Genomic DNA, 230686 nt, shown 5'->3' with positions numbered 1-230686 from the left:
GCGTACGGGCTTGGTGGCCGGGGCCTTCTGGATGGGCGCGGCGGCGGTGGTGATCGGCTCGGCGGGCGCGGAACTCGCCTTGCGTACGGGTGCGTTGGCGGCTTCGGGGCCGCTCGGCGCCGCCTGGGCGCGCTGCACGGCGGGCGCGGCCGGGGACGTCGCACCCGTCGCGCTCTTCGCACTCTTCGGCGCGGGCGAAGGAGCCTTGGCGGGGGCCGGGCTCGCCGGAGCCGCGTCCGCCGGGCGCACGGGGGCGTCGGACGCGGACGTCCGCACCGGGGCCTTCGCCGAGGCCGCCTGCGGGGCGGGGGCCTTCTGCACGGGGGCCTGCGGTGCCGGGGTCTGCCGTACCGGGGCCTGCTGCGCCGGGGTCTGCTGTGCCGGAGTTCCGGGCTTCGGGGCCGCCGGTGCCTTCGGCGCGCCCTTCGCCGGTGCGGGCGCGGGCGCCTTCTGCACCGGAGGCGCGGCCTGCGTCGGCGTCTGCTTGGGCGCGGCCGGGGTCTGCTTCGGCGCCTGCTTCGGTGCCTGCTTGGGTGCTTGCGCCCGCTGGACCTGCGGGCTCTGCGGGCTCTGCGCGCCCTTCGGCGCGCTAGGCGCGCTCGGCGGCTCCGGCACCTGCGCCGTGCTCCAGTCCGCGCCCGGCGCGCGGCGCGTCCGGCGGACCACCGGGCGGCGCTGCACGGGCGCCTCCTGCGCGGCGGCCGGAGTCGCGGCCGGAGCGGCCGGAGCGGTGGGAGTCCCGGACCCAGCGGGGGAACTTGGGCCCGGGACGTCTGCGGGCCGTACGGCGCGTTCCGCGTCCCGTACGGCCGACGCGGGCTCTTCGGCCCGCTGCACGGGCATGGGCAGCTGTGCGGGCGCCGCCGCGCCCACCGGCGACAGGCGGCGCGTCGGCGGCGCGGGCCGCGCGGAGACCAGCGGCGTGTGCCGCGCGGGCGTGGGCCTGACGGGGCCGCGGGACGCGCCCGCGGCGCGCGCGGGAGCGGCGGCGGGACCCTCCCCGGTCCCGCGCGCCGCCGCCCGCTGCACCTGGCCGGCGCCGGGCGCGTCGGCGGCCCCCACCGCCCGCGACGCGCCCCGGCTCCGAACGGGACCCGTGGCGAAGACGCCCGCGTGAGGCCCCCCGGCCCCCGCGGTACCGGTGGATCCCCCGGTACCCGTTGCCCCGTCGGTCTCGGACTCCGCCCGCTGCACGGCCGGTCCCGAACGGGCGACCGGCAGCTTCAGCCCCGGCGGCTCGGCCGCCGAGGGCCCCGCGGGACCCGAAGGTCCCGAAGCCGCGGGCGTCACCGTGCGCACCGCGTCCCGCAGCAGCCCGCTGGGGGCGTCGGGCGCGGAGGTGTGCCCCAGGTCGCCCTGGAAAGAGGGGTTCCAGTGCGTCGCGAGCGACGCGGAGAAGCCGTGCTCGAAGACCGTGCGCGGCGCGCCCATCGCACGCTGCACCGGCGGCAGCGACCGCCACGCGTCCCCGGCTGGTGCCACGGGCGCGGCACCCTCCCGCGCGTCCGTACCCGAACCGGTACCCGTACCCGGGTCCGCGCTCCCGCCCGCATCGGCGGGCCCCGCCGCCCTGCGCGAGCGCCACTTCTCGAACATGCCCATCTTCTCCAACCCCCCTTTCCCGTCAGGCGATCACGCCTGCGACCGCTCCACCAGGGACGCGACCTGCGCGACGTACTTGCGCCGGTCGGCGTGCTCCAGATCGAGGATGTCGTCCATGCCCCAGTGGAAGTGGTAGGCGAGGTACGCGGTCTCCTCCTCGATCCGGTCGGCCGCGTACGTCACGATTCCCCCAGGCGGCTCCCGGCGAGCTCGACCTCGAAGGACTCCTCGCAGTGCGGACACGCGACGGAGGCCCTGGTGTGGCCCTCCGCGTTGATCTGCCGGTAGAAGTCCTGGAGGAACGCCAGGTCGGAGGCGAACATGTTCTCCACCGTCCCGTCGTGGACCGACGGGAGCGTGCCGAGCCGGGTGATGACCCGGCCGAGCAGCACCACGGACAGGTACGCCGGGTTCTCGCGCACCCGGACGTCCCGCAGGGGTAGCAGCTCGTCCCTGGCCGTGGCCAGCCGCATCGCGCCGCTGCGGTGCACGGTGCCCGCCTCGTCGACGAAGCCCCGCGGCAGCTCGAACTCGAACTCCGTGCGGAGCGGCTCCTGTGTGCGGGGCTGCTGCGCCCCCGCCGGTCCCTCGCGCCGCATTAGCCGAGCGTCAGCTCTTCGAAGGTGATGGTGACCTGCTCGGTCAGGGCCGCGGCGTCGCCCGCCTTGGTCCCGCTCACCTCGACCTTGGAGCACCAGGCGTTGCGCAGGTTGTAGCGCTTCACCTCGGACAGCTGGTAGTCCATGAAGATGATCGAGGCGTCCTTGCGGGCCGAGCCCATGTCGCCCGCGATGGACGCGGCGATCCACTCGGTGAACGCCTGGGACTGGGTGGCGCCGCGCGTCACCGTGCACTCGCCGGCCTTCTTCACGCCGGGGAGCTTCTTGACGATCGGCTTGCCGTCGGCCGAGACCTGCTGGTACTCGATGACGTCCTGCTCCATCGTGAGGCTGGAGACCTCCTGGAGGGTCTCGATCATCACGCCGTCGATCTGCAGACCGAAATTATGGGTAGTGAGGGCATCGCCCATGTCCATGACGGGTCACTCCTGTTCGTGAGGGTTGAGCTGAAGGGGGTGTGGAGGCGTGGTGCGGAAGGACTACTCCTCCAGCTCGCCGCCGCCGCCCTGGAACTGCGCGAGGCGGAAGACCACGAACTCGGCCGGCTTCACCGGAGCGATGCCGATCTCGCAGACTACGCGGCCGAGGTCGACGGACTCCGGCGGGTTCGTCTCCTCGTCGCACTTCACGTAGAAGGCGTCCTCGGCGCGCTGCCCGAACAGGGCGCCCTGGCGCCACTCGGTCACCAGGAAGGCGGATATGTTGCGGCGGATCCTGGCCCACAGCGACTGGTCGTTCGGCTCGAACACCACCCACTGGGTGCCGATCAGGATCGACTCCTCCAGGTAGTTGAAGTAGCGGCGGACGTTCAGGTAGCGCCAGGCCGGGTCGGAGGCCAGCGTGCGGGCGCCCCAGACGCGGATGCCGCGGCCCGGGAAGGCGCGGATGCAGTTGACGCCGATCGGGTTGAGCAGGTCCTGCTCGCCGCGGGTGATCTGGAGCTCCAGGTCGACGGCGCCGCGCACGACCTCGTTGGCGGGGGCCTTGTGCACGCCGCGCTCGGCGTCGTTGCGGGCCCAGATGCCGGCCATGTGGCCCGACGGCGGGACCAGGCGGGCCTGGCCGGTGGACGGGTCGAAGGACTTGATCCACGGGTAGTAGACCGCGGCGTAGGCGGAGTCGTAGTTCGACTCCTCCTGGCGCCACTTGCGCACGTCGCGGGCGTTCAGCGACGGCGGCGTGTCGATGATCGCCATGCGGTCGCCCATGAGCTCGCAGTGCGCGATCAGGCCGAGCTGGACGGCCTTGACCTGCTCCAGGTCGATGAGGCCCTGCTGGTAGGCGGCCATCAGGTCGGGCACGGCGACCATGTTGATCTCGTCGTACGCCTCCAGGCCGCCGAAGCCGGTCCGGTCGGCGGAGTCGCCGATGAACTGGCCCGACTCCAGCGGGGCGTCCTGCGCGGCGACGACCGGGACCGGCGCCGGGGCGGGCGGGGCCAGGGTGACGGCCTGCGCGTCCGGCTTGGCCAGCTGGGCGGCCGGGGCGGCCTCTTCCAGGACGATGGTCTTGGAGCGCTGCTTGACCTGCGCGACCACGTAGTTGCGGGCGCTCTTCTTCGCGGAGACGTCGAAGGACTCGACGGTCTTGTCGCCGTCCTTGACGACGAGCTTGAAGCGGTCGTTCTCGCCCTCGATGTCCTGCACCTCGACGGTGAGCGCGCCGTTGTTCGCCGAGCCCGCGGCGATGGCGGCGACCTTGAAGGTGCCGAGCGCGACGGACTCGCCCGCGGTCAGCTGGAGCTGCCCGGCGCCGGCCGCCGCGGAGGACACGGACTGGGTGCCCTGCGCGTCCCCGCCGCCGACGCGCACGATGTACGCGGCGGAGCCGCCGTTGTTGAAGAACCCGTACACGGAGTGGGCGAGGTAGTACCCGTCCGTGAAGTCACCGAAGGACGCCACGTACTGCGACCAGTTGGTCACGAGGGTCGGCTCGTTGAGCGGCCCGACGGGCGCGAGGCCCACGAACGCGGCGACGGAGGTGCCGACGCCCTCGATCGGGCGGGAGCCGCTGGCGACTTCCTCGACGTAGACGCCGGGGGACAGGTACGTGGGCATAGTGGGGTGTTCTCCTAGAAGAGACCGTTGAGGTGATCGAGCCGGTGGTGACGGGACCCTCTTGACGATGGCCCTTCGGGCCCCCGGTTCATAGAGACACCCGGACGTCACCACGGGCAGGGGAAGCTGCCCGATCGGGCAGAGGTTCCGCGGTCAGGGCAGTTCGCGGAACCCGGGAACGATTTCCCGCATGCGTTCCAGAGTGCGCCGGGCCTCGGGCAGTCCGGGATCGTCGGGGGTGAGGGCCATGCGCCAGTTCACATAACCGCAGGCGCTCAGCGCCCCTTCGACGTACTGCGGAAACGTCAGGTCGAGCGGTTCCAGCGCCTCGCCGAAATAGTGGAAGTACACCGGGTCCTGCGGCGCGGAATCCGGTTCCTGGAGGAACGCGGCGCACGCTTCGGGAGCGTACACGTCGAAGGGTTTCACGGCCCGGAACCGGTCGCCGCCCTCGAAGTCGTCGTACCAGGTGTCGCCCAGGCCGTCGGCGAAAACCTTCGCCAGCGGAAGGAAGTGGAGGGAGCCGAAATCGGTGGCCGGGCCCGACGCGCCGGGCTCGGTGTACTCCCAGTCGAGGAGGAAGCCGTCGAGTTCCGCGTGGAATTCCGCGAGGCCTTCGGGAAGGTGGCCGTGCACCGCGGCGCGGACCCCTTCGATCCCGTCCCGGCCGAGGGGCGGAGCGATCTCGAACGCGCGCACCGTGAAGCCGGGAGTGGCACGGAGGTCGGCGACCCGCGCCTCGATCCGGTCCCTGTACCCGGCGTTCTCGCTGTTCTCGGCGTTTTTGGTATTTCCGTTGCTCATGGAAGCTCCTGTCATCCGTCGGAGTTGGAAGCACGGGCGGCCGCTCCGCGCTTCGGGCGGCCCTCTCTGTATGCTGCCGCGTCGTCCTTGGACTTCTTCCACAGGCTGTACTGGTTCTTGTAGTCCTGGGCCATGCTCGTTCCGTTGATGAACGCCTTGCACTGCTCGGAATCGTTTCCGGCCCTGGCGGTGGCCCAGCTGTCCAGCGTCTTGTTGCGGTCGAGCGCGGAAGCCTGGGCCAGCAGCGGGTTGAGGGACCCGTTCTGGTCGAGCACGTCGAGCAGGGCCGCGACGGAAGATTCGGGGAAGTGCTTGAGCAGCGTGTATCCGGCCCTGTCGCGCATCACCAATTCGTATCCGGCGTTGCCTATCGTCTCCAGCAGCGCGGGGCCGTACTGGAAGACCATCTTTCGCTGGACGTCGTCGGCGATGTTGCAGTCCCGGAAGATCTCCTCGGCCATGGCCTGGTGTCCCGCCTGGAACAGCGGATGGAGCACCTGGGGGAATATCTCGTCGACACCCAGATTGATGACGCCCAGGAAATTGACGCGTTCGGCCGTGCTGGGAAGCACGGTGAGGAAAGCCGCCTGGTCGGTCGCGTTGAGGTCCCGGTAGAGGTCCGGGTACGTCCTCATCAGCGCCATTTTCAGGTCGTGGCCGGGAACGAGTCCGAGCGCCTGGCCGATGACCTGCCTGCTCTGTCCCTGCAATGCGTTCAGCAGGGCGTCGGGGCCCTGGCTCCAGCTCCGCAGGTCGGCCGCCTGCTGCGGCGTGAGCGGGTCGACGGGAAGCGTGATCGCCGAGCTCCAGGACCGCGCGGACGCCGCGTCGCCCTCGACGCCCCACTGCATGTTGATGTGGTTCGGCACGACCGACGTGAGGTCCTGGGCGTTCACGGCGCTGGTCTGGTAGGAGACCGTGGTCTTCAGCCACACCGCGTTGCCGAGCTCCACCAGGTGCTTCGCCGGGTCCTCCGCCTGGGCGGACATCTGGGAGTTGAGCTTTCCCGGGCCGGGGGCGAGGTTGTCGGTGTTGTTGCCGGGGCCGCCGAGGCGCCCGTTGAACAGGTGCATGCGCACGGCGCGGTAGGGGGCGCCGTCGGGCTTCTCGCCGCCCGGCGCCATCTTCGTGAACCCCTGCGACCTCAGGGCGCCCCAGCCGACCGGCTCGACCGAGGGGGAGTTCGCCGCGGGCCCCAGCGGCGTTCCCTTGAGGTTGTGCACCTCCACGGATCCGGCGCGGCCGTTGTCCGAGGTGAACACCGGATCGTCGCCGGACATGGTGCCGTCGGTCCACTTGCGCTGGATGACCGGGACCGCCCCGGCCGGATCCTGGGCGCGCTGCACGGGGGCGGGTGCGGTGCCGTGCGCGGGGGCCGTGCCGTGCGCGTGGCCGTCGCAGTCCGCCGAGCGCTGCACCGTCGCGGCGAACGCCGCGTTGCCCATGGCCCGCTGTAGGGCCGCCGCCGCGCCCGGGTCCAGGCGCGCCGCGCCTCCGGCCGCCGCCGCGCGTGCGGCGGACGCGGTCAGCGACTCCCGCGCCGGGCGGGGTTCGGGACGGTCGCCGCGGCCCGCTTCCTGCCGGCCGTGGTGCGTCGGCCTCATGTCGCTCGTCCTCCCCGTGCGCCCTGGACAGCGGTCGTACGGTTCCGACTATCGCCGCGGGCTCCTTCGCGTACGAGGGGAGAAGGGGCGGCGGCAAGGGCAGCCGGAAGTGCCCGCCCGGTCATCGGGGCCCGGAGCGCCGGTTTCCTCCGGCGGGGGGTTGCCCCCGCTTCTGCCCTTTGGTTCCTGGCCCGCCTCGCCGCGGGTGCCGTAGAACGGGTGGGGAAGCCGTTGCGCAGGGGAGCACTGAATGTCTCGTACACAGGAATCGCCGGGAGCCGACAGGGAAGCGACGGCCACCGCCGCCCGCCGGTCTCGGCCGGAGACGTCGGTCTCCGCGCAGATGATGGCGCTCCAGCGCACCGCGGGCAATGCCGCCGTCGCGAGATCCGTGGAAGAGGAGCGGCACCAGCACGGTGCGGGCTGCGGGCACGGCGAGAGCGTGCAGCGTTCGGCGGTGCCCGACGTGCTGCGCTCGGCGGGGAAGCCCCTGGACGATTCGACCCGCAGCGACATGGAGTCGAGGCTCGGCGCGGACTTCTCCGACGTACGCATCCACGACAACGCCGCCGCCAAGGCATCGGCCGCCGAGGTCGGCGCCCGCGCCTACACCTCGGGATCCCACGTCGTCATCGGCGACGGCGGCGCCGACAAACACACCCTCGCCCACGAACTCACCCACGTCATCCAGCAACGCCAGGGCCCCGTCGCGGGCACCGACAACGGCTCGGGCCTCAAGGTCTCCGACCCCACCGACCGCTTCGAACGCGAAGCCGAAGCCAACGCCACCCGCGCCATGAACGGCCCCGCCCCCGTCCAGCGCGCCGAGGACGAGGGCGCCGGGCCGACGGGGCCGGTCCAGGGCCGTGCCGTCCAGCGGATGGCCGCCTCCATGAAGGACCGGCTGCGCACCGCGTTCATGACCGCTTTCGACGCGGACCCGCACACGACGTTCGACTCGGTCTACTGGGACTTCGCGACGGCGCAGGGCATGTCGCAGAGCGTCGCGACGAACGCCGCGGGGAGCGCGCGGACGGTCTTCGACGGCGTCGTCTCCGAGCGGGCCGACGCGGCGGCGGCCGCGCAGGCGGAGGTCGACGCGCGGCGCGCGAACACCCGCCCCAACGCCCGCGACTCCTGGGTCATGGCGGAGGACGTGCACTTCATGGCAGGCACGTCGCGCGCCGACCTGAAGGACACGACGTACGAGCAGCTGAAGAACAACCAGATCCGGGCCAACGGCGTGGGCAAGGTCAGGTTCGAGCCCGAGCTCAACATGCGCTGCCACGTGCACGGTCTCACGGACAGCCAGGGCATCTCGTTCGCGTACGTGCTGGAGGCCGACTACCGCGTGCGGGTGTACGTCTACGACGTCGCCGACAAGCGGGTCAACGGCAACCAGTACGAATGGCGGAGGGGCGGCAAGGAGTACACCAGCAGCGCCGAGATTCCCGGCTACGAGGAGGCCGTGGCACGCGGCAACGCCCTGAGCAGGTGACCGCCGTCGGCGTACCGCCCCGCCCGGGGGCGGCACGCCGACGCCCGCTCAGCGCGTCCAGTACGCGGCCCAGGCGCGCGAGCCCCGGGTGACGCGTTCGATGCCGGGGACGCCGTCGTCCCTCAGGTCCGCCCAGCGCGCGGCCTCCGCCCGCCCGAGCACCGCGACGGCCCGTGGGTCGGCCGTGCGGAAGGCGGGCACCCGCCGCGCCCAGCGCGCCGCCCCGGCCGGGGTGTGCCCGCCGTCGGAGACCAGACGGACCGCCCACAGCGCCGCGTCGATCCAGGCGGCGCCCCGGGCGGCCCAGGCCCAGTCGACGACGTGGGCCCGGCCGCCGCGCACCAGGACGTTGGTGGCGGCGAGGTCGGTGTGCAGCAGCGCGTCCCCCGCCAGGAGGGACACCTCGCCTTCGGCGCAGTAGTAGCCCCAACGGTCCCCGGCACTCAGCAGCGCGACCGGCGGTGCCGGGGTGCCGCCGAGTGCGGTGAGCGCCCGTACGACCGCCTCCAGGTCCGCCGCGCCGGGCCGGTAGTCGGCGTGCTCGCCCGCGACGGCGTCGAAGGCGACGAGCACCCACCCGGCGGTCTCCGTGCGCCACCGCACGCGCGGGCAGCCGTCCGGCAGGTACGGGCCGACGCGGTACTCCAAGTCGAGTTCGTCGGCCTGGTCGTGGCCGCTGCGGATCCCCTTGACGAACACGCGGTCGGCGGGGGAGGTGAGCACGGCGGCCACCGCACAGTTGCCGCCCCCCGCCGTGTCGACGGCGGAGCACGCACCGACCCGCCGGGCAACGGCTTCACGTACCGGACCGGGCAGCTCGGCGAAGGGAACACGATCGACGGGCACGATCCGCCGGGCTACCTGGGCGGCTTGGGCGGGAACGGCGGATTCTTGTCCGGCGTCGTCGGACCCGGCGGGCGAGGCTGGGGAGACGGGGTCGTCGGGCCGCGCGGAGGCTTCTTCTCGGCGGTCAGCATGCGGCCGAGAGTAGCGGCGTCGGAGCGACCCGGGACAGCCCGCCGGTCAGGCTTCCAGCCGTCCTTCGGCGGCCGCGGTGGTGAATGCGGTGAAGGCGGTGGGGGTGATGGTGAAGGCGGGGCCGTCGGGGTTCTTGGAGTCGCGGACGGCGATGCGGCAGGGCTGGGCGGCGATCTCGACGCACTGGCCCTGGTCGGCGCTGTAGGAGGACGTGCGCCAGGCGGCGGTGCCGAAGGGGGCGCATTCGACGCAGTCGCCCTGGTCGCCGCTGTAACTGGACTTACGCCAGGCCGCGTTCATCAGGTGCTGATTGGCTTCCATAACGCTCCTCCATGACGCGGCTGATCTCTGCCGCCGAATCCTCTACGGAGAGGGCTGCGGCCTGCAAGTGAGCGTAGCGGAGGGTGCCTTCCCTGACAGTTGCAGGGTTGGCGGTCGCGTGACCTTGGACGAAATCCTCGGTGTAGACGATGTCTGGGTCGTTGTCGAAGCGGAGGAGTGTGAACATACCGGGTTGCCCGGCATGGGCTCCCACCTTGAAGGGCAGGATCTGGAGGTTTACGTCCGGGCGGTCGCGGAAGCTCAACAAGTGGGCGAGTTGGTTCCACATGATGTGGCGGCTGCCGACCTCTCGCCGTAGCACTCCCTCATCCATGACCACGGTGAGCGCAGGCGGATTCTCTCGGCTTAGGACGCGCTGGCGCTCCATGCGAGCCTCGACCCTTGTGTCCAGGTCGTTCGGGTCGTACGCCCCCATGACCGCCCTCGCGTAGTCCTTGGTCTGGAGCAGTCCGTACACCACCTGAGCTTCATAAATAGAGATGTACGTCGCCTTCGCCTCCAACCCCGCAACCTTCCTGAACCACGACGGAAGTTGGCTCCGCAGCACCAGGCCCACCAGCCTCCCCATCTCCCCGCCCGTGTTGAACACCTGGTCCACGCGTTCCGCGAACTCCCTCGTCGGGACCTTCCTCGCCGTTTCGATCTGGCCGATCAGCGAGCCCGTACAGAAGAGCTTCGTGCCCAACTCGTCCTGTGTGTCGCCCGTTTTCACGCGGAGGTGACGGAGTTCCGAGCCGAAGTGGTCGAGCGCCGACGCGCTCGGGTCGAGTTCACGGTTGCGCGCCATGGCGTCTCCCAACAGCTGGGACGGTTCGTTCCCGTACGTAGCCGAGAGTAGCCAGCGGGTCTCAGGGTGGTGGGCAGTTCCAGGCAACTACCCGCCCCCTACCGGGAGTTATCGTGCACCTGATCGAAGGCGATCCGCCGGGCCCCGCCGTTCAGTACGGCATGGACTTCACCGTCGGTGAGCACTCCGCGCGGCACGTGCGCCGCATCGTACGGACCTACCTCCGTCTCTGGGAGATGGACGACCTCGTCGAAGCCGCCGAGCTGGGCATCACCGAGCTGCTGGCGAACGTCGTGCGCCACGTCCCCGGGCGGCACTGCGCGTTCCAGTTGCTGCGGCGGCCCGAGGGGCTGCGGGTCGAGGTGTGGGACTCCTCGCCCGTGCTGCCCGTCCCGCGCACGGCCGGTCCGCTCGACGAGCGCGGCCGGGGCCTCGTCCTCGTCGAGTCCGTCACCGCGCGGTGGGGCGCCGAGCGGTCCGGTACGGGCAAGACCGTGTGGTTCGAGTGCACGTGCAAGAACCACCTGCCCGGCGCCTGAGACCGCCTGGGATGCTGACCCCCGCACACTTCGCACTCGGCCTCTGTGGACTGCTGATGGCCCTGGCCGTCCCCGGGGCGTTCGACGACCGCGGGGTGCTCTTCGGTGCCGCTGCGGCCCTCGGGGGCGACGACCACGGGCGGGAACCCCTCGGAGCTGCCTAGTACTTCAACTTGCGGCCCGTGTTCAGCCGTTCCAGCAGCCCGAACGCCGACATCGCGAGCGGTTTCAGGTCCTTGGTGTGGACGTCGACCGCGTTCATCCGGCGGAACTCCGCGACCATCAGGGCGATGGTCTCACCGCTCGCCCGGTCCGTGGCCGTCTCCTCGGCGGACAGCGCGCCCAGCGACTTGTGGATGCCCTCCCACTCCTCCTCGTGGCCCTCCACCGCCGGGTCCGCGCGCTCGTCCTCGCTGAGCTTCGTGAGGTTCTTCAACAGGTCCTTGCCCGCCGGGATGCCCTCCAGCCAGGCCCTCCTGGTCAGCGAGACGGACGTCTCCGTACGGGCGCCCGCGAGCCCCCGCTCCACGGTCCTGCCGAACACCGGGTCCCCCGGCCCGCCGAGCAGGCCCGCCGACGCCGCCGCCGAGTGGACCAGCTCGGCGAAGCCCGCCGGGTCCGCCGCGAAGTGGTCGCGCACCGACGCGGGCAGCGACCTGAAGCCCTGCGCGAAGTCGTTGCGGGCCATCAGGCCGCCCGCGATGGACTTGGCGTTCGCGCCCTGCTGGAGGGTCTGGCTCTCCAGCAGGTACGAGACGAGCAGCCCCACCAGGCCGGTGAGCGCGCCCCGGCCCTCCTCGGGCACCGCCGACGCCTCCACCACCCTGCTCGCCGCGCCCGTCGCGGACGCCAGGTTGCCCAGGTTCGCGACGTTGTAGAGGTCGCGGTGCGCCTTCTCGCGGCGCTTGGGCTTCATGGGGTTGTACTTGTCGGGGAGCGTGTCCTTCAGCGGCCACGTCTCGGGCGGTACCAGGTACTCCACCAGCTCGGGCAGCCGGTCCAGGCGCAGGCCCGCCGTCGTCTGCGGCGCGAACGCCAGCGGCTTGCCGTCGGGGTAGATCCGCAGGTCGGGCCGTGGGACGGCGTTGCCCCGCGTGATGTCCTCGGACTTGATGAACGGCTTCGACGCGTTGCCGTCCAGGAACGCGGTCATGGCCGTGAGGTCGTTCATGACCTTGGAGAGGGTCTTGCGGTCGGAGATCGGATCGGTGATCCACTCCAGGTTGGAGCCGCCCGACGGGCTGGCGTCCGCGGTGAGCGCGTAGCCGCTGCCCTGCGCGACCATGCCCTCCACCAGGCCCTTGCCCAGGTTCTCGCCGAGGAGCGGGGCCTCGGAGACCTTGCTGTCGACCATGAGGTTGTAGACGAAGCCCTTCCGCTTCGCGTTCTCCGCCCCGTCGGGAGACCGGCCGAGGCCGAGGTGCTCCAGCACCGCCAGGCCCGCGGCCGTGGGGCTGCCGCCCGCGTCGACCCAGCCGTCGGCCCCCGCGAGCTGTTCGGCCGTGACGTCCTTGCGGTAGCTGCTGTACGGGTTCACGCGGATCGACAGGAGCATCTCGCGGTCGATGTCGGTCTCCCGCGCCGCCTGCCGCCCCGCCAGGACCTCGGCGTCCGCGCCGCCCGCGTCCTCCACCTTCCGTACGTTCCACTGCGCCTCGAACTCGAAGCCCACCGCCCGCTGCACCGCCGCCGGATCCCCCGGCACGGGCGCGGAGTTCTCGTCCTCGGCGCGCTGCACGGGGGCGGGGCCGTTCATGGCGCGGGTGGCGTTGGCTTCGGCTTCGCGTTCGAAGCGGTCGGTGGGGTCGGAGACCTTGAGGCCCGAGCCGTTGTCGGTGCCCGCGACGGGGCCCTGGCGCTGCTGGATGACGTGGGTCAGCTCGTGGGCGAGGGTGTGCTTGTCGGCGCCGCCGTCGCCGATGACGACGTGGGATCCCGAGGTGTAGGCGCGGGCGCCGACCTCGGCGGCCGACGCCTTCGCGGCGGCGTTGTCGTGGATGCGTACGTCGGAGAAGTCCGCGCCGAGCCTCGACTCCATGTCGCTGCGGGTCGAATCGTCCAGGGGCTTCCCCGCCGAGCGCAGCACGTCGGGCACCGCCGAACGCTGCACGCTCTCGCCGTGCCCGCAGCCCGCGCCGTGCTGGTGCCGCTCCTCTTCCCCGGCGCGCTGAACCACCCCGTCCGCGCCGCCCGTCGGGCGGCCCACCGCGGCGCCGAGCGCCGCGTTGCCCGCCGCGCGCTGGAGCGCCGCCGCCGCGCCCGGGGTCAGGCCCCGGGCCCCGCGCGCCGCGACCGCGCGCGCCGCCGCGCCCGCTCCCGCCCCGGTGTTCCCGGGCGACCTGGCCGCACCGGGGTCCGTCCGCTCGCCCCGGCCGCCGCGGTCTTCGCCCCGAGCCGTCTGGTCCGTACGCATGCGGCGAGTCTGCCGGGCGCGCGCGGCGCGAGGAAGAGCCCGCGGGGCAGGACCCGTGCCCGATCGGGCAGGTGCGCGGCAGCCGGATCCGTACCCGTGGATTCCGGATGTCGTGCCAACCAACTTCCGTCAAACGGGCGTTGATCTTCCATTGATCCGCCGCTGGCACGGTTCCTCCGTCAGTCCAGTACAGCAACGAGAGGCGGAACCGTCATGGCCAAGCGCGCCAAGAAGATCAGCTCGCTCGCGTCCCACATGCTCTCCCGGGTGACCGGCGGCAAGATGGGCGGCTCGTACCCGATCTACCACTACTACTCCTGATCCCGGGCGGGCCGGGGGGCCGTGCACGGCCCCCCGGCCCGCCCGGGATCAGGAGTAGTAGTGGTAGATCGGGTACGAGCCGCCCATCTTGCCGCCGGTCACCCGGGAGAGCATGTGGGACGCGAGCGAGCTGATCTTCTTGGCGCGCTTGGCCATGACGGTTCCGCCTCTCGTTGCTGTACTGGACTGACGGAGGAACCGTGCCAGCGGCGGATCAATGGAAGATCAACGCCCGTTTGACGGAAGTTGGTTGGCACGACATCCGGAATCCACGGGTACGGATCCGGCTGCCGCGCACCTGCCCGATCGGGCACGGGTCCTGCCCCGCGGGCTCTTCCTCGCGCCGCGCGCGCCCGGCAGACTCGCCGCATGCGTACGGACCAGACGGCTCGGGGCGAAGACCGCGGCGGCCGGGGCGAGCGGACGGACCCCGGTGCGGCCAGGTCGCCCGGGAACACCGGGGCGGGAGCGGGCGCGGCGGCGCGCGCGGTCGCGGCGCGCGGGGCCCGGGGCCTGACCCCGGGCGCGGCGGCGGCGCTCCAGCGCGCGGCGGGCAACGCGGCGCTCGGCGCCGCGGTGGGCCGCCCGACGGGCGGCGCGGACGGGGTGGTTCAGCGCGCCGGGGAAGAGGAGCGGCACCAGCACGGCGCGGGCTGCGGGCACGGCGAGAGCGTGCAGCGTTCGGCGGTGCCCGACGTGCTGCGCTCGGCGGGGAAGCCCCTGGACGATTCGACCCGCAGCGACATGGAGTCGAGGCTCGGCGCGGACTTCTCCGACGTACGCATCCACGACAACGCCGCCGCGAAGGCGTCGGCCGCCGAGGTCGGCGCCCGCGCCTACACCTCGGGATCCCACGTCGTCATCGGCGACGGCGGCGCCGACAAGCACACCCTCGCCCACGAGCTGACCCACGTCATCCAGCAGCGCCAGGGCCCCGTCGCGGGCACCGACAACGGCTCGGGCCTCAAGGTCTCCGACCCCACCGACCGCTTCGAACGCGAAGCCGAAGCCAACGCCACCCGCGCCATGAACGGCCCCGCCCCCGTGCAGCGCGCCGAGGACGAGAACTCCGCGCCCGTGCCGGGGGATCCGGCGGCGGTGCAGCGGGCGGTGGGCTTCGAGTTCGAGGCGCAGTGGAACGTACGGAAGGTGGAGGACGCGGGCGGCGCGGACGCCGAGGTCCTGGCGGGGCGGCAGGCGGCGCGGGAGACCGACATCGACCGCGAGATGCTCCTGTCGATCCGCGTGAACCCGTACAGCAGCTACCGCAAGGACGTCACGGCCGAACAGCTCGCGGGGGCCGACGGCTGGGTCGACGCGGGCGGCAGCCCCACGGCCGCGGGCCTGGCGGTGCTGGAGCACCTCGGCCTCGGCCGGTCTCCCGACGGGGCGGAGAACGCGAAGCGGAAGGGCTTCGTCTACAACCTCATGGTCGACAGCAAGGTCTCCGAGGCCCCGCTCCTCGGCGAGAACCTGGGCAAGGGCCTGGTGGAGGGCATGGTCGCGCAGGGCAGCGGCTACGCGCTCACCGCGGACGCCAGCCCGTCGGGCGGCTCCAACCTGGAGTGGATCACCGATCCGATCTCCGACCGCAAGACCCTCTCCAAGGTCATGAACGACCTCACGGCCATGACCGCGTTCCTGGACGGCAACGCGTCGAAGCCGTTCATCAAGTCCGAGGACATCACGCGGGGCAACGCCGTCCCACGGCCCGACCTGCGGATCTACCCCGACGGCAAGCCGCTGGCGTTCGCGCCGCAGACGACGGCGGGCCTGCGCCTGGACCGGCTGCCCGAGCTGGTGGAGTACCTGGTACCGCCCGAGACGTGGCCGCTGAAGGACACGCTCCCCGACAAGTACAACCCCATGAAGCCCAAGCGCCGCGAGAAGGCGCACCGCGACCTCTACAACGTCGCGAACCTGGGCAACCTGGCGTCCGCGACGGGCGCGGCGAGCAGGGTGGTGGAGGCGTCGGCGGTGCCCGAGGAGGGCCGGGGCGCGCTCACCGGCCTGGTGGGGCTGCTCGTCTCGTACCTGCTGGAGAGCCAGACCCTCCAGCAGGGCGCGAACGCCAAGTCCATCGCGGGCGGCCTGATGGCCCGCAACGACTTCGCGCAGGGCTTCAGGTCGCTGCCCGCGTCGGTGCGCGACCACTTCGCGGCGGACCCGGCGGGCTTCGCCGAGCTGGTCCACTCGGCGGCGGCGTCGGCGGGCCTGCTCGGCGGGCCGGGGGACCCGGTGTTCGGCAGGACCGTGGAGCGGGGGCTCGCGGGCGCCCGTACGGAGACGTCCGTCTCGCTGACCAGGAGGGCCTGGCTGGAGGGCATCCCGGCGGGCAAGGACCTGTTGAAGAACCTCACGAAGCTCAGCGAGGACGAGCGCGCGGACCCGGCGGTGGAGGGCCACGAGGAGGAGTGGGAGGGCATCCACAAGTCGCTGGGCGCGCTGTCCGCCGAGGAGACGGCCACGGACCGGGCGAGCGGTGAGACCATCGCCCTGATGGTCGCGGAGTTCCGCCGGATGAACGCGGTCGACGTCCACACCAAGGACCTGAAACCGCTCGCGATGTCGGCGTTCGGGCTGCTGGAACGGCTGAACACGGGCCGCAAGTTGAAGTACTAGGCAGCTCCGAGGGGTTCCCGCCCGTGGTCGTCGCCCCCGAGGGCCGCAGCGGCACCGAAGAGCACCCCGCGGTCGTCGAACGCCCCGGGGACGGCCAGGGCCATCAGCAGTCCACAGAGGCCGAGTGCGAAGTGTGCGGGGGTCAGCATCCCAGGCGGTCTCAGGCGCCGGGCAGGTGGTTCTTGCACGTGCACTCGAACCACACGGTCTTGCCCGTACCGGACCGCTCGGCGCCCCACCGCGCGGTGACGGACTCGACGAGGACGAGGCCCCGGCCGCGCTCGTCGAGCGGACCGGCCGTGCGCGGGACGGGCAGCACGGGCGAGGAGTCCCACACCTCGACCCGCAGCCCCTCGGGCCGCCGCAGCAACTGGAACGCGCAGTGCCGCCCGGGGACGTGGCGCACGACGTTCGCCAGCAGCTCGGTGATGCCCAGCTCGGCGGCTTCGACGAGGTCGTCCATCTCCCAGAGACGGAGGTAGGTCCGTACGATGCGGCGCACGTGCCGCGCGGAGTGCTCACCGACGGTGAAGTCCATGCCGTACTGAACGGCGGGGCCCGGCGGATCGCCTTCGATCAGGTGCACGATAACTCCCGGTAGGGGGCGGGTAGTTGCCTGGAACTGCCCACCACCCTGAGACCCGCTGGCTACTCTCGGCTACGTACGGGAACGAACCGTCCCAGCTGTTGGGAGACGCCATGGCGCGCAACCGTGAACTCGACCCGAGCGCGTCGGCGCTCGACCACTTCGGCTCGGAACTCCGTCACCTCCGCGTGAAAACGGGCGACACACAGGACGAGTTGGGCACGAAGCTCTTCTGTACGGGCTCGCTGATCGGCCAGATCGAAACGGCGAGGAAGGTCCCGACGAGGGAGTTCGCGGAACGCGTGGACCAGGTGTTCAACACGGGCGGGGAGATGGGGAGGCTGGTGGGCCTGGTGCTGCGGAGCCAACTTCCGTCGTGGTTCAGGAAGGTTGCGGGGTTGGAGGCGAAGGCGACGTACATCTCTATTTATGAAGCTCAGGTGGTGTACGGACTGCTCCAGACCAAGGACTACGCGAGGGCGGTCATGGGGGCGTACGACCCGAACGACCTGGACACAAGGGTCGAGGCTCGCATGGAGCGCCAGCGCGTCCTAAGCCGAGAGAATCCGCCTGCGCTCACCGTGGTCATGGATGAGGGAGTGCTACGGCGAGAGGTCGGCAGCCGCCACATCATGTGGAACCAACTCGCCCACTTGTTGAGCTTCCGCGACCGCCCGGACGTAAACCTCCAGATCCTGCCCTTCAAGGTGGGAGCCCATGCCGGGCAACCCGGTATGTTCACACTCCTCCGCTTCGACAACGACCCAGACATCGTCTACACCGAGGATTTCGTCCAAGGTCACGCGACCGCCAACCCTGCAACTGTCAGGGAAGGCACCCTCCGCTACGCTCACTTGCAGGCCGCAGCCCTCTCCGTAGAGGATTCGGCGGCAGAGATCAGCCGCGTCATGGAGGAGCGTTATGGAAGCCAATCAGCACCTGATGAACGCGGCCTGGCGTAAGTCCAGTTACAGCGGCGACCAGGGCGACTGCGTCGAATGCGCCCCCTTCGGCACCGCCGCCTGGCGCACGTCCTCCTACAGCGCCGACCAGGGCCAGTGCGTCGAGATCGCCGCCCAGCCCTGCCGCATCGCCGTCCGCGACTCCAAGAACCCCGACGGCCCCGCCTTCACCATCACCCCCACCGCCTTCACCGCATTCACCACCGCGGCCGCCGAAGGACGGCTGGAAGCCTGACCGGCGGGCTGTCCCGGGTCGCTCCGACGCCGCTACTCTCGGCCGCATGCTGACCGCCGAGAAGAAGCCTCCGCGCGGCCCGACGACCCCGTCTCCCCAGCCTCGCCCGCCGGGTCCGACGACGCCGGACAAGAATCCGCCGTTCCCGCCCAAGCCGCCCAGGTAGCCCGGCGGATCGTGCCCGTCGATCGTGTTCCCTTCGCCGAGCTGCCCGGTCCGGTACGTGAAGCCGTTGCCCGGCGGGTCGGTGCGTGCTCCGCCGTCGACACGGCGGGGGGCGGCAACTGTGCGGTGGCCGCCGTGCTCACCTCCCCCGCCGACCGCGTGTTCGTCAAGGGGATCCGCAGCGGCCACGACCAGGCCGACGAACTCGACTTGGAGTACCGCGTCGGCCCGTACCTGCCGGACGGCTGCCCGCGCGTGCGGTGGCGCACGGAGACCGCCGGGTGGGTGCTCGTCGCCTTCGACGCCGTCGCGGGCGAGCACGCCGACTACCGGCCCGGCGCGGCGGACCTGGAGGCGGTCGTACGGGCGCTCACCGCACTCGGCGGCACCCCGGCACCGCCGGTCGCGCTGCTGAGTGCCGGGGACCGTTGGGGCTACTACTGCGCCGAAGGCGAGGTGTCCCTCCTGGCGGGGGACGCGCTGCTGCACACCGACCTCGCCGCCACCAACGTCCTGGTGCGCGGCGGCCGGGCCCACGTCGTCGACTGGGCCTGGGCCGCCCGGGGCGCCGCCTGGATCGACGCGGCGCTGTGGGCGGTCCGTCTGGTCTCCGACGGCGGGCACACCCCGGCCGGGGCGGCGCGCTGGGCGCGGCGGGTGCCCGCCTTCCGCACGGCCGACCCACGGGCCGTCGCGGTGCTCGGGCGGGCGGAGGCCGCGCGCTGGGCGGACCTGAGGGACGACGGCGTCCCCGGCATCGAACGCGTCACCCGGGGCTCGCGCGCCTGGGCCGCGTACTGGACGCGCTGAGCGGGCGTCGGCGTGCCGCCCCCGGGCGGGGCGGTACGCCGACGGCGGTCACCTGCTCAGGGCGTTGCCGCGTGCCACGGCCTCCTCGTAGCCGGGAATCTCGGCGCTGCTGGTGTACTCCTTGCCGCCCCTCCGCCATTCGTACTGGTTGCCGTTGACCCGCTTGTCGGCGACGTCGTAGACGTACACCCGCACGCGGTAGTCGGCCTCCAGCACGTACGCGAACGAGATGCCCTGGCTGTCCGTGAGACCGTGCACGTGGCAGCGCATGTTGAGCTCGGGCTCGAACCTGACCTTGCCCACGCCGTTGGCCCGGATCTGGTTGTTCTTCAGCTGCTCGTACGTCGTGTCCTTCAGGTCGGCGCGCGACGTGCCTGCCATGAAGTGCACGTCCTCCGCCATGACCCAGGAGTCGCGGGCGTTGGGGCGGGTGTTCGCGCGCCGCGCGTCGACCTCCGCCTGCGCGGCCGCCGCCGCGTCGGCCCGCTCGGAGACGACGCCGTCGAAGACCGTCCGCGCGCTCCCCGCGGCGTTCGTCGCGACGCTCTGCGACATGCCCTGCGCCGTCGCGAAGTCCCAGTAGACCGAGTCGAACGTCGTGTGCGGGTCCGCGTCGAAAGCGGTCATGAACGCGGTGCGCAGCCGGTCCTTCATGGAGGCGGCCATCCGCTGGACGGCACGGCCCTGGACCGGCCCCGTCGGCCCGGCGCCCTCGTCCTCGGCGCGCTGGACGGGGGCGGGGCCGTTCATGGCGCGGGTGGCGTTGGCTTCGGCTTCGCGTTCGAAGCGGTCGGTGGGGTCGGAGACCTTGAGGCCCGAGCCGTTGTCGGTGCCCGCGACGGGGCCCTGGCGTTGCTGGATGACGTGGGTGAGTTCGTGGGCGAGGGTGTGTTTGTCGGCGCCGCCGTCGCCGATGACGACGTGGGATCCCGAGGTGTAGGCGCGGGCGCCGACCTCGGCGGCCGATGCCTTGGCGGCGGCGTTGTCGTGGATGCGTACGTCGGAGAAGTCCGCGCCGAGCCTCGACTCCATGTCGCTGCGGGTCGAATCGTCCAGGGGCTTCCCCGCCGAGCGCAGCACGTCGGGCACCGCCGAACGCTGCACGCTCTCGCCGTGCCCGCAGCCCGCACCGTGCTGGTGCCGCTCCTCTTCCACGGATCTCGCGACGGCGGCATTGCCCGCGGTGCGCTGGAGCGCCATCATCTGCGCGGAGACCGACGTCTCCGGCCGAGACCGGCGGGCGGCGGTGGCCGTCGCTTCCCTGTCGGCTCCCGGCGATTCCTGTGTACGAGACATTCAGTGCTCCCCTGCGCAACGGCTTCCCCACCCGTTCTACGGCACCCGCGGCGAGGCGGGCCAGGAACCAAAGGGCAGAAGCGGGGGCAACCCCCCGCCGGAGGAAACCGGCGCTCCGGGCCCCGATGACCGGGCGGGCACTTCCGGCTGCCCTTGCCGCCGCCCCTTCTCCCCTCGTACGCGAAGGAGCCCGCGGCGATAGTCGGAACCGTACGACCGCTGTCCAGGGCGCACGGGGAGGACGAGCGACATGAGGCCGACGCACCACGGCCGGCAGGAAGCGGGCCGCGGCGACCGTCCCGAACCCCGCCCGGCGCGGGAGTCGCTGACCGCGTCCGCCGCACGCGCGGCGGCGGCCGGAGGCGCGGCGCGCCTGGACCCGGGCGCGGCGGCGGCCCTACAGCGGGCCATGGGCAACGCGGCGTTCGCCGCGACGGTGCAGCGCTCGGCGGACTGCGACGGCCACGCGCACGGCACGGCCCCCGCGCACGGCACCGCACCCGCCCCCGTGCAGCGCGCCCAGGATCCGGCCGGGGCGGTCCCGGTCATCCAGCGCAAGTGGACCGACGGCACCATGTCCGGCGACGATCCGGTGTTCACCTCGGACAACGGCCGCGCCGGATCCGTGGAGGTGCACAACCTCAAGGGAACGCCGCTGGGGCCCGCGGCGAACTCCCCCTCGGTCGAGCCGGTCGGCTGGGGCGCCCTGAGGTCGCAGGGGTTCACGAAGATGGCGCCGGGCGGCGAGAAGCCCGACGGCGCCCCCTACCGCGCCGTGCGCATGCACCTGTTCAACGGGCGCCTCGGCGGCCCCGGCAACAACACCGACAACCTCGCCCCCGGCCCGGGAAAGCTCAACTCCCAGATGTCCGCCCAGGCGGAGGACCCGGCGAAGCACCTGGTGGAGCTCGGCAACGCGGTGTGGCTGAAGACCACGGTCTCCTACCAGACCAGCGCCGTGAACGCCCAGGACCTCACGTCGGTCGTGCCGAACCACATCAACATGCAGTGGGGCGTCGAGGGCGACGCGGCGTCCGCGCGGTCCTGGAGCTCGGCGATCACGCTTCCCGTCGACCCGCTCACGCCGCAGCAGGCGGCCGACCTGCGGAGCTGGAGCCAGGGCCCCGACGCCCTGCTGAACGCATTGCAGGGACAGAGCAGGCAGGTCATCGGCCAGGCGCTCGGACTCGTTCCCGGCCACGACCTGAAAATGGCGCTGATGAGGACGTACCCGGACCTCTACCGGGACCTCAACGCGACCGACCAGGCGGCTTTCCTCACCGTGCTTCCCAGCACGGCCGAACGCGTCAATTTCCTGGGCGTCATCAATCTGGGTGTCGACGAGATATTCCCCCAGGTGCTCCATCCGCTGTTCCAGGCGGGACACCAGGCCATGGCCGAGGAGATCTTCCGGGACTGCAACATCGCCGACGACGTCCAGCGAAAGATGGTCTTCCAGTACGGCCCCGCGCTGCTGGAGACGATAGGCAACGCCGGATACGAATTGGTGATGCGCGACAGGGCCGGATACACGCTGCTCAAGCACTTCCCCGAATCTTCCGTCGCGGCCCTGCTCGACGTGCTCGACCAGAACGGGTCCCTCAACCCGCTGCTGGCCCAGGCTTCCGCGCTCGACCGCAACAAGACGCTGGACAGCTGGGCCACCGCCAGGGCCGGAAACGATTCCGAGCAGTGCAAGGCGTTCATCAACGGAACGAGCATGGCCCAGGACTACAAGAACCAGTACAGCCTGTGGAAGAAGTCCAAGGACGACGCGGCAGCATACAGAGAGGGCCGCCCGAAGCGCGGAGCGGCCGCCCGTGCTTCCAACTCCGACGGATGACAGGAGCTTCCATGAGCAACGGAAATACCAAAAACGCCGAGAACAGCGAGAACGCCGGGTACAGGGACCGGATCGAGGCGCGGGTCGCCGACCTCCGTGCCACTCCCGGCTTCACGGTGCGCGCGTTCGAGATCGCTCCGCCCCTCGGCCGGGACGGGATCGAAGGGGTCCGCGCCGCGGTGCACGGCCACCTTCCCGAAGGCCTCGCGGAATTCCACGCGGAACTCGACGGCTTCCTCCTCGACTGGGAGTACACCGAGCCCGGCGCGTCGGGCCCGGCCACCGATTTCGGCTCCCTCCACTTCCTTCCGCTGGCGAAGGTTTTCGCCGACGGCCTGGGCGACACCTGGTACGACGACTTCGAGGGCGGCGACCGGTTCCGGGCCGTGAAACCCTTCGACGTGTACGCTCCCGAAGCGTGCGCCGCGTTCCTCCAGGAACCGGATTCCGCGCCGCAGGACCCGGTGTACTTCCACTATTTCGGCGAGGCGCTGGAACCGCTCGACCTGACGTTTCCGCAGTACGTCGAAGGGGCGCTGAGCGCCTGCGGTTATGTGAACTGGCGCATGGCCCTCACCCCCGACGATCCCGGACTGCCCGAGGCCCGGCGCACTCTGGAACGCATGCGGGAAATCGTTCCCGGGTTCCGCGAACTGCCCTGACCGCGGAACCTCTGCCCGATCGGGCAGCTTCCCCTGCCCGTGGTGACGTCCGGGTGTCTCTATGAACCGGGGGCCCGAAGGGCCATCGTCAAGAGGGTCCCGTCACCACCGGCTCGATCACCTCAACGGTCTCTTCTAGGAGAACACCCCACTATGCCCACGTACCTGTCCCCCGGCGTCTACGTCGAGGAAGTCGCCAGCGGCTCCCGCCCGATCGAGGGCGTCGGCACCTCCGTCGCCGCGTTCGTGGGCCTCGCGCCCGTCGGGCCGCTCAACGAGCCGACCCTCGTGACCAACTGGTCGCAGTACGTGGCGTCCTTCGGTGACTTCACGGACGGGTACTACCTCGCCCACTCCGTGTACGGGTTCTTCAACAACGGCGGCTCCGCCGCGTACATCGTGCGCGTCGGCGGCGGGGACGCGCAGGGCACCCAGTCCGTGTCCTCCGCGGCGGCCGGCGCCGGGCAGCTCCAGCTGACCGCGGGCGAGTCCGTCGCGCTCGGCACCTTCAAGGTCGCCGCCATCGCCGCGGGCTCGGCGAACAACGGCGCGCTCACCGTCGAGGTGCAGGACATCGAGGGCGAGAACGACCGCTTCAAGCTCGTCGTCAAGGACGGCGACAAGACCGTCGAGTCCTTCGACGTCTCCGCGAAGAAGAGCGCCCGCAACTACGTGGTCGCGCAGGTCAAGCAGCGCTCCAAGACCATCGTCCTGGAAGAGGCCGCCCCGGCCGCCCAGCTGGCCAAGCCGGACGCGCAGGCCGTCACCCTGGCCCCGCCCGCCCCGGCGCCGGTCCCGGTCGTCGCCGCGCAGGACGCCCCGCTGGAGTCGGGCCAGTTCATCGGCGACTCCGCCGACCGGACCGGCTTCGGCGGCCTGGAGGCGTACGACGAGATCAACATGGTCGCCGTGCCCGACCTGATGGCCGCCTACCAGCAGGGCCTCATCGACCTGGAGCAGGTCAAGGCCGTCCAGCTCGGCCTGATCGCGCACTGCGAGCTCATGGGCGACCGCATGGCGATCATCGACACGCCGCCGTCGCTGAACGCCCGCGACGTGCGCAAGTGGCGCCAGGAGGAGTCGAACTACGACTCCGCCTACGCCGCGGTCTACTACCCGTGGATCAAGTCCTTCGACCCGTCCACCGGCCAGGCCCGCCTGGTCCCGCCGTCGGGCCACATGGCCGGCATCTGGGCCCGCAACGACGCCGAGCGCGGCGTGCACAAGGCCCCCGCCAACGAGGTCGTGCGCGGCGCCGTCGACCTGGAGCTCCAGATCACCCGCGGCGAGCAGGACCTGCTCAACCCGATCGGCGTCAACTGCATCCGCGCCTTCCCGGGCCGCGGCATCCGCGTCTGGGGCGCCCGCACGCTGGCCTCCGACCCGGCCTGGCGCTACCTGAACGTCCGCCGCTACTTCAACTACCTGGAGGAGTCGATCCTGATCGGCACCCAGTGGGTGGTGTTCGAGCCGAACGACCAGTCGCTGTGGGCCAGGATCCGCCGCAACATATCCGCCTTCCTGGTGACCGAGTGGCGCCAGGGCGCCCTGTTCGGGCAGCGCGCCGAGGACGCCTTCTACGTGAAGTGCGACGAGGAGACGAACCCGCCGGAGTCCGTCGACCTCGGCCGCGTAGTCTGCGAGATCGGCATCGCTCCGGTGAAGCCGGCCGAGTTCGTGGTCTTCCGCCTCGCGCAGTTCCAGGGCGGCGGCGGCGAGCTGGAGGAGTAGTCCTTCCGCACCACGCCTCCACACCCCCTTCAGCTCAACCCTCACGAACAGGAGTGACCCGTCATGGACATGGGCGATGCCCTCACTACCCATAATTTCGGTCTGCAGATCGACGGCGTGATGATCGAGACCCTCCAGGAGGTCTCCAGCCTCACGATGGAGCAGGACGTCATCGAGTACCAGCAGGTCTCGGCCGACGGCAAGCCGATCGTCAAGAAGCTCCCCGGCGTGAAGAAGGCCGGCGAGTGCACGGTGACGCGCGGCGCCACCCAGTCCCAGGCGTTCACCGAGTGGATCGCCGCGTCCATCGCGGGCGACATGGGCTCGGCCCGCAAGGACGCCTCGATCATCTTCATGGACTACCAGCTGTCCGAGGTGAAGCGCTACAACCTGCGCAACGCCTGGTGCTCCAAGGTCGAGGTGAGCGGGACCAAGGCGGGCGACGCCGCGGCCCTGACCGAGCAGGTCACCATCACCTTCGAAGAGCTGACGCTCGGCTAATGCGGCGCGAGGGACCGGCGGGGGCGCAGCAGCCCCGCACACAGGAGCCGCTCCGCACGGAGTTCGAGTTCGAGCTGCCGCGGGGCTTCGTCGACGAGGCGGGCACCGTGCACCGCAGCGGCGCGATGCGGCTGGCCACGGCCAGGGACGAGCTGCTACCCCTGCGGGACGTCCGGGTGCGCGAGAACCCGGCGTACCTGTCCGTGGTGCTGCTCGGCCGGGTCATCACCCGGCTCGGCACGCTCCCGTCGGTCCACGACGGGACGGTGGAGAACATGTTCGCCTCCGACCTGGCGTTCCTCCAGGACTTCTACCGGCAGATCAACGCGGAGGGCCACACCAGGGCCTCCGTCGCGTGTCCGCACTGCGAGGAGTCCTTCGAGGTCGAGCTCGCCGGGAGCCGCCTGGGGGAATCGTGACGTACGCGGCCGACCGGATCGAGGAGGAGACCGCGTACCTCGCCTACCACTTCCACTGGGGCATGGACGACATCCTCGATCTGGAGCACGCCGACCGGCGCAAGTACGTCGCGCAGGTCGCGTCCCTGGTGGAGCGGTCGCAGGCGTGATCGCCTGACGGGAAAGGGGGGTTGGAGAAGATGGGCATGTTCGAGAAGTGGCGCTCGCGCAGGGCGGCGGGGCCCGCCGATGCGGGCGGGAGCGCGGACCCGGGTACGGGTACCGGTTCGGGTACGGACGCGCGGGAGGGTGCCGCGCCCGTGGCACCAGCCGGGGACGCGTGGCGGTCGCTGCCGCCGGTGCAGCGTGCGATGGGCGCGCCGCGCACGGTCTTCGAGCACGGCTTCTCCGCGTCGCTCGCGACGCACTGGAACCCCTCTTTCCAGGGCGACCTGGGGCACACCTCCGCGCCCGACGCCCCCAGCGGGCTGCTGCGGGACGCGGTGCGCACGGTGACGCCCGCGGCTTCGGGACCTTCGGGTCCCGCGGGGCCCTCGGCGGCCGAGCCGCCGGGGCTGAAGCTGCCGGTCGCCCGTTCGGGACCGGCCGTGCAGCGGGCGGAGTCCGAGACCGACGGGGCAACGGGTACCGGGGGATCCACCGGTACCGCGGGGGCCGGGGGGCCTCACGCGGGCGTCTTCGCCACGGGTCCCGTTCGGAGCCGGGGCGCGTCGCGGGCGGTGGGGGCCGCCGACGCGCCCGGCGCCGGCCAGGTGCAGCGGGCGGCGGCGCGCGGGACCGGGGAGGGTCCCGCCGCCGCTCCCGCGCGCGCCGCGGGCGCGTCCCGCGGCCCCGTCAGGCCCACGCCCGCGCGGCACACGCCGCTGGTCTCCGCGCGGCCCGCGCCGCCGACGCGCCGCCTGTCGCCGGTGGGCGCGGCGGCGCCCGCACAGCTGCCCATGCCCGTGCAGCGGGCCGAAGAGCCCGCGTCGGCCGTACGGGACGCGGAACGCGCCGTACGGCCCGCAGACGTCCCGGGCCCAAGTTCCCCCGCTGGGTCCGGGACTCCCACCGCTCCGGCCGCTCCGGCCGCGACTCCGGCCGCCGCGCAGGAGGCGCCCGTGCAGCGCCGCCCGGTGGTCCGCCGGACGCGCCGCGCGCCGGGCGCGGACTGGAGCACGGCGCAGGTGCCGGAGCCGCCGAGCGCGCCTAGCGCGCCGAAGGGCGCGCAGAGCCCGCAGAGCCCGCAGGTCCAGCGGGCGCAAGCACCCAAGCAGGCACCGAAGCAGGCGCCGAAGCAGACCCCGGCCGCGCCCAAGCAGACGCCGACGCAGGCCGCGCCTCCGGTGCAGAAGGCGCCCGCGCCCGCACCGGCGAAGGGCGCGCCGAAGGCACCGGCGGCCCCGAAGCCCGGAACTCCGGCACAGCAGACCCCGGCGCAGCAGGCCCCGGTACGGCAGACCCCGGCACCGCAGGCCCCCGTGCAGAAGGCCCCCGCCCCGCAGGCGGCCTCGGCGAAGGCCCCGGTGCGGACGTCCGCGTCCGACGCCCCCGTGCGCCCGGCGGACGCGGCTCCGGCGAGCCCGGCCCCCGCCAAGGCTCCTTCGCCCGCGCCGAAGAGTGCGAAGAGCGCGACGGGTGCGACGTCCCCGGCCGCGCCCGCCGTGCAGCGCGCCCAGGCGGCGCCGAGCGGCCCCGAAGCCGCCAACGCACCCGTACGCAAGGCGAGTTCCGCGCCCGCCGAGCCGATCACCACCGCCGCCGCGCCCATCCAGAAGGCCCCGGCCACCAAGCCCGTACGCCCCACCGGCTCCGGACCCACCAACGGCCCGGCGCCCACCTCCATACCCGTGCCCAAGGCCCCGGCCACCCCTGTGGTCCAGCGGGCCCAGGCGGCGCCGAGCGGCCCCGAAGCCGCCAACGCACCCGTACGCAAGACGGGTTCCGCGCCCGCCGAGCCGACCACCACCGCCGCCGCGCCCATCCAGAAGGCCCCGGCCACCAAGCCCGTACGCCCCACCGGCTCCGGACCCACCAACGGCCCGGCGCCCACCTCCATACCCGCACCCAAGGCCCCGGCCACCCCCGTGGTCCAGCGCGCCCACGCGGCGCCGACCGGCCCCGAAGCCGCCAACGCGCCCGTACGCAGGGAAAGTTCGCTCCCGGCAACGGCAGCCCCCGGGCCGACCCCGCTTCCCGTGCAGAAGGCCCCGACGGCGGCGGCCAATCCGGTGCGCCCGGCCAACCCCGCCGCACCCACCGCGCCAGCCGCACCCGCCGGGCAGCCCTCGACGCCCCCGGCGCGCTCCGGCCTCGGCGCGCCCGTGCAGCGGGCCGCCGCGCAGGCCCCGGCACAGAACCCGCAGTCCCCGCGGCGTCCGCAGCGGCGCTCCGCGATCGGGGCGCCCATCACGCCCCCGTCCCCTGCCGCGCCCCCGGTGCAGCGCAGTGCGGCCGCCCCGAAGGCGGGCCCCGCGCGGACCGCACCGCAGGCGCAGTCCCCGGCGACGACACCGGCGACGACACCGGCGACGGCACCGGCGAACGCCCCGGCCGCCGCGCCGGTGGCCCCCGCCGCGCCCGCCCAGCCGGACAGGCCCGCGATGCCCGTCGCGCCCACCACCACGACGCCCGCCGCACCCCTGGCGACCCCGGCCTCCGCCCCGACGCCCGCCGCGCCCCAGGTGCAGCGCGCACAGGCATCCGTACCGCAGGCGACCGCACCCCGGGCGAGCGCGCCGCAGCCGACCGCACCGCAGGCGTCCGCACCGCAGCCCGCGCGCGGGACGTCCGGCCCCGCGCCGGTGGCCCCCGCCGCCCCCGCGCTGCCGGACAAGCCCGCGATGCCCGTCGCCGCCACGGCCCCCGTACCCGTACCCGCCCCCGTACCCGAGGCGGCCCCGCCCGCCCCCGCGTCCGCGCCCCCGGTGCAGCGTGCCGTCTCCGGGGCCGTGCGTCCCGCGCCCGTCGTCCGCATCGCCGACCTCCCGCGCGCCACCGCCGCCCCCGTGCGGCGCGCTGCCGCCGCGCTGCCCCTGGCCACCACCAGGCCGCTCACGTCGAGCATCCCGGACACGGCACCCCGCGGCCCCCGCACCGCCCAGGCCCCGGTACAACGCGCCGCCGCCCCGCAGGCCGCGCCCCTGACCGCGCCGGGCGCCACGGGTCCCGGCCGCCCCGGCTCCCCGCAGGCCGCCGTGCCCGTGGTCAGGCCCGTGCCCGCGGGCCCCGCCCCCGTGCAGCGCAGCGCCCACGCGCCCGCCGCCCAGCCCGCCCGCCCCGTGGTCCCCGTCACCCCGCCCGCGGCGGCTCGGCCGCTGCACCGACCCGTGATCGTGCAGCGCCAGGAGGCCCCGCAGCCCCCGGCCCCCGCGCCCAGGGCGGCCCCGGCCGCCCCCGCGCCGGTGCCCGTGGTGACCCCGGCCCCGCTCCAGCGGACGTCCGTGCCGGTCGGGCAGAACAAGCAGCCCGCGCCCCCGCCGCCGCGCACCACCACGAGCAAGAGCGCGGCCCCCGTGCAGCGCGCCACCGCCCCCCAGTCGCCGAGCGCGGCGACGCAGACGCCCGCGCAACTCGACGACCTGGCCCACAAGCTGATCGCCCCGCTGTCCCGGCTCCTGCGCGCCGAACTGCGCGCGGACCGCGAACGCGTGGGCCGGCTGCGCGACCACGGCAACTGACCCGGCCGGCCCCGGCCGCCCCCCACCGACCCCGCCCACCGCCTTCCACCCGAGAGATCGCCACCATGCCCCAGGCACCGGACCCCGCATCCACCGTCTTCTTCAAACTCACCATCGACGGCGAGGACCTCGGCCTGTTCAACGGCTGTGACGGGCTCTCCTCCGAGGTGGAGATCGAGCAGCGGCAGGAGGGCGGCAACAACGGCTTCGTCTGGCAGCTGCCGACCCGCGTCACCTACTCCAACATCCGCCTCACGCGCCCGCTGACGCCCGACACCGCCAAGGTCGCCGCCTGGATCTCCTCGCTGGCCACCGGGATCACCCGCCCCACCGCGCAGATCGCGGCCCTGCACGCCGACGGCTCGATCGTCGCGCAGTGGGGCCTGGTCGAGGTGCTGCCGGTGCGCTGGACGGGCCCGAGCCTGGACCCGGCGAGCCCGGCCGTCGCCACCGAGACGCTGGAGATCGCGCACCACGGCTTCACCGACGCGGGAGGTGCCTGAGATGGCGTTCCTCGGCGGACTCGCCGCCAGCGGCCTCTCCCGCGCCTCGCTCGCCATCCACCAGCCGCCGACCGACCTCGGCGGCTCGATCGGCGGCCGCATCGGCGAGGTGAAGTTCCAGTTCAACCCCGACCAGCTACAGCTGAGCAGGTCCGCGAGCTGGGTGACCGAGCACGCCGTCGCGCACGACCGGGGCGCGCCGCCGAAGTTCACCGGCAGCGACCCCGCCCAGCTCCAGCTGGACGTGTTCCTCGACCGCTCGGACGACCCGTCGTCCAACGACGTGCAGCAGATGGTGGAACTGCTGCTGTCGTGCTGCGAGGTGACCCAGCAGTCCATCGCGGCGAAGGCGCCGTCGCCGCCGTGGGTGAAGTTCTCCTGGGGCTCGTTCTCCACGGTGCAGATGGTCATGTACGTCACGTCGGTCTCGGCGACGTACACCCTCTTCAGCCCCAGCGGCATCCCGATCAGGGCGACCTGCTCGCTCTCGCTGACCGAGGTGGCCAGCGAGACGAAGAAGCAGAACCCGACGTCGGGCACGCTCGACGCGCGCCGGGTGCACCGGACCGTGTCGGGCGACTCGCTCGCCTCGCTGGCCTGGCGGGAGTACGGCGACGCGACGCGCTGGCGCGTCATCGCCGAGGCGAACGACATCGACGACCCCCTGCGGCTGCGTCCCGGCACCGAACTGCTGCTGCCGTCGACCACCGACATCGAACCGCGGGAGGGCGCCGCGTGAGCCCCGTCAGCAACAACAAGACCTTCACCACCGTCCTGCACGTCACGCTGGGCGGTGCGCCGCTGCCCGACGCGCTCGCCAAGTACCTGACCGGCGGCTGGGTGGACGCCTCGCTGAACGTGCCGTCCGCCTTCGAGCTGACGTTCAGCGACCCCAACGGCAAGCTCACCGAGAAGTACGCCTCCCTCAAGGTCGGCGCGCCCGCCGTGCTCGCGCCCTTCGCGGACGGCAAGCGCGGCGAGCCCCTGCTCACCGGCGAGGTGACGGCGATCGAGGTCGAGGGCACCCCCGGCCAGGGCCGCTCGCTGGTCCTGCGCGGCTACGACCTGGGCCACCGGATGCTGCGCAACCGCCGCGTCGAGGGCTACCCGAACATGACGGCGTCCGACATCGTCCGCAAGCTCGCGGCCCTCAACCGGGTGCCGATCGGGAAGGTCGAGGCGACGCAGCCGGTGTACGAGCTGGCCACCCAGCCCAACACCACGGACTGGGACTTCCTCTCGCGCCTGGCCCGCGAGAACGACAAGCGCCTCGCGCTCGACGGCAAGGGCAAGCTCACCTTCGCCGAGCTGCCCGCCGCGTCCGGCGGGTCGACCGAGCTGAAGTTCGGCGACAACACGCTGCACTGCCGGGTCGCGATGACCGCCGCCGGGCAGGTGCAGAAGGTCGACGTGCGCGGCTGGGACCCCAAGACGAAGCGGCCGCTGAGCGCGCCCACGCCGTCGATCACCAGCAAGGAGATCGTCGCGGGCACCACGCCCGCCGAGCTGACGAAGACGTTCGGCAAGGCCGAACTCACCGCCACGCGGACCCCGTTCACCACCCAGTCGCAGGTCACGCAGGCCGCGAAGGCGCTCGCCGACGACGTCACCGGCTCGTTCGCCGAGGTGGAGGTCGCGGTCAACGGCAACCCGAAGCTGATGCCGGGCGAGGCCGTGAAGGTGACCAGCGCGGGCAAGCCGTTCGACGGCAGCTACACGGCGACCAGCGTCCGGCACGTCTTCGTGTCGGGACGGCAGTACCAGACCCACCTCGTCGTGTCGGGGCGGCAGTTCAGGTCGCTGTACGGCACGGCGTCCGGCGGCGGCGAGCCCGCCCCCGCCATGCCGGGCGTCGCGGTGGCGCTGGTCACCAACATCAAGGACCCGCTCAAGCAGAACCGGGTGAAGCTGCGCTTCCCGTGGCTCTCGGCGACGTACGAGAGCGACTGGTGCCGCGTCGCGCAGCTCGGCGGCAAGGGCGGCGGCGGGCTGATGATGCCCGACGTCAACGACGAGGTGCTGTGCGCCTTCGACCGGGGCTCCCTGGAGCACCCGTACGTGCTGGCCGGGCTCTACAACGGCGTGGACAAGCACACCCCGGCCACCGACGGCGTGACGCCCGTCGACCCGATGAGCGGCAAGGTGCAGTGGCGGGCGCTGACCTCGCGCGCCGGGCACACCATCGAGCTGCGCGAGAAGGGGGCGAAGACGGGCGCCACGACCGGCATCCGGCTGCGCACCGGCAAGGGCAAGCTGAGCATCGAGATGAACGAGGCCCGCACGACCCTCACCATCGACAGCAGCGGCACGGTCACCATCAAGGGCGGCCGGGGCGTGGTCGTCGAGTCCGGCATGGACCTCTCCCTCATCGCCAAGGGCCTGATCACCATGCGGGCCGGGATGGGGGTCAACGTGACGACCCCGACGGGCCGGATCAACGTCGTGGCGGGCCTGGGAATCGACGTGAAGGGCGCGAAGTTCAAGGTGACGGCGGCCCAGTCGGTCATCAACTCGCCCTCCTTCATCACCTCGATGATCCCGATCCCCAACCCGGCCATCGCCAACCTGCCCATCTAGAAGGAGGCCGTTGCATGAGTGAGCACTTCGTCGGAGCGGGCTGGGCCTTCCCGCTGCGCACGAGCCCCGGCGGCTCCATCGCGCTGGTGCGGCGCGACCGCGAGATCGAGGAGGCGATGCGCCTGGTGCTGGCGACGGCACCGGGCGAGCGGCCGATGCGCCCCGAGTTCGGCTGCGCGGTGCACGAGCTGGTGTTCGCGCCGGTCAACGACGCGACGATGGGCCGGATCCGGTACGAGGTGCTGACCTCGCTCGAACGCTGGGAGCCGCGCATCGAGGTGGACGAGGTCACGGTGACGCCCGCGCCCGACGAGCCCACGACCCTGTTCATCGACGTCCGCTACCAGGTGCGCGGCACCAGCAACCCGCGCAGCCTCGTCTTCCCCTTCTACGTCATCCCCTCCGAGGACTGATCCCACCCATGGCCCTGCCCGCACCCCATCTCGACGACCGCCGCTTCCAGCAGTTCGTCGACGACGCCAAGCGATACATCCAGCAGGCGTGCCCCGAGTGGACCGACCACAACGTCTCGGACCCCGGCGTCACCCTCATCGAGGCCGTCGCGCACATGGCGGACCAGCTCGTCTACCGGCTCAACCGGGTCCCGGAGAAGAACCACCTGGCCTTCCTCGACCTGCTGGGCATCACGCTGTTCCCGCCCGCCGCCGCCCGCGCCGACGTCACGTTCTGGCTGTCGGCGCCGCAGCCCGAGCCGGTGCTGCTGCCGTCGGGCACCGAGGTCGCCACGGGCCGCACCGAGACCGAGGAGGCGGTCGTCTTCGCGACCTCCGCCGACCTGACCGTGGTCCCCTGCGAGCTGGGCCACTTCCTGCGGCAGGAGTCGGGGGGCGCGCCGGAGGAGCGCACCACGGACATCGAGAGCGGCACGGACGTGGCCGCGTTCTCGGCCGCGCCGCGCGTCGGCGACCTGCTGCTGTTCGGGCTGACCGCGGCCGTGCCGAACAACGTGCTGGTGCTGGAGCTGGACAGCCGGGTGGACGGCGTCGGCGTCGACCCGCGCCAGCCCCCGCTGGTGTGGGAGGCGTGGACGGCCACCGACGGCTGGGTGGAGTGCGAGGTCGAGGAGGACTCGACCGGCGGTCTCAACAGGCCGGGCGAGGTCGTGCTGCACATGCCGGCCGCGCACGCCGTGTCGCGCCTGGGCAAGCACGAGGCGGGCTGGGTGCGCTGCCGGGTCGTGGAGGCCGTGCAGGGCCAGCCGTTCTACAGCGAGTCGCCCACCGTGCGCTCCAGCGCCGCCTACACCATCGGCGGCACGGTGCGGGCCGCGCACGCCGACACGGTCAGGGACGAGTCGCTGGGCGAGTCCGAGGGCGTCCCCGCGCAGCGGCTGCGCCTGGCGCACGCGCCCGTCGTGGACCGGCCGCCGCTGCTGCTCCAGGTCGCGGAGGGCGGCGGGCCCAACGACACGGCAGAGGGGACCGACGGGGTCGGCGGGGCCGACGGCGACGAGCGGGCCGGGTCCGGCTGGCGCGAGTGGACGCTGGTCTCCGACTTCGCCGCCTCGCGCCCGCACGACCGGCACTACACGCTCGACGCGACGACCGGCGAGATCGCGTTCGGCCCCGCCGTGCGCCAACCCGACGGATCCGTACGGTACTTCGGGGCCGTACCGCCCAAGGGGGCGGCGATGAGGGCCGTCCAGTACGGCACCGGCGGCGGCCGCTCGGGCAACGTGGCGCGCTCGACCATCTCCGTGCTGCGCAGCTCCATCCCGTACATCGCGCGGGTGGAGAACCGCGAGGCCGCGCGCGGCGGCGTGGACGGCGAGACCGTCGAGGAGGCCAAGGTGCGCGCCCCGGTCACGCTGCGCGCCCAGGAGCGGGCCGTGACCGCGCGGGACTACGAGGAGCTGGCGCGCCGCGCCGCGCCGGAGACCGCGCGCATCGCGTGCCTGGCGGCGGACTCGGCCGAGGCGGGCGAGAACGCGGTGCGGGTGCTCGTGGTGCCGCAGGCCGTGCCCGACCTGGGCGGCAGGCTGCGGTTCGAACAGCTCGTGCCCGGCGAGGAGCTGCTGAGCAGGGTGACCGGCTTCCTGGACGAGCGGCGCCCGCTGGGCACCAGGCTCGCGGTGGGGCCGCCGTTCTACCAGGGCGTCACGGTCGTGGCGACGCTGCACGCGTTCCGGGCGGCGAAGGCGGAGGAGGTGCGGGCCAAGGCGCTGGACGTCCTGTACTCGTACCTCGACCCGCTGACGGGCGGCGCGCTCGGCGAGGGCTGGCCGTTCGGGCGGCCGCTGCGGGCGGGCGAGATCTTCGCGGCGCTCCAGCGGGTGCCGGGCGTCGAGCTGGTCGACGAGGTGCTGCTGCACCCGGCCGACCCGCTGACCGGGCGCAGGGGCGACTCGACGGACCGCATCGAGCTGAACCCGTCCGCGCTGCTCTTCCCGTTCGACCACCGCGTGCGCGTGATCGAGGCGCGGTGAGCACGTCGAACGCGTCCGGTACGCCGAGCGGTTCCGGTACGTCGAGCAGGGGCACGGTCCCCGGCCTGGCGACGCCGCACCCGCTGGGCGACTCGCTGCCCGCCGTCTACGCCGACGACGACTTCGGGCAGCGGTTCGTCTCGGGCCTCGACGTGGTCCTGGCCCCGGTCTTCAACGTCCTGGACTCCCTGGAGGCGTACTTCACGCCCGCGCTGGCCCCGACCGACTTCGTGGACTACCTGGCGTCCTGGGTGGGCGCCGAGCTGGACGGCACCGAGTCGCTGCCGGTACGCCGCTACGCGGTCTCGGCGGCCGTCGCCCTGCACCGGGTGCGGGGCACCCGACACGGCCTGTCGGCCGCGGTGCAGCTCGCCTTCGGCACGGCGCCGGAGATCGTCGAGAGCGGCGGCGCGACGTGGTCGGCGCGCCCGCTCGGCCCGTTCCCCGGCGCGACCGAGGCCGCGCTGAACGTCACCCTCCGGGTGCCCGACCCCGCGGCGGTGGACGTGCACCGGCTGCACGCGGTCGTCGCGGCGGCCCGCCCCGCGCACTTGCCGTTCACGGTGCAGGTGTCCACCTCCCGTACCTCCGAAGGAGCATGACAGCCATGTCCGACCCCCAGACCCGCCCCTGCCCGGAGTGCGCGACCCCGGTGCGCGCGTCGGGTCAGTCGTTCTGCGACACGTGCGGCGCGTTCCTGCGCTGGGACACGCCCGCGACGCCGTCCGCGTCCCCGCAGGGCGGGGCGGCACCGCAGGGCACCGGGGCCCCGCACGGTCAGGCTCCGCACGGTCAGGCTCCGCGGGGCGGGGCTCCGGAGGCGACCACGACGCCGCTGCCGACGGTGCAGCCCCCGGCGCAGGCCGCCGCGCAGCAGGCACCCCGGACACCCCAGGCAGCCCCGCAGCAGCACGCGCCCCAGCCGCAGGCACCGCACCAGCAGGCACCGCAGGCCGCGCAGGCCCCGCAGGCCCCGCAGGCCGCCGCACCGCAGCAGGCCGCGCCCCCCGCCGCGTCGCCCGCCCCGTCCCCCGCCGTGCCGCCCGGCATGCCGTCCGTGACCCCGGCCGCACCGCCCGCACCGCCCGCACCGCCCGCGCGCCCGGCGGGACCGCCGCAGGGTCCCTCGGACACCGTCGCCCGCTCGCTGCTGGTCCCCGTGCCCGAGGCCACGCCCAGCACGCCCGCGGCGGCCCCGGTGCTCCCGGCCCGCCCGGACGCGGCGCGCCCCGCGGTGCGCGGCCCCGAGCAGCAGGCCCCGGTGTACGGCGGCACCCCGTGCCCGGCCTGCGCGACGCCCAACACGCCGGGCCGGCACTTCTGCCGCGCCTGCGCGACGCCGCTCCAGCCGCGCCACCTGAACACCGCCGACGGCCCGTACGCGGGCCAGCGGCCGCGCCTGGGCCGCGACCGGCGCCGCTGGATCGCGCGGGCGCTGATCGCGACGGCCGTGGTCGGCCTCGTGGTCGGCGGCATCTTCGGCGGGCCGCCCGCGGCGCGGGCGGTGCAGGACCACTTCGCCAAGCGGGTCCCGGTCCACCCGACGGACTGGAAGGCGTCGCACTCCGACCCGAGGCAGACCGCGAAGCTGGCGGGCGACGGCTACTCCAACACGTGGTGGGGCACGGGCTACCGGGGCGACGCGCCCGGCCAGTACCTGGAGGCGATCTTCAGCGAGCCGACGGACCTGCTCCAGCTGCTGATCACGCCGGGCAGCTCGAAGAACACGACGCAGGCGGACGGGCAGTCGACCCCGCGGACGTTCGACCTGGTGGTCAAGGACTCGGCGGGCAAGGTCCACACCTCGCACCACCGCATCAACGACGGCGGCACGCAGAGCGTGAAGCTGCGGGTGCGGGACGCGCTGTCGGTGCGGCTGGTGCTCCAGACGGCGTGGCGGGTGGACCCGAACAAGCAGATCGCGATCGCGGAACTGGAGTTCTTCGGCAGGTCGGCCGCGACGTCCTGACGGGCGGGGCGTCGCGCCTCCGGGGCCCGTTGCCCCGGGGCGCCGCCTCTTCCGCGCCCGGCCCTCGTGGCCGAACCGCACCCCGGCATGCGAAAGGGCCCGCGATCCGTGGATCGCGGGCCCTTCGCACGTACGGGTTACTTGTCCGCGTCGGCCTTCTCGGCGGCCTTCTCCGCGACCGCGGGCTTGCGCAGCGCGATGTTCAGCTCGCGCAGGCGGGCCTCTTCGAGGACCGTGGGCGCGCCCATCATCAGGTCCTGCGCGTTGCCGTTCAGCGGGAAGGCGATCGTCTCGCGGATGTTCGGCTCGTCCGCGAGCAGCATCACGATGCGGTCGACGCCCGGGGCGATGCCGCCGTGCGGCGGCGCGCCGAGGCGGAACGCGCGGAGCATGCCCGCGAACTCCTTCTCGACGGTCTCCGCCTCGTACCCGGCGATCTCGAACGCCTTCAGCATGACCTCGGGCTCGTGGTTGCGGATCGCGCCGGAGGACAGCTCGATGCCGTTGCAGACGATGTCGTACTGCCAGGCGAGGATGTCGAGCGGGTCCTTCTCCTCCAGGTCCTTCATGCCGCCCTGGGGCATCGAGAAGGGGTTGTGCGAGAAGTCGATCTTGCCGGTCTCCTCGTCCTTCTCGTACATCGGGAAGTCGACGATCCAGCAGAACCGGAACACGCCCTCCTCGAAGTGCCCGGCGCGCTTGGCGGCCTCGACGCGGACCGCGCCCATGATCTTCGAGACCTCGTCGAACTCTCCGGCGCCGAAGAAGACCGCGTGGCCCGCGGCCAGCCCCAGGCGCTCGGTGAGGACCTTGACGTCCTCGTCGGTGAGGAACTTGGCGATCGGGCCCGCGAACGCGCCGTCCTCGCCCACGCGGATCCAGGCCAGGCCCTTCGCGCCGTGCTCGACCGCGTACTCGCCGAGGCCGTCGAAGAACTTGCGGGACTGCCCGGCGGTGTCGGGCACCGGCAGCGCGCGCACGTGCTTGCCCGCGAACGCCTTGAACCCGGAGTCCGCGAAGACGTCCGTGATGTCGACGAGCTCCAGCTTGGCGCGCAGGTCGGGCTTGTCGTTGCCGTACTTCAGCATCGACTCGCGGAACGGGATGCGCGGGAAGGGCGAGGTGACCTCGCGCCCGCCGCCGAACTCCGTGAACAGCTCGGTCATCAGCCGCTCGATCGGCTGGAAGACGTCCTCCTGCTCGACGAACGACATCTCGACGTCGAGCTGGTAGAACTCGCCCGGCGAGCGGTCGGCGCGGGCGTCCTCGTCGCGGAAGCAGGGCGCGATCTGGAAGTACCGGTCGAAGCCGGAGATCATCAGCAGCTGCTTGAACTGCTGCGGCGCCTGCGGGAGCGCGTAGAACTTGCCCGGGTTCAGGCGGGAGGGGACGACGAAGTCGCGGGCGCCCTCGGGGGAGGTCGCGGTCAGGATCGGCGTCGCCATCTCGTTGAAGCCCAGCGCGACCATCTTGGAGCGGATCGCGGCGATGACGGCCGAGCGCAGCATGATGTTCCTGTGCATGCGCTCGCGGCGCAGGTCCAGGAAGCGGTACTCCAGGCGCCGCTCCTCGTTGACCCCGTCCTCGGCGTTGATCGTGAAGGGCAGCGGAGCCGCGGCGCCCAGCACCTCGACCTCGCCCGCCTCGATCTCGATCTCGCCGGTGGGCAGCTCCGGGTTCACGTTGTCGGCGCCGCGCGAGACGACCTTGCCGTCGACCCGGACGACCGTCTCCTTGGAGAGCTTGTCCAGCACCTCGGCGGCGGCCGTGCCCGGACGGGCGACGAGCTGCGTGATGCCGTAGTGGTCGCGGAGGTCGATGAAGAGGATGCCGCCCAGGTCGCGCCGATTGTGCAGCCAGCCGCTCAGCCGGACGTCGGTGCCGACGTCAGAGGCGCGGAGCTCGCCGCAGGTGTGGGACCTGTACCGATGCATCGTCGTTCATCCAGCCTTCGGGATCGGAGGTGCTTCATCGATTGAGTGGATCCCGACAAGGTTACCGCCCACCTCAAGATCACCTTCCGATACTCTCGGTGGCGACTTATCGGCAGATCTTCTTAAAGTGGGGCAATGCGCACCGAGGAAGTCCTGGTCGCCGTCGCGACCGGCCTGTGGCGCTGGGACGACGCCGCCGGGACGGTCACCCTCGACGCGGAAGCCGCCCGGCTCCTCGGGCTGCCCGCCGAGCCCGCCGTCCTCAGCGAGGCCGCCGCCCGTTCCTGCTTCCACCCGGTGGACTGGAACGAGATCAACGGCATCGTGCAGCTCGCCGTCGCCGAGGGCACCCTCGCCGAGGCCAGGCTGCGCATCATGGACGGCTCGGGCCAGGTCGTCCGTACGGTCCGCAGCCGCACCCGCCCCATCGGGGGCCCGCACGGCTACCAGCTCATCGGCACCGTCCAGGAGGTCGCCGAGCCCCACCCGGGCACCACCGCCGCGCGCGGCCCGGTCACCGGCGACTGGCGCCGCTCCCGCGAGGCGTTCCTGCTCGACGCGGGGCGCGCGCTCGCCGAGGCCAGGTCCACCGCCGAGGTGCTGCGGGTCGCCGCTTCCCTGTCCATGCCGGGCTTCTCGCCCGACGGCCTCGCGGTCTTCGGCGTCGCGGGCGACCGGCTCACCATCACCGGCCACCACGGGCACAGCGCGGACGACGAGAGCCCGTTCGCCAACATGCCGCTCGACACCGAGTACCCCGCCGCCGAGGTCGTCCGCACCGGCCGGGCCATCTACCTCCCCACCCCGGAGGACTACCGCGCCCGCTACCCCGCCAGCTGGTCGCTCGTGCAGCGCTTCGGCCGCCAGTCCTGGGCGTTCGTGCCGCTCGTGGTGGCCGGGCGGACCATGGGCGCCTGGATGGCGGCGTTCAAGCACCCCGTCGCCTTCACGCCCGACGAGCGCTCGGTGCTCACCACCGTCGCCCGGATGCTCGCCCAGGCCCTGGCGCGGGCGGGCCTCGCGGAGACCGAGCGCGAGCTGTCCCAGGGCCTCCAGCGGACCATGCTGCCCACGCTCGTCCCGGAGATCCCCGGCATGAGCTACGCCGCGCGGTACGTGCCCACCGGCGGCGGCCTCCAGGTCGGCGGCGACTGGTACGACATGATCCCGCTGCCCGGCGGGAACGTCGCGCTGGTCATCGGGGACGTCCAGGGCCACGACGTGGCGGCGGCCGGGGTGATGGGCCAGCTGCGGATCGCCCTGCGCGCGTACGCCGCCGAGGGGCACCGCCCCGGCGCGGTCCTCTCGCGCGCCTCCCGCTTCCTCGCGGGCCTCTCCGAGCGCTTCGCGACCTGTCTGTACGTGGAGGTGGACCCGGCCTCCGGGACCCTGCACGCCGCCCGCGCCGGCCACCCCGACCCGGTGGTGCGCGCCGCCGACGGCACGGCCCGGATCCGGCCCACCGACGGGGGCCTGCCGCTCGGCGTCGAGGCGGACTCCGACTACCCGACGACCCCGCTCGTCCTGGCCCCCGGCGAGACGCTGCTGCTCTGCACGGACGGCCTGATCGAGACCGGCGGCCACGACATGGAGTCCGGCTGGGCCCGGCTGCGGCCGCTCGTGGAGTCCCACGGCACGGAGGGCCGCGACGCGCTGGAGCGGCTGGCCGACGCGCTCATCGGGGCGGTGCACGGTCCCGGCTCGCACTACACGACGGGCCCGCTGGCCGACCGGCGCGAGGACGACATCGCGCTGCTGCTGCTCTCCCGGGACGCGGGGCCCTCGCCGCGCACGGGCACGGCGCCCCGGAGCACCGCGCTGACCATCGCCCAGGCCGAGCCCCAGCGGATCGGCGCGGCGCGCCGGGAGCTGCGGCAGATGCTGCACGACTGGGCGGACGCGGAGCAGGTGGACGCGGCGGTGCTCATGGTCTCCGAGATGGCGACGAACGTGCTGGTCCACACGGACGGCGACGCGCTGCTCCTGGCGGAGATCAGCCCGGGGCCGGGACCCAGGAGGCTGCGGGTGGAGGTCGCCGACGCGAGCGACGAGCTGCCGCACAAGCGGCGCCCGGGGGAGATGGCCTCCAGCGGCCGGGGCCTGGTCCTGATGGAAATGCTGGCGGACGCGTGGGGCGTGGACCCCAGGGGCGAGGGCAAGTCGATCTGGTTCGAACTGGAGGAACGCGAGGCGCCCCGGTGACGGGCCGGTCCGCAAGGGGCGCGGGGAGGGGCCTGCCCGCCCCGGGCGATAAGGACGGCGCCCCGGGCAGCGGGACCCCCGCGAGGGAAACGCCCGCCCCGGGCGACGGCCACCCCGTCAGGGCGCCGCGGGCTCCTCGGGGGCGTACCGCTTCCGCAGCTCCCCCACCACCCCGAAGAACGCCGCGCACACCGGCACCGCCAGCAGCATCCCGAGCAGCCCCGCCACGCTCGCCCCCGCCGTCAGCGCCACCATGATCATCGCCGGATGCATCTGCACGGTCCTGCTCTGCACCATCGGCTGGAGGATGTGCCCCTCCAGCTGCTGCACCGCCAGCACCACCCCCAGCGTCCACAGCGCCGTCCCCACCCCCCGGTCCGCGAGCGCGACCAGGCAGGCGACCGCGCCGGAGAGCACCGCCCCGAGGAACGGGATGTACGCGCCGATGAAGACGAGCGCGCCGAGCCCCACCGCCCCCGGCACCCGCAGGACCAGCAGCCCCACGGTGATGCACACCGCGTCGATCAGCGCGATGATCGTCGTCCCCCGCATGAACCCCTCGACGGCCTCGAAGGCCCGCCGGGCCATCGCCTCGACCATCTCGCCCGTGCCGCGCGGCGCGACCGTGTGCGCGAGCCGCGCCGCCCGGTCGGAGTCCTTCAGGAAGAAGAAGGTCAGCAGCAGCGCGAGCACGGACGTCGCGACGAGCGAGCCGATGACGCTCAGCCCCGCGAGGACCCCGCTCGCCGCCCCCGCCCCGAACTTCTCCAGCAGTTGCTTGCTGTTGGCGGCGAGGTCCTCGATGCCCTTGCCCTCGAAGCCGAAGTGGTCGGCGACCCACTGCACACCCTGCTTCACCGAGGCGAGGATCTGGTCGCCGGTGTCGATGAGCGCGCTGACCACGATGTACGCGGCTCCGCCGACGACCGCGACGAGCGCGACGCAGGTCAGCCCGGCGGCGAGCGCGCGGTTCACCCGCATCCGGATCAACCAGGCGTGGACGGGGCCCAGCAGGGCCGTGCCGAGGAGGGCGAGCAGCACCGGCGTGACGGCCGACTTGAGGACGATGACCAGCCAGACGGCGACCGCGACGACCCCGGCGACCAGCAGCAGGACGACGCACCACGCGGCGGTGCGCCGCGCCGCCTCGGGCAGCAGCGGCTTCGCCTCCGGGGCGGGCTGCTTCGCCCCCGGGGCGGGCTTCGGGTTCTCCACGCTCCCACCCGACCACGGAAGCCCGCCGATGTCCCATCGGCCGCGCCACCCGGGTGACGCCCCGTCACCCGCGCGGGGAAACCCGGCCGTCCCGTGGCGAACGGACCGGACCGGCTCACCCGGACGGCCCGCACTCAGTACGCTTGCGGCCATGTACGGCTACGACCAGAACCAGGGCGCCCAGCAGCAGCAGTACGCCTATCCCGAGCCGTCCCCGCCCTCGCTCGCCGACGCGGTGCGCGCCTTCACCACGGGGACGCTCGCCGCCGAGGACTTCCAGCAGGTCTTCGCGGGCTCGAAGGTCTACTGCCCGCGCGGGGACAACCCCGGCTTCCTGGCGCTGCACAACACCCAGCAGCCGGTCATCCCGATGTTCACCTCGCTGAAGGAGCTGCGCAGGTACGCGGGGAAGGAGTCCAAGTACTTCGTGATCACCGGCGCCGAGGTGATCGACCTGCTGCCCACCGGGTACGGCTTCGTGCTCGACATGGAGGGCGACCACCGGATGGTCTTCGACGCGAAGGCCGTGGAGCAGATGGTCGACTTCGCGATGCGCCGCATGTACGGCTGACCGCACCGCCCGCCCGCCCCGTCGACGACGCCGCCGACGACATCGACATCGCCGTCGACCGAGGCCCGCACCCCTGGCGAAGGGGTGCGGGCCTCCGGTGTCTTCCGGCCGTTCTCCGGGCCCGGCGGCCGCCCCGCAGCCGCCCGGGAATGAACCCCGCCTTGCGGGATGTTCACCATTCAACTAAATTGAAGGCCGAATCGTCCGGAGGTGGCCCCCATGCCCGCAGTGACCGTTGAAAACCCGCTGACCCTGCCCCGCGTCGAGGCTCCGGCCGACGCCGTCGCCCGTCCCGTCCTCGCGGTGACGACCGCTCCCAGCGGCTTCGAGGGCGAGGGCTTCCCGGTGCGCCGCGCGTTCGCGGGGATCAACTACCGGTACCTCGACCCGTTCATCATGATGGACCAGATGGGCGAGGTGGACTACGCGGCGGGCGAGCCCAAGGGCACCCCGTGGCACCCCCACCGCGGCTTCGAGACGGTGACGTACCTGATCGACGGAACGTTCATCCACCAGGACTCCAACGGTGGCGGCGGCACCATCCAGAACGGCGACACCCAGTGGATGACGGCGGGCTCCGGCCTGCTGCACATCGAGGCGCCGCCGGAGGCGCTGGTCCAGTCGGGCGGCCTCTTCCACGGCCTCCAGCTGTGGGTGAACCTCCCGGCGGCCGACAAGATGATGGACCCGCGCTACCAGGACATCCGCGGCGGCCAGGTCCAGCTCCTCGCCTCCCCCGACGGCGGCGCGCTGCTGCGGGTCATCGCGGGCGAGCTGGCCGGGCACGAGGGCCCCGGCATCACGCACACCCCGATCACGATGATCCACGCGACGGTCCGCCCCGGCGCCGAGGTCACGCTGCCCTGGCGGTCGGACTTCAACGGCCTGGCGTACGTCCTGGCCGGGCGCGGCACGGTCGGCGCCGAGCGCCGCCCGATCCAGCTCGGCCAGACGGCGGTATTCGGCGACGGCGGCTCGCTGACCGTGCGCGCGGACGACAAGCAGGACTCGCACACCCCGGACCTGGAGGTCGTCCTGCTCGGCGGCCGCCCGATCCGCGAGCCGATGGCGCACTACGGCCCGTTCGTCATGAACACCCAGGACGAGCTGCGCCAGGCGTTCGAGGACTTCCAGGCGGGCCGCCTGGGCACGGTCCCGGCGGTCCACGGCATGTGAGCCCCGCACGCCCCCGTCCCCCGTCCCCCCAGGGCGGTGACCTTTTCCGGTCACCGCCCTGGCCCTTTGCGCCCCGTTCGTAAGACCCTCGTCACATATGGACGATCAGGGGTTGCAGGTTATTACCGATGGGTAGCATCATCGTGGTTACTTGCTGGTATGCGTTACGAGAGGGCCGTCGCCATGGGGCACTACAAGTCGAATCTCCGCGACATCGAGTTCAACCTGTTCGAGGTCCTCGGCCGCGACAAGCAGTACGGCAGCGGCCCGTTCGGCGAGATGGACGTCGAGACCGCGAAGAGCATCCTCGACGAGATCCGCCGACTCGCGGAGAACGAGCTGGCCGAGTCCTTCGAGGACGCCGACCGCAACCCGCCGGTCTTCGACCCGGCCACGAACACCGCCCCGGTGCCGGCCTCCTTCAAGAAGAGCTACCAGGCCTTCATGGACAGCGAGTACTGGCGGCTCGGCCTGCCCGAGGAGATCGGCGGCACGACCTCGCCGCGCTCCCTGATCTGGGCGTACGCGGAGCTGCTGCTCGGCGCGAACCCGGCCGTCTGGATGTACTCCTCCGGCCCGGCGTTCGCCGGCATCCTGCACGCCGAGGGCAACGAGGCGCAGCAGAAGGTCGCCGCGATCGCCGTCGAGAAGCAGTGGGGCTCGACCATGGTCCTCACCGAGCCCGACGCGGGCTCGGACGTGGGCGCGGGCCGCACCAAGGCCGTCCAGCAGGAGGACGGCTCCTGGCACATCGAGGGCGTGAAGCGCTTCATCACGTCCGGTGAGCACGACATGTCGGAGAACATCCTCCACTACGTGCTGGCCCGCCCCGAGGGCGCGGGACCCGGCACCAAGGGCCTCTCCCTCTTCCTGGTCCCGAAGTTCCACTTCGACTGGGAGACCGGCGAGCTGGGCGAGCGCAACGGCGTCTACGCCACGAACGTCGAGCACAAGATGGGCCTCAAGGCGTCCAACACCTGCGAGATGACCTTCGGCGACCAGGCCGACAAGCCCGCCAAGGGCTGGCTGATCGGCGACAAGCACGACGGCATCCGCCAAATGTTCATGATCATCGAGTTCGCCCGGATGATGGTCGGCACGAAGGCCATCGCCACGCTCTCCACGGGCTACCTCAACGCGCTGGAGTACGCCAAGGAGCGCGTCCAGGGCTCGGACCTCTCGCAGTTCATGGACAAGACCGCGCCCAAGGTCACCATCACGCACCACCCCGACGTGCGCCGCGCCCTGATGACGCAGAAGGCGTACGCCGAGGGCATGCGCTCCCTGGTGCTCTACACGGCCACCGTGCAGGACGAGATCCAGGTCAAGGAGGCCGCGGGCGAGGACGCCAAGTCCCTGCACGGCCTGAACGACCTGCTCCTGCCGATCGTGAAGGGCTACGGCTCCGAGAAGTCCTACGAGCAGCTGGCGCAGTCGCTCCAGACGTTCGGCGGCTCCGGGTACCTCCAGGAGTACCCGATCGAGCAGTACATCCGCGACGCGAAGATCGACACCCTCTACGAGGGCACGACCGCGATCCAGGGCCAGGACTTCTTCTTCCGGAAGATCGTCCGCGACCAGGGCGCCGCGCTCAACCAGCTCTCCGAGGAGATCAAGAAGTTCCTCGCGGTCGGCACCGGCGGCGACGAGCTGGCCACCGCCCGCGAGCAGCTCGCCAAGGCGGCGGTCGACCTGGAGGCGATCGTCGGCGCGATGATCACCGACCTGACGGCCACCGGCGAGGACGTCAGGAACATCTACAAGGTGGGCCTCAACACCACCCGCCTGCTGATGGCCTCGGGCGACGTCGTCGTCTCCTACCTCCTGCTGCGCGGCGCGGCCGTGGCGCTGGAGGCCCTGCCGACGGCCTCCGCGAAGGACGTCCCCTTCTACCAGGGCAAGATCGCCGCGGCGAAGTTCTTCGCGGCGGACGTGCTGCCGGGCGTCTCCGTGGAGCGCGCGAAGGCCGAGGCCGTCGACAACGCGCTGATGGACCTGGACGAGGCCGCGTTCTAGCCCGTCCGCGAGCCGCGGTCCCGCTGTCCGCCCTGCCGTGAGCGGACAGCGGGACCGCGTTGTTGCGCCCCGTCATGCGCCCCGTCAGGGGCGCGGACCGGCGCCCGGGTGCGGCTCCACCGGGCCGCACGGACCCACCCGGCCCGCGGCAAGCCCACCACCGCCCCCGCTCCCGGCCCCCGACAGGAACCTCTCCGCGCTCAGGACGTCCCCGATCAGGACCGGATCCCGCGCGTCGTCACGACGGTCGTCCAAGGTCATCACCATGCTCCCGAGCCTGGCACACCCCACTGACAACACCCCGGGCCCAAAGCCGCCGCGACCCGCCCTCCCCCACAGTCCGACACCGTCATCGAGCTGAAGACCACCGAGTCGCCCCTCATCGTGGTCATCGAGCCCCAGGGCAGGGTGAAGGCCGACAAGCCCGGCGCCTGGGCCTGGTACCTCTCACGGATCCACGCGAAGTACCGCTGTCCGGTCGAGCTCATCGTGATCTGCCACGACCAGGCCACGGCCGACTGGGCGCGCCGCCCGATGGGCGTTCCCGGCATCGGCGGCCGTCAGTCGCTGGTGGTCTCACCGCTCGTGCTCGGCCCCGACAACACCCCGAGGATCACCGACCCGCGGCTCGCCGCCGCCGACGTCCACAAGGCGATCCTCTGCGCCCTCACGCATAGTGGCGATCCGGACCTCGCTGCCATACTGGACGCACTGGCCCTCGCCCTCGACACCCTCGACACCGAGCTGGCCGACCGGCTCGCCGAATTCACCGAAGACGGGCTGGGCGCCGGCCCCGCCGGAGAGCACTGGAGGCACCTCATGGACACCAAGAGCTACCGCTTCACGTCGATCTCCGCGCAGGAATTCGAGCGCCAGGCAGAAGAGCGCGGGAAGGCCGAAGGGAAAGCCGAAGGCAAGGCCGAGACCCTGCTCCGGATCCTCGCGCACCGCGGCATCGACGTCCCCGCCGACCAGCGGGCCCGCATCCTCCACTGCCACGACCTCGCCCGGCTCGACGTCTGGCTCGACCGGGCCTTCGACGTCACCAGCGCCGATCAGCTCGCCGGCCCCGAGGACCAGGCGCCGGGAAGCTCCGCCCCCACCGCCTCCGGCCCCACCGCCTGACCGGATCGCCGACAGGCCGTCGGAGTCGCGGCGGCGCTCGTTAGGGTGGGCTCATGAGTCCAGCACCCCGCTTCGACCGCGGCCACACCGACGACCTGATGTCCTTCCTCGCGGCGAGCCCGTCGCCGTACCACGCCGTGGCGACCGCCGCCGAGCGGCTGGAGAAGGCCGGATTCCGGCAGGTCGAGGAGACCGACGCGTGGGACGCGTCGAGCGGCGGGAAGTACGTGCTGCGCGGCGGCGCGATCATCGCCTGGTACGTCCCCGAGGGCGCATCGCCGCACACCCCGTTCCGGATCGTCGGCGCCCACACCGACTCCCCCAACCTCCGCGTGAAGCCGCTGCCCGACGCGGGCGCGCACGGCTGGCGGCAGGTCGCCGTGGAGATCTACGGCGGGACCCTGCTCAACACCTGGCTCGACCGCGACCTCGGCCTCGCGGGGCGCCTGACGCTGCGCGACGGCACGCACCGCCTCGTCAACGTCGACCGCCCCCTGCTGCGCGTCCCGCAGCTCGCCGTGCACCTCGACCGCGCGGTCAACACCGACGGGCTCAAGCTCGACCGGCAGAAGCACATGCAGCCCATCTGGGGCCTCGGGGACGACGTCCGCGAGGGCGACCTCATCCGGTTCGTCGCCGAGGAGGCCGGCGTCGACGCCGCCGACGTCACCGGCTGGGACCTGATGCCGCACGCCATCGAGCCGCCCGCCTACCTCGGCCGCGACCGCGAGCTGCTGGCCGGGCCCCGGATGGACAACCTCATCTCCGTGCACGCCGGGACCGCCGCGCTCGCCGCCGCCGCGACGGGCGGCGCGAAGCTCGACCACGTCCCCGTGCTCGCCGCGTTCGACCACGAGGAGAACGGCTCGCAGTCCGACACCGGCGCCGACGGCCCGCTCCTCGGCACGGTCCTGGAGCGCTCCGTGTTCGCCCGCGGCGGCAGCCAGGAGGACCGCGCCCGCGCCTTCGCCGGCACCGTCTGCCTCTCCTCCGACACCGGCCACGCGATCCACCCGAACTACGCCGAGCGCCACGACCCGACGCACCACCCGCGCGCCAACGGCGGCCCCATCCTCAAGGTCAACGTGAACATGCGGTACGCCACGGACGGCAGCGGCCGCGCCGTCTTCGCCGCCGCGTGCGAGCGCGCCGGGGTGCCCATGCAGAACTTCGTGTCCAACAACGCGATGCCCTGCGGCACCACCATCGGCCCCATCACCGCCGCGCGCCACGGCATCAAGACCGTCGACATCGGCGTCGCGATCCTGTCCATGCACAGCGCCCGCGAGCTGTGCGGCGCGGACGACCCGTACCTCCTGGCCAACGCGCTCGTCGCGTTCCTGGAGGACTGAGGGCGCGGAAGAGCGGGAGTGACAGCCTCCGGGGCGGGTACCCGGACGTCTCCGCCCACAGGCAGGAGGCGTTACCCATGGGCCTCGGAGGCTGCATCGCCCTGATCGCGGTCGGCGCGATCCTCACCTTCGCCACCGACTGGGAGCTCCAAGGAGCCAACCTCGACGTCATCGGACTCATCCTGATGGCCGTGGGGATCATCGGTGTCGCGACGTTCACCAGCATCGCCCGGCGCAGGCGCGCGGTCGTACCCACGGTCACACCGACCGTGGTCGACAGGGACGACAGGGGGCGCGGATACTGATGCGCACACGTACTGACTGACCAGTACAACAGCAGGACAACAGCAGGACGCCAGGGCAGACAGGAGTGGCACGTGGAGTTCCGTCTGCTCGGCGCGGTGTCGGTGGCGACCGGATCGGGTGAGCTGCCCCTGGGCCCCGCCAAACGCCGCAGCGTCCTCGCCGCCCTGCTGCTGCGCGCCAACTCCGCCGTCCCCGTCGCCCGGCTGATCGACGCGATCTGGCACGAGGAGCCCCCGGAGCACGCCCGCACCGTCGTGCAGGGCCACGTGTCGCGGCTGCGCGCGCTCTTCGAGGAGGGCGAGGCGCAGGCGTACGGCGTCGAGCTGACCACGCGCGGGCAGGCGTACGTCCTCCAGATGCCCGACGAGCTGCTGGACGCGCACCGCTTCGAGGAACTGCTGCAGCTCGCCAAGCACCAGAAGCACCCCTCGGACGCGGTGCTGATGTACCGCGAGGCGCTGGCCCTGTGGCGCGGCCCCGCACTGACCGGCACGGTCGCCAGCGAACCCCTCCAGGCCGCGGCGCACGCCCTGGAGGAGACCCGCCTGGCGACGGTCGAGAACCTCGCGGAGGCGTACGGGCAGCTCGGCGAGCACGCGAAGGCCGCGGCCACCCTGCACACCGAGGCCGTGGCGCACCCGCTGCGGGAGTCGCTGGCCGCCGCGCTGCTGCTCGCGCTGTACCGGGCGGGCCGCCAGTCCGACGCGCTGGACTGGTACCACCGCACCAGGACGCTCCTCGCCGAGGAACTGGGCGTCGACCCGGGCCCCGCGCTGCGCGGCGCCTACGAGGCGATCCTGCGGGGCACGGCCCCGGGCCCGGCCGCCGAGCAGGGACCGGCGGCGCCGTGGCAGCGCACCCGGGAGACGGCCGGGGACGCGGAAGCCGCGGCGACGGCCGGGGTGGTGACCGGGGTGGTGACCGGGGTGGTGACCGGCACCACCGCACTCGGGACACCGGCCGGGGCGGCCGCCGGGGCGCCGGACAAGACACCGGACAAGACACCGGCCGGTGCGGCGGAGGGCGCGGCGGACGGGAACGCCGCACCGGGCGCCCCCGCGGACACCACCCCGGCCGCCCCCGTCGCGCCCGCCCCCGCGGGGACCCGCGCCGGGCCCAGGCCCGACCTCCTGCCCCGCGCCCCGCGCGGCTTCCTCGGGCGCGACCGGGAGCTCGACGCGCTGGGCACCGCGCTCGACACCGGCGGCGACGCCCCCGTCGCCCTGCTCACCGGGCCCGCCGGCGTCGGCAAGACCGCGCTCGCCCTGCACTGGGCGCACCGCGCCGCCGGACGCTTCCCCGACGGGGCGCTCTTCGCCGACCTCAGGGGCTTCGCGCCGGACGGCGACGTCGACCCGCAGGACGTCATCCGGGAGTTCCTGCTGGCCCTGGGCGTGGCCCCGCGCCACATCCCCGAGTCGCCGAACGCCGCCGCCGCGCTGTACCGCTCGCTCACCGAGGAGCGCGCGCTGCTCGTCGTGCTCGACAACGTCCGCACCCCCGACCGGGCCCGCCCGCTGCTGCCGTCGGGGGCGCGCTGCGCGGCCCTGATCACGTCCAGGCGGCGACTCGGCGGGCTGATCGTCAGCGACCTCGCCCGGCCCGTGCCGCTGGAGGCGCTGGTGCCGGGCGAGGCCGCCGCGCTGCTGGCCGCCGCGGTCGGCGGCGACCGGGTCGGCGCCGAGCCCGGCGCGGCCCTCAGGCTGGCCGAGCTGTGCGACGGGCTGCCGCTGGCCCTGCGCATCACCGCCGCCCAGCTCGCCACCCGCCCCGGCTGGCGCCTCGCCGACCTGGCGGCCGAGCTGGCCGACGAACAGCGGCGGCTGACGCTGCTGTCCGTGGGCGAGTCCGACGGCGCGGACGGCTCGGGCGTGGCCGCCGCGCTCCGGCTGACCGTGCAGGACCTGCCGGCCGACGCCGCGCACCTGTTCCGCAGGCTGGGCGCGCTGCCGGGCCCCGACCTGGACCGGCACGCGGCGGCCGCGCTCGCCGACCTCGCGCCGCCGGCCGCGGCGCAGGCCCTGGACCGGCTGGCCGACGCACACCTGCTGACCGAGTACGCGCCGGGCCGCTACACCCTGCACGACCTGGTCAGGCTGTACGCGCGGGGCCTCGCGGCGGACGACGACGGCGGCGCGCTGCCGCGCCTGCTCGACCACTACATCTGCACGGCGCTGGCCGCGACGACCGCCGCCGAACCGGACGACAAGCCGTGCTGCACCCTCCCGCCCGGGGCGCGCGTGCCGGGCGACGTGCCGCGGTTCGCCGACCGGGACGCCGCGTTCCTCTGGTACGCCGCCGAGCGCGACAACCTCGCCGCCGCCGTCGTCGCCGCCCGCGCCTCGGGGGACGACGAGCGCGCGTGGCGGCTGGTCGTGCTCCAGTGGCCGTACCTGGTGTGGCACGTGCGCGACGGCTGGGTGCCGCTCCTGGAGGCGGCGCTGGCCGCGGCCGTCGGGCTGTACGACCCCGACGCCGAGTCCCGGATCCGCGCGCTGCTCGGCTGGGTGCTGACCGAGGAGGGCCGGCTGGCCGACGCGCTGGTCCACCTGCGCCTGGCGCCCGCGCTGGCCGCCCGCGCCGGTGACGTGTCGAGCGAGGCGACGGCCCTGGTGAACCTGTCGGTGGCGCTGGACCGGGGCGGGGTGAGCCCCGAGTCGCTGGCCCACACGGCGCGCGCCGCCGAGCTGATCCGCGGCACGGGCGACCTGATGACGGAACTGCTGGTGCTGGAGCACCGGGCCAGGCAGCTGCTCGCGGCGGGCGACGCCCCGGCCGCGCTGGCCTGCGCGCGCGTGGGCATCGCGCTGGCGGGGGACGCGTCGGACGGCCTGGTCGCGATCAGGAACGGCATGCTGACGGCCACCGCGGGCGCGGCGCTGCTGGATCTCGGCGACCACGAGGCGGCCCGCGCCGAGCTGCTGCGGGCGCGGGACGCGGCGGTGGTGCACGGCCACAAGGAGGGCGTGCAGCGGGCGGACGCCCAGCTCGACCGGATCGCGACGGCGGTGGAGCGGGGGACGACAGCGGAGCGTTAGCGGGGCGACAGCGGGACGCCAGCGCCGTCGTGGATCCTGATGGCGGCGCGGCGCGACCCACCCCCAAACGGGTCCGCCCCCCATGGATGTGGCGGACGGCATCACACCCCCCGTGTGCCGTCCGCCACCTTTTTCGTCCGATGCGCGGTGCTACTCGGCGCCCTCGGTGCCTTCCGCGCCTTCCGCGTCCAGCCCCGCCAGCACCAGCCCCAGCCGGGCCGTCCCGCCCTCCGTGACCCGTACCGGAACGCCCCAGTCCTGCTGGTGGACGTGGCACGCCGGGTACTCGTTGGCCGGGTCGTCGTCGCAGGACGCGGCCATCGCCGAGACGTGCAGCACGCCCTCGGTCACCCCGTCCGCGAACAGCAGGTCGCGCGCGAGGTCCGTGTCCGTGCCCGCGCCCTCCGCGAGCAGCTCGGGCGGGGTCGAGGAGACGAGCAGCCGCGTGGAGGGGCCGTAGCGGGTGTCGAGCTTCTGCCCCTTGGGCGCCTGAAAGACCACGTCGAGGCGGAGCTTGCCGGGCGCGACCTCGGTGGCGGCGCGCCGCGTGCGGTGCGCGACGTCCGCGACCTCGACGGCCTCGTCGGGCAGCCGCAGCCGGGTGAGGCGGTGGCGGGCGGACTCGACGACGACGAGGTCGGGGACGCCGTCGCCGACCAGCACCGCGCCGCTGGGCTCGCGCAGGTCGGTGGCGAGGGTGCTGACCTGCCCGGTCGCGGGGTCGTAGCGGCGCAGGGCGTGGTTGTACGTGTCGCAGATCGCCACGGACCCGTCGGGCAGCGCGGTGACGCCCAGCGGGTGCTGGAGGAGGGCCTGCGCGGCGTCGCCGTCGCGGTGCCCGAAGTCGAAGAGCCCGGCGCCGACGGCCGTGTGCACGGCCCCTTCGGTGTCGACCCAGCGCACCGCCGAGGTCTCGGAGTCGGCGACCCAGAGCCGGTCGCCCGCGGCGGCGAGGCCGGAGGGCTGGGCGAACCAGGCCTGGTCGCCGGGCCCGTCGACCAGGCCCTCGTTGGTGGTGCCCGCGGCGACGCGCACGGTGCCGGCCGCCGGGTCCCACGCCCAGAGCTGGTGCACGCCCGCCATGGCGATCCACACCTCGCCGCGCCACCAGGCGACGTCCCACGGCGAGGAGAGCGAGACCTCCAGCGCGTCGCCCCCGGTCGGCTCGCCCTGCCACCACTGCCTGCCGGTCCCGGCGACGACGGTGACCCCGCCGCTCTCGGGGTCGTACACCTTCAGCCGGTGGTTGACGGTGTCGGCGACGACGATCCGCCCGTCGGGCAGCGCGGTGAGCCCCTGCGGCTCGTTGAAGTCGCCCTCGACGTACCCCACGACGCTCTCGCCGTCGGCCGCCAGCTCGACGAGCCGGTGCCGGGTGGTGTCGGAGACCAGGAGGTTCCCCGAGGGCAGGGCGAGCGCCTTGCCGGGGAAGCGCAGGTGCGTGGCGACCGGCTCCGGCGGCACGTAGGGCCCGTCGCCGCGCCGCAGCGTGCCCTTGGCGCCGTGCTCGGCCTCCAGCTCGGCGACGAGCGCGGCGATGGCGTGCGCGTGCCCCTCGCCCGCGTGCTGCGCGACGACGTACCCCTCGGGGTCGATGACCACGAGCGTGGGCCAGGCCCGCACGGCGTACTGCTTCCAGGTCGCCAGCTCCGGGTCGTCGAGGACCGGGTGGTGCACGTCGTACCGCTCGACGGCGTCCACGACGGCCTGGTGCTCGGCCTCGTGCACGAACTTCGGGGAGTGCACGCCGATGACCACGAGCGTGTCCGCGTGCTCCCGCTCCAGCTCGCGCAGCTCGTCCAGGACGTGCAGGCAGTTGATGCAGCAGAAGGTCCAGAAGTCGAGCACGACGATCTTGCCCCGCAGCTCGGCGAGCCCCAGCTCCCGCCCTCCGGTATTGAGCCAGCCGCCCTTCCCGACCAGTTCGGGGGCGCGGACACGGGCACGACGGGCAGCAGGCGTTGCGTTCATGCGCTCCAGGGTGCCATCCCGGCGTGAACACCCGATCACGGCCGTACGAAAGCGCCCCGCGGGGTAGTCCTGGGGGCATGAAGTATCTCGTACGCGACAAAATGTTCGCGATCGGTGACGACTACTGGGTGGAGACCGAGGACGGCGTCCACGCGTTCCTCGTCGACGGCAAGGCGCTGCGGGTGCGCGACACCCTGGAGATCAAGGACCGCTCCGGGCGGGTGCTGATCACGCTCAGGGAGAAGCTGCTGTCGTTCCGGGACGCGATGACCCTGGAGCGGGACGGCGAGACGCTGGCGACGATCCGGCGCAAGCGGCTCTCGCTGCTGCGCAACCACTTCCGCGTCACGCTGGTCGAGGGCACCGAGCTCGACGTCAGCGGGCGGATCCTGGACCGGGAGTTCGCGGTGGAGTACGACGGCGAGCTGCTGGCGCACATCTCGCGCAGGTGGCTGCGGGTGCGGGAGACGTACGCGGTCGACGTCGTGCGGGAGGACGCCGACCCGGCCCTGATGATCGCGGTCGCGGTGGCGGTGATCCGGCTGGCCGAGAAGGAGCGGGAGGGCGGCGGGCAGAAGGCGGGGGCGGGGGACCCGGACTGACGTGCGGGCCGGGCCCCCCGGGGGCGTACGGACTCGGGCGTACGGGCTCAGGCGTACGGACTCGGGCGTACGGGCTCAGGCGCGCGGGGGCGCGACGCCCAGCCGGCGGTCCTTCAGGGCCGGGAACTGCTCCCTGGTCTCGGCGACCTTCGCCGGATCGAGCTCCACGGTCAGCACCTCCTCGCCGGGCCCGGCCTCCGCCAACACCTCGCCCCAGGGGTCGACGACCATGCTGTGCCCGGCCTGTTCGACCCCGGCGTGCGTGCCCGCGGTGCCGCAGGCCAGGAGGTACGCCTGGTTCTCCACCGCGCGCGCCTGCGCGAACAGCCGCCAGTGCGCGCGGCGCCGCGCGGGCCAGCCCGCCGGGACGACGAACAGCCCCGCGCCCGCGTCGACCAGACCCCGGAACAGCTCGGGGAAGCGCAGGTCGTAGCAGGTGGCCAGGCCCGCGGTCAGGCCGGGGAGCGGAATCGTCGTCAGCTCCTGACCCGCCGTCATCAGCACGGCCTCGCCCGCGTCGAAGCCGAAGCGGTGGATCTTCCGGTACGTGGCGGCCAGCTCGCCCGAGGGGGAGAAGACGAGCGAGGTGTTGTACAGCTCGCCGCCCCCACCGCCCCCACCGCCCTCGGAGCCCTCGCCGCGCTGCACGATCGAGCCCGCGTGCAGCCAGACGCCCGCGTCGCTCGCGGCCTTCGCCATGGCCTCGTACGTGGGCCCGGCCAGCGGCTCGGCCGCCGCGTCGAACTCCTCGAAGGCGAAGGCGCCCACGGGCCACAGCTCCGGGAGGACCACCAGATCGGCGCCGCGCTGCTCGCGCACCAGCGAAGCGGCGCGCAGCCTACGGGAATCGGCGGATTCATCCGGGTCAACGGCGAACTGGATCAAAGAGGCGCGCACACTACCACCGTCCTGGCATTCGAGCTGTCGGCTCCGTCAACAGACAGCCTACGATCGTCACACGAAAGCACTGCCGGGGTGCCCCCCGGGAGCGTAACTTAGGCGTCCGAACCTCCCACGCAGCCGCCTTCGTACCAGCCAGTGAGCACGCATCAGCCCGAGTACCGCAGAACCGCCGAGGGGTCCCGTGACCGTCCATCCCAGCCTCCAGACCTACGCCGACGCCTGGACCCACTCCGTCGAAGCGATATCCGAGCTGGTCCAGCCGCTCGTCGAGGGCGAGTGGAACCGCGCGACGCCGTGCCCCGCCTGGTCGGTCCGCGACATCGTGTCGCACATCATCGGGATGGAGTGCGAGCAGCTGGGCGACCCCCGCCCCATCCACACGCTGCCGCGCGACCTCTACCACGTGCAGAGCGAGTTCGCCCGGTACATGGAGATGCAGGTGGACGTGCGCCGACACCACACGGCGCCCGAGATGACCTCCGAGCTGGAGTACACGATCATCCGCCGCGCGCGGCAGCTGCGGAACGAGACGCGCTCGCCCGACACCCTCGTACGGGCCCCGCTGGGCGCCGAGCAGACCCTCGAACTGGCCCTGCGGATGCGGGCGTTCGACGTCTGGGTGCACGAGCAGGACCTGCGCGCCACCCTCGGCAGGCCGGGCAACCTCGACTCGCCCGGCGCGCACGTCGCGCGCGACATCCTGTTGCAGTCGCTGCCCGGGATCGTCGCCAAGGACGCGGGCGCGCCGCCGAATTCGGCGGTCGTCTTCGACATCCACGGCCCCGTGGAGTTCCTGCGCACGGTGCGGGTCGACGCGCAGGGGCACGGCACGATCGACGGGGCCCCCTCGCTGGGCCCGCTGGTGAGCATCGCGATGGACTGGGAGACGTTCCTGCGCCTCTCGTGCGGACGGGTGCGGGCGGCGGCCGTCGCCGACCGGATCAAGGCCGAGGGCGACCAGGACCTGGCGGCGGCGATCCTGCACAACTTCGCGGTCACGCCGTAGCACCGGCTCACGCCGGGACGTGCACGGCCTCCACCCTGCTGGCCACCAGGTGCTCCTCCTCGCGGCGCGCCGCGCGGGCCCGCAGCCGCAGGATCTGCGCGAGGCCGACCGCCTCCAGCACGAACACCGAGGAGAACGCGATCCGGTAGTTATCGCCGGTCGCGTCCAGCAGCACGCCCACCGCGAGCAGCGTCGTCATGGAGGCGACGAAGCCGCCCATGTTGGTGATACCCGACGCGGTGCCCTGGCGTTCGGGCGGATTGGCGGGGCGCGCGAAGTCGAAGCCGATCATCGAGGCGGGTCCGCAGGCGCCGAGCACGAGCGCGAGCGCAATCAGCAGCGCCATCGGCGCGTGGCCGGGCCAGAGCAGGACCGAGGCCCAGGCGAGCGCGGTGGCCAGCACCGTACCGATGGCGAGCGGGGCGCGGGCCGTGTGGCAGCGGGCGATGAGCTGCCCGTAGACCAGGCCGACGACCATGTTGGAGAGCAGGACGACGGTGAGGACGGTGCCCGCCGACTCGCGGCTGAGCCCCTGCGCCTCCACGAGGTAGGGCATGCCCCACAGGAGCAGGAAGACCATCGCGGGGAACTGCGTGGTGAAGTGCACCCACATGCCGAGCCGGGTGCCGGGCTCCCGCCAGGACCGGCCGATCTGCCGCCCGACGAACGCCAGGCCCGCGCGCTCCACGGGGGCGGGCCCGTGCCCTTCGGGGTGGTCCTTGAGGAAGAGCAGGGTCAGTACGAGGACCAGCGCACCGGCCGCCGCGCTGCCCGCGAAGGCGGTGGTCCAGCCGAAGCCGTGCAGCGCGCGGGAGAGGACCAGGGTGGAGACGAGGTTGCCCGCCATACCGAAGAGCGCGGCGATCTGGCCGATGAGCGGGCCGCGCCTGGCGGGGAACCAGCGGGTGCCGAGCCGCAGCACGCTGATGAAGGTCATGGCGTCGCCGCAGCCGAGCAGGGCGCGGGCGGCGAGCGCGGTGCCGTAGGACGGGGCGAGGGCGAAGCCGAGCTGGCCGACGGTGAACAGCGCGGCGCCCATGACCAGCACCTTCTTGGTGCCGAGCCGATCGACGAGCAGGCCGACGGGTATCTGCATGCCCGCGTAGACCAGCAGTTGGAGCACCGAGAAGGTGGAGAGCGCGGAGGCGCCCACGTCGAAGCGCTCGGCGGCGTCGAGCCCGGCGACGCCCAGGGACGTGCGGAAGATGACGGCGACGAAGTAGACGGCGACGCCGACGCCCCAGACCAGGAGCGCGCGGGGGCCGCCGAGCGGGGCGGCCGGGGCCTGTTCGGGAACGGGCGCGTTCATCGGGCCTCACCCCTGACGACGACCTTGACCCAGCTGAGGTGGGCGCGGACCCGCTCGGCCGCGAGCTCCACGTCGCCGCTGCGGATCGCGTCCAGGATCTCGGTGTGCTCGACGATGTTCTTGGCGATGCGGTCGGGCTGGGAGTGCATCACGGCGACGCCCATGCGCAGCTGGCGGTCGCGCATCTGGTCGTAGAGCCGGGCCAGGATCTCGTTGCCCGCGTTGCGGACGATCTCGGCGTGGAAGCAGCGGTCGGTGGCGGCGACGGCCGCGAGGTCGCCGCCCTCGGCCTGCGCGCGCTGCTGTTCGACCAGCTCTTCGAGGCGGTCGAGGAGCGCGTGCGGCGCGGGCACTGCCCTGCGGACCGCGAACTCCTCGACCAGCAGCCTGGTCTCGACGACGTCGGCGATCTCCTGTGCGGAGACGGCCAGGACCAGGGCGCCCTTCTTGGGGTAGAGCCTGATCAGGCCCTCCACCTCCAGCTTGAGCAGGGCCTCGCGCACCGGGGTGCGGGAGACGCCGACGGCCTCGGCCAGCTCGCCCTCGGTGAGGAGGGTGCCCCCCGCGTAACGGCGGTCGAGCACCGCCTGCTTGATGTGGAAGTAGACGCGATCGGCCGCGGGGGGCTGTTTGACGGGCATGCGCACAGCTTAGATACAACACGTGTGCATCAGAAGACCCACAACGATCTGTTTCCCGGGTGCATCCATTTGGGCTTCCCGTGCGTCACTTCTCGGGACAGGTGTGTCACCGGAGTGACGACCGCGTCCCCTTCACACGTGTTTCACCGCATACGCGAACTACGCGAACCGGAGCCTTTCCTTGATATCCAGCTTCAAGAGCGTGCGCAGAGCCGCCACCGTCGCCGTCGCAGGCGGTCTGCTGCTGACGGCCTCGCCGCTGGCCGCGCCCACCGCGTCCGCCGCGCCCGCCATCCCGTCCATCACGGCCAAGGGCGGCTACCTGCTCGACCAGGCCTCGGCCAAGCCGATCTACGGCAAGTCGAACGGCGTGCGCCGTCAGATGGCCAGCACCACCAAGGTCACCACCGCGATCACGGTCCTCACGACGCCCGGCGTCGACCTCAACCGCGTGATCACCATCAAGCAGGAGTACCGCGACTACGTCGTGCGCAACGGCGCGAGCACCGCGGACCTGAAGACCGGTGACAAGCTCACCGTCCGCCAGCTGCTCTCCGCGCTGATGCTGCCCTCGGGCTGCGACGCGGCCTACGCGCTCGCCGACACCTTCGGCAAGGGCAGCACCACGGCGGCCCGCACGAACAACTTCATCGCCCAGATGAACGCCAAGGCCAAGAAGCTCGGCCTGACGAACACCAAGTACGACTCGTTCGACGGCATCTCCCGCGCGGGCAACAACTACACGACCCCGCCCGAGCTGGCTAAGATGGCGCGCCACGCGTTCAGCAGCGCCGTGCTCCAGAGCGTCGTCAAGGACAAGACGTTCGTCACGAAGGCGAAGACCAGCAGCGGCGGCATCCGCACGTACACCTGGAAGAACACCAACCTGCTGCTCGGCTCCTACCCGGGCGCCGTCGGCATCAAGACCGGCACCGGCACCTCGGCCGGTCCCTGCCTGGTCTTCGCCGCCACCAAGAACGGCAAGACCCTCACGGGCGTGCTGATGAACTCCACGTCCCGCTGGACGGACGCGGCCAAGGTCCTGGACTTCGGCTTCGGCTCCAGCGCCGCCCGCACCATGTCGATCCGTCCGCTTCCCGCGGACGCGCAGCGCGACTGACGCACGACTGACGCGGCAGGACACCCGACTCCCCGGAGGGCGCGGCGGCGCCCTCCGGGGTTTCTGTCGTCCGGGCCCAGGTGTCGCCTGGGCCCAAGTGCCGTCTAGGCCCAGGTGATGAGCCGCTTCGGCTGCTCCAGGACCGCGGCCACGTCCGCGAGGAACTTGGAGCCCAGCTCGCCGTCGACCAGCCGGTGGTCGAACGAGAGCGCCAGCGTGGTGACCTGACGGGGCTTCACCTTGCCCTTGTGGACCCAGGGCTGGAGCTTGATCGAGCCGATCGCGAGGATCGCGGACTCGCCCGGGTTCAGGATGGGCGTACCGGTGTCGACGCCGAAGACGCCGACGTTGGTGATGGTGAGCGTGCCGCCCTGCATCGCGGCGGGCGTGGTCCGGCCCTCGCGCGCGGTGGCGACCAGCTCGCCCAGCGCCCCGGCCAGCTCCGGCAGGGTCTTGGCGTCCGCGTCCTTGATGTTCGGGACGATCAGACCGCGCGGGGTGGCGGCCGCGATGCCCAGGTTCACGTAGTGCTTGAGCACGATCTCCTGGGCGGCCTCGTCCCAGGCGGCGTTGATGGCCGGGTTGCGCCTGACCGCGACGAGCAGCGCCTTGGCAATGAGCAGCAGCGGGTTGACCCGCAGCCCCGCCATGTCCGGGTCGGACTTCAGCTCGTCGACCAGCTTCATCGTCCGGGTCACGTCGACGGTCACGAACTCCGTGACGTGCGGGGCGGTGAAGGCGGAGCCCACCATGGCCGCGGCCGTGGCCTTCCGCACGCCCTTGATCGGGACCCGGGTCTCCCGGGCACCGGCCACCGGCTGAGCGGCCGGGGCGGGGGACGTTTCACGTGAAACGTCCCCCGCTTCGGCGGGTGCGGCGGGCGTGGGCACGGCGGGCGCCGCGGGGGCCGGAGCGGCGGCGGCGTGCACGTCGTCGCGCGTGATGATGCCGTCGGGTCCGGTCGGGGTGACCGCCGCCAGGTCGATGCCCAGGTCCTTGGCGAGCTTGCGGACGGGCGGCTTGGCGAGCGGCCTGGGCCCGGGGACGGTGCCGAGGGCGGCGGCCGGGGCGGGAGCCGGGGCGGCGGGGGCCGGGGCGCCCGCGTGGCCGTTCAGCTCGGCCTGGAGCGCCGCGGCGGCGGGCGCGGCGGTGGCGGCGGACGCCGCGGCCTTGCGCGGGCGGCGCTTGGTGGACGACTCGGCGACGCCGTAGCCGACGAGGACGGGCTGGCGGCCCTTCGGCGCCTCGTCGTCGGCCGACTCCACCGGTGCGGCGGGCGCGGCGGGCGCGGGCACGGCGGCGGGCGCCTGGGCCGGGGGCTCCTCGGCGGGGCCCGACCCGGGCTGGACGTCGACCGTGATGATCGGCGTGCCGACGTCGACGGTGGCGCCCTCCTCGAAGGCCAGCTCGTGCACCACTCCGTCGTACGGAATGGGCAGTTCGACGGCCGCCTTGGCGGTCTCCACCTCGCACACGACCTGGCCGTCGGTGACCGTGTCACCGGGCCGGACGTACCACTTGAGGATCTCGGCCTCGGTCAGGCCCTCGCCGACGTCGGGAAGCTTGAATTCGCGGTATCGAGACATGTTTCCCCGATCCCTTCTCAGTACGCGAGCGAGCGGTCGACGGCGTCGAGCACCCGGTCCAGACCCGGCAGGTACTCCTCTTCCAGCCGCGCCGGCGGATACGGCGAGTGGTAGCCGCCGACCCGCAGCACCGGGGCCTCCAGGTGGTAGAAGCACCGCTCCGTGATGCGGGCGGCGATCTCGGCGCCCGAGCCGAAGAAGACGGGCGCCTCGTGGACGACGACCAGACGGCCGGTCTTCTCCACCGAGGCCTGCACCGAGTCGAAGTCGATCGGGGAGACCGAGCGCAGGTCGACGACCTCCACCGACTTGCCCTCCTCGGCGGCGGCCGCGGCGGCCTCCTGACAGACCTTCACCATGGGGCCGTAGGCGGCCAGCGTCAGGTCCGAACCCTCGCGCACCGTACGGGCCTTGTGCAGCTGCCCGGGGATGGCCTCGGTGTCCACGTCGCTCTTGTCCCAGTAGCGCCGCTTCGGCTCGAAGAAGATCACCGGGTCGTCGCTCAGGATCGCCTGCTGCATCATCCAGTAGGCGTCGGACGAGTTGCTCGGCGAGACGATCTTCAGGCCCGCGACGTGCGCGAAGAGCGCCTCGGGGGACTCGCTGTGGTGCTCGACCGCGCCGATGCCGCCGCCGTACGGGATGCGCACGACGACCGGCAGCTTGATCTTGCCGAGCGCACGGGCGTGCATCTTGGCGAGCTGCGTGACGATCTGGTCGTACGCGGGGAAGACGAAGCCGTCGAACTGGATCTCCACGACGGGGCGGTAGCCGCGCAGCGCGAGGCCGATGGCCGTGCCGACGATGCCGGACTCGGCGAGCGGGGTGTCGATGACCCGGTCCTCGCCGAAGTCCTTGAACAGCCCGTCGGTCACCCGGAACACACCGCCGAGCTTGCCGACGTCCTCGCCCATGACGAGGACCTTCGGGTCGTTCTCCATCGCCGTGCGCAGCGATTCGTTGATCGCCTTGGCGATCGGGAGCTTCTTCACGGTCATGGCTACTTGCCCTCCCCACCGGGAACGTCGGCGAACGAGGACTGGTACGCGGCGAACTGCGCGCGCTCCTCGTCGACCAGGGCGTTCCCGTCGGCGTACACGTTCTCGAAGATCGCCATGGGGTCGGGGTCCGGCATGGCCCGGACGGCCTCGCGCACGCGCTTGCCCAGCGCCTCGCTCTCGGCCTCCAGCTCCTCGAAGAAGGCGGCGTCGGCGAAGCCCTCCTTCTCCATGTACGTGCGCAGGCGCAGGATCGGGTCCTTGGCCTCCCACGCCTCGCGCTCCTCGTCCCTGCGGTACTTCGTGGGGTCGTCGGAGGTGGTGTGGGCGCCCATGCGGTAGGTGAACGCTTCGATCAGCATGGGGCCCTCGCCCCGGCGCGCCCGCTCCAGCGCGGCGCGCGTCACGGCGAGACAGGCCAGCACGTCGTTGCCGTCGACCCGCACGCCGGGGAAGCCGAAGCCCTGCGCGCGCTGGTAGAGCGGCACGCGCATCTGCTTCTCGGTCGGCTCGGAGATCGCCCACTGGTTGTTCTGGCAGAAGAACACGACCGGGGCGTTGTAGACCGCGGAGAAGGTGAACGACTCGGCCACGTCGCCCTGGCTGGAGGCGCCGTCGCCGAAGTACGCGATCACCGCGCTGTCCGCGCCGTCCTTGGCCACGCCCATCGCGTACCCGGCCGCGTGCAGCGTCTGCGAGCCGATGACGATCGTGTAGAGGTGGAAGTTGTTGCTGTTGGGGTCCCAGCCGCCGTGGTTCACGCCGCGGAACATCCCGAGGAGGTTCGTCGGGTCGACCCCGCGGCACCAGGCGACGCCGTGCTCGCGGTAGGTCGGGAAGACGTAGTCGTCGTCGTGCAGCGCGCGCCCGGAACCGATCTGCGCGGCTTCCTGGCCCAGCAGCGAGGCCCACAGGCCCAGCTCGCCCTGGCGCTGGAGCGAGGTGGCCTCGGCGTCGAACCGCCGGGTGAGCACCATGTCCCGGTAGAGCCCGCGCAGTTCGTCGGCGGACAGGTCGATCCGGTAGTCGGGGTGCTCGACGCGCTCGCCCTCGGGCGTCAGCAGCTGTACGAGCTGGGGCTCGGAACTCTGCGGCTTCTTCGCGGCGCCGGCTGCGGCTGCGCGCTTGGTACTGCGTCGCGGCTTGCGCGCTGCGGCAGTGCTCTCCACGGTCACGTGCGTGCTCCTCCGTCGGTCCGGTCCCCGGGGTTGCCGGTGGGCCAGTGCGGCTCGCCTGTTGTCCGTACCCGTGCACGGGGTGGGTGCACCTTGGATGAACCATCGAAAAACAGGCGTGACAGGTGCCCCGGCGAACGCCCTGTCCTAGGAACGTTACCCAGTGCTCCACATAACTGTGAAACCCCATTTGACCTGCGATTTTGCTTGGATTTCCAAGTAAATCGAGAAAGCGGGGGAACAGTCCCTGGTCAGAGCGTCGGGAACAAGCCTTGCAGGCCGCCGGAACAACGGCACGTTATCCCGGTCACCTGCGGCACGGGAAGGGTCTGTGTGTGAGACTGAATCCGTGCGCGAATCAGGCAAAATTACTGTTTTCCTCCTGGACGACCACGAGGTGGTCCGCCGGGGTGTCCACGAATTGCTCTCGGTCGAAAGCGACATCGAAGTCGTCGGCGAGGCGGGCACGGCGGCAGACGCCCTGGTCAGGATCCCTGCGACCCGTCCGGACGTGGCCGTTCTCGACGTGCGGCTGCCGGACGGCAGCGGGGTGGAGGTCTGCCGCGAGATCCGGTCACAGGACGAGGACATCAAATGTCTGATGCTCACCTCGTTCGCCGACGACGAAGCGCTGTTCGACGCGATCATGGCCGGTGCCTCCGGATATGTCCTCAAGGCGATCCGCGGCAACGAGCTGCTGAACGCGGTCAGGGACGTGGCCGCGGGCAAGTCCCTGCTCGACCCGGTCGCCACGGCCCGCGTCCTGGAGCGGCTGCGCGACGGCAAGAACGGCAAGGGCGACGACAAGCTCGCGAACCTCACCGAGCAGGAGCGGAAGATCCTCGACCTGATCGGCGAGGGGCTGACGAACCGGGTGATCGGGGAGCGGCTGCACCTCGCGGAGAAGACGATCAAGAATTACGTCTCCAGCCTGCTGTCCAAGCTGGGCATGGAGCGGCGCAGCCAGGCAGCGGCCTACGTGGCCCGCCTCCAGGCGGAGAAGCACTAGGCGCCGCGCTCGCGGGGCGGGGGTGCCGGGGAGGCCGTGACCACCTGCGGTCCGGCAGGTGGCCGGTCGCGCGGTTCCCCGCGCCCCCGGCGGGGCGCCCCCGGGGCGACGGGGCCGTTTTCTCCCCGTACCCCCGATTCGGGACCAACGTCCCGCCCGCACGGGGCTGGGGGCTCTGTACCCGCCACCGGTGCGACGGGACAGTAGAAGGCATGTCCACCGAGGAACTCCGCGCCATCCAGCTGCTCAGCCGGGTCCCGTACGGCCGCCTGGCCACCAGCATGCGGGCCCTGCCCTTCCTCGCCGTGGCCCGCCACGTCCTCGTCGACGGCAAGGTCCTCCTCCGGATGCACGCGGGCCTCGGCTACCACGAGGCGTGCAACGGCAGCGTCGTCGCCTACGGCACGGACAACTTCAACGCCGCCGACGGCGACGAGAACGGCTGGTCCGTCCAGTTCACCGGCCCCGCCGAGATCGTCGACCCCACCCCCGAGCAGCGCGCCCTCTTCGGCCGGGGCCCGAGCGAGGTGAACGGCGAGCCGTTCGAGCCGGTCTTCCTGCGGGTGGAACCGCACTTCGTGACCGTCACGCACCTCGATTTCAGCACAGCGCGACAGCTCGACGACGCAGCGTGATCTAACATCTGAAGCGTGCCGCGCTCATCTGCAACCCTCCCGGCGCCCGCAACCCTCCCGGCGCCCCCGCACCCGCACCCGCTGCCCCCCGTCGAATCGCTGCTGAGCGGCTACCCCCGCGCCCGCGTGGGCGACGCGCTGTCCTGCGAACCGGTCGCCCTCGGCCTGCTCAACCGGGGCTACCGCCTGGCCACCACCCGCGGCGCGTACTTCCTCAAGCACCACCTCGACGGCGACCGCGAGGCCATCGCGCGCCAGCACCGCGCCACCCAGCGGCTCCAGGCCCTCGGCCTGCCGGTCGCCCCGCCCGTCGAGGACTCCGACGGCGGCACCGTCACGGTGATCGACGGCCGCTGCTACGCCCTGCACCCCTGGGTCGATGGCAGGCACCGCGACGGCGCCCAGCTCACGACCCCGCAGTCCCGGCGGCTCGGCGCGCTCCTGGGGGCCGTACACACCTGTCTGGAGCGCGTGATGGGCCCCGGCGCGCCCCGCGAGTGCGCGGGCGCCGACCCGGCCGACACCTACGCGCTCATCAACGAGCTGCTGGCGGCCGTCCGCGGCCGCTCCCCGCGCGACTCCTTCGACGCGCTCGCCGAGTACCGCCTGCTGGAGCGCCGCGAGTTGGTGGAGCGGCACGCGGCGCGGCGCCCCGCGCCCGCCGCCGAAGGTGCCTGGGTGCACGGCGACTTCCATCCGCTGAACCTGCTCTACCGGGGCGCGGAGCCCGCCGCGATCGTCGACTGGGACCGGCTGGGGGTGCAGCCGAGGGCGGAGGAGGCGGTCAGGGCCGCCGCGATCTTCTTCGTGGAGCCCGCGGGGCGGCTGGAGCTGGCGAAGGTGCGGGCGTACGCGCGCGCCTACCGCCGCGCGGCGGGCGCGGACCCGGCCGAACTGGCGCACGCGGTGCACCGGGTGTGGTGGGAGCGGCTCAACGACTTCTGGATACTGCGCTGGCGCTATCTGCTGAACGACCGAAGGGCCGACCCGCAGTTCCCCGCGGCGTCGGCCCTGGTGGTGTGGTGGACGAAGGAGTACGAGGCGGTCAGCGACGCGTTCGCGGGCTGACCCGGATCCGGGGCGGCCACGGCGCCCCGGACCGGTCCCGGCGTCACTGCCCGGTCTGGCCCTCGGCCTGACCCTCGGCCTGACCCTGGGTCTGCCCCTGCGTCTGACCGTCCGTCTGGCCCTGGGTCTGGCCCTGCTGGGCCTGACCGTCCGTCTGGCCCTGCGTCTGGCCCTGCTGGGCCTGACCGTCCGTCTGGCCTTCCGTCTGACCCTGCTGGGCCTGACCGTCCGTCTGACCCTCGGTCTGGCCCTGCTGGCCCTGGCCGTCCGTCGCGTTGTCGGTCGGGCTCGGGGAGTCGGACGGGGTGCCGCTGCTGTTGTCGCTCGGCTGGTCGGACGGGCTGTACTTGTCGGTCGGCGGGTTGTTCGGCTGCTCCTGCCCGCTGCCGCCGCTGCCGTTGTCGGTCGGCTCCTGCTCCTCCTCCGACTCCTGGTCGGACGGGGTCGTGGAGGGCTTGGTCGCCGGGGAGCTGGCCGGGGGCGTGGTCTTCGTGTCCCCGCCGCTCTTCTTGCCGCCGTTCGCCGCGTCGATCGCGTACACCACGCCCGCGGTGATCGCGATCAGCGCGAGCACGATGAACAGCACCAGCTTGCCGCGGCCGCCGCCGGGCCGCCCGCCGACGCCGCCGTCGTAGGCCCCGTCGTCCGGGTTCATCGGCGGCAGGATCGGGCCCTGCGTGGTGTGGGCGTGCCCCGGGTGGCCGAGCGCCATGGTGCCCGCGGCGGGCGTGACGGGGCTCTCGTGCATCTCCACGGGGCCGGTGTTCCAGGTGCCCGTGTGGCCGCCCTGCGCCTGGAGCATCTGGAGCGCGTACTGCACCAGACCGCGCATCTCCTCGGCGCTCTGGAAGCGGTCGTCCGGGTCCTTGGCCAGCGAGCGCATCACGAGCCCGTCGAGCTCGGGCGGCGTGGCGTCGGAGACCTCGGACGGCGGGGTCGGGATGTCCTGGACGTGCTGGTAGACGACGGCGAGCGGGGTCTCGCCGGTGAACGGGGGCCGCAGCGCCAGCAGTTCGTACAGCAGGCAGCCCGTCGCGTACAGGTCGGAGCGGTGGTCGACGGCCTTGCCGAGCGCCTGCTCGGGCGAGAGGTACTGCGGGGTGCCCATGACCATGCCGGTCTGGGTCATCGTCGACTGCGCGCCGTGCAGCGCGCGGGCGATGCCGAAGTCCATCACCTTGACGGCGCCGGAGTGGGTGATGATCACGTTGGCCGGCTTGATGTCGCGGTGCACGATGCCGTGCTGGTGGCTGTAGGCCAGGGCCTCCAGCACGCCGGACACGATGATCAGCGCCTGCTCCGGCGGCGGGGCGTCGGCGTTGATCAGCAGGTCGCGGATGGTGCGGCCCTCGACCAGCTCCATCACGATGTACGAGATCGTGTTGCCCGCGAAGTGGTCCTCGCCCGAGTCGTAGACCGCCACCACCGCGTGGTGGTTGAGCCCCGCGACGGACTGCGCCTCGCGCGTGAAGCGGGCCTTGGAGACCGGGTCCTCGGCGAGGTCGGAGCGGAGCAGCTTGACGGCGACGGTGCGGCCGAGCCGTACGTCCTCTGCGGCGAACACCTCGGCCATGCCGCCCCGGCCCAGGCGGTGCGTCAGCCGGTACCGTCCGTCACCGACCAGGCCGCCGGCGCCCCAGGATTCGGCCGAGTCCGACACGCCGCCGCCGGTCGCTTCGGGTTCGGGTGCGGGTGCCATCAGTCCTCGCCGTCGTTTGTTTCCGTCCGCGCGTCCGCGGATGTGGGGGTGCTCTGCCGGGCCACGCTACAGCCTCCGTGTGACACCCCGGATATGAGAGTGACCGGCCATCCAACCCGGGGACGGCGCACGCGCGCAAATTCCGTCCCGCTCCTGTAACGCTTGCGCGACTCTTGTTGTGCGTACGGTCACGGAACGGGCACCCGGCTTGACGTGAAATCCCCCTCGGGCAGACTGGCTCCGGTTAGATCACCCGTGATAGCGAGCCCTGGTCGGGCATAGGGGGAAGCAAGTCATGAGCCAGGACGGCGCACACGGCCGCTACGCGGGCGGATCGGTGGCTGGTGGCCGGTACCAGCTGCGCGACCTCCTCGGCGAGGGCGGCATGGCGTCCGTCTACCTCGCGTACGACTCCGCGCTCGACCGCCAGGTCGCCATCAAGACCCTCCACACCGAGCTGGGCCGCGAGCAGTCCTTCCGGGAGCGCTTCCGGCGCGAGGCGCAGGCCGTCGCCAAGCTGTCCCACACCAACATCGTGTCGGTCTTCGACACGGGCGAGGACGAGCTGGACGGCGCGCTGATGCCGTACATCGTCATGGAGTACGTGGAGGGGCACCCGCTCGGCTCGGTGCTCGCGGCCGACGTGCGGCAGTACGGCGCGATGCCCACCGACAAGGCCCTCAAGGTCACCTCGGACGTGCTCGCCGCGCTGGAGACCAGCCACGAGATGGGCCTGGTCCACCGCGACATCAAGCCGGGCAACGTCATGATGACCAAGCGCGGCGTGGTCAAGGTGATGGACTTCGGCATCGCGCGGGCCATGCAGTCCGGGGTCACCTCGATGACCCAGACCGGCATGGTCGTCGGCACCCCGCAGTACCTCTCGCCCGAGCAGGCCCTGGGGCGCGGCGTCGACGCCCGCTCCGACCTGTACTCCGTCGGCATCATGCTCTTCCAGCTGCTGACGGGCCGGATCCCGTTCGACGCGGACTCCCCGCTGGCGATCGCCTACGCGCACGTCCAGGAGGAGCCGGTCGCGCCCTCCACGATCAACCGTTCGCTGCCGCCCGCGGTGGACGCGCTGGTCGCGCGGGCGCTGAAGAAGAACCCGAACGAGCGTTTCCCGAGCGCCGCCGCGATGCGCGACGAGATCGCCCGGGTGCTGGGCGCGGGCCAGACCGGCGCCCCGGCGATCGTGCCCGGCGCGCACACCGGGAGCAGCGGCGCGGGCGTGGGCTCCGCGGTGTTCCCGCCGCTGGACCAGTCCGGGCAGCCCCCGCAGTCCGTGCAGCAGCCCTACCAGCCGAACCCCTTCGGTCCGCCGACCCCGGCACCGGCCCCGGCGCCCGTGCCGACGCCCGCGCCGGGCTACGGCTACCCGCAGGCGGCGCAGACCCCGGCGCCCGGCCCCTACCAGGCGGCGCCGACCCCGCCCCCGTACACGATCTCGCCCGCTCCCGCGACGACCGGTGCGGGCTCGAACGGCGGCGGCGGCAGGCGGAACATGCCGGTGATCGTGGGCGCCGTCGTGGTGGCGCTGGTGGCGATCGGCGGTGTGATCGCCGTGGTGAAGATGCAGGGCGACCCGGACGACAAGAAGAAGGACGAGGCGTCGAACAGCGCGTCGGCGGGGGCGGCGGTCGAGGGCCACAAGGGGCCCGACCTCAGCAAGAAGATCAAGAACGATAAGTGCACCGATCCCGGCGAGGGCATCAGCGACCCCGCGAAGATCCGGATGCCCGACTTCCAGTACATCAACATCAAGTACGCCAAGGCCTGCATCCAGGCGGCGGGCTGGAAGATCAAGCAGGAGCTGACCCAGAACGAGAACACCTGGGGCGAGGGCGCGATCCTGAACCAGTTCCCGCAGCCCGACACCGAGGTCGACCCCAAGGCCGTCGACATCGTCCTGACCGTCTCGACGGGCAACCCTCCCGAGTGAGCCCGATCGGCTGACGCCGACCGTTGCGGCAGGGCCCGGTACGCGCGGCGCGTACCGGGCCCTGTTGTCGCCCGGCCGTGCCGTGCCGTGTCCTGCCGCGCCCGGGATGCCGGAAACGTTCCGGCGTGTGACGCTGAGTCGGTCACCGCTTTCCCCTTCGGCCCGGTACGGGAGGGGGTCACCCCCGTGGCTCCAAGGCTCCGCCCCCCGCGCACCGCCTGCGCGCTCGCGCTCGGGGCCGTGCTGCTGGGCGCGCCCCTCGCGGGCGCCGCCGAGAGCCCGCCGCCGAGCCTGGCCGGGCACCCCGCGGGCGAGGGGCGGGCGCGGCCGGGGCGCGCGCAGCCGACGTTCGCCGTACCGGCCGACGTCCGTCCTGAGGCCGACGCGGCGGTACGCGGGGCGGAGCCGTCCGCTCCGCCCGTACGGCCTACGGCGCGCCCGCCCGCACAGCCGCCCGCCGCCGCCCGCGAGCCCGTCGCACGGGCCGTCGCGCGCCCTTCCCGGCAGGCCGCCCCGCTGGTGACGCTGGGCGCGGGGCTGACGCTCATCGGGCTCGGGCTCGGCTTCTTCGGGGCCCGGCTGCGCAGCCGCTGACCCACCCGCGCCCTCCCTCGGAAAGCACCTGTGACCTGCGGTGTCATCCTTGAGACGGACCCCGGGGATCGTCCTTGAGTCGCCTTGTCGCGCCTGAACATACTCGGTATACATACTCAGTATGTCGATCCGTCACGGGCTTCTCGCCCTTCTGGAAGCGGGCCCGCGCTACGGCTCCCAGCTCCGCACCGAATTCGAGTCACGCACGGGCTCCACCTGGCCCCTGAACGTCGGGCAGGTGTACACCACGCTGAGCCGTCTGGAGCGCGACGGCCTGATCCTCCAGGACGGCCAGGACGACGGCGGGCACCCGCTGTACTCGATCACCGACGAGGGGCGCGGCGAGCTGAAGGGGTGGTTCGCACAGCCCGTCGACCGCACCAGCCCCGCCCGCGACGAGCTGGCCATCAAGCTCGCCATGGCCGTCGGCGCCCCCGGCGTCGACATCAGGGCCGTCATCCAGGCCCAGCGGCACCACACCGTGAAGGCGATGCAGGACTACACCCGGCTGAAGGCGAAGGCGCTGACGGACGGGCCCGCCGACCGCGACGAGGTGGCCTGGCTGCTCGTCCTGGAGCAGCTGATCTTCCAGGCCGAGGCCGAGGCCCGCTGGCTCGACCACTGCGAGTCGCGGCTCGTACGGCTCGCGGAAGCGGCGGCGCGGGAGCCCGCGCCCGCGCCGACGGGCGCCAAGGCGCCGACGAACGCCACGTCACGCCCCCGCGCGCGGCGCTGAACGCGCGCCCTGCCCGCACTCCGGGTCTCCGTATACCCGTGTCCCCGTGTCCCCGTACGCCTGACCACCAGTCTTTCCCCAGGGGGGAATCCACCATGTCCACACCCGTGCTCGAACTCCGGGCGCTGACCCGTACCCACGGCTCCGGCGTCGCCGAAGTGCACGCCCTGCGCGGGGTCGACCTGACCGTGCGCGCGGGCGAACTCGTCGCCGTCATGGGGCCTTCGGGATCCGGCAAGTCCACGCTCCTCACCCTCGCGGGCGGCCTCGACACCGCCACCGGCGGCGAGATCCTGATCGAGGGACAGCCGCTCTCCGGCCTCGACCGCAAGGGCCTCGCCGCGCTGCGCCGCCGCAGCGTCGGCTACGTCTTCCAGGACTACAACCTCATCCCCGCCCTCACGGCCGCCGAGAACATCGCCCTGCCCCGCGAGCTGGACGGCGTCCCCGTCCGCAAGGCCCGCGAGGAGGCCGTGGCGGCCCTGGAGGAGATGGGGCTCGCCGAGGTCGCCGACCGCTTCCCCGACGAGATGTCCGGCGGCCAGCAGCAGCGCGTCGCCATCGCCCGCGCCCTGGTGGGGGACCGGCGCCTGGTCCTCGCCGACGAGCCGACCGGCGCGCTCGACTCGGAGACCGGCGAGACGGTCCTCGCCATGCTGCGGGGGCGCTGCGACGCGGGCGCGGCCGGCGTGATGGTCACCCACGAGCCGCGGTACGCCGCCTGGGCCGACCGGGTCGTGTTCCTGCGCGACGGCACGCTGATCGACCAGACCCTGACCTCCGACGCCGACTCCCTCCTCGCCACCGCCGAGGGCACCCGATGAGCGCTCTGGGAGGGTGGCGGGCCGCCCTGCGCATCGCCAGGCGCGACGCGCTGCGCGCCAAGGGCAGGTCCGCCCTGGTCGTCGCGATGATCGCGCTGCCGGTCCTCGGGGTGACGGCCGCCGACGTCACGTACCGCAGCGCCGAGCCGACGGCGGCCGAGCGGCTCACCGCCGAACTGGGCTCGGCCGACGCGAAGTTCTCCGACGCCGGAATGGGCGCCACGCCCGTCGAGCAGCTGCCCGACGTCTCCGCCGTCGGCACGCCGGGCGGCAAGGCACCGGCGCGGGAGCCCGAGGGTGACGTCGACGTCGAGGCCGCGATACCCGCGGGCGCCCGGCACATCACCCGGCAGTCCGTCCCCGCGACCGTCTCCACCGCGCACGGCGTCGCGGGCACCGAGATCACCGAGCTGAGCACCGGCGACCCGATGGCGCGCGGCATGATCGACCTGGTCGAGGGGGAGTTCCCCGACGCGCCCGGCGAACTGGCCGCCACCGGGGCGTTCCTGGAGTCGGCGGGCCTGAAGGTCGGCTCGAAGACCGAAGTGCGCGGACTGGACCGTACGTTCACCATCACCGCGTCCGTCGAACTGCCCGACGCACTCGCCAAGCGCGCGCTCTACGCGGAGCCGGGCGCCGTCATCGCGCCCTGGCAGCAGGCCTCGACACGCGACAAGAACGTCCTGCCGCCCAGTGCCGACAAACGCGAATGGCTCGTGAAGGCCGCCGGGAACACCGGCGTGACCTGGGCGGACGTGCTCGCCGCCAACAAGACCGGCGTGGTCGTGGAGTCCCGCTCCGTGGTGCTCGCGCCGCCCCCGGACTCCGAGGTCCCGCTGGCGGCCCGCATCGGCGGCGGCTTCGGCGACGACTCGACCGAGCTGGGCATCGCGGCCGTCACCATCGTCGCCATGGCGGTGCTCGAAGTCGTCCTGCTCGCGGGCCCGGCGTTCGCCGTCGGCGCGCGCCGCTCCCGCCGCCAGCTCGGACTGCTCGGCACGTGCGGCGGCGACCGGCGCCACATCAGGTCGGTCGTCCTCGCGGGCGGGCTGGTGCTGGGCACGATCGGCGCGGTGACCGGCGCCGTCCTGGGCATCGGGCTCACCGCGCTGCTCCGGCCGATTATCGAGGGCTGGACGGGCAAGCGCTTCGGCACCCTGGAGACGCCTCCGCTGGAGATCGCCGCCATCGCCGCGATCGGCCTGGTCACGGGCGTCCTGGCGGCGCTCGTCCCGGCGGTCGTCGCCGCCCGGCAGTCCGTCCTGGAGGCGCTGACCGGACGCAAGGGCGTACGGCACGCCTCGCGGACGCTGCCGACGCTCGGCGCCGCCGCGCTCGCCCTGGGCGTCACGATCGCGCTGTTCGGCGGCACCACAGGCGCCGGCACCCTGGTCGCGGGCGGCTCGATCATCGCCGAGCTGGGGCTGCTCTGCTGCATCCCGGTGATCGTCGGCTTCCTCGGGCGGCTCGGCAGGCGGCTGCCGCTCGTCCCGCGCCTCGCCCTGCGCGACGCCGCCCGCAACCGGGGCCGCACCGCGCCCGCCGTCGCCGCCGTGATGGCCGCGGTCGCGGGGAGCGTGGCCATCGCCACGTACACCGTCAGCGAACGCACCCAGATGGCGTACGACGTCCAGCAGTCCCTCACGCCCGGCACCGTCGCCCTGGTCGCCGACACCCTGGAGAGCAGGACCGACACCCGCCAGGCCCTGGCCCTCGCCCGGCCCTCGGCCGAGCGGAGCCTGCCGCTGGCCCCCGGCGGGCGCGCGGACTTCGGCCGGGTCTGGGCGGGCAGCGACTGCAACCGCTACCGGACCCACGACGCCGAGGGCAACGAAACCGGCTGCGGCTCCCTGGAGTTCGTGAAGCCCGCAGGAAGCCAGTGCCCCCTGCGCGGCAAGGGCGCGGCGGCGCTGGCGGCCCGGCTCTCCGCCGGCGAGCACAAGAAGCTGAAGGAGTCCCCCGCCTGCGCGGACGAGAACGTCGCCATGGACGTCTTCGGCACCGGCCTGAACAACATCGTCACCGGTGACGAGCAGCTGCTGCGCACCTACGTCGGCCTGGAGGACCCGGCGGCGCTCAAAGCGCTCGCCGCGGGCACGCCCGTGCTGCTCAACAGCGCGTTCGCCAAGGACGGCAAGGTCACGCTGAAGGCCGTGCACACGTACGGCCCGAAGGACGGGGCGGGCCGCAAGGCGCACCCGGGCAAGGCCAGGACGGTCGTGTCGAAGGTCCCGGTGTACATCGCCCCCGACACCTACGTGACGACGCCCGGCATCCGCATGATCATGCCGCCGGGCTCCGCCGAGAAGCTCGGCCTGCACACCGAACCGGTCGGCTCGGTCTACCGGGTGCGGCACCAGCCGACCGACGCCGAGCGCCAGAAGGTCGACGACGCGCTGCTCCAGGCGGGCAACACGGTCTTCCTCCACACGCCGATGAAGATCTCGGGGGCCGACGACCCGATGCTGCTGATCCTCGCCCTGTTCGCGGGCGTGGTGACGCTCGGCGCGGCCGCGATCACCACGGGGCTCGCCAAGGCGGACGCGGAGGCCGATCTGACGACGCTCAGCGCGGTCGGCGCGCCGCCCCGGGTGCGGCGCTCGCTCTCCGGGTTCCAGTGCGCGGTGGTCGCCGTGACGGGAGTGCTGCTGGGCACGGCGGCGGGCCTGGTGCCCGCGGTGGCGCTGCGCCTGGTGGACCTGCGCCAGGCGACGGCGGCGATGCGGGCCAACCCGATGGACTCCGCGTACACGCCCATCGTGCTGCCCTGGACGACGATCGGGATCCTCACGGTGGCCGTGCCGGTGCTGGCCGGACTGCTGGCGGCGGGCCTGACCCGCTCCCGGCTCGCGCTGGCGCGCAGGGCCGGCTGAACTTTCCGGTCCGTTCGCGCCCCCCGGGGGTGGATCATCCACTCCCGGGGGCACACAGCCCTATGAGGCACGTGTGCGAGAGAATGGCGGCATGGAGATGCCGAGGAGTGAACGGTCGGATCAGTCGGAACAGCCCCAGGAGCGTCCCCACATCCTTGTGGTGGGGCAGGACGGCATGGCTCTCGGCGGCGTTGAGGGCGACGACGAGTCGCGCGAGGTCCCGGTGACGGAAATGGTCGAACAGCCCGCGAAGGTCATGCGCATCGGCAGCATGATCAAGCAACTCCTGGAGGAGGTCCGCGCGGCCCCCCTGGACGAGGCGAGCCGGGTGCGCCTCAAGAACATCCACGCGTCGTCGGTCAAGGAGCTGGAGGACGGCCTGGCCCCCGAGCTGGTGGAGGAGCTGGAGCGGCTCTCCCTCCCGTTCACCGACGAGGCGATCCCCTCCGAGGCGGAACTGCGGATCGCGCAGGCCCAGTTGGTGGGCTGGCTTGAGGGCCTGTTCCACGGCATCCAGACCGCGCTGTTCGCCCAGCAGATGGCGGCGCGCGCCCAGCTGGAGCAGATGCGCAGGGCGCTGCCCCCGGGCGCGAGCCACGAGGACGACGACGAGAACCCCCACGGCCCGGTGCGGTCGGGCCCGTACCTGTAGGAAAACGCGCGACGCCGGCGGGCCGGTTCCAGCCCCGCCGGCGTTCCAACCCCGTCGGCGTTCGGGGCCAGTCGGCGTTCGAGACCCGGGGGTTCGGGGCCCGGGAGTTCGGGGCCCGGGAGTTCGGGGCCCGGGAGTTCGGGGCCCGGGAGTTCGGGGGCGGAGCCCGCCGACCTGTCCGGGCCGGGCCCGGTTCCGGGAGCGCGCGCCCCTACACCGCCAACAGCACCTTCCCCACGTTCTCCCCGGCCTCCAGCGCCCGGTGCCCCTCCCCCGCGTCCCGGAGCGGCACCACCCGGTCCACGACCGCCCGCACCCGCCCGGAGGCGAGCAGCGGCCACACGTGCTCCCGCACCGCCGCCACGATCGCCGCCTTCTCCGCCGACGGCCGCCCCCGCAGCGAAGTCGCCGTCACCGAAGCCCGCTTCGCCAGCAGCGCCCCGAGGTTCAGCTCGCCCTTCACCCCGCCCTGGAGCCCGATCACGACGAGCCGCCCGTTCACCGCGAGCGCCTGCACGTTCCGCTCCAGGTACTTCGCGCCGACGACGTCGAGGACGACGTCCGCGCCCGCCCCGCCCGTCGCCGCCCGCACCTCCTCCACGAAGTCCTGCTCGCGGTAGTTCACGAGCACGTCCGCGCCCAGCTCGGCGCAGCGCGCCAGCTTCTCGGGGGACCCCGCGGTCACCACGACCCGGGCGCCCACCGCCTTGGCGAGCTGGATCGCCATCGTGCCGATCCCGCTCGCACCGCCGTGCACGAGCAGCGTCTCGCCGGGCCGCAGACCGGCGCCGAGAACACCGGAGGCCGCGCCCGATGCGGCACCCGCGCTCATGAAGACGTTCGCCCACACGGTCGACGCCACCTCGGGCAGACCCGCCGCCGTCACCAGGTCGATCCCGTCCGGCACCGGCAGCAGCTGCCCGACGGGCACCACGGCCTTCTCCGCGTACCCCCCGCCCGCGAGCAGCGCGCACACCTCGTCGCCGACGCTCCAGCCGACCACCCCGGGCCCGAGCGCGGCGATGCGCCCGGAGCATTCGAGGCCGGGGAGGGCGGACGCCCCGGGCGGCGGGTTGTAGAACCCCTGCCGCTGGAGCAGGTCCGCCCGGTTCACGGCGCTGGCGACGACCTCGACGAGTACTTCGCCCTCGCCGGGCACGGGATCGGGGACCTCGGCCCAGACGAGCGCTTCGGGGCCACCGGGTTCGGGGATCGTGATCGCATACATGCCCCGACGCTACTCCAGGTCCCCCGGGGCCACTTCGGGTCCTCCCGCTGCTCCGGGCCCCGGCGACACTTCGGGTCCTCCCGTTACTCCAGCGGCCCCGGTTACTCCAGCGGCCCCGGCGGCGGCGGGCTCGACGCCCGCACGATGCTGATCACCCGGTCCGTCAGCTGGAGCGGGCTCGCCTCCGGGTCGTCGTACCCGAGCAGCCGGTGCCCGCGCACCACGCTCACCACCAGGTCCCCGGTCTCCCGGACGCTCTTGCCGACCTCGCTCTTTATCACCGGCCGTTCGACCAGATCGAGCCCGCTGCCCTGCTGGATCAGGTCCTCCATGACCGCGCCCGCGCTCGGGCTGAGCACCGAGAGGCCGAGCAGCCGCCCCGCCGCGCTCGCGCTGGTGATGACCGCGTCCGCGCCGGACTGCCGCAGCAGCGGCGCGTTCTCCTCCTCCCGCACCGCGGCGACGATCTTCGCGCCCTTGTTGAGCTGCCGCGCGGTGAGCGCGACCAGCACGGCGGTGTCGTCGCGCTGGGTCGCGATCACGACCTGACGGGCCTTCTGGAGTTCGGCCCTCAGCAGTACGTCGCTGCGCGTCGCATCGCCCATGACCCCCACGAAGCCCTCGGCGTTGGCCGCCTCGATGACCTTCGCGCTGGGGTCGACGATGACGATCTGGTCCTTCTTCAGACCGGTGGCGCAGAGCGTCTGGATCGCGGACCGGCCCTTCGTACCGAATCCGACGACGACGGTGTGCTCACGCAAGTTGCTTCTCCAGCGGTTCAGTCGCCACTCCTCACGGGTGCGCTCCGTGAGGACTTCGAGCGTGGTGCCGACGAGGATGATCAGGAACAGCACGCGCAGCGGGGTCACCAGCAGCACGTTGACCAGCCGTGCGCTGTCGCTGTGCGGCACGATGTCGCCGTACCCCGTGGTGGAGAGGGTGACGGTCGCGTAGTAGAGGCAGTCGAGCAGGTCCAGGCTGCCGTTGGCGTTGTCGTGGTAGCCCTTGCGGTCGAGCCACACGATGAGGACGGTCAGCCACAGCACGCCGAGCGCCATCAGCAGCCGCTTGGTGACCTGGCGCAGCGGGCGCTCCACGGCTCTGCGCGGAAGCTTCACCCGGCTGGTGACGAGGTGTTCGTCGGCATGTCTGGCCATCGCGTCGTGGCCGGGAAGTTTCACGTGAAACACGCCTCCGTCCAGGGGAGGCGCAGGACCTCCAGCTCGTCGCCCGGCCGCGCGCCGCCGGGCGGCACCACGGCGAGCCCGTCCGCGGCGGCGATGCCGCGCAGCATCGCGGGCCCGTTGTAGTGCAGCGGCAGCAGCCGCCCCGCCCTGACCTCGACCGGCACCAGACGGGTGTCATGAGGATGGCCGTGCACCTCGTCGCGTACGGCCAGGGTGTACGGCTCCCGCGGCGCCGCGTGCCGCGCCAGCGCCCTGACCAGCGGTCCGGCGAGGGTGAGCAGTCCGGAGACCGCGGCGAGCGGGTTGCCGGGCAGCCCGACCAGATGGCGGCCGGGGGAGAGGCGGGCGAGCAGCATCGGGTGGCCGGGGCGCACCTTGACGCCGTCCACCAGGAGTTCGGCGCCCACGGCCGTGAGCACGGGGTGGACGTGGTCGACGGGTCCGGCCGCGGTGCCTCCGGTGGTGACCACGAGCTCGGCCTCGGATTGAGTGACGGCGCGCAGGAGTTCGTCCGCGTCGTCCCCGACGCGGCGCACCCGGGCGACGTCGGCGCCGAGCGCGCGCAGCCAGGGGCCGAGGAGCGGCCCCAGGGCGTCCCGGATCAGCCCGTCGTGCGGCAGCCCGGCGGCGAGGAGTTCGTCGCCTAGGACGAGGACTTCGGCGCGGGGGCGGGGGACGGTGGGCAGTTCGTCGTAGCCCGCGGCGGCGGCGAGGCCGAGCACGGCCGGGGTCACCAGGGAGCCCGCGGCCAGCAGCCGGTCCCCGGTACGGCACTCCTGGGCCCGGGGCCTGATGTCCTGCCCGTGCACCACCTCGCGCTCGGCGTACAGCTGCGGGGCGCTCCGGGGTTCTTCGGCGGCGTCCCGGGTGCTGTGCGCGGGCGTCACACGGGCGTGTTCGCTGCGGATGACGGCGGTCGCGTCGGGCGGGATCCGGGCGCCGGTCGCGATCCGTACGGCATCGCCGTCGGCCAGCCTGCCGGGGGCGGCGCTCCCGGCGAGGACGCCCGCGCCCTCCCGTACGGTCCAGGGCCCCGGGCCCGACGCGGCCCAGCCGTCCATCGCCGACGTGTCGAAGGGCGGCAGGTCGGTGAGGGCGTCCAGCGGTTCGGCGAGGGTCCGGCCGAGCGCGTCGGCGAGGGGAGTCCGGTGGGTACGGGCGGGGGCGCCCCGGCCCGCGCGTGCAGCGGTCTCCCGGGCCTCGGCCCAGGGGGTGGCGCGGTGCCGCCCGGTGCCGGGGCGGGGGGCGGGGGGTCCGGTGGGCGCGGCGGTCCCGGAGGGCGGGGCGGACGGGGTGGATCCGGTGTACGGGGTGGACGGGGCGGGCGCTGAGGGCGAAGTGCGGCGGGGGCGCGCGGAGTCGGCGGCGGCGCGGCTCACCAGCGCCAGGGCCTCCTCGACCCCGTCCAGCTCCCGCTCACGGTCCCGGCCCTCTTCCCGCTCCGGCGTCATCCGGCGTCCGCCGCGTCGGACGCACGGCCCTCGGCGGCCCAGCGCGCCGCGAGGGCGACGGCCTTGCGGGTGGCCTCGGCGACCGCTTCCGCGCCGCCGCCCGCACCGGCTACGCGGCCCGCCGCGTAGCCGACCAGGAAGGTCGTGAGCGGCGCCGCGGGCCTGGCCACGCCGTGTGCGGCGTCCCTCGCGAGGTCCAGCAGAGCGGCGGTGTCGACGTCCAACTCGATGCCGAGCTCGTTCTTGACTGCGGTGATCCATTCGTCCAGCACGTTTCCATGCTCCCTGATCCGCGCGCGGGCGGCCGCGATGTCCTCCCAGGTGTCGCAGTCGAAGGAGGCGAGGGGGCCGGTGGGGACGCGGGCGAGGTCGAGGCTCTCGGTGAGCAGCCGCAGCGGCAGTCCCGCGAGGTAGCCGTACTCGGCGAAGAGCGAGGCGAGGGCGTGGCGCAGCGGTTCGGCGCGGTAGACGGCGACGAGCGGCTGGTCGCGGCCGTCGGCGTCGACCCCGAGCGCGCCTTCGACGCCGAGCGGACCTCCGGCGCCGGGCGCGCCTTCGCGGTCCTCGGCGCGCGCCGCGTCGAGCAGCGCGGTGACCGTCTCCGTACCGAGGAAGGGCAGGTCGGCGGAGAGCACCAGGACGTACGCGGCGGTGGTCCGCCGCACTCCGGCGTCCAGCGCGGCGACCGGGCCGCCGCCCGGCGGAGTCTCGCGCGCCCAGACGACGGGGCGCGCGGTGGCCCTGCGGTCGCCCACGACGACGGTCGTCCCCGCGCCCGCGCACGCGTCGAGCACCCGGTCGAGCAGGGCCCTGCCGCCCACGCTCAGGCCCGGCTTGTCGGCCCCGCCGAGCCGCTTGGCGGCCCCTCCGGCGAGCACGACGGCGTCGAAGAGGGGGCCGGACGCAAGGTGGCCGGACGCGGAGCCGGATCCGGCGTCGGTCGCGGCGTCGGATGCGGCGTCGGATGCGCCGGGTGCGGTCATGGCCATGGCCCCGAGTATGCGCATACTCGGGGCCAGACGGGACGCGCGGGGTCACACCGTGCGCAACAGCACCACGGGGTTCTCCACGCAATCCGCCACGTACCGAAGGAAGCCGCCCGCCGTGCCGCCGTCGCACACCCGGTGGTCGAAGGTGAGCGAGAGCTGCACGACCTGACGCACCGCCAGCTCGCCCTGGTGGACCCAGGGCTTGGGGACGATCCGGCCGACTCCGAGCATGGCCGCCTCGGGGTGGTTGATGATCGGCGTCGAGCCGTCCACGCCGAACACCCCGTAGTTGTTGAGCGTGAACGTCCCGCCCGTCAGGTCGGCCGGGGTGAGCGCGCCCTCCCGTGCGACCTCGGTGAGCCGGGCGAACTCCGCGCTCAGCGACTCGGCGTCGCGCTCGTGCGCGTCGCGGACGACCGGCACGACCAGGCCGCGCGCGGTCTGCGCCGCGAAGCCGAGGTTGACCCCGGGCAGCCGCACGATCTCCCGGGCCGCCGTGTCGACCGTGGAGTTCAGCTCGGGGAAGCGGGCGAGCGCGGCGGTGCAGATCCTGGCCAGCAGCGCGATGACGGAGATCTTCGGGCCCCCCGCCGCGTTCATGGCGGCGCGCGCCGCCATCAGCTCCGTCGCGTCGGCGTCGACCCAGCAGGTCGCGTCCGGAATCTCGGTGCGGCTGCGGGACAGCTTGTCGGCGACGGCGCCGCGCACGCCGCGCAGCGGCACCCGCTCGCCGACCGGGCCGGTGCGGGCGGGCGCGGGCGCCGGGGCGGCCACCGGCTCGGGCCCGGGGACCCGGATCGCGGCCTCCACGTCGGACCTGAGGATCAGCCCGTCGCGCCCGGAGCCGCGCAACTCCCGCAGGTCGAGCCCGTGCTGACGGGCCAGCTTCCGCACGAGCGGAGAGACCACGGGCACGGGGCCCGAGATCGCAGGGCCCGAATGTGCGGGACCCGAAAGCGCGGGGCCCGAGAGCGCGGCGGCGGACACGGGCTCCGCGCTGACCGGCGCCGTACGAACGGGCGCCGCGGGCACGGCCGCCTGGAGCGTGTCCTTGCGCACCCGGCGCCGCCGCGCGGCCGGCGCGCCCGTCCCGTACCCGACGAGGACGTTGCCCGAGGACTCGGCGGGCCGCGCGGCGGACGCGCCCCCGGAAGGAGCCCCGGTAGAGCCCGCGCCCCCGGAGGGAGCCCCGTCCCCTTCCGCGGCCCCCGCTTCCCCGGCCCCCACGGCGACCGTCAGCAGGGGCGCGCCGACCGGCAGTTCGGTGCCCTCCTCACCGAAGCGCGCGGTGACCACCCCGCCGTACGGGCAGGGCACCTCCACCATCGCCTTGGCCGTCTCGACCTCGACGACCGGCTGGTCGATCGCGACCACGTCGCCGACCGCCACCAGCCAGCGCACGATCTCCGCCTCGGTCAGTCCCTCGCCGAGGTCGGGCAGTTTGAACTCCAGGACCTGGGCCATCAGCTCTCCGCCTCCCACTGGAGCCGTGCCACGGCGTCCAGCACCCGGTCCACGCCGGGCAGGTGGTGCCGCTCCAGCATCGGCGGCGGGTACGGGATGTCGAACCCGGCGACGCGCAGCACCGGCGCCTCCAGGTGGTGGAAGCAGCGCTCGGTGACCCGGGCCGCGATCTCGCCGCCGGGGCCGCCGAAGCCCTGCGACTCGTGCACGACGACCGCCCGTCCGGTGCGCCGCACGGACGCCGTGACGGTCTCGTCGTCGAACGGCACCAGGGAGCGCAGGTCGACGACCTCCAGGTCCCAGCCCTCGGCGGTCGCGGCCTCGGCCGCCTCCATGCAGACCGGCACGGAGGGCCCGTACGTGATCAGCGTGGCGCTGCGGCCGGGGCGGCGCACCACGGCCCTGCCGATGGGCGCCACCTCGCGCGGCTCCCACTGCTCCTTGGCCCAGTAGAGCCGCTTGGGCTCCAGGAAGACCACGGGGTCGTCGGAGGCGATGGCGGCGCGCAGCAGCCCGTACGCGTCCTCGACGGTGGCGGGGGTGACGACGTGCAGTCCCGGCGTCGCCATGTAGTACGCCTCGGAGGAGTCGCAGTGGTGCTCGACGCCGCCGATCCCGCCGCCGTACGGCACGCGGACCACGATCGGCAGGGGCATCGCGCCGCGCGTGCGGTTGCGCATCCGCGAGACGTGCGAGATCAGCTGCTCGAACGCCGGGTAGGCGAAGGCGTCGAACTGCATCTCCACGACGGGCCGCAGCCCGTACATCGCCATCCCCACGGCCGCGCCGAGGATGCCCGCCTCGGCGAGCGGGGTGTCGGTGACGCGCTCCTCGCCGAACTCCTTCTGCAGCCCGTCGGTGACGCGGAAGACGCCGCCCAGCTGTCCGACGTCCTCGCCCATGACGTGCACGGTCGGGTCGTCGGCCATGGCGTCGCGCATCGCGCGCTGGAGCGCCTGCGCCATGGAGACGGGCTTGACCGCCGCCTCGGGCGCCGTGGCCGTGCTCATCGGTCCTGTCCTTCCGCCTCGGCCGCCAGCTCGGCGCGCAGCTGTTCGGCCTGCTCGCGGAGTTGGGCGGTCTGCTCGCCGTACACGTGGGCGAAGAGGTCCATGGGGTCGAGCACGGGGTCCGCGTTCATCCGCTCGCGCAGCGCGGCGGCCATCGTCTCTGCGGCGTCGCGCGCGGCGCGCAGGCCGTCCTCGTCGATCAGTCCGCGCTCGGTCAGCTCCCGCTCCAGCAGGAGGATCGGGTCGTGCGCGCGCCAGGTCTCGACCTCGCTGTCCGTGCGGTAGCGGGTCGCGTCGTCGGCGTTGGTGTGGGCGTCCATGCGGTACGTGACGGCCTCGACGAGCGTGGGGCCGCCGCCGCGCCTGGCGCGGGCCACCGCGTCGGTCAGCACCTCGTGCACGGCCGCCGCGTCGTTGCCGTCCACGAGCCGGCCCGGCATGCCGTACCCGACGGCCTTGTGGGCCAGGGAGGGGGCGGCGGTCTGCTTGGCGAGGGGCACGGAGATGGCGAAGCCGTTGTTCTGCACGAGGAAGACGACCGGGGCCCGCCAGACGGCGGCGAAGTTCAGCGCCTCGTGGAAGTCGCCCTCGCTGGTGCCGCCGTCGCCGACCATGGCGAGCGCCACGACGTCGTCGCCCTTGATGCGGGCGGCGTGCGCGAGGCCCACGGCGTGCGGCAGCTGGGTGGCGAGCGGGGTGCTCAGCGGCGCTATGCGCAGCTCGCGGGGGTCGTACCCGGTGTGCCAGTCGCCGCGCAGCAGGGTCAGCGCCTGGACGGGGTCCAGGCCGCGGGCGACGGCGGCGAGCGTGTCGCGGTACGACGGGAAGAGCCAGTCCTGCTCCTGGAGGACCAGGGCGGCCGCGACCTCGCAGGCCTCCTGCCCGACCGTGGACGGGTACACGGCGAGCCTGCCCTGCTTGGTGAGGGCGGTGGCCTGGACGTTGTACCTGCGGCCGCGGACCAGCTCGGCGTGGAGCCTGCGCAGCAGCGCGGGGTCGGCCGACGCGGCGGCTTCCGTGCCGAGCACGCGGTACGGCTCGGGGTCCGGGAGCAGCGGCGCGGGGTCCGTGCGCGGCTTCCAGGCCGGGGGCGGCGTGGGCCGGTAGGCGGCCGCACCCGGCAGCTCTTGGACCGTCATGACACCTCCTGATGGGGGTGGACTGGGCGGCGCGCGGTGTGAGGCGCCTCACCTACCGATTGTTCGGTCGTCGGGGCATTTTGGCTACAGGCACCCTCAGCCTGTGGACAAACGGTTCTCCACAGCCTGGGATAGAGACAGGTCGTCCATCACGAGGAGGCGGGGGGACATGGCGGATGAACAAATGGCCGACGGCGGGGCGTCGGCGGGGAGCCCTCCGCCGCCGCGCGCGCTCGACGCCATCGACCGGGACATCCTGCGGATCCTGCAGACGGACGGCCGCGCGTCGATACGGTCCGTGGCCGACCGGGTCCACGTCTCGCGGGCCAACGCCTACGCCCGGATCAACCGGCTCATCGACGACGGGGTGATCCGGGGCTTCAGCGCGCGGGTGAACCACGAGCGGGCGGGGCAGGGCGCGTCCGCGTACATCACGCTGAAGATCGTGCAGAACTCCTGGCGCACGGTGCGCGAGCAGCTGCTGGCGCTGCCGGGGGCCGCGCACGTCGCGCTGGTCAGCGGCGACTTCGACGTGCTGCTGCTGGTGCACACGCCGGACAACAGGACGCTGCGGGAGCTGGTGCTGACCCGGATCCAGTCGATCGACGAGGTGCTGTCGACGCGCACGCTGCTGGTGTTCGAGGAGACGGACCTGGGCCCGGCGCTGCCGACGGAACTGGAGTGAACAGGACGGCGCCGCGCTTCGGTGGTGACCGGCGCCTCCGCGCTTCGGTGGTGACCGGGCGGCGCCGGGCCTCAGTGCGCGGTGCGCAGCCCGTCGAAGGCGAGCCGCACCACCGTCTCGGCGAGCTCGTCGCCCTCCGCCGCGCCCGGCTGCGGGCGGTACCACTCCACCAGGGAGTTGACCATCCCGAACAGCAGCCGGGTGGCGAGCCTGATGTCCACGTCCGCGCGCAGGTCGCCGTCGGCCGCCGCGGCCTTGAGCAGGTCGGAGACCCGCTGGTCGAACTCTCGGCGCCGCTCCAGCGCCCAGCGCTCGGTCCTGGTGTTGCCGCGCACCCGCAGCAGCAGCGTGACGTAGGGCAGTTCGGCCATCAGCACCTCGACGGTGCGGCGGGTGACGTACTCGACCCTCTCGATGGCCCTGCCGCGCTCGGCGCCCGGCTCTTCGAGGATCCCGAACAGACCGTCGATCGCCCGGCTCACGGCGCGGCGCAGCAGTTCCTCCTTGCCCGCGACGTGGTGGTAGATCGAGGACTTGGAGATGCCCGCCGCCTTGGACAGGTGCTCCATGGAGGTGCCGTCGTAGCCGCGTTCGTTGAAGACCCGGACGGCGACGGACAGCAGCGTCTCGGGGGTGTACGTGTCGCGCTTGGCCGTGGTCATCGGGCGTCGTCCCCTTCGGCCGCGTAGCCCAGCTGGAAGAGCGCGAGGGAGGGGGCGTAGCGCCCGCCTGGGCAGCGCTCGTCCAGGGTGTGCAGCAGGTCGTACGCCCAGTCCTTGCCGAGCCGCTCGTGCCACTGGAGGGGCCCGAGCGGGTAGTTGACGCCCAGGCGCATCGCGGTGTCGACGTCCTCGGCGCTCGCCACGCCCTTGGCGACGGCGTCGGCGGCCAGGTCGATCAGCATCGCGACGGTCCTGGCGACGATCATGCCGGGGACGTCGCCGATGACGCTGACCTCCTTGCCGAGCTTCTGGAAGAGGCCGGTGGCCTCCGCGACGGCCTTGGGCGAGGTGTCGGGGGCGGCGGACAGGGCGATGCGGGTGGCGGCGCGGTAGTCGAGGGCGAGGTCGAAGAAGACCGCGTCGGTGTACTCGACGGAGGTGTGCCCGTCGGCGAGCGCGAGCTGTCCGTCGCTGCCGGGCAGGGTGATGTACGGGCCGCCGTGCTCGATCCGCTCGACCGTGATCCCGGCCTCCTCCATGAGGGCGACGAGCTCTTCGGCGGGGCCGAGGTCGCCCGCAACGGTGACCGATCCGGGCGCCTCGCGGGGTTCGGCGGTGTGCGGCTCGGGACGGGCCGCCCCTTCCGCGTACGGGTACCAGCCGTGCCCGGACTTGCGGCCCAGGCGCCGGGACTCCACCAGGCGGCGCTGGGCGAGGGAGGGGGTGAACTTGGGGCTCTGGAAGAAGGACTCCCAGACGGACCGCGTCACCGCCTCGTTGACGTCCTGTCCGATCAGGTCGGTGAGTTCGAAGGGGCCCATCCTGAAGCCGCCGCTCTCGCGCAGGACGGCGTCGATGGTGGCGGGGTCGGCGCCGCGCTCCTCGTACACCGCGAAGGCCTCGGCGTAGAAGGGGCGGGCGATGCGGTTGACGACGAAGCCGGGGGTGTCGGCGCAGCGGACCGGCGTCTTGCCCCACGCCTTCGCCGTCTCGTACGCGCGCGCGGCGGCGGACTCCTCGGTGGCGAAGCCGCTGACGACCTCGACCAGGGGGAGCAGCGGGGCCGGGTTGAAGAAGTGCAGTCCGACGAACCGTCCGGGCAGCCGCAGGGCGCCCGCGACGGCGGTGACGGAGAGCGAGGAGGTGTTGGTGGCGAGGAGGCAGTCGTCGGCGACGACCTCTTCGAGCGCACGGAACAGTTCCTGCTTGACCGGGAGCTGTTCGAGGACCGCCTCGACGACGAGCGCGGCGTCGGCCAGCTCGGACAGGGCGGCGGCCGGGTGCAGCCGGGCAAGGGCCGAGGCGCGGTCGTCGGCGCCCATCCTGCCCTTCTCCACCAGTCGGGCCAGGCGGGCCGCGATGGCTTCGGCGGCCTCTTCGGCGCGGCCGGGAGCGGCGTCGTGGAGCCGTACGGGGTGTCCCGCGACCAGGGCGACCTGGGCGATGCCCTGGCCCATGGTGCCCGTTCCGACAACGGCTACGGTCCTGCTCGCGTCAATGGCGGTCATGCGCTGATCCTCCCCTACCGGGTTGTCCACAGGTTTGCCAGGCCCCCTTGTCCCGACCGATCGTTCGGTTAATCTAACTCTGTCCGCACGTCCCTGCCCAGCTCGACGAGGAGTTGGTCCTTGATGGCCGCCCCACAGCTGACCGAGGCCCACCGGCCCACGCTCGACCAGGCCCTGGAGGCGATCCGCACCCGCGCCTACTGGTCCCCGCACCCCGAGCACCCCAAGGCGTACGGCGAGAGCGCCCCCGCAGACGGCCTCGCGGCCTTCGAGGCCCTGCGCGGCAGCCGCTTCGAGCTCGACCAGCCCGGCACCGACGGCTGGACGGGCAAGGAGACCTCGCCGTACGGCATCGAGCTGGGCGTCGAGTACCCGCACCCGGACGTCGACGTCCTGCTGCCCGCGATGCGCGCGGGCGTGCCCGCGTGGCGCGCCGCGGGGCCCGAGGGGCGCGCCCTGGTCTGTCTGGAGATCCTGTCGCGGATCAGCGCGCGGACGCACGAGTTCGCCCACGCGGTCATGCACACCAGCGGCCAGGCGTTCATGATGGCCTTCCAGGCGGGCGGCCCGCACGCCCAGGACCGCGGCCTCGAAGCGGTCGCGTACGCCTACGCGGAGCAGACCCGCACCCCCCGGTCGGCGGTGGAGTGGTCCAAGCCGCAGGGCAAGCGGGACCCGCTGAAGCTGACGAAGACCTACACGGCGAGCGGGCGCGGCATCGCGCTGCTCATCGGCTGCAACACCTTCCCGACCTGGAACGGCTACCCGGGCCTGTTCGCCTCGCTGGCCACCGGCAACCCCGTGCTGGTCAAGCCGCACCCGCGCGCGGTGCTGCCGCTCGCGCTGACCGTGCGCGTCGCCCGCGAGGTCCTGGCCGAGCAGGGCTTCGACCCGAACCTGGTGGCGCTGGCCGTCGAGCGGCCCGGCGAGGGCATCGCCAAGACCCTGGCGACCCGCCCCGAGATCAAGATCATCGACTACACGGGGTCGACCGCCTTCGGCGAGTGGCTGGAGGACAACGCCCGCCAGGCGCAGGTCTACACCGAGAAGGCCGGCGTCAACACGGTCGTCATCGACTCGACGGACGACTACAAGGGCATGCTGGCGAACCTCGCCTTCTCCCTCTCGCTCTACAGCGGCCAGATGTGCACCACCCCGCAGAACCTGCTGATCCCCCGCGACGGCATCGCGACGGACGCCGGAGCCAAGTCGTACGACGAGGTGGTCGCGGACGTCGCGGCGGCGGTCGGCGGCCTGCTGGGCGACGACGCTCGGGCCAACGCCCTGCTGGGCGCGGTCGTCAACCCGGACGTGAAGGCGCGCGTGGAGGCGGCGGCCGGGCTCGGCGAGGTCGCGCTCGAATCCCGCGCGGTCGTCAACCCGGAGTTCCCCGACGCGGTGGTCCGCACACCGGTGATCGTGAAGCTGGACGGCACCAAGCCGGACGCCGAGGCGGCGTACATGGACGAGTGCTTCGGCCCGGTCGCGTTCGCCGTCGCGGTGGACTCCACCTCGGCCGCGCTGGACCTGCTGCGCCGTACGGTCCGGGAGAAGGGCGCGATGACGGTCGGCGCGTACACCACGTCGGCGGAGGTCGAGAGCGCGCTGGAGGACGCCTGTCTGGACGAGTCAGCCCAGCTGTCGCTGAACCTGACGGGCGGGGTGTACGTGAACCAGACGGCGGCGTTCTCCGACTTCCACGGCTCGGGCGGGAACCCGGCGGCGAACGCGGCACTGTGCGACGCGGCGTTCGTGTCGAACCGGTTCCGGGTGGTCGAGGTCCGCAGGCAGGGCTGAGACAGGTCTGAGGTCTGAGGAAGGTCTGAGGCAGGGCTGAGACAGGGCTGAGGCACGTGGACGGGGCGCCGGGGTTTCCCACCGGCGCCCCGGCGCTCACACCTGCGCGTACCGCTGCACCCACGCGTGCATGGCGATCGCCGCCGCCGCGCCCGCGTTGATGGACCGGGTGGAGCCGAACTGGGCGATCGAGCAGACCATCGACGCGTGCTTGCGGGCCTCCTCGGTGAGCCCCGGGCCCTCCTGGCCGAAGAGCAGGACGCACCTGCGGGGCAGTTCGGTGCGCTCCAGCGGCACCGCGCCCGGCAGGTTGTCGATCCCGATGATCGCGAGGCCCTCCGCGGCCGCCCAGGCCGTCAGCGACTCGGTGTCGGGGTGGTGGCGCACGTGCTGGTAGCGGTCGGTCACCATCGCGCCGCGCCGGTTCCAGCGGCGCCGCCCCACGATGTGGACCTCCTTGGCGAGGAACGCGTTGGCGGTGCGCACCACGGACCCGATGTTGAAGTCGTGGCCCCAGTTCTCCACCGCCACGTGGAAGTCGTGCCGCCGCGTGTCCAGGTCGGCGACGATCGCCTCGCGCGTCCAGTAGCGGTAGTGGTCGACGACGTTGCGCCGGTCGCCGCCCGCGAGCAGCTCGGGGTCGTACCGCTCGCCCTCGGGCCAGGGCAGGGGGTGCGGCCCCACGCCCACTTCGCCGGCGAACCCCTCGTCGTACTGGAGGGGCTGGTCGGGCGCCCCGGTGGTGGAAGGGGGCTCACCGGCCCCGTCGGGGCCGGGGAGTCGGTTCGGTTCCTCGCTGCTGCTCACCCCACGAGCGTATGGCTACCGCCCGCGCCCGGCCGACCGGCCTGCCCGTCCCCGGCTCCGCCGTCGGCCACCGCACCGCCGGGCCCCGCACCGCCGGTCCCCGTGCCGCCCCCGGCCCCGGCCTCCGCGCGCGGCGCGGCCCCTGCGGTCACGGGGCCGCGCTCCCACAGCAGGCGCCACCCCCGCCCCGACCTGTTCCCCAGCCACACCAGGAACGCCGTGGGCAGGAACACCGCGTCGGCCGCGATCATCGCCAGCGAGAAGAACGGCAGCCCGAGCAGCAGCGCGATGCCCGCGTGCTCCAGCATCATCGCGACCAGCAGCACGTTCTTGACGCGCCGGTTGAAGAGCGTGAACGGGAAGGCGACCTGCACGATCACGGTCCCGTACGTCAGCAGCATCACCATCACGCCGCTGGATGCGAGGAGGTCGGAGAGCGCGGGCCAGGGCGAGAAGTAGTCCAGGTTGAGCGGGTAGTAGAGCGCGGTGCCGTCCTGCCAGCGCGAACCCTGGATCTTGTACCAGCCGGCGGTCGCGTAGATCAGACAGACCTCCGCCATGATCACGACGAGCGTGACGTTGTGCGCGAGGTTGGCCAGCACGTCCAGCAGGGTCCGCAGCTCGCTGCCCGGCGCACGCCGCTCGACGGTCCACCAGAGGCCGTGGACCAGCCACAGCCCCCAGAACACCGTGAGCCAGCCGCCCAGCACGCCGGCCCTGATCTCACCGGTGGCGGTGGCCCAGGCGAGCACGGCGCCCAGCACGCCCCAGAGCACGGGCCCGGCCCACTCGGCGCGCCCCTGGGCCGGGCCGTCCTCCTCCGCGCGGGCGGCGGCCCGCGCCGCGCGCCGCGCGTCCAGCGACCAGACCTGTCCGCAGCGCGTCAGGACGAGGTAGATCGCCATCAGGTGGATGACGTTGTCGCCGCCGTCCCCCATGAAGATGGAGCGGTTCTGCAGCGAGAGCACGCCGACCATGAACAGGACGGACATCGCGCGGGTCCGCCAGCCGAGCAGCAGCAGGAGGCTGGAGAGCACCGCGACGGCGTAGACGATCTCGAACCAGACGGTGCCGTCCGACCACATCAGGACGGTGAAGGAGCCGTTGTCCCCGATCAGCTGCTCGGCGAGGTCCCAGCGCCAGGGGCTGTCGGGTCCGTACAGCTCGCGGCGGTTCGGGATCTCGCACACCAGGAAGACCAGCCAGGACAGCGAGAAGCCGATCCGTACGACGGCGGTCTGGTACGGGCCGAGGGCGGCGGACGTCACGCGCTGGACGGCGGCGCCGAGCTTGCGCTCGGCCTTCCCCAGCTTGCCGTCGGCCTTCCCCGTGCGGCGGCCGAAGCCCTTGCGCCCGGGGGCGGGAGCGGTTGCGGGTGCGGAAGCGGTTGTGGGCGCAGTTGCGGAAGCGGGTGCGGCCTGGGCGGCGGGGGTCGCGTCCGGCGCGGCGGTATCCCGCACAGCGGCGTCCCGCGCGGCGGCGTCCGGCTCCACCGGCTCGTGCGCTCCGGTGCCCCGGGGGCTGGTGCTGCTCACTTCGCGTCCTCCGCGCTACGGCTCTCGGGTGCCTTTCCGCCGGGCCGGTCGGCCTCGTGGACGTTCCACCAGGGCAGGACCCGGTAGGTGGGCCGGGTCGAGTACTTCTCGTCGCTCCACGGCGGGGGCGCGACCGAGGTGCTGGACGAGCGGACCTGGATGCGCCTGACCTCGCCGCCCAGGTCCCGCCCTTCGAGGCGGAGCATCACGATGCGGCGGACGTACTGCTCCGAGAGCGAGCCGCGCAGGCCGATCGGCTGGTTGGCGTTGTCGTGGGAGTTGACGAAGAAGTCCCAGCCGCGGCGCAGTTCGTTCTGGTTCACGTGGCTGGGGATGACGTTGCCCCTGATGGCCGCGGCGTCATCGGCCGAGAGGCTGATCCAGTCGGTCGTCGAGCGCCCGCCGGGGCCCTTGACCTGCGCGCGGACGTGCACGGCGATGTTCTGCTGGAGCGGGTTGGGCGCGAAGAGCTTCCAGTTCTGCTCGAACTCCGGGTAGACCCACTCGCCGATCGTCTTTCCGTGCTTCTTGCTCACGGTGTTGGCGGGCGCGACGTGCAGAAAGATCATGCCCAGGTGCACGAGGCCGAAGACGCCGATCACGGCCAGCGCGAGGGCGGCCACGACCTGGTAGGGCAGCGAGAGTCCGGCTATGCCCGCACGCCGGGGAGCCGCGGCCGGCACATCTGCCGCGCCCTTGTCGTCGTACGAATCCATCCCGCCCCGATCCCCGTCGGTCCACAGCAGTTATCCACAGGGTTGACACCCTACGGGCCGCAGACTCACCATTGAAGTCAATGAACCGAACGATCGGTCGGTAGGGGAGTTGGAGATGACGTCAGTGGCGACAGAGGGGCGCACGACGCCCGGGGCGCACGAGGCGGAGCGGGAGGCCGCCCGCGAAGCGGCGTTCGACGCCGCCGTGGCCGCCGACGAGCGCATCGAGCCCCGCGACTGGATGCCGGAGGCGTACCGCTCCTCGCTCGTCCGCCAGATGGCGCAGCACGCCCACTCCGAGATCATCGGCATGCAGCCGGAAGCCAACTGGATCACCCGCGCGCCCTCGCTGCGCCGCAAGGCGATCCTGATGGCGAAGGTCCAGGACGAGGCGGGCCACGGGCTGTACCTCTACAGCGCGGCGGAGACGCTGGGCACCGGCCGCGACGAGCTGCTCGACAAGCTCCACTCCGGCCGCCAGAAGTACTCATCGATCTTCAACTACCCCACGCTGACCTGGGCCGACGTCGGCGCGATCGGCTGGCTGGTGGACGGCGCCGCGATCACCAACCAGGTCCCGCTCTGCCGCTGCTCCTACGGCCCCTACGCCCGCGCGATGGTCCGGATCTGCAAGGAGGAGTCCTTCCACCAGCGGCAGGGGTACGAACTGCTGCTCGCCCTCTCGCAGGGGACGCCCGAGCAGCACGCGATGGCGCAGGACGCGGTGGACCGCTGGTGGTGGCCCTCGCTCATGATGTTCGGCCCGCCGGACGACGAGTCCTCGCACTCCGCGCAGTCCATGGCCTGGAAGATCAAGCGGCACTCCAACGACGAGCTGCGCCAGCGCTTCGTGGACATAGCCGTCCCGCAGGCCGAGGCGCTCGGCCTGACCCTCCCCGACCCGGACCTGAAGTGGAACGAGGAGCGGGGGCAGCACGACTTCGGCGCGATCGACTGGGACGAGTTCTGGGACGTGCTGAAGGGCAACGGCCCCTGCAACGAACAGCGGCTGACGCAGCGGCGCCGGGCACACGAGGAGGGCGCCTGGGTGCGGGAGGCGGCCGCCGCGTACGCCGCGAAGCACAGCGGCGCGCGGGCCGAAGCACGACCTGACGCACGACCCGAGGCACGAACCGAACCGCAGACCGAAGACGCACCGCACGACCGCAAGGGGGCGACGGCATGAGCAGCTCGACCGACTGGCCGCTGTGGGAGGTGTTCGTGCGCTCCCGCCGGGGGCTCTCCCACACCCACGCGGGGAGCCTGCACGCACCGGACGCCGAGATGGCCCTGCGCAACGCCCGCGACCTGTACACGCGCAGGTCGGAAGGGGTCTCGATCTGGGTGGTGCCGTCCGCGGCGATCACCGCCTCGTCCCCGGACGAGAAGGACCCGTTCTTCGAACCGGCCGCCGACAAGCCCTACCGCCACCCGACGTTCTACGAGATCCCGGAGGGGGTGAAGCACCTGTGAGCACCGAGACCCCGGCAACCACCGGGACCGCCGATGGCACGGCCCTCACCGAAGCCGCCCGGGGCGCCGCACTGGCCCTCGGCGACGACGCCCTGGTGCTCTCGCACCGGCTGGGGGAGTGGGCGGGCCACGCACCGGTCCTGGAGGAGGAGGTCGCGCTGGCCAACGTCGCGCTCGACCTGCTGGGCCAGGCACGGCTGCTGCTCTCCCTCGTCGGCGACGAGGACGAGCTGGCGTACCTGCGCGAGGAGCGCGCCTTCCGCAACCTCCAGCTGGTCGAGCAGCCGAACGGCGACTTCGCCCGCACCATCGCCCGCCAGCTCTACTTCTCCACCTACCAGCGGCTGCTGTACGCGGCGCTGGCGGCGGGCGGCGGCCCCTTCGCCCCGATCGCCGCGAAGGCCGTCAAGGAAGTGGCGTACCACCAGGACCACGCCGAGCAGTGGACGCTGCGGCTCGGCGACGGCACGGCCGAGAGCCACCGGCGGATGCACGACGGCCTGGCCGCGCTGTGGCGGTTCACCGGCGAGATGTTCCAGCCGGTCGAGGGGCTCGACGTCGACTGGCGGGCGCTGGAGGCCGACTGGCTCGCCTCGGTCGCCTCCGTGGTCGAGCGGGCGACGCTGAGCCTGCCCGAGGGGCCGCGGACGGGCGCCTGGGCGGCGGGCGCGGGACGGCAGGGGCTGCACACCGAGCCGTTCGGCCGGATGCTCGCCGAGATGCAGCACCTGCACCGCAGCCACCCGGGGGCGACGTGGTGACCGGCACGTCCCGGGAGACCGCCCCGGACGCGTCGCGGGACACGGCGTCGTACGCGTCGCGGGACACGGCCCTGGAGGCATCGCGGGACACGGCTCTGGAGGCCGAGCTGCGGGCGCTCGCCGGGTCCGTGCCCGACCCCGAACTGCCGGTGCTGACCCTGGCGGAGCTGGGCGTGCTGCGCGGCGTGGAGGTGCACGGCCCCGGCCGGGTCACCGTCCGGCTCACCCCCACGTACACCGGCTGCCCCGCCGTCGAGGCGATGTCCTCGGACATCGAGCGGCTGCTGCACGAGCACGGCGTGGCGGAGGTCTCCGTCGTCAAGGTGCTCTCCCCCGCCTGGTCGACGGACGACATCAGCGCCGACGGGCGGCGCAAGCTCGCCGAGTTCGGCATAGCGCCGCCGCGCGCGCACGCCGCGGACGGGCCCGTGCCGCTCACGCTCTCGGTGCGCTGCCCGCACTGCGGGTCGACCGACACCGAGCTGCTGAGCCGCTTCTCCTCGACGGCCTGCAAGGCACTGCGCCGCTGCGTGTCGTGCCGCGAGCCCTTCGACCACTTCAAGGAGTTGTAGATGTTCCATCCGCTCCGGGTGAGCGAGGTCGAGCGGCTCACCGACGACTCGGTCGCCGTCACCTTCGCCGTGCCGCCCGAGCTGCACGAGACCTTCCGCCACACGCCGGGGCAGCACGTGGCGCTGCGCCGCTTCGTGGCCGGCGAGGAGATCAGGCGCACGTACTCGATCTGCGCGCCCGCCGTCGCCGCGCCCGCCGCGCCCGTGCTGCGGGTGGGCATCCGGCTGGTGGAGGACGGCGCGTTCTCCACGTACGCGCTCAAGGAGCTGGCGGTCGGGGACGCGGTGGACGTGATGCCGCCGACGGGCCGGTTCGTGCTGGAGCCGCGCGCGGGGCACTTCGCGGCGGTCGTCGGCGGCAGCGGGATCACTCCGGTGCTGTCGATGGCGGCGACGCTGCTGGCGCGGGCGCCCGAGGCCCGGTTCTGCCTGATCAGGGGCGACCGCACGGTGGCCTCGACGATGTTCCTCGACGAGGTCGCCGACCTGAAGGACCGCTACCCGGACCGGTTCCAGCTGGTCACGGCGCTCTCCCGGGAGGAGCAGCAGTCCGGTCTCGACTCCGGACGGCTGGACCGGGAGCGGCTCGCGGGGCTGCTGCCCGCGCTGCTGCCGGTGGCGGACGTGGACGGCTGGTTCCTGTGCGGACCGCTCGGGCTCGTACAGGGCGCGGAGGCGGCGCTGAAGGAGCTGGGCGTCGGGCGCGGCCGGGTCCACCAGGAGATCTTCCACGTGGAGGACGGCACGGCGGCGGTGTCCGACCGTCAGGCCGCGGCCGTCCCCGCGGGCGCCGTACTGACCGCGACGCTCGACGGCCGCTCGGGCAACTGGCCGGTCCAGGAGGGCGAGTCGCTGCTGGAGACGGTGCTCAGGGCACGCTCCGACGCCCCGTACGCCTGCAAGGGCGGCGTGTGCGGCACGTGCCGGGCGTTCGTGGTCTCGGGCGAGGTGCGGATGGACCGCAACTTCGCGCTGGAGCCCGAGGAGACCGACGCCGGATACGTCCTGGCCTGCCAGTCCCGTCCGGCGACCCCGGAGGTGGAACTCGACTTCGACCGCTGACCGCGCGGGTCGACCGTACGGGGGTCCGTGCTGGAGTCCGTGCTGGGGGGGCCGCGCGGGGTGCGCCGGCCTTCCCATCCCGTAGAACGTGTTCTATCTTGACGCCCCGTCAGGTCGAATGCGCGCGTGGGAGGACAGGCCCGTGGACTTCACCTTCACCGAGGAGCAGCAGGCGGCCGTGGAAGCGGCCAGGGCCGTCTTCTCGGGCGTCGCCCCGGACGGCGTGCCGAGCCCCGCGCTGACGTCGGGCGCGGTGGCCGACGACTTCGACAGGACGCTGTGGGCCGCGCTCGCGGGCAGCGACCTGCTGGGCCTGGTCCTCGCGCCCGAGCACGGCGGATCGGGGCTCGACGCGATCGCGCTCTGCCTGGTGCTGCGCGAGTCCGCGAAGGTACTGGCGCGGGTGCCGCTGCTGGAGACCTCGGCCGTGGCCCTGACCGTCCAGCGCCACGGCTCCCCGGAGCTGGCGGCCCGGATCCTGCCCGCCGTGGGCCGCGGCGAGCTGGTCCTCACCGCCGCCGCCAACGGCCGCACGGGCCACGACCCCGCCGAACTGGCCGTCACCGCACACCGCACCGACGGCGACGTGCACGGGGACGGCACCGGCGGCACCGGCAGCAGTGGCGACCGGCGCGGCGGCTGGGTGCTCGACGGCGTCGTGACGGGCGTGCCCTGGGCACGGAGCGCGGACCTCGTCGCCGTACCCGCCCACACCTCCGAAGGCCGGACCGTCCTCGCGCTGGTCCCCCGGACGGCGGGCGGCGTCACGCTCGCCGACCAGTTCTCCACGAGCGGCGAGCTCCAGGCAGAGGTGACCCTGGACTCCGTACGCGTCGACGGCGGCGCCGTCATCGACGCCGACGGCGCCTGGGAGCGGCTGCGCCTGCTGCTCACCACCGGCACCTGCGCGCTCGCGCTCGGCCTGGGCGAGGCGGTCCTCGCGATGACCGCCCAGTACACCGGAAAGCGCGAACAGTTCGGCTTCCCGCTCGCCACCTTCCAGGCGGTCGCCGTGCAGGCCGCCGACCGCTACATCGACCTGCGCGCCATGGAGGTCACCCTCTGGCAGGCCGCCTGGCGCATCGCCACGGACGCGGGCGGCGCGCTGCCCGTCGCCGGGGACGTCGCGGTGGCGAAGGTCTGGGCGTCGGACGGGGTGCGCCGGGTCGTCCAGACGGCACAGCACCTGCACGGCGGCTTCGGCGCGGACACCGACTACCCGCTGCACCGCTTCCACGCCTGGGCCAAGCAGCTGGAGCTGTCCCTCGGCCCGGCCGCCGCCCACGAGGAGGCCCTGGGCGACCTCCTGGCCACCCACCCCCTGGGCGGCTGACCCGAAGGGCCGCAGGCCCCGGGGGGCCGGGGGGGGGACGAGGGGCGGGGCGGGGGCGGGGACTAGAGGACGAACGCCGGGTTGCCGCTCTCGCTCACCATCGGGCGCCCAGCGCCGTCCCAGGCCAGCATCCCGCCGTCGATGTTCACCGCGTCGATGCCCTGCTGCACCAGGTACTGCGTGACCTGCGCGGACCGCCCGCCGACCCGGCACATCACGTACGCCGTGCGGCCGTCGGCCACCGCGTCGGTCACCTCGCCGAAGCGGGCCACGAAGTCGCTCATCGGGACGTGCAGCGCGCCCTCGACGTGCCCCGCCGCCCACTCGTCGTTCTCCCGCACGTCCAGCACCAGCCCGTCGGCCGGCACCGCCGCGATGTCCACCGAGGGCAGCGGGGCGAAGTTCATGGGTCAGCCTTCTCTCGTACGCACGCGGCAAAAGTCCCCGGAAACGCTACTGCACGAGCCCCGCGAGCTCCGCCTCGCGTTGTGCGACCTGGGCGAGCAGCTGCTCGGCGATCTCGTCGAGCAGCCGGTCGGGGTCGTCGGGCGCCATCCGCAGCATCGCGCCGATCGCGCCCTCCTCCAGCTCCTTGGCGAGCAGGGTCAGCAGTTCCTTGCGGGCCGCGAGCCACTCCAGCCGGGCGTAGAGCTCCTCGCTCTCGCTCAGCCGCTGCGGCTCGGGCACGGGCCCGGCCGCCCACTCGTCGGACAGTTCCTGGAGCAGCGCGACGTCCCCGCGCCCGTAGGCGGCGTTCACCCGGGAGATGAACTCGTCGCGCCGCGCCCGCTCCCGCTCGTCCTGGGCCAGGTCCGGGTGGGCCTTGCGCGCCAGGTCGCGGTAGAGCTTGCGGGCCTCCTCGCTGGGCCGCACCCGCTTCGGCGGACGCACGGGCTGCTCGGTCAGCATCGCCGACGCCTCGGGCGAGAGCCCGTCGGAGTCCATCCAGCCGTGGAACAGCTCCTCGACCTCCGGCATCGGCAGTACGGCGGCCCGCGCCTCCCGCGCCTTGCGCAGGTCGTCGGGGTCGCCGGAGAGCGCGGCCCGCGCCTCGGCGATCTCGGCGTCCAGCTCGTCGAGGCGGGTGTACATCGGGCCGAGCTTCTGGTGGTGCAGCCGGGAGAAGTTCTCCACCTCCACCCGGAACGTCTCCACCGCGATCTCGAACTCGATCAACGCCTGCTCGGCGACCCGCACGGCCTTCTCCAGCCGCGCCTCGGGCCGCTGCTCGTCCTGTGCGGCCCCGGGCGGCCCCGAAGGCTCGTCGTGCGGGGTGGTCGGCCCTTGAGGGGCGGCATCCTGGCTCACCCGCCCAGCCTACGGGCGCCCGCGCCCGCTCCCACGCCTCGGGGGGCCTCCCTCCCCCTCCCCCCCCCGCCCTCCCTCCCCGCCTCCGTTCGCACGCACGCGCAACCTTCAACGCACGGCCTCAAGCTCACGGCCCCAACACGCCGCCCCAGCCCGCGCCCCCCACACGCGCCCCAACACGCGCCACAGCCCGCGGGCGCGCGAGTGCGTGGCTACACCCCCGGTTCCGCCGTTACACCCCCGGTTCCGCCGCTATCCGGCCGTCCTTGACCGCCTTCACCAGTTCCGCGTGGTCCGCCTCGGTCTGGTCCGCGTACGCCACCGCGAAGGCCGCCACCGCTTCGTCCAGCTCCTCGCTCTTGCCGCAGTACCCGCCGATCAGCCGGGGGTCGGCGCTGTGCGCATGGGCCCGCGCCAGCAGCGCGCCCGTCATCCGCCCGTAGTCGTCCAGCTGGTCCGCGGCGAGCGCCGCCGGGTCCACGCTGCCCTTGCGGTTCCTGAACTGCCTGACCTGGTAGGGCCTGCCGTCGACGGTCGTCCAGCCGAGCAGGTTGTCGCTCACCACCTGCATCCGCTTCTGTCCGAACACCACCCGGCGCCCCTCGTGCTCCACCTCGGGCGTCTCGAAGTCCACGGCCGCCAGGTAGGGGAGCAGCGCCGAGGGACGCGCCTCCTTCACCTGGAGCACCAGCGGCTCGCCCCGGTGGTCGAGCAGCAGCACCACGTACGACCGCGTGCCCACGCTCCCCGTGCCGACCACCCGGAACGCCACGTCGTGTATCTCGTACCGCGCGAGCAGCGGGTGCCGGTCCTCGGGCAGCGTCTCCAGGTACGCGCCCAGCGACGCGGCGACCGCCGCCGCCTCGCCGTCGGGCACCCGGCGCAGCACGGGCGGCGCGTCCACGAAGCGCCGCCTGCCGTCCCCCGACCGCTCCGTGGCCTTGGCTGCGAACCGCGCGCTGGTGTTGCCGCGCGCCTTCTCCGCGACCCGCTCCAGAGTGCCGAGCAGGTCGCGCGCGTCCGTGTGCGAGACCAGCTCCTCGTCCGCGATGGCGTTCCAGGCGTCCAGCACGGGCATCTTGGCCAGCAGCCGCATGGTCCGCCGGTACGCCCCCACCGCGTCGAAGGCCGCGGCCCTGCAGACGTCCTCGTCCGCGCCCGCCTGCCGTCCGGCGAGGACCAGCGAGGCGGCGAGCCGCTTCACGTCCCACTCCCAGGGCCCGATCACGGTCTCGTCGAAGTCGTTCAGGTCGATGACGAGGCCGCCGCGCGCGTCGCCGTACAGCCCGAAGTTGGCCGCGTGGGCGTCGCCGCAGATCTGCGCGCGTATGTCCGTGACCGGCGTCCCCACCAGGTCGTGGGCCATCAGGCCGGCCGCGCCGCGCAGGAAGGCGAAGGGCGTCGCGGCCATCCGGCCCACCCGTATCGGCGCCAGCTCGGGCACCCGGCCCCTGCTCGACTCCTCCACCGCGCGCACCGCGTCCGGCCGGTCGACCGCGAGCACCAGCGAGTCGTGCGACAACCGCGGCACCCGGTCGCGCAGCGCCTTGCCGACGGCCTTCGGCGAGCCGTCGCCGCCGCTCCGCATGAAGCCCGGCACCACGGGGACGCGCCGGTCCCCCGCCGTCGCCCGCTGCGCCGGCACCATCACGTCGGTCTCGGCCATGACAGCCGCCTCCCCCAGTGTTCGTAGGGCTCGAACAACATCAACCGGCAATGACGTTACCGCCGGGCTCCGGCGGACGTCTTCCCCCTGTGGACAAGCTCCGACCTGTGGAAAAGCCCGTCACCCACAGGAGCACCACGGGGCCTCCGGAGCCGCCTCACGCCCCCGCCCGGCACCCTCGCCCCAGAGCCCCCGCTCCAGAGCCCCGCGCCCAGAGCCCCCGCTAGAGCCCCACGCCCGGAGCCCCCCGCCCGGAGTCCCCGCCTAGAGCCCCGCGTCCCGCGCCAGCAGCGCCGCCTGCACCCGGTTGTCGCACCCCAGCTTCGCCAGGATCCTGCTGACGTACGTCTTCACGGTGGCCTCGCTCATGTGCAGCCGCCTGCCCGCTTCGGCGTTGGACAGCCCCTCCCCGAGCAGCGCCAGCACCTCGCGCTCCCGTCCGCTGAGCGCCGCCACCCGGGACCGCGCCTCGTCGTTGCGCACGGCCGACCGCCCCGACGAGAGCTGGTCCACCACGTGCCGGGTCGCCCCCGGCGAGAGGTACGCGTCCCCGGCCGCCGCCGCCCGCACGGCCCGGATCAGCTCGGCGGGCGCGGTGTCCTTGAGCAGGAACCCCGCGCTCCCGTGCTCCAGCGCCCGCAGGACGTTCTCCCGCTCGCCGAAGGTGGTGAGGACGATCACCCGGGTCGCGGGGGCCGACCTGCGCAGCTCGGCCAGCGCCGTGAGCCCGTCCATCACCGGCATCTGGATGTCGAGCAGCATCACGTCCGCCGCGTGGGCCCGCGCCAGCTCGACGGCCTCGCGCCCGTGGGACGCCTCGCCCACCACCTCGATGCCCGGGTCGGACGTGAGGATCATCCGGATCCCCGCCCTGATCAGCGGCTCGTCGTCGGCGATGACCACCCTGATGAGCGGCCCCGCGGGACCCCCGGCCCCGGGCCCCGCGCCCGTCACGCCCACTGCCGCCTCACTCCCGTACGCCCTTCTCCACTACCGGCTCCACGGCCGACTCCACCACCGGGCCCACTGCCGGGCCTACCGCCGGACCTCGTAGGACTTCTTCTCGATCAGCTTGCCGTCCTTGAAGCAGAATCTGAACACGGGCTCGCTGTTGATGTCCTCCCCCAGCTCCGACGACATCAGCACCAGGCACTCGGCCCCCTCCGGCGTCTTCGGTCCCTTCCCGTCGAGCCCCGACGTCATCACGGTGTCGCCGCTGGGCAGCATGTCCCGCACCTTCTGCTCGCTCGTGCCGACCTTCACCCGGTGGTACTGCTCCGGTTCGATCATCCCCTTGTCCAGCGACCCCACCAGGAAGTAGATGCCCACGCCCACCGCGAGCAGCAGGGCCACGACCACCCCGACCGCGATCCCGCACCCCACCGCGAACCCACTGCGCTTGCCCCTGCTCACTGCCAGCTCCCGTTCCGAAATGGCCCAGCCCTTGAACCGGCCACCCTTCCCGGGCCCCGCCGCCCCCGACTGCTGCCGGAAGTCGTCGGCCGCGTCGACGAACGGCGCGCCCTCCACGGCGTCGCCGCCGTAGTCGCCGCCGTACGGGAGCACGCCCGCCACCCGGAAGCCGCCCTCCGCGGTCGGCCCCGCGTGCACCATGCCGCCCACCAGCCGGGCGCGCTCGTGCAGCCCGGCCAGCCCCTGGCCGCCGCTCACCACGTCGTCCGCGGGCCGCGCGCCGGGGCCGTTGACGATCTCCACGACGAACGAGTCCGGTTCGAAGCGCAGCTCCACCGCGATCGCCGCGTCGGGCGCGTGCTTGTAGGCGTTGGTCAGCGCCTCCTGGACGATCCGGTACGCCGCGTGGTCGGCCGCGGGGGCGAGCGGGCGCGCCTCGGCCGGGCAGCGCAGCTCCACCGCCGTGCCCGCGGCCGCCGCCGAGTCCACCAGTCCCTGGATCCCGGCGATGCCGCGCGCCGCGCGCCCCGTCTCGTCCACGGCCTGCTCGGGGGCCTCCACCCCGTCCCTGAGGATGCCGACGACTTCGCGCAGCTCGTGCATGGCGGTCACCGACGCCTCCCGCAGCACCCCGGTCACCTCCCGCTGGCGCTCGGTCAGGTCGGGGTCGACCTCCAGCGCCCCGGTGTGCACGGAGATCAGCGCCAGCCGGTGTCCCAGGCTGTCGTGCATGTCCTGGGCGATGCGCTGCCGCTCCCGCAGCCTGGCCTGGCCGACCACCATCGCGCGCTCGCGCAGCAGCTGCGCGTTGTACTCCTGGAGCGCGTGCACCAGCGACCGCCGCTGCGCGAGGTAGCGGCCGACGAGTCCGGGCAGCGCCACGGTGACGAGGAAGGTGAGGGTGGGCAGCAGCGCCAGGGAGATCGACTGCACCCACGGCCAGCTGTCCCAGACCGTGAAGGCGAAGTAGAGCGCGAACGAGGCGCTGAAGGCGCCCAGCGCCCTGCCCGCCCCCTCGATCCTGCGCCCGGCCGACCAGCCCACCAGCACCAGCAGCGGGCTGAACCCGACGACGACCCCGCCGGGCGCCCCCACGAGCAGCAGTACGGAGACGGGGAACCTGCGCCGCAGCAGCGACAGCACCACGACGGCCGCGCCGATCAGCGCGGGCGGCGCCGACCGGCCCACCAGGTCCTCGGCGCCCAGGGCGAACAGCAGCAGCAGCGCCGCCAGCACCGCCTCGCCCGCGATGCGGCGCCTCGACCACATCTCCGGCGGGGCCAGCCACCGCCGGCCGTCCCGCATCCGGCCCTTCAGTCCCGCTACCGCTTCCACGCCCGGCACCCTAGGCGGCCGGCCCGGACCCCGGCCGTCCTCTTTCGTAGCGCGCCGCCACGACGAAGGTCGCCCCGCCGTACCGGACGGGCGGCCCCCCATTTCCGGGTCCACCAACCGCCAATTCGGATCTCATAACCAACTGCCGTACAATTAAACCGAGTTGAACCAGCCAGTAGGAAGCCCCGGCCCGGCCAATCAGAAGCAGGCCGACTTCACCGCGGTCAACCCCCGCCGCCGTGCGTAGCGCAAGGGACCGGCAGGTGTCCGGAATGCGGGGCACCATCCCTCACCAAAAACGGATTTATCACCTATGAATACCCCGGAATCATTGATTCCGGGGCCCGTTTTTTTATCAATAAAAAACCTCTCAAACGAGGGATGCTGGGATAGCATGATCATCTCAGGGGTTGGGACAACGTGTTCCAACTAGGGGAAGATGGTGTAGACGTGACCTTGTCCACCTTGAGCCGTTTCGATCTGACCACTGCTGAGCTCAATCAGGTCGAGGAGCTAGTAGGACGCCTGTGCGGCGAATTCAGTGAGGCCAGCGGCGTCGAATTCGTCCGACGCGCCGCGGAACTCTCCGTGCACCTTCCGGAGCGGCTGGTCGGCTTCCTGGAGCGGTACCGGCGCGAGAGCCTGACCGCCGCGGTCGTCGTGTCCGGATTCCCGGTGAGCGACGACGCGATCGGCACGACGCCGGGACACTGGCGCGAGCGCTCCCTGGCCACGCCGCGGGAAGACGCGTACCTCACCCTGCTGACCTCGCGGCTCGGCGACCTGTTCTGCTGGAAGTCGCTCCAGGACGGACGCCTGCTCAACGACGTCGTGCCGATCGCGGGCGACGAGAGCAGCCAGACCGGCCACGGCAGCAAGGTCGAGTTCGACGTGCACTGCGAGGACGGCTTCAACGACTTCCGGTGCGACTTCGTCGGCCTCATGTGCTTCCGCAACCGCGAACACATCGCCACGACGGTCTCGCTCATGGACGACATCCGGCTGAGCGAGGAGGACGAGAAGGTCCTGCGCGAGGCGCGGTTCGTCCTCTCGCCCGACTCCGAGACCGTCAGGAACGCCGCCAGCCTCGGCCAGACGGGCCCCAAGCTCGTGCCCCTGCTGAACGGCGACGCCGAAGAGCCCTACGTGCGCATCGACTGCCGCGAGTACATGAAGGCCGTCGACGGCGACGCCGAGGCGGACCGGGCGCTGACGAACCTGCTCGAAGAGTTCCGCCGCGTACAGCAGTCGATCGACCTGAACCAGGGCGACGTCTGCCTGATCGACAATTACCGCTCCGTGCACGGCCGCCAGCCCTTCCGTCCGAAGTACGACGGATACGACCGCTGGTACCGCAAGGCACTGGTGACCCGTGACCTGCGGAAGTCCCGCACACTCCGCGAATCGGCTTCCGGATACGTAATCGACATGACGAAGTACGTATAGCGTCACCGCTCTCTCAATTACGCCGCAAATGAACCAGCGGCGCGCATTGCGCTGGGCAAAACCCAGCGCAATGCAGCACGTACGTCTCGAACAGGAGAAATCATGACTGAACTTCGTACCGGCGGAACTCACGTACTTCTCGTGACGCCTTTCCTGCCCGATCACGAGCGCGACCGCGAATCGCTTTCCTCCCTGATCGAGCACGTCCTGGACGCGGGCGCCGACGGCGTCATCGCACTGGGGACGACCGGCGAATTCTTCACGATGACGGCGGCCGAGCGCGCGGACACCGTCGACGAGGTCGTCGAGCTGGTGCGCGGCCGGGTGGCGGTCACCGTCGGCGTCGGGTCCGACAGCACGGCCGAGGCCGTGAAGCTCGCCCGGCACGCGCAGACCGCGGGCGCCGACTGCGTCATGGTCCTGCCGCCGTTCTACTTCGCCAAGTCCGCCGACGCCCAGCTCGCGCACTTCTCCGCGGTCGCCGAGGCCGTCGACATCCCCGTCATGATCTACGACGGGGCCGACGGCATCGAGGTGGACGCCACCACCGTCGCCGCGCTCGCGCAGGAGTTCGACAACGTCAAGTACGTGAAGATGGCGCTGCCCGCACCGCAGCGGGTCGCCGAGCTGCGCCGCCTGGCGCCGCAGGTCACCGTCTTCGCCGGCGACGACGCGACGCTCGTCTCCGCGCTCCGCCTCGGTGCCGCGGGCAGCGCCATCGCCACCGGCAACTTCCTGCCCAAGGAGGTCATCGCGCTGCACGCGGCGGCCAACTCCGGCGACTGGGACAAGGCGTCCGAGGTGTTCGCGGACAGCCTGCTGCACGGCGTCGCCGCCACCGCGAACCCCAAGAACCAGTTCATCGCCCGCATCAAGGCCGTGCTCGCGGCGCAGGGCGTCATCGCCCACGCGACGGTCCGCCCGCCGCTCGCCCAGCTGAAGCCGTACGAGACCGAGGACCTGCTCGCCTCGGTCCGCGCAGCAGGGATCCTGTAGCCGCATGCTGAAGGTGACAACGGAGCCGGTACCGCCGCGCAAGCTGGTGATCTTCGATCTGGACGGCACCCTGATCGATTCGCGGCAGGTCATGACGAGTTCGTTCCGTCTCGCGTACGCACAGACCGTGGGACCGGGCGAGGCGCCGGTGGAGGAGTTCCTCAAGCGGCTGGGCCAGCCGTTCCCCACCATCCTCGAAGAACTCGGGCTGCCCGGCGAGATGTACGAGGTCTTCCGCGCCCTCTCCTCCGCCCGGGTGGCCGACGTGGTGACGATCCCCAAGGCGATCGAGGTGTGCCGCCAACTGCGGGCGATGGGCGTCGACTCGGCGCTGATCACCGGCAAGGACCGGCGCCGTACCGAGGAGATCCTGGCTCACCTTTCGATCGGCGAACTGTTCTCGGGACTCGTCGCGGGCGACGACGACCTGCCGGGCAAGCCCGCGCCCGACGGCGTCGTCGCCCTGTGCGAGCTCCACGGACTGGACCCGGCCGACTCCGTCGTCGTGGGCGACTCGTGGGTCGACATCGCGTCGGGCGCGGCCGCCGGAGCCCGCACCGTGGCCGTCGGCTGGGGGATGGGGACCAAGGTGGAACTGCACGAGGCCGAACCCGACGCGTACATCGAGCACCCCTCGGAACTCTTCGGGTGCCTGTACGACCTGCTGGCGCGGCGCGACGTGTCCATCACGAACGAGTACGCGTCGTGACGCCCCCGCCCCCCTCCGGCGAGCAGCCGGCGGACACCGTTGACGCGCTCCCCCTGACGCCGCTCCAGCACGGCGTCCTGTTCGACACCGCCTACGACCGCGAGGCCGGTCTGGGCGTCGTCCAGCACGTGTTCCGGGTCGAGGGCAAGCTCGACCTCGACGCGCTCGAAACCGCCTGGCGGACCCTGTTCGACGAACACGCCGTCCTGCGCGGCGCGTTCGTCTGGGACGGGTCGGGGCGGCCCCACCGGACCGTCGCGTCCACCGCGCCGGACGTCAGCCCGGTGCGGTACGACTGGTCAAGGGCCGAAGAGGCGGACGTCGAGGCGGAGTTGGAGCGCACCCTCCAGCACCACCGGGAGGCCGGCTCGGCCCTGGACACCGCCGCGGCGGCGCACCTCTCCGTCGCCCGGCTCGACGACACCGCCCACCTGCTGATCTGGTCCTCGTCGCAGGCGCACCTCGACGGCCGCGGCCGCCGCACGCTGACCCAGCGGCTGCTCGCGCTCTACGCGGGCCTGGTGTCCGGCGCCCCCGAGGCCGGGGCGCCGCTCGTGGCGGAGCCCGTACCGTCCGAGCCGCACGCGGACGCGGAGCTGTCCGACGACGAGTTCTGGCGCGGACGGCTGGCCGACACGGACGAGACGAATCCGTTCCCGGCGGTCACCTCCGGCTCTTCCGACGCCAGCGGCTCCAGCGGCATCGCCGAGTACAGTGTCCCGCTGGACGAGGCCGAGACGTCCGCGTGGGAGGAGCTCGGCCGAACGCACGGCAGGCACAGCGCCGTTCACGCGGTGTGGGCCTTCGTGCTGAGCCGCTACACCCGCAGCCGTACCGTCCTGTTCGGCTCCACCCGCGCGAACGGCGCGGTCGAAGCCGTCGGAGCGGGCACCGCGCTGGCCACCCTCCCCGCGCTGCTCCGGGTCGAACCGGACGAGACCGTCCTCGACCTGGTGACCAGGGCCGCCGAGCACCTGCGGGCCGCCGGCCCGCACGGCACGGCCTCCCTCTCCACGCTCCAGACGCTCGCCGGACGCCCCGGCGTCCCGCTCTTCGACACCGTCGTGGTGTGCGAGAGCGGACCCGTCGCCCACGCGCGCACCGGCGGCGTCGAGGTCTCGCTGCACCGCACCTCGCGGCGCGTCGGCTTCCCCGTCGTGCTCAGCGTCGACGACGACTCCGCCGCGGCCCTCCACCTGGAGTACGACCGCGGCAGGCTCGACGACGAGGCGGCCGCCGACCTCCTCACCGCCTTCCGCACGGTGCTGCGCGCGTTCGCCCGTGACCTGACGGCGCCGCTGCACTCCATCGGCCTGCTGGAACCGGCCGCGGCCGCACGGCTCGTCGAGAGCACCAACCCGCCGCCCGTCGCGCCGAGCGGATCGACCGTGGTGGCGACGTTCCTGGAACAGGCGGCGCTCCGGCCCGAGCACACGGCGATCGTGTGCGGCGACCAGCGGATCGGCTACGCCGACCTCGCCGGGCGGGTCGAAGCCCTCGCACGGAGGCTGCGCGCGGCCGGGGTCGGCCCCGAGACCGTCGTCGGCGTCTTCCTCGAACGCGGCCCCCGGCTCATCGTCGGCCTGCTGGCCGTCCTGCGCGCGGGCGGGGCGTTCCTGCCCCTGGACCCGGTGCTCCCCGACCGCCGCATCGCCTTCGCCCTGCGCGACTCCGGCGCCCGGGTCCTGCTCACCGAGGACCGGCTCGCCGCCCGCGGCACCGCACTGCTGCCCCCGAGGCGCGCCACCCAGGTGGTCGACGCCGCCGAGGACGGCGGCACGAGCAACACGAGCGGCAGCGGCGGTACGGTCGGCCGGGAACCGGAGGCCGGATTCCCGCTGCCCGGCACGGCAGACCTGGCGTACGTGACGTACACCTCGGGCTCCACCGGGGTGCCCAAGGGCGTCGCGATCGACCACCGTTCGCTGGCGACCAACACCCGCAGCGTCGCGCGGTCCTACGAGTTCGGACCCGCCGACGTCGCCGTCCAGTTCTCCTCGGTCAACTTCGACGCGGCGCTGGAGCAGATGCTGCTGCCGCTGACGACCGGCGCGACCCTGCTGCTGCGCGGCCCCGACCTGTGGGACCCGGTGGAACTGCTCGGCATCCTGCGGGCCGAGGGCGCCACCGTCCTGGAACTCACCCCGCAGTACGGCTACGAACTCGCCCTGGCGCTCTCCCGCGAGCCCGCGCTCGCGCCGAGCGCGCTGCGGCTGCTGATCCTCGGCGGCGAGGCCGTCGCCACCGCCGAACTCGCGCGCTGGCGGCAACTCGCGCCCGGCGTGCGCCTGGTGGTCGGCTACGGCCCCACCGAAGTGACGATCACGACCAGCGGCTGGACCTACGACCCCGCGCAGTGGTCGGGGGACGTGGCGCCGCTCGGCCGCCTGCTCGCCCACCTGCGCGCGTACGTGGTGGACCAGGACCTGCATCCCGTTCCGCACCGCGTGCCCGGCGAGATCTGCCTCGGCGGCGTCGGCGTCGCCCGCGGCTACGCCGGTCAACCGGCCACGACCGCCGCGAGCTTCGTACCCGACCCGTTCGTTGAATCGGCGGGCGCCCGCCTGTACCGCAGCGGCGACATCGGCGCGTGGGGCCCCGAGGACAACCTCGTCTTCATGGGCCGCTCCGACGAGCAGGTCAAGATCCGCGGCACCCGCGTCGAACCGGGCGAGACCGCCGCCGCGCTGCGCAGGCGCGCCGACGTCGCAGCGGCCGCCGTGGTGGTCGTACCGGGCAAGGACGCGCGCGAGTCGGCGCGGCTGATCGGCTACGTCACGCCCGCCGATCCGGCGGCGCCGCCCGAGCCGGACGAGCTGCGGACCGCGCTCGCGGCCGAGATGCCCGCGGCCGCCGTCCCCTCGAACATCGTCGTGCTGGCGGCGCTGCCGCTGACGGCCAACGGGAAGCTGGACCGGGCCGCGCTGCCGCAGCCCACGCAGGCCCGGCCCGCGACGGCCGCCGCTCCCGCCCGGTCGGAGCTGGAGCGCGTCCTGCGCGAGGTGTGGTCGGCCGTGCTCGGCGTGCCCGAGGTCGGTGCCGACGACGACTTCTTCGCGCTCGGCGGCAACTCGCTGGCGATGCTCCAGGTCTCGGCCCGGGTCAAGCAACTCGCCGGGCACGAGATCCCGTTGCGGCTGTTCTTCCGCAACACCACGGTGTCGTCCCTGGCACGGGTACTGGAGAAGGAGCGAGGTGGCAATGACTGAGTCATTCGCGCCGACCGCCCTGCCGCGCGTCGGGGCGGAGCACGACGACTTCGCCGCGTCGCCCGCGCAGGCCCGGCTGTGGGCGCTTCAGCGGTTCTTCCCCGACATGGCGCTCTACAACTTCTCCCTCGTGCTGCGGTTCGACGAGGCGCTCGACGTGCCCGCGCTCCAGCACGCCGTGGACGCGCTGGTCGAACGGCACGAGTCGCTGCGCACCGTGTTCGTCTCCGCCGACGGGCTGACCCAGCGGGTCCGCCGCGCCGGGGCTGCGGGCACGCGGTGCGAGGTCGAGGTCGTGGACGTGGCCGCGCCCACCGCCGCGGACCCGGGCGCGGACCCGGGCGCGGCGGGTGACGTGCCCCCCGCGGTGCTGGAGGCCGCGGAAGCGGTGTGCCGCAGGCAGTTCGACCTGGAGAACGGGCCGCTCGTGCGCGTGGCGCTGCTGCGCGCGGACGGCCTGGGCCTCCTCGTCGTCGTCGCGCACCACAGCGTCATCGACGGCTGGTCGGGACCCGTCGTGATCCGCGAACTCGCGGCGTCCTACCGCGCGGCGCTGACCGGCGAGCAGACGGGCTTCGACCCGCTCCCCGTACAGCCCGCCGACATCGCGGTGTGGGAGCACGGCAGGCTCGACGCGGCGCGCCGCGCCAGGCTCGTCGCGTTCTGGCGGGAGCACCTCGCGGACCTTCCGGGGCTCGGCCTGGTGACCGACCGGCAGCGGCCCGCCGCTCCGGCGTTCACGTTCACGGACCACACCGTGACCGTGCCCGCGCCAACGGTGCGCGCCCTGCGCGCCCTGTGCCAGGAGCACCACGTCACCACGTACATGGCGGTGCTCGCCGCGACCTCGGTCGTGCTGGGGCGCTGGGCGCGGCAGGACGACGTACCGCTGCTGGCGCAGATCGCGCAGCGTCCGCTGCCGGTGGCCCAGTCGGTCGTCGGCTTCTTCGTCAACGGCGTCGTGGTCCGCACCGCTCTGGACGGGCAGCCCACCTTCCGGGAGCTGCTCGACCGGGTCTGCGACGAGTTCCTCGACGTGTTCGAGCACGCCGACCTGCCCTTCGACGAGGTCGTCCAGGCGCTGAACCCGGACCGGGCGATGAACCGCAACCCGCTGGCGCAGGTCGCGGTGAGCCTGGAACAGGCGGACCGGGCGACCGAGTTCGCCGGGCTGCGGGCCACCCCGGTCGGCATCCGCATGGGCACGTCGGTGGACCTGGACATCGTGTTCGAGGAGGACGGCGACGACGTCCTGCGGGTGGCGGTGTCGGCCGACGCCGAGCTGTTCGACCCCCGGACGGTCGCCGAGCTGACCGCGTCGCTGGCCACCGCGCTGGCCGGGCTGGTGGAACGGCCCGACCTCCCGGTGGGCGACGTCGCGGTCACCGACGTCACGGCCCCGGCCGTGCTCGTCGACAACGAGGTGGGCGGGGACTACCCGTACGCGTCCGTGCAGGCGCTGTTCGAGGAGCAGGTCGCGCGGGCGCCCGAGGCCCCCGCGGTGTACCACCCGGACGGCGTCCTGACCTACGCCGAGCTCAACCGGCGGGTCAACCGGGCGAGCCGGGCGCTGCGCGCCCACGGGGTGTCGCTGGAGACCCCGGTCGGCCTGAGCATGCGGCGCTCCCCCGAGCGCGTCGTGGCGATGCTGGCGGTCCTCAAGGCCGGCGGCTGCTACGTGCCGATGCTGGCGGCCGACCCGGCCGAGCGGCTGCGCATGCTGGTCGCCGACAGCGGCGCCGCGCTGGTGCTCACGGACGAGACGAGCGCCGAGGCGTTCTCCTGGTGCGAACAGACCCTTGCCTGGGAGGAGTTGGCCGAGCGGGCCGGAAAGGAGACGGACGACGGCCCGGCACCGGTGGCCGATGGCGGCAGCCTCGCGCACATCATCTACACGTCCGGCTCGACGGGACGGCCGAACGCCGTCGCGGTCGCCCAGCACTCCCTGGCGCGGCTGGTCCGCAGCGCCCGCTACCACGAGTTCGGCCCCGCCGACGTGTGTCTTCAGCTGTCGCCGCTGACCTTCGACGCCTCCCTCGTCGAGCTGTGGGGTCCGCTCCTCAACGGCGGTGCGATCGCCGTCGTACCGGAGGAGTCCGGCCGCCTCGGCCTGCTGGACCAGCTCCGCGCCGGACTGCGCTCCCACCCGGTCAACATGGTCCAGTTGATATCGCCGCAGCTGGGGCTCGTCGTCGAGAGCGCGCCCGAACTGCTCGGCAGGCTCCGCACCGTCTTCGTCGGCGGCGACGTCCTGCCCCCGGCGACGGCGGTCCGCGCCCGTGGACTCCAGGGCGAAGACGCCGCCCTGCGCCACATGTACGGGCCGACCGAGAGCACGCTGTTCGCCACCTACGAGGACCTCGGCGAGGTGTCCGCACCGCACGGGCGGCTGCCCATCGGCCGCCCGATCGGCAACACCACCGCCTACGTCGTCGACGAGGGCGGCAACCCGGTGCCGCCGTGCGCGCCGGGCGAGCTGCTCCTGGGCGGCGCGGGCCTGGCCCGCGGCTACACCGGGCGGCCCGCGCTCACCGCGAAGCGCTTCGTGCCCGACCCGTTCTCCGGCACGCCCGGCGCCCGGCTGTACCGCACGGGCGACCTCGTGCGACGGCTCCCGGACGGGCGCATCGAGTTCCTCGGCCGCATCGACCACCAGGTGAAGGTGCGCGGCCACCGGATCGAGACCGGCGAGGTGGCCGCGGCCCTGCGCTCGCACCGGCTGGTCGCCGACGCCGTCGTGGTCGTGCGCGAGGACCTGCGCGGCGGGCCCGACCTCGTCGCCTACGTGGTCGCGGGACCGGCCGGCGCCCCCGCGGACGAGGAACTGCGGACGCACCTGCGGCGGATCCTGCCGCAGTACATGGTTCCGGCCGCCTTCGTCGCGCTGCCCGCGCTGCCGCTCACCCGGAACGCCAAGCTCGACCTCGCCGCGCTGCCCGCGGTCGTGCCCGCGGCCGCCGTCGCCGAGCCGCCGCGCACCGAGACCGAACGCGAGGTGGCCGCGGTGTGGCGCGGGCTGCTGGGAGTGACGGAACTGGACAGGACCCGGACGTTCTTCGACTCCGGCGGCAATTCGCTGCTGCTGATCCAGCTGGCCGAAGCGCTCTCCACGAAGTACCCGGAGTGCGGGCTCAAGATCAGCGACTTGTTCGACTACACGACGATCGCCCGTCTCGGCGCGGTGCTCGACGAACGACAAGCAGGGAGGCAGTAGCCATGACCACGAGGGAACCCATAGCGATCGTAGGGGCAGCACTGCGGTTGCCCGACGCCGATTCGCTTGAGGAACTGGCGGCCAATCTCGACGCGGGCCACGACAGCGTGCGCCCGGTGCCGGACGAGCGGCTCGCGCTCAGCGGCGCCGCCTTGGGCGTCGAGCGACAGCTGCTCGCGCCGCTGTCCGGGGTCGACCGCTTCGACCACGAGTTCTTCCGGATCTCGCTGCGCGAGGCGCAGTTCATGGCGCCCGAACAGCGCATCGCGCTCCAGCTCAGCTGCGCCGCGATCGAGGACGCCGGATACGCGCTCGGCGACCTCAGGGGCAGCAGGACCGCGGTCGTGTTCGCCGGAGGCCCCTCCGACTACCCGGAGCTGGTTCCGGACGGCGGCGACGAGCTGCTGACGCTGCTGGGCACCGGGACGCCTTCGCTGTGCGGCCGGATCTCCTACCTGCTCGGGCTGAACGGGCCCTCGACCGCGCTGGACACCGGCTGCTCGGCCGGGCTGGTCGCCGTCGACCAGGCGGCCAAGCTGCTGCGCGACGGGGACTGCGAGCAGGCGCTGGTCGGCGCCGTGAGCGTGCACAGCACCTTCGCCACCGAGGGGGACCGCGAGCGCTTCGCCGAGGTCCTGGCCACGGGCGGGCGCAGCCGTGCCTTCGACGCGGACGCCGACGGCGCCGGTGACGGCGAGGGCGGGGCCGTGTTCGTGCTCAAGCTCCTCTCCGCGGCGCAGCGCGACGGCGACGACGTCCGGGCGGTGATCGTCGGCAGCGCCGTCAACCACAACGGCGACCGGTCCAACGGGCTGAGCGCGCCCAGCGCCGCCGCCCAGGCCGAGCTGATCGTCTCCGCCTGGGAGCGGGCCGGACTGCACCCCTCGCAGGCCGGTTACATGGAGGCGCACGGCTCGGGCACCCGCCTCGGCGACATGATCGAGATCGACGGGCTGCGCCGGGCGATGGGGCAGCTCGACGGGGAGCCGGTGCCCGTGGGCTCGATCAAGACGAACATCGGGCACCTGGACCGCGCGGCCGGCCTGGCCGGGCTGGCGAAGGTGGTCGCGCAGCTGCGGTACGAGACGATCTACCGCTCGCTGCACTTCGACGCCCCGAGCCCGCTGATCGACTTCGCGACCTCTCCGGTGCGGGTGGCCACCGAGTCCGCGCCCTGGCCCGCGACGTCCCCGCGCCACGCGGGCGTCAGCTCGTTCAGCATGTCGGGGACCAACGCCCACCTGGTGCTCGCCGGTGCGCCCGCGCCCGCCGCCGCGCCCGCGCCGTGGGCCGGGCAGGGCGTGGCGACGCTGTCCGCCCGTTCCTGGTCGGCGCTGGGCCGGTACTGCGAGGCCCTCGCGAAGCACCTGGACGCGCCGCGGCCCGGACACGCGGAGGACCTGGCCGACGTGCTGCACGTGCTCAACCGCGGCCGCGACCACCTGCCCCACCGGGTGGCGCTGGCCGTCGCCGACCGGGCCGACCTGGTCGAGGGGCTGCGCGCGGCGGCGGCCCGGCTGGCCGACCGGGCGAACGAGCCCGCCGCGCCGGTCCGCCGCGTGGTGTGGACCTGCCCCGACGGCATCAACGCCGACGACGCCGACGCCGCACGGGCGCTGGCCGCCCGGTGGCCCGCGTACGCCGAAGCCGTCGCCGAGTGCGGCGAGCGGGCGCCGGACGGCCTCGACGCCGCCGACCTGGAGTGGTTCGCGCACCAGTACGCCGCCGCGCGGCTGACCGCCCGGCTCGGGGTGCCCTTCGCGCACGTCGTGGGCACCGGCCGCGGCGCGCTCGTCGCGCTCGCCCTCAACGGTGACCTGGAGCTGGCCGAGGCACTGCGCAGGCTCGCGGACGGGGACGTTCCCGCCGCGGCCGAACCGGCCGTTCCCGCGTGGCTGCTCTTCGAGTCGCTCGTGGTGTCCGGCCCCGACCAGGAGGTGCCGGTCTTCGAGGGCCCCGCGGGCACCGTGCGGGTCGGGTGGAGCGCCCGGTCCGTACCCGAGACGGTCGCCGCGCTCTACGAGGCCGGTGTGGACCTGGCGTGGGACGGGGCCGACGCGGGCCGTCGGCGCCGCGTCGCGCTGCCCACCTACCCGTTCGAGCCGACGCACGTGTGGATCCGCGAACCGGTCGCCGTCACCGGGGAACCGGACACGGGCGGAACGGACGGGACGGGCGGAACGGACGGGACGGGGGAGACCTGCGAGGTCGCCGCGGCGGCCTGCGCGCTGGAGGCCGAGGTGTGCAGCCTCGACTCCGCCGAGATCGACCCGGCCGAGGCCGAGACGGGCCCGCTGGAGACCGCCGACTACGAGCGCGTGATCCGTACGGTGTGGGGCGACGTCCTGGGCATCGACGACGTCGCCGTCGGGTCGGACTACTTCAACCTGGGCGGCACGTCGGCGATGGCCCTCCAGATGCTGACCACCATGCGCCGCCGCTTCGGCGTCCGCATGAAGCTCGTCGACCTGTACGACAACCGCACGGCACGCGAGTTCGCCGCCCGGGTCGCCGAACTGCGCGACGAGGCGGCCTCGAAGGCAGGGAGCACGTCATGACGGAACGGATGTTCCACGTAGTGGTCAACGCCGAGGAGCAGCACTCCCTGTGGCCGGTCGGCCGCGACCTGCCGGCCGGCTGGTCGGCGGTGTCGGGACCCGACACCGAGTCGGAGTGCCTGGCCCACATCGAGTCGGTGTGGCCCGACATCACTCCTCGCAGCGTGCGTGACCGGCTGACCGAACAGGGGGTACGAGGATGAGTACGACGAGCAGGCCCGGGGAGGGCTCCCGGGTGGGGGTCGTCGGTGCCGGGGTGATGGGCATCGGCGTCGCCGAGGAGTGCGCGCGGGCGGGGTACGCGGTGACCCTGGTCGACGTGGATCGGGAGCGGCTGGCGGCGGCCGGGGACGCCCTGCGCCGCGCGGCGCTCGTCGACCGGCTGCGCGATCCGAAGGGCGAGCACGACAACTGGCCGGCCCGGATCGACTTCGGCACCGACGACACCCGGCTGACGGGCGTTTCGCTGGTCCTGGAGAACGTCACCGAGGACCCCGGCACGAAGACGGCGGTGCACCGCCGCCTCGACGAGCTGTGCCCCGGCGTGCCGGTCGTCGTGAACACCTCGGTCATCCCCATCACCTGGCTGGCCGGACACACCGAGGACCCCTCGCGGTTCGTCGGCGTGCACTTCATGAACCCCGTACCGGCCAAGCCGCTGGTCGAGGTGATCCGCGGCGAGCTGACCTCCGACGAGCACGCCGACGCGGTGCTGGACTTCCTCCGCTCGATCGGCAAGGACTGGGTCCCGGTCGCCGACTCGCCCGGCTTCGTCTCGAACGCCATCTTCATGACGGTGATCAACTCCGCCGCCGAGCTGGTGGAGACGGGCGTCGCGGACGTCGAGGGCGTCGACCGGGTGTTCCGCGAGTGCTTCGGCCACCCGATGGGCCCGCTGGAGTCCGCGGACCTGATCGGCGTCGACACCGTCGTGCGGTCCCTGCACATGCTGCAGAAGTTCGTCGACGTCGGCCGCTACGAGCCGAGCGTCGGCCTCACCCGCCTCGTCGACGAGGGCCGCGTCGGCCGCCGGGTCGGCGAGGGCTTCTATCAATACGCGAGTGGACGAGCGGGAGCGCGATCGTGAGCAACAACCTGAGCACCGAGGTCGTCGGCGGAGAGCTGTGCGACTTCCTGAAGGACACCCTGCGGCAGCCGGTCGAGGTCGGGGACGACATCTTCGCCCTCGGCATGGCCAACTCGATGTTCGCCCTCGAACTGATCGTGTACATCGAGAGCCGCTACGGGCTGACGCTGGAGGGCGAGGACCTCACCCGCGACAACTTCCGCTCCGCGCAGGCGATGGCGGAGCTCGTGGTGAAGCGCGCGGCGGCGGTGGGCAGCCAGTGACGAACGGCTTTCAGGAGGAGGCCGACCTCGTGCGGTTCGCCGCCGAGGCCGTCGCACCCCGAGCCGCCGCGTCGGACCTGAGCGCCACGCTCGCCCCGGAGACGATCGCCGCGCTCGCCGGTGCCGGACTGCTCGGCGCGGCGATACCCGTGCGGTACGGGGGGCTCGGCTTCACCGAGACCCGCTTCGGCGAACTGTGCGCGGCCGTCGGCGCCTGGTGCACCTCCACCCGGGCACTGCTCACCGTCCAGGACATGGTCGCCGGGGCGCTGCTGCGCAGCGGCAGCGCCGCGCAGCGGGAGAAGTGGCTGCCCCGGCTCGCCAGTGGCGAGGCGATCGCGGCGTTCGCCCTCACGGAGCCGGACGTCGGGAGCGACGCCGCCGCCGTGTCCGCGCCGCTGACCCGGACGGACGACGGCTGGCTGCTGGACGGCGCCAAGCGCTGGGTGAGCCTCGGGGCGGTCGCCGACGTCTACCTCGTCGTGGCGCGCGCCCCCGAGGGGCCGACCGCGGTGCTGGTCGAGCGCGGCGCGCCGGGGCTGAAGGTCGAGCCCAACGGGGAGGGGGCGCTGGGGATGCGGGCCGCGATGACGGCCCACCTCACCTTCGACTCCTGCCCCGTGGCGCCGCAGGACGTCGTGGGCGGCATCGGCGCGGGCTTCACGTTCGTGGCAGGCCCCGCGCTGGACCGCGGGCGGCACAGCGTGGCCTGGGGCAGCGTCGGGCTCGCCGAGGGCGTCCTGCGCGAGGCCACCCGCCACGCGTCGAACCGCCGCCAGTTCGATGCCGCGCTCACCGAACACCAGCTGGTCCGCGCCCTGTTGAGCGACATGCTCGTCAGCGCGCGGTCCGCGCGGCTCGCCTGCCGCGCCGCCGCCGAGTCGCGCGAGCGGCGCGACGCGGACGCGACGCTGGACACCGTACTGGCCAAGTACACGGCGGCCAGGGCCGCGTTCGACAACGCGGCCGCCGCCGTGCAGGTGCTCGGCTCGCACGGCTGCGAGAGCGGGTCCCTGGTCGAGCGCATGTACCGGGACGCGAAGATCCAGCAGCTCATCGAGGGCACGGAGCAGATGGCGCAACTCCAGTTGTGGGAACTCGCGGTGCGCGACGAGCGCAGGCACGAGCGGGTGGTCGCGTCATGACCGGGATCGGCGCCGTGACCGGGATCAGCGCCATGGACGTGTGGCTGCCGCCCGAGACGCTGGCCGTGCCGCGGCTTCCGGAACTGGAGACCCATCCCGCGACGCACCGCCAGGCCGTCGCCGCGTTCGGCATCGAGACGGTCCGGGACGCCGCCGGGCGCTCCGCGACCGACCTCGCGGTCGAGTCGGTGAAGCGCCTGGTCGCGCGGGACGACGTGGACGCCTCCGGCATCGGGGCGCTCCTCGTCGTGGGCTCCCGCGCGCCCGAGTACCTGATGAGCTCGGAATCGACCCGGATCACCCGGGAGGCCGGACTGGACGTCGGCCTGTCGTTCTCGGTGTCCGACCTGGGCTGCGTGTCGATCTCGGCCGCCCTGCTCACCGCGTCCGCGCTGCTGTCCGCCACCCCCGACTGGTCGAGCGTGCTCATCGCGCACGGCTGCGTCCCGCCGGGTCCCTCGCGGCTGCGCTACCCCGTCACCGTCAACGGCGACGCCGGCCTGGCGCTGCTGGTGCGGCGCGAGGAGCGCATGCGGGTCCTGGACGTCGCCGTCGAGACCGACGGGTCCTTCTGGGACCTGTTCCGGGTCGACTACCGCGACGTCCCCTCGCAGCAGTGGCACGAGGAGTGCACGGACCTCCAGCGCTACTCCTTCGAGCTGGCGCTGCAGAGCAGGACGCGGCTGCGCAAGCTCAACGAGCTGGTGCTCGCCCGGCAGGGCCGCACCTTCGCCGACGTCGACCACGTGGTGATGCAGAACCTGTCCGTGGGCGCCTTCCGGTTCTACGAAGAGACGTTCGACGTCGAGATCGCCCGCGCGTGCTACGACAACCTGCGCGCCTTCGGCCACCTCGGCTCGATCGACATCGTCGCGAACCTCGCTTCGGGCGTGCGGTCAGGAGAGTTCGCCGAGGGCGATCTCGTACTCGTAATGAACAACAGCCCTGCTGCGGCATGGAGCTCGATGTTGGTGGAGATATGACGTCCCAGGAACCGGCACAGTTCGTGAAGTGCCTCGTGTGGGATCTCGACGACACTCTGTGGCGCGGGACCCTCAGCGAGGGCGACGAGCCCGTACTCGACGAGGCGACCGTCCAGGTCATCCGCACGCTCGACGAGCGCGGCATCCTGCACTCGATCGCGTCGGCCAACGACGCCGACCTGGCGCTGGCCGCGCTCGAACGGCTCGGCCTGGCCGAGTACTTCCTCGTCCCGCAGATCGGCTGGGGCGCGAAGTCCGCCTCGGTGCAGGCCGTGGCGGACGCGCTGAACATCGGCGTCGACTCGCTCGCCTTCGTCGACGACCAGCCGTTCAACCTGGAGGAGGTCGCGCACTCGATCCCCTCGGTCCGCTGCCTGCCCGCGGACCTGGTGCCGCACCTGGCCGAACTGCCCGAGTTCAACCCGCCGCTCAGCGCGGAGAGCGGCTCGCGGCGGGCGATGTACCGCAGCATGCACACCCGCGACGCGGCCGAGCGCGACTTCGACGGGCCCCCGCAGCGGTTCCTCGACGGCCTGGGGATGGTGTGCACCGTCGCGGCGGCGGCCCCCGACGACCTCGCCCGCGCCGAGGAACTGACCATCCGCACGCACCAGCTCAACACGACCGGCATCGCCTACAGCCGCGAGGAGCTGCGCGAGCTGGCGACGTCCGCATCGCACCGGGTGCTGGTCGCCGGCCTCGAAGACCGCTACGGGTCCTACGGGACCATCGGCCTCGCCGTGCTGGACGTCGCCGACGCCGACGGCTGGACGCTCGAACTGTTCCTGCTCTCCTGCCGCGTCCTGACGCGCGGGGTGAGTTCGGCGCTGCTCGCCGCGCTCGCCGAGGAGGCGCGCGAGCGGGGCCTGCCGCTGCGGGCCAGGTTCCGGCCCAACGAGCGCAACCGGGCGATGCACGTCGCCCTGCGGTTCGCCGGGTTCGAGCAGGTCACCGACGAGGACGGCACCCTGCTGCTCGAACAGCGCAAGCCGATCACGGCCGCGCACAGCATCGACCTGCGGGGCCTGGCCGGGGCAGTGGGTAGGGTCCCCGTCGACGCCGGCGGTCCCGCGTGACCCGGTCGGGGCCCTCAGAGGAACGGACATGATGGCGAAGAACTCACTTTTGCGGGACCCCACCTTCGCGAAGTACTGGTCGGGGCAGGCCGTTTCCCTCACGGGCTCGGCCATGATCCCCGTCGTGATGCCGCTGATCGCCGCGCTCACGCTGCACGCGAGCGGTCTTGAGGCCTCCGTGGTCTCGGCGGCCTCGCTGCTGCCCGGCATGCTGTTCATGCTGCCGATCGGCGCGCTCATCGAGAACCTGCCGAAGCGGCTGGTGATGATGTGGGCCGACCTCGCGGAGTCGGCGGCGCTCGTCGTCGTACCGGTGCTGTGGTGGGCGGACATGCTGTCCATCGCCGCACTGTGCGTCGTCGGGTTCTTCGCCAGCACCTTCGGCATCGTCTCGCAGGTGGCGAACCAGGCGCTGACGCCCTACCTGGTGCGCGAGGACCAGCTGATCGAGGCGAACGCGAAGCTCACCCTGGCGGAGTCCACGGCCACCAGCGCGGGCCCCGCGGCGGCCGGCTTCCTCGTCGCGCGCCTCGGCGGCCCCGCCACCCTGGGCATCGCGGCCGTCGGCAGCTTCTTCAGCGCGGCGACCCTGGCGGTCATCCGGCCGCCGGAGCCGGCGCCCGACCCCGCGGCCAAGGAGCACGGCCTCTACCAGCTGATCGTGGCCGGGCTGCACTTCATCAAGAAGAACGCCGTCCTGCGCACGCTGATGGCCATCAACGCCGTCGACAACTTCTTCCTCGCCTGGATCCAGGCGATCCTGACCGTGTACTTCCTGCGGGAACTGCACTGGAACAGCGAGGCGGTGGGCCTCGTGCTGGGCGTCGCCGCGCTGGGCGGCGTCATCGGCTCGCTGTGCGCCAAGCGGCTGCACGACCTGCTGGGCACCTCCCGGCTGCTGCTGCTCGCGGTGAGCGCGGGCGCGCCCACCGAGGCCGTGGTGCTGCTCCTGGAGCCGGGCACGGCGGGCAAGGTGGTCGCCTGCGCGGCCCAGTCGGTGGCCATCTTCTTCACGGTCTGCTACTCGGTCACCTCGCGCACCCTGCGGCAGATCGAGTCGCCCGACAACATGCGCACCCGCATCACCGCGGCGCACCGCTGGGTCAGCGTGGCCCTGCTGCCGCTGGGCGCCCTGCTGGGCGGTGTGGCGAGCTCGCTGTTCGGCCTGTACACCGCCATCGCCTGCGGCTGCGCCGGGCTGGTGTGCGCGCCCCTGCTGGCGTGGTTCTCGCCGCTGCGCCGGGCCGAGACCCCGTCGAGTCCATCGGAGGTCAAGACCTCGTGATCCAGCGCCCCGTATCCGGAGAGGACATGAGCCCGTGACGTACCGCACCGAGTTCTTCCACACCTACGACGGGCTGCGGCTGGCCTACCACGTCATCGGGACCGGGCGGCCGATCGTCGTGCTGCCCACGGGACCCGGGCTGCTGCCCGACTACCTGGGCGACCTGGGCGGGCTGCCGCGGCTGACCAACCGGTCGCTGGTCTTCCTCCAGCTGCGCGGTTCGGGCGTGTCCGAGATACCGGACGACCCGGCCACCTACCGGTGCGACCGGATGGTGGAGGACGTCGAGGCGCTCCGCCGCCACCTCATGCTCGACCGCATGGACCTGATCGCCCACTCCCAGGCGGGCGACCTGGGTCTGATGTACGCGGCCAGGCACCCCGACCACCTGGCCAGCCTCGCCCTGGTGACGCCGGTGATGAACGCCATCGGCGTGGAGCCGTCGGCGGACGAGATGCGCGAGTCCATGAAGCTGCGCAGGAACGAGCCGTGGTACGAAGCGGCGGCGGACGCGATCCTGCAGGCCCTGGACGGGGACGCCAGCATGGAACTGCGGGCCAGCTACGTGCCGTTCTTCTACGCGCGGTGGGACCCGGAGGCGCACGCGCACTCCGAGCTCAACAGCGAGCGCGCCACCAGGGTGGAGGCCGGGTTCATCGTCGACGGGATGTTCACGCCCGAGGAGACGCGCCGGGCCCTGTACGCGATGGAGGCGCCGGTGCTGGTCCTGGTCGGCGAGATCGACCTGGCGCCGACCGTGGAGCTGGCGGGCCGGGCCGTGAAGCTGTTCACCGACGGGCAGTTGGTCGTGCAGCCGGGCGCCGCCCACATGCCGTGGGTGGACGACCCGGTCTGGTTCTGCAACGAGATGGCCCGGTTCCTGAAGACCTCCGTCGGCGCGCGGTAGGCCACCGGCCGGTCCCCGCCGCGGCGGGGACCGGCCGCGGTCTTCAGATCCGGCCGAACGCCCGCAGCAGGTACTCCTTGCGGTTCAGCGGGTTGGCGTCGGTGCGGCGGCGCTCGGGCACCGGCCCCGAGACGGGCTGGTGACTGTCGAACCAGGTGGTCAGGACGCCCTCGCCCTGGCTCAGTCCGGGCAGCCGCCGCTCGAACTCCTGCACCGTACGGGCCGGGATGGTGCCCTCGACCAGGCACGTGCTGCCCTGGACCTTCGTCGCGTCCGGTACCGCGCCGCACTCGGTCAGGTTCAGCAGCACGGCGTTGGAGTTGTCGCCCGGCACCTCCAGTTCGAACCTGCTCACCGGCTCGAAGACCCGCGTGCCCGCCTGCTGGAGCGCGTTCATCAGCACCAGCGGGGTCACCTTGCGGAAGTCACCGGCCGCGCTGACGGGGCTGGCGAAACCGGTCTCGGTCAGCGTCACCAGCACGTCGAGCACCTCCCAGCCGTACAGCCCCTGCTTCAGGGTGGAGCGCACCGCCTCGTCGATCGCCTTGTGGAAGGCGTGCGGCAGGGAGCCCAGTTCGACCGACCGCCGGAAGACCACGCCCGAGCCGGGCTCGCCCGGCTCCACCCGCAGCCCGACCGTGGCCCAGAAGACCGTCCTGCCCTTGCCCTCGATCTGCTCCACGCACTCGCCGACCCCCACGGGCCGCTCCACGCAGACGGTCCTGGTGCCCTCGAACTCCACGTCGAGCTTGTAGTCGTCGGCGAGGATGGACTTGATGACCTCCTTCTGCACCTCCCCGTACAGGGAGACGGAGATCTGCTGCTCCTCGTCGTCCTTGCGGATGTTGATGAAGGGGTCCTGGTCGGCGAGCTGGGTCAGCGCGTCGAAGAGCTGCGGCACGAGGCCGTGCCCGACGGGCCTGACGACCGCCTCCAGGCTCGGCGCCGCGAACAGGTGCTCGTTGCGCGGCCCGTCGTCCGTGCCGAGCCGGTCCCCGATGCGGATGTCCTTCAGGCCCCACACCACGGCGATGTCGCCCGCCGACGCGTCCGTCCGCAGCGCCTCGGGGCCCCGGTGGAACACCTCGACCGCCGTGGGCCTGCCGGACAGTTCGGTGACGGCGCCGTGCCGGTCCCGCCGGTGGAAGCGGACCTGGGTACGGGCCTTGAGCTCCCCCGAGTGCAGGCGCACGTAGGCCGCCTTCTCCCCGGCCCAGCCCCGCTTGATCTTGAACACCGTGCCGCACAGCGCCGCGCCGGGGTCGGCGGGCGCGGCCGGCAGCAGGCCGGTGATCCCCGCGACGAGTTCGTCGATGCCTGCGCCGGCCACGGCCGATCCGAAGAACACCGGGTACAGCCGCGCCTCGCGGACCTGCCGGGCCAGCTCGGTGCGGTAGTCCCGCTCGTCCAGGGCCTGTTCGTCGGCCAGGTAGCGGGTCAGGAAGGCGTCGTCGTGCTCGGCGAACGCCTCGGCCAGGTCCGCGGCGAAGCCCTCGTCCGCCACGCTCCGCGGCACGGCGCGCGCCTGCCGCGTGCCGGGCTCCTCCACCCGCGTCATCGGGACGACGACGGGGGCGAGTTCGGTGCGGATGGACTCCAGCAGGTCTTCCGTACGGGCCCCCAGCCGGTCGATCTTGTTCACGAACAGGAGGGTCGGCATGCGCATCTTCACCAGGGTGCGCATCAGCAGCCGGGTCTGGGCCTGGACGCCCTCCACCGCGGAGACCACCAGGACGACCCCGTCGAGCACGCCGAGGGCCCGCTCCACCTCGGAGATGAAGTCCGGGTGGCCCGGCGTGTCGATGAGGTTGACCTTGACGTCGCCGACGGTGAAGGACACCACCGCGGACTGGATGGTGATGCCGCGCTCGCGTTCCAGGGCGTGCGAGTCCGTCTGGGTGTCGCCCCCGTCGACGCTGCCGACGCGGTCGATGACACCGGCCGTGTACAGCAGCCGCTCGGTCAGGCTGGTCTTGCCCGCGTCGATGTGGGCCAGGATGCCGATGTTCACGGTCGTCATGGCGTGCTTCCCCCAGGGTTCTCACGGATGCGCCGTCCGGGGCGCCCCGCGGGGCGCCCCGGACGGCGGGGTCGGGCTCGGACGGTCGGCGGGACGGGCCTTGGAAAGCCCGTGCCCGAAGGCCCTCAGCCGGTTTCGGCCGGTGCCCCGGGGGCCGGGCTCCCCGCGTCGTCCAGCTGGTCCACCCACGCGGCGATCGCCGCGACGGTGGGCATCCGTTCGAGGGCGGCGGCGTCGAACTCGACGTCCAGCGCCGTGCGGACGCGGTTGACCAGCCGGGCGGCGGCCAGCCGGTCGCCGCCGAGGCCGAAGAAGTCGTCGTCGGGGCCGACCGCGAGGTCGGGACTGCGCAGACTGTCGGCGAACAGCTCGGCGAGCAGCTCCTCGGTCTCCCCCTCAAGCGGGCGCGGGCCCGCGTGGGGCGCGGGCGCGATCGGGGCGTCCGGCTCCGCGGCGCACTGGCCCAGCAGCTCGACGAGCCGGGCCACGAGCGCCTCGACGGTCGCGGCCTCGAACAGCGTGCTGTCGTACTCGACGACGCCGGTCAGGCCCTGCGCCCCGGCCGTCTCCTCCTGCGCCGCGTCGAGGAACGTGATGTCCAGGTCGAACTTGGCCGTGCCGTTGTCGACCTGCTCGGCGACGCACTCCACCCCGGCCAGGCGCAGCCGCTCGGCCGGGCCCTGCTGGAAGGACATCATGGTCTGGAACCCGGCGCCCTGCCCGAGGTTGCGCGGCAGGTCCAGCGCGTCGACGACCGCGTCGAACGGGATCAGCGCGTGCGAGAACGCCTCGGTGTCCCGGCGGGCCAGCTGCGCGACCAGCTCGCGGAAGGTCGGTTCGCCCGACACGTCGGCCCGCAGGATCACCGTGTTGACGAAGAACCCGACGAGGTCGTCGAGCACGGCCGCGTCGCGGCCCGCGACGGGCACGCCGATCGGCACGTCGTCCCCCGCCCCGAAGTCGCGCAGCAGGACGGAGACCGCCGCGTGCAGGGGGGCGTACCCGGTGGTGCCGCACGACCGCGCGAGGTCCAGCAGCCCCCGGTGGACGTCCGCGCCGACCGTGAAGTGGGCCCGCGCCCCCACCCGCCGGTCATCGTCGACCGCCCGCGGACGGTCGACCGGTACGGCCGCGTCGGCGGGCGCGTCGGCCAGTGACGCGGTCCAGTGGTCGAGGTCGGCCTGGAGCCGCGGGTGCCTGGAGCCGTCCCGTCCGGCGAGCAGCCTGCGCTGCCACAGGCTGTAGTCGCCGTACTGCACGGCGAGCGCGGGCCAGGACGGTTCGGTGCCCGAGGTGCGGGCGGTGTACGCCTCGCCCAGGTCGCGCAGGAGCGGGCGCAGCGACCAGCCGTCGGCCGCGATGTGGTGGACGACCAGCACCAGCGTGGACTCGTGGGCGTCCGGACCCGTCCGCAGCAGCCGGGCGCGCAGGGGCACTTCGGCGGTCAGGTCGAAGCTGTACCGGCAGGCTTCGTGGACGGCCGCGGCCGTCCCGTCGGCGCCGACCTCCTCGACGGTCAGGCAGGGCGCGAGTCCGTCGGGGTCGAGCACCCGCTGGAAGGGGACGCCGTCCTTCTCGCCGAAGACGGTGCGCAGGCTCTCGTGCCGGGTCAGCACGTCCGTCAGCGCCCCGGCGAGCGCGTCCGTGTCCACCCGTCCGGTCAGCCGCCAGACCAGGGGGATGTTGTACGCGGGGCTCGGGCCGTCCAGCCGGTGCAGGAACCACAGCCGGGCCTGGGCCGAGGAGAGCGGCACGCGCCGGGGCCTGGGGAGCGCGACGAGCGGCGTCAGCTGTGCGCCCCGGCCGCTCTCGATGAGCTCGGCGAGTCCGGCGGCGGTGGGCGCGTCGAAGACCGCCCGGAAGCCGACCTCGACGCCGAGCGCCTCGCGGATGCCGTTGGTCATGCGGGTGGCCAGCAGGGAGTTGCCGCCCAGCTCGAAGAAGTTGTCGTCGACGCCGACCTGTTCGTGGTGGAGCAGCTGGGAGATCAGCCCGGTCAGCACCCGCTCGGTCGCGGTGAGCGGGCGCGCGTTCGGGGCCGGCCGGTGCTCGGGGACCCGCTGGGTGACCAGGGCCGCCCGGTCGATCTTGCCGCTCCCCGTCATCGGCAGCCGGTCCAGGGGCACCCAGGCGCTCGGCACCATGTAGGTCGGCAGCTCGCGCCGCGCGTACGCGCGCAGTTCCGTCAGGTCCGTCAGGTCGGCCGACCGTCCCGGCCTGGCCACGAAGAAGGCCACCAGCCGCAGTTCCGCGCTGTTGGCGTCCCCGGCCGACCCGTCCAGCGGCTGGGCCACCACCGCGCACTGCGCGACGGCCGGGTGCGCCGCCACGGCGGCCTCGATCTCGCCGAGTTCGGCCCGGATGCCGCGGATCTTGATCTGCTGGTCGCCGCGGCCGATGTAGTCCAGGCTGCCGTCGGGCCGGCGGCGCACGAGGTCGCCTGTGCGGTACATGCGGGACCCCGCCCGCACCGCGCCCGCGGGACCGGCCGGATCGGGGAACGGGCAGGCGACGAACCGCGACGCCGTCAGGCCGGGCCTGCCGTGGTAGCCGCGCGCCACGCTGCCGCCCGCGACGTACAGCTCGCCGACCGTGCCGTCGGGCACCGGCTCCAGCCGCTCGTCCAGGACGTGGAGGCCCGTTCCCCGGACCGCCGACCCGATCGGGGGCGTCCGGTCGCCGTCCGGCTCCAGCTCGCACGTGGTGACGCAGACGGTCGTCTCGGTCGGCCCGTAGATGTTGATGAAGGTACGGCCCGGCGCCCACCGCCTGACCAGCGCGGCGGGGCATGCCTCGCCGCCCGATATCAGCACTTCGAGCGCGCCGCCCGGCAGGACGGGCTCGCCCTCCGGCGGCGTGATCGCGACCAGGGAGGCGGGCGTGGCGAAGGTGTGCGTCACGGCCGTGCGCACCAGCACCTCGGCGAGGTCCTCGTGGCGGCCGCGCGGGATCACCAGGGTCGCGCCGTGCGCGAACGCCAGCAGGAGTTCGAGGACGGCCGCGTCGAAGCTGGGGGAGGTCTGCTGCAGCACGCGGCTGGTGGGCTTCGTCCCGGCGCTCGCGGTGAACCGGCCGAGCAGGTCGGCGAGTCCGCGGTGGGTGACCGTGACGGCCTTGGGCCTGCCCGTCGAGCCGGAGGTGTAGATGAGGTAGCAGGGGTGGCCCGGGCGGAGCGCGGTGGTGCGGTCGGCCGGGGCGAAGGGCCGCGGCGGGAGCGGCTCCGCCGGGCCGGCCACGGCGCCCGTGCCGTCCAGCGTCAGGGTGGGCCCGGTGATCGTCGCTGCGGCCTCAGCGGCCGGTACGAGGGTCAGGGCCGGGTCCGCGTCCTGGAGCATGAACTCCAGGCGCCGCGCGGGGTAGTCCAGGTCGAGCGGCAGGTAGGCGGCGCCCGCCTTGGCGATGGCGAGCGCGGCGACGACGAAGGCGATGCCCCGGGGCATCGCGACCGCCACGATCGACTCGGGCCCGATCCCGCGCCCGCGCAGCTCCCAGGCCAGCAGGTCGGAGCGGCTGCCGAGTTCGGCGTAGGTCAGCACGGTCGGGCCGTGCTCGCCCTCCTGTTCCACCGCGACGGCGTCGGGGGTCAGCGCCACCTGCGTCGTGAGCAGGTCGGCCAGGCTCGGCTGTGTCCCGTCGGCCTCGTCCGCCGCGTCCGCCGCGTCCGCCGCGTCCGTTCCCGTACGCAGGCTCACGGGGCGGTCGTCGGTCCACGAGCGCTCGACGAAGTCGAGGCAGTCGGCCGCCCGCCCCTCGAAGACGGGGCGCCAGCCGGGCGGCACCGGGGTGTCCGCAGGCCACAGGCTGTGCTGGTCCTCGTCGTTGACCAGCACCAGGCGCGCCGCGTCAAGGTCGTCGAATGGATTCATTGGTTCACCTTGCCTGTGTCGGCCGACGGGTCCGTGGGCCGTGCGGGCCCCACGACGACCGCGGCAACCACGAGATCGTCATCGAAGTGGTAGCGCCCGGAGAATTCCGAACGAGGTGCGTCCGCGGCCAGGACGTGGCCGACGAAGGCGTGCCGCGCGGGGTCGATGGTCACCTCCACGTCGTGGAAGTCCAGCCAGCGACGGGTCATCGGGTACCACGCCTTGTAGAGCGCCTCCTTGGCGCAGAACACCAGCGTGGGCCAGGCCGCGCCGGGTTCGTGCCGCCGGAGGTCGGCGAGCCGGTGCGCCTCGGCGGGGCGCAGCACCAGTTCGGCGACGCCGGGCGCCAGGTCGCGGTGGGGCTCGGCGTCGATGCCCAGGGCGAGCACGTCGCCGTACTCGGCCACGGCGGCCGCCCGGTAGCCGTCGCAGTGGGTGATGCTGCCGACGACGCCGGGCGGCCACACGGGGGCGCGGTCGCGGCCCCGGCCGACCGGGACGGGTGTCCGGCCGAGCCCGGCCAGGGCCTGGTGGGCGCAGCGCCTGGCCGTGAGGAACTCCCGGCGCCTGCTCTCCACCACCCCGGCGACGAGCTCGGCCTCGGCCTCGAACGCGTGGAGCGGTTCCAGGTCGCCGAACGCCTCGGCGGTCGACACCGCGGCCGGTACGACGGCCGCGAGCCGGCCCGCCCCGGAGAGCGGCTCAGGCATACTCGATCCAGTGGGCCGACTCGATCAGGTCGGTCAGCTCGGCGAGTTGCTCGTGGGTGTCCACCTGGCCGGACAGCGCGGCGACCGCGGACTGCGAGCCGGTCCGCCAGCTGACGTCCGCGCCCGCCTCGGTCAGGACCTGCACCCGCTCCACGCCCGGCAGCGTGCGCAGCACCGTGATGTCCCCGATCGCGGTGACCCGGCCGACGTGCATCGGCGGCACGATCAGGTAGTAGAAGACGACGGGGCCCGTGCCCAGCACGTCGGGGCGGGGCAGGGGGCGGCCCAGCGCGGCGGCGACGGCGGTCGCGACGGGGTCGCAGGTCGCCGAGCGCAGCGCGAGGTCGTCGGTCCAGCCGCCGAGCCGCCCGTTCACCTCGATCACCCGGGGCCCTTCGGCGGTCAGTTTGATCTCGACCTGTGCCATGCCGCCCCGGATGCCGACGGCGCGCACCGCGCGGCCCGACAGCTCGGTGAGCGTCCGGATCTCGTCCGCGGGCAGCACCGACCGCGCGCCGTACCCGCCGCGCTCGCGGAACGGCGTGGCGAGGGTGAACTTGCTGGTGACGAAGACGGGGACGACCTCGTCGCCGTCCACGACGCAGTCGACGGCCACGTAGTCGCCCCAGGGGTGCGGGGTGGGCCGTCCGACGAGCCGTTCCTCCAGGAGCAACTCGGATTCGAGCGCCAGCAGTTCGGTGACGACCCCGCGGGCCTCGTCGTGGGTCGTCAGTGCCACCGTGTTGCGGCTGGAGGCGCTGACGACGGGCTTGACGATCGCGGGGAGCCCCACTTCGGCGAGCGCGGCGTCGATCTCGTCGGCCGAGCGCACGGTCCGTGCGCGGATGCCGTCGACCCCGGCGGCCCGCAGCGCCTCGCGCTGGAGGTCCTTGCGGGTGATCGCGGGCACGGCCGCGAGGTCGTGGTGGGTCAGGCCGAGCGCGGCGGCGAGTTCGGCGGTGCGGCCGAGCTGGTACTCGCTGAAGGTGACGATGCCGTCGGGCTCGTACTCGCGCAGTTCGTCGACGTCGTCCAGGTCGACCACGGCGCCGAACGCCTCCAGGGTGGCCGCCATGTCCTGTGCGTGCGGGGTGTCGGCGAGCGCGAACAGCAGCGTGCAGTCGTGTTCCGCGGCCGCTTCCGCGATGCGCTCGGGGCCCGCGCTGCCGGCGTCGTAGACCACCAGTAGGACCTGCTTACCCATTGCGGTCGCCTCCTTCGGCAGACGTCGTCCGGACCGTCGGGGACAGGGTCCGCAGGTCGCGCGCCTGGGCGACCTCCGCGCACCCGGCCAGCCCGAGGGCGTCGCGGAACTCCTTCTTCAACAGTTCCAGCGTGTGGCGGGCCCCGGCCTCGCCGGCCGCGCCCAGTCCCCACAGCACCGGGCGGCCGACGAGCACCGCGTCGGCGCCCAGGGCCAGTGCCTTGAGCACGTCGACGCCGGAGCGCACCCCGCTGTCGAACAGGACGGCGCAGCGCTCCCCCACGGCCGCGCGGACGTCCGCCAGGCAGTCGACGGAGGCGGCGACGCCGTCCAGTTGCCGTCCGCCGTGGTTCGACACCACGATGCCGTCGGCCCCGCAGTCGGCGGCGCGCCGGGCGTCATCGGCGTCGAGGATCCCCTTGAGCACCAGCGGCAGGCGGGTGCGGGCGCGCAGGGCCTCGATGTCCCTCCAGTTCAGCGACGGGCTGAAGAGGTCGGCGGTGTGTTGGGCCACGGCCGATCCCGACGGCCGTACGGCGTCGTACTGGTCGGCGGCGGGCAGGTTCGCCGCGACGACGCCGGGGCCCACCGCGAAGTCGTTGCGGACGTCCCGCAGCCGTCGGCCCATCCACGGGACGTCGACCGTGACGACGAGCGCGTCGCACCCGGCCTCCTCGGCGCGGTGCACCAGTCCGTCGCGGGTCCGCTCCTCGCGCAGCCAGTAGAGCTGGAACCAGAGGGCGGCGCCCTCCGCGGCGATCGCCTCGATCGAGCGGCTGCTGAGCGTACTGACGCAGAGCGGCACGCCCGCGTCGCGGGCGGCCCGCGCCGTCGCCAGTTCGGCCTCTTCGTCGACCAGTTGGTGGTAGGCGATCGGCGCGACGGCGAGCGGCGCCGACGCCTCGCGCCCGAAGAGCGTCGTCCCGGTGGTGACGGCGGACACGTCGCGCAGCGCCCGCGGCACGATCCGGTGGGAGTCCAGTGCCGCGCGGTTGCCCGCGAGGGTCAGCTCCGCTCCGGCTCCGCCGTCGATGAAGTCCCGTACGTGCTCCGGGATCCGGCGGCGGGCGAGTTCGGCGACGTCCGCCACGGTCAGGGCGTCCGCCAGGCCGGGTGCGCCGTCCGGCACGGGCGGTGTCGTCTCAGGGCGAGGCAACGCGTTCCCCCTCGACCGCCTCGTACAGGGCCTTGATGTTGGAGCTGCCGAAGGTCCTGGCGCCCTGCCGTTCGATGACCTCGAAGAACAGCGTGCGCCTGGGGTGGATAGAGCGGGTGAAGATCTGGAAGAGCTGCCCGCCGTGGTCCTCGTCGACGAGGACGTTCAGTTCGCGCAGGCGCGGGACGGTGTGCCGGGGCGGGGCGACCCGCTCGGGCAGCCGCGTGTAGTACGCGTCGGGCGTGGACAGGAACTCGACGTCGTTCCCGGCGAGCGTGGTGACCGCGCGGACGATGTCGTCGACCGCCAGGGCCACGTGCTGCACGCCGGGCCCGCCGTGGCCGGCGAGGAAGTCGTTGATCTGGCCGTTCGCGGCGTCCGGATCGGGCGCGATGATCGTGAACGTCACGGTGCCCGAGGGGCTCTGCACGACCTTGGAGAGCATGGCCTGGGCGCCGACGACGATGCGCTCGGCGAATATCTCGGCGAACCCGAAGGCCCGCCCGTAGTACTCGACCGTCTCGTCGAGCCCGCCCTCGGCGACGATGACGGCGAAGTGGTCGGCCGCGAAGACCTCGAAGTCCCCGGCGGCCGGTGCCGCGGCGGGCGCGGTCGGCCGGTGGCCGGCGGGTATCGGGGCGGCCGTCCCCTCGCGCTGCACCAGGGTGTGCACGACGTCGCCGAAGCCGGAGACCTTCGCGACGCAGGCGATGCCCTCCTGCTCCGGCTCCCAGGGCTCGACGAGGCCGGTTCCGCCCGCGGCGACGACGCTCTCGTAGGCCTGCCGGACGTCGGGGGTGCGCAGGGCGATGTCGACGACCCCGTCGCCGCCGTGGGCCTTCACGTAGCCGGCGGCCGGGTGGTCGGGGGAAGCGGCCTCGGTGAGCACCAGGGTCATTCCGCCGCGGCGCAGGACGGCGGACCGGAATCCCGCCTCCGCCGACCCGCCCTCGGCCACCTGCTGGAAGCCGTACTGCTCGCACCAGACGCCCTGCGTCACGTCCAGGGTTTCGACGTACATTTCTATGCAGTCGAGATCGAAGCTGTTGGTCATCAGGCTCCTCACCTACGCCTCTGGACGCCCCGGGCAGAGCAAGCGCGCGAGCTGCCGCGGGTGCACCCTGGCCTCGCAAGGGGCGCCCGCCAAGATCAGGTTCAGAACATAGCCCATCGGATCTTGGAAGTCAGCTGTCTTCGAAGCCACAAAGGCCAGTTGGCGGACTCTTTGCTACCGCTCGCCGTGAGCCCGGCAAACGGGCGATCCGAAGGGTGGGGCTATCCTGCCCCGATGTTGGGTGAAATCAGCGCCGAAGGGCGCAGTGCCGCGTCGAGTGGTCCCGTACCGGACGCGAAGAACCGAGTGCTCGATCTTGAATTGGCTTCTCTGCACGGCTCGTTGACGGATCCGATGATGTCGTCCCTGAAGTTTCTCAACGAGGTTTCGAGTCGTTTCCCGGAAAGTATTTCCTTTGCCGCGGGACGGCCCACCGAGGATCATTTCGACACGGCGGACATCACCCGCTATGTCGAGATCTTCACCAACTACCTGCGCGCGCACCACGGGATGTCCGATGCGGAGGTGCGCAGCACGCTGCTCCAGTACGGCCGCACCAACGGAATCATCCACGAACTCGTCGCCCGGCAGCTGGAGGTCGACGAGGGGGTCCGGGTCCCGGCCGAGTCCGTCGTGGTCACCGTCGGCGCCCAGGAGGGCATGTTCCTGGTGCTGCGCGCGCTGTGCGCCGGGCCGCGGGACGCGGTGCTCAGCGTGTCGCCGACGTACGCGGGCCTGGCGGGCGCCGCCCGGCTGGTCGGCTGCCCCGTCGTGCCCGTGCGCAGCGGATCCACCGGCATCGACCTCGCCGACCTGCGGTTCAGGATCGAACAGACGCGCCGCGACGGCCTGCGCCCGCGCGCCCTGTACGTCATTCCGGACGCCGCGAACCCCACCGGCATCAGCCTCGACACGGCCACCAGGCACCGGCTGCTGGAGATCGCCGAGGCCGAGGACCTGCTCCTGCTCGAAGACAACGCGTACAGCGTCTTCGCGGGCCCCGGGGACCGGCTGCCCTCGCTGAAGGCGCTGGACGAGCGGCGCCGGGTGATCCGCATCGGCTCGTTCGCCAAGACGGTGTGGCCGGGCGCCAGGGTCGGCTACGTGCTCGCCGACCAGCTCGTGGGCGCGGCGGACGACGCCGCCCGCACCACGCTCCTGGCCGATCAACTCGGCGTCATCAAAAGCATGTTGACCGTCAATACCTCACCCGTGACACAAGCCCTGGTGGGCGGCGCCCTACTGGCCAACGGCAGCAGTCTGTTCACCGCGAACGAACGACAGAACGCTATCTATCAGCGCAATCTGGGGCTGGTGCTTGACGGACTCCGGATACGGTTGTCCAATGTGCCAGGCGTTTCGTGGAATTCGCCCTCCGGCGGCTTCTTCGTCACCTTGAGCGTGCCATTTCACGTGGATGCCGCGTCAGTTGAGGAGTCGGCCCGTACGCACGGTGTCCTATGGACCCCGATGTCCGCCTTCTACACGGACGGTGGCGGTACCAATGAGATTCGGTTGGCATTCAGCCAGATGCATCCGGAGACCATTGAGGAGGGCCTGGATCGGCTCGCCGGATTCATCCGCGCAGCCACTTCGGGAGACCACTGACAACAGTGGTAACTCGTAAGGATTCTTGTACAGTTCGGCCATGACGACACCTGTTGTGACTTCGAGCGACATCTCCGCCGGCCAGGTCCGTGAAACCATAGCCAGGCACATGCTTGCCGATGGCTACGAGCTGGTGCTTGACCTGGATGCCTCGCACGGCTCCTGGCTGGTGGACGGCCGTACCGGAGCTTCCTACTTGGATTTCTTCAGCTTCTTCGCCTCCCAGGCGCTGGGCATGAACCATCCGGCACTGGCGGGCGACGAGGCGTTCGTCGGGGAACTGGGCCGCGTCGCCGTCAACAAGCCCAGTAACACGGACATCTACTCCGTTCCCATGGCGCGTTTCGTCGACACGTTCGTCCGCGTGCTCGGCGACCCCGCACTGCCGCACCTGTTCTTCGTCGACGGCGGAACGCTCGCCGTGGAGAACGCCCTCAAGGTGTCCTTCGACTGGAAGAGCCGCTGGAACGAGGCGCACGGCATCGACCCCGCCCTGGGCACGAAGGTCCTGCACCTGGAGAACGCGTTCCACGGCCGTTCCGGTTACACGCTGAGCCTCACCAACACCTGCGACAAGAACAACGTCGCCCGGTTCCCGAAGTTCGACTGGCCGCGCATCCCGTCCCCGTCCATCAACGGGAACGACGACGTCGTCGCCGCCGAGGAGCGGGCCCTGGCGGCCGCGCGCCACGCGTTCGAGTCGAACCCGCACGACATCGCGTGCTTCGTCGCCGAGCCGATCCAGGGCGCCGGCGGGGACAACCACTTCCGCCCGGAGTTCCTCCAGGCGATCCAGGCGCTGTGCCGCGAGTTCGACGCGCTGTTCGTCATGGACGAGGTGCAGACCGGCGTCGCCATGACCGGCACCGCCTGGGCCTACCAGCAACTGGGCGTCCAGCCCGACATCGTCGCCTTCGGCAAGAAGGTGCAGGTCTGCGGCATCATGGCCGGCGGCCGCATCGACGAGGTCGGCGAGAACGTCTTCAACGTCTCGTCGCGGCTGTGCTCGACCTGGGGCGGGAACCTGACCGACATGGTGCGCTCCCGCCGCATCCTGGAGGTCATCGAGTCCGAGGGGCTCATCGAGCGCTCCGCCGAGCTCGGCGAGCACCTGCAGCAGGGGCTGGCCGCCCTCGCCCAGCGCCACGCCGTCATCAGCGACGTGCGCGGCCGCGGCCTGTTCTGCGCGCTCTCGCTGCCGACCACGGACATGCGCGACACCGTCCTCGCGCGGCTGCGCGAGGACGAGCGGGTGCTCGTCCCGGGCTCCGGGCCCACCAGCGTCCAGTTCCGCCCGGGGCTGACCGTGACGCGCGAAGAGCTGGACCACGGCATCGCCGCCCTGGACCGCGTGCTCACCGCACTGGCCTGACCGGGGAATGGGGGACACCGCCGTGACGTCCGACAACGGGGCCGCACCGCAGCAGGACGTCCTGCTGCACACATCGGCCCTCCACGGCTCGCTCGAAGACGCGTCGCTGAGCTCGATGAACTTCCTCAACGAGATCGCGCAGCGCTATCCGGACGCCGTCTCGTTCGCCCCTGGCCGCCCCTACGAGGGGTTCTTCGAGACCGACCTCGTCCACGACTACCTGCGCCGGTTCGAGCAGTACCTGAGGGAGGAGAAGGGGTACGACGAGGAGCAGGTCCGCCGCGTCCTCTTCCAGTACGGGCGCACCAAGGGGATCATCCACGAGCTGATCGCCCGGCACCTGGAACTGACCGAGGGCATCACCGTCGACCCGGATTCCGTGGTGGTCACCTCCGGCTGCCAGGAGGCGATGTTCCTGGTGCTGCGGGCGCTGCGCCGGGACGAGCGGGACGTCGTGCTCGCGGTGTCCCCCCAGTACGTCGGGTTCACGGGCGCCGCCCGGCTCCTGGACCTGCCGGTCCTGGAGGTCGCGGGCGGGGACCGCGGGGTGGACCTCGAAAGCGTGGCGGACGTCGTCGCCGGGGCCCGCGCACGGGGGCTGCGCCCGCGGGCGCTGTACCTCGTGCCGGACTTCTCCAATCCGTCGGGGGTGAGCCTGGACGTGGACACCCGCCACGCGCTGCTCGACCTCGCCGACCGGCTGGACCTGCTGCTCCTGGAGGACAACCCCTACGGATACTTCAGTGCCGACGGGGAACGCCTGCCGACCCTGAAGTCACTCGACACGAAGCACCGGGTCGTCCACCTCGGCTCGTTCGCGAAGACCGGTCTGCCCGGTGCCCGCATCGGGTACGCGGTCGCCGACCAGCCCGTGACCGGCGCCGACGGCGGCACGGGCCTGCTCGCCGATCAGCTGTCGAAGATCAAGAGCATGCTGACCGTGAACACCTCGCCCATCGCCCAGGCCGTGATCGCGGGCAAACTGCTGACGTACGGCTGCGACCTGCGCCGGGCGAACGAGCGGGAGATCGCGCTCTACCGGGAGAACCTCGAACGGCTGCTCGACCGCCTGGCCCGCCACTTCCCCCCGGAGGGCGGCTCCGGCGTGAGCTGGAACGTGCCGCGCGGGGGGTTCTTCCTGGTCGTCACGGTGCCCTTCGAGGCCGACGAGAAGCTGCTGGAGACCTCGGCGCGCGACCACGGCGTGCTGTGGACCCCGATGCGGCACTTCAGCACCGACCCCGCGGCCCTGTGCCAGATCAGGCTCTCGTTCAGTCTGGTCACCGGGGAGCGGATCGACCGGGGCGTGGAGCGGTTCGCCGATCTCGTCGCGCGACGGGCGGGCTGAGCCCGGAAGGAACACGGGCGGACCGCTGCCGGTCCGCCCGTGCCGGTGTTCTACGGGGAAAGTTTTACGGGAAAAGCGGAACGGCCGACATCGTGAATCCGATGTCGACCGTTCCGTCGAAGTGCGCGAGGGGGGATTTGAACCCCCACGTCCCGAAGGACACTGGCACCTGAAGCCAGCGCGTCTGCCGTTCCGCCACTCGCGCATGAGTGGTGTTGCTCGGGTTCCTTGCCTTGCGGCCCGTTCCCCTGGCGACGTCTGGAAGATTAGCACGCTGGACAGGGTGGATTCACATCCGTTGTTTCGGGGCCGCTCCGCCGGGCACCGGACTGTCGACCAGCGGCTCGGCGGAGGGGGGCCGACGGGAACCCCGGGGGCGCGCACCCACTCCTCCTGAGTGGACCCCGGGTGCGGGACACTGTCACGGGGCCGCCTCTACGATCCGTGTGAGAGGTGACACTCGTCCACCGGGCAGAGAAGGGGAACCAGCCGATTTCCCGACGCGTGGATACGATCAGTAAGCAGTACCAGCAGAGCTACGACGGAGGAGGTGCCCCATGGGAGTCCTGAAGCGTTTCGAGCAGCGTCTCGAAGGCCTGGTCAACGGCACCTTCGCCAAGGTCTTCAAGTCCGAGGTCCAGCCCGTCGAGATCGCCGGCGCCCTCCAGCGCGAGTGCGACAACAACGCGACGATCTGGAACCGCGAGCGGACCGTCGTACCCAACGACTTCATCGTCGAACTGAGCACGCCCGACTACGAACGGCTGAGCCCGTACTCGGGGCAGCTCGGCGACGAGCTGTCCGGACTCGTCCGCGACTACGCCAAGCAGCAGCGCTACACCTTCATGGGCCCCATCAAGGTCCACCTGGAGAAGGCGGAGGACCTGGACACGGGCCTCTACCGCGTCCGCAGCCGCACCCTCGCGTCGAGTTCGTCACAGCAGCAGGGCGCTGGCCCCGGGCCCGTGCCCGCCCGGCCGTCGGGCGCCCCCGGGGGCGGTCCCGGTGCGGGTGGGCAGAGCCACCCGGCCGCTCCCCCCATGCCCCCGGCGCCGCCCGGCGCGGGAGCACGTCCGGGGCAGGCCCCCGGAGACCGGCGCCCCGCGGCGCCCGGCCCGCTGCCGGGCGCGCAGGTACGGCGCTGGATCGAGATCAACGGCACCCGCCACCAGATCTCCCGCCCGACGCTGGTGCTGGGTCGCAGCACCGACGCCGACGTGCGGATCGACGACCCCGGCGTATCGCGCCGGCACTGTGAGATCCGGACCGGAACGCCCTCGACGATCCAGGATCTCGGGTCCACCAACGGCATCGTGGTGGACGGGCAGCACACCACCCGCGCTACGCTCCGCGACGGCTCGCGGATCGTCGTGGGCAGCACCACCATCGTTTACCGGCAAGCCGAAGGGTGAAGCGGGGGCAATGTCAGAGCTGACCCTGACGGTCATGAGGCTGGGTTTCCTGGCTGTTCTGTGGCTGTTCGTCATCGTGGCCGTCCAGGTCATCCGCAGCGACCTGTTCGGTACGCGCGTCACGCAGCGCGGCTCACGCCGCAACGCTCCCGACGCGCGCCAGCCGACGGGCCGCCAGCCCGCCGCGGCCCCACCGCCGCAGCGCCAGCAGCCGTCGGGCCGCCAGCGCCGGGGCGCCCCCACCAAGCTGGTGGTCTCCGAGGGCACCCTCACGGGCACCACGGTCGCGCTCCAGGGGCAGACCATCACGCTCGGCCGGGCACACGACTCCACGATCGTGCTGGACGACGACTACGCGTCCAGCAGGCATGCCAGGATCTACCCGGACCGCGACGGCCAGTGGATCGTCGAGGACCTCGGATCCACCAACGGCACGTACCTCGACCGGACCCGGCTCACTTCTCCTCAGCCGATCCCGCTGGGCGCGCCGATCCGCATCGGCAAGACCGTCATCGAGCTGCGGAAGTAGTAGGACAATGACAGCGCGCGAGCGGAGCGAGCGAGCCGCGGCGGCCTTCGAAGCGGGCCGCGGCGGACTCCCGACCGGAGGGTGGGCAGTGTGGCTCAAGACCGGTTGTACCCGGGCGCGGCGGGTGAGGTGCGCATGAGTCTTTCGCTGCGCTTCGCCGCCGGTTCGCACAAGGGCATGATCCGGGAGGGCAACGAGGACTCCGGCTACGCCGGGCCACGCCTCCTCGCCATCGCCGACGGCATGGGCGGCCAGGCCGCGGGCGAGGTCGCGAGCTCCGAGGTGATCTCCACCCTCGTCACGCTCGACGACGACATCCCCGGCTCGGACATCCTCACCTCGCTCGGTACGGCCGTCCAGCGCGCCAACGACCAGCTCCGCATGATGGTCGAGGAGGACCCCCAGCTGGAGGGCATGGGCACCACGCTCACCGCCCTGCTCTGGACCGGTCAGCGCCTCGGCCTCGTCCACGTCGGCGACTCCCGCGCCTACCTGCTGCGCGACGGCGTCCTCACCCAGATCACCCAGGACCACACCTGGGTGCAGCGGCTCGTCGACGAGGGCCGCATCACCGAGGAAGAGGCCACCACGCACCCGCAGCGCTCGCTGCTGATGCGCGCGCTCGGCAGCGGCGACCACGTGGAGCCCGACCTGTCGATCCGCGAGGTCCGCGCGGGCGACCGCTACCTCATCTGCTCCGACGGCCTGTCCGGCGTCGTCTCCCACCAGACGATGGAGGAGACGCTCGCCAGCTACCAGGGCCCGCAGGAGACCATCCAGGACCTGATCCAGCTCGCGCTGCGCGGCGGCGGCCCCGACAACATCACCTGCATCGTCGCGGACGTCCTCGACACCGACTCCAACGACACCCTGGCCGGTCAGCTGACCGACACCCCGGTCGTCGTCGGCGCGGTCGCCGAGAACCAGATCCAGCTGAACGACGGCGGCGCCATGCAGACCCCGGCGGGACGCGCGGCGGGCCTCGGCCGCCCCGTGCCGCCGCAGGGCCCGTCGGCGGGCGGTTCGTTCGGCCCTCCCGGCAGCGGTGACGACGCCGGGTACGGCGGCGGGGCGCCCGACGGCTCCTACGGCGCGTACGCCGACGACGACTTCGTGAAGCCCGGCGGGGGCCGCAAGTGGCTCAGGAGATCGCTGTGGACCGTGCTCGCCCTCGCGGTCGTGGGCGGCGGTCTGTACGGCGGCTACCGCTGGACGCAGACCCAGTACTACATCGGCGCCAAGGGCGAGCACGTGGCGCTGTACCGCGGCCTCGACCAGGACCTGGCGTGGTTCTCGCTCTCCGAGGTCGAGCAGGACCACCCCGAGATCGAACTCACGTGCCTCTCGGACCTCCAGGCGGGCGAAGTCCGCGGCACCATCCACGAGGGCAGCCTGAAGAAGGCCCAGCAGAAGATCGAGCTGCTCGCCGCCGACTGCAAGCAGAACAAGCAGCGCGAGGCGGCCGACAAGAACGCCAAGACCCCGAAGACCGGAGAGGGCGAAGCGGGCGGCTCCGGCGGCACTCCCGCCCCCGGCACGTCCAAGAACCCGACGCCCACACCGAGCTCCACCACCTCCGCCGACGACGCGGAACAGCAGATGGCCGGCGGTGCGGTGGGCAGCAAGCAGCCGTAGGGGGCCTCCAGCACCATGAGCGTTGTCACCAACACGACCACGATCGGCGCGATCGACGCGCCGAGCCGACGCAACACCGAGCTGATGCTGCTCGTGTTCGCGGTGGCCATCGCGGTCTTCGCGTACGCCAATGTGGGCCTCGCCCTCAACGGCGAACTGCCCGCGGGCATGCTCGGCTACGGACTGGGCCTCGCGATGCTCGCGGGCGTGAGCCACCTCGTGGTGCGCAAGTTCGCCAAGTACGCCGACCCGCTGCTGCTGCCGCTGGCCACGCTCCTCAACGGCATCGGCCTGGCGCTGATCTGGCGGCTCGACCAGTCGGAGAAGTTCCAGGCGCTGAAGACGTTCGCGCCCGCGGCCTCCAAGCAGCTGATGTTCTCGGCGGTGGGCGTCGCGCTCTTCGTCGGCACGCTGATCCTGCTCAAGGACCACCGCATCCTCCAGCGCTACACCTACATCTCCATGGTGGTGGCGCTGTTCCTGCTGGTCCTGCCGATGTTCTTCCCCGCCGTCAACGGCGCCAAGATCTGGATCAAGATCCCCGGCGTCGGCACCATCCAGCCCGGTGAGTTCGCGAAGATCGTCATCGCGGTCTTCTTCTCCGGCTACCTGATGGTCAAGCGCGACGCGCTCGCGCTGGCCAGCCGCCGCTTCATGGGCCTGTACCTGCCGCGCGGCCGCGACCTGGGCCCGATCCTCGTCGTCTGGGCGATGTCGATCCTCATCCTGGTCTTCGAGACCGACCTCGGCACCTCGCTGCTGTTCTTCGGCATGTTCGTCGTGATGCTGTACGTCGCGACCGAGCGCACCAGCTGGATCGTCTTCGGCCTCCTGATGTCCGCGGCGGGCGCGATCGGCGTCGCCACCTTCGAGCCGCACGTCCAGCAGCGCGTCGACGCCTGGCTCGACCCGTTCGCCGGCTACGGCAAGATCGCGGCCAGCGAGCAGGTCGCCAAGTCCCTGATGGCGTTCGGCTCGGGCGGCACCCTCGGCACCGGCCTCGGCCAGGGCCACTCCGACCTGATCGGCTTCGCCGCCAACTCCGACTTCATCCTCGCCACGGTCGGCGAGGAGCTCGGCCTCGCCGGGATGATGGCGATGCTGCTGCTCTACGCGCTGATCGTGGAGCGGGGCGTGCGCACCGCGCTCGCCGCCCGCGACCCGTTCGGCAAGCTGCTGGCGATCGGCCTGTCCGGCGCCTTCGCCATCCAGGTGTTCGTCGTCGCCGGCGGCGTCATGGGCCTCATCCCGCTGACCGGCATGACCATGCCGTTCATCGCGCAGGGCGGTTCGTCCGTGATCGCCAACTGGGCGCTGATCGGCATCCTGATCCGCATCAGCGACACCGCGAGAAGGCCCGCGCCCGCGCCCGCCCCTTCCCCCGACGCCGAGATGACCCAGGTGGTCCGACCGTGAACAAGCCGCTGCGCCGGATCGCCATCTTCTGCGGGCTGCTCATGCTCGCGCTGCTCGTCCGCACCAACTACCTCCAGTACGTGCGCGCGGACGAGCTGAACTCCCGCAAGGAGAACCGCCGCGTCCAGATCGAGCGGTACGCCCACAAGCGCGGCGACATCATCGTCGACAACAAGGCGATCACCGGTTCGGTCGAGACCTCGGGCAGCGACTTCAAGTACAAGCGCGTCTGGAAGAACGGCCCCATGTGGGCGCCGGTCACCGGCTACTCCTCGCAGGCGTTCGACAGCTCGCAGATCGAGAACATCGAGGACGGCATCCTCACCGGCAACAGCGACCAGCTGTTCTTCGACCGCACCATGGCGATGTTCACGGGCGAGGAGAAGAAGGGCGGCAACGTCGTCCTCACGCTGAACGCCAAGGCCCAGCAGAAGGCCTTCGACGGGCTCGGCAAGAAGCGCGGCGCGGTCGTCGCCCTCGACCCGAAGACCGGCGCGATCCTGGCCCTGGCGAGCACCCCCTCGTACGACCCCTCGGTCTTCGCGGGCAACTCCAAGACCGACGAGAAGAACCGCCAGGTCCTGCTGAACGACAAGAACAAGCCGATGCTGAACCGGGCGCTGCGCGAGACGTACCCGCCCGGCTCGACCTTCAAGGTCGTCACGGCCGCCGCCGCGCTGGAGGACGGCCTCTACAAGGACATCAACGAGAAGACCGATTCGCCGCTGCCCTGGCGGCTGCCGCTGTCGACCAAGGACCTCAACAACGAGGGCGACATCCCCTGCAAGGACGCCTCGCTGAAGCTGGCGCTCCAGGTCTCCTGCAACACCGTGTTCGGCAAGATCAGCGACGACCTCGGCAACGAGAAGATGATCAAGCAGGCGGATCGGTTCGGCTTCAACAAGGAGCACTTCACCCCCGTCCGCGCCGACGCCAGCGTGTACCCCGAGGCCGACAGGCCGCAGAACGCGATGGGGGGCATCGGTCAGGCCTCCAACCGCACCACCCCGCTCCAGATGGCCATGGTCGCCGCGGCGATCGCCAACGACGGCAAGCTGATGAAGCCGTACATGGTCGAGAAGCGCACCGCGCCCAACCTCGACGTGATCTCCAACCACAAGCCGGAGGAGTTCGGCGAGGCGGTCTCCGGGGACAACGCGCAGAAGCTCCAGGAAATGATGGAGGCCGTCGTCGAGGACGGCACCGGCAAGAGGGCGCAGATCGACCGGGACGGCGTGACGGTCGGCGGCAAGACCGGCACCGCCCAGCACGGCGTGAACAACAGCGAGAACCCGTACGCCTGGTTCATCTCGTACGCGAAGACCGACAAGGGTTCGCCCGTCGCGGTCGCCGTGGTCATCGAGGGTTCCGACACGACGCGCGACGACATCGCGGGCGGCCGGCTCGCCGCGCCCATCGCCAAGGACGTGATGGAGGCGGTCCTGGACAGCAAGAAGTAAGGGTGGTCTCGGACTGATCGGCTTCCCGGGCCCGGTACCGTATGCGCGAACAGCACACCGCCGGACCACACATGAGGTGCGGTCGTGACAGACGGAGAGGGCTGGATTAGCTATGGAAGAGCCGCGTCGCCTCGGCGGCCGGTACGAGCTGGGCTCGGTGCTCGGCCGTGGTGGCATGGCCGAGGTCTACCTCGCCCACGACACCCGGCTCGGCCGCACCGTCGCCGTGAAGACGCTGCGGGCGGACCTCGCCCGTGACCCGTCCTTCCAGGCCCGGTTCCGCCGGGAGGCCCAGTCGGCCGCCTCGCTCAACCACCCCGCGATCGTCGCCGTCTACGACACCGGCGAGGACTACGTGGACGGGGTCTCGATCCCGTACATCGTCATGGAGTACGTCGACGGCTCCACCCTCAGGGAACTGCTGCACTCGGGCCGCAAGCTGCTGCCCGAGCGCACCCTGGAGATGACCGTCGGCATCCTCCAGGCGCTGGAGTACTCGCACCGCGCGGGCATCGTCCACCGCGACATCAAGCCGGCCAACGTCATGCTGACGCGCACCGGCCAGGTCAAGGTCATGGACTTCGGCATCGCGCGCGCCATGGGTGATGCGGGCATGACGATGACGCAGACCTCGGCCGTCATCGGCACCGCCCAGTACCTCTCGCCCGAGCAGGCCAAGGGCGAGCAGGTCGACGCGCGGTCCGACCTGTACTCGACGGGCTGCCTGCTCTACGAGCTGCTGACCGTCCGGCCCCCCTTCCTCGGCGACTCGCCGGTCGCCGTCGCGTACCAGCACGTACGGGAAGAGCCCCAGCCGCCGTCGAACTTCGACCCCGAGATCACGCCCGAGATGGACGCGATCGTGCTGAAGGCCCTGGTCAAGGACCCGGACTACCGCTACCAGTCGGCCGACGAGATGCGGGCCGACATCGAGGCGTGCCTGGAGGGGCAGCCGGTCGCCGCCACCGCCGCGCTCGGCGCCGTCGGCTACGGCGCCGGCGGCTACCCCGACGAGCAGCCGACCACGGCGCTGCGCCAGGCCGACCCGGCGGGCCAGACCTCGATGCTGCCGCCGGTCGGCCCGGACGACGGCGGCTACGGCTACGACGAGCGGCCCGACAGGCGCCGCCAGAAGAAGTCCAACGCCTCGACGATCCTGCTGGTCGTCGCGGGCGTGCTGGTGCTGGTCGGGGCGATCCTGATCGGCAAGGTGGTCTTCGGCGGCGGCGGTGGCCCCGACGACGGCAAGGTCAAGGCCCCGCAGCTGGTCGGCGCGTCCTTCGAGGACGCGCAGAAACGCGCCGAGATGGCCGGGGTGAAGATCCAGAAGGGCAAGACCGAGCCCTGCGAGGACCAGCCCGCGACCAAGATCTGCAGCCAGACGCCCGCCAGCGGCACCGAGATGGCCAAGGACGACACGATCACCGTCGTCGTCTCCGCCGGGGCGCCCAAGATCAAGGTTCCGGACGTCACCGAGAAGTCCGAGGACAACGCCAAGAAGCTCCTTGAGGACGAGGAGTTCAAGGTGCGGACGGAGTCCGTCGAGTCCTCCGACCAGGAGCCCGGCACCGTCGTCTCGCAGGACCCGGAGGGCGGCAGCGAGGCCGAGAAGGGCGCCACGATCACCCTCAAGATCGCCAAGAAGGGCCAGCAGAACGTCGCGGACGTCGTCGGCAAGCAGTACGACCAGGCCAAGGCGCAGCTGGAGAACGTGGGCTTCACGGTCAACCGGGTCGACGTCGATTCCGAGAAGCCCGCGGGCGAGGTCGTCCGGCAGAACCCGGGGCAGAACCAGAAGGCGGACAAGAACTCCACGGTGACCCTCGAAGTCTCCAAGGGGCCCGCGCAGCCGGAGCAGAAGGCCGTCCCCGACGTGCGGAACCAGTCCCTGAAGGACGCCAGGCGCATCCTCCAGGAGCAGGGCTTCACCAACGTGCAGGTCGCGCCCGGCATGCCGGGGGACGACGACGCCCGGGTGGTCTTCTCCAACCCGCAGGCGGGCACCCAGGCGGCCCTGGACCAGCAGATCACGCTGACCACCTTCAAGATCGGCGGGGGCGACAACGGCGGCCAGGGCGGCGACGACAGCCGCGGCCAGGACGGCGGGGGCGGCGGCTTCTTCGACTGAGGTCCGCTGAGGTCCTCTGAGTTCCTTCGAGGTCCTTCGGTCGAGGGCCGTGAAGGCCCCCTGGGGCCCCTACGGGCCCAGCGCGCACGGGAAGAGCCCCGGAGCCCCTTCACAGGGCTCCGGGGCTCTTCCCGTGCGGTTACCGGGCGGTGCGCGGGCGGTACGGCGGCTAGCCCAGCTCCACGGGCTTCGTGCGGTCCTTGTCGACCTTCTCCGTGCGCACCAGCTCGCCCCAGACGATGTAGCGGTACTTGGAGGTGTAGACGGGCGTGCACGTGGTCAGCGTGATGTAGCGGCCCGGCTTGGTCCGCCCCGACTCCTTGGGGACCGGCTGGAGGACGTCCACGTTGTACTTCGAGGTCTCGGGGAGCTTGTCGTAGACCTTGTAGACGTACCAGAAGTCCTTCGTCTCGAAGACGATCGGGTCGCCGTTCCTCAGCTTGTCGATGTTGTGGAACTTCGCGCCGTGCCCGTCGCGGTGCGCGGCCAGCGTGAAGTTGCCCTGCTTGTCCCAGGGGAGCGCGGACTTGATCGGCTCGGTGTAGTACCCGGCGATGCCGTTGTTGAGGGCCTTGCTCCCGGTGCCCTTCTTGACCAGCACCTCGCCGTTCTTCATGGCGGGCACGTGCAGGAAGCCGATGGCGTCGCCCAGTTCGAGCGCGCCGGGGCCGCTCGCCTCCCACCCCTCGCGGACCTTGTCGCCCTGCTTGTCCGCCTCGCGGTCGGCGAGGACGTTCGTCCACCACAGGGAGTACGCGACGAAGAGGCCGAGGACCACGCCCGCCGTGATCAGCAGCTCGCCGAAGACGCTGACCGCCGTCGCGAGGGGGTGCTGGCGCCGTCGGGGGGCGGGCGGCGGGGCGTCGGCCTCGCTCCGCTCGTCGTGCTCGGTCGTCGCTGCCACCGCATCGTCCCTGTCGTGATGGTGTTCAGAGGAGCGCGTCGGGCTTGCCCTTGCTCCGAGGCCGTTCCTCGACCATCTTGCCCCACACGATCATTCGATAGGTACTCGTGAATTCAGGGGTACAGGTCGTCAGGGTGATGTACCTGCCGGGCTTTTCGAACCCGGATCCGCGCGGCACCGGATCGATGACGGCGACGTTCGACGGCGACGTCTGGGGCAGGATGCTCGCCATGGCGTACGTGTAGTAGGCGTCCTGCGTCTCGACGACGATCTTGTCGCCCGGCTTGAGCCGGTTGACGTACCTGAAGGGCTCGCCGTGGGTGTTGCGGTGGCCGGCCACCGCGAAGTTGCCCTGCTTGTCGCCGGGCATCGCGGTCTTCAGCTTCCCCTGCGCGTAGTGCCCGACCATGCCCCGGTCCAGCACCTTCGTCTTGCTGATGCCCTCGGCGACCGGGACGACCACGTCGAGCTCGGGGATGTGCATGATGGCGAAGCCCTGGCCCGGTTCGAAGGTGCCGGGGGCGCGCTCGCCCTTGGACCAGCGCTGCTCGATCCGGTCCTTCTCCTTGCCCGCCATCTGACCGGCCCTGACGTTCGTCCACCAGAGCTGGTACGCGACGAAGAGCAGCATCAGGACGCCGAGCGTGATGAACACCTCGCCCAGCGCGCGGCTGGCGACGACGGCGGGGCCGTCCTTGCGGGCGCGGGCGGCGCGGCGCAGCTCGGCGCGGGTGGGGCGGCGGGGCGCGGCGCCGTCGGGGCCGCCGCCGGATCCGGGGCCGGGTCCGGGGCCGGTGTCGGGGGCGGCGCTCGCCACCGTCTCCGTTGAGGGCCCCCGCGCGGCTATTCGCCGGACGTCGGCGGTGCGCAGCCCGATGGTCGCGTCGTCGAGCACGGGCGCGGGGCCCTGCGGGGCCGCCGGGGCCATCGGGGGCGCGGGGGCCGACTGGGGCGCCGGGGCCTGCCGGGGCGCGGGGGCCTGCTCCTGGCGCTCCCCGTACCAGTCGCGCCGGTAGCCCTCGGGGTCGTACCACTCGTCCTCTTCCGGCGCTGGCTCCTGCCGCACCGGTCCCGCCCTGAACCACGGCGACGGGTGCTGCCCAGGCAGCGGGTCGCCGAGCGGGTCCGCGGGCCGCCCCGCCTCCGCCCCCGCCTCGAACGAGGGGCCCTGGGGCCCCTCGGGCTCGGGGCGGGGTGCGGTCACGCGGTCGCCTTGCCCACCACGGGCGCGAGCCCGGCCGACCGGGCGACGGCTCCGTGGTCCCCGCACTGCTCCAGCCAGTTGGCGAGCATCCGGTGGCCGTGCTCGGTGAGCACCGACTCCGGGTGGAACTGCACGCCCTCGACCGGCAGGTCGCGGTGGCGCAGGCCCATCACGATGCCGTCCTCGGTGCGCGCCGTGACCTCCAGCTCGTCCGGGATCGTGTCGGGCTCGGCGGCCAGCGAGTGGTAGCGCGTGGCCGTGAACGGCGAGGGCAGGCCCGCGAAGACCCCGACGCCCTCGTGGGTCACGGGCGAGGTCTTGCCGTGCAGCAGCTCGGGGGCGCGGCCGACCACACCGCCGTACGCCACCTGCATCGACTGCATGCCCAGGCAGACGCCGAAGACGGGCACGCCGGTCTTCGCGCAGTGCCGCACCATGTCGACGCAGACGCCGGCCTGCTCGGGCGTCCCGGGTCCGGGCGACAGCAGCACCCCGTCGAAGCCGTCCTGCGCGTGCGCGAGCTCGACCTCGTCGTTGCGCAGGACCTCGCACTCGGCACCGAGCTGGTAGAGGTACTGGACGAGGTTGAAGACGAAGCTGTCGTAGTTGTCGACGACGAGAATCCGAGCGCTCATTGACCGTCCACCGTCACATCGTTGAACGGAAGCAGCGGCTCCGCCCAGGGGAAGACATACTGAAACAGCACATAGACGACGGCGAGGAACAGCACGAGCGAGATCAACGCCCGCACCAGCGCGTTCCCCGGCAGATGCCGCCAGATCCAGCCGTACATGCTGTCCCTTTCCGTTCGGTACGCACCCAGGGTAAGGGGCGGGTGCGCAAGCGTGGGGCGGCTGTGGAAAACCGTCTCGGTCAGCGGCGCAACCCGGTCGGCTCCCCCTCGGCCACCGGCTTCTCCCCGTCCAGGTGCGCCCAGGCGATCAGCCGGTGGCTGCTGCCCCACTCCGGGTCGCAGGTGGTCAGCGTCAGATAGCGGCCCGGCCCGTCGAAGCCCGACCCGCGCGGCACGGGGTCGACGACCCCGATGTCGCTCGGCACCGTCCGGTGGGGCCGGTTGACGATGCGGTAGGTGAACCAGGTCGTCCCGTCCCGCACGTACACCGGGTCGCCGGGGCGCAGCTTCGGGAAGTCCTTGAACGGGTCGCCGTAGGTGCGCCGGTGCCCGGCCACCGAGAAGTTGCCGTGCTCGCCGAGCCGGGCGGTCGCCCGGTAGTGGCCGAGCCCCTTCTTGAGCGTCCCGGTCGCGGTGCCCTCCAGGACGGGCCAGTCCCAGTCCTCGCCGAAGCGCGGGACGTACATGACGGCGAAGGGCTCGCCCTCGCGGTAGGCGGGCGCCGGTTCTTCCGGCGCGGGGGTCGCGGGGGTCTTCGAATCAGGGGCCTTCGGATCGGGGGCCTTCGACGCGGGCGCGCTCTTCGCCCACTGCTCCCTGAGCCGGTCGAGCTGCCCGGCCGTCGCGCTGTCGGCCCGTACGCCCGTCCAGAACAGCACGTACACCACGAACAGCACGATCACGGTGCCGACGGTGAGGCACAGCTCGCTGAAGACCCTGACGACCGTACGGACCGACATGCCGCCCCCCGCCCTGCCGAGCCGCTCCGCCTACTCCACGGGCTTCGCGTAGTGGAGATCCACTGTGCCCGAGTAGCCCGGCAGAGTCACCGCTTCGTCCTCGTCGACTTTCCAGCCGAGTCCGTACGCCTTCACGTACAGCTGGTAGTTCTTGATCGCGGGCGAGTCGCCGAGGGCCTTCTTGAGGTCCCCCGGATCGCCGACGGCGGTCACCTTGTACGGCGGGGAGTAGACGCGGCCCTGGAGGATCAGCGTGTTGCCCACGCAGCGGACCGCGCTGGTGGAGATCAGCCGCTGGTCCATGACGCGGATGCCCTTGGCGCCGCCCTGCCAGAGCGCGTTCACCACGGCCTGGAGGTCCTGCTGGTGGATGACCAGGTCGTTGGCCTGCGGATCCGGGTAGCCGGGCGCGGCCCGCGCGTCGGGCGGGGCGTCGTTGAGGGTGACGGAGACGGCCGCGCCGCTGACCTTCTGGGTGCCCGCCGCGCGTTCGAGCCCGGCGAGCCGCTCGTCCTCGGCCTTGGTGGAGCCGTCGTCGCGGCGGGCGAGGGCGTCGACCTCGCGGCGCACGGCCGACGTGGACTTGTCGAGGGCCTTGTTGCTCTCGCTGCGCTCCGCGATGAGGTCGGAGAGCTTGAGCAGCGAGGCGTCCGTGCGGATGTTGGTGCCCTTGGCCGTGTTGAAACTGGTGACGAAGATGAGCCCGGCGAGCGCGAAGACGCCGGCCGTGAGGAGCCGGACGGGCCGCCAGTCGGGTCGGCGCGTCCGCCCTGCGGGGGAGTCGGCAGAATTGCTCAACGTACCCTTATCTCCTTAGGCGCCGCGGAAGCACTACGCTAACGGACGCCTGGGGGAGGCAACATTCCCCCACCTCACCGCCACGGCGCACGCCACAGTTCCCTGCGCGGTCACGCAGCGCATCGACAGGAGAGTCCCTCGTGCCGAAGTCACGGATCCGCAAGAAGGCCGATTTCACGGCGCCCGCAACGAAGCAGGCGACCACGATCAAGCTGACCAATCGCAGCTGGGTGGCACCCGTGATGCTCGCCCTGTTCCTGATCGGTCTCGCCTGGATCGTCGTGTTCTACGTGACCGAGGGCGATCTGCCCGTGGACAGCATCGGCAACTGGAACATCGTGGTCGGCTTCGGCTTCATCGCCGCCGGCTTCGGCGTCTCCACGCAGTGGAAGTAGCGCCGGAGCAGCAAGCTCTACCCTGAGTTATCCACAGCGTTGTCCACACTGGGGAAAAGGTCAGAAGATCTGTGGATAACCTCCCGGATGTTGACGCCGGTGTGACGTCTTGATACCCCGCAAAGCATACGACAGCGCCCCCCGCCTGACCGGAAAACCCCAGGTCAGAGGCGGGGGGCACTGTTGTTCCCCACAGGGTGCACAAGATCCGGCACACGCTGTGGACAACTCTGGGCAAGATCTCCCACAGAGCGGTCACACCCGGTCATCCGGGCTGTGGGGATCCACTGTCCTCAGGTGTCCTCAGGTGAGCGCGGCGGTCCTCAACAGGACGAGCACGACGCCCACGACGACGACCAGCGCCCCCGTCCCGTACTGCACCAGCGCACGGTGCTCGCGCGGCGCGTACACCATGCCCGCGCCGACCACGACGCCCGCGACCAGGCCGCCGATGTGCGCCTGCCAGGAGATGCCGCTCGCGCCGAAGGTGAAGATCAGGTTGATCACCAGCAGCGCGATGACGGGCCGCATGTCGTAGTTCATGCGCCGCATCAGCACGGCCGTGGCGCCGAACAGTCCGAAGATCGCCCCGGACGCGCCCAGCGTGAACCCGCTGGGGTTCGCGAGGAGGTAGGCCAGCGCACTGCCCGCGAACCCGGAGACCAGGTAGAGCACCAGGTAGCGGGCACGGCCCAGGGCCGCCTCCAGCGGTCCGCCCAGCCACCACAGGCCGAGCATGTTGAAGGCGATGTGCCAGATCTCCTCGTGCAGGAAGACCGAGGTCATCAGCCGGTACCAGTCGCCCGCCGCGACGCCCTCGACGGGCTGGAACGGCTCCGGGGGCCAGGCCCCGAGCAGCGCCAGGTCGGTGAGCAGCTGCGAGCTGTCCTGCCTGGACTGCACGAAGACCGCCAGGAAGACGGCGACGTTGATGCCCAGCAGGATCTTGGTGATCAGCCGCTGGTCGGCCGCGACGGTGCCGCCCGCGACCGTACGGGGCCGGTTGGCGCCCGGCGCGTGGCCGGTGCCCGAGCCCTCGCGCACGCAGTCCGGGCACTGGAAGCCGACGGAGGCGTTCACCATGCACTCGGGGCAGATGGGCCGCTCGCAGCGGGTGCAGCTGATGTGCGTCTCGCGGTCCGGGTGGCGGTAGCAGGCCGGTGTCCGGTTCGCCGGTACGGCCTGGTGGTCCGGGTTGCCTGGCGGCTGCTCCATCGGTACTCGGTCCCCTCGGTCCTTCTCGTCCGCTGATCCTGTGGCCCTGACCACTGCTGGTCCTGTGGCCCTATCCACTACGGACGGGCAGGGCGTTTCGTTCCCCGCGCCGGTCCCCCGGGACCCGGGCGCCCTTCCGGGGCACCGGGCGGTCAGACCTCGCGGTTCTCGATCACGACCGATTCCAGCACGACGTCCCTGACCGGGCGCTTGGTGCGCGGGTTGGTCTCGCTGGCCGCGATGGCGTCCACGACCTTCCTGCTGGCCCCGTCCGCGACCTCGCCGAAGATCGTGTGCTTGCCGTTGAGCCAGGTGGTGGGGGAGACGGTGACGAAGAACTGCGAGCCGTTGGTGCCGGGGCCCGCGTTGGCCATGGCCATCAGGTACGGGCGGGTGAAGGCCAGCTCGGGGTGGACCTCGTCGCCGAACTCGTACCCGGGGTCGCCCGTGCCGTTCCCCAGGGGATCGCCGCCCTGGATCATGAAGTCGCCGATCACGCGGTGGAAGACCGTGCCGTCGTACAGCGGGTCGGTGGACTTCCTGCCGGTCGCCGGGTGGGTCCACTCCCGCTCCCCGCGGGCGAGCTCGACGAAGTTCCTGACCGTCTGCGGAGCGTGGTCCGGCAGCAACCGCACCGCGATGTCGCCGCTGCTGGTCTTCAGGATGGCGTAAAGCTCCTCGGCCACGTTCTGCCTTCCGTATGCCTGGACTTGCTCTGCCGATCCTCGCACGCGCCCGGCCCACGGGGAGAAAAGCGGCCGATTCCCCGCCGAACCGGCGCGCTCCGTCCGGAACCGTGGCAGTGTCGTCCACCTGACCCCCGTACGGGTGCCCGGATCCCGCACCGCCGTCGGGCCGCCGCACCGCACGCGCCCTCATGACCCGGATGCCCGCACCGCATGCCGCCGAAGCCACTGCCAGGCATGATTTCCCAATGGGTGGATAGGCGACATCAAGACCCCGCCGCATCAAGACCCCGCCACCAAGGAGGAGGATCCTGTGACCCGCATCGACAGCGTGCGCGCCGCCACCGACTCGGCGAAGGAGAGCGTGCTGCACGCCGCGGAAGTGGTGGCTCCCTACGCAGGCACCGCCAAGGACCAGGCGGCGCACTACGCGCACGAGGCCCGCGTACGGCTCGCCCCCAAGGTCTCCGGCGCCGCCCACCAGGCCCGCGTCCACTACGACGCCCGCCTCGCCCCCCACGTCGACCGGGCGCGCGGCCACGTCCCGCCGAAGGTCGACGCGGCCGCGCACCTCGCGGCGCACCGCACGAGGGCCGCGGCGCAGCGCGCGGCCCAGTACGCGGCGCCGCGCGTGGAGAACGCGGTCGCGGCCGCCCAGCCGGTGGCCGAGGAGGCCGCGGCCCGCTCCACCGCCGCCCTCGCCGCACTGCGCGGCCAGGTCACGGCCAAGGAGGTGAGCAGGCTCGTGCGCAGGCACGAGCGGCGCGCCAGGAGGGGCCGGGTCGTCAAGGGCCTCGCGTTCGCCGGACTCCTGGCGGGCGGCGCCTTCGCGGCGTGGAAGTGGTGGGACAGGCAGGCCAACCCGGACTGGCTGGTGGAGCCCCCGGCCGCCACCGAGGTCGCCGACCGCGCCCCGCTCACCTCGGTGGACGGCACCGGCCGTGCGGTCCTGGACCCCGAGGTCCAGGCGAAGCAGGCGCAGGCCGAGTCGGAGGCCGGAGACGAGAACCGGCGCTGACCTGCGTCGGCCTGCCCTGACCTGCGCTGACCTGCGTCGGCCTGCCCGGTACCGACCGGCCCGGTACTGACCGGCCCGGCATCGTGCGCCCCGTCCGCGCCGTCCCCGTGACGGCGCGGGCGGGGCGCCGTCGCGTCAGGCGGTGGGCTCCGGGGCCTGGGCCGGTGCCGGTGCCGGGCGGAAGCGGTTGATCGCGTCGACGTGCCGGGCGCGCATCTCCTCGTCGCGCACGCCCAGGCCCTCCTCCGGGGCCAGGCAGAGCACGCCGACCTTGCCCTGGTGCAGGTTGCGGTGGACGTCGTACGCCGCCTGTCCGGTCTCGTCCAGCGCGTACACCTTGGAGAGCGTCGGGTGGATCCTGCCCTTGGCCACGAGCCGGTTGGCCTCCCAGGACTCGCGGTAGTTGGCGAAGTGGGAGCCGATGATCCGCTTCAGGGACATCCACAGGTAGCGGTTGTCGTACTCGTGCCGGAAGCCCGACGTGGAGGCGCAGGTGACGATCGTGCCGCCCTTGCGCGTGACGTAGACGCTCGCGCCGAAGGTCTCGCGGCCCGGGTGCTCGAAGACGATGTCGACGTCCTCGCCGCCGGTGAGTTCGCGGATGCGCGTGCCGAAGCGCTTCCACTCCTTCGGGTCCTGGGTCCGCTCGTCCTTCCAGAACCGGTAGCCCTCGGCGCTGCGGTCGATGACCGCCTCCGCGCCCATCGCACGGCAGACGTCCGCCTTCTGCCCGCTGGAGACGACGCAGATGGGGGTGGCGCCGCCGGCGAGCGCGAGCTGGGTCGCGTACGAGCCGAGTCCGCCGCTCGCGCCCCAGATCAGCACGTTGTCGCCCTGCTTCAGGCCCGCGCCGTTGCGCGAGACCAGCTGGCGGTACGCGGTGGAGTTCACCAGGCCGGGGGCCGCGGCCTCCTCCCAGCTCAGGTGCCGCGGCTTGGGCATCAGCTGGTTGGACTTGACCAGGGCGATCTCGGCGAGGCCGCCGAAGTTGGTCTCGAAGCCCCAGATGCGCTGCTCGGGATCGAGCATCGTGTCGTTGTGGCCCTCGGACGACTCCAGTTCGACGCTCAGGCAGTGCGCGACGACCTCGTCGCCCGGCTGCCAGGCGTTGACGCCTGGGCCGGTGCGCAGGACGACGCCCGCCAGGTCGGAGCCGATGACGTGGTACGGCAGGTCGTGGCGGCGGGCCAGCTCGTCGCGCCTGCCGTACCGCTCCAGGAAGCCGAAGGTCGGCAGCGGTTCGAAGATCGAGCTCCACACCGTGTTGTAGTTCACCGAGCTGGCCATGACGGCCACCAGCGCCTCGCCCGGCCCGAGTTCGGGCACGGGCACCTGTCTGACGTGCAGGGACTTGCGCGGGTCCTTGTCCCGGCCCGCCATGCCGTCGAACATGTTCACGTCCTGCTTGTGGACCGTGACGGCCCGGTAGGACTCGGGGATGGGCAGGGCGGCGAAGTCCTCCCTGGTGGCTTCGCCTGACACAACGGCGCTCACGATGGATTCCACGTCAAATCACCTCGAAGTCGGGTGCGTGCTGCGGCAGATCGCCGAACAGTTGGGGCGGCCGAGCCTCCGCCGGGCGGTGGCCTGTCGGGCGGGGCTCGTCGGCGGCCACCGTAGGGGGCGGCGGGAGGGGTGAAGAACCCCTACTCCGCCGCCGCGCTTCCCCTAACTAACGGGAGCCGTTCGGGACCAACGGGAGTCGTTCGGGACGGCGATGGCGGACAGCACCAGGGCTTCGGTCGCCGTCCACCGCCCCGAGAAGCCGGTGACCGGGCGGCCAGAGACCTCCGGGCCAGGACGCAACAGCCGGGCGGTGAAGGTGTGTTGGTCCGGGTCGACGGCGAGGTGGGCCTCGTCGAAGTCGAGCATGCACCGGGCGAGCGGGTACCACGCCTTGTACACGGTCTCCTTCATGCTGAACAGCAGCCGGTCCCAGTGGACTTCGGGCCTGGCGCGCAGCAGCGCGCGCACCCACTCCCGCTCCGCGGGGAGGGCGACGGCTTCGAGGATCCCTTCGGGCAGCGGCTGGTTGGCCTCCGCGTCGATGCCCAGGGTCACGACGTCGGCGGTGCGGGCGGCCACGGCGGCGCGGTAGCCGTCGCAGTGCGTGATGCTGCCGATCGTGCCGTTCGGCCACTGGGGGGCGCCGCGCGCGTCGGACAGGATCGGCCCCGCCGTCACGCCGAGGTCGGCCAGTGCCCTGCGGGCGCACGTGCGCCCGGTGGTGAACTCCGCGCGGCGGCTGTCGACCGAGCGGGCGACCAGGGCCTGTTCCTCGGCGGGCAGCACGACGTCCACGACGTCCGCGGTGGCCTCGGCGCAGGTCACGGAGGGCGGCAGGATCGCCCGGATCAGCGGGGAAGCGGCGGCCTGCGGGCCCTCGCCGCCCGTACGGCCGCGGGCCGCGCCCCCGTCGACCGTACCGCCACCGGTCAGGCCGTCGCCCGTCATGTCGCCCGTCAGGCCGTCGCCCGTCATGTCGCCCGTCATGCCGCCACCCGTCATGTCGCCACCCCCGCCGTCACCGGCGCCGGAAGGATACGGCGGGGGACCGTGCGCGGGTGCCCCGGGCGCTTCCACTCGCGCGGGTAGCCCACCGAGACCTCCTCGAACCGCACGCCGTCGTACCAGGTCGTACGGGGGATGTGGAGGTGCCCGTACACCACGGCTGCGGCCCGGTGGCGCAGGTGCCAGTCCGCCGTCCGCTCGGTGCCGCACCACTGGGCGAACTCCTGGTGCGTCAGGACCTCGGTGGGCTTGCGGACCAGCGGGTAGTGGTTCACCAGCACCGTGGGGAGGTCGGGGTCGCGGGCCGCGAGGAGGCGCTCGGACTCCTCGATCCTGGCCCGGCACCACGCCTCCCTGCTCGGGTACGGGTCCGGGTGCAGGAAGAACTCGTCGGTGCAGACGATCCCGGCCTCCTCCGCCTGGGCCAGGGACTGCTCCTTGGTCGCCGCGGTGGGCGTGCGGAAGGAGTAGTCGTACAGCACGAACAGCGGGGCGACCGTGACCGGGCCCTCCGGTCCCTCCCAGACCGCGTAGGGGTCCTCGGGCGTGAGGACGTCCAGGCCGCGGCACAGGTCGACGAGCTTCCGGTAGCGCTGCTCGCCGCGCTCCTGGACCGGGTCCTCCCGTACGGTCCACAGCTCGTGGTTGCCCGGCGCCCAGATCACCTTGGCGAACCGCGACCGCAGGACGCCCAGGGCCCATTCGACGTCGGCGAAGAGCTCGCCCACGTCACCGGCCACCAGCAGCCAGTCCCGATCGGATTCCGGACGCAGCTCTTCGACAATCGCCCGATTTTCGGGATAAGCGATGTGCAGGTCGCTTATCCCCAGGAGTTGACCATGGTTCATCGGACGGCACACCGTACGGTGCGGGCCCGGCGGTACTCCTGCGCAAGTGGCTGAAAAAGGGTCACATCAGTGGATTACCTTGGGGGCGGCGGCCGCGCATACCCCTATTTCCCGCGCTGACACCCCTATCTTGCTCGTTGGCCGGATACCGACCAGGGTCGTCCATGCACACCGTTCGTATACGGGAAGAAAATTCGGACGCCATCCCGTTACCTGATGCTTTCACGAGCGCCATCTCGCCACCCCATGCTTTAGCGCGGCGGCCGCCCCCGCTCCCGCCGCCGACCAGCCCGTCGATCACCAGCCGTCCCCACGCCCCCGACCCCGTCGGCCCCGGCCCCCGCGCGCCGGAGCCCCGTCCGCCGACCGGCCGGCACCCCCGGCCCGCCTTGGCCGACTAGCAGCGTTCCCCGCCCCGATCAAGGGGGAAAGCACCGCAGAAAACTGACAAACAATCGCACTGGATTGAGGTTGATCGCCCGACGCACCACTCGGGTACCATCCCCCCCAACTGCCGTCAGCCCCGGGGAATCGGCCGTCGGCAACCTGACTAAGGATGCGGAGCGTTTCAGCATGCTGACCGGCAGAGGTGAACAACTCACCAAGCTTGCGGATGAATTCTCGCGCTGCCTTTCGCGCAATGCGGGCGTCGTACTCATCCAAGGGCTCGCCGGATTAGGCAAAACCACAATTCTCAATGAATTCTCGCAGCATCTGGAAAAACGCGGGGCCACGGTTCTCCGCGGCTCCGGAAGGCCCGGGGACCACGAGGCTCCCGCGGCCCCGCACAAGCTGCTCGACCAGGCACTTCACGGCGTCGCGGCACACGTGCCCGTGGTGGTCCTGGTCGACGACGTCCAGCACGTTCCCGCGCCCGAGCTGCGCCGTCTGCTGACCGCCGTACGGTCGGCGCACGCCCGTCCGCTGCTGCTCGTCCTGACCGAGGCCGTCCAGGAATGGCACGGTGACCCGGCACTGCGCACCCTCGTACTCCAGCACCCGAACCTGCTGCGGATCTTCCTGCCGCCGCTGCGCCCGCACGACGTCGCCGACGTGCTCGGCGAGGCGTTCGGGGAATCCGGGGAGGAGTCGGCTTGCCACCGCGCGATGGCCTGGCACGCCGTCAGCGGCGGCAACCCGCTGCTCCTCGCCGCGCTGCTGGAGGACCACCACACCGCCACCGCCCAGCAGCGCTCCCCCTCACCGGCCGAGCCCCAGACCGGCGCGGCCTTCAGCGCGGCGGTGCGCGGCATCCTGAAGCGCTCGGACCGGATCGCCGAAGACCTGGTGAGGGCGCTCGCGGTGCTCGGCCGCGCGGCCTCGCCCGAACTGCTGAGCCTGATGCTGGACGTCAGCCGCGGCACGGTGACCCGGGGCATCCAGACGCTGACCGCGACCGGGCTGCTCGACGGCTGCGCGCTGCGCCACCCGCTGGTGCGCACGGCGCTGCTCGACGAGATGGCTCCGCAGGCCCGCGCCGCCCTGCACCTGTGCGCGGCCGAACATCTGCACCGGACCGGCGGCAGGCCCCTGGACGTCGCCGAACACCTGCTGGCCGCGGGCCCTTCGGCCGCGTCCGACCCGTGGGTCGTCGACGTCCTGCGCGGCGCGGCCGAGCACGTGCTCGCGAGCGACGTGCCGTTGGCGGTGAAGTACCTGGAACTGGCCTGCGTCCTGTGCGCCGCACCGGCGCAGCGCGCCGAGCTCAGGCTCAGGCTCGCGGCCGTCGTGCTGCGCCTGGACCCCTCGGCCGTCGAGGCCCATCTCGTGGAGCCGCTCGTCCTGTTGGACGACGGGCGGCTTCCCGAGTGCTGCTCGGGACCGCTGGCCCGGCTGCTGTTCGCACTGGGCCGGGTGGAGGAGGCACGACGTACGCTGAATCGTTTCAGCGCCGCGGGGGGCAGCACCGGAGGCAGTGCGGGAGACAGCACCGGAGGCGACGCGGGGGGCAGCACGGCGGGGGGCGGCCCGGAGGGCGTCCCCGGCGCGGCGGCCCCGGCCGCGAAGGCCCCGGCGGAGGCGGCGGCGCTCCACCCCGCCACCGCACAGGTCCACCCGCTCTTCGGCACCGCGCCCGCCGCCAGCCCCGCCGCGCCCGTCGTGGCGCTGCCGGGCCTCGCGCCCGTGCGCCCGGTCCGGGGCGAACCGGCCGCTCTCGTCGCCGAGGGTTCCCTACCGCTCCTGGCCCTCACCGAAGCCACGTTCGAGCCCGCTGTGACCGCCCTGTTCTCGCTGGCCAGGGGCAACCGCAGGCCTGCCGAGATCGAGGCGTGGTGGCAGCTGCTGACCGGCGAGGCGCAAGGCTGGCAGACACCGGGCTGGCAGACCATCCTCACCATGATCCGGGGCGAGATCGCCCTGTGGCAGGGCGACCTGCCCAAGGCGGTGGAGTACGCGGGCGCCTCCCTGGAGGGCGCCGCCGAGGAGATCGGCAGCGTCTTCGCCGCGGGGGCGATCGCCACCCAGGTCCTCGCCTACACGGCCATGGGGCGCCTCGGCGCGGCGGCCAGGCAGCTCAGCCGCCCGGTCCGCGACAGCGTGTTCCGCAGCGTCTACGGGCTGAAGTACCTGCGGGCGCGCGGCCATTACTACCTGGCGACGGGCCGGGCGCACGCTGCGCTCGGCGAGTTCCTGACGGCGGGGCGGCTCGCCAAGCAGTGGAGCGTCGACCAGCCCGTGCTGCTGCCCTGGAACACGGACGCGGCGGAGGCGTGGCTGCGCATCGGCGAGCGGGAGCCCGCCGAGCGGCTGCTGCGGGGCCAGTTGGGCGAGATCGGCAGCTCCCGCGTGCGGGGCGCCGCGCTGCGGCTGCACGCGGGGCTCGGCGAGCCGGGCCGCAGGACCCGGACCCTGGCCCTGGCGGTGGCGGAGCTGGAGAAGTCCGGCGACCGGCTGGAGCTGGCCCGCGCGCTGGCCGACCTCGGCCGGGCGCACTGGGCCCTCGGCGAGTTCAGCAGGGCGGGCGCGATCACCGACCGGGCGTGGCAACTGGCCAAGGAGTGCGGGGCGGACGCCCTGTGCGAGGCGATCAGGCCGGGCAGGCTGAAGGCGCACGAGCAGTCCAGGGCGGACGACGACGCGTCGAGCCCCCTGTCCAAACTCAGCGACTCGGAGGTACGGGTGGCCGCCCTCGCCGCGCAGGGTTCCACGAACCGCGAGATCGCGGCCGAGCTGTACATCACCGTGAGCACCGTCGAGCAGCACCTCACCCGGGTGTACCGGAAGCTGAACATCCGCGGGCGGCGCCAGCTCACGATGGACTTCGGCCTGAACCACCTCCCCCTGGCCTCCGAAATCGCCTGACGGCGGCCGGACGGCACGCCCGTACCCTCCGTACGCGCCGCCGTCCGGCCCCCACCCCTGTTCGTGCCCCGGGAAACCCCTACAAGTTCTTCCCCGGCCCTTCCGGGGCGCCCGCGTTGATAGCTTCGGCGCGACGACGCAGGCCGCTTCCGGCCCGGGTCCGGACACAGGATTCCGACGTCGGCCGTCCCTACCGCTCCACCGGAGGAGCAGAATGCAGGCATTCGATCGCCGGGAGTCCCGTTGAAAGGGATCGTGCTCGCCGGCGGCAGCGGCACCCGGCTCCATCCACTGACCCGCGCGGTTTCCAAGCAACTCCTGCCGGTCTACGACAAGCCGATGATCTACTATCCGCTCTCCGTCCTCATGCTCGGCGGAATACGCGACGTGCTCATCGTTTCGACCCCGGAACATCTTCCGCTGTTCCGCGCCCTGTTGGGCGACGGTTCGAAACTGGGAATATCCATCGACTACGCCGAGCAGCGCCGGGCCAACGGTATCGCCGAGGCGCTGGTCATAGGCGCCGAACACATCGGCGGCGATTCGGTCGCGCTGGTCCTCGGCGACAACATCTTCCACGGACCCGGCTTCTCCAAGATGCTGCACCACCACACCCAGAGCGTCGACGGCTGCGTGCTGTTCGGCTACGCGGTGCGCGACCCCGAGCGCTACGGCGTGGGGGAGGTGGACGCGGAGGGCAGGCTGCTGTCCATCGAGGAGAAGCCCGCGAGCCCCCGCTCCAACCTGGCCGTCACCGGCCTGTACCTCTACGACGGCGACGCGGTGGACATCGCGAAGAACCTGACCCCCTCGGCCCGCGGCGAGCTGGAGATCACCGACGTCAACCGGGTGTACCTGGAGCGCGGCAAGGCCCGCATGGTCAACCTGGGCCGCGGGTTCGCCTGGCTGGACACCGGCACCCACGACTCGCTCCTCCAGGCGGGCCAGTACGTACAGGTCCTGGAGCAGCGCCAGGGGGTGCGGATCGCCTGCCTGGAGGAGGTCGCGTTCCGCATGGGGTTCATCGACGCGGACGCCTGCCACGCCCTGGGGGCGCAGCTCAGCAAGTCCGGCTACGGCCAGTACCTGATGGACATCGCGGCGAAAGGCACGAGGTAGGTCCGGTGCGCATACTGGTGACCGGAGGGGCGGGCTTCATCGGCTCGCACTTCGTACGGGAGACGCTCGGCGGCCGCTACCCGGCGTACGCGCGGGCCGAGGTGGTGGTGCTGGACAAGCTCACCTACGCGGGCAGCGAGACGAACCTGGCCGCCGTCGCCGACGACCCCAGGATGCGCTTCGTGCGCGGCGACATCCGCGACGGGCCGCTGGTCGCGGAGCTGATGCGGGGCACCGACCTCGTCGTCCACTTCGCCGCCGAGTCCCACGTGGACCGCTCGATCGCGGGCTCGGCCGAGTTCGTGCTCACCAACGTGGTGGGGACGCACACGCTGTTGCAGGCCGCGACCGACGCGTCGGTGCCGAAGTTCGTCCACGTCTCCACCGACGAGGTGTACGGCTCCATCGACAGCGGCTCCTGGACCGAGGAGGAGCCGCTGCGGCCCAACTCCCCGTACTCGGCGTCCAAGGCCTCCTCCGACCTGCTGGCGCGCTCCTACCACCGCACCCACGGGCTGCCGGTCTGCGTCACCCGGTGCTCGAACAACTACGGTCCCCACCAGTTCCCGGAGAAGTTCGTCCCGCTGTTCGTCACCAACCTCATGGACGGCCTCAGCGTGCCGCTGTACGGGGACGGCGGGAACGTCCGGGACTGGCTGCACGTCGACGACCACTGCCGGGGCATCGCCCTGGTCGCCGAGGGCGGCGAGCCGGGCGAGGTCTACAACATCGGCGGCGGCACCGAGCTGACCAACCGCGCCTTCGTGACCCGGCTGCTCGACGCCTTCGGCCTCGACGAGTCGATGGTGGACCGGGTCCCCGACCGCAAGGGCCACGACCGCCGCTATTCGGTGAACATCGAAAAAATAGCCGGACAACTGGGATACGCCCCCCTGGTCCCGTTCGACGAAGGACTGGAATCGACCATCCAGTGGTACGCGGACAACCGCGGCTGGTGGGAACCGCTGAAGAAGTCCCTGAAATAGAGGAATGCGCTAGGGGGGCGCAGGCAAAATGTTAGGGGTTGGCTGCCCCCATGCCCCGCGATAACCTCCCAGCAGCTCCAGCCCGGCCCATTTTGTGCTTCCGCATTTAATTTTGCTGTGGAGAGGCGATCCGCATCGCTATGTCTGGGAACACCGAGATGAACAACGATCCGATCGCCGTCGTCGGACTGGCCTGCCGTCTTCCACAAGCAACCGACCCGGCCGCATTCTGGGCCCTGTTGAGGAACGGCGTCGACGCCGTCACCGAAATTCCGGACGACCGTTCCGCAGCCGTGGGACCGGGTCCGGAAAACCGCCGGGGCGGATTCATCGGGCGCGTCGACGGATTCGACCCGGCTTTCTTCGGCATATCGCCCAGGGAAGCCGCCGCCATGGACCCGCAGCAGCGCCTCGCGCTCGAACTCGGCTGGGAGGTCCTGGAGGACGTCGGCGCCGTCCCGGCCGCCCTCGCGGGCAGCCGCACCGGCGTGTTCGTCGGTGCCATCGCCGACGACTACGCGGCCCTCCAGCACCAGCGCGGCCCCTCGGCCCTCACCCAGCACTCCCTCACCGGACTCCAGCGCGGCATCATCGCCAACCGCGTCTCCTACGCGCTCGGGCTGCGCGGCCCCAGCGTGGTCGTGGACACCGGCCAGTCCTCTTCGCTGGTCGCCGTCCACCTGGCCTGCGACAGCCTGCGGCGCGGCGAGTCGCACCTCGCGCTGGCCGGCGGCGTCAACCTCAACCTCGCCCCCGAAGGCTTCGCGGGCGTCTCGAAGTTCGGCGCGCTCTCGCCCGACGGCCGGTGCTACACCTTCGACGCGCGGGCCAACGGATACGTGCGGGGCGAGGGCGGCGCCCTCGTGGCCCTGAAGACCCTTTCCCGGGCCGTCGCCGACGGCGACAGGATCTACTGCCTGGTCAACGGCTCGGCGACGAACAACGACGGCGGCGGCCTCAGCCTGACCACGCCCGACAGGGCCGGACAGGAGGAGGTGCTGCGCGAGGCGTACCGGCTCTCCGGGATCGCCCCGTCCGACGTGCGGTACGTGGAGCTGCACGGCACCGGCACCAAGGTCGGCGACCCGGTCGAGGCGGCGGCGCTCGGCGCGGTCCTCGGCGCGGCCAGGCCCGCCGACGCCCCGCTGCGGGTCGGCTCCGCCAAGACCAACGTGGGCCACCTGGAAGGCGCGGCGGGCGTCACCGGCCTGCTGAAGGCCGTCCTCTCCCTGCACCACGGAGAACTCCCGCCCAGCCTCAACCACGAGACGCCCAACCCGGCCATCGCGCTCGACGCGCTGAACCTCCGCGTCCAGACCGAACTGGAGCCCTGGGCGCCCGCCGGGGACGAGCCGCTGATCGCGGGCGTCAGCTCGTTCGGCATGGGCGGCTCCAACTGCCACGTGGTGCTGTCGAGTTGGCCGGGCGCCGCACAGCCCCCGGCTTCCACGACGACTCCGACGACGTCCGTGGTGCCGTGGGTGCTGTCGGGGAAGACCCCGGCGGCACTGCGGGCACAGGCGGAACAGCTGGCCGAGTACGTGGTTGCCGCACCGGAGTTGTCCCCGGCGGACGTGGGTTTCTCGCTCGCGACGAGCCGTACGGCCTTCGAGTACAGGGCGGCGGTGACCGGACAGGACCGCGAGGAGCTTCTGAGCGGGCTGCGGGCGCTGACCGAGGAGGACGGGGCGAGGGCCTTGTCCGGCCGGACGGCGTTCCTGTTCACCGGGCAGGGCGCACAACGGGCCGGAATGGGGCGCGAGTTGTACGCCGCCTTCCCGGTGTTCGCGTCCGCCTTCGACGAGGTGTGCGCGGTCCTGGACGGGCATCTCGACCGTCCGCTGCGTGAACTGGTCTTCGCCGAGGACTCCGGCGAGGTGCTGCAAGGCACCGGGTACGCACAGGTGGCCCTGTTCGCGATCGAGGTCGCGCTGCACAGGCTGGTCGAGTCCTGGGGCGTACGGGCGGACTACCTGGCCGGACACTCGGTGGGCGAACTCACCGCCGCGTACATCGCCGGCCTCTGGTCCCTGGAAGACGCCTGCACCCTCGTCGCGGCCCGAGGCCGCCTGATGCAGGCCCTGCCCACCGGCGGAGCCATGATCTCCGTGGTCGCTTCGGAGGACGACGTACGGCCCTTCCTGAACGAGAAGGTCTCGATCGCGGCCCTCAACGGACCCACCGCCACCGTCCTGTCCGGAGACGAAGACGCCGTACTGGAAGCCGTGACCGCAGGCGGCTGGAAGACCTCGCGCCTCCGCGTGAGCCATGCCTTCCACTCTCCGCTCATGGACCCCATGCTCGAAGAGTTCCGACAAGTCGCCCAGGGGCTGGAGTTCCACGAGCCCCGCACGGCACTGATCTCCAACGTCACTGGTGAGATCGCCCCGCCCGAGCTGGTCCGCACCCCCGACTACTGGGTCCGCCACGTCCGCGAAGCCGTCCGCTTCCACCACGGCCTCACCACCCTAGAAGCGAACGGCGTCACCCGCTTCATCGAACTCGGCCCCGCCGGAGTCCTCACCGCACTCGGCCAAACCACCCTCCACGACGCCGAGTTCATCCCCGTACTCCGCAAGAACAAGCCCGCCGAAGAAGCAGCCGTCGCCGCCATCGCCCACATCCACACCACCGGCCTGGACATCGACTGGAACACCTTCTTCGCGGGCCACCACGCCCACCGCGTCGACCTCCCCACCTACCCCTTCCAGCGCGACCGCTACTGGCTCGACACCCCGGTCCCCGAGCTCGACGCCGTCGGTGCCGACGAGCCCGTCACCTGGCTCGACCGGCTGGCCGCCGTCTCCGACGCTGCCGAGCGGGAGCAGGTCGCCGCCGACCTCGTCCGCAGGCACGCGGCGACCGTGCTCGGCCACACCGCGCCCGGGGCGGTCGACATGGACGCGGCCTTCAAGGACCTGGGCTTCGACTCGCTCACCGCGGTCGAGCTGCGCAACCGGCTGAACGCCGCCACCGGACTGCGGCTGCCCGGCTCGGTCCTCTTCGACTGCCCCACGCCCGCCGCCCTGGCCCACCGCATCGGCTCGTCCGTCGCGGACCCCGGCGCGCGGGTCCGTACCCCCGTCCGGGACGAGGCCCCGGCCGGGGGCGACGACGAGCCGATCGCCATCGTCGCGATGAGCTGCCGCCTCCCCGGCGGCGTGCGGACCCCCGAAGAGCTGTGGGACGTGGTCGCGGACGGCCGGGACGTCGTCTCGGAGTTCCCCACCGAGCGCGGCTGGGACCTGGCCGACCTGTACGACCCCGACCCGTCGAAGCAGGGCAAGAGCTACGTGCGGGAAGGCGGGTTCCTGCACGACGCGGGCCGCTTCGACCCCGCGTTCTTCGGCATCAGCCCGCGCGAGGCGCAGGCCATGGACCCCCAGCAGCGGCTGCTCCTGGAGACGTCCTGGGAGGCCCTGGAGCGCGCGGGCATCAGGCCCGCCTCGCTGAAGGGCAGCCGCTGCGGCGTGTTCGTCGGCGCCATGCCCCAGGACTACGGGCCGCGCATGGAGGAGCCTTCGGAGGGGTACGAGGGCTATCTGCTGACCGGCAGCACCACCAGCGTCATCTCCGGCCGCATCTCCTACACCCTGGGCCTCGAAGGCCCCGCCGTCACCGTGGACACCGCGTGCTCGGCGTCCCTGACGGCCATCCACCTGGCCGTGCAGTCGCTGCGCCGCGGCGAGTGCTCGACGGCACTGGCCGGCGGCGCCACCGTGATGTCGAGCCCCGGCATCTTCGTCGAACTCAGCAGGCAGAAGGCACTCTCCGTGGACGGCCGCTGCAAGGCGTTCTCCGCGCGGGCCGACGGCACCGGCTGGGGCGAGGGCGTCGGCATGATCCTGCTGGAGCGGCTGTCCGACGCCCGGCGCGACGGCCACCAGGTGCTGGCCGTCATCCGCGGCTCGGCCGTCAACCAGGACGGCGCCAGCAACGGCCTGACCGCCCCGCACGGCCCCTCGCAGCAGCGGGTCATCCGGGCGGCGCTCGCGGACGCGGGCCTGTCCTTCGGCGACGTGGACGCCGTCGAGGCGCACGGCACCGGCACCTCGCTCGGCGACCCGATCGAGGCGGGCGCGCTGCTCGCCACGTACGGCCGGGAGCGGGCGGACGGGCGGCCCCTGTGGCTCGGCTCGCTGAAGTCCAACTTCGCGCACCCGCAGGCGGCGGCCGGGGTGGCCGGGGTCATCAAGATGGTGATGGCCATCCGCAACGGCGTGCTGCCGCGGACGCTGCACGTCGACGAGCCGTCCCCGCACGTGGACTGGGAGTCGGGCGACGTGCGGCTGCTCACGGACGCCGTGCCGTGGCCGTCGACCGGGCGGCCCAGGCGCGCGGGCGTGTCCTCCTTCGGCATCAGCGGCACCAACGCCCACGCGATCATCGAGCAGGCCCCGGCAGAGGAGGCGCCGACCGAGGAGGCGCCGACCGAGCAAGCCCCGGCCGAGCAAGCCCCGGCCGAAGAGGCCCCGTCCGAGCAAGCCCCGGCCGAGCAAGCCCCGGCCGAAGAGGCCCCGGCCGACGGGCAGGCCCCCGGCGCGGCCCAGGACGACGGGCAGGGGCAGGCCGACGAGCGAGCCCCCGGGGCGGGCCGGGGCGCGGCCCCGCGCGGACCCCTCGTGTGGCCGGTCTCCGGCCGGACCGAGGAGGCCCTGCGGGCCCAGGCCGGGCGGCTGCGGGAGCACCTCGCGGCCCGTCCCGACGCCGGTCTCGCCGACATCGGCCACTCCCTCGCCGTCACGCGCACCGCGTTCGGGCAGCGCGCCGCGGTCGTCGCCGACGACCGCGAGGGCTTCCTCCAGGGGCTCGGCGCGCTCGCGGACGGCACGGCGGGGCCCGAGGTGCTGCGGGGCACCGGCGGCGACCGGCGCAAGGTCGCGTTCGTCTTCCCCGGGCAGGGCTCGCAGTGGCTCGACATGGCGCGCGGGCTGTGGGACGAGTCGCCGGTCTTCGCCGAGCAACTGCGCGCCTGCGCGGCCGCGTTGGAGCCGTACGTCGACTGGTCGCCGCTGGACGTGCTGCTCGGCGCGCCGAACGCGCCCTCGCTCGACCGCATCGACGTGATCCAGCCGACGCTGTTCGCGGTGATGGTCTCGCTGGCGGAGCTGTGGCGGTCGTACGGGATCGAACCGTCGGCCGTGGTCGGGCACTCCCAGGGCGAGATCGCCGCCGCGTACGTCGCGGGCGGCCTGACGCTGGACGACGCGGCCCGCATCGTGGCGCTGCGCAGCCTGCTGTGGCTGGAACTCAGCGGGAAGGGCGCCATGCTGGCCGTACCGCTGCCCGCCGACCAGGCCCGCGAGCGCCTCGGCCGCTGGTCCGACCGGCTGTCGATCGCCGCGGTCAACGGCCCGAGGTTCGCGACGGTCTCAGGCGACCCCGCCGCGCTCGACGAGCTGCTGGCCGAGCTGGCGGCCGAGGGGGTCCAGGCGCGCCGGGTGCGCGGCGTCGACACCGCGGGGCACTCCCCCCAGGTGGAGATGCTCCGCGAGCGCATGCTGGATGGGCTGCGGCCGGTGCGGCCGCTGGCCTCCCGCGTGCCGTTCTACTCCACCGTGACCGGCGAGCGCCTGGACACCCGCGAACTGGACACGGACTACTGGTACCGCAACATCCGCGACACGGTCGAGTTCGAGCGGGCCTCGCGGACGCTGCTGGCCGCGGGCTGCACCGGGTTCGTCGAGTGCAGCCCCCACCCGGTGCTGCTGGCCGCGGTCCAGGAGACCGCCGAGGACGCCGGGGCCGCCGACGTCGCCGCCGTGGGCACGCTGCGCCGCGACGAGGGCGGCATGCGGCGCTTCCTCACCTCCCTCGCGCACGCCCAGGTCCAGGGCGTCGAGCCCGACTGGGACGCGGTCTTCGCCGGGCACGGCGCGCGGCGGGTGGAGCTGCCGACCTACGCCTTCCAGCGCGAGCTGTACTGGCTCTCCCGCCCCGCCCCGACCGGTGACGTGTCGACGGCCGGCCTGGAACCCGCCGGTCATCCGCTGCTCGGCGCCGCGGTCGCCCTGGCCGGGACCGAAGGCCACCTGTTCACCGGCCGCCTGTCCGTGCGGAGCCACCCCTGGCTCGCCCACCACACGGCGCTGGGCACCCCGGTCCTGCCGGGCGGCGCGTTCGTCGAACTCGCCGTGCGCGCCGGGGACCACGTCGGGTGCGGGCGGATCGGGGAACTGACCGTCGAGGCACCGCTGTCCCTGCCCGCGGAGGGCGCGGCCGTCGTCCAGGTCCGCCTGGGCGCGGCCGAGGACGGGCGCCGGGCGTTCGAGGTGTACGCCCGGCCCGAGCGACGGCCGGAGCACCAGCCGGACGGGGCCGGGGACGAGAACCCCTGGCAGCGGCACGCCACGGGCGTCCTGACGCCCGACGCGGCGGACGGTACGGCGGTCGACGCGGCGGGCGGTACGGCGGGCGGCGCGGCGGGCGGTACGGGTGCGGCCCGGACGTTCGACGCCTCGGTCTGGCCCCCGGCCGGTGCGGTCGCGGTGGAGGGCGCCCCAGCGGACGGGATCACCGCCCTGTGGCGGCTCGACGACGAGGTGTACGCGGAGGTCGCCCTCACCGAGGACACCGCCGACGAGGCCGCCCTGTTCGGCCTCCACCCGGCGCTGCTCGAAGCCGCCGTGCGCGCGGCGGACCCGACCGGCGGGGACCCCGATGCCCGCCTGGCGTTCTCCTGGAAGGACGTCACGCTCCACGCGACCGGCGCATCCGCGCTGCGCGTACGGCTGACGCCCACCGGGCCCGACGCGGTGTCCGTCGCGCTCGCCGACCCGGCAGGCGGGCCCGTGGCGACCGTCGGCGAGGTGGCGCTGCGCGAGACGCGCCCCGAGGAGGTCAGGGGCGGACGCCCCGCGTTCCACCCGTCGCTGTTGCGCGTGGTGTGGAACCCCGTGCCCGGCGGCGGATCGCCCGGCACCCGAGGGTGGGCGGTCGCCGGGGACGACGGCCTCGCCCTGCGCACGGGCCTCGCCCTGCCCGCGTACGACCTGCCCGCGTACGACCCGGACACGGACGCCCCGGACGCGGACGCCCCGGACCGCCCGGACGCGGACGCCGCTGCCGTACCGGACGTGGTGCTGGTGTCCTGCGCCCCGCCGCACGGCACCAGCACCGGAGTGGGCGCGGACGCGGCTGCCGTACGGGACGTCACGCACCGGGCCCTGGAGCTCGTCCAGCGCTGGCTGGCCGACGAGCGGTTCGCTGCCTCCCGCCTGGTGTTCGTGACCCGGGGCGCGGTGGCCGCCGCCCCCGACGAGGACGTGCCCGACCTGGCGCACGCCGCGCTGTGGGGCCTGGTCAGGTCCGCGCAGTCCGAGGAGCCCGACAGGTTCGTGCTCGTCGACGTCGACGCGGATCCCGGGTCGCTGCGCGCGCTCCCGGCCGCGCTGGCCTCCGGCGAGCCGCAGAGCGCCGTACGCGCCGGTGCGGTGCTCGCCCCCCGGCTCACCCGCGTGCCGACCGAAGCCCCGGCCGAGCCCCTGTCCGAAATCCCGGCCGGATCGACGCCGTTCGCCCCCGAAGGCACCGTCCTGATCACCGGCGGAACGGGCACGCTGGGCGCCCTTGCGGCCCGCCACGCCGTGGCCGAGTACGGCGTGCGCCACCTGCTGCTGGTCGGGCGCCGCGGCCTCGCCGCCGACGGCGCGGCCGAGCTGCGCGACGAACTGGCCGCGTCCGGTGCCTCGGTGACGGTCGCGGCCTGCGACGTCGCGGACCGCGCGGCGCTCGCCGACCTGCTGGCCGCCGTGCCCGCCGCGCACCCGCTGACGGCGGTGATCCACACGGCGGGCGTACTCGACGACGGTGTCGTCGCGGCCCTGACCCCCGAGCGGATCGACGCGGTCCTGCGGCCCAAGGTCGACGCGGCGCTCAACCTGCACGAGCTGACGGCCGGCCTCGGCCTGACCGCCTTCGTGCTGTACTCCTCCGTCGTCGCCACCATCGGCGGCGCCGGACAGGCCAACTACGCGGCGGCCAACGCGTTCCTCGACGCCCTGGCCGGCCGACGCAGGGCCGCGGGACTCGCGGGCCAGTCGCTGGCCTGGGGCCTGTGGGCCGAGCGCAGCACCATGAGCGGCCACCTGGACGACACCGACGTTCAGCGGATGGCCCGCTCGGGCATCGCCGCCATGCCGTCCGCCGAGGGCATGGCCCTGTTCGACACCGCCATCGCGCTGGGCGACGCCGCGCTCGTACCGGCGCGCACGGACCTGGCCGCGCTGCGCGCCCAGTCCGAGACCCGGCCCGTGCCGCACCTCTTCCGGGGCCTGGTGCGGACGCCGAACCGGCGTGCGGCGCAGGGTGCCGCCGACTCCGGCGCCTCCTCGCTCGCCCAGCGGCTGACGGGCCTGCCCGACGCGGAGCGCGACCGGTTCCTGCTGGACCTGGTGCGCACCCACGCCGCCGCCGTGCTCGGCCACGGCTCCCCGGACGCGGTCGCGGCGAACCGGGCGTTCCGCGAGGTCGGCTTCGACTCGCTGACCGCGGTGGAACTCCGCAACCGGCTGAACGGCGCCACCGGGCTGCGCCTGCCGACCAGCCTGCTCTTCGACTATCCGACCCCCGAGACGCTCGCCGCGCACATCCGTACGGCCGTGCTCGGCGAGGCGGACACCGCCGCGCCCGTACCGACGGCCGCGGTCGCGGTCGCGGCGCGGGACGACGAACCGATCGCCATCGTCGCGATGAGCTGCCGCCTCCCCGGCGGCGTACGGACCCCCGAAGACCTGTGGCGCCTGGTGGCCGACGGCGGCGACGTGATCGCGCCCTTCCCCACCGACCGCAACTGGAACGTCGAGGAGCTCTACGATCCCAACCCCGACCAGCGCGGCAAGACCTACGCCAAGGAAGGCGGATTCCTCTACGACGCCTACGACTTCGACCCGGAGTTCTTCGGGATCTCGCCGCGCGAGGCGCTGGCGATGGACCCCCAGCAGCGGCTGCTGCTGGAGACGTCGTGGGAGGTCGTGGAGCGCGCGGGCATCGACCCGGCGGGCCGCCGCGGCACGCAAACGGGCGTGTTCATCGGCACCAACGGCCAGGACTACGCCGCGCACCTGCGGCAGCTGCCCGAAGACCTGGAGGGCTACCTGCTGACCGGCAAGGCCGCCAGCGTGGTCTCGGGCCGCATCGCGTACGCCATGGGCCTGGAGGGTCCGGCGGTGACGGTCGACACGGCGTGCTCGTCGTCGCTGGTCGCCCTGCACCTGGCCGCGCAGTCGCTGCGGCGCGGCGAATGCGCGATGGCCCTCGCGGGCGGCGTCACCGTCATGTCGACGCCCAGCCTCTTCATCGAGTTCAGCCGCCAGCGCGGGCTGGCCCGCGACAGCCGGTCAAAGGCGTTCTCCGCGGCCGCCGACGGAACGAGCTGGGCGGAGGGCGCGGGCATGTTGCTCCTGGAGCGCCTGTCGGACGCGCGGCGCAACGGCCACCAGGTGCTCGCGGTACTGCGCGGCTCGGCCATCAACCAGGACGGCGCCAGCAACGGCCTCAGCGCCCCCAACGGCCCCTCACAACAACGCGTGATCCGAGCAGCACTGGCCGACGCACGACTGACCGCCGCAGACGTGGACGCAGTCGAAGCACACGGCACCGGAACCTCCCTCGGCGACCCGATCGAAGCAGGCGCGCTACTGGCCACGTACGGCCAAGAACGTTCCGGCGAACGGCCGTTGTGGCTGGGCGCACTCAAGTCCAACATCGGCCACACCCAGGCCGCATCCGGCGTGGCTGGTGTGATCAAAATGGTCATGGCGATACGCGAAGGCGTACTGCCCCGAACCCTTCACGCCGACGAACCCTCCGAAAAGATCGACTGGACGGCAGGATCGGTCGAACTCCTCACCGAGGCCCGCCCCTGGCCCGAAACCGGCGCCCCGCGCCGAGCGGGCATCTCCGCCTTCGGCATCAGCGGCACGAACGCACACGCCATCGTGGAAGAGGCGCCGATCTCCGTGGAGGAGCCCGCCTCCGAGACGGAGAGCCCGGCATCGGTGGTGCCGTGGGTGCTGTCGGGCAAGACCCCGGCGGCACTGCGGGCACAGGCGGAACAGCTGGCCGAGTACGTCGCGGCGGCACCGGAGCTGCCCCCGGCGGACGTGGGTTTCTCGCTCGCAACGAGCCGTACGGCCTTCGAGTACAGGGCGGCGGTGACCGGCCGGGACCGCGAGGAGCTTCTGAGCGGCCTGCGGGCACTGGCCGACGACGACGGTGTACGGGCAACGCCCGGCCGGACGGCGTTCCTGTTCACCGGACAGGGCGCACAACGTGCCGGAATGGGCCGCGAGTTGTACGAAGCCTTCCCGGTGTTCGCGTCCGCCTTCGACGAGGTGTGCGCGGTCCTGGACGGGTACGTGGAGCGTCCGCTGCGCGAGGTCGTCTTCGCCGAGGACTCTGCCGACGTATTGCAGGAGACCGGCTACGCACAGGTGGCCCTGTTCGCGATCGAGGTCGCGCTGCACAGGCTGGTCGAGTCCTGGGGCATACGGGCGGACTACCTGGCCGGACACTCGGTGGGCGAACTCACCGCCGCGTACATCGCCGGCCTCTGGTCCCTCGAAGACGCCTGCACCCTCGTCGCCGCACGCGGCCGCCTGATGCAGGCCCTGCCCACCGGCGGAGCCATGATCTCCGTGATCGCTTCGGAGGACGACGTACGACCCTTCCTCACCGAACGAGTCTCGATCGCGGCCCTCAACGGACCCACCGCCACCGTCCTCTCAGGCGACGAAGACGCCGTACTGGAAGCCGTGACCGCAGGCGGTTGGAAGTCGACACGGCTGAAGGTCAGCCACGCCTTCCACTCTCCGCTCATGGACCCCATGCTCGAAGAGTTCCGACAAGTTGCCCAGGAACTCACCTTCAATGAGCCCCACACGGCACTGATCTCCAACGTCACCGGTGACATCGCCCCGCCAGAGCTGATCAGCACCCCCGACTACTGGGTCCGCCACGTCCGCGAAGCCGTCCGCTTCCACCACGGCCTCACCACCCTCGAAGCAAACAGCGTCACCCGCTTCATCGAACTCGGCCCCGCCGGAGTCCTCACCGCCCTCGGCCAAACCACCCTCCACAACGCAGAGTTCATCCCCGTACTCCGCAAGAACAAGCCCGACGAGCAAGCAGCCGTCGATGCCCTGGCCCGGATGCACAGCATCGGCTTCGCCATCGACTGGACCGCCTTCTTCGCGGGCCGCCACGCCCACCGGGTCGACCTCCCCACCTACCCCTTCCAGCGCGACCGCTACTGGTTCGCGACGCCCGCCGTACCCGGTGCTCCGGCCGCTTCCTCCTCCGCTTCCGTGGACACGCGGTTCTGGGAGGCGGTCGACAGCCAGGACCTGGACGCGCTGGCCACGATGCTCGAAGTCGAGCCCACCACCCCGCTGAGCGGCATGGTGCCGCTGCTGTCCTCCTGGCGCCGCAGCCAGAGCGACCACGCCACCACGGAGGCGTGGCGGTACCGGATCGCCTGGCACCCCGTGGCCACCGAGCCGCACGGAGCGCTGTCCGGCACCTGGCTGGTGGCCGTTCCGCCGGTCCGGCAGCGGGGTCCGGGCGGCGACGCGCACACCGCCGTACTGCACGCCCTGCGGGAGCGCGGGGCGACCGTGGTCGTCGTACAGCCGACGGACGATTCCCGCGACGCGCTCGCCGCGCGGCTCCGGGAGGCCGCGGCCGACGGGGCCCCGGCGGGCGTGCTGTCCCTGCTCGCGTCCGCCGACGGGCCGCACCCGGCGCACCCGGCCCTGCCGCACGGCCTGGCGCTGAACCTGGCGCTCGTCCAGGCGCTCGGGGACGCGGAGGTCCACTGCCCGCTGTGGCTGGCGACCCGCGCCGCCGTCTCGGTGAGCCCGACGGACCCCGTCGACCGCCCCGAGCAGGCGACCGTGTGGGGCCTGGGCCGCGTGGTCGGCCTGGAGCACCCCGAGCGCTGGGGCGGCCTGGTCGACCTGCCTGCGGTCGTGGACGAGCGCGCCGCCGCCCGGCTGGCCGGGGTCCTCGCGGCGGCGGGCGACGAGGACCAACTGGCGGTGCGCGCCGCCGGGGTGTTCGTACGGCGGCTGGTGCACGCGCCGCAGGGCGCGCCGACCGACGCCGACAAGTGGCGGCTGGGCGGCACGGCCCTCGTCACCGGCGGTACCGGCGGGCTGGGCGCGCAGGTGGCCCGCTGGCTGGCCAGGACCGGGGCCGAGCACCTGGTGCTCACCAGTCGGCGCGGTCCCGCGGCGCCCGGGGCGGACGACCTCGCGGCCGAACTGCGCGGCCTGGGCGCGCGGGTGACGGTCGCCGCGTGCGACGTCGCGGACCGGGCGGCGCTGGCCGGGCTGCTGGACGGCCTGGAGGCCGAGGGGTCGCCGGTGCGGGCGGTGTTCCACGCGGCGGGGACCGTCCACTTCAAGGACGTCGCCGACAGCACGCCTGCCGACTTCGCCGCCATGGCCGAGGGCAAGGTCTCGGGGGCCGTCCACCTGGACGAGCTGCTGGACGGCCCCCGCGTCGAGGCGTTCGTGCTCTTCTCGTCCATCGCGGCCTCCTGGGGCAGCGGCGGTCAGGGCGCCTACGCGGCGGCCAACTCCTTCCTGGACGCGCTCGCCGAGAAGCGCCGGAGCCGCGGTCTGGCCGCCACGTCGGTGGCCTGGGGGCCGTGGGCGGACAAGGGCATGATCGAGGGCGAGGGCGTGGCGGAGCACCTGAGCCGCAGGGGCCTGCTGCCGATGGCGCCCGAGCTCGCGGTGGCGGCCCTGCACGGGGCGCTGGCCCGCCAGGAGACGACGCTGGTCCTCGCGGACGTGCGGTGGGACCGGTTCGTGCCGGGCTTCACCGCGGCCCGCCGCCGCCCGCTCATCGACGAACTGCCCGAGGTCGGGCGGGTGCGGGAGGCCGAGGCCGCCGGGGCCGCCGCCGTGCGGGAGGGCGCGGGCGGCGTGCTGGACGGCCTGGCCGCCCTGCCGGACGCGGAGCGGGAGCGGGTGCTCATCGACCTGGTGCGCACGCACACCGCGGCCGTGCTCGGCCACTCCGCCCCCGGGGCGATCGCCGACGACCGGGCCTTCAAGGAACTGGGCTTCGACTCGCTCACGGCCGTCGAGCTGCGCAACAGGCTGAACGCCGCCACCGGCCTCTCGCTGCCCGCCACGCTGGTCTTCGACTGCCCCGCGCCCGCCCCGCTCGCCCGGTTCCTGCGGGCCGAGCTGTTCCCGCCGCGGCCGCTGACGGCCGACTCGATGTTCGAGGAGCTGGACCGGTGGGAGCGGGAGCTGACGGAGGTCGGCGCGGACGGCGGCGTACGGGAACGGCTCACCGCCCGCCTGCGGAGCCTGGCGGCGCGGCTCGGGGGCGCCGACGGTGCCGCGGGTGCCGTCGGTACCGACGGGGCTGACGGGGCCGACGGGGCCGGAAGCGGCCCGCTGGGCGCCGGATCGGTCGAGGAGCGGCTGCTGGCCGCTTCCGCCGAGGACATCTTCAACATGATCGACAACGACTTCGGGGCGTCCTGATGGCCAACGGGCAAGAAGAGAAGCTTCTCGGCTACCTCAAGCGGGTCACCGCCGATCTGCACGGGGCCCGTCAGCGCCTCCAGGAGGTGCGGGACAAGGAGCGGGAGCCGATCGCCGTCGTGGGCATGGGCTGCCGCTTCCCCGGCGGGGTGCGTTCGCCCGAAGACCTGTGGGAGCTGCTCGACGAGGGCAGGGACGCGGTCTCCGCGTTCCCCACCGACCGGGGCTGGGACCTGGAGGGCCTCTACGACCCGGATCCCGCCGCGTCCGGCACCTGCTACACCCGGCAGGGCGGGTTCCTCTACGACGCGGGCCGCTTCGACCCCGCGTTCTTCGGGATCTCGCCGCGCGAGGCGCTGGCCATGGACCCCCAGCAGCGGCTGCTGCTCGAAGTGTCCTGGGAGGCGATCGAGCGCGCCGGGATCGACCCGCTGTCGCTGAAGGGGGAGAAGGCCGGGGTGTTCGTCGGCGCGACCTCCTTCCAGTACGGGGGAGACCCGGCGGCGGCCGACCCGGGCGTCGAGGGCCACCTGCTGATCGGCAACGTCACCAGCGTGGCCTCGGGGCGCGTCTCCTACGCCCTCGGGCTCGAAGGACCCGCCGTCACCTTGGACACCGCGTGCTCGTCGTCGCTGGTCACGCTGCACCTGGCCGCGCAGTCGCTGCGCCGGGGCGAGTGCTCGCTGGCCCTGGCGGGCGGCGCCGCGATCATGGCGAACCCGGGGGTGCTCGTCGAGTTCAGCCGACAGCGCGGGCTGGCCCCCGACGGCCGTTGCAAGGCCTTCGCGGCCGCCGCCGACGGCACCGGCTGGGGCGAGGGCGTGGGCATGGTGCTCCTGGAGCGGCTGTCGGACGCGCGGCGCAACGGGCATCCGGTGCTCGCGGTCGTACGGGGCAGCGCGATCAACCAGGACGGCGCGAGCAACGGGCTCAGCGCGCCGAACGGCCCCGCGCAGCAGCGGGTCGTCCAGGAGGCGCTGGCCGCCGCCGAACTGACCACGGCCGACGTCGACATGGTGGAGGCGCACGGCACCGGCACCCGGCTCGGCGACCCCATCGAGGCCCAGGCGCTGCTGGCCACCTACGGCCGGGGGCGGCCCGCCGACCAGCCGCTGTGGCTCGGTTCGCTGAAGTCCAACATCGGCCACACGCAGGCGGCCGCCGGGGTCGGCGGGATCATCAAGACCGTACTGGCGATCCGCAACGGAGTGCTGCCGCGGACCCTGCACGTCGACGAGCCGTCGCACGACGTGAACTGGTCGGCCGGCGCGGTCTCGCTGCTGCGCGAGCGGATGCCGTGGCCGGACCGGGGGCGGCCCCGCAGGGGCGCGGTGTCGGCGTTCGGGGTCAGCGGCACCAACGCCCACGTCATCCTTGAGGAAGCACCGGAGGAGACCCCGGCAGAGGCCCCGGCGGAGGCCCCGGCGGAGGCCCCGGTGGAGGCCCCGACGGCGGGAGCCCTGGCGGCGGAAGCCCCTGCGGAGGGAGCCCCGGCGACGGAAGCCCCTGCAGAGGGAGCCCCTGCGGAGGGAGCCCCTGCGGCGAAGACCCCTGCGGCGGAAGCCCCTTCGGGTCCGGAGGCCGCCGCTTCCCGACCGGAGACCGCCGCCGCTCCCCTGCCGTGGGTCCTGTCCGGCCGTACCGAAGCCGCGCTGCGCGCACGGGCCGTACAGCTGCGGCAGCACCTGGACCGCAATCCGCAGGACGGCCCGGCCGCCGTAGCGGCGGCGCTCGCCCGCACCCGGTCCGCGTTCGAGAACCGCGCGGTCGTCGTCGGCCGCACCCGCGGGGAACTCCTCGCGGGCCTGGACGCGCTCGCCGCCGGCACCGCCGCCCCCGGTCTCGCGGAGGGCGTCGCGGTGAACAGCACCCGGCCCGTCTTCCTCTTCCCCGGCCAGGGCTCGCAGTGGGCGGGCATGGCCGTCGAACTCCTCGACTCCTCACCGGTGTTCGCCCAGCGCATCGCCGAGTGCGAGCGGGCCCTGGCCCCGTTCACGGACTGGTCGCTGACGGACGTGCTGCGCGAGGCGGAGGGCGCGCCGTCGTCGGAGCGGGTCGACGTGGTCCAGCCGCTGCTGTTCGCGGTGATGGTGTCCCTGGCCGCCGTGTGGCGCTCCTACGGCGTGGAGCCCGCCGCCGTGCTGGGCCACTCGCAGGGCGAGATCGCCGCCGCGTGCGTCGCCGGAGCACTCTCCCTGGAGGACGCGGCGCGGGTCGTCGCCCTGCGCAGCCAGGCCATACGCGCCCTGTCCGGCGACGGCGGCATGATGTCCGTGTCCCTGCCCCAGGACCAGCTCACCGAACGCATGAAGCCCTGGGGCGAGCGCATCTCGCTCGCCGCCGTCAACGGCCCCGGCTCGATGGTGGTGTCCGGCGAGCCCGGAGCGCTGCGCGAGCTGCTGGCGGCCTGCGAGGCGGACGGCGTCCGCGCGAAGCTCATCCCCGTCGACTACGCCTCGCACTCCGTCCAGGTCGAGCGCATCCACGGGAAGCTGCTGGAGGTCCTGGCGCCCGTCGCCCCCCGCTCCTGCACGACGGTCTTCTACTCGACGGTCACCGGCGAGCCCGTCGACACCTCCGCCCTGGACGCGGAGTACTGGGCCGCGAACCTGCGGCGGACGGTCCAGCTGGAGCGGGCCACGCGGAAGGTGCTGGCCGACGGCCACCGCGTCGTCGTCGAGGTGAGCCCCCACCCGGTGCTGGCGTTCGCCGTCCAGGAGACCGTCGAGGCGCTCGGCGCCGAGGCGTCCGTGGTCGGCTCGCTGCGCCGCGGCGAGGGCGGCCCCGACCGGATGCTGCTGTCGCTGGCACAGGCGTACGTCAGGGGCGTCACGGTCGACTGGACGGCCGTCCACACCGGGCCGTACGCCCGCGTGGACCTGCCCACCTACCCCTTCCAGCGGCAGCACTACTGGCTGGAGGTGCCCGCCGCGACGGCCACGGCAGCCCAGGACCCGGCGGAAGCGGCCTTCTGGGCGGCCGTGGAGGACGAGGACGTCGAGGCGCTGACCGCCGCGCTGGACGCGGGCAGCGGCACGGCCCCGGCGGCCGGGCCCGAGGCCGCCGCCGCGCTGCGGACCGCGCTGCCCCTGCTGTCCTCGTGGCGCCGCGGGCGCACGGAGGGCGCGGCGCTGGACTCCTGGCGGTACCGCATCGGCTGGCGGCCGCTGCCCGAGCCGGACGCCGCGCCGCTCACGGGCACCTGGCTCGTCGCCGTACCGGCCGGGCACGCCGCTGACCGGCCGGTCGCGGCCCTGCTCACGGGCCTCGCGGGCCCCGGCACGGAGATCGTCCCCGTCGAGGTCGCCCCCGGCACGGACCGCGCCGCGCTCGCCGAACTGATCGGCGCCGCGCTCAAGGGCCCGGCACCCCAGGACACCGCCGCGCTCCCCACCGGGAGGACCGCCCCCGCCGGGAGGACCGCTCCCGCCGGGAGGACCGCTCCCGCCGGGGTGCTCTCGCTGCTCGCGCTCGACGAGGCGCCCCTGCCGGACGCGCCGTCGGTGCCCTCGGGGCTCGCCCTCACCGCCGCGCTGGTCCAGGCGCTGGGCGACACCGGGACCGACGCGCCGCTGTGGCTGGCGACCAGGGGAGCGGTGTCGACCGGCGCGTCCGACCGGCTCGACCGTCCCGTCCAGGCGGCCGTCTGGGGGCTCGGCGCCGCGGCCGCCCTGGAGTCCCCGCAGCGCTGGGGCGGACTGGTCGACCTGCCCGCCGACCTCGACGACCGGGCGCTGACCCGGCTGGCCGCCGTCCTGGCGGGCCGGGCCGGTGCGGGCGACGACGCGCCCGAGGACCAGCTCGCGGTACGCGGCCCCGGCGTGTTCGCCCGCCGCCTCCTGCGCTCCGGCGCACAGCCCGCCGCGGCCCACTGGCGGCCCTCGGGCACCGTCCTGATCACCGGCGGTACGGGCGGCGCGGGCGCCGCCGTCGCGCGCAGGCTCGCCGCCGAGGGCGCCGAACACCTGGTGCTGGTCGGCCGCCGGGGCCCCGAGGCGCCCGGCGCGCGGGAGCTGGAGGCCGAACTCACCGCGTCCGGCGCCCGCGTCACGGTCGCGGCCTGCGACGTCGCGGACCGCACCGCGCTCGCCGCACTGCTGGCCGCCCTGCCGCAGGACCCGCCGCTGACCGCCGTCGTGCACGCGGCGGGCGTACTCGACGACGGCGTCCTCGACTCCCTGACGGCCCGGGAGGCCGAGCGGACGCTCCGGCCGAAGACGACCGGGGCGCTGCACCTGCACGAACTCACCCAGGACCGGGACCTGTCCGCGTTCGTGCTCTTCTCCTCCATCGCCGGCACCGTCGGCGCCGCGGGACAGGCGAGCTACGCGGCGGCGAACGCCGTCCTGGACGCGCTCGCGCGGCAGCGGCACGCGGACGGGCTGGCCGCCACGTCGGTGGCCTGGAGCGCACTGGCCGACGGCGGAATGGTCGACGCGGCGGTGGCCGACCAGCTGCGCCGCAGGGGCGCCGCCCCCATGCCGGGCGACCGCGCCGGGGACGCGCTGCTGCGGGCGGTGGGCGGCGACGAGCCGTTCCAGGTGGTCGCCGACCTCGACTGGAAGCGGTTCGCCCCCGTACTCGCGTCGGGCCGGCCGCTGCCCCTGCTGCACGACCTCCCGGAGGCCGCCGAGGCACTCCAGGCCGGGTCGGGCCCCGAGGGCGGGGGCGGCGACGACTCCGAGGCCCTGCTGCGGCGCCTGGCGCCCCTGGGCGGCACGGACCGGCAGCGGGTACTCCTCGACCTGGTCAGGTCGCTGGCCGCCGTCGTGCTCGGCCACCCCAACTCCAGCGCCGTACAGGCCGACCGGGCCTTCAAGGAACTGGGCTTCGACTCGCTCACGGCCGTCGAGCTGCGCAACAGGCTGGGCGTGGCGACCGGCCTCAGGCTGCCGGTCACGCTGGTCTTCGACCATCCCAGCGCCGCCGCGCTCGCCGCCCACATCGGCGCCGAGCTGCTGCCCGACGGCGGTTCGTCCGCCGTGCTCGCCGAACTGGACCGGCTGGCGGCTTCGCTGGCCGCCGTGGACGCCGACGACGAGATGCGCGCCGCCGTGTCCGAACGCCTCCAGTCCCTGCTGCGCACCTGGTCGGGCACCGCCGGGCAGCGCGGCGCGGTGGACGACCTCCAAGCGGTCAGCGACGAGGAGATGTTCGACCTCCTCGACCAGGAACTCGACGACATCGCATGAACCACCGCACACCCACCCACGGCCTCCCGTCCCACGGCCTTCGAGGAGCTGACGAGTGATGGAGAACGAAGCGAAGCTTCGCGACTACCTCAACCGGACGACCGCCAACCTGCGCGTGGCCCGTCAGCGCCTGGAAGAGCTCCAGGAGAAGGAGCACGAGCCGATCGCCGTCGTCGCGATGGGCTGCCGCTTCCCCGGCGGCGTACGGACCCCCGAGGACCTGTGGGACCTCGTCGCCGGAGGCCGGGACGCGGTCGCGCCGTTCCCCGCCGACCGGGGCTGGGACCTGGACTCGCTCTACGACCCGGACCCCGACCGCAAGGGCAGGACCTACGTTCGCGAGGGCGGGTTCCTCGACGACGTCGACCGGTTCGACGCCCCGTTCTTCGGCATATCGCCGCGCGAGGCGCTGTCGATGAACCCCCAGCAGCGGCTGCTCCTCGAAGTCGCCTGGGAGACCCTGGAGCGCGCCGGGGTCGCCCCCGCCTCGCTGCGCGGCTCGCGGACCGGGGTGTTCGTCGGGGCCACCGACTTCGACTACGGCACCAATGTCTCCGAGCTGCCCGAAGGGCTCGAAGGGCAGATGTCGCTGGGCGCGTCCGGCGCGATCCTGTCCGGCCGCGTCGCGTACACCCTCGGCCTGGAGGGCCCGGCCCTCACGGTCGACACCGCGTGCTCGTCGTCGCTGGTCGCCCTGCACCTGGCCTGCCAGTCGCTGCGCAAGGGCGAGTCGTCGATGGCGCTGACCGGCGGGACCACGGTGACGGCCACCCCCACCGGCTACATCGAGTACAGCCGCCAGCGCGCCCTGTCCCCGACGGCCCGCTGCCGGGCGTTCTCCGAGACGGCGGACGGCACCGTGTGGGCGGAGGGCGTGGGCGTACTGCTCCTGGAACGCCTCTCGGACGCGCGGCGGGCCGGGCATCCGGTGCTCGCGGTCGTACGGGGCAGTGCGATCAACCAGGACGGTGCCAGCAACGGCCTGACCGCGCCGAACGGGCCCGCGCAGCAGCGGGTGATCCGCGCGGCGCTGGCCAACGCCCGGCTGAAGCCCGAACAGGTCGACGCGGTGGAGGCGCACGGCACCGGCACGACGCTGGGCGACCCCATCGAGGCGGGCGCACTGCTCGCCACGTACGGCAGGGACAGGTCCGATGACCGGCCCCTGTGGCTGGGCTCCCTGAAGTCCAACATCGGCCACTCGGCGGCGGCTTCGGGCGTGGCGGGCGTGATCAAGATGGTGATGGCGATGCGGCAGGGCGCCCTGCCGCGCACCCTCCACGTCGACCAGCCGTCGCGGAAGATCGACTGGGCAGCCGGTGGCGTACGGCTCCTCACGGAGGAACGGCCCTGGCAGCGGGGCGAGGAGCCCCGGCGGGCGGGCGTCTCCTCCTTCGGCGCGAGCGGCACGAACGCCCACGCGATCATCGAGGAGGCCCCGGCGGAGACCCCGGCAGAAACCCCGGCGGAGACCCGGGCCGATGGGGCGGATCAGATCGGAGCGGATCAGGTCGGGGCCGATCAGGGTGAGGCCGCCGTCGCGCCGCTGGGCTCGGGCGTGGTGGTGCCGTGGGTGGTGTCGGCACGGTCCGCGACCGCGCTGCGCGCGCAGGCGGAGCGGCTGGCCGAACACGTGGCGGCGGAGCGGGAGTTGTCGCCGCTGGACGTGGGCTTCTCGCTGCTGTCGTCGCGGGCGTTGTTCGAGCACCGGGGCGTGGTCCTGGCCGGGGACACGGCCACGGGTCTCGCCGCGCTGGCCGCAGACGTACCCGGGGACGGTGTGATCAGCGGGATCGCGGGAACGGTCGGCGGCCGGGTCTTCGTCTTCCCCGGCCAGGGCTCGCAATGGGCAGGCATGGCCGTCGAACTCCTCGACTCCTCCCCGGTGTTCGCACAGCGCATCACCGAGTGCGAACAAGCCCTGGCCCCGTTCACGGACTGGACCCTGACCGACGTGCTGCGCGAAGCGGAAGGAGCACCGTCACTGGAACGCGTCGACGTCGTCCAGCCCGCCCTCTTCGCCGTCATGGTCTCGCTCTCCGCCCTATGGGCATCAATCGACGTAACCCCCGACGCCGTAGTCGGCCACTCCCAGGGCGAAATCGCCGCCGCCTGCGTGGCGGGAGCACTGTCCCTGGAGGACGCGGCGCGGGTCGTCGCCCTGCGCAGCCAGGCGATACGGGCCCTGTCCGGCGACGGCGGCATGATGTCCGTGTCCCTGCCCCAGGACCAGCTCACCGAACGCATGAAGCCCTGGGGCGAACGCATCTCACTCGCCGCCGTCAACGGCCCCACCTCCACCGTCGTAGCCGGTGAACCCCAAGCCCTGCGCGAGCTGCACGCCTCCTGCGAGGCGGACGGCATCCGCGCGAAGATCATCCCCGTCGACTACGCCTCACACTCCTTCCACGTCGAACGCATCCGCGAAGAACTGCTGGAGCTGCTGGCACCCATCACGCCCCGCTCCTGCGAAACGGTCTTCTACTCGACGGTCACCGGCGAACCCATCGACACCTCCACCCTCAACGCCGAGTACTGGTACACCAACCTGCGCCAGACCGTCCAACTGGAGCCGGTCACCCGCCTCCTGGCCAACGACGGCTTCACCGCGTTCATCGAGATGAGCCCGCACCCCGTCCTGACCATGGCCCTCCAGGAAACCCTCGACACCACAGACACCGAAGCCATCGTCGGCGGCACACTCCGCCGCAACGAAGGCGGCCCCACCCGCTTCCTCACCTCCGCCGCCGAACTCTTCGTACGCGGACTCCACATCAACTGGCTCACACTCATCACCCCACACGACCGACACCGGATCGACCTCCCCACCTACGCCTTCGACCGCCGCCGCTACTGGCTGGAGCCGACCCCGGCCACCGCAGGCACGGCGGCGGGCACCGACCCCGTGGAGGCCGCGTTCTGGCAGGCGGTCGAGCGCGAGGACCTGGAATCCCTGGTCACCGCCCTCGGCCTGGAAGGCCCCGACTCCCTGGAGTCCCTCCTCCCCTCCCTCGCCTCCTGGCGCCGCCGCAGCCGCGAACAAGCCCTCACCGACTCCTGGCGCTACCGCGTCACCTGGAAGCCCCTCACCGACCCAGCCACGACCGTCCCCACAGGCCAGTGGACCGCCGTCATCCCCGCAGGCACCACCGAAGCCCACCACGTCATCGACGCCCTGCGCACACAAGGCATGAACCTCCTGACCGTCGAGGTCAAAGCGGCGGACGCGGGGCGCGAGACCCTCGCCGCGCACCTGCGCGAAGCCCTCGACGGCGCCACTCCCGCCGGAGTCGTCTCCCTCCTCGGCCTGGCCGAAGGCGCCCACCCCGGCTGCCCCGACCTGCCGACCGGGCTCGGCCTCACCCTGACCCTGATCCAGGCACTGGGCGACGCCGGCATCGACGCCCCCCTCTGGCTCGCCACCCGGGGCGCCGTCACCACGGCCCCCGCGGGCAGCGCGGGCGTCGACCGGCCGGTGGACCCCGCCCAGGCCGCCGTGTGGGGGCTGGGGCGGGTCGCCGCCCTCGAACACCCGCAGCGCTGGGGCGGCATGATCGACCTGCCCGGGACCTTGGACCACCGCGCCGCCGCGCTGCTGTGCGCCGCGCTGACCGGCCTCGACGCCGAGGACCAGCTCGCCGTGCGCGGCACCGGGATCCTCGTCCGCAGGCTGGTCCGCTCGTCCCTGGCCGCCGCCGACCCCGTCCCGGCCTGGACGCCCAGGGGCACGGTCCTGCTCACCGGCGGCACGGGCGGCATCGGCAGCCAGACCGCCAGGTGGCTGGCCGGGCGCGGCGCCGAGCACCTGGTGCTCACCAGCCGCAGCGGCCCCGAAGCCCCCGGCGCGCGGGAGCTGGAGGCCGAACTCACCGCGCTCGGCGCCCGCGTCACCATCGCCGCCTGCGACGTGACCGACCGGGACGAACTGGCCGCGCTGGTGCGGCAGGTGGAGGCCGACGGCTCGCGGATCCGCACGGTGATGCACATCGCGGGCGCCGGCGTGCTCGTGCCGCTCGCGGACACCAGCCTCCAGGAGTTCTCCGACACCGCCCACGCGAAGATCGTGGGCGCGGCCAACCTGGACGCGGTCTTCGACCGCACCGAGCTGGACGCCTTCGTGCTGTTCTCCTCGATCTCCGCGGTGTGGGGGAGCGGCGAACACGGCGCGTACGCGGCGGCCAACGCGTACCTCGACGGGCTCGCCGAGCGGCGCAGGGCCCGCGGCCGTGCCGCCACCTCCGTCGTCTGGGGCATCTGGAGCCCCGAGGAGGGCGGCGGCATGGCCGCCAACCTCGCCGAGGAGCAACTGCGCGGCCGGGGCATCCCCTTCATGGCGCCGAGGTCGGCCATCGAGGCGTTCCAGCGGGTCATGGACCACGACGAGGGCGTGGTGGTCGTCGCGGACGTCGACTGGGACCGGTTCGTGCCGGTCTTCACCTCGGCGCGGCCCAGCCCGCTGCTCGGCGGCGTGCCCGAGGTGGCCGGGATCCTGGCCGCCGAAGCCGCGCCCGCCGAGGTCGCGGACGACTCCTCCGTACGCCCGCGGCTGACCGGCCTGCCACCGGAGAAGCGCCGGGCCGCCGTCTCCGAGCTGGTGTGCGCGCAGATCGCCGCGGTGCTCGGCTACCCCGGTCCTTCGGCCGTCGACGAGGCCCGGCCCTTCCGCGAGCTGGGCTTCGACTCGCTGAGCGCCGTCGACCTGCGCAACCGGCTGAGCGCCGCGACCGGGCTGCGCCTGCCCGTCACGGTGGTCTTCGACTATCCGCGGGCCCGTGCGCTGGCCGAGCACATCGAGGCCGCGCTCTTCCCCGACCAGGGTTCAACGGCCCCGACCGACCCCGCGGAGGCCGAGGTCAGGGAGCTGATCGCGGCCATTCCGCTGCCGCGTCTCCAAGAGTCCGGACTGCTCGAAGAGTTGCGCAGGCTGGCGCGGACGCCCGACGGCGAACCGGCCCCCGCGCACGACGACCCCGAGGACGGCATCGACGACATGGACGTCGACGGGCTGATCCGCATGGCGTACGACAAATGACCTCCCGACAGAGCCAGACGGAGCCCAAGATGACTAGCGCCGATGAAAAACTCGTGGGAGCGCTGCGCGAGTCCCTGAAGGAGACCGAGCGGCTCCGGCGGACCAACCAGCAGCTCACCGCGGCCTCCCGGGAGCCGATCGGCATCGTCGCCATGAGCTGCCGCTACCCGGGGGTCGACTCCCCCGAGGAGCTGTGGCGGCTGCTCGCGGCGGAGCGGGACTCCATCTCCGGGCTACCGGTCAACCGGGGCTGGGACCTGGACGGCCTCTACGACCCCGACCCCGACCGGCAGGGGACGACCTACGCGACCGAGGGCGGCTTCCTGCACGACGCCGACCGCTTCGACCCGGCGTTCTTCGGCATCTCGCCGCGCGAGGCCGCCGCCATGGACCCGCAGCAGCGGCTGCTCCTCGAAACCTCCTGGGAGGCCTTCGAGCGGGCGGGCGTCGACCCGTCGGGCCTGCACGGCGACAAGGTCGGCCTCTTCGTCGGCGCGGCCTACCAGGGCTGGGGCATCGACTACCAGAACGTCCCCGACGGCACGCAGGGCCACCTGGTCACCGGCATGTCGACCAGCGTCATCTCCGGCCGCGTCTCCTACACGCTCGGCCTGGAGGGCCCGGCCGTCACGGTCGACACCGCGTGCTCGTCGTCGCTGGTCGCCCTGCACCTCGCCGTGCAGTCGCTGCGCCAGGGCGACTGCACGATGGCCGTGGTCGGCGGTACGGCGATCATGGCGGACCCGCTCGGCCTGGTGGGCTTCAGCCGCCAGCGCGGCCTGGCGCGGGACGGCCGCTGCAAGGCGTTCGGCGAGGGCGCCGACGGCATGGGCCTGGGAGAGGGCGTGGGCGTGCTGCTCCTGGAGCGGCTGTCGGACGCGCGGCGGGCCGGGCATCCGGTGCTCGCGGTCGTACGGGGCAGTGCGATCAACCAGGACGGCGCCAGCAACGGGCTCAGCGCGCCGAACGGCCCCGCGCAGCAGCGGGTGATCCGCGCGGCGCTGGCCAACGCCCGGCTGAAGCCCGAGCAGGTCGACGCGGTGGAGGCGCACGGCACGGGCACGTCACTGGGCGACCCGATCGAGGCGGGCGCCCTGCTGGCGACCTACGGCCAGGGGCGGACCGAGGACCGGCCGCTGTGGCTGGGCTCGGTCAAGTCCAACATCGGGCACGCCCAGGCGGCTTCGGGCGTGGCGGGCGTGATCAAGATGGTGATGGCGATGCGGCAGGGCGTCCTGCCGCGCACCCTGCACGCCGACGAGCCTTCCACGAAGATCGACTGGGCGGCCGGGCGGGTACGGCTGCTGACCGAGGCGCGGCCGTGGCCGCACGGCGAGGAACCCCGGCGGGCCGGGGTGTCCTCCTTCGGCGTCAGCGGCACCAACGCCCACATCGTCCTGGAACAGGCCCCGCAGGAGGAGCAGGCCACCGCGAGGACCGGGAAGCCTGGGGAGCACGGGAAGCCTGGGGAGCCCGGGGGGAACGGTGAGACCGGGCGGAGCGGTGAGGGCCTGGCGCCGATCGTGGGCGCGGGCGTGGTGCCGCTGGTGGTGTCGGGGCGCAGTGCCGGATCCCTGCGGGGTCAGGCGGAGCGTCTGGGCACGCTGCTGGCGGACCGAGAGCGCGCGGGGCACGGTACGGGCCTGGGGGAGGTCGGCTTCTCGCTGCTGTCGTCGCGGGCGTTGTTCGAGCACCGCGGGGTGGTCCTGGCCGGAGACACGGCCACGGGTCTCGCCGCGCTGGCGGGCGGTACGCCTGAGGACGGTGTGATCAGCGGAGTCGCGGGAACGGTCGGCGGCCGGGTCTTCGTCTTCCCCGGCCAGGGCTCCCAATGGGCCGGCATGGCCGTCGAACTCCTCAACTCTTCACCCGTGTTCGCACAGCGCATCGCCGAGTGCGAGCGGGCCCTGGCCCCGTTCACGGACTGGTCGCTGACGGACGTGCTGCGCGAAGCGGAAGGTGCGCCGTCGCTGGAACGCGTCGACGTCGTCCAGCCCGCCCTCTTCGCCGTCATGGTCTCGCTCTCCGCCCTATGGGCATCAATCGACGTAACCCCCGACGCCGTAGTCGGCCACTCCCAGGGCGAGATCGCCGCCGCCTGCGTGGCGGGCGCGCTGTCCCTGGAGGACGCGGCGCGGGTCGTCGCCCTGCGCAGCCAGGCGATACGGGCCCTGTCCGGCGACGGCGGCATGATGTCCGTGTCCCTGCCCCAGGACCAGCTCACCGAACGCATGAAGCCCTGGGGCGAACGCATCTCACTCGCCGCCGTCAACGGCCCCACCTCCACCGTCGTAGCCGGTGAACCCCAAGCCCTCCGCGAACTCCTGACCTCCTGCGAGGCGGACGGCATCCGCGCGAAGATCATCCCCGTCGACTACGCCTCACACTCCTTCCACGTCGAGCGCATCCGCGAAGAACTGCTGGACGTACTGGCTCCGATCGCGCCGCGTTCGACGGACGTGCCGTTCTACTCGACGGTGACGGGCGCGCCGGTGGACACCGCGCTCCTGGACGCCGAGTACTGGTACACCAACCTGCGCCAGACCGTCCAACTGGAGCCGGTCACCCGCCTCCTGGCCAACGACGGCTTCACCGCGTTCATCGAGATGAGCCCGCACCCCGTCCTGACCATGGCCCTCCAGGAAACCCTCGACACCACAGACACCGAAGCCATCGTCGGCGGCACACTCCGCCGCAACGAAGGCGGCCCCACCCGCTTCCTCACCTCCGCCGCCGAACTCTTCGTACGCGGACTCCACATCAACTGGCTCACACTCATCACCCCACACGACCGACACCGGATCGACCTCCCCACCTACGCCTTCGACCGCCGCCGCTACTGGCTGGAGTCGGAATCCAGAGCAACGGCCGCAGTGGGCGCGGATCCGGTGGAGGCCGCGTTCTGGGAGGCCGTGGAGCGCGAGGACCTGGAGTCGCTGGTCACCGCCCTCGGCCTGGAAGGCCCCGACTCCCTGGAGTCCCTCCTCCCCTCCCTCGCATCCTGGCGCCGCCGCAGCCGCGAACAAGCCCTCACCGACTCCTGGCGCTACCGCGTCACCTGGAAGGCGCTGGCCGATCCCGCCACGGCCGTCCCCACAGGCCAGTGGACCGCCGTCATCCCCGCGGGCACCGCCGAAGCCCACCACGTCATCGACGCCCTGCGCACACAAGGCATGAACCTCCTGACCGTGGAGGTCGAGGCCACCGACCGGGAAGCCCTCGCCGCGCACCTGCGCGAAGCCCTCGACGGCACCGCCCCCGCCGGAGTCCTTTCCCTCCTTGCCCTGGCCGAAGGCACCCACCCGGACTGCCCCGACCTGCCCGCCGGGCTCGGCCTCACCTTCGCGCTCGTCCAGGCGCTGGGCGACGCCGGCATCGACGCCCCCCTCTGGCTCGCCACCCGGGGCGCCGTCGCGACCGGCAAGCAGGAAGCCGTCGCGCACCCGGTCCAGTCCATGGTCTGGGGCCTGGGCCGGATCGCCGCGCTGGAGTACCCGCAGCGCTGGGGCGGCACGCTCGACCTGCCCGCCGACCTCGACCCCGCCTCCGCGGCGCGGGTGGCCTCGGTGCTGGCGGGCGGGCACGGCGCGGAGAACGAGGTGGCGGTACGCCCCCTCGCGACCTTCGGCCGCCGACTCGTCCGCGCCACCCCGGTCAGCACCACCCCGAACAGCACCACGCCCAACAGCGCCACGCCCAACGGCTCCGAGCGCACCGGCTCCGGGCGCACCGGATGGCAGCCCCAGGGCACCGTGCTGATCACCGGCGGCACCGGCGGCCTCGGCCGTCACGTCGCCCGGTGGCTGGCCAGGGGCGGCGCCGAGCACCTCGTACTCGTCAGCCGCAGCGGCCCCGAGGCCCCCGGCGCGCGGGAGCTGGAGGCCGAACTCACCGGACTCGGCGCCCGCGTCACCATCGCCGCCTGCGACGTCGCCGACCGCGACGAACTGGCCGCGCTGCTCGACCGCCTGGACGCCGCCGACTCCCCCGTACGGTCGGTCTTCCACACGGCCGGTGTCCTGGACGACGGCGTCATCGACACCGTCACCGCGGACCGCGCCCGCACCGTGCTGCGCCCCAAGGCGGGCGCCGCGCTGAACCTGCACGAGCTGACCCGGGACCGGGACCTGACCGCCTTCGTGCTGTTCTCCTCGTTCGCGGGCACGCTGGGCGGGCCCGGCCAGGGCAGTTACGCGGCGGCGAACACCTTCCTGGACGCCCTGGCGCAGCGGCGCCGCGCCGACGGCCTGGCCGCGACGTCCGTCGCCTGGGGCCCCTGGGCGGGCGGCGGCCTGGTCGACGAGGCGACCGAGGCGCGGCTGCGCGCGAACGGCATGCCCGCGATGGCGCCCGACGCGGCGATCGCCGCGCTCCAGCAGGCCCTCGACCTGGACGACGCGTTCGTGGCCGTGGCCGACGTCGACTGGGAGCGGCTGACGGCGTCCTCGCCCACGGGCCCCACGGCGCCCGTCTTCGCCGAGCTGCCCGAGGTGCGTTCCGTCCTCGGCGCCACCGCCGGAACCGGCACCGCGACCGGCGCGGGCGGCAACGAGTCGGCGCTGGCCCAGCAGTTGGCGGGCCTCTCGGAGAGCGAGGCCGAGCAGGCGCTGGTCGACCTGGTCAGCGCCCAGGTCGCCACCGTACTCGGCTACGCGGGAGCGGAGTCCGTCGAGCCGGGCCGCGCGTTCCGCGAGCTGGGCTTCGACTCGCTGACCGCCGTCGACCTGCGCAACCGGCTGAGCGCCGCGACCGGCATGCGACTACCGGTCACCCTGGTCTTCGACTATCCGTCGGTGACCGCACTGGCCCGGCACCTGCGCGCCGAACTGATCGGCACCGCACCCGCCGCGCCCTCGCCCGCGTCGTCAGCGGCGCCCGTGGACGACGACCCGATCGCGATCATCGCGATGAGCTGCCGCCTCCCCGGAGGCGTGACCAGCCCCGAGGCACTGTGGAAGCTGATCGACGAGGGCGTGGACGCGGTCTCCGGCTTCCCCACCGACCGGGGCTGGGACGTCGAGGGCCGCTACGACCCCGACCCCGACAAGCCGGGCACCTTCTACGCACGCGGCGGCGGATTCCTCTACGACGCCGACCACTTCGACCCGACGTTCTTCGGCATCTCGCCGCGCGAGGCCCTGGCCATCGACCCGCAGCACCGGCTGCTCCTCGAAACGTCCTGGGAATCCTTCGAACGGGCCGGAATCACCCCGGCTTCGATGAAGGGTACGGACGCGGGCGTGTTCATCGGCGCCAGCTACAACGACTACGGCTCCCGCTTCCAGCAGGCTCCCGAAGAGTTCGAGGGCTACCTCGCGACGGGCAGCGCCAGCAGCGTCGCCTCCGGCCGCATCTCCTACACCTTCGGCTTGCAGGGCCCCTCGCTGACCGTGGACACGGCCTGCTCGTCCTCGCTGCTCGCCCTGCACCTGGCCGCGCAGTCGCTGCGCCGGGGCGAGTGCTCGATGGCGCTGGCCGGCGGTGTGGTCGTGATGTCCACCATGGACAGCTTCATCGAGTTCAGCCGACAGCGGGCCATGGCTCCCGACGGCCGTTGCAAGGCGTTCTCCGAGCAGGCGGACGGCGCCGGATGGGCCGAGGGCGCCGGAATGGTGCTGCTGGAGCGGCTGTCTGACGCGCGACGCAACGGCCACCGGGTGCTCGCCGTGGTCCGCGGCTCCGCCGTCAACCAGGACGGCGCGAGCAACGGCCTGACCGCCCCCAACGGACCCGCGCAGCAGCGCGTCATCCGGACGGCGCTCGCCTCCGCCGGGCTCTCGCCCGCGGACGTGGACGCGGTGGAGGCGCACGGCACCGGCACCCCGCTCGGCGACCCGATCGAGGCGGGCGCGCTGCTGGCCACGTACGGCCAACAGCGTTCCGGTGAGCGCCCGTTGTGGCTGGGTGCACTGAAGTCCAACATCGGCCACACCCAGGCCGCATCCGGCGTGGCCGGTGTGATCAAGATGGTCATGGCGATAGGCGAGGGCGTACTGCCCCGAACCCTTCACGCCGACGAGCGTTCCGAAAAGATCGACTGGTCGGCGGGCGCGGTCGAGCTGCTGACCGAGTCCCGCCCCTGGCCGGAAACGGGCGCCCCGCGCCGGGCAGGAGTGTCGGCCTTCGGCGTCAGCGGTACGAACGTCCACCTGATCCTGGAACAGGCACCGGAGCTGGTGTCACAGGAGGCGCCGAACACGGATCCCGTGGCATCGGTGGTGCCGTGGGTACTGTCGGGCAAGACCCCGGCGGCACTGCGGGCACAGGCGGAGCAACTGGCCGAGTACGTCGCGGCGGCACCGGAGCTGTCCCCGGCGGACGTGGGTTTCTCCCTCGCAACGAGCCGTACGGCCTTCGAGTACAGGGCGGCGGTGACCGGCCGGGACCGCGAAGAGCTTCTGAGCGGGCTGCGGGCGCTGGCCGAGGAGGACGGGACGCGTACTGTGTCCGGCCGGACGGCGTTCCTGTTCACCGGGCAGGGCGCACAACGCGCAGGCATGGGCCGCGAGTTGTACGAAGCCTTCCCGGTGTTCGCGTCCGCCTTCGACGAGGTGTGCGCGGTCCTGGACGGGCATCTCGACCGTCCGCTGCGGGAACTGGTCTTCGCCGAGGACTCCGGCGAAGTGCTGCAAGGCACCGGGTACGCACAGGTGGCCCTGTTCGCGATCGAAGTCGCGCTGCACAGGCTCGTCGAGTCCTGGGGCGTACGGGCGGACTACCTGGCCGGACACTCAGTGGGCGAACTCACCGCCGCGTACATCGCCGACCTCTGGTCCCTCGAAGACGCCTGCACCCTCGTCGCCGCACGCGGCCGCCTGATGCAGGCACTGCCCACCGGCGGAGCAATGATCTCCGTGGTCGCCTCCGAAGACGACGTACGACCCTTCCTGAACGAGAAGGTCTCGATCGCGGCCCTCAACGGCCCCAACGCCACCGTCCTCTCAGGCGACGAAGACGCCGTACTGGAAGCCGTGACCGCAGGCGGCTGGAAGTCGACACGGCTGAAGGTCAGCCACGCCTTCCACTCTCCACTCATGGACCCCATGCTCGAAGAGTTCCGGCAGATAGCCCAAGGACTCACCTTCAACGAGCCCCGCACAGCACTGATCTCCAACGTCACCGGTGACATCGCCCCACCCGAGCTGATCAGCACCCCCGACTACTGGGTCCACCACGTCCGCGAAGCCGTCCGCTTCCACCACGGCCTCACCACCCTCGAAGCAAACAGCGTCACCCGCTTCATCGAACTCGGCCCCGCCGGAGTCCTCACCGCCCTCGGCCAAACCACCCTCCACAACGCCGAATTCATCCCCGTACTCCGCAAGAACAAGCCCGACGAAGAAGCAGCCGTCACAGCCCTCGCCCACATCCACACCACCGGCCTGGACATCGACTGGACCACCTTCTTCACAGGCCACCACGCCCACCGCGTCGACCTCCCCACCTACCCCTTCCAGTACGACCGCTACTGGCTCGACGCACCCACCACCACCGGCGACGTCACCTCCGCCGGACTCACCACCGCCAGTCACCCACTCCTGGGCGCCGCCCTCCCCCTCGCCGAAACCGACACCCTCGTCCTCACCGGCCGACTCTCCACCCAGTCGCACCCCTGGCTCACCGACCACGCCGTCTCCGGCACCGTCCTCTTCCCCGGCACCGCCTTCCTCGAACTGGCCATGCAAGCCGCCGACCACACAGGCTGCGACCACGTCGAAGAACTCACCCTCGAAGCACCCCTGATCCTCCCCGAACGCGGCGCCGTCGCCCTCCAGATCACCGTGGAGCCACCGCAGACCAACGGCACCCGCACCATCAGCGTCCACTCCCGCCCCGAGAACACCCACCCCGACCAGCCCTGGACCCGCCACGCCAGCGGCGCCCTGGGCATCGGGGAGGACGCGACCCCCGAGCCCGACCTGAGCGCATGGCCCCCAGCTGGCGCCGAACCCGTCGAGGTCGGCGACCTCTACGAGCGCTTCGCCGAAGGCGGATTCGGCTACGGCCCCGCCTTCCAAGGCCTGCGCCGCGCCTGGGCCGACGGCGACACGGTGTACGCCGAGATCCGGCTGCCCGACGAGCAGCAGAGCACCGCCGGTGCGTACGGGCTGCACCCCGCCCTCCTCGATGCCGCGCTGCACACCATCGCCCTCAGCCCCGCGCTGCAACTCGGCGGCGGGAAGCTGCCGTTCTCCTGGACGGGCGTCACGCTGCACGGCGCGGGAGCCGACGAGGTGCGGGTACGGCTGACGCCCCTCGGCCCGGACGCGGTGTCGCTGACCCTGTCGGACCCGATCGGCCGCCCGGTGGCGTCCGTCGACTCGCTCGTCCTGCGCGCGCGGCCCGAGCGGCTGGGCGCTTCCGTGACGGACGACTCCCTGTACGTACTGGACTGGGCCGAGCTCGAAGCGGACGCCGACGCGCGGCCGTCCGCCTCCTTCACGGGCTGGGCGCTGCTCGGTGAGGACGGCCTGGGCGTGGTGGCGGGGGAGAAGCTGCGGGCCTACCGCGACCTGGGGGCCCTGGCGGACGCCGCCGACCTGGCGGCGGTGCCGGACGTCGTACTCGTGACCTGCCCGCCGCTGACCGAAGAGATGGAAGAGTCCGAAGAGTCAGTAGGGTCTGAAGAGTTCACCGCGTCGGTGCGCACGGCGCTGGACCGGGTGCTGGGGCTGGTCCAGGGGTGGCTGGCCGACGAGCGGTTCGCCGCGTCGCGGATGGTCTTCCTCACGCGCGGCGCCGTCGCGGCGGGCCCCGACGACCGGGTGGGCGATCCTGCACACGCCGCCGTCTGGGGGCTGGTCCGCTCCGCGCAGTCCGAGAACCCGGACCGGTTCGTCCTGGCCGACATCGGCACGGACGGATCCGTCGGCGCCCTGCCCGCGCTCGACGTACTGCCCGCCCTGCTGCGCGCCCTCGCCGGTGACGAGCCCCAACTGGCGCTGCGCGACGGCTCCGTACGGGCCGCCAGGCTGGCCCTCCTGCCCGCGCGCCCCGATCCCGCCGAGCGGCAGGCCCCCGACTGGGGCACCGGCACGGTGCTGGTGACCGGTGCGACCGGCGCCATCGGCGGGGTGATGGCGCGCCATCTGGTCGCCGAGTGCGGAGTGCGCCACCTGCTGCTGACCAGCCGCCGGGGCGCGGAGGCCGAGGGCGCCAAGGAGCTGTGCGAGCAGCTCACCGAGCTCGGCGCCGACGTCACGCTCGCCGCCTGCGACGCCGCCGACCGCGAGGCCCTGGCCGCGCTCCTGGCCGGCATCGACCCGGCGCACCCGCTCACCGCGGTAGTCCACACCGCGGGCGTCCTGGACGACGGCGTCGTCGGCTCGCTGACCTCCGAACGGGTCGACCGGGTGCTGCGCCCCAAGGTGGACGCGGCGGTCAACCTGCACGAGCTGACCCGCGGCCTGGGACTCTCGGCCCTGGTGCTGTTCTCCTCCATCGCGGGCACGTTCGGCGGCATGGGCCAGGCCAACTACGCGGCGGCCAACGCGTTCCTCGACGCCTACGCCACCCGCTGCCGCGCCGACGGCTTCCCCGTCCAGTCGATGGCGTGGGGCCTGTGGGAGCAGCGCAGCGAGATGACCGGGAAACTGGGCGAGGCGGACCTCTCGCGGCTGGCGCGCGGCGGCATCGTCGCGTTCTCCTCCGCCGAGGGCGCCGCGCTGTTCGACGCGGCGCGGGCGCTGGACGCTCCGGTGGTGCTGCCGATGCGGCTGGACGCGGCGGCCCAGGCCGGTGGCCCCGGGCCCGTACCGCCGCTGCTCCGCGGCCTGGTCAAGGCGCCCGTCAGGGCGGCGGCCAGGCGCGCCGCGGCCCGTGGCGGCGCCGCCGACGCGGCCGACGGGCTGCTGCCGCGGCTCGCGGGGCTGCCGGAGGCCGAGCGGCACCGGCTGCTGCTCGACCTGGTCAGGACCCAGGTGACGACCGTGCTCGGGTTCACCGGCAAGGAGGCGGTCGACGTCGACCGGGGGCTGCTGGAGCTGGGCTTCGACTCGCTCACCGCGGTCGAGCTGCGCAACCGCCTCAACACCGCCACCGGGCTGCGGCTGCCCGCCACCCTGCTCTTCGACTATCCGACGACGGCCGCGATAGCGGAACACCTCGCGGAGTCGGTCGCCCCGGCCGAGCCCGCGGCCGTCCCGCTCGCCTTCCCCGAACTCGACCGCCTGGAGCAGGACCTGGCCAGGGTGGCCGCGGACGAGACGGCCAGGACGCGGCTCGCGGGCCGCCTCCAGGACCTCCTGTCGAAGCTGGGCCACGCCCAGGACCCGGCGGGCGACATCGCGACGGCCGGCCTCGATTCGGCGTCCGACGACGAGATCTTCAACTTCATCGAAAACGAACTCGGCCTTTCCTGAAGAAAGCGGCGGTTGAACGGTGAGCACGGTGAGCGAAGACAAGCTTCGCGACTACCTGAAGCGTGTGACGACGGACCTGCACCGCACGCGCCTGCGTCTGGAGAAGATCGAGGAGCGGGACCAGGAGCCGATCGCGATCGTCGGCATGAGCTGCCGCTACGCCGGGGGCGTCCACACCCCGGAGGACATGTGGCGGCTCCTGGTCGAGGGGCGCGACGCGGTCGGTCCGATGCCGCAGGACCGGGCCTGGGACCTGGAGGCCATGTACGACGCCGACCCGGACGCCCAGGGCAAGAGCTACGTGGAGGAGGGGGCCTTCCTCGACGCCGCGTACGACTTCGACCCCGGCTTCTTCGGGATCTCGCCGCGCGAGGCGCTGGCCATGGACCCCCAGCAGCGGCTGCTCCTGGAGACCGCCTGGGAGACCCTGGAGCGGGCGGGCATCGATCCCGGCTCGCTCAAGGGCAGCAGGACCGGTGTGTACGCGGGGGTGATGTACCAGGACTACGGATCCCGGCTCACCACCGTGCCCAAGGACGTCGAGGGCTACCTCGGCGCGGGCGGCTCGGGCAGCGTCGCGTCGGGCCGCGTCTCCTACACCCTGGGCCTCGAAGGGCCCGCCGTCACCGTGGACACGGCCTGCTCGTCCTCGCTGGTGGCGCTGCACCTGGCCACCCAGGCGCTGCGCAGGGGCGACTGCTCGCTGGCGCTGGTCGGCGGGTCCATGGTGATGTCCACCCCGGTCGCGTTCATCGAGTTCGCCCGCCAGCGGGCGCTGGCGTCGGACGGCCGCTGCAAGGCGTTCTCCGGGCGCGCGGACGGCACCGGCTGGGGCGAGGGCGTCGGCATGATCCTCGTGGAGCGGCTGTCGGACGCGCGGCGGGCGGGGCGCCGGGTGCTGGCCGTGGTGCGCGGCTCGGCCGTCAACCAGGACGGTGCGAGCAGCGGCCTCACGGCCCCGAACGGGCCCTCCCAGCAGCGGGTGATCCGCGCCGCCCTGGCCGACGCCCGGCTGTCGTCCGCCGAGGTCGACGCGGTGGAGGCGCACGGCACGGGCACCGCGCTCGGCGACCCGATCGAGGCGGGCGCGCTGCTGGCCACGTACGGCAAGGAGCGCCCCGAAGGCCGCCCGCTGTGGCTCGGCTCCCTGAAGTCCAACCTCGCGCACACCCAGGCCGCGGCCGGGGTCGGCGGCGTCATCAAGATGGTGCTGGCACTGCGGCACGAGGTCCTGCCCAAGACGCTGCACGCCGAGACCCGCAGCCCGATGGTCGACTGGGAGTCCGGCGGCGTGGAGCTGCTGACGGAGGCCAGGCCCTGGCCCAGGACCGACGCCCCGCGCCGGGCCGCCGTGTCGGGCTTCGGCTTCAGCGGCACCAACGCCCACGTGATCCTGGAGGAGGCGCCCGAGGAGCCTGCGGACGGCGAGGACGCGGGCGCGGACGCGGTCGGGGGTGCGGGCGCGGTCGGGGCAGGGACGCCTTCCACGGCCCGGGGCGCGGCGCCTTCCCAGCCTCAGGCCCAGGCCCGAGGCACGGCCCAGGCCCGGCCCCAGGCCGCCGGGGCCGAGGGCCCGGCCCCCGTCCGTACTCCCGGCACCGCCCCCGCCGCACTGCCCTTCCTCGTCTCCGGCAGGACCGAAGAGGCGCTGCGCGCCCAGGCCCGGCGGCTCGTCGACCACCTCACCGCCCACCCGGACACGGCCGCGGCCGACCTCGGGTACTCGCTGGCCCTGCGGCGCGCCTCCCTCGAACACCGCGCCGCGATCGTCGCCCGGGACCGCGAGGAGCTCCTGGGCGGCCTGCGGGCCCTCGCCGACGGCGAACCGGCCGCGCGGCTCGTCCAAGGCACGGCGGACAGCCGCCGCAAGGCGGTGTTCGTCTTCCCCGGCCAGGGCTCGCAGTGGACCGGCATGGCCCGCCCGCTGCTGGCGTCCTCGCCGGTCTTCGCCGAGCAACTGCGCGCCTGCGACGAGGCGTTCGCCCCGTACCTCGGCTGGTCGGTCGTCGACGCGCTCGACGGCGCGGCGGACACCCCGCCCGGCGACCGCATCGACGTCGTCCAGCCGGTGCTGTTCTCCGTCATGGTGTCGCTGGCCGCGCTGTGGCGCGCGCACGGCGTGGAGCCCTCCGCGATCGTCGGGCACTCCCAGGGCGAGGTGGCCGCCGCGTACGTGGCGGGCGCCCTGTCGCTGGCGGACGCCGCCAAGGTGGTCGCGCTGCGCAGCAGGGCGGCGCGGCAGATCGAGGGCAAGGGCGGCATGCTCTCGGTACTGGCGTCCGCCGAGCGGATCGCGCCCTGGCTCGACGGCCTGGCGGACCGGCTGTCCCTCGCGGTGAGCAACAGCCCCACGTCCGTGGCGGTCGCCGGGGACACCGACGCCCTCGACGAGCTGGCGGACCGGCTCGCCGAAGCGGGCGTGAAGTCCCGCCGGATCGCGGTGACGATGGCCAGCCACTCCCCGCACGTCGACGCGCTGCGCGAGCGGATGCTCGCCGACCTGGCGTCCGTCGAACCGCGCGCCGCGCGGGTCCCCTTCTACTCGACGGTGACCGGCGCCGCCCAGGACACCACCGGGCTCGACGCCGACTACTGGTACCGGAACATGCGCGAACCGGTCCGGTTCGAGCAGGCGGTCCGCGCGCTCGTCGCCGACGGCTACACCGCGTTCGTCGAGACCAGCCCCCACCCCGTGCTCGCCATGGCGATGCAGGAGACCTTCGAGAGCGCCGCCGCCGAGGCCGGGGCGGCCGGTCCCGTCGCGGTCGCCGTGGGCACGCTGCGCCGCGACGAGGGCGGCTACGAGCGGTTCCTCACCGGCCTCGGCGAACTGCACGCGGGCGGCGGCCCCGTCGACTGGAGCACGGTGTTCGCCGGCACCGGCGCGCGCGGCACCGAGCTGCCCACCTACGCGTTCCAGCGGCAGCGCTACTGGCTGGAGTCCCCCGCGCCCAGCGGGGACGTCACGTCGGCCGGGCTCGGCGCCGCCGACCACCCGCTGCTCGGCGCCGCCGTGCACCTCGCGGACTCCGACCGGCTGCTGCTGACCGGCAGGCTGTCCCTGGAGACCTCCCCGTGGCTCGCCGACCACGCCCTCGCCGGCACCGCCCTGCTGCCCGGCACGGCGTTCCTCGAACTCGCGGTGCAGGCCGCCGACCGGGTCGACTGCGCCCGGGTCGAGGAACTCACCCTCCAGGCACCGCTCCTGCTGCCCAGGACCGGCGGCGTGGCCGTGCAGGTCACCGTCAGCGAGCCGGACGCCTCGGGACGCCGGACGGTGGGCGTCTACTCGCGCGCGGACAACCGCGCGGAGGGCCACGCGGGGAGCCACGCCGGGAGCCACGCCGGAGGCCACTTTGGGGGCCACGCGACGGGCGCCGCCGACGACGCCTGGACCGCCCACGCGTCCGGCACGCTCGTCCCCGCTGCGGGCCCCGCCGACTTCGACCTCGCCGCCTGGCCCCCCGCGGGCGCCGAACCGGTCGCCGTCCAGGACCTCTACGAGCGGTACGCCGAGAACGGCTTCGACTACGGGCCCGCCTTCCGCGGCCTGCGCGCGGCCTGGCGCCTCGGCGACGACGTCTACGCCGAGGTACGGCTGCCCGACGACCGCCAGGAAGGCGCCCGCGACTACGGGCTCCACCCCGCGCTGCTCGACGCGGCGCTGCACGGCATCGCGCTCGGCCCGCTCTTCGAGGGGAACGCGGGCAGCGGCAACGGACGGCTGCCGTTCTCGTGGACGGGCGTCACCCTGCACGCGTCAGGCGCGGGCGAGGTGCGGGTCAGGCTGTCCCCCGCGAGCCCCGCAACGAGCCCCGGAACGGGCTCTGGAGCGGGCTCCGAGGCGGTCGCGCTCCAGATCGCCGACACCGAGGGCCGCCCGGTGGCGTCCGTCGACGCGCTGCTGCTGCGCGAGACCCGCCCCGAGGGGCTATCCGGCGCGCGGACCGCGCTCGCCGACGCGCTGTTCCGGGTCGAGTGGAAGCCGCTGACGCCCACCGGGGCGGCGCCCGCCGCGCCCTGGGGCGTGTGGAGCACGGACCCGTCGGCCCCCGGCGCGCCGGACCTGGCCGCGCTGCCCGGCCTCGTAACGCTGGATCCCGTAGCCCTGGACCTCGAACTCCCGGAGGTCGTCCTCGTCCCGTGGGCCCCCGCCCCCGACGGCACCGACCCCGCCCGCGCGGCGCACGCCGCCGCCGAACGGGCCCTCGGCCTGGTGCGGACCTGGCTGAACGACGAGCGCCACGCGGACTCCCGGCTGGTGTTCCTCACCCGGGGCGCCGCGCTCCCCGGCGAGGACGCGGGCGACCTCGCCCACACCACCGTGTGGGGCCTGGTGCGCTCCGCGCAGACCGAGAACCCCGGCCGCTTCGTCCTGGTCGACCTCGACGAGCACCCCGATTCCGTACGGGCGCTCGGCGCCGCCCTGGCCACCGGCGAACCCCAACTGGCCCTCCGCGAAGGCCTCGTACAGGCCCCCAGACTGGTCCGCACCCCCGTACCCACACCCGCTCCCGCATCCGCATCCGCCCCCGACTCCGCATCCGGCTCCGCCGAAAGCACCGCGCTCGGCTGGAACACCGACGGCACCGTCCTGATCAGCGGCACCGGCACGCTCGGCGGACTGCTCGCCCGCCACCTGGTCACCCGGCACGGCATCCGCCACCTGCTGCTGACCAGCCGCCGCGGCCCCGACGCCGAAGGCGCGGACGCCCTGCGGACCGAACTCGCCGAACTCGGCGCCGACGTCACGCTCGCCGCCTGCGACGCCACCGACCGCGAGGCCCTGGCCGCGCTCCTGGCCGGCATCGACCCGGCGCACCCGCTCACCGCGGTCGTCCACACCGCGGGCGTCCTGGACGACGGCGTCGTGAGCGCGATGAGCCCCGAACAGCTGCGGCGGGCACTGCGCCCCAAGGTGGACGCGGCCGTCAACCTGCACGAGCTGACCCGCGGCCTGGAGCTGTCCGGCTTCGTCCTCTACTCGTCGGCCGCGGGCGTGCTCGGCGGCCCCGGCCAGGCCAACTACGCGGCGGCCAACGCGTTCCTGGACGGCCTGGCCCGCCACCGCAGGGCCACGGGACTCGCGGGCCAGTCGCTGGCCTGGGGCCTGTGGGCCGATCGCAGCGGACTGACGGAACACCTCGGCGCCGAGGACACCGCGCGCTCCGCCCGCTCGGGCGTCGCCCCGATCTCCGCCGAGCAGGGCATGGCGCTGTTCGACGCCGCCGCCGCGCTCGACGAGCCGCTGCTCGTCCCCATGCTGCTGGACACGGCGGCGCTGCGGGCGAACGCCGCCACCGGTACCGTCCCCGCCCTGCTCCAGTCCCTGGTCCGCGCCCCGGCCCGCCGCACGGTGACGGCCGGGACCCCGGCGGACGGCGCGGACTCGCTCGCGCGGCGGCTCGTGGGCCTGCCCGAGGCCGAACAGCGCCGCCACCTGCTGGACCTGGTGCGCTCGCTGGTCGCGGCCGTACTGGGGCACGCCCCGTCCGACTCGATCGCCGCGAACCGGGCCTTCAGCGAACTCGGCTTCGACTCGCTGACGTCCGTGCAGCTGCGGAACCGGCTTAACGGCGCCACCGGGCTCAGGCTGCCGACCACCCTGGTCTTCGACTATCCGAACCCCACGGCGCTCGCCGAATACCTGCGGACCGAGGCCCTGGGCGACCGGCTGCGCACGGCCGCCGCGCAGCCGCCCACGGCACCGGCCGCCGCCGACGGCTCCGACGACCCGATCGCCGTCGTCGCGATGAGCTGCCGCTTCCCCGGCGGCGTGCGCAGCCCCGAAGACCTGTGGCAGCTCGTCGCGCGGGGCACCGACGCGATGTCCGCGATGCCGAGGGACCGCGGCTGGGACGAGGACCTGTACGACCCGACCGGCAGCCTGCCCGGCAAGTCGTACGCGAACGAGGGCGCGTTCCTCCACGACGCCTACGACTTCGACCCCGCGTTCTTCGGGATCTCGCCGCGCGAGGCGCTGGCCATGGACCCGGTGCAGCGGCTGCTCCTCGAAACCTCCTGGGAGTCCTTCGAACGCGCGGGCATCGACCCCGCGTCGCTGAAGGGCAGCAGGACCGGAGTCTTCGCGGGCGTGATGTACCAGGACTACGGCCTGCGGCTGCCGCAGGTCCCCGAGGACCTGGAGGCGTACGTCGGCAGCGGCAGCTCCGGCAGCATCGCATCGGGCCGCATCGCGTACACCTTCGGCCTGGAGGGTCCGGCGGTGACGGTCGACACGGCGTGCTCGTCGTCGCTGGTCGCACTGCACCTGGCCGCACAGTCGCTGCGGCGGGGCGAATGCGCGATGGCCCTCGCGGGCGGCGTCACCGTCATGTCGACGCCCAACCTCTTCGTCGACTTCAGCCGCCAGGGCGGCCAGGCGCGCGACGGCCGTTGCAAGGCGTTCTCCGAGCAGGCGGACGGCACCGGCTGGGGCGAGGGCGCGGGCATGATCCTGCTGGAGCGCCTGTCGGACGCGCGGCGCAACGGCCACCAGGTGCTCGCGGTACTGCGCGGCTCGGCCATCAACCAGGACGGCGCCAGCAACGGCCTCAGCGCCCCCAACGGCCCCTCACAACAACGCGTGATCCGAGCAGCACTGGCCGACGCACGACTGACCGCAGCAGACGTGGACGCAGTCGAAGCACACGGCACCGGAACCTCCCTCGGCGACCCGATCGAAGCAGGCGCACTACTGGCCACGTACGGCCAACAGCGCACCGACGACCGTCCGTTGTGGCTGGGCGCACTCAAGTCCAACATCGGCCACACCCAGGCCGCATCCGGCGTGGCCGGTGTGATCAAAATGGTCATGGCGATACGGGAAGGCGTACTGCCCCGAACCCTTCACGCCGACGAACCCTCCGAAAAGATCGACTGGACGGCAGGATCGGTCGAACTCCTCACCGAGGCCCGCCCCTGGCCCGAAACCGGCGCCCCGCGCCGAGCGGGCATCTCGGCCTTCGGCATCAGCGGCACGAACGCACACGCCATCGTGGAGCAGGCACCGGAGCCGGTGACGCAGGAGGCACCGAACACGGACTCCGTGGCATCGGTAGTGCCGTGGGTCCTGTCGGGCAAAACCCCGGCAGCACTGCGAGCACAGGCGGAACAGCTGGCCGAGTACGTCGCGGCAGCACCGGAGTTGTCCCCGGTGGACATCGGATACTCCCTGGCAACCGGACGGGCTTCCTTCGAACACCGGACCGCAGTGACAGGAAGCACCCGCGAGGAGCTTCTGAGCGGGCTGCGGGCGCTGGCCGAGGAGGACGGGACGCGTACGGTCTCCGGCCGGACGGCATTCCTGTTCACCGGACAGGGCGCACAACGGGCCGGAATGGGCCGCGAGTTGTACGAAGCCTTCCCGGTCTTCGCGTCCGCCTTCGACGAGGTGTGCGCGGTCCTGGACGGGCACCTCGACCGTCCCCTGCGTGAACTGGTCTTCGCCGAAGACTCCGGCGAGGTGCTGCAAGGCACCGGGTACGCACAGGTGGCCCTGTTCGCCGTCGAAGTCGCGCTGCACAGGCTCGTCGAGTCCTGGGGCGTACGGGCGGACTACCTGGCCGGACACTCAGTGGGCGAACTCACCGCCGCGTACATCGCCGGCCTCTGGTCCTTGGAAGACGCCTGCACCCTCGTCGCGGCCCGAGGCCGCCTGATGCAGGCCCTGCCCACCGGCGGAGCCATGATCTCCGTGGTCGCCTCCGAAGACGACGTACGACCCTTCCTGAACGAGAAGGTCTCGATCGCGGCCCTCAACGGCCCCACCGCCACCGTCCTGTCCGGAGACGAAGACGCCGTACTGGAAATCGCAGCGGCGGGCGGCTGGAAGACCTCACGCCTCCGCGTGAGTCATGCCTTCCACTCTCCGCTCATGGACCCCATGCTCGAAGAGTTCCGACAAGTCGCCCAGGGACTGGAGTTCCACGAGCCCCGTACAGCACTGATCTCCAACGTCACCGGTGACATCGCCCCACCCGAGCTGATCCGCACCCCCGACTACTGGGTCCGCCACGTCCGCGAAGCCGTCCGCTTCCACCACGGCCTCACCACCCTCGAAGCGAACGGCGTCACCCGCTTCATCGAACTCGGCCCCGCCGGAGTCCTCACCGCCCTCGGCCAAACCACCCTCCACAACGCCGAATTCATCCCCGTACTCCGCAAGAACAAGCCCGACGAGCAAGCAGCCGTCACAGCCCTCGCCCACATCCACACCACCGGCCTGGACATCGACTGGAACACCTTCTTCACAGGCCGCCACGCCCACCGCGTCGACCTCCCCACCTACCCCTTCCAGTACGACCGCTACTGGCTCGACGCACCCACCACCACCGGCGACGTCACCTCAGCCGGACTCACCACCACCAGTCACCCACTCCTGGGCGCCGCCCTCCCCCTCGCCGAAACCGACACCCTCGTCCTCACCGGCCGACTCTCCACCCACTCCCACCCCTGGCTCACCGACCACGCCGTCTCCGGCACCGTCCTCTTCCCCGGCACCGCCTTCCTCGAACTGGCCGTACAAGCCGCCGACCGAGCAGATTGCGACCGCGTCGAAGAACTCACCCTCGAAGCACCCCTGGTCCTCCCGGAGCGCAGCGCCGTCGTCCTCCAGATCACCGTGGACGCACCCCAGGAGACCGGCGCCCGCACGATCAGCGTCCACTCCCGCCCGGAGAACGCCCACCCCGACGAACCCTGGACCCGCCACGCCAGCGGCATCCTGGACGTCGGCGACGGCACGCACCCCGGCCCCGACCTGACCGTCTGGCCCCCGCCCGGCGCCGAACCCGTAGAGGTCGCCGACCTCTACGAGCGCTTCGCCGAAGGCGGGTTCGGCTACGGCCCCGCCTTCCAGGGACTGCGCCGCGCCTGGGTGACCGAGGACGCCGTGTACGCCGAGGTGCGGCTGCCCGAAGAGCAGCAGAGCACCGCCGGTGCGTACGGGCTGCACCCCGCCCTCCTCGACTCCGCGCTGCACAGCATCGCCCTCGGTTCGCTCCTCGACAGCGGCGAGGGGGAGGGCAGGCTGCCGTTCTCCTGGACGGGCGTGTCCCTGCGCGCTTCCGGTGCGGCGGAACTGCGCGTGCGCATCGGCGCCGCGGGCAGCGACGCGGTGTCGGTCGCGGTCGCGGACACCACGGGCAGCCCCGTCGCCACCGTCGACGCGCTGGTGCTGCGCAAAATGGCGCCCGCGCAGGTCGGGGCGGCCCTGCCGACCGGACCCGAGTCGCTGTTCCGGGTCTCCTGGCCGTCCCTGCCGGTCCCGGAGCGGCTGTCGGCCGGCACCAGGCTGGCCCTGGTGGGCGCGGACGACCTCAAGCAGGTGGAGGACCTGGAGGAGCTCGGCTTCTTCCTGGAGTCGTACACGGATTTGAGCGCGCTCACCGGTTCCGTCGACACGGGCAGCGCGGCCCCCGCGACGGTGCTCGTCTCGTGCCCGCCCGCACCGGACGGCGCGGAGCAGGACAGTACCGACCCAGTACGGGCGGATGCGGTGCGGGCGGCCACCCACCGCGCCCTGTCGCTGGTCAGGTCGTGGCTCGCGGACGAGCGGTTCGCGGCGTCCCGGATGGCGTTCGTGACCCGGCGCGCGGTCGCCACCGCCCCCGGCGAGGGCGTGTCCGACCTGGCCAACGCGGCGGTGTGGGGCCTGGTGCGCGCGGCGCAGTCGGAGCACCCCGACCGTTTCGTCCTGGTCGACGTCGACGAGGACGAGTCGTCCGGCCGCGCCCTGGGCGCCGCGCTGCTGTCCGGCGAGCCCCAACTGGCGGTGCGCGGCGGCGAACTCGCCGTACCGCGCCTGGCCAGGGTGAAGCACGACGAGGTGAAGCACGACGGGGTGAAGCACGACGAGCCGCAGGACGGCGTACGGCCCGACGCGCCCGGGTGGGACGCCGAAGGCACCGTACTGATCAGCGGTACGGGCCTGCTGGGCGGCCTGCTCGCCCGGCACCTCGTACGCGAGCGGGGCGTCCGCCGACTCGTGCTGACCAGCCGCAGGGGACCGGCGTCCGAGGGCGCCGCCGAGCTGCGGGACGAGCTCACCGGGCTCGGCGCGCACGTCACCCTGGCCGCCTGCGACGCCGCCGACCGCGACGCGCTGGCCGGGGTGCTCGCCGCGATCCCCGCCGAGCACCCGCTGACCGCCGTGGTGCACACGGCGGGCGTCGTCGACGACAGCCTGGTCGAAGGGCTCACGCCGGAGCGGCTGGACGGGGTGCTGCGGCCGAAGGTCGACGCGGTGCTGAACCTGCACGCGCTGACCCTCGACCACGACCTCGACCACTTCGTGGTGTACTCGTCGGCCGCCGGGGTCCTGGGCAGCGCGGGCCAGGCCAACTACGCCGCGGCGAACGCCTTCCTGGACGCGTTCGCGCACGCCCGCCGCGCCCGGCGGCTGCCCGCGACCTCGCTCGCCTGGGGGCCGTGGGACGAGCTGAGCACCATGACCGCCGCGCTCGGCAGCGGCGACGTCGCCCGTGCGGCCCGTGCCGGTGTGGCCGGGCTCTCGACCGAGGAGGGCCTGCGGCTGCTGGAGACCGCGCTCGGCCTCGAAGAGCCGCTGCTGGTGCCGATCCGGCTGGACACCGGGGCGCTGCGCACCGGCGCGGCGGGCGTCTCCCTTCCGGCCCCGCTCCGCGACCTCGTCCGCGCCCCGGCCCGCCGCGCCGTCGCGGCGAACGCGGGCGGGGCGGGCGGGGCGGGCGGCGGCACGGCGGACGGGCCCACGCTCGCCGCCCGTCTGGCGCCCCTCCCGGAGGACGAACAGCTGGTCGTACTGGTGGAATTGGTGCGGATCCACGTGGCCGCGGTGCTGGGCCACTCGGGGCCGCAGGCGGTCGCCGACGACCACCAGTTCGTGGACTCGGGCTTCGACTCGCTCACCGCGGTCGAACTGCGCAACCGCCTCAACACCGCCACCGGGCTGCGGCTGCCCGCCACCCTGGCCTTCGACCACGGCACCCCGGCCGACCTGGCGGAGCGGCTGCGCCACGAGCTGGCCGCCGCGCCCGTCGGAGGGGCCCGCGCGCCGGAGCCGTCGGCGGCGGCGCAGGCCGTCCCCCAGGGCGGTTCGGCGACGCTCAGCTCCCTCTACCTGGGGGCGTTCCAGAGCGGCAAGTGGGGGGAGGCGTTCGACCTGCTGCGGGCCGTCGCCGCGCTGCGGCCGCAGTTCGCCTCCGCCGCCGACCTGGACAGGCCGCCGGTGCCGATCAAGCTCGCCAGGGGCGGGGCGCCGACCCAGGTGTTCTGCCTGCCGTCCTGCCTCGCCCTGGCCGGACTGCACCAGTACGCGCGGTTCGCCTCGTCCTTCCGGGGGCTGCGCGACGTGTCGGCGCTGCCGCTGCCCGGGTTCGTCGGGACCGAGAGCCTGCCGGCGACCATGGACGCGGTCGTCCAGGCCCAGGCGGAGGCCGTCGCGCGGGCCGCGGACGGCGCCCCGTTCGTGCTGCTCGGCACGTCGGCGGGCGGCTGGTTCGCCCAGGCGGCCGCGGGACACCTCGAAGGGCTGGGCGTCCAGCCCTCGGGGGTCGTCCTGGTGGACACGTACGTCCCCAGGAGCAACTTCGTCAACCAGTTCGGGCTGGCGCTGATGGACGGCATGTCGGAGCGCGAGGGCACCTTCGTCGCGATGGACGACGACCGGCTGTCGGCGATGGGCTGGTACCTCGACATCTGCAAGGAGTGGGAGCCGCGGCCCGTCCGCACGCCCACCCTGCTCGTCCGGGCCGAGGAGCCGCTGGGCGGCGGCAGGGCGACGGCCTCGCCCGAGCAGTGGCGCTCCTACTGGGACCTGGACCACGACGTCGTCGACGTCCGGGGCAACCACTTCAGCGTCATGGAGGACCACGTCGCCTCCACCGCCGCGGCCGTCGAGGCCTGGATCTCGGCCCTGCCGCCGCGCGCGGAAGGGACGGCCGGGTGAGCACCCGCCCCGACGGCCGGGCCCGCGCACGCCCCGGCCGGCCCGGCGCGGGGCTCGGCCCGCTCCGCACGCATCCCGGCCGGCCCCGCACGCACCCCGGCCCGCCCCGCACGCACCCCGGCCGGCCCCGCGCGCACCCCGGCCCGCCCCGCGCCCGCACCGCGCGGGGCGCGGCCCGCATCCGACCCGTACCGGCACGGCCGGTGAGCACCGAAAAGGACGGCTTACGACCATGACACCGCCGAACCCCGACGACAGCCTGTGGCTGCGCCGGTTCCACCCCCGGCCCGACGCCTCGGTGCGGCTGGTCTGCTTCCCGCACGCCGGAGGCTCCGCGAGCTTCTTCTTCCCGATGTCGGAGGAGATGTCGTCGGGGATCGAGGTGGTGGCCGTGCAGTACCCGGGACGGCAGGACCGGCGCACCGAACCGCCCGTCGAGAGCGTCCAGGAGCTGGCCCGGGAGATCTTCGCCGTGCTCACGCGGTGGACCGACCTGCCGCTCGCGCTCTTCGGCCACAGCATGGGCGCCAGCGTGGCCTTCGAGGTGGCCAGGATGCTGGAGCAGGAGGCGGGCGTCGAGCCCGCCGCCCTGTTCGCCTCCGGCCGCCCCGCCCCCTCCCAGCACCGCAGCAACGAGATCCACCTGCTCGACGACGACGGCATCGTCGCGGAGCTCCAGCGGCTCAGCGGCACCGACTCCCGCATCCTGGGCGACCTGGAGCTGCTGCGCTTCGCGCTGCCCGCGATCCGCGGCGACTACAAGGCGGCCGAGACCTACCGCTACGTGCCGGGTCCCCAACTGCGCTGCCCCGTCGTGGGACTCGGCGGCGACAGCGACATCCGGGTCCCCGTCGAGGACGTGGCGTCCTGGGGCGACCACACGTCGGGCGACTTCGAGCTCCAGGTCTTCCCCGGCGGGCACTTCTACCTCGGCGAGCAGAAGGCCGCCGTCGTGAACGCCGTGTCGGATTTCCTCATGAGCTCCAAGCAGCTGAATTCCGCGTGAACTCGCGACCGGCCACATGAGGGGTCGGTAGGGGTTGTCGCCGCTGTGCACGTCAGATTTGCTGATCCCGCGTATCGGGACCCGAGGGAAGAAGAACTCACATGCGCGTGCTTTTCGCCACCGTCTCCGAGAAATCCCACCTCTACACCATGGTTCCGTTGGCGTGGGCGTGCGCTGCCGCGGGGCACGAGGTGCGGGTGGCCAGCAACCCCGTCCTCACCGAGGCCATCGCGCAGACGGGTCTCACCGCGGTGTCGGTCGGCACGGACCACAACCTGCACCAGATGTTCGCCATGCACCACGAGCAGCTGGAGAACGAGATATCGGACTGGACGCAGCCGTACGCGGACCGGCAGACGTGGGAGAAGGTGCTCACCAAGTACCAGATGAGCGTCCAGTTCGCCTACCGGACGTACAACGACTGCATGGTCGACGACATGGTGGCCCTCGCCCGCGACTGGCAGCCCGACCTGGTCGTCTGGGACCCGCTGACCTACGCGGCGCCGGTCGCCGCCCGGGTCGTCGGCGCCGCCCACGCGCGCATGCTGTGGGCGGTCGACATCTACTCCAAGATGCGCACGGCGTTCCTCGAACTGCTGGCGCAGCAGCCCGAGGAGAAGCGCGTCGACCCGCTGGCCGCGTGGCTGACCGAGCTCCTGGAGCGCTACGGCAGCGACTTCGCCGAAGAGGTCACCACCGGCCAGTGGACCATCGACCAGATCCCGGACAGCCTCCAACTGCCGCTGGACGTCAAGCGCGTTCCGGTGCGCTGGGTGCCGTACAACGGCCCCGCCGTCGAGCCCGCCTGGATCCGCGAGCAGCCCACGCGGCCCCGGGTCTGTCTGACCTCGGGCGTCTCCTTCGGCGCGCTGGGCGGTTCCTTCGTGCCGGTCCAGGAGATCCTGGACGCGGTCGCCGACCTGGACATCGAGCTGATCGCGGCGCTGCCCGACGACGTGTCGTCCGGCCTGGAGCGGGTGCCGGACAACGTCCGCCTGGTGGACTTCGTACCGCTGCACACGCTGCTGCCCAGCTGCTCCGCGATCCTGCACCACGGCGGCTTCGGCTCCTGGGCGACCGCGCTGGTCAACGGCGTCCCGCAGTTCATGGCCCCGATCCGGTTCGCCGACTGGTGGTCGAAGGCGACCGCCCTGGAGGCCGAGGGCGCGGGCCTGTACGTGCACGCCCGCGAGCTGACCGCGCAGGGCGTGCGCGAGGGGATCGAGCGGCTGCTCGGCGAGCCGTCCTTCAAGGAGGCCGCCGACCGGCTGCGCGCGGAGATCGCGGCGACGCCGAGCCCCGCCGAACTCGTGCCGGTCCTGGAGAAGTTGACCGCTGAGCACCGCTCATGACCGTGCGGGAACTGGCCGTCGGCGGGGCGTACGCGTTCACGCCGGCGGTCCACCCCGACGAGCGGGGCACGTTCTGCGCGTCGTACACCGACTCCGCCTTCGTCGCGGCGGTCGGGCATCCGCTGCGGCTGGGGCAGTACCACAACAGCGTGTCCCGGCGCGGCACGGTCCGCGGCGTCCACTTCGCGGACGTGCCGCCGGGCCAGGGCAAGTACGTTACCTGCACCCGGGGTTCGCTGCTCGACGTGGTGGTGGACCTGAGGGCGGGCTCGCCGACCTTCGGGCGGTGGGACTCGCTGGTGCTGGACGCCGAGAAGTGCGAGGGGGTGTACCTCGCGGAGGGCCTGGGGCACGCGTTCATGGCCCTGGAGGACAACACCGTTGCCGCGTACCTCTGTTCGACCGAGTACACCCCGGCGGCCGAGCACGAGATCGACCCCTTCGACCCCGCGCTCGGCCTGCCCTGGCCGGCCGGGATCACGCCCCTGGTCTCGGACCGGGACCGCGGCGCGCCCACCCTGCGCGAGGCCCTGGAGGCGGGCGCGCTGCCCGACTACGACGCCTGTCTGGCGCGCTACGCTGCGCTGCGGAACGATTCACACACCGTCACACGAACGACTCCGCCCACCGGTTGAATTCGCGGTGGCGAAAAGCCCGGTGGTGGAGGAAAGAGAAGGCATGCCGGTGATCGAGGTTCAGAAACTCCGGAAAGTCTACGGCGACCACGTCGCCGTGGACGACGTCTCCTTCACGGTGGAAAGAGGCGAGATATTCGGCGTTCTCGGCCCCAATGGCGCGGGCAAGACGACCACGGTGGAATGCGTCGAGGGCCTGCGCAGGTACGACGGGGGCAAGATCTCCGTCATGGGCCTCGACCCGCAGCACGACAAGGAGGAGCTGCGGCAGCGCATCGGCATCCAGCTCCAGGAGAGCGAACTGCCGCCCCGGCTCAAGGTCCGCGAGGCGCTCCAGCTGTACAGCTCCTTCTACGAGAACCCGGCCGACTGGCGGGCCCTGCTGACCGACTGGGGTCTGGAGGCCAAGCGCGACAGCCAGTTCGGGCAGCTGTCCGGGGGCCAGAAGCAGCGCCTGTCCATCGCCCTCGCGCTGGTCGGCAACCCGGAGATCGCGGTCTTCGACGAGCTGACGACCGCGCTCGACCCCCGGGCCAGGCGGGACACCTGGGAGCTGATCGAGCGGGTCCGCGCCCAGGGCGTCACCGTCCTGCTGGTCACCCACTTCATGGAGGAGGCCGAGCGCCTCTGCGACCGCATCGCGATCATCAGGGACGGGCGGCTGGTGGCCCTCGACACCCCGGCCGGGCTGATCTCCGCCGCCCACCCCGGGCAGCGCCTCCACTTCACCCCGTCCGCCCCGCTGGACGACGCCCTGCTGACCGCGCTGCCCGAGGTCACGTCGGTGAGCAGGAGCAACGCGCGGGTGACGGTGAACGGCACGGAGAACCTGGTGTACGCGGTGGTCTCGACGCTCTCCCGGCACGACATCGTCCCCGGTGAACTGCGCCTGGAGCAGCCGACGCTGGAGGACGCCTTCGTGAGCCTCACCGGCGCGCCGCCGGAGAGCTGACGCCGTGCGCCCCCCGACCAACACCGATCCCACCCCCACAAACCAGCCCAACGCCCCAGCCCCCACCGGCCCCACCGGTCCCGACAGCGCCCCCGGCCACAACGGCCCCACCGAACCCATCCGCCCCGCCGGGCCCCAAGACGACTCGCTGCCGACCCCCGCGGCAGCCACCGATCCAAGGCGGCCCCCGGCCGTCAGGAGGACAGCCATGACCGGGCGCTCCCAGCTCACCCTCGTCGAGACCAAGCTCTTCCTCCGCGATCCGACCGCGGTGTTCTTCGTGATCGCGCTGCCGCTCATGCTGCTGGGCATCTTCCACATCGTCACCGGCAAATCCGACGACACCCCCGCCGAGAAGGCGGCGATGGCCGCGTTCGTACCGGCCATGGCGATGTCGATGTGCCTCACGATGCTGTCGCTGAACCTGCTGCCCACCACCCTGGCGACCTACCGGGAGAAGGGCATCCTGCGCCGCATGGCGGCCAGCCCCGTCCACCCCGTGAACCTGCTGTTCGCGCAGCTCGTCATCAACCTGGCCACCGCCGTCGTCGCGGCGGTGCTGGTCGTCGCCGTGGGCCGGATCGCCTTCGACACGGCGCTGCCCGAGCAGGTCCCCGCCTTCCTGCTGACGTTCGCGCTGGGCGCCTGGGCGCTGTTCTCGGTCGGCCTGCTCGTCGCCGCGGTGGCGCCCGGCAGCCGCGCGGCGACCTCGATGGGCCTGTCGCTGCTGTTCCCCAGCCTGTTCTTCGGCGGGGTGTTCCTCCCGAAGGAGGACCTGCCCGACACCGTGGCCACCATCGGCGACTACACCCCGCTCGGCGCGACCCTCCAGGCCCTGCGGGACTCCTGGGAGGGGCAGTGGCCGCAGACGCTGCACCTGGTCGTCCTCGCGTGCGTCGGCGCCCTGTGCAGCGTGCTGGCCGCCCGACTCTTCCGCTGGCAGTGAGTGAGAGTGAGTGAGGCAGGAGCCATGGACACCCCCACAGCACCCGGCCCCGACCGGACCGCTCAGGACACGCCGTGCGTCGCGGTGATCGGCGGTACGGGATTCATCGGCCGCCACCTCTGCACGGCCTTCTCCCGCCGGGGGTACCGCGTGCTCGCCGTGGCCCGCAGGCCTCCGCGCGAGCCGCTGCCCGCCGAGTTCACCGCCCTCGACGTGCTCTCGGCCACCGCGCGACAGCTCACCGCCCTGCTGGACGCAGCCGGCGTCCGGGTCGTCGTCAACGCGGCGACGGACAGCTGGGACGGCACCGATGAGGACATGGTCCGCTCCCACACCGACCTGGTCGACACGCTGGTACGGGCCCTGGCGGGCATGGCGCGACGGCCCAGGCTGGTGCACCTCGGCTCGGTGCACGAGTACGGCGAGTTCCCGTACGGCGTCTCCGTCACCGAGGACCGTCCGCCCGCCCCCGTCACCCTGTACGGGCGCACCAAGCTGGCGGGCACCAGGACCGTCCTGGACGCCGCCCTGGCGGGCCGCGTCGACGCGCTCGTCCTGCGGATCACCAACGTGTGCGGCCCCGGCACCCCCCGGGGCAGCTTCCTGGGGAAGGTCGCCGACCTGCTGCGCGCGGCCGCGCCCGACGCGCCCGCGCGGCTCACCGTCGCCGACGCCCGCCGCGACTTCGTCGACGTGCGCGACGTGGCGGACGCGGTCGTCAGGGCCGCCGAATCCCCGCTGTCCGGCACGACCCTGAACATCGGGCAGGGGACCGCGGTGGAAGTGCGGGAGATCCTCGACCTGCTCGTCACGGCCTCCGCGGTGCCGCCGGAGCTCGTGCACAGGCAGGAGGGCGCCGTGCGCAGCAACGGCGCGAACTGGACCCGGGCCGACGTCGGCCGCGCTCGCGAGGCACTGGGCTGGTCGCCCCGGATCCCGCTGGAGCGTTCGATCACCGACCAATGGAAAGCCGCAGCCGCAGAGGACCCGCACCGGTGAAGGAATCAGAGATGGAATACACCTACCTCGGCCGCACGGCCCTCCAAGTGAGCCGGCTCTGCCTGGGCACGCTCAACCTGGGAGTCCGGGCGACCAAGGAAGAGAGCTTCGAGATCCTGGACCGCGGCCTGGACCGCGGCATCAACTTCCTGGACACCGCCAACCAGTACGGCTGGCAGGTCCACAAGGGGTTCACGGAGGAACTGCTCGGCGAGTGGTTCGCCCAGGGCGGCGGGCGCCGCGAGCAGGTCGTGCTCGGCACCAAGGTGTTCAACCCGATGAGCGACCGCCCCAACGACGGCGGCCTTTCGGCCCGGCACATCATCGCCTCCTGCGAGGCATCGCTGCGGCGCATGGGGACGGACTGGATCGACCTGTTCCAGATGCACCACATCGACCGCCACGCCCCCTGGGAGGAGGTGTGGCAGGCGATGGAGATGCTCACCCAGCAGGGCAAGGTCCGGTACGTGGGCTCGTCCAACTTCGCGGGCTGGCACATAGCCGAGGCGCAGGAGGCCGCCGCGCGCCGCCACTTCCTCGGCATCGTCTCCGAACAGTCCGTCTACAACCTGGTCACCCGCCACATCGAGCTGGAGCTGATCCCGGCCGCCCAGCGCTACGGGGTGGCCGTCCTCGCCTGGTCCCCGCTGCACGGCGGCCTGTTGAGCGGTGCGCTGCGCAAGCTGGGGGACGGTACGGCCGTCAAGACCGCGCAGGGCAGGGCGAAGGAGGCGCTGGAGAAGCACCGCGACGCGATCGCCGCGTACGAGAAGCTGTGCGACGGCATCGGGGCCGACCCGGCCGAGGTGGGCCTGGCCTGGGTCATGTCCCGGCCCGGGATCACCGCCCCGGTCATCGGCCCGCGCAGCATCGGCCAGCTCGAAAGCGCGCTGAGCGCCCTGCGGCTGGAGCTGACGGACGACGTGCTGTCCGAGCTGGAGCGGCTGTTCCCGCCCATCGGCAACGGCGGCCCCGGACCCGAGGCGTGGGCCTGGTGAGCACCGCGACGAGCCGCTCCGCGAGCAGTCTCGCGGCCCGGGTCGCCCGCTCGGCGCGGACGGCCGACAGCTCCACGGTCACCCTGGCCGGCTTCCAGAAGTGGTTCGACGAGCGCCGCGCGGCCGACGGGTCGCGGGTCGAGCGCATCCCGTTCGCGGACCTGCGCGGCTGGGGCTTCGAGCCGGGTACGGGCAACCTCGTCCACGACAGCGGCCGGTTCTTCAGCGTCGAGGGCATGGACGTGACGATGCCGGGCCGCCCGGTCGAGGCCTGGTCCCAGCCGGTGCTGCACCAGCCGGAGATCGGCATCCTCGGCATCATCGCCAAGGAGTTCGACGGCGTCCTGCACTTCCTCATGCAGGCCAAGATGGAGCCCGGCAACTGCAACGGACTCCAGCTCTCGCCGACCGTGCAGGCCACCCGCAGCAACTACGCCCGGGTCCACCGGGGCGCGGCCGTCTCCTACGTCGAGTACTTCCAGCAGGCCTCGCGGTACCGGGTCATCGCCGACGTCCGCCAGTCCGAACAGGGCTGCTGGTTCTACGGCAAGCGCAACCGCAACATCGTCGTCGAGGTCGACGACGACGTCGAGGTCCTGGACGGGTTCCACTGGCTGACCCTGGGACAGCTGCACCGGCTGCTGGTCGTCGACGACCTGGTCAACATGGACTCGCGCAGCGTCCTGGCCTGCCTCCCGCACCCGTTCGGGGCCGACGGCACGGACGACGCGGCGCCGCTGCCCGCCGAACTCCTCAGCTGGATCACCGAGGCCCGCACCCGCCACGACCCGCGCGTCGAGCGCGTCCCGCTGAACGAGGTCCGCCACTGGCACCGCTCGGCGGACCGCATCTCCCACGAGAGCGGCCGGTTCTTCAGCGTCATCGCGGTGGACGTCCGGGCCGAGGGCCGCGAGGTGCGCGGCTGGTCGCAACCCATGGTCGAACCGCACGGCACCGGTCTTTCGGCGTTCCTGACCCGCCGCGTGGACGGCATCCTCCAGGCGCTCGTGCACGCCCGCGTCGAGCCCGGGTACACCGACGTCCTGGAGCTCGCCCCCACCGTGCAGTGCACGCCCGAGAACTACACCGGCCTCCCGGCCGCCGCCCGGCCCGCGCTCCTGGACCACGTGCTCGCGGCGCCGCCCGAGCGGATCCTGTTCGACTCGGTCCTCTCGGAGGAGGGCGGCCGCTTCCACCACGCCCGCAACCGCTACGTGGTCCTGGCCGCCGACCCCGCCCGCCCCGAGGAGCCCCCGGGCCCCGACCACCGCTGGATCCCGCTGCCCGAGCTGGCGGCCCTGATCCGCCACAGCCACTACCTCAACATCGAGTCCCGCACCCTGCTCACCTGCCTACAGAGCCTGACGACCCGCTGAGCCCCCGCAGAACACCCACGGAAAAGCCCTCTGCCCCGCGTTCCCCGCAGGCCAGAGGGCTCCCCGTACCCCCGTACCCCCGTATCCCCGCCGATCAGGCGAACTCCAGCACCTTCTCAGTGGACTTGCACTCGCCGCCCCACGTCAGGGACGTCACGGTGAACCCGTAGCTGTTGGTCGGCTTGAGGTCGACCTTGTACTGCCCGCCCGCCGCGTTCGGCAAGGCGTAGTGCAGACAGCCCTTGTACTTGACCACTCCGCTGGTGGGCGAGTACTTCTCGGCGGTGAACCGGATGTGGTCCTGGTACGGCTCGGCCACCCCGTTGTTGACGATCTGCAGGCTGGAGATCCGGCCGCTCCAGTTCCCCGCCATGGAGTCGGAAGGCGTGGACGTGCTGTTGTAGTACAGACACGCCTTGCCGGGCGCGCACCCGTAGGTGGACGGATAGATGGCGGCAGCGGCGCTACCGGTGGAGCCGACCGAGGCGAACAGCGCGAGCGCGGCGCTCGTGGCCGCGAGCCCGGCGAAACGTCGAATGGGCATGAGTACTGGTGAACCCTCCCCGTGAGGTCCGGCGAGCCCCCTGCCCGCCGCTCGAACGCCCCACACGCTAGGCCCGATCCACCCCCAAGCAACCCTCGAACAAGAGAGGTTGACCCCCACCCACATTTCCACAGGCCAGGGTCTTGGTGGTCCAGCTGGGGAGGCACCACTACAGACCAAACAAATTTGCATACATAAATTACTTAGCTACTGCCGTGCCGCTACCTGCGCCACCGCCCTGAAGCCCGATCCAGACCCGCCTGGGCCCCCGTAGCCGGGGAGGACACCTCGCGGCACCACCTCCCGCGCTATTGGCCATCACCTGCACAGAAGCGGAACCTCAACGGTTGATCCAGGATGACGAACCGAAGCGAAAGCCCCCAGTCCCCTCCCGCCAAGCCGCCCCGACAGCACGCCCCACCGGCGCCACTCCGACAGCACGCCCTCACGCTCACTATCGCGCCAGCACCGAGAGATCTACACAACCGCAAACACGTTTCGCGTTCGCTGGCCTGTTCCCGCAGAGGTACGGATCAGGGCCAGGTGCGCTCGATCCGCTCGGCACGTACAGCGTAGGCCGCAGGACCACCACGAGCGATCGCCTGGTGGATCGCGTCTCGCCTCGCATGGAGACGTTCCACCATCTCGACGCTGCGAAGCTGCTGATTGTCCAGGTAGAAGAGCACTGCCGCGTGATCCCTCACCGGTTGGATCTCCTGGTCCCGCGTCTTGATTCGTCCGTCCTTCGACAGCGGCACCCATCCACGGCCGAGTCCGTGCAGGATCCACTCCTCGTCAGGGACGTCTTGTGCGTCGCCCGCGAAGACATCACCGATCCGGTGCACCCGCCAACCACGCGCCCGCAGTTCCTCAGCGACGCGACGCCCAAGATTCCGGTCCAGGAAGAACTCAGGCGGCAAGTCGCACCACAGCCCGGCACAGCAAGTCCACCTGCTCAGGCTCCATCTCGTACTCGTACGCGATGTCTTCGACCGACTCTCCGGCCTCCCACAGATCTGACACTGCCTTCACCGGTACACGGTTGGCTTCGATGACAGGCAGTCCGTGCCCGAACCGTGGGTCGATCACAACAGGCACCGTAGACGGGTACTGCTTCAGCTGGAGGCTCGAAGGGAAGTCATCCCCCGCCTCCCATGACAGATATCGCAAGTACTCCGCGACAACTTCATGGATGGGTGCTTGGCCGTCTCGGGCCCTCCGCAAGTCGCCAAGACCATGCTCGACGAAGATGTCCACCCCATCAGTCGCGATCCGTTTCGATACCAGGCCGTACGGGGTGTCGAAGGCAGCTCGTACAGCCCCGGCTGCTTCACGGATCTCACTCATCCGCAGGCCCAGGTCCCTAAGCGATCGCAGCACGTACGCCTCAGCCACAGCAACGAACGGCAACGAAGGCTGCTTTGGGCGCAACGGCTCAACCTGGTGCACCAACGGCGCACCCGCCGCCGTACCACGCAACCAGCTGTGCAGCGTGGACTGCGGAATCTGTAGATAGGCGGACGTCTCGGCAGACGTGAGAAGCCCGTCCGTGAACCTGTCGATCACGTTCTTCTCCTTCCTGCTGCCCTGGGCATCCGGATCCTTCCATACCAGGCTGCCACCCCATCCCCGTCTTCACACGACTTCCAGAGCCTCTCGCTCCGCCTTGTGGCAAGAGGTCCCCTGTGCGGTGGCCGACCTGGTTGCCCACAGCGTCACTCCTGGTCCTAAGAGATCTCTTGGAGAGGCGATAGGCCCGCAACTACTGAGAGGACCGGGCGACCGCGTGCCCATCAGTGGGCACGCGGTGCCCTCTGATGGGCACGAAAAACACCCCCTGAACCAACGTTTCCGCAGGTCAGAGGGTGTCTATCGAAGTGGAGCCTAGGAGAGTCGAACTCCTGACATCTGCCTTGCAAAGGCAGCGCTCTACCAGCTGAGCTAAGGCCCCGGGATGGGTGACAGTGCCGGGCGAAAACTCGCCACGACGACCGACGCAGAACAGAATACCGGGTCACCCCCTGGATCGCGCAAAAGGATTGGGACTCCCGGTCAACGACCGCTCTCCGTAGGATGCTGCCGGAGGTTCGCAGCAGCGAAGCAGCAGCGATGGGGAGACGCAATGGACGCAGCACAACAGGAAGCGACGGCAAGAGCACGGGAGCTCCAGCGCAGCTGGTACGGCGAGCCGCTGGGGGCTCTTTTCCGCCGCCTCATCGACGACCTCGGCCTCAACCAGGCCCGGCTCGCCGCTGTGCTCGGCCTGTCCGCTCCCATGCTCTCCCAGCTGATGAGCGGCCAGCGCGCCAAGATCGGCAACCCCGCCGTGGTCCAGCGCGTCCAGGCCCTCCAGGAGCTCTCCGGCCTCGTCGCCGACGGCAGCGTCAGCGCCGCGGAGGCGACCGACCGCATGGAGGAGATCAAGAAGTCCCAGGGCGGCTCCGTCCTGACCGGCACCTCGCAGACCACGAACAGCGCGGGCGCCCCGACCGTGCGGCGCGTGGTCCGTGAGATCCAGTCGCTGCTGCGTTCCGTCGCCGCGGCGGGGGACATCATCGATGCGGCGGACTCCCTCGCACCGACCCACCCCGAGCTGGCAGAGTTCCTCCGGGTGTACGGCGCCGGGCGCACCGCCGAAGCGGTCGCGCACTACGAGGCGCACCAGAGCTGAGCGAAGGTCTACTGGGAGCGGGCAGAGCGCAATGGGTGAGGTCTTCGCCGGTCGGTACGAGCTGATCGACCCGATCGGGCGCGGTGGAGTGGGCGCCGTCTGGCGCGCCTGGGACCACCGGCGGCGCCGCTACGTGGCGGCCAAGGTCCTGCAGCAGAGCAACGCGCACACGCTGCTGCGCTTCGTGCGCGAGCAGGCGCTGCGCATCGACCACCCGCACGTGCTCGCTCCGGCCAGCTGGGCGGCCGACGACGACAAGGTGCTGTTCACCATGGACCTGGTGAGCGGCGGCTCGCTGGCCCACGTCATCGGGGACTACGGCCCCCTGCCGCCCCGCTTCGTCTGCACCCTTCTCGACCAGCTGCTGGCCGGGCTCGCCGCCGTGCACGCGGAGGGCGTCGTCCACCGCGACATCAAGCCGGCCAACATCCTGCTGGAGTCCACCGGCACCAAGCGGCCGCACCTGCGCCTCTCCGACTTCGGCATCTCGATGCGCAAGGGCGAGCCGCGCCTCACCGAGACCAACTACGTCGTGGGCACCCCGGGCTATTTCGCGCCCGAGCAGCTGCTGGGCGCCGAGCCCGACTTCACCGCGGACCTCTTCGCGGTCGGTCTGGTCGCGCTCTATCTCCTCCAGGGCCAGAAGCCCGACTCCGAGGCCCTCGTCGAACACTTCACGACCCACGGCACCCCCGGGGCGCCCCAGGGCATCCCCGAGCCGTTGTGGCAGGTCATCGCCGGGCTGCTCCAGCCCGACCCGCAGGCGCGGTTCCGCACGGCCACGGGCGCGCGCAAGGCACTGACGACGGCCGTCGACATGCTTCCCGAGCCGGGCCCCGACGAGGAGCCGGTCGAGGTCTTCGACCAGATCGGCCCGCTCCCCGCGGGCTTCGGCCCGTCCGGCCCCGAGCGCCCCGCCCAGCCCGAGCGCTCTTCGCAGCCCGAGCAACCCGCACAGCCCGAGCAGCTCGCACAGCAGCAGCCCCAGCAGTCCGCCGACCCGACCAGCCCGCACCCCGGCGTCCCGACCGCCACCCACCTGGGCACGCCGACCGGCGCCCACCCGGCGACGACCGCCTCCTCCCACGTACCGCAGCCGCAGCGGATGTCGGAGACGGGCAGCTTCCACCTGTCCCCGCCCCCGCCGCAGCCCGCGCCCGCGCCAGCTCAGACTCCGGTTTCCGAGCATCTGGACTCCCCCTCCCAGACCCCGACGGCAGCGGTCTCGTACCAGCAGCCTCCTACTCGTTCATACACCGCTCACGACGAGCAGGTTCCCGTTCACGGCGCGCCTCTTTCCCAGCCCCCGGCACACCAGCACCCCCTCGCGGCACAAGCACCGGCACCGGCCGCGGCGCCCTCGTACGCCCCCGCGCCCCTCGCCTCGACGGTCACGACCCCCGTGCGCGCACACGCCCACGGGCACGCGCCGCAGAAGCGATCGGGACCGCCCCCGAAGGTCGCGGTCCCGGTGCTGGTCGTCGCCCTGATCTGCTTCGCCGTGGGCTTCTGGGCCCTGACCCAGATCTGAGCGGCCTCAGCCCCGGCCCGAGCCCGGCCCCGAAACCCGAGCCCGGCCCCAAAGCCGCCTCAGCCCCCGAGCGCCCGCCTGCGTCCCAGCAGCGTCCACACGCCGAGCCCCAGCACCAGCACCGTCCCCGCGCCGATCCCCGCGGCCGCGACGAGCTTCATCGTGCCGTTGTCCGACTGCTCGGCCGTGCTCTGCCCGCTGGCCGCCGCCTCCTTGTCGTCCGAGGTCACGGCGAAGATCCCCGGGTCCCCGTCGTACGCGGGCCCCTTCTTCGCCTTGCCCGTGACGTTGATCCGCAGGTTCAGCCCGAGCGATTCGTCGCTGAACTTCCGCTTCACCTCGGGGCTGAGCGCGACCCGCAGGTAGTACCACCCCGCGAAGCGCGTCTCCGAGACGTTGTTCGGGGACGCGGTGCGGTTCTCGTACGCCACGGGCGGCATCGGGTCGACCGCGGCCGTCACCTGCTTGCCCGTGTACGTGATCGTCGAGGCGTCGTCCACCAGGCCGCGCGCCGGGTTGAAGACCTCCACGTCGAGGGCGCCCGACACGTACCGGGCGTCGTCGAAGGACTTGCTGCTGCCCAGCTCCGCCGCGACGAAGAGCTGCTGGCCCCAGTCCACCGGCACCTTGTAGAAGAGCGACTCGCCCGCTTCGATCCTGGTCTTCCACTCGCCGCTCTCCAGCCCCGGCGCGTCGAAGAAGCCGGTGCCTCCCGCGCGCTCCTTCGGGCCGCCCCCGACCGGGGCGGGCGACTGGCTGGGCCAGCTCTCCGGGGCCTTGGGCGGGGCCGTCGAGCCGGGCTCAAGACCCGGCTCGGTCACGGGGCTGATCTCCAGCTCCCAGGGATCGGGCGACGACGTGCCCTCGCTCTTGCGCTCCACCACCACGTAGTAGGAGCCGGCCTCCTGGCAGTCGGTCTTGTCCGCGCCGATGCCCCGCAGCGCGTTGTTGGCGATCGGCCGCGGGAACTCCGAGAGCCCGAAGTCCGCGTCGTCGTAGCTGCAGTTGTAGGCGTTGCCGTCCTGGATGGTCACCTTGATGTTGTCGGAGGACTTCACCGTGGTCTTCAGCCGGGGCACGGCCACCGCCGAGACGTACACGTTGGCCTTGGCGTCCAGGTCCATCCGGTAGTAGCGCTTCTCGCCGCCCCTGATGGAGTCCCGGTAGACGGAGCCCGCCTCGATGGTGGGTGCGTCGCCGGTCTGCGCGGCGCCCGCGATCTTCTTCGCCCCGCTGTCGAAGGCGTACGGACTCGGCTCCCCGGCCGCCCAGGCGTTCCCCGGCAGCGCCACCACCGCGCACATCGCCGCTGCCCCGGCGAGCATCACCCGGCCCTTGCCGCGCTGCCTCTTCACGTACGTCCCCTCGTCGTCTCCGTTGCCGACCCGCGCCGCGCGCCGGAAGGGCACGGGGGCCGCGACGGCCGCGGTCACGACGCCCGCCGCCCCGGCGGCCGCGGGTCCGCCCCATCCTGCCCCGCGCGTCCCGCCGCTGTCTGCGAGTGCGGCCGGATCACCCCTGTTGTCCGGCTTCTCCACGAGCGCGAGCGCATCGCACCGGAGCCCTGCGTTTGCCCATGCAAGCTATTGATTTGCGCAGGCGAACTCAAGGTGGCGGGCATCACGGTCGAACAACATCCGCAAACCGAGCCGCAGGAACGCCCCGGACAGCGCGACCCCGGACCGTACGGCCCCGGACAGCACGAAGCCCCGGCCGCTCTCGGCGACCGGGGCTTCCGTCAGACCTGTATCCGTCTCACACACCCGAACCTGCGGGCACGGAGTCGGTCGCCTCCGTCCACAGATCCTGCTCGGCGCGATCCGCCTGGATCTGGCGGTACACGAGGAGCCCGCCGATGGCGGCCAGTGCGACCAGGAGAAGCTTCTTCACCGCGCGACCTCGTCTTTCTTGACGTAGGAGACTTCTGCCGCCCGACTATACACACCGACCGATACCGATCGGTGACCTACCGCCCCCCGGGGCCCGTTGGGCCGTCCGGGTGGTGTTCATCTGAAGATCTACGGATCGGTGGCGTCGCTCCCCGCATTCCCCGAGGTGCGCCCACATCATCTGAAAGGTAAGCAAACCGGACCACCTGAAAGTGAGGGGCCATCATGGCCACCACCAAGGTCAAGAACCTCTGGACCGCTCTCGTCGCCGCGTTCTTCGCGATCCTCGCCTCGCTGGGCCTCGCCGCCCCGGCCGCCGCCACGACGCAGCAGGCCGTGAGCCACGAACACACGGCCACGAGCCCGGTGGCGGCCCTCCAGGCCCCTCAGACAGCCCGCTGGACACTGTCACGCCCCAGCTCCCGGCCGCCCACGATGAAGCAGCGCATCAGGGCCGAGGCACACGGTTCCTCGCCGGCCGCGCGGCACCTGCCGTCCAACGCCACGGACGCGGCCCCGGCAGACCCCTGACAGCCCCCGCCCCGTCGCAGCGCCCCGGGCCCGGTCTCTCCCCGAGACCACCCGGGGCGCCCCCGTATGCCCCCACACCACTCCGGGCACACACCGCCCGCAGCACTGCCCACCCACCCCGCACCGGACGCACCAGCGGCCCCTGACACATCAGCGGCCCCTGACGCACCAGAACCCCGGACACGCAAAAGGCCCCGGTCCAATGGACCGGGGCCTTCGAAACTGTGGGGCTAACAGGATTTGAACCTGTGGCCTCATCCTTATCAGGGATGCGCTCTAACCAACTGAGCTATAGCCCCGCCGCGCTCTGCGAGGTGTCTCGCGCGCTGACTCCTGAAGATTAGCGCACGTCGCGGCCAGTCCCAAAATCGGTTACTCGTCCTCGGCGAGCGTCAGCTCGACGCCGCCCACGAAACCGGCGGAGATGTTGTAGATGAACGCGCCGAGCGTCGCCAGCGCCGTCGCCAGGACGACGTCGATCACCGCGATGACCGAAGTGAAGATCAGCACCCTGGGCAGCGACAGGAACGACTGGAGGTCGAAGCCGTTGGACTCGTTCGAGCCCGTGGCCTCGCTGATCGTCCCGCCGACCGTGGAGAAGACCCCCATGGCGTCCATGACCATCCACAGCACGGCCGCCGCGACGATCGTGCAGATGCCCAGCGCGATGGAGAGCAGGAAGCTCACCTTCATCACCGACCACGGGTCGGCCTTGGCCACCCGCAGCCGCGCCTTGCGGGTGCGCGGCGTCGTGCGGGCGCCCGTCCGCGGCTTGCGCGTCTGGCCGGTCCGCTGGCCGCCCTGCGTACCGCCGTCGCCGTGCGGCGACGGGTACGCCTGCGGCGGGTGGTACGGACCGGTCTGCCCCTGAGCGGGATTCTCCCGCTCGCCGGGCAGTGGCCCCGTCGCGTACGCGTCGTACTGGGGCTTGGCCCCGCGGGTATCCGTCACCGTGCTGCTGCCCCCTTGGGAGACCGTGGCGGAGCCACGGGCGCCGCTCGCTCCAGGTCCGGAAGCGGCCGGACCGGCCGAACCGGCACCCGTGGCTCCACTCACGCTCTACTCCTCGTGCTCCCCGGCCGAGGGCTGGGTGCCCTCGGCTGCCGACACTGCGTCGCCGCCCTCGACCGCGGCGTCGTCGGCCCCCTCGGGACCGTCGACCTCTTCGGCCTCGCGACCGGCCTCGGCGTTACGAGCGATGCCGACGACGGCATCGCGCTTGCCCAGGTTGATCAGTTGGACGCCCATGGTGTCACGGCCCGTCTCCCTGACTTCGTTGACTCGCGTACGAATCACACCGCCGCCGAGCGTGATGGCGAGGATCTCGTCGGTCTCCTCGACCACCAGCGCGCCGACGAGCGACCCGCGGTCCTCCACGATCTTGGCAGCCTTGATGCCGAGGCCGCCGCGGCCCTGGACGCGGTACTCGTCGACGGGGGTGCGCTTCGCGTACCCGCCGTCGGTGGCAGTGAACACGAAAGTACCCGGCCGGACCACATTCATCGAGAGCAGTTCGTCGCCCTCGCGGAAACTCATGCCCTTGACGCCCGAAGTCGCGCGCCCCATTGGCCGAAGTGCGTCGTCGGTCGCGGTGAAGCGGATCGACTGCGCCTTCTTGCTGATGAGCAGCAGGTCGTCCTCGGCGGACACCAGCTCGGCACCGATCAGCTCGTCGTCGCTGCCGTCCTCCGTCTCCCGGAGGTTGATCGCGATGACGCCGCCCGAGCGGGGGGAGTCGTAGTCCTTCAGCGGGGTCTTCTTGACCAGGCCGGCCTTGGTGGCGAGCACCAGGTAGGGCGCGGCCTCGTAGTCGCGGATCGCCAGGATCTCGGCGATCTGCTCGTCCGGCTGGAAGGCCAGCAGGTTGGCGACGTGCTGACCGCGCGCGTCCCGGCCGGCGTCCGGGAGCTCGTACGCCTTGGCGCGGTACACGCGGCCCTTGTTGGTGAAGAAGAGCAGCCAGTGGTGCGTGGTGGAGACGAAGAAGTGGTCGACGATGTCGTCCTGCTTCAGCTTCGTGCCGCGCACGCCCTTGCCGCCGCGCTTCTGCGAGCGGTAGTCCTCGGTCTTCGTCCGCTTGACGTAGCCGCCGTTGGTGATCGTGACGACGATGTCCTCTTCGGCGATCAGGTCCTCGATGGACATGTCGCCGTCGAACGGCACCAGGGCCGAGCGGCGGTCGTCGCCGAACTTGTCGACGATCGCGGCCAGTTCCTCGCTGACGATCGTGCGCTGGCGCTCGGGCGACACCAGGATCGCGTTGTACTCGTTGATCTTCGCCTGGAGCTCGTCGTGCTCGGCGGTGATCTTCTGGTGCTCCAGGGCGGCGAGCCTGCGGAGCTGCATCTCCAGGATCGCGTTGGCCTGGATCTCGTCGATCTCCAGCAGGCCCATCAGGCCCTCGCGCGCGATCTCGACGGTCTGGCTGCGCCGGATCAGCGCGATGACCTCGTCGATGGCGTTCAGGGCCTTGAGCAGGCCGCGCAGGATGTGCGCCCGCTCCTCGGCCTTGCGCAGCCTGAACTGCGTACGCCGGACGATGACCTCGATCTGGTGCGTCACCCAGTGGCGGATGAACGCGTCGATCGACAGGGTCCGCGGCACGCCGTCGACCAGCGCCAGCATGTTGGCGCCGAAGTTGGTCTGGAGGTCGGTGTGCTTGTAGAGGTTGTTGAGCACGACCTTGGCGACCGCGTCCCGCTTGAGGACGATCACCAGGCGCTGGCCGGTGCGCGAGGACGTCTCGTCGCGGACGTCGGCGATGCCGCCGACCTTGCCGTCCTTCACCAGGTCGGCGATCTTCTGCGCGAGGTTGTCCGGGTTGGTCTGGTACGGAAGCTCCGTGACCACCAGGCACTGGCGGTTCTGGATCTCCTCGACCGCGACCACGGCGCGCATCGTGATCGAGCCGCGGCCCGTCCGGTACGCCTCCTCGATGCCCTTGCGGCCCACCACGAGGGCGCCGGTCGGGAAGTCGGGGCCCTTGATGCGCTCGATCAGCGCGTCCAGCAGCTCCTCGTGCGAAGCCTCGGGGTTCTCCAGGTACCACTGGGCACCGGCCGCGACCTCGCGGAGGTTGTGCGGCGGAATGTTGGTCGCCATGCCGACCGCGATGCCCGCCGAGCCGTTGACCAGCAGGTTCGGGAAGCGCGCCGGGAGGACCGTCGGCTCCTGGTTGCGGCCGTCGTAGTTGTCCTGGAAGTCGACGGTCTCCTCGTCGATGTCCCGGACCATCTCCATGGACAGCGGCATCATCTTGCACTCGGTGTACCGCATGGCGGCGGCCGGGTCGTTGCCCGGGGAACCGAAGTTGCCGTTGGAGTCCACCAGCGGCATCCGCATCGACCACGGCTGGGCGAGGCGCACCAGGGCGTCGTAGATCGAGGAGTCGCCGTGCGGGTGGTAGGTGCCCATGACGTCACCGACGACGCGGGCGCACTTGTAGAAGCCCTTCTCGGGCCGGTAGCCGCCGTCGTACATCGCGTACAGCACGCGGCGGTGCACGGGCTTGAGGCCGTCCCGCACGTCGGGCAGCGCGCGCGACACGATGACGGACATCGCGTAGTCGAGGTACGAGCGCTGCATCTCGGTTTCGAGCCCGACGGGCTCGATCCGCAGCACGGGACCCTCGTCTTCGGCGGTGGTGGGGGTGTTCTCGTCGGCCATTGCTGGTCGTCAGTCCTTTCGTACGGTCAGCTGAGACCGACTCAGATGTCGAGGAAGCGAACGTCCTTGGCGTTGCGCTGGATGAAGGAGCGCCGCGCCTCGACGTCCTCGCCCATCAGCACCGAGAACAGGTCGTCGGCCTGCGCCGCGTCGTCCAGGGTGACCTGGCCGAGCACGCGGTGGTCGACGTCCATGGTGGTGACGCGCAGCTCCTCGGCGTTCATCTCGCCCAGACCCTTGAAGCGCTGGATCGAGTCTTCCTTGATCCGCTTGCCGTTCTGCTTGCCCAGCTCGACCAGGGCGTCGCGCTCGCGGTCCGAGTACGCGTACTCGAAGTCGTCCCGGCCCCACTTGATCTTGTAGAGCGGCGGGCGCGAGAGGTAGACGTGCCCGGCCTCGACCAGCGGACGCATGAAGCGGAAGAGGAAGGTGAGCAGCAGGGTGTTGATGTGCTGGCCGTCGACGTCGGCGTCCGCCATCAGGATGATCTTGTGATAGCGGAGCTTCTCGATGTCGAAGTCCTCGTGGACCCCGGTGCCGAAGGCCGAGATCAGCGCCTGGACCTCGGTGTTCTGCAGGATCTTGTCGACGCGCGCCTTCTCGACGTTCAGGATCTTGCCGCGGATGGGCAGGATGGCCTGGTACATCGGGTTGCGGCCGGACTTCGCCGAGCCGCCGGCGGAGTCGCCCTCGACGATGAAGATCTCGCACTTCGTCGGGTCGTTGGACTGGCAGTCCGAGAGCTTGCCCGGCAGCGAGGCCGACTCCAGCAGGCCCTTGCGGCGGGTCAGGTCGCGGGCCTTGCGGGCCGCGACGCGCGCGGTCTGCGCGGCGATCGACTTGCGGATGATGTCCGCGGCCTCGACCGGGTTGCGGTCGAACCAGTCCGTCAGGTGCTCGTGGACGACCTTCTGGACGAAGGTCTTCGCCTCGGTGTTGCCGAGCTTCGTCTTGGTCTGGCCCTCGAACTGGGGCTCGCCGAGCTTGACCGAGATGATCGCGGTCAGGCCCTCGCGGATGTCCTCGCCCGAGAGGTTGTCGTCCTTCTCGCGCAGCAGCTTCTTGTCGCGCGCGTACCGGTTGACCAGGCCCGTCAGCGCGGCCCTGAAGCCCTCCTCGTGCGTACCGCCCTCGTGCGTGTGGATCGTGTTGGCGAAGGAGTAGACCCCCTCGCTGTACTGCGAGTTCCACTGCATGGCGATCTCGGCGGAGAGCATCCGCTCCTTGTCCTCGGCCTCGACGTCGATGACCGTGGGGTGGATGAGCTCGCCCTTGCGGGAGTTCAGGTACTTCACGAAGTCGACGATGCCGCCTTCGTAGTGGTACGTGACGGAGAGGACCTGCTGCTCGCCCGTCTCCTCGGCGCTGTCCGCGCCCACGACCGCCTTCGCCGACTCGCGCTCGTCGGTCAGCTTGATGGTCAGGCCCTTGTTGAGGAAGGCCATCTCCTGGAAGCGCCGCGCGAGGGTCTCGAAGGAGTACTCGGTGGTCTCGAAGATGTCGCCGTCGGCCCAGAAGGTGACCGAGGTGCCCGTCTCGTCCGTGGCCTCGTGCTGTTCGAGCGGCGCGGTCGGGGCGCCGCCCTTGTACTCCTGCGTCCAGCGGTAGCCGTCCGTCCTGATCTCGACGGCCAGCTTGGTCGACAGCGCGTTCACGACGGAGACGCCGACGCCGTGCAGACCGCCGGAGACGGCGTAGCCGCCGCCGCCGAACTTGCCGCCCGCGTGCAGCACCGTGAGCACGACCTCGACGGCGGGCTTCTTCTCCACCGGGTGGATGCCCACGGGGATGCCGCGACCGTTGTCGATCACGCGGACACCGCCGTCGGGCAGGATCGTCACGTCGATCGTGTCCGCGTGCCCGGCCAGGGCCTCGTCGACGGAGTTGTCGACGACTTCCTGCACCATGTGGTGCAGACCACGCTCACCGGTCGAGCCGATGTACATGCCAGGTCGCTTGCGGACCGCGTCCAGGCCTTCGAGGACGGTGATCGCGCTGGCGTCGTACGAGGAGGTGACCTCGCCGTTCTCACCGACGACAGTGGACGGATTGCTCTCGTTGGGGTTGCCGGAATCGGCCACGAAGCGCCCTTTCTGGCACAGCACGAGCCGTTCTCCGGACAGGCGGGAGCGGCTGCGTCGTTCGGCATTAAATCGACGTTCCCGCGAGTCTGGCGGGATTACCTACCAGTCTACCGGTAGCGCTGACATGAATGGGGGTTTGCCGGTACCTGAGTCCGCATGTGCCGCCCTGAGCGGGCGCGGAACGACTCCCCATATCAGGGGAGGGGCTCCAGTCGCCTCACACGGGCGCTCAGCGCTTCGGCCTGTCAACCACCGGCCACCGTGAGGGACGCCTCATGGCACACACCCGGTTGCACCCACCCCACACCTGTTCCCACCAGGGGTTTTACCGCCCCACAGAGGCCCTGGGGCAGCACTGGGGCCACGGGACATCTTCACGAGCTCTTCGCACAGCGGCCGCACCCCGACCGCACCCGCGCACCACGCCCCCGGCCCGCCGCCGCGCGCACCGGCCGCAGGCCTCAGCCGTACGTGTCCCCCGGCCCCGTGCTCCCTGGCGCGCGCAGCGGTCCGTACCGCCGCGCGGGGCCGCCGGGCCCGAGGACCTTGATCATCCGGACCGTGCCGTGCCCCAGGTCCTCGTTGAGCCGCGCCACGAGCGTCGGCGCGAGCAGCCGCACCTGCGTCGCCCAGGCCGTGGAGTCGCACTGCACGGTGAGCACCCGCTCGTCGGGCTCCTCGTCGTACCGCAGCGGCACCGTGTGCTTCGCCAGGTCCTCGCCCACGATCTGCGGCCAGCGGCCCATCACGCCGCCCACCGCCGCGGGCGTCTCCCAGCCCCGCTCGGTGATCAGCCGGTTGATCGCGGAGCCCAGCGCCATCGGGTCGCGGCCGTCGGCCCGCGCCCCCGACCTGAGCCCGCCGCCCCGCTTGGCCTGTTTCTTCTGCTGCGCCGCGGCCCCGCGCGCCCGCGCCTGCTCCCGAGCGGCGCGCAGCGCGACCCGCGCCAGGTCGATCCCGGAAGCCTCGGGCTCCTTCGGCTTGCCCGCGTCCCCGGGCCCCGGTGACTGCTCGGCCGGTCCGCTCATGCCCGAGCCACCTCGCCCGCGGCGACCGCGTACCGCGCCCCTGCCAGCACCCCCGGCACGTCGTCGTCCACGGCGGCCGTCACCAGCACCTGCTCGCCGGGCGCCACCAGCTCCGCCAGCCGTTCCCTGCGCCGCGCGTCCAGCTCCGCGAAGACGTCGTCGAGCACCAGCACCGGCTCGTTGCCCTCGGCGCGCAGCAGGTCGTACGAGGCCAGCCGGAGCGCCAGCGCGTACGACCAGGACTCGCCGTGGCTCGCGTACCCCTTGGCGGGCAGCCGGCCGAGGTGGAGCAGCAGGTCGTCGCGGTGCGGGCCGACCAGCGTCACGCCGCGCTCGACCTCCTGCTTGCGCGCCTCCGAGAGCGCGGCGAGCAGCTGTTCGTACAGCTCCTCGCGGCTGAGGCCGGGGCCGGGCGCGGACGGCTTGTACTCCAGGGACAGCGGACCGCCGCCGGGCGCCAGCTGTTCGTACGCCTTGTCGGCCAGCGGCTGGAGCGCGCCGATCAGGTCGAGGCGCTGGGCGAGCAGCTCGGCGCCCGCGCGGGCCAGGTGCTGGTCCCAGACGTCGAGCGTGGACAGGTCCATGCCGCGGCCGCCGTGGCGGCGGGCCATGGCGGCGGACTTGAGGAGGGTGTTGCGCTGCTTGAGGACCCGGTCGTAGTCGGAGCGGACGCCCGCCATGCGCGGGGAGCGCGCGGTGATCAGCTCGTCGAGGAACTTCCGGCGCTCGCCCGGGTCGCCCTTGACGAGCGCCAGGTCTTCCGGCGCGAACAGCACGGTCCGTACGATCCCCAGTACGTCACGTGGTCTGACCTGCGACGATCGATTGATGCGGGCCCGGTTGGCGCGCCCCGGGTTGAGTTCGAGCTCCACCAGCTGGGAGCGCTCGCCCTGGGTGACCGCGGCCCGGACGACGGCCCGCTCGGCGCCCATGCGGACGAGGGGGGCGTCGGACGAGACGCGGTGGCTGCCGAGCGTGGCGAGGTAGCCGACGGCCTCGACGAGGTTCGTCTTCCCCTGCCCGTTGGCGCCCACGAACGCGGTGACGCCCGGGTCGAGCGGGACCTCGACCCGGGCGTACGAGCGGAAGTCGGCCAGCGACAGATGCGTGACGTGCATGGGTGTGGGCCGACCTCCCCCGGCTGTGCGCCGGTTACTTCTTGCTCTCGACCGCGTGGCCGCCGAACTGGTTGCGCAGGGCCGCGATCATCTTCATCTGGGGCGAGTCGTCCTGGCGCGAGGCGAAGCGCGCGAAGAGCGACGCGGTGATGGCGGGCAGCGGCACGGCGTTGTCGATGGCGGCCTCGACGGTCCACCGGCCCTCGCCGGAGTCCTGTGCGTAGCCGCGCAGCTGGTCCAGGTGCTCGTCGTCGTCCAGCGCGTTGACCGCGAGGTCGAGCAGCCAGGAGCGGATGACCGTGCCCTCCTGCCAGGAGCGGAAGACCTCGCGGACGTTCTCCACGGAGTCGACCTTCTCCAGCAGCTCCCAGCCCTCGGCGTACGCCTGCATCATGGCGTACTCGATGCCGTTGTGGACCATCTTCGCGAAGTGGCCCGCGCCGACCTTGCCCGCGTGCACCGAGCCGAACTCGCCCTCGGGCTTGAGGGCGTCGAAGATCGGCTGCACCTTGGCGACGTTCTCGGCGTCGCCGCCGTACATCAGCGCGTAGCCGTTCTCCAGGCCCCACACGCCGCCGGAGACGCCGCAGTCGACGAAGCCGATGCCCTTGGCCTTCAGCTCCTCGGCGTGCTTCTCGTCGTCCGTCCAGCGCGAGTTGCCGCCGTCCACGACGACGTCGCCGGGCTGCAGCAGCTCCGCGAGCTCGTCGATGGTGGACTGCGTCGCGGCGCCGGCGGGGACCATCACCCACACGACGCGGGGGCCCTGGAGGCCGTCCACAAGCTCCTTGAGGCTGTGGACGTCCGCGAGGTCGGGGTTGCGGTCGTATCCGATGACGGTGTGGCCTGCGCGGCGGATGCGCTCGCGCATGTTGCCGCCCATCTTGCCGAGGCCGACGAGACCGAGCTCCATCACATGTTCCTTTGGCGTTGAGGCGTTTCGTACCCGCGTCCGAGCCTACGCCGGGACGCGGGCACTCACCTGCGGGGTCAGCCGCTCAGACGCACCGGCATGATCAGGTACTTGTACGCGTC

Annotated in this window: 164 protein-coding genes and 3 tRNA genes (2 of these 167 running past the window's edge); 93 read left to right on the top strand and 74 right to left on the bottom strand. The window is 72.6% G+C overall.

Features of this window, described 5'->3' with window-relative positions; all coding sequences use genetic code 11:
- The 7 genes from ACIBNE_RS13430 to ACIBNE_RS13400 all read right to left on the bottom strand — a co-directional run.
- Nucleotides 1-1596: the 5' portion of a hypothetical protein gene (locus tag ACIBNE_RS13430; RefSeq protein ID WP_399271635.1), read on the bottom strand. 1878 nt of this gene lie to the left of the window's left edge; 1596 of the gene's 3474 nt are visible here — the first part of the coding sequence; it begins with the start codon at nucleotides 1594-1596; the stop codon falls past the left edge of the window.
- 36 nt (nucleotides 1597-1632) lie between these two features.
- Nucleotides 1633-1785 (bottom strand): DUF6760 family protein, encoded by a 153-nt coding sequence (locus ACIBNE_RS13425; protein WP_399271636.1) that lies wholly within the window; start codon nucleotides 1783-1785, stop codon nucleotides 1633-1635.
- Nucleotides 1782-2201: a hypothetical protein gene (locus tag ACIBNE_RS13420; protein ID WP_399271637.1), complete on the bottom strand. Its 420-nt coding sequence runs from the start codon at nucleotides 2199-2201 to the stop codon at nucleotides 1782-1784. Before ACIBNE_RS13420 ends, ACIBNE_RS13425 begins: the two co-directional genes overlap by 4 nt.
- Nucleotides 2201-2638, bottom strand: coding sequence for a phage tail protein (locus ACIBNE_RS13415; protein WP_399271638.1), 438 nt, complete (start codon nucleotides 2636-2638; stop codon nucleotides 2201-2203). Before ACIBNE_RS13415 ends, ACIBNE_RS13420 begins: the two co-directional genes overlap by 1 nt.
- Before the next feature lie 63 nt (nucleotides 2639-2701).
- A complete protein-coding gene (locus ACIBNE_RS13410; protein ID WP_399271639.1) occupies nucleotides 2702-4279 on the bottom strand; it encodes a phage tail sheath subtilisin-like domain-containing protein in 1578 nt (525 codons plus the stop codon).
- Nucleotides 4280-4432: 153 nt separating this feature from the next.
- Complete coding sequence (locus ACIBNE_RS13405; protein WP_399271640.1) at nucleotides 4433-5083, bottom strand: hypothetical protein; 651 nt, start codon at nucleotides 5081-5083, stop codon at nucleotides 4433-4435.
- Nucleotides 5084-5094: 11 nt separating this feature from the next.
- The gene (locus ACIBNE_RS13400) at nucleotides 5095-6687 is read right to left on the bottom strand and encodes a hypothetical protein (RefSeq protein ID WP_399271641.1); all 1593 of its coding nucleotides are present in this window, start codon (nucleotides 6685-6687) and stop codon (nucleotides 5095-5097) included.
- 250 nt (nucleotides 6688-6937) lie between these two features.
- Between ACIBNE_RS13400 and ACIBNE_RS13395 the strand changes: the two genes are divergently transcribed.
- Entirely contained in the window at nucleotides 6938-8185 is a 1248-nt protein-coding gene (locus ACIBNE_RS13395) for a DUF4157 domain-containing protein (protein ID WP_399271642.1), read from the top strand.
- A gap of 48 nt (nucleotides 8186-8233) precedes the next feature.
- Here ACIBNE_RS13395 and ACIBNE_RS13390 read toward each other — a convergent pair whose 3' ends face one another.
- The 3 genes from ACIBNE_RS13390 to ACIBNE_RS13380 all read right to left on the bottom strand — a co-directional run bounded on the left by ACIBNE_RS13390 (nucleotide 8234) and on the right by ACIBNE_RS13380 (nucleotide 10292).
- Complete coding sequence (locus ACIBNE_RS13390) at nucleotides 8234-9031, bottom strand: aminoglycoside phosphotransferase (protein ID WP_399271643.1); 798 nt, start codon at nucleotides 9029-9031, stop codon at nucleotides 8234-8236.
- Between the two features lie 177 nt (nucleotides 9032-9208).
- On the bottom strand, nucleotides 9209-9484 hold the full coding sequence (locus ACIBNE_RS13385) for a DUF397 domain-containing protein (RefSeq protein WP_399271644.1): 276 nt from the start codon (nucleotides 9482-9484) through the stop codon (nucleotides 9209-9211).
- Nucleotides 9444-10292: a Scr1 family TA system antitoxin-like transcriptional regulator gene (locus ACIBNE_RS13380; protein ID WP_399271645.1), complete on the bottom strand. Its 849-nt coding sequence runs from the start codon at nucleotides 10290-10292 to the stop codon at nucleotides 9444-9446. Before ACIBNE_RS13380 ends, ACIBNE_RS13385 begins: the two co-directional genes overlap by 41 nt.
- Before the next feature lie 113 nt (nucleotides 10293-10405).
- Here ACIBNE_RS13380 and ACIBNE_RS13375 point away from each other — a divergent pair, with 113 nt between their 5' ends.
- Together ACIBNE_RS13375 and ACIBNE_RS13370 are read left to right on the top strand one after the other, a co-directional pair.
- Complete coding sequence (locus ACIBNE_RS13375) at nucleotides 10406-10831, top strand: ATP-binding protein (RefSeq protein WP_399271646.1); 426 nt, start codon at nucleotides 10406-10408, stop codon at nucleotides 10829-10831.
- Between the two features lie 11 nt (nucleotides 10832-10842).
- The gene (locus ACIBNE_RS13370; RefSeq protein WP_399271647.1) at nucleotides 10843-10995 is read left to right on the top strand and encodes a hypothetical protein; all 153 of its coding nucleotides are present in this window, start codon (nucleotides 10843-10845) and stop codon (nucleotides 10993-10995) included.
- Here the strand turns inward: ACIBNE_RS13370 and ACIBNE_RS13365 are convergent.
- On the bottom strand, nucleotides 10992-13244 hold the full coding sequence (locus tag ACIBNE_RS13365; RefSeq protein ID WP_399271648.1) for a DUF4157 domain-containing protein: 2253 nt from the start codon (nucleotides 13242-13244) through the stop codon (nucleotides 10992-10994). The genes ACIBNE_RS13370 and ACIBNE_RS13365 overlap by 4 nt on opposite strands.
- 690 nt (nucleotides 13245-13934) lie before the next feature.
- Here ACIBNE_RS13365 and ACIBNE_RS13360 point away from each other — a divergent pair.
- Nucleotides 13935-16187 (top strand): DUF4157 domain-containing protein, encoded by a 2253-nt coding sequence (locus ACIBNE_RS13360; protein WP_399271648.1) that lies wholly within the window; start codon nucleotides 13935-13937, stop codon nucleotides 16185-16187.
- Here the strand turns inward: ACIBNE_RS13360 and ACIBNE_RS13355 are convergent.
- Both ACIBNE_RS13355 and ACIBNE_RS13350 read right to left on the bottom strand, forming a co-directional pair.
- Nucleotides 16184-16336 (bottom strand): hypothetical protein, encoded by a 153-nt coding sequence (locus ACIBNE_RS13355; RefSeq protein ID WP_399271647.1) that lies wholly within the window; start codon nucleotides 16334-16336, stop codon nucleotides 16184-16186. The two genes, ACIBNE_RS13360 and ACIBNE_RS13355, sit on opposite strands and share 4 nt — an antisense overlap.
- 11 nt (nucleotides 16337-16347) lie before the next feature.
- The gene (locus ACIBNE_RS13350; protein ID WP_399271646.1) at nucleotides 16348-16773 is read right to left on the bottom strand and encodes an ATP-binding protein; all 426 of its coding nucleotides are present in this window, start codon (nucleotides 16771-16773) and stop codon (nucleotides 16348-16350) included.
- Nucleotides 16774-16886: 113 nt separating this feature from the next.
- On the opposite strand from ACIBNE_RS13350, the gene ACIBNE_RS13345 reads away from it, so the two are divergent.
- From ACIBNE_RS13345 to ACIBNE_RS13335, 3 genes are all read left to right on the top strand, one after another.
- A complete protein-coding gene (locus tag ACIBNE_RS13345; RefSeq protein ID WP_399271645.1) occupies nucleotides 16887-17735 on the top strand; it encodes a Scr1 family TA system antitoxin-like transcriptional regulator in 849 nt (282 codons plus the stop codon).
- On the top strand, nucleotides 17695-17970 hold the full coding sequence (locus tag ACIBNE_RS13340; RefSeq protein ID WP_399271644.1) for a DUF397 domain-containing protein: 276 nt from the start codon (nucleotides 17695-17697) through the stop codon (nucleotides 17968-17970). Before ACIBNE_RS13345 ends, ACIBNE_RS13340 begins: the two co-directional genes overlap by 41 nt.
- A gap of 177 nt (nucleotides 17971-18147) precedes the next feature.
- Nucleotides 18148-18945, top strand: coding sequence for an aminoglycoside phosphotransferase (locus ACIBNE_RS13335; RefSeq protein ID WP_399271643.1), 798 nt, complete (start codon nucleotides 18148-18150; stop codon nucleotides 18943-18945).
- A gap of 48 nt (nucleotides 18946-18993) precedes the next feature.
- Here the strand turns inward: ACIBNE_RS13335 and ACIBNE_RS13330 are convergent, their stop codons facing one another.
- Nucleotides 18994-20241, bottom strand: coding sequence for a DUF4157 domain-containing protein (locus ACIBNE_RS13330; protein WP_399271642.1), 1248 nt, complete (start codon nucleotides 20239-20241; stop codon nucleotides 18994-18996).
- A gap of 250 nt (nucleotides 20242-20491) precedes the next feature.
- On the opposite strand from ACIBNE_RS13330, the gene ACIBNE_RS13325 reads away from it, so the two are divergent.
- The 14 genes from ACIBNE_RS13325 (at nucleotide 20492) to ACIBNE_RS13260 (ending at nucleotide 36551) form a co-directional block, all read left to right on the top strand.
- Complete coding sequence (locus ACIBNE_RS13325) at nucleotides 20492-22084, top strand: hypothetical protein (protein WP_399271641.1); 1593 nt, start codon at nucleotides 20492-20494, stop codon at nucleotides 22082-22084.
- An 11-nt stretch (nucleotides 22085-22095) separates the two neighbouring features.
- On the top strand, nucleotides 22096-22746 hold the full coding sequence (locus ACIBNE_RS13320) for a hypothetical protein (protein WP_399271640.1): 651 nt from the start codon (nucleotides 22096-22098) through the stop codon (nucleotides 22744-22746).
- A gap of 153 nt (nucleotides 22747-22899) precedes the next feature.
- Nucleotides 22900-24477 carry a phage tail sheath subtilisin-like domain-containing protein gene (locus ACIBNE_RS13315; protein WP_399271639.1) on the top strand — a complete coding sequence of 526 codons (1578 nt, stop codon included), beginning with the start codon at nucleotides 22900-22902 and terminating at the stop codon, nucleotides 24475-24477.
- Nucleotides 24478-24540: 63 nt separating this feature from the next.
- On the top strand, nucleotides 24541-24978 hold the full coding sequence (locus ACIBNE_RS13310; protein WP_399271638.1) for a phage tail protein: 438 nt from the start codon (nucleotides 24541-24543) through the stop codon (nucleotides 24976-24978).
- Entirely contained in the window at nucleotides 24978-25397 is a 420-nt protein-coding gene (locus ACIBNE_RS13305) for a hypothetical protein (RefSeq protein WP_399271637.1), read from the top strand. Before ACIBNE_RS13310 ends, ACIBNE_RS13305 begins: the two co-directional genes overlap by 1 nt.
- A complete protein-coding gene (locus ACIBNE_RS13300; protein WP_399271636.1) occupies nucleotides 25394-25546 on the top strand; it encodes a DUF6760 family protein in 153 nt (50 codons plus the stop codon). Before ACIBNE_RS13305 ends, ACIBNE_RS13300 begins: the two co-directional genes overlap by 4 nt.
- Nucleotides 25547-25582: 36 nt before the next feature.
- Nucleotides 25583-29056 (top strand): hypothetical protein, encoded by a 3474-nt coding sequence (locus ACIBNE_RS13295; RefSeq protein ID WP_399271635.1) that lies wholly within the window; start codon nucleotides 25583-25585, stop codon nucleotides 29054-29056.
- Between the two features lie 65 nt (nucleotides 29057-29121).
- A complete protein-coding gene (locus ACIBNE_RS13290) occupies nucleotides 29122-29559 on the top strand; it encodes a phage tail protein (protein WP_399271634.1) in 438 nt (145 codons plus the stop codon).
- A 1-nt stretch (nucleotide 29560) separates the two neighbouring features.
- Entirely contained in the window at nucleotides 29561-30298 is a 738-nt protein-coding gene (locus ACIBNE_RS13285) for a LysM peptidoglycan-binding domain-containing protein (RefSeq protein WP_399271633.1), read from the top strand.
- Nucleotides 30295-32136, top strand: coding sequence for a VgrG-related protein (locus ACIBNE_RS13280; protein WP_399271632.1), 1842 nt, complete (start codon nucleotides 30295-30297; stop codon nucleotides 32134-32136). Before ACIBNE_RS13285 ends, ACIBNE_RS13280 begins: the two co-directional genes overlap by 4 nt.
- Before the next feature lie 14 nt (nucleotides 32137-32150).
- Nucleotides 32151-32549, top strand: a complete 399-nt coding sequence (locus tag ACIBNE_RS13275; RefSeq protein WP_399271631.1) for a GPW/gp25 family protein — start codon at nucleotides 32151-32153, stop codon at nucleotides 32547-32549.
- An 8-nt stretch (nucleotides 32550-32557) separates the two neighbouring features.
- A complete protein-coding gene (locus tag ACIBNE_RS13270; RefSeq protein WP_399271630.1) occupies nucleotides 32558-34582 on the top strand; it encodes a putative baseplate assembly protein in 2025 nt (674 codons plus the stop codon).
- Complete coding sequence (locus ACIBNE_RS13265) at nucleotides 34579-35184, top strand: phage tail protein (protein ID WP_399271629.1); 606 nt, start codon at nucleotides 34579-34581, stop codon at nucleotides 35182-35184. The genes ACIBNE_RS13270 and ACIBNE_RS13265 overlap by 4 nt, the downstream gene beginning before the upstream one ends.
- A gap of 5 nt (nucleotides 35185-35189) precedes the next feature.
- Nucleotides 35190-36551 carry an NADase-type glycan-binding domain-containing protein gene (locus ACIBNE_RS13260; protein WP_399271628.1) on the top strand — a complete coding sequence of 454 codons (1362 nt, stop codon included), beginning with the start codon at nucleotides 35190-35192 and terminating at the stop codon, nucleotides 36549-36551.
- A gap of 137 nt (nucleotides 36552-36688) precedes the next feature.
- Here ACIBNE_RS13260 and aspS read toward each other — a convergent pair whose 3' ends face one another.
- Complete coding sequence (gene aspS, locus ACIBNE_RS13255) at nucleotides 36689-38485, bottom strand: aspartate--tRNA ligase (protein WP_399271627.1); 1797 nt, start codon at nucleotides 38483-38485, stop codon at nucleotides 36689-36691.
- Between the two features lie 135 nt (nucleotides 38486-38620).
- On the opposite strand from aspS, the gene ACIBNE_RS13250 reads away from it, so the two are divergent.
- Nucleotides 38621-40687 (top strand): SpoIIE family protein phosphatase, encoded by a 2067-nt coding sequence (locus tag ACIBNE_RS13250; protein WP_399271626.1) that lies wholly within the window; start codon nucleotides 38621-38623, stop codon nucleotides 40685-40687.
- A 117-nt stretch (nucleotides 40688-40804) separates the two neighbouring features.
- Here the strand turns inward: ACIBNE_RS13250 and ACIBNE_RS13245 are convergent, their stop codons facing one another.
- Entirely contained in the window at nucleotides 40805-41902 is a 1098-nt protein-coding gene (locus ACIBNE_RS13245) for an AI-2E family transporter (protein WP_399271625.1), read from the bottom strand.
- 151 nt (nucleotides 41903-42053) lie between these two features.
- Between ACIBNE_RS13245 and ACIBNE_RS13240 the strand changes: the two genes are divergently transcribed.
- From ACIBNE_RS13240 to ACIBNE_RS13230, 3 genes are all read left to right on the top strand, one after another.
- Nucleotides 42054-42473, top strand: coding sequence for an SseB family protein (locus tag ACIBNE_RS13240; protein WP_399271624.1), 420 nt, complete (start codon nucleotides 42054-42056; stop codon nucleotides 42471-42473).
- A gap of 219 nt (nucleotides 42474-42692) precedes the next feature.
- Nucleotides 42693-43649, top strand: a complete 957-nt coding sequence (locus ACIBNE_RS13235) for a pirin family protein (protein ID WP_399271623.1) — start codon at nucleotides 42693-42695, stop codon at nucleotides 43647-43649.
- A gap of 183 nt (nucleotides 43650-43832) precedes the next feature.
- Nucleotides 43833-45665 (top strand): acyl-CoA dehydrogenase, encoded by a 1833-nt coding sequence (locus tag ACIBNE_RS13230; RefSeq protein WP_399271672.1) that lies wholly within the window; start codon nucleotides 43833-43835, stop codon nucleotides 45663-45665.
- An 84-nt stretch (nucleotides 45666-45749) separates the two neighbouring features.
- Here ACIBNE_RS13230 and ACIBNE_RS13225 read toward each other — a convergent pair whose 3' ends face one another.
- Nucleotides 45750-45932 (bottom strand): hypothetical protein, encoded by a 183-nt coding sequence (locus ACIBNE_RS13225; protein ID WP_399271622.1) that lies wholly within the window; start codon nucleotides 45930-45932, stop codon nucleotides 45750-45752.
- 117 nt (nucleotides 45933-46049) lie between these two features.
- On the opposite strand from ACIBNE_RS13225, the gene ACIBNE_RS13220 reads away from it, so the two are divergent.
- The 4 genes from ACIBNE_RS13220 to ACIBNE_RS13205 all read left to right on the top strand — a co-directional run bounded on the left by ACIBNE_RS13220 (nucleotide 46050) and on the right by ACIBNE_RS13205 (nucleotide 51486).
- On the top strand, nucleotides 46050-46790 hold the full coding sequence (locus tag ACIBNE_RS13220; RefSeq protein WP_399271621.1) for a hypothetical protein: 741 nt from the start codon (nucleotides 46050-46052) through the stop codon (nucleotides 46788-46790).
- A 53-nt stretch (nucleotides 46791-46843) separates the two neighbouring features.
- Nucleotides 46844-48142 carry a M18 family aminopeptidase gene (locus ACIBNE_RS13215; RefSeq protein WP_399271620.1) on the top strand — a complete coding sequence of 433 codons (1299 nt, stop codon included), beginning with the start codon at nucleotides 46844-46846 and terminating at the stop codon, nucleotides 48140-48142.
- A 77-nt stretch (nucleotides 48143-48219) separates the two neighbouring features.
- Nucleotides 48220-48447: a DUF6458 family protein gene (locus ACIBNE_RS13210; RefSeq protein WP_399271619.1), complete on the top strand. Its 228-nt coding sequence runs from the start codon at nucleotides 48220-48222 to the stop codon at nucleotides 48445-48447.
- A gap of 72 nt (nucleotides 48448-48519) precedes the next feature.
- Nucleotides 48520-51486 carry a BTAD domain-containing putative transcriptional regulator gene (locus ACIBNE_RS13205; protein WP_399271618.1) on the top strand — a complete coding sequence of 989 codons (2967 nt, stop codon included), beginning with the start codon at nucleotides 48520-48522 and terminating at the stop codon, nucleotides 51484-51486.
- Nucleotides 51487-51636: 150 nt separating this feature from the next.
- Here the strand turns inward: ACIBNE_RS13205 and ACIBNE_RS13200 are convergent, their stop codons facing one another.
- On the bottom strand, nucleotides 51637-53457 hold the full coding sequence (locus ACIBNE_RS13200) for an NHL domain-containing thioredoxin family protein (protein ID WP_399271617.1): 1821 nt from the start codon (nucleotides 53455-53457) through the stop codon (nucleotides 51637-51639).
- A gap of 77 nt (nucleotides 53458-53534) precedes the next feature.
- Here ACIBNE_RS13200 and ACIBNE_RS13195 point away from each other — a divergent pair, with 77 nt between their 5' ends.
- A complete protein-coding gene (locus ACIBNE_RS13195) occupies nucleotides 53535-54059 on the top strand; it encodes an LURP-one-related/scramblase family protein (protein ID WP_399271616.1) in 525 nt (174 codons plus the stop codon).
- Nucleotides 54060-54134: 75 nt separating this feature from the next.
- Here ACIBNE_RS13195 and ACIBNE_RS13190 read toward each other — a convergent pair whose 3' ends face one another.
- On the bottom strand, nucleotides 54135-54956 hold the full coding sequence (locus tag ACIBNE_RS13190; protein WP_399271615.1) for a carbon-nitrogen family hydrolase: 822 nt from the start codon (nucleotides 54954-54956) through the stop codon (nucleotides 54135-54137).
- A 187-nt stretch (nucleotides 54957-55143) separates the two neighbouring features.
- Here ACIBNE_RS13190 and ACIBNE_RS13185 point away from each other — a divergent pair, with 187 nt between their 5' ends.
- Entirely contained in the window at nucleotides 55144-55968 is an 825-nt protein-coding gene (locus tag ACIBNE_RS13185; protein ID WP_399271614.1) for a maleylpyruvate isomerase family mycothiol-dependent enzyme, read from the top strand.
- 7 nt (nucleotides 55969-55975) lie between these two features.
- Here the strand turns inward: ACIBNE_RS13185 and ACIBNE_RS13180 are convergent, their stop codons facing one another.
- Both ACIBNE_RS13180 and ACIBNE_RS13175 read right to left on the bottom strand, forming a co-directional pair.
- Nucleotides 55976-57277, bottom strand: coding sequence for a nitrate/nitrite transporter (locus tag ACIBNE_RS13180; protein WP_399271613.1), 1302 nt, complete (start codon nucleotides 57275-57277; stop codon nucleotides 55976-55978).
- On the bottom strand, nucleotides 57274-57918 hold the full coding sequence (locus ACIBNE_RS13175; protein WP_399271612.1) for a GntR family transcriptional regulator: 645 nt from the start codon (nucleotides 57916-57918) through the stop codon (nucleotides 57274-57276). The genes ACIBNE_RS13180 and ACIBNE_RS13175 overlap by 4 nt, the downstream gene beginning before the upstream one ends.
- 181 nt (nucleotides 57919-58099) lie before the next feature.
- Between ACIBNE_RS13175 and ACIBNE_RS13170 the strand changes: the two genes are divergently transcribed.
- Nucleotides 58100-59038, top strand: coding sequence for a D-alanyl-D-alanine carboxypeptidase family protein (locus ACIBNE_RS13170; protein ID WP_399271611.1), 939 nt, complete (start codon nucleotides 58100-58102; stop codon nucleotides 59036-59038).
- Nucleotides 59039-59142: 104 nt separating this feature from the next.
- On the opposite strand, the gene ACIBNE_RS13165 is transcribed toward ACIBNE_RS13170, so the two are convergent.
- The 3 genes from ACIBNE_RS13165 to pdhA (ACIBNE_RS13155) are packed head-to-tail and all read right to left on the bottom strand — an operon-like array spanning nucleotide 59143 to nucleotide 62797.
- On the bottom strand, nucleotides 59143-60624 hold the full coding sequence (locus tag ACIBNE_RS13165; RefSeq protein ID WP_399271610.1) for a dihydrolipoamide acetyltransferase family protein: 1482 nt from the start codon (nucleotides 60622-60624) through the stop codon (nucleotides 59143-59145).
- A gap of 17 nt (nucleotides 60625-60641) precedes the next feature.
- A complete protein-coding gene (locus ACIBNE_RS13160; RefSeq protein ID WP_399271609.1) occupies nucleotides 60642-61622 on the bottom strand; it encodes an alpha-ketoacid dehydrogenase subunit beta in 981 nt (326 codons plus the stop codon).
- A gap of 2 nt (nucleotides 61623-61624) precedes the next feature.
- A complete protein-coding gene (gene pdhA, locus ACIBNE_RS13155) occupies nucleotides 61625-62797 on the bottom strand; it encodes a pyruvate dehydrogenase (acetyl-transferring) E1 component subunit alpha (RefSeq protein WP_399271608.1) in 1173 nt (390 codons plus the stop codon).
- 349 nt (nucleotides 62798-63146) lie between these two features.
- On the opposite strand from pdhA (ACIBNE_RS13155), the gene ACIBNE_RS13150 reads away from it, so the two are divergent.
- From ACIBNE_RS13150 to ACIBNE_RS13140, 3 genes are all read left to right on the top strand, one after another.
- Entirely contained in the window at nucleotides 63147-63806 is a 660-nt protein-coding gene (locus tag ACIBNE_RS13150) for a response regulator (protein WP_399271607.1), read from the top strand.
- Between the two features lie 212 nt (nucleotides 63807-64018).
- Complete coding sequence (locus tag ACIBNE_RS13145) at nucleotides 64019-64441, top strand: pyridoxamine 5'-phosphate oxidase family protein (protein WP_399271606.1); 423 nt, start codon at nucleotides 64019-64021, stop codon at nucleotides 64439-64441.
- A gap of 15 nt (nucleotides 64442-64456) precedes the next feature.
- Nucleotides 64457-65509: a phosphotransferase gene (locus ACIBNE_RS13140; RefSeq protein ID WP_399271605.1), complete on the top strand. Its 1053-nt coding sequence runs from the start codon at nucleotides 64457-64459 to the stop codon at nucleotides 65507-65509.
- A 43-nt stretch (nucleotides 65510-65552) separates the two neighbouring features.
- Here ACIBNE_RS13140 and ACIBNE_RS13135 read toward each other — a convergent pair whose 3' ends face one another.
- The gene (locus tag ACIBNE_RS13135) at nucleotides 65553-67208 is read right to left on the bottom strand and encodes a protein kinase (protein WP_399271604.1); all 1656 of its coding nucleotides are present in this window, start codon (nucleotides 67206-67208) and stop codon (nucleotides 65553-65555) included.
- A gap of 295 nt (nucleotides 67209-67503) precedes the next feature.
- Between ACIBNE_RS13135 and ACIBNE_RS13130 the strand changes: the two genes are divergently transcribed.
- The 6 genes from ACIBNE_RS13130 to ACIBNE_RS13105 all read left to right on the top strand — a co-directional run bounded on the left by ACIBNE_RS13130 (nucleotide 67504) and on the right by ACIBNE_RS13105 (nucleotide 74829).
- Nucleotides 67504-69150, top strand: coding sequence for a protein kinase (locus tag ACIBNE_RS13130; RefSeq protein ID WP_399271603.1), 1647 nt, complete (start codon nucleotides 67504-67506; stop codon nucleotides 69148-69150).
- Between the two features lie 186 nt (nucleotides 69151-69336).
- Complete coding sequence (locus ACIBNE_RS13125) at nucleotides 69337-69744, top strand: hypothetical protein (protein ID WP_399271602.1); 408 nt, start codon at nucleotides 69337-69339, stop codon at nucleotides 69742-69744.
- A 121-nt stretch (nucleotides 69745-69865) separates the two neighbouring features.
- Nucleotides 69866-70480, top strand: coding sequence for a PadR family transcriptional regulator (locus ACIBNE_RS13120; protein ID WP_399271601.1), 615 nt, complete (start codon nucleotides 69866-69868; stop codon nucleotides 70478-70480).
- A 95-nt stretch (nucleotides 70481-70575) separates the two neighbouring features.
- Nucleotides 70576-71304 carry an ABC transporter ATP-binding protein gene (locus ACIBNE_RS13115; protein ID WP_399271599.1) on the top strand — a complete coding sequence of 243 codons (729 nt, stop codon included), beginning with the start codon at nucleotides 70576-70578 and terminating at the stop codon, nucleotides 71302-71304.
- Nucleotides 71301-74177, top strand: coding sequence for an FtsX-like permease family protein (locus ACIBNE_RS13110; RefSeq protein ID WP_399271598.1), 2877 nt, complete (start codon nucleotides 71301-71303; stop codon nucleotides 74175-74177). The genes ACIBNE_RS13115 and ACIBNE_RS13110 overlap by 4 nt, the downstream gene beginning before the upstream one ends.
- 91 nt (nucleotides 74178-74268) lie before the next feature.
- Entirely contained in the window at nucleotides 74269-74829 is a 561-nt protein-coding gene (locus tag ACIBNE_RS13105; protein ID WP_399271597.1) for a bacterial proteasome activator family protein, read from the top strand.
- Nucleotides 74830-75040: 211 nt separating this feature from the next.
- On the opposite strand, the gene ACIBNE_RS13100 is transcribed toward ACIBNE_RS13105, so the two are convergent.
- The 7 genes from ACIBNE_RS13100 to pdhA (ACIBNE_RS13070) all read right to left on the bottom strand — a co-directional run bounded on the left by ACIBNE_RS13100 (nucleotide 75041) and on the right by pdhA (ACIBNE_RS13070) (nucleotide 83297).
- On the bottom strand, nucleotides 75041-76057 hold the full coding sequence (locus ACIBNE_RS13100) for an NAD(P)H-quinone oxidoreductase (protein WP_399271596.1): 1017 nt from the start codon (nucleotides 76055-76057) through the stop codon (nucleotides 75041-75043).
- A 101-nt stretch (nucleotides 76058-76158) separates the two neighbouring features.
- The gene (locus tag ACIBNE_RS13095) at nucleotides 76159-77214 is read right to left on the bottom strand and encodes a potassium channel family protein (protein WP_399271671.1); all 1056 of its coding nucleotides are present in this window, start codon (nucleotides 77212-77214) and stop codon (nucleotides 76159-76161) included.
- Between the two features lie 20 nt (nucleotides 77215-77234).
- A complete protein-coding gene (locus ACIBNE_RS13090; protein WP_399271595.1) occupies nucleotides 77235-78695 on the bottom strand; it encodes a molybdopterin molybdotransferase MoeA in 1461 nt (486 codons plus the stop codon).
- The gene (locus ACIBNE_RS13085) at nucleotides 78692-79678 is read right to left on the bottom strand and encodes a DUF6457 domain-containing protein (RefSeq protein WP_399271670.1); all 987 of its coding nucleotides are present in this window, start codon (nucleotides 79676-79678) and stop codon (nucleotides 78692-78694) included. Before ACIBNE_RS13085 ends, ACIBNE_RS13090 begins: the two co-directional genes overlap by 4 nt.
- Before the next feature lie 51 nt (nucleotides 79679-79729).
- Nucleotides 79730-81148: a dihydrolipoamide acetyltransferase family protein gene (locus ACIBNE_RS13080; RefSeq protein ID WP_399271594.1), complete on the bottom strand. Its 1419-nt coding sequence runs from the start codon at nucleotides 81146-81148 to the stop codon at nucleotides 79730-79732.
- Nucleotides 81148-82158: an alpha-ketoacid dehydrogenase subunit beta gene (locus ACIBNE_RS13075; RefSeq protein WP_399271593.1), complete on the bottom strand. Its 1011-nt coding sequence runs from the start codon at nucleotides 82156-82158 to the stop codon at nucleotides 81148-81150. The genes ACIBNE_RS13080 and ACIBNE_RS13075 overlap by 1 nt, the downstream gene beginning before the upstream one ends.
- Entirely contained in the window at nucleotides 82155-83297 is a 1143-nt protein-coding gene (gene pdhA / locus ACIBNE_RS13070; protein ID WP_399271592.1) for a pyruvate dehydrogenase (acetyl-transferring) E1 component subunit alpha, read from the bottom strand. Before pdhA (ACIBNE_RS13070) ends, ACIBNE_RS13075 begins: the two co-directional genes overlap by 4 nt.
- 184 nt (nucleotides 83298-83481) lie before the next feature.
- Between pdhA (ACIBNE_RS13070) and ACIBNE_RS13065 the strand changes: the two genes are divergently transcribed.
- Nucleotides 83482-83982: an Lrp/AsnC family transcriptional regulator gene (locus ACIBNE_RS13065; RefSeq protein ID WP_399271669.1), complete on the top strand. Its 501-nt coding sequence runs from the start codon at nucleotides 83482-83484 to the stop codon at nucleotides 83980-83982.
- A 71-nt stretch (nucleotides 83983-84053) separates the two neighbouring features.
- On the opposite strand, the gene ACIBNE_RS13060 is transcribed toward ACIBNE_RS13065, so the two are convergent.
- Nucleotides 84054-84644, bottom strand: a complete 591-nt coding sequence (locus tag ACIBNE_RS13060) for a TetR/AcrR family transcriptional regulator (protein WP_399271591.1) — start codon at nucleotides 84642-84644, stop codon at nucleotides 84054-84056.
- Complete coding sequence (locus ACIBNE_RS13055) at nucleotides 84641-86152, bottom strand: 3-hydroxyacyl-CoA dehydrogenase (protein ID WP_399271590.1); 1512 nt, start codon at nucleotides 86150-86152, stop codon at nucleotides 84641-84643. The genes ACIBNE_RS13060 and ACIBNE_RS13055 overlap by 4 nt, the downstream gene beginning before the upstream one ends.
- A 123-nt stretch (nucleotides 86153-86275) precedes the next feature.
- On the opposite strand from ACIBNE_RS13055, the gene paaN reads away from it, so the two are divergent.
- A complete protein-coding gene (paaN, locus tag ACIBNE_RS13050) occupies nucleotides 86276-87949 on the top strand; it encodes a phenylacetic acid degradation protein PaaN (RefSeq protein WP_399271589.1) in 1674 nt (557 codons plus the stop codon).
- A gap of 96 nt (nucleotides 87950-88045) precedes the next feature.
- On the opposite strand, the gene ACIBNE_RS13045 is transcribed toward paaN, so the two are convergent.
- The 3 genes from ACIBNE_RS13045 to ACIBNE_RS13035 form a co-directional block, all read right to left on the bottom strand.
- Nucleotides 88046-88639, bottom strand: a complete 594-nt coding sequence (locus tag ACIBNE_RS13045; protein WP_399271668.1) for a TrmH family RNA methyltransferase — start codon at nucleotides 88637-88639, stop codon at nucleotides 88046-88048.
- Nucleotides 88640-88752: 113 nt separating this feature from the next.
- Complete coding sequence (locus ACIBNE_RS13040; RefSeq protein WP_399271667.1) at nucleotides 88753-90216, bottom strand: HTTM domain-containing protein; 1464 nt, start codon at nucleotides 90214-90216, stop codon at nucleotides 88753-88755.
- A 71-nt stretch (nucleotides 90217-90287) separates the two neighbouring features.
- Nucleotides 90288-91007, bottom strand: a complete 720-nt coding sequence (locus tag ACIBNE_RS13035) for a DUF5819 family protein (RefSeq protein WP_399271588.1) — start codon at nucleotides 91005-91007, stop codon at nucleotides 90288-90290.
- A 115-nt stretch (nucleotides 91008-91122) separates the two neighbouring features.
- Here ACIBNE_RS13035 and paaA point away from each other — a divergent pair, with 115 nt between their 5' ends.
- The 6 genes from paaA (at nucleotide 91123) to ACIBNE_RS13005 (ending at nucleotide 96208) form a co-directional block, all read left to right on the top strand.
- Entirely contained in the window at nucleotides 91123-92193 is a 1071-nt protein-coding gene (paaA, locus tag ACIBNE_RS13030; protein ID WP_399271587.1) for a 1,2-phenylacetyl-CoA epoxidase subunit PaaA, read from the top strand.
- Nucleotides 92190-92480, top strand: a complete 291-nt coding sequence (paaB, locus tag ACIBNE_RS13025; protein ID WP_267241764.1) for a 1,2-phenylacetyl-CoA epoxidase subunit PaaB — start codon at nucleotides 92190-92192, stop codon at nucleotides 92478-92480. Before paaA ends, paaB begins: the two co-directional genes overlap by 4 nt.
- On the top strand, nucleotides 92477-93241 hold the full coding sequence (gene paaC, locus ACIBNE_RS13020) for a 1,2-phenylacetyl-CoA epoxidase subunit PaaC (protein ID WP_399271586.1): 765 nt from the start codon (nucleotides 92477-92479) through the stop codon (nucleotides 93239-93241). The genes paaB and paaC overlap by 4 nt, the downstream gene beginning before the upstream one ends.
- A gap of 71 nt (nucleotides 93242-93312) precedes the next feature.
- Nucleotides 93313-93813, top strand: a complete 501-nt coding sequence (gene paaD / locus ACIBNE_RS13015; RefSeq protein ID WP_399271666.1) for a 1,2-phenylacetyl-CoA epoxidase subunit PaaD — start codon at nucleotides 93313-93315, stop codon at nucleotides 93811-93813.
- Entirely contained in the window at nucleotides 93814-94875 is a 1062-nt protein-coding gene (locus tag ACIBNE_RS13010) for a 2Fe-2S iron-sulfur cluster-binding protein (protein ID WP_399271585.1), read from the top strand. It begins immediately after the preceding gene.
- A gap of 142 nt (nucleotides 94876-95017) precedes the next feature.
- A complete protein-coding gene (locus ACIBNE_RS13005) occupies nucleotides 95018-96208 on the top strand; it encodes an acyl-CoA dehydrogenase family protein (RefSeq protein ID WP_399271584.1) in 1191 nt (396 codons plus the stop codon).
- Nucleotides 96209-96270: 62 nt separating this feature from the next.
- Here ACIBNE_RS13005 and ACIBNE_RS13000 read toward each other — a convergent pair whose 3' ends face one another.
- The 5 genes from ACIBNE_RS13000 to ACIBNE_RS12980 form a co-directional block, all read right to left on the bottom strand.
- Nucleotides 96271-96615 carry a rhodanese-like domain-containing protein gene (locus tag ACIBNE_RS13000; protein WP_399271583.1) on the bottom strand — a complete coding sequence of 115 codons (345 nt, stop codon included), beginning with the start codon at nucleotides 96613-96615 and terminating at the stop codon, nucleotides 96271-96273.
- Nucleotides 96616-96661: 46 nt separating this feature from the next.
- Nucleotides 96662-97516 carry a J domain-containing protein gene (locus ACIBNE_RS12995; RefSeq protein WP_399271582.1) on the bottom strand — a complete coding sequence of 285 codons (855 nt, stop codon included), beginning with the start codon at nucleotides 97514-97516 and terminating at the stop codon, nucleotides 96662-96664.
- Nucleotides 97517-97748: 232 nt separating this feature from the next.
- Nucleotides 97749-99182 carry a DUF2252 domain-containing protein gene (locus ACIBNE_RS12990; protein ID WP_399271581.1) on the bottom strand — a complete coding sequence of 478 codons (1434 nt, stop codon included), beginning with the start codon at nucleotides 99180-99182 and terminating at the stop codon, nucleotides 97749-97751.
- A gap of 264 nt (nucleotides 99183-99446) precedes the next feature.
- Nucleotides 99447-100142: a response regulator gene (locus ACIBNE_RS12985; RefSeq protein ID WP_399271580.1), complete on the bottom strand. Its 696-nt coding sequence runs from the start codon at nucleotides 100140-100142 to the stop codon at nucleotides 99447-99449.
- 75 nt (nucleotides 100143-100217) lie between these two features.
- Nucleotides 100218-101930, bottom strand: coding sequence for a sensor histidine kinase (locus ACIBNE_RS12980; protein ID WP_399271579.1), 1713 nt, complete (start codon nucleotides 101928-101930; stop codon nucleotides 100218-100220).
- 465 nt (nucleotides 101931-102395) lie between these two features.
- Here ACIBNE_RS12980 and ACIBNE_RS12975 point away from each other — a divergent pair, with 465 nt between their 5' ends.
- From ACIBNE_RS12975 to ACIBNE_RS12910, 14 genes are all read left to right on the top strand, one after another.
- Nucleotides 102396-103376, top strand: coding sequence for a TauD/TfdA family dioxygenase (locus ACIBNE_RS12975; protein ID WP_399271578.1), 981 nt, complete (start codon nucleotides 102396-102398; stop codon nucleotides 103374-103376).
- A 102-nt stretch (nucleotides 103377-103478) separates the two neighbouring features.
- The gene (locus tag ACIBNE_RS12970; protein ID WP_399271577.1) at nucleotides 103479-104372 is read left to right on the top strand and encodes a dihydrodipicolinate synthase family protein; all 894 of its coding nucleotides are present in this window, start codon (nucleotides 103479-103481) and stop codon (nucleotides 104370-104372) included.
- A 4-nt stretch (nucleotides 104373-104376) separates the two neighbouring features.
- A complete protein-coding gene (locus ACIBNE_RS12965) occupies nucleotides 104377-105081 on the top strand; it encodes an HAD family hydrolase (protein WP_399271576.1) in 705 nt (234 codons plus the stop codon).
- On the top strand, nucleotides 105078-108290 hold the full coding sequence (locus ACIBNE_RS12960; protein WP_399271575.1) for an amino acid adenylation domain-containing protein: 3213 nt from the start codon (nucleotides 105078-105080) through the stop codon (nucleotides 108288-108290). Before ACIBNE_RS12965 ends, ACIBNE_RS12960 begins: the two co-directional genes overlap by 4 nt.
- Nucleotides 108283-111504, top strand: a complete 3222-nt coding sequence (locus tag ACIBNE_RS12955; protein ID WP_399271574.1) for an amino acid adenylation domain-containing protein — start codon at nucleotides 108283-108285, stop codon at nucleotides 111502-111504. Before ACIBNE_RS12960 ends, ACIBNE_RS12955 begins: the two co-directional genes overlap by 8 nt.
- Nucleotides 111505-111506: 2 nt before the next feature.
- On the top strand, nucleotides 111507-114062 hold the full coding sequence (locus ACIBNE_RS12950; RefSeq protein WP_399271573.1) for a beta-ketoacyl synthase N-terminal-like domain-containing protein: 2556 nt from the start codon (nucleotides 111507-111509) through the stop codon (nucleotides 114060-114062).
- Nucleotides 114059-114265, top strand: coding sequence for an MbtH family protein (locus ACIBNE_RS12945; protein WP_399271572.1), 207 nt, complete (start codon nucleotides 114059-114061; stop codon nucleotides 114263-114265). The genes ACIBNE_RS12950 and ACIBNE_RS12945 overlap by 4 nt, the downstream gene beginning before the upstream one ends.
- On the top strand, nucleotides 114262-115149 hold the full coding sequence (locus ACIBNE_RS12940) for a 3-hydroxyacyl-CoA dehydrogenase family protein (RefSeq protein WP_399271571.1): 888 nt from the start codon (nucleotides 114262-114264) through the stop codon (nucleotides 115147-115149). The genes ACIBNE_RS12945 and ACIBNE_RS12940 overlap by 4 nt, the downstream gene beginning before the upstream one ends.
- Entirely contained in the window at nucleotides 115146-115412 is a 267-nt protein-coding gene (locus tag ACIBNE_RS12935) for an acyl carrier protein (RefSeq protein WP_399271570.1), read from the top strand. The genes ACIBNE_RS12940 and ACIBNE_RS12935 overlap by 4 nt, the downstream gene beginning before the upstream one ends.
- Nucleotides 115409-116557, top strand: a complete 1149-nt coding sequence (locus tag ACIBNE_RS12930; RefSeq protein WP_399271569.1) for an acyl-CoA dehydrogenase family protein — start codon at nucleotides 115409-115411, stop codon at nucleotides 116555-116557. Before ACIBNE_RS12935 ends, ACIBNE_RS12930 begins: the two co-directional genes overlap by 4 nt.
- A complete protein-coding gene (locus tag ACIBNE_RS12925; protein ID WP_399271568.1) occupies nucleotides 116554-117540 on the top strand; it encodes a 3-oxoacyl-[acyl-carrier-protein] synthase III C-terminal domain-containing protein in 987 nt (328 codons plus the stop codon). Before ACIBNE_RS12930 ends, ACIBNE_RS12925 begins: the two co-directional genes overlap by 4 nt.
- Nucleotides 117537-118616: an HAD-IIIC family phosphatase gene (locus tag ACIBNE_RS12920; protein ID WP_399271567.1), complete on the top strand. Its 1080-nt coding sequence runs from the start codon at nucleotides 117537-117539 to the stop codon at nucleotides 118614-118616. Before ACIBNE_RS12925 ends, ACIBNE_RS12920 begins: the two co-directional genes overlap by 4 nt.
- 28 nt (nucleotides 118617-118644) lie before the next feature.
- Entirely contained in the window at nucleotides 118645-119901 is a 1257-nt protein-coding gene (locus tag ACIBNE_RS12915) for an MFS transporter (RefSeq protein WP_399271566.1), read from the top strand.
- Between the two features lie 34 nt (nucleotides 119902-119935).
- Nucleotides 119936-120808 (top strand): alpha/beta fold hydrolase, encoded by an 873-nt coding sequence (locus ACIBNE_RS12910; RefSeq protein WP_399271565.1) that lies wholly within the window; start codon nucleotides 119936-119938, stop codon nucleotides 120806-120808.
- Between the two features lie 43 nt (nucleotides 120809-120851).
- Here the strand turns inward: ACIBNE_RS12910 and ACIBNE_RS12905 are convergent, their stop codons facing one another.
- From ACIBNE_RS12905 to hppD, 6 genes are all read right to left on the bottom strand, one after another.
- Entirely contained in the window at nucleotides 120852-122828 is a 1977-nt protein-coding gene (locus ACIBNE_RS12905; RefSeq protein ID WP_399271564.1) for a GTP-binding protein, read from the bottom strand.
- Between the two features lie 125 nt (nucleotides 122829-122953).
- Nucleotides 122954-126694, bottom strand: coding sequence for an amino acid adenylation domain-containing protein (locus ACIBNE_RS12900; protein ID WP_399271563.1), 3741 nt, complete (start codon nucleotides 126692-126694; stop codon nucleotides 122954-122956).
- The gene (locus ACIBNE_RS12895) at nucleotides 126691-127404 is read right to left on the bottom strand and encodes a 4'-phosphopantetheinyl transferase (protein WP_399271562.1); all 714 of its coding nucleotides are present in this window, start codon (nucleotides 127402-127404) and stop codon (nucleotides 126691-126693) included. Before ACIBNE_RS12895 ends, ACIBNE_RS12900 begins: the two co-directional genes overlap by 4 nt.
- Complete coding sequence (locus ACIBNE_RS12890) at nucleotides 127397-128608, bottom strand: acetyl-CoA carboxylase biotin carboxylase subunit family protein (protein ID WP_399271561.1); 1212 nt, start codon at nucleotides 128606-128608, stop codon at nucleotides 127397-127399. The genes ACIBNE_RS12895 and ACIBNE_RS12890 overlap by 8 nt, the downstream gene beginning before the upstream one ends.
- Nucleotides 128601-129737 (bottom strand): alpha-hydroxy acid oxidase, encoded by a 1137-nt coding sequence (locus ACIBNE_RS12885; RefSeq protein ID WP_399271560.1) that lies wholly within the window; start codon nucleotides 129735-129737, stop codon nucleotides 128601-128603. The genes ACIBNE_RS12890 and ACIBNE_RS12885 overlap by 8 nt, the downstream gene beginning before the upstream one ends.
- 13 nt (nucleotides 129738-129750) lie before the next feature.
- Nucleotides 129751-130818: a 4-hydroxyphenylpyruvate dioxygenase gene (gene hppD / locus ACIBNE_RS12880; protein WP_399271559.1), complete on the bottom strand. Its 1068-nt coding sequence runs from the start codon at nucleotides 130816-130818 to the stop codon at nucleotides 129751-129753.
- A 234-nt stretch (nucleotides 130819-131052) separates the two neighbouring features.
- Between hppD and ACIBNE_RS12875 the strand changes: the two genes are divergently transcribed.
- From ACIBNE_RS12875 to ACIBNE_RS12865, 3 genes are read left to right on the top strand one after another with little or no spacing between them, the layout of a single operon-like run.
- Entirely contained in the window at nucleotides 131053-132426 is a 1374-nt protein-coding gene (locus tag ACIBNE_RS12875) for a PLP-dependent aminotransferase family protein (RefSeq protein ID WP_399271558.1), read from the top strand.
- A 40-nt stretch (nucleotides 132427-132466) separates the two neighbouring features.
- Nucleotides 132467-133798, top strand: coding sequence for an L-lysine 6-transaminase (gene lat / locus ACIBNE_RS12870; protein ID WP_399271557.1), 1332 nt, complete (start codon nucleotides 132467-132469; stop codon nucleotides 133796-133798).
- Nucleotides 133799-133820: 22 nt separating this feature from the next.
- Nucleotides 133821-135146, top strand: coding sequence for a PLP-dependent aminotransferase family protein (locus ACIBNE_RS12865; protein WP_399271556.1), 1326 nt, complete (start codon nucleotides 133821-133823; stop codon nucleotides 135144-135146).
- Nucleotides 135147-135268: 122 nt separating this feature from the next.
- Here ACIBNE_RS12865 and ACIBNE_RS12860 read toward each other — a convergent pair.
- A tRNA-Leu gene (locus ACIBNE_RS12860) sits at nucleotides 135269-135351 on the bottom strand.
- Between the two features lie 352 nt (nucleotides 135352-135703).
- On the opposite strand from ACIBNE_RS12860, the gene ACIBNE_RS12855 reads away from it, so the two are divergent.
- The 6 genes from ACIBNE_RS12855 (at nucleotide 135704) to pknB (ending at nucleotide 143726) form a co-directional block, all read left to right on the top strand.
- Nucleotides 135704-136558, top strand: a complete 855-nt coding sequence (locus ACIBNE_RS12855) for an FhaA domain-containing protein (RefSeq protein WP_399271555.1) — start codon at nucleotides 135704-135706, stop codon at nucleotides 136556-136558.
- Nucleotides 136559-136568: 10 nt separating this feature from the next.
- On the top strand, nucleotides 136569-137087 hold the full coding sequence (locus ACIBNE_RS12850) for an FHA domain-containing protein (protein WP_399271554.1): 519 nt from the start codon (nucleotides 136569-136571) through the stop codon (nucleotides 137085-137087).
- A 135-nt stretch (nucleotides 137088-137222) separates the two neighbouring features.
- Entirely contained in the window at nucleotides 137223-138722 is a 1500-nt protein-coding gene (locus ACIBNE_RS12845) for a PP2C family protein-serine/threonine phosphatase (RefSeq protein WP_399271553.1), read from the top strand.
- Nucleotides 138723-138737: 15 nt separating this feature from the next.
- Nucleotides 138738-140138 (top strand): FtsW/RodA/SpoVE family cell cycle protein, encoded by a 1401-nt coding sequence (locus ACIBNE_RS12840; protein ID WP_399271552.1) that lies wholly within the window; start codon nucleotides 138738-138740, stop codon nucleotides 140136-140138.
- Nucleotides 140135-141598, top strand: coding sequence for a peptidoglycan D,D-transpeptidase FtsI family protein (locus ACIBNE_RS12835; protein ID WP_399271551.1), 1464 nt, complete (start codon nucleotides 140135-140137; stop codon nucleotides 141596-141598). Before ACIBNE_RS12840 ends, ACIBNE_RS12835 begins: the two co-directional genes overlap by 4 nt.
- A gap of 112 nt (nucleotides 141599-141710) precedes the next feature.
- A complete protein-coding gene (gene pknB, locus ACIBNE_RS12830; protein ID WP_399271550.1) occupies nucleotides 141711-143726 on the top strand; it encodes a Stk1 family PASTA domain-containing Ser/Thr kinase in 2016 nt (671 codons plus the stop codon).
- A 169-nt stretch (nucleotides 143727-143895) separates the two neighbouring features.
- On the opposite strand, the gene ACIBNE_RS12825 is transcribed toward pknB, so the two are convergent.
- The 6 genes from ACIBNE_RS12825 to ACIBNE_RS12800 all read right to left on the bottom strand — a co-directional run bounded on the left by ACIBNE_RS12825 (nucleotide 143896) and on the right by ACIBNE_RS12800 (nucleotide 148225).
- Nucleotides 143896-144630, bottom strand: coding sequence for a class E sortase (locus ACIBNE_RS12825; RefSeq protein ID WP_399271549.1), 735 nt, complete (start codon nucleotides 144628-144630; stop codon nucleotides 143896-143898).
- 25 nt (nucleotides 144631-144655) lie between these two features.
- Nucleotides 144656-145834, bottom strand: coding sequence for a class E sortase (locus ACIBNE_RS12820; protein WP_399271548.1), 1179 nt, complete (start codon nucleotides 145832-145834; stop codon nucleotides 144656-144658).
- Nucleotides 145831-146469, bottom strand: a complete 639-nt coding sequence (locus ACIBNE_RS12815) for an aminodeoxychorismate/anthranilate synthase component II (protein ID WP_399271547.1) — start codon at nucleotides 146467-146469, stop codon at nucleotides 145831-145833. The genes ACIBNE_RS12820 and ACIBNE_RS12815 overlap by 4 nt, the downstream gene beginning before the upstream one ends.
- Nucleotides 146466-146627, bottom strand: coding sequence for a hypothetical protein (locus tag ACIBNE_RS12810; RefSeq protein WP_399271546.1), 162 nt, complete (start codon nucleotides 146625-146627; stop codon nucleotides 146466-146468). The genes ACIBNE_RS12815 and ACIBNE_RS12810 overlap by 4 nt, the downstream gene beginning before the upstream one ends.
- Before the next feature lie 80 nt (nucleotides 146628-146707).
- Entirely contained in the window at nucleotides 146708-147427 is a 720-nt protein-coding gene (locus tag ACIBNE_RS12805; RefSeq protein WP_399271545.1) for a class E sortase, read from the bottom strand.
- Between the two features lie 30 nt (nucleotides 147428-147457).
- On the bottom strand, nucleotides 147458-148225 hold the full coding sequence (locus ACIBNE_RS12800) for a DUF881 domain-containing protein (RefSeq protein ID WP_399271544.1): 768 nt from the start codon (nucleotides 148223-148225) through the stop codon (nucleotides 147458-147460).
- Between the two features lie 140 nt (nucleotides 148226-148365).
- On the opposite strand from ACIBNE_RS12800, the gene crgA reads away from it, so the two are divergent.
- Nucleotides 148366-148620, top strand: a complete 255-nt coding sequence (crgA, locus tag ACIBNE_RS12795) for a cell division protein CrgA (protein WP_399271543.1) — start codon at nucleotides 148366-148368, stop codon at nucleotides 148618-148620.
- Between the two features lie 303 nt (nucleotides 148621-148923).
- Here the strand turns inward: crgA and ACIBNE_RS12790 are convergent, their stop codons facing one another.
- Together ACIBNE_RS12790 and ACIBNE_RS12785 are read right to left on the bottom strand one after the other, a co-directional pair.
- Complete coding sequence (locus tag ACIBNE_RS12790) at nucleotides 148924-149835, bottom strand: rhomboid family intramembrane serine protease (protein WP_399271542.1); 912 nt, start codon at nucleotides 149833-149835, stop codon at nucleotides 148924-148926.
- 152 nt (nucleotides 149836-149987) lie between these two features.
- A complete protein-coding gene (locus ACIBNE_RS12785) occupies nucleotides 149988-150521 on the bottom strand; it encodes a peptidylprolyl isomerase (protein WP_399271541.1) in 534 nt (177 codons plus the stop codon).
- 313 nt (nucleotides 150522-150834) lie between these two features.
- Here ACIBNE_RS12785 and ACIBNE_RS12780 point away from each other — a divergent pair, with 313 nt between their 5' ends.
- Nucleotides 150835-151539, top strand: a complete 705-nt coding sequence (locus ACIBNE_RS12780) for a DUF5324 family protein (protein WP_399271540.1) — start codon at nucleotides 150835-150837, stop codon at nucleotides 151537-151539.
- A gap of 135 nt (nucleotides 151540-151674) precedes the next feature.
- Here the strand turns inward: ACIBNE_RS12780 and ccrA are convergent, their stop codons facing one another.
- The 3 genes from ccrA to ACIBNE_RS12765 all read right to left on the bottom strand — a co-directional run bounded on the left by ccrA (nucleotide 151675) and on the right by ACIBNE_RS12765 (nucleotide 154898).
- Complete coding sequence (ccrA, locus tag ACIBNE_RS12775; protein WP_399271665.1) at nucleotides 151675-153036, bottom strand: crotonyl-CoA carboxylase/reductase; 1362 nt, start codon at nucleotides 153034-153036, stop codon at nucleotides 151675-151677.
- Nucleotides 153037-153207: 171 nt separating this feature from the next.
- A complete protein-coding gene (locus tag ACIBNE_RS12770; protein ID WP_399271539.1) occupies nucleotides 153208-154047 on the bottom strand; it encodes a 4'-phosphopantetheinyl transferase in 840 nt (279 codons plus the stop codon).
- Nucleotides 154044-154898, bottom strand: coding sequence for a metallophosphoesterase family protein (locus ACIBNE_RS12765; protein ID WP_399271538.1), 855 nt, complete (start codon nucleotides 154896-154898; stop codon nucleotides 154044-154046). Before ACIBNE_RS12765 ends, ACIBNE_RS12770 begins: the two co-directional genes overlap by 4 nt.
- Before the next feature lie 573 nt (nucleotides 154899-155471).
- Here ACIBNE_RS12765 and ACIBNE_RS12760 point away from each other — a divergent pair.
- The 16 genes from ACIBNE_RS12760 to ACIBNE_RS12685 all read left to right on the top strand — a co-directional run bounded on the left by ACIBNE_RS12760 (nucleotide 155472) and on the right by ACIBNE_RS12685 (nucleotide 214589).
- A complete protein-coding gene (locus ACIBNE_RS12760; protein ID WP_399271537.1) occupies nucleotides 155472-158201 on the top strand; it encodes a LuxR C-terminal-related transcriptional regulator in 2730 nt (909 codons plus the stop codon).
- A gap of 243 nt (nucleotides 158202-158444) precedes the next feature.
- The gene (rfbA, locus tag ACIBNE_RS12755) at nucleotides 158445-159320 is read left to right on the top strand and encodes a glucose-1-phosphate thymidylyltransferase RfbA (RefSeq protein ID WP_399271536.1); all 876 of its coding nucleotides are present in this window, start codon (nucleotides 158445-158447) and stop codon (nucleotides 159318-159320) included.
- A 5-nt stretch (nucleotides 159321-159325) separates the two neighbouring features.
- The gene (gene rfbB, locus ACIBNE_RS12750; protein WP_399271535.1) at nucleotides 159326-160306 is read left to right on the top strand and encodes a dTDP-glucose 4,6-dehydratase; all 981 of its coding nucleotides are present in this window, start codon (nucleotides 159326-159328) and stop codon (nucleotides 160304-160306) included.
- Between the two features lie 158 nt (nucleotides 160307-160464).
- On the top strand, nucleotides 160465-173811 hold the full coding sequence (locus ACIBNE_RS12745; RefSeq protein WP_399271534.1) for a type I polyketide synthase: 13347 nt from the start codon (nucleotides 160465-160467) through the stop codon (nucleotides 173809-173811).
- A complete protein-coding gene (locus ACIBNE_RS12740) occupies nucleotides 173808-179003 on the top strand; it encodes a type I polyketide synthase (protein WP_399271663.1) in 5196 nt (1731 codons plus the stop codon). The genes ACIBNE_RS12745 and ACIBNE_RS12740 overlap by 4 nt, the downstream gene beginning before the upstream one ends.
- A 55-nt stretch (nucleotides 179004-179058) precedes the next feature.
- Nucleotides 179059-184035 (top strand): type I polyketide synthase, encoded by a 4977-nt coding sequence (locus tag ACIBNE_RS12735; RefSeq protein WP_399271533.1) that lies wholly within the window; start codon nucleotides 179059-179061, stop codon nucleotides 184033-184035.
- Nucleotides 184036-184064: 29 nt separating this feature from the next.
- Complete coding sequence (locus tag ACIBNE_RS12730) at nucleotides 184065-194396, top strand: type I polyketide synthase (RefSeq protein WP_399271532.1); 10332 nt, start codon at nucleotides 184065-184067, stop codon at nucleotides 194394-194396.
- Nucleotides 194397-194424: 28 nt separating this feature from the next.
- Entirely contained in the window at nucleotides 194425-206325 is an 11901-nt protein-coding gene (locus tag ACIBNE_RS12725; protein WP_399271531.1) for a type I polyketide synthase, read from the top strand.
- 232 nt (nucleotides 206326-206557) lie between these two features.
- Nucleotides 206558-207331 carry a thioesterase II family protein gene (locus ACIBNE_RS12720; RefSeq protein WP_399271530.1) on the top strand — a complete coding sequence of 258 codons (774 nt, stop codon included), beginning with the start codon at nucleotides 206558-206560 and terminating at the stop codon, nucleotides 207329-207331.
- 101 nt (nucleotides 207332-207432) lie between these two features.
- A complete protein-coding gene (locus ACIBNE_RS12715; protein WP_399271529.1) occupies nucleotides 207433-208683 on the top strand; it encodes an activator-dependent family glycosyltransferase in 1251 nt (416 codons plus the stop codon).
- Nucleotides 208680-209318, top strand: coding sequence for a dTDP-4-dehydrorhamnose 3,5-epimerase family protein (locus tag ACIBNE_RS12710; protein ID WP_399271528.1), 639 nt, complete (start codon nucleotides 208680-208682; stop codon nucleotides 209316-209318). The genes ACIBNE_RS12715 and ACIBNE_RS12710 overlap by 4 nt, the downstream gene beginning before the upstream one ends.
- 43 nt (nucleotides 209319-209361) lie before the next feature.
- On the top strand, nucleotides 209362-210270 hold the full coding sequence (locus ACIBNE_RS12705; RefSeq protein ID WP_399271527.1) for an ABC transporter ATP-binding protein: 909 nt from the start codon (nucleotides 209362-209364) through the stop codon (nucleotides 210268-210270).
- Between the two features lie 208 nt (nucleotides 210271-210478).
- Entirely contained in the window at nucleotides 210479-211216 is a 738-nt protein-coding gene (locus ACIBNE_RS12700) for an ABC transporter permease (protein ID WP_399271526.1), read from the top strand.
- Between the two features lie 24 nt (nucleotides 211217-211240).
- Nucleotides 211241-212215, top strand: a complete 975-nt coding sequence (locus ACIBNE_RS12695; protein ID WP_399271525.1) for an NAD-dependent epimerase/dehydratase family protein — start codon at nucleotides 211241-211243, stop codon at nucleotides 212213-212215.
- 11 nt (nucleotides 212216-212226) lie between these two features.
- Nucleotides 212227-213213, top strand: a complete 987-nt coding sequence (locus ACIBNE_RS12690) for an aldo/keto reductase (RefSeq protein ID WP_399271524.1) — start codon at nucleotides 212227-212229, stop codon at nucleotides 213211-213213.
- Nucleotides 213207-214589, top strand: coding sequence for an NDP-hexose 2,3-dehydratase family protein (locus ACIBNE_RS12685; RefSeq protein WP_399271662.1), 1383 nt, complete (start codon nucleotides 213207-213209; stop codon nucleotides 214587-214589). The genes ACIBNE_RS12690 and ACIBNE_RS12685 overlap by 7 nt, the downstream gene beginning before the upstream one ends.
- 94 nt (nucleotides 214590-214683) lie before the next feature.
- Here ACIBNE_RS12685 and ACIBNE_RS12680 read toward each other — a convergent pair whose 3' ends face one another.
- The 4 genes from ACIBNE_RS12680 to ACIBNE_RS12665 all read right to left on the bottom strand — a co-directional run bounded on the left by ACIBNE_RS12680 (nucleotide 214684) and on the right by ACIBNE_RS12665 (nucleotide 217084).
- Nucleotides 214684-215133: a hypothetical protein gene (locus ACIBNE_RS12680; RefSeq protein ID WP_399271523.1), complete on the bottom strand. Its 450-nt coding sequence runs from the start codon at nucleotides 215131-215133 to the stop codon at nucleotides 214684-214686.
- A gap of 533 nt (nucleotides 215134-215666) precedes the next feature.
- On the bottom strand, nucleotides 215667-216053 hold the full coding sequence (locus ACIBNE_RS12675; RefSeq protein WP_399271522.1) for a toxin-antitoxin system, toxin component, PIN family protein: 387 nt from the start codon (nucleotides 216051-216053) through the stop codon (nucleotides 215667-215669).
- A complete protein-coding gene (locus ACIBNE_RS12670; RefSeq protein ID WP_399271521.1) occupies nucleotides 216043-216699 on the bottom strand; it encodes a DUF433 domain-containing protein in 657 nt (218 codons plus the stop codon). The genes ACIBNE_RS12675 and ACIBNE_RS12670 overlap by 11 nt, the downstream gene beginning before the upstream one ends.
- Nucleotides 216700-217011: 312 nt before the next feature.
- Nucleotides 217012-217084, bottom strand: a tRNA-Ala gene (locus ACIBNE_RS12665).
- Between the two features lie 171 nt (nucleotides 217085-217255).
- On the opposite strand from ACIBNE_RS12665, the gene ACIBNE_RS12660 reads away from it, so the two are divergent.
- Together ACIBNE_RS12660 and ACIBNE_RS12655 are read left to right on the top strand one after the other, a co-directional pair.
- Complete coding sequence (locus tag ACIBNE_RS12660) at nucleotides 217256-217804, top strand: helix-turn-helix domain-containing protein (protein WP_399271520.1); 549 nt, start codon at nucleotides 217256-217258, stop codon at nucleotides 217802-217804.
- A gap of 31 nt (nucleotides 217805-217835) precedes the next feature.
- Nucleotides 217836-219335, top strand: coding sequence for a serine/threonine-protein kinase (locus ACIBNE_RS12655; protein WP_399271519.1), 1500 nt, complete (start codon nucleotides 217836-217838; stop codon nucleotides 219333-219335).
- Between the two features lie 59 nt (nucleotides 219336-219394).
- Here ACIBNE_RS12655 and ACIBNE_RS12650 read toward each other — a convergent pair whose 3' ends face one another.
- Both ACIBNE_RS12650 and ACIBNE_RS12645 read right to left on the bottom strand, forming a co-directional pair.
- Entirely contained in the window at nucleotides 219395-220873 is a 1479-nt protein-coding gene (locus tag ACIBNE_RS12650; protein ID WP_399271518.1) for a hypothetical protein, read from the bottom strand.
- Nucleotides 220874-221090: 217 nt separating this feature from the next.
- On the bottom strand, nucleotides 221091-221225 hold the full coding sequence (locus ACIBNE_RS12645; RefSeq protein WP_003958712.1) for a DLW-39 family protein: 135 nt from the start codon (nucleotides 221223-221225) through the stop codon (nucleotides 221091-221093).
- Between the two features lie 224 nt (nucleotides 221226-221449).
- Between ACIBNE_RS12645 and ACIBNE_RS12640 the strand changes: the two genes are divergently transcribed.
- Entirely contained in the window at nucleotides 221450-221755 is a 306-nt protein-coding gene (locus tag ACIBNE_RS12640) for a DUF6344 domain-containing protein (RefSeq protein WP_399271517.1), read from the top strand.
- 225 nt (nucleotides 221756-221980) lie between these two features.
- On the opposite strand, the gene ACIBNE_RS12635 is transcribed toward ACIBNE_RS12640, so the two are convergent.
- The 8 genes from ACIBNE_RS12635 to dnaN all read right to left on the bottom strand — a co-directional run.
- Nucleotides 221981-222054: transfer RNA gene (locus tag ACIBNE_RS12635), tRNA-Ile, on the bottom strand.
- Nucleotides 222055-222127: 73 nt separating this feature from the next.
- Nucleotides 222128-222706, bottom strand: coding sequence for a DUF3566 domain-containing protein (locus tag ACIBNE_RS12630; RefSeq protein ID WP_399271516.1), 579 nt, complete (start codon nucleotides 222704-222706; stop codon nucleotides 222128-222130).
- A gap of 108 nt (nucleotides 222707-222814) precedes the next feature.
- A complete protein-coding gene (gene gyrA, locus ACIBNE_RS12625) occupies nucleotides 222815-225421 on the bottom strand; it encodes a DNA gyrase subunit A (RefSeq protein ID WP_399271515.1) in 2607 nt (868 codons plus the stop codon).
- A gap of 41 nt (nucleotides 225422-225462) precedes the next feature.
- Nucleotides 225463-227526: a DNA topoisomerase (ATP-hydrolyzing) subunit B gene (gene gyrB / locus ACIBNE_RS12620; RefSeq protein WP_399271514.1), complete on the bottom strand. Its 2064-nt coding sequence runs from the start codon at nucleotides 227524-227526 to the stop codon at nucleotides 225463-225465.
- Nucleotides 227527-227966: 440 nt separating this feature from the next.
- Complete coding sequence (locus tag ACIBNE_RS12615; RefSeq protein ID WP_399271513.1) at nucleotides 227967-228533, bottom strand: DUF721 domain-containing protein; 567 nt, start codon at nucleotides 228531-228533, stop codon at nucleotides 227967-227969.
- Nucleotides 228530-229651, bottom strand: a complete 1122-nt coding sequence (recF, locus tag ACIBNE_RS12610) for a DNA replication/repair protein RecF (RefSeq protein WP_399271512.1) — start codon at nucleotides 229649-229651, stop codon at nucleotides 228530-228532. Before recF ends, ACIBNE_RS12615 begins: the two co-directional genes overlap by 4 nt.
- Before the next feature lie 34 nt (nucleotides 229652-229685).
- Complete coding sequence (gene gnd, locus ACIBNE_RS12605) at nucleotides 229686-230564, bottom strand: phosphogluconate dehydrogenase (NAD(+)-dependent, decarboxylating) (RefSeq protein ID WP_399271511.1); 879 nt, start codon at nucleotides 230562-230564, stop codon at nucleotides 229686-229688.
- 77 nt (nucleotides 230565-230641) lie between these two features.
- Nucleotides 230642-230686, bottom strand: the 3' portion of a protein-coding gene (gene dnaN / locus ACIBNE_RS12600; RefSeq protein WP_399271510.1) for a DNA polymerase III subunit beta. Its footprint extends 1086 nt past the window's final position; 45 of the gene's 1131 nt are visible here — the last part of the coding sequence; its start codon lies off the right edge, out of view; it ends in the stop codon at nucleotides 230642-230644.

It is taken from the genome of Streptomyces sp. NPDC050504, assembly GCF_044458065.1.
GTDB lineage: Bacteria > Actinomycetota > Actinomycetes > Streptomycetales > Streptomycetaceae > Streptomyces.
This window is presented reverse-complemented; position numbering and strand designations above follow the sequence as displayed.

Excerpts from the sequence above, each read along its gene's own strand:
- ACIBNE_RS13420 (WP_399271637.1), bottom strand. The coding sequence starts at position 2,201 with ATGCGGCGCGAGGGACCGGCGGGGGCGCAGCAGCCCCGCACACAGGAG.
- ACIBNE_RS13415 (WP_399271638.1), bottom strand. The coding sequence starts at position 2,638 with ATGGACATGGGCGATGCCCTCACTACCCATAATTTCGGTCTGCAGATC.
- ACIBNE_RS13410 (WP_399271639.1), bottom strand. The coding sequence starts at position 4,279 with ATGCCCACGTACCTGTCCCCCGGCGTCTACGTCGAGGAAGTCGCCAGC.
- ACIBNE_RS13405 (WP_399271640.1), bottom strand. The coding sequence starts at position 5,083 with ATGAGCAACGGAAATACCAAAAACGCCGAGAACAGCGAGAACGCCGGG.
- ACIBNE_RS13400 (WP_399271641.1), bottom strand. The coding sequence starts at position 6,687 with ATGAGGCCGACGCACCACGGCCGGCAGGAAGCGGGCCGCGGCGACCGT.
- ACIBNE_RS13395 (WP_399271642.1), top strand. The coding sequence starts at position 6,938 with ATGTCTCGTACACAGGAATCGCCGGGAGCCGACAGGGAAGCGACGGCC.
- ACIBNE_RS13385 (WP_399271644.1), bottom strand. The coding sequence starts at position 9,484 with ATGGAAGCCAATCAGCACCTGATGAACGCGGCCTGGCGTAAGTCCAGT.
- ACIBNE_RS13380 (WP_399271645.1), bottom strand. The coding sequence starts at position 10,292 with ATGGCGCGCAACCGTGAACTCGACCCGAGCGCGTCGGCGCTCGACCAC.
- ACIBNE_RS13370 (WP_399271647.1), top strand. The coding sequence starts at position 10,843 with ATGCTGACCCCCGCACACTTCGCACTCGGCCTCTGTGGACTGCTGATG.
- ACIBNE_RS13365 (WP_399271648.1), bottom strand. The coding sequence starts at position 13,244 with ATGCGTACGGACCAGACGGCTCGGGGCGAAGACCGCGGCGGCCGGGGC.
- ACIBNE_RS13360 (WP_399271648.1), top strand. The coding sequence starts at position 13,935 with ATGCGTACGGACCAGACGGCTCGGGGCGAAGACCGCGGCGGCCGGGGC.
- ACIBNE_RS13355 (WP_399271647.1), bottom strand. The coding sequence starts at position 16,336 with ATGCTGACCCCCGCACACTTCGCACTCGGCCTCTGTGGACTGCTGATG.
- ACIBNE_RS13345 (WP_399271645.1), top strand. The coding sequence starts at position 16,887 with ATGGCGCGCAACCGTGAACTCGACCCGAGCGCGTCGGCGCTCGACCAC.
- ACIBNE_RS13340 (WP_399271644.1), top strand. The coding sequence starts at position 17,695 with ATGGAAGCCAATCAGCACCTGATGAACGCGGCCTGGCGTAAGTCCAGT.
- ACIBNE_RS13330 (WP_399271642.1), bottom strand. The coding sequence starts at position 20,241 with ATGTCTCGTACACAGGAATCGCCGGGAGCCGACAGGGAAGCGACGGCC.
- ACIBNE_RS13325 (WP_399271641.1), top strand. The coding sequence starts at position 20,492 with ATGAGGCCGACGCACCACGGCCGGCAGGAAGCGGGCCGCGGCGACCGT.
- ACIBNE_RS13320 (WP_399271640.1), top strand. The coding sequence starts at position 22,096 with ATGAGCAACGGAAATACCAAAAACGCCGAGAACAGCGAGAACGCCGGG.
- ACIBNE_RS13315 (WP_399271639.1), top strand. The coding sequence starts at position 22,900 with ATGCCCACGTACCTGTCCCCCGGCGTCTACGTCGAGGAAGTCGCCAGC.
- ACIBNE_RS13310 (WP_399271638.1), top strand. The coding sequence starts at position 24,541 with ATGGACATGGGCGATGCCCTCACTACCCATAATTTCGGTCTGCAGATC.
- ACIBNE_RS13305 (WP_399271637.1), top strand. The coding sequence starts at position 24,978 with ATGCGGCGCGAGGGACCGGCGGGGGCGCAGCAGCCCCGCACACAGGAG.
- ACIBNE_RS13295 (WP_399271635.1), top strand. The coding sequence starts at position 25,583 with ATGTTCGAGAAGTGGCGCTCGCGCAGGGCGGCGGGGCCCGCCGATGCG.
- ACIBNE_RS13290 (WP_399271634.1), top strand. The coding sequence starts at position 29,122 with ATGCCCCAGGCACCGGACCCCGCATCCACCGTCTTCTTCAAACTCACC.
- ACIBNE_RS13285 (WP_399271633.1), top strand. The coding sequence starts at position 29,561 with ATGGCGTTCCTCGGCGGACTCGCCGCCAGCGGCCTCTCCCGCGCCTCG.
- ACIBNE_RS13275 (WP_399271631.1), top strand. The coding sequence starts at position 32,151 with ATGAGTGAGCACTTCGTCGGAGCGGGCTGGGCCTTCCCGCTGCGCACG.
- ACIBNE_RS13270 (WP_399271630.1), top strand. The coding sequence starts at position 32,558 with ATGGCCCTGCCCGCACCCCATCTCGACGACCGCCGCTTCCAGCAGTTC.
- ACIBNE_RS13260 (WP_399271628.1), top strand. The coding sequence starts at position 35,190 with ATGTCCGACCCCCAGACCCGCCCCTGCCCGGAGTGCGCGACCCCGGTG.
- aspS (WP_399271627.1), bottom strand. The coding sequence starts at position 38,485 with ATGCATCGGTACAGGTCCCACACCTGCGGCGAGCTCCGCGCCTCTGAC.
- ACIBNE_RS13250 (WP_399271626.1), top strand. The coding sequence starts at position 38,621 with ATGCGCACCGAGGAAGTCCTGGTCGCCGTCGCGACCGGCCTGTGGCGC.
- ACIBNE_RS13240 (WP_399271624.1), top strand. The coding sequence starts at position 42,054 with ATGTACGGCTACGACCAGAACCAGGGCGCCCAGCAGCAGCAGTACGCC.
- ACIBNE_RS13235 (WP_399271623.1), top strand. The coding sequence starts at position 42,693 with ATGCCCGCAGTGACCGTTGAAAACCCGCTGACCCTGCCCCGCGTCGAG.
- ACIBNE_RS13230 (WP_399271672.1), top strand. The coding sequence starts at position 43,833 with ATGGGGCACTACAAGTCGAATCTCCGCGACATCGAGTTCAACCTGTTC.
- ACIBNE_RS13225 (WP_399271622.1), bottom strand. The coding sequence starts at position 45,932 with ATGGTGATGACCTTGGACGACCGTCGTGACGACGCGCGGGATCCGGTC.
- ACIBNE_RS13215 (WP_399271620.1), top strand. The coding sequence starts at position 46,844 with ATGAGTCCAGCACCCCGCTTCGACCGCGGCCACACCGACGACCTGATG.
- ACIBNE_RS13210 (WP_399271619.1), top strand. The coding sequence starts at position 48,220 with ATGGGCCTCGGAGGCTGCATCGCCCTGATCGCGGTCGGCGCGATCCTC.
- ACIBNE_RS13200 (WP_399271617.1), bottom strand. The coding sequence starts at position 53,457 with ATGAACGCAACGCCTGCTGCCCGTCGTGCCCGTGTCCGCGCCCCCGAA.
- ACIBNE_RS13195 (WP_399271616.1), top strand. The coding sequence starts at position 53,535 with ATGAAGTATCTCGTACGCGACAAAATGTTCGCGATCGGTGACGACTAC.
- ACIBNE_RS13180 (WP_399271613.1), bottom strand. The coding sequence starts at position 57,277 with ATGAACGCGCCCGTTCCCGAACAGGCCCCGGCCGCCCCGCTCGGCGGC.
- ACIBNE_RS13175 (WP_399271612.1), bottom strand. The coding sequence starts at position 57,918 with ATGCCCGTCAAACAGCCCCCCGCGGCCGATCGCGTCTACTTCCACATC.
- ACIBNE_RS13165 (WP_399271610.1), bottom strand. The coding sequence starts at position 60,624 with ATGTCTCGATACCGCGAATTCAAGCTTCCCGACGTCGGCGAGGGCCTG.
- ACIBNE_RS13160 (WP_399271609.1), bottom strand. The coding sequence starts at position 61,622 with ATGACCGTGAAGAAGCTCCCGATCGCCAAGGCGATCAACGAATCGCTG.
- ACIBNE_RS13145 (WP_399271606.1), top strand. The coding sequence starts at position 64,019 with ATGTCCACCGAGGAACTCCGCGCCATCCAGCTGCTCAGCCGGGTCCCG.
- ACIBNE_RS13135 (WP_399271604.1), bottom strand. The coding sequence starts at position 67,208 with ATGGCACCCGCACCCGAACCCGAAGCGACCGGCGGCGGCGTGTCGGAC.
- ACIBNE_RS13130 (WP_399271603.1), top strand. The coding sequence starts at position 67,504 with ATGAGCCAGGACGGCGCACACGGCCGCTACGCGGGCGGATCGGTGGCT.
- ACIBNE_RS13120 (WP_399271601.1), top strand. The coding sequence starts at position 69,866 with ATGTCGATCCGTCACGGGCTTCTCGCCCTTCTGGAAGCGGGCCCGCGC.
- ACIBNE_RS13115 (WP_399271599.1), top strand. The coding sequence starts at position 70,576 with ATGTCCACACCCGTGCTCGAACTCCGGGCGCTGACCCGTACCCACGGC.
- ACIBNE_RS13110 (WP_399271598.1), top strand. The coding sequence starts at position 71,301 with ATGAGCGCTCTGGGAGGGTGGCGGGCCGCCCTGCGCATCGCCAGGCGC.
- ACIBNE_RS13105 (WP_399271597.1), top strand. The coding sequence starts at position 74,269 with ATGGAGATGCCGAGGAGTGAACGGTCGGATCAGTCGGAACAGCCCCAG.
- ACIBNE_RS13100 (WP_399271596.1), bottom strand. The coding sequence starts at position 76,057 with ATGTATGCGATCACGATCCCCGAACCCGGTGGCCCCGAAGCGCTCGTC.
- ACIBNE_RS13095 (WP_399271671.1), bottom strand. The coding sequence starts at position 77,214 with ATGGCCAGACATGCCGACGAACACCTCGTCACCAGCCGGGTGAAGCTT.
- ACIBNE_RS13090 (WP_399271595.1), bottom strand. The coding sequence starts at position 78,695 with ATGACGCCGGAGCGGGAAGAGGGCCGGGACCGTGAGCGGGAGCTGGAC.
- ACIBNE_RS13085 (WP_399271670.1), bottom strand. The coding sequence starts at position 79,678 with ATGACCGCACCCGGCGCATCCGACGCCGCATCCGACGCCGCGACCGAC.
- ACIBNE_RS13080 (WP_399271594.1), bottom strand. The coding sequence starts at position 81,148 with ATGGCCCAGGTCCTGGAGTTCAAACTGCCCGACCTCGGCGAGGGACTG.
- ACIBNE_RS13075 (WP_399271593.1), bottom strand. The coding sequence starts at position 82,158 with ATGAGCACGGCCACGGCGCCCGAGGCGGCGGTCAAGCCCGTCTCCATG.
- pdhA (WP_399271592.1), bottom strand. The coding sequence starts at position 83,297 with ATGACGGTCCAAGAGCTGCCGGGTGCGGCCGCCTACCGGCCCACGCCG.
- ACIBNE_RS13065 (WP_399271669.1), top strand. The coding sequence starts at position 83,482 with ATGGCCGACGGCGGGGCGTCGGCGGGGAGCCCTCCGCCGCCGCGCGCG.
- ACIBNE_RS13060 (WP_399271591.1), bottom strand. The coding sequence starts at position 84,644 with ATGACCACGGCCAAGCGCGACACGTACACCCCCGAGACGCTGCTGTCC.
- ACIBNE_RS13055 (WP_399271590.1), bottom strand. The coding sequence starts at position 86,152 with ATGACCGCCATTGACGCGAGCAGGACCGTAGCCGTTGTCGGAACGGGC.
- paaN (WP_399271589.1), top strand. The coding sequence starts at position 86,276 with ATGGCCGCCCCACAGCTGACCGAGGCCCACCGGCCCACGCTCGACCAG.
- ACIBNE_RS13035 (WP_399271588.1), bottom strand. The coding sequence starts at position 91,007 with ATGGATTCGTACGACGACAAGGGCGCGGCAGATGTGCCGGCCGCGGCT.
- paaA (WP_399271587.1), top strand. The coding sequence starts at position 91,123 with ATGACGTCAGTGGCGACAGAGGGGCGCACGACGCCCGGGGCGCACGAG.
- paaB (WP_267241764.1), top strand. The coding sequence starts at position 92,190 with ATGAGCAGCTCGACCGACTGGCCGCTGTGGGAGGTGTTCGTGCGCTCC.
- ACIBNE_RS13010 (WP_399271585.1), top strand. The coding sequence starts at position 93,814 with ATGTTCCATCCGCTCCGGGTGAGCGAGGTCGAGCGGCTCACCGACGAC.
- ACIBNE_RS13000 (WP_399271583.1), bottom strand. The coding sequence starts at position 96,615 with ATGAACTTCGCCCCGCTGCCCTCGGTGGACATCGCGGCGGTGCCGGCC.
- ACIBNE_RS12990 (WP_399271581.1), bottom strand. The coding sequence starts at position 99,182 with ATGGCCGAGACCGACGTGATGGTGCCGGCGCAGCGGGCGACGGCGGGG.
- ACIBNE_RS12970 (WP_399271577.1), top strand. The coding sequence starts at position 103,479 with ATGACTGAACTTCGTACCGGCGGAACTCACGTACTTCTCGTGACGCCT.
- ACIBNE_RS12965 (WP_399271576.1), top strand. The coding sequence starts at position 104,377 with ATGCTGAAGGTGACAACGGAGCCGGTACCGCCGCGCAAGCTGGTGATC.
- ACIBNE_RS12955 (WP_399271574.1), top strand. The coding sequence starts at position 108,283 with ATGACTGAGTCATTCGCGCCGACCGCCCTGCCGCGCGTCGGGGCGGAG.
- ACIBNE_RS12950 (WP_399271573.1), top strand. The coding sequence starts at position 111,507 with ATGACCACGAGGGAACCCATAGCGATCGTAGGGGCAGCACTGCGGTTG.
- ACIBNE_RS12945 (WP_399271572.1), top strand. The coding sequence starts at position 114,059 with ATGACGGAACGGATGTTCCACGTAGTGGTCAACGCCGAGGAGCAGCAC.
- ACIBNE_RS12940 (WP_399271571.1), top strand. The coding sequence starts at position 114,262 with ATGAGTACGACGAGCAGGCCCGGGGAGGGCTCCCGGGTGGGGGTCGTC.
- ACIBNE_RS12925 (WP_399271568.1), top strand. The coding sequence starts at position 116,554 with ATGACCGGGATCGGCGCCGTGACCGGGATCAGCGCCATGGACGTGTGG.
- ACIBNE_RS12920 (WP_399271567.1), top strand. The coding sequence starts at position 117,537 with ATGACGTCCCAGGAACCGGCACAGTTCGTGAAGTGCCTCGTGTGGGAT.
- ACIBNE_RS12915 (WP_399271566.1), top strand. The coding sequence starts at position 118,645 with ATGATGGCGAAGAACTCACTTTTGCGGGACCCCACCTTCGCGAAGTAC.
- ACIBNE_RS12905 (WP_399271564.1), bottom strand. The coding sequence starts at position 122,828 with ATGACGACCGTGAACATCGGCATCCTGGCCCACATCGACGCGGGCAAG.
- ACIBNE_RS12900 (WP_399271563.1), bottom strand. The coding sequence starts at position 126,694 with ATGAATCCATTCGACGACCTTGACGCGGCGCGCCTGGTGCTGGTCAAC.
- ACIBNE_RS12895 (WP_399271562.1), bottom strand. The coding sequence starts at position 127,404 with ATGCCTGAGCCGCTCTCCGGGGCGGGCCGGCTCGCGGCCGTCGTACCG.
- ACIBNE_RS12890 (WP_399271561.1), bottom strand. The coding sequence starts at position 128,608 with ATGGGTAAGCAGGTCCTACTGGTGGTCTACGACGCCGGCAGCGCGGGC.
- hppD (WP_399271559.1), bottom strand. The coding sequence starts at position 130,818 with ATGACCAACAGCTTCGATCTCGACTGCATAGAAATGTACGTCGAAACC.
- ACIBNE_RS12875 (WP_399271558.1), top strand. The coding sequence starts at position 131,053 with ATGTTGGGTGAAATCAGCGCCGAAGGGCGCAGTGCCGCGTCGAGTGGT.
- lat (WP_399271557.1), top strand. The coding sequence starts at position 132,467 with ATGACGACACCTGTTGTGACTTCGAGCGACATCTCCGCCGGCCAGGTC.
- ACIBNE_RS12855 (WP_399271555.1), top strand. The coding sequence starts at position 135,704 with ATGGGAGTCCTGAAGCGTTTCGAGCAGCGTCTCGAAGGCCTGGTCAAC.
- ACIBNE_RS12850 (WP_399271554.1), top strand. The coding sequence starts at position 136,569 with ATGTCAGAGCTGACCCTGACGGTCATGAGGCTGGGTTTCCTGGCTGTT.
- ACIBNE_RS12845 (WP_399271553.1), top strand. The coding sequence starts at position 137,223 with ATGAGTCTTTCGCTGCGCTTCGCCGCCGGTTCGCACAAGGGCATGATC.
- ACIBNE_RS12840 (WP_399271552.1), top strand. The coding sequence starts at position 138,738 with ATGAGCGTTGTCACCAACACGACCACGATCGGCGCGATCGACGCGCCG.
- pknB (WP_399271550.1), top strand. The coding sequence starts at position 141,711 with ATGGAAGAGCCGCGTCGCCTCGGCGGCCGGTACGAGCTGGGCTCGGTG.
- ACIBNE_RS12815 (WP_399271547.1), bottom strand. The coding sequence starts at position 146,469 with ATGAGCGCTCGGATTCTCGTCGTCGACAACTACGACAGCTTCGTCTTC.
- ACIBNE_RS12810 (WP_399271546.1), bottom strand. The coding sequence starts at position 146,627 with ATGTACGGCTGGATCTGGCGGCATCTGCCGGGGAACGCGCTGGTGCGG.
- ACIBNE_RS12805 (WP_399271545.1), bottom strand. The coding sequence starts at position 147,427 with ATGTCGGTCCGTACGGTCGTCAGGGTCTTCAGCGAGCTGTGCCTCACC.
- ACIBNE_RS12790 (WP_399271542.1), bottom strand. The coding sequence starts at position 149,835 with ATGGAGCAGCCGCCAGGCAACCCGGACCACCAGGCCGTACCGGCGAAC.
- ACIBNE_RS12770 (WP_399271539.1), bottom strand. The coding sequence starts at position 154,047 with ATGACGGGTGGCGGCATGACGGGCGACATGACGGGCGACGGCCTGACG.
- ACIBNE_RS12765 (WP_399271538.1), bottom strand. The coding sequence starts at position 154,898 with ATGAACCATGGTCAACTCCTGGGGATAAGCGACCTGCACATCGCTTAT.
- ACIBNE_RS12760 (WP_399271537.1), top strand. The coding sequence starts at position 155,472 with ATGCTGACCGGCAGAGGTGAACAACTCACCAAGCTTGCGGATGAATTC.
- ACIBNE_RS12745 (WP_399271534.1), top strand. The coding sequence starts at position 160,465 with ATGAACAACGATCCGATCGCCGTCGTCGGACTGGCCTGCCGTCTTCCA.
- ACIBNE_RS12730 (WP_399271532.1), top strand. The coding sequence starts at position 184,065 with ATGACTAGCGCCGATGAAAAACTCGTGGGAGCGCTGCGCGAGTCCCTG.
- ACIBNE_RS12720 (WP_399271530.1), top strand. The coding sequence starts at position 206,558 with ATGACACCGCCGAACCCCGACGACAGCCTGTGGCTGCGCCGGTTCCAC.
- ACIBNE_RS12715 (WP_399271529.1), top strand. The coding sequence starts at position 207,433 with ATGCGCGTGCTTTTCGCCACCGTCTCCGAGAAATCCCACCTCTACACC.
- ACIBNE_RS12710 (WP_399271528.1), top strand. The coding sequence starts at position 208,680 with ATGACCGTGCGGGAACTGGCCGTCGGCGGGGCGTACGCGTTCACGCCG.
- ACIBNE_RS12705 (WP_399271527.1), top strand. The coding sequence starts at position 209,362 with ATGCCGGTGATCGAGGTTCAGAAACTCCGGAAAGTCTACGGCGACCAC.
- ACIBNE_RS12700 (WP_399271526.1), top strand. The coding sequence starts at position 210,479 with ATGACCGGGCGCTCCCAGCTCACCCTCGTCGAGACCAAGCTCTTCCTC.
- ACIBNE_RS12695 (WP_399271525.1), top strand. The coding sequence starts at position 211,241 with ATGGACACCCCCACAGCACCCGGCCCCGACCGGACCGCTCAGGACACG.
- ACIBNE_RS12690 (WP_399271524.1), top strand. The coding sequence starts at position 212,227 with ATGGAATACACCTACCTCGGCCGCACGGCCCTCCAAGTGAGCCGGCTC.
- ACIBNE_RS12680 (WP_399271523.1), bottom strand. The coding sequence starts at position 215,133 with ATGCCCATTCGACGTTTCGCCGGGCTCGCGGCCACGAGCGCCGCGCTC.
- ACIBNE_RS12660 (WP_399271520.1), top strand. The coding sequence starts at position 217,256 with ATGGACGCAGCACAACAGGAAGCGACGGCAAGAGCACGGGAGCTCCAG.
- ACIBNE_RS12655 (WP_399271519.1), top strand. The coding sequence starts at position 217,836 with ATGGGTGAGGTCTTCGCCGGTCGGTACGAGCTGATCGACCCGATCGGG.
- ACIBNE_RS12640 (WP_399271517.1), top strand. The coding sequence starts at position 221,450 with ATGGCCACCACCAAGGTCAAGAACCTCTGGACCGCTCTCGTCGCCGCG.
- gyrA (WP_399271515.1), bottom strand. The coding sequence starts at position 225,421 with ATGGCCGACGAGAACACCCCCACCACCGCCGAAGACGAGGGTCCCGTG.
- ACIBNE_RS12615 (WP_399271513.1), bottom strand. The coding sequence starts at position 228,533 with ATGAGCGGACCGGCCGAGCAGTCACCGGGGCCCGGGGACGCGGGCAAG.
- recF (WP_399271512.1), bottom strand. The coding sequence starts at position 229,651 with ATGCACGTCACGCATCTGTCGCTGGCCGACTTCCGCTCGTACGCCCGG.
- gnd (WP_399271511.1), bottom strand. The coding sequence starts at position 230,564 with ATGGAGCTCGGTCTCGTCGGCCTCGGCAAGATGGGCGGCAACATGCGC.